225 protein-coding genes, 2 tRNA genes, 1 pseudogene and 1 riboswitch (1 of these 229 only partly in view) are annotated in these 223409 nt (G+C 65.0%); of the genes and pseudogenes, 100 read left to right on the plus strand and 128 right to left on the minus strand.

Going from position 1 to position 223409, the window contains the following annotated elements; genetic code table 11:
* Nucleotides 1–124: 124 nt before the first annotated feature.
* The gene (locus tag XF30_RS35760; RefSeq protein WP_036027167.1) at nt 125–682 is read right to left on the minus strand and encodes a 6,7-dimethyl-8-ribityllumazine synthase; all 558 of its coding nucleotides are present in this window, start codon (nt 680–682) and stop codon (nt 125–127) included.
* Nucleotides 683–760: 78 nt separating this feature from the next.
* A riboswitch (FMN riboswitch) is annotated at nt 761–920 on the minus strand.
* 432 nt (nt 921–1352) lie between these two features.
* Between XF30_RS35760 and XF30_RS35765 the strand changes: the two genes are divergently transcribed.
* The 3 genes from XF30_RS35765 to XF30_RS35775 all read left to right on the plus strand — a co-directional run bounded on the left by XF30_RS35765 (nt 1353) and on the right by XF30_RS35775 (nt 4355).
* Nucleotides 1353–1853 carry a type III secretion system chaperone family protein gene (locus XF30_RS35765; RefSeq protein WP_036009392.1) on the plus strand — a complete coding sequence of 167 codons (501 nt, stop codon included), beginning with the start codon at nt 1353–1355 and terminating at the stop codon, nt 1851–1853.
* A gap of 248 nt (nt 1854–2101) precedes the next feature.
* Complete coding sequence (gene proC / locus XF30_RS35770; protein WP_109145982.1) at nt 2102–2926, plus strand: pyrroline-5-carboxylate reductase; 825 nt, start codon at nt 2102–2104, stop codon at nt 2924–2926.
* A gap of 67 nt (nt 2927–2993) precedes the next feature.
* On the plus strand, nt 2994–4355 hold the full coding sequence (locus tag XF30_RS35775; protein WP_109145315.1) for an NAD(P)H-dependent oxidoreductase: 1362 nt from the start codon (nt 2994–2996) through the stop codon (nt 4353–4355).
* An 18-nt stretch (nt 4356–4373) separates the two neighbouring features.
* Here the strand turns inward: XF30_RS35775 and XF30_RS35780 are convergent, their stop codons facing one another.
* The 5 genes from XF30_RS35780 to XF30_RS35800 form a co-directional block, all read right to left on the minus strand.
* Nucleotides 4374–4766, minus strand: a complete 393-nt coding sequence (locus XF30_RS35780; protein WP_036009365.1) for a thioesterase family protein — start codon at nt 4764–4766, stop codon at nt 4374–4376.
* Nucleotides 4767–4950: 184 nt separating this feature from the next.
* Nucleotides 4951–5205 carry a tautomerase family protein gene (locus XF30_RS35785; RefSeq protein ID WP_275498569.1) on the minus strand — a complete coding sequence of 85 codons (255 nt, stop codon included), beginning with the start codon at nt 5203–5205 and terminating at the stop codon, nt 4951–4953.
* 67 nt (nt 5206–5272) lie between these two features.
* A complete protein-coding gene (gene hisS, locus XF30_RS35790; protein ID WP_036009357.1) occupies nt 5273–6793 on the minus strand; it encodes a histidine--tRNA ligase in 1521 nt (506 codons plus the stop codon).
* Nucleotides 6794–6832: 39 nt separating this feature from the next.
* The gene (locus tag XF30_RS35795; protein WP_109145316.1) at nt 6833–7357 is read right to left on the minus strand and encodes a YegJ family protein; all 525 of its coding nucleotides are present in this window, start codon (nt 7355–7357) and stop codon (nt 6833–6835) included.
* Between the two features lie 303 nt (nt 7358–7660).
* Nucleotides 7661–8743 carry a branched-chain amino acid aminotransferase gene (locus XF30_RS35800; protein WP_109145317.1) on the minus strand — a complete coding sequence of 361 codons (1083 nt, stop codon included), beginning with the start codon at nt 8741–8743 and terminating at the stop codon, nt 7661–7663.
* Between the two features lie 337 nt (nt 8744–9080).
* Between XF30_RS35800 and XF30_RS35805 the strand changes: the two genes are divergently transcribed.
* The 3 genes from XF30_RS35805 to XF30_RS35815 are packed head-to-tail and all read left to right on the plus strand — an operon-like array spanning nt 9081 to nt 11760.
* Nucleotides 9081–9623: a MarR family winged helix-turn-helix transcriptional regulator gene (locus tag XF30_RS35805; protein WP_057027673.1), complete on the plus strand. Its 543-nt coding sequence runs from the start codon at nt 9081–9083 to the stop codon at nt 9621–9623.
* Entirely contained in the window at nt 9620–10351 is a 732-nt protein-coding gene (locus XF30_RS35810) for a response regulator (protein WP_057027672.1), read from the plus strand. Before XF30_RS35805 ends, XF30_RS35810 begins: the two co-directional genes overlap by 4 nt.
* Nucleotides 10352–10371: 20 nt before the next feature.
* A complete protein-coding gene (locus XF30_RS35815; RefSeq protein ID WP_025033840.1) occupies nt 10372–11760 on the plus strand; it encodes an ATP-binding protein in 1389 nt (462 codons plus the stop codon).
* A 170-nt stretch (nt 11761–11930) separates the two neighbouring features.
* On the opposite strand, the gene XF30_RS35820 is transcribed toward XF30_RS35815, so the two are convergent.
* Both XF30_RS35820 and XF30_RS35825 read right to left on the minus strand, forming a co-directional pair.
* Entirely contained in the window at nt 11931–12461 is a 531-nt protein-coding gene (locus XF30_RS35820) for a DUF3617 domain-containing protein (protein WP_109145319.1), read from the minus strand.
* Nucleotides 12462–12506: 45 nt separating this feature from the next.
* Nucleotides 12507–12806 (minus strand): hypothetical protein, encoded by a 300-nt coding sequence (locus tag XF30_RS35825; protein ID WP_036027125.1) that lies wholly within the window; start codon nt 12804–12806, stop codon nt 12507–12509.
* A 183-nt stretch (nt 12807–12989) separates the two neighbouring features.
* Here XF30_RS35825 and XF30_RS35830 point away from each other — a divergent pair, with 183 nt between their 5' ends.
* The 4 genes from XF30_RS35830 to XF30_RS35845 all read left to right on the plus strand — a co-directional run bounded on the left by XF30_RS35830 (nt 12990) and on the right by XF30_RS35845 (nt 15737).
* A complete protein-coding gene (locus XF30_RS35830; RefSeq protein WP_036027123.1) occupies nt 12990–13451 on the plus strand; it encodes a hypothetical protein in 462 nt (153 codons plus the stop codon).
* A 115-nt stretch (nt 13452–13566) separates the two neighbouring features.
* On the plus strand, nt 13567–14259 hold the full coding sequence (locus XF30_RS35835; RefSeq protein ID WP_036009339.1) for a ribonuclease T2 family protein: 693 nt from the start codon (nt 13567–13569) through the stop codon (nt 14257–14259).
* 123 nt (nt 14260–14382) lie between these two features.
* Nucleotides 14383–15243 (plus strand): 23S rRNA (adenine(2030)-N(6))-methyltransferase RlmJ, encoded by an 861-nt coding sequence (locus XF30_RS35840; protein WP_109145320.1) that lies wholly within the window; start codon nt 14383–14385, stop codon nt 15241–15243.
* A 278-nt stretch (nt 15244–15521) separates the two neighbouring features.
* A complete protein-coding gene (locus XF30_RS35845) occupies nt 15522–15737 on the plus strand; it encodes a cold-shock protein (protein WP_008544396.1) in 216 nt (71 codons plus the stop codon).
* A 70-nt stretch (nt 15738–15807) separates the two neighbouring features.
* Here XF30_RS35845 and XF30_RS35850 read toward each other — a convergent pair whose 3' ends face one another.
* The gene (locus XF30_RS35850; protein ID WP_192893350.1) at nt 15808–16431 is read right to left on the minus strand and encodes an outer membrane protein; all 624 of its coding nucleotides are present in this window, start codon (nt 16429–16431) and stop codon (nt 15808–15810) included.
* A gap of 250 nt (nt 16432–16681) precedes the next feature.
* Here XF30_RS35850 and uvrC point away from each other — a divergent pair, with 250 nt between their 5' ends.
* The 7 genes from uvrC (at nt 16682) to XF30_RS35885 (ending at nt 22948) form a co-directional block, all read left to right on the plus strand.
* Nucleotides 16682–18748 carry an excinuclease ABC subunit UvrC gene (uvrC, locus tag XF30_RS35855; protein WP_109145322.1) on the plus strand — a complete coding sequence of 689 codons (2067 nt, stop codon included), beginning with the start codon at nt 16682–16684 and terminating at the stop codon, nt 18746–18748.
* A 97-nt stretch (nt 18749–18845) separates the two neighbouring features.
* A complete protein-coding gene (gene pgsA, locus XF30_RS35860) occupies nt 18846–19463 on the plus strand; it encodes a CDP-diacylglycerol--glycerol-3-phosphate 3-phosphatidyltransferase (RefSeq protein WP_036009286.1) in 618 nt (205 codons plus the stop codon).
* Nucleotides 19460–19711, plus strand: coding sequence for a molybdopterin converting factor subunit 1 (gene moaD, locus XF30_RS35865; protein WP_109145323.1), 252 nt, complete (start codon nt 19460–19462; stop codon nt 19709–19711). The genes pgsA and moaD overlap by 4 nt, the downstream gene beginning before the upstream one ends.
* 4 nt (nt 19712–19715) lie before the next feature.
* Nucleotides 19716–20183, plus strand: coding sequence for a molybdenum cofactor biosynthesis protein MoaE (locus XF30_RS35870; RefSeq protein WP_036027112.1), 468 nt, complete (start codon nt 19716–19718; stop codon nt 20181–20183).
* On the plus strand, nt 20183–21142 hold the full coding sequence (gene prmB / locus XF30_RS35875) for a 50S ribosomal protein L3 N(5)-glutamine methyltransferase (RefSeq protein ID WP_109145324.1): 960 nt from the start codon (nt 20183–20185) through the stop codon (nt 21140–21142). Before XF30_RS35870 ends, prmB begins: the two co-directional genes overlap by 1 nt.
* A 91-nt stretch (nt 21143–21233) precedes the next feature.
* A complete protein-coding gene (locus XF30_RS35880) occupies nt 21234–21818 on the plus strand; it encodes a phage holin family protein (RefSeq protein ID WP_057027666.1) in 585 nt (194 codons plus the stop codon).
* Nucleotides 21818–22948, plus strand: a complete 1131-nt coding sequence (locus XF30_RS35885; RefSeq protein ID WP_109145325.1) for a YihY/virulence factor BrkB family protein — start codon at nt 21818–21820, stop codon at nt 22946–22948. Before XF30_RS35880 ends, XF30_RS35885 begins: the two co-directional genes overlap by 1 nt.
* A gap of 47 nt (nt 22949–22995) precedes the next feature.
* Here the strand turns inward: XF30_RS35885 and XF30_RS35890 are convergent, their stop codons facing one another.
* Nucleotides 22996–23835 (minus strand): class I SAM-dependent methyltransferase, encoded by an 840-nt coding sequence (locus XF30_RS35890; protein WP_109145326.1) that lies wholly within the window; start codon nt 23833–23835, stop codon nt 22996–22998.
* 295 nt (nt 23836–24130) lie between these two features.
* Between XF30_RS35890 and XF30_RS35895 the strand changes: the two genes are divergently transcribed.
* Both XF30_RS35895 and XF30_RS35900 read left to right on the plus strand, forming a co-directional pair.
* Nucleotides 24131–25609, plus strand: coding sequence for an EAL domain-containing protein (locus XF30_RS35895; RefSeq protein WP_109145327.1), 1479 nt, complete (start codon nt 24131–24133; stop codon nt 25607–25609).
* 15 nt (nt 25610–25624) lie between these two features.
* Entirely contained in the window at nt 25625–26479 is an 855-nt protein-coding gene (locus tag XF30_RS35900; RefSeq protein WP_109145328.1) for a TIGR01459 family HAD-type hydrolase, read from the plus strand.
* Nucleotides 26480–26696: 217 nt separating this feature from the next.
* Here the strand turns inward: XF30_RS35900 and XF30_RS35905 are convergent, their stop codons facing one another.
* Nucleotides 26697–27092, minus strand: coding sequence for a response regulator (locus XF30_RS35905; protein ID WP_008567674.1), 396 nt, complete (start codon nt 27090–27092; stop codon nt 26697–26699).
* A gap of 229 nt (nt 27093–27321) precedes the next feature.
* Between XF30_RS35905 and XF30_RS35910 the strand changes: the two genes are divergently transcribed.
* From XF30_RS35910 to arfB, 7 genes are all read left to right on the plus strand, one after another.
* The gene (locus XF30_RS35910) at nt 27322–28293 is read left to right on the plus strand and encodes a bifunctional riboflavin kinase/FAD synthetase (RefSeq protein WP_036027101.1); all 972 of its coding nucleotides are present in this window, start codon (nt 27322–27324) and stop codon (nt 28291–28293) included.
* 203 nt (nt 28294–28496) lie between these two features.
* On the plus strand, nt 28497–31505 hold the full coding sequence (gene ileS / locus XF30_RS35915) for an isoleucine--tRNA ligase (RefSeq protein WP_109145329.1): 3009 nt from the start codon (nt 28497–28499) through the stop codon (nt 31503–31505).
* Nucleotides 31506–31515: 10 nt separating this feature from the next.
* Nucleotides 31516–32010: a signal peptidase II gene (gene lspA, locus XF30_RS35920; protein ID WP_036027098.1), complete on the plus strand. Its 495-nt coding sequence runs from the start codon at nt 31516–31518 to the stop codon at nt 32008–32010.
* Nucleotides 32011–32106: 96 nt separating this feature from the next.
* Nucleotides 32107–32835: a hypothetical protein gene (locus XF30_RS35925; protein ID WP_036009255.1), complete on the plus strand. Its 729-nt coding sequence runs from the start codon at nt 32107–32109 to the stop codon at nt 32833–32835.
* Between the two features lie 204 nt (nt 32836–33039).
* Nucleotides 33040–34434 carry a M16 family metallopeptidase gene (locus XF30_RS35930; protein WP_502696152.1) on the plus strand — a complete coding sequence of 465 codons (1395 nt, stop codon included), beginning with the start codon at nt 33040–33042 and terminating at the stop codon, nt 34432–34434.
* Nucleotides 34431–35798 (plus strand): M16 family metallopeptidase, encoded by a 1368-nt coding sequence (locus XF30_RS35935; RefSeq protein WP_192893351.1) that lies wholly within the window; start codon nt 34431–34433, stop codon nt 35796–35798. Before XF30_RS35930 ends, XF30_RS35935 begins: the two co-directional genes overlap by 4 nt.
* Nucleotides 35799–35917: 119 nt before the next feature.
* On the plus strand, nt 35918–36334 hold the full coding sequence (arfB, locus tag XF30_RS35940; RefSeq protein WP_027575820.1) for an alternative ribosome rescue aminoacyl-tRNA hydrolase ArfB: 417 nt from the start codon (nt 35918–35920) through the stop codon (nt 36332–36334).
* 56 nt (nt 36335–36390) lie between these two features.
* On the opposite strand, the gene XF30_RS35945 is transcribed toward arfB, so the two are convergent.
* Nucleotides 36391–36699 carry a hypothetical protein gene (locus XF30_RS35945; protein ID WP_109145984.1) on the minus strand — a complete coding sequence of 103 codons (309 nt, stop codon included), beginning with the start codon at nt 36697–36699 and terminating at the stop codon, nt 36391–36393.
* A gap of 316 nt (nt 36700–37015) precedes the next feature.
* Between XF30_RS35945 and mutL the strand changes: the two genes are divergently transcribed.
* Nucleotides 37016–38830, plus strand: coding sequence for a DNA mismatch repair endonuclease MutL (gene mutL / locus XF30_RS35950; protein WP_109145331.1), 1815 nt, complete (start codon nt 37016–37018; stop codon nt 38828–38830).
* Nucleotides 38831–38912: 82 nt separating this feature from the next.
* Here the strand turns inward: mutL and rsmD are convergent, their stop codons facing one another.
* Together rsmD and XF30_RS35960 are read right to left on the minus strand one after the other, a co-directional pair.
* Complete coding sequence (gene rsmD, locus XF30_RS35955; RefSeq protein ID WP_109145332.1) at nt 38913–39470, minus strand: 16S rRNA (guanine(966)-N(2))-methyltransferase RsmD; 558 nt, start codon at nt 39468–39470, stop codon at nt 38913–38915.
* A 2-nt stretch (nt 39471–39472) separates the two neighbouring features.
* Nucleotides 39473–41467 carry a pseudouridine synthase gene (locus XF30_RS35960; protein ID WP_192893352.1) on the minus strand — a complete coding sequence of 665 codons (1995 nt, stop codon included), beginning with the start codon at nt 41465–41467 and terminating at the stop codon, nt 39473–39475.
* Between the two features lie 117 nt (nt 41468–41584).
* Between XF30_RS35960 and XF30_RS35965 the strand changes: the two genes are divergently transcribed.
* The gene (locus XF30_RS35965) at nt 41585–42043 is read left to right on the plus strand and encodes a nucleoside deaminase (RefSeq protein WP_109145334.1); all 459 of its coding nucleotides are present in this window, start codon (nt 41585–41587) and stop codon (nt 42041–42043) included.
* A gap of 104 nt (nt 42044–42147) precedes the next feature.
* Here XF30_RS35965 and XF30_RS35970 read toward each other — a convergent pair whose 3' ends face one another.
* Together XF30_RS35970 and purD are read right to left on the minus strand one after the other, a co-directional pair.
* On the minus strand, nt 42148–43050 hold the full coding sequence (locus XF30_RS35970; RefSeq protein WP_057027653.1) for an alpha/beta fold hydrolase: 903 nt from the start codon (nt 43048–43050) through the stop codon (nt 42148–42150).
* Between the two features lie 202 nt (nt 43051–43252).
* Entirely contained in the window at nt 43253–44536 is a 1284-nt protein-coding gene (gene purD, locus XF30_RS35975) for a phosphoribosylamine--glycine ligase (protein WP_109145335.1), read from the minus strand.
* A gap of 213 nt (nt 44537–44749) precedes the next feature.
* Between purD and XF30_RS35980 the strand changes: the two genes are divergently transcribed.
* Together XF30_RS35980 and XF30_RS35985 are read left to right on the plus strand one after the other, a co-directional pair.
* On the plus strand, nt 44750–45514 hold the full coding sequence (locus tag XF30_RS35980; RefSeq protein WP_109145336.1) for an IclR family transcriptional regulator: 765 nt from the start codon (nt 44750–44752) through the stop codon (nt 45512–45514).
* A 90-nt stretch (nt 45515–45604) separates the two neighbouring features.
* Nucleotides 45605–46141, plus strand: coding sequence for a P-loop nucleotide/nucleoside kinase family protein (locus tag XF30_RS35985; RefSeq protein WP_109145337.1), 537 nt, complete (start codon nt 45605–45607; stop codon nt 46139–46141).
* A 49-nt stretch (nt 46142–46190) separates the two neighbouring features.
* On the opposite strand, the gene XF30_RS35990 is transcribed toward XF30_RS35985, so the two are convergent.
* Entirely contained in the window at nt 46191–46379 is a 189-nt protein-coding gene (locus XF30_RS35990) for a hypothetical protein (protein WP_109145985.1), read from the minus strand.
* A 320-nt stretch (nt 46380–46699) separates the two neighbouring features.
* Here XF30_RS35990 and XF30_RS35995 point away from each other — a divergent pair, with 320 nt between their 5' ends.
* Nucleotides 46700–46894, plus strand: coding sequence for a hypothetical protein (locus tag XF30_RS35995; protein WP_109145338.1), 195 nt, complete (start codon nt 46700–46702; stop codon nt 46892–46894).
* Between the two features lie 440 nt (nt 46895–47334).
* Here XF30_RS35995 and XF30_RS36005 read toward each other — a convergent pair whose 3' ends face one another.
* The 3 genes from XF30_RS36005 to XF30_RS36015 all read right to left on the minus strand — a co-directional run bounded on the left by XF30_RS36005 (nt 47335) and on the right by XF30_RS36015 (nt 50216).
* A complete protein-coding gene (locus tag XF30_RS36005; protein WP_158284445.1) occupies nt 47335–48090 on the minus strand; it encodes an SDR family NAD(P)-dependent oxidoreductase in 756 nt (251 codons plus the stop codon).
* Nucleotides 48087–49328 (minus strand): ABC transporter substrate-binding protein, encoded by a 1242-nt coding sequence (locus XF30_RS36010; RefSeq protein WP_502696153.1) that lies wholly within the window; start codon nt 49326–49328, stop codon nt 48087–48089. The genes XF30_RS36005 and XF30_RS36010 overlap by 4 nt, the downstream gene beginning before the upstream one ends.
* Nucleotides 49329–49412: 84 nt before the next feature.
* Nucleotides 49413–50216: an acetoacetate decarboxylase family protein gene (locus tag XF30_RS36015; RefSeq protein ID WP_204524535.1), complete on the minus strand. Its 804-nt coding sequence runs from the start codon at nt 50214–50216 to the stop codon at nt 49413–49415.
* A gap of 169 nt (nt 50217–50385) precedes the next feature.
* Here XF30_RS36015 and xseA point away from each other — a divergent pair, with 169 nt between their 5' ends.
* Complete coding sequence (gene xseA, locus XF30_RS36020) at nt 50386–52005, plus strand: exodeoxyribonuclease VII large subunit (protein ID WP_109145341.1); 1620 nt, start codon at nt 50386–50388, stop codon at nt 52003–52005.
* 145 nt (nt 52006–52150) lie between these two features.
* On the opposite strand, the gene XF30_RS38795 is transcribed toward xseA, so the two are convergent.
* Both XF30_RS38795 and XF30_RS36025 read right to left on the minus strand, forming a co-directional pair.
* On the minus strand, nt 52151–52294 hold the full coding sequence (locus tag XF30_RS38795; RefSeq protein ID WP_167361668.1) for a hypothetical protein: 144 nt from the start codon (nt 52292–52294) through the stop codon (nt 52151–52153).
* 64 nt (nt 52295–52358) lie between these two features.
* Nucleotides 52359–53153: a dienelactone hydrolase family protein gene (locus tag XF30_RS36025; protein WP_192893353.1), complete on the minus strand. Its 795-nt coding sequence runs from the start codon at nt 53151–53153 to the stop codon at nt 52359–52361.
* A gap of 192 nt (nt 53154–53345) precedes the next feature.
* Between XF30_RS36025 and XF30_RS36030 the strand changes: the two genes are divergently transcribed.
* The 5 genes from XF30_RS36030 to XF30_RS36050 all read left to right on the plus strand — a co-directional run bounded on the left by XF30_RS36030 (nt 53346) and on the right by XF30_RS36050 (nt 56537).
* A complete protein-coding gene (locus XF30_RS36030; protein ID WP_057027643.1) occupies nt 53346–53570 on the plus strand; it encodes a DUF2093 domain-containing protein in 225 nt (74 codons plus the stop codon).
* Between the two features lie 303 nt (nt 53571–53873).
* Nucleotides 53874–55109 carry a TadE/TadG family type IV pilus assembly protein gene (locus XF30_RS36035; RefSeq protein WP_244609079.1) on the plus strand — a complete coding sequence of 412 codons (1236 nt, stop codon included), beginning with the start codon at nt 53874–53876 and terminating at the stop codon, nt 55107–55109.
* Nucleotides 55110–55120: 11 nt separating this feature from the next.
* Entirely contained in the window at nt 55121–55624 is a 504-nt protein-coding gene (locus tag XF30_RS36040; protein ID WP_081494560.1) for a TadE/TadG family type IV pilus assembly protein, read from the plus strand.
* Nucleotides 55621–55998, plus strand: coding sequence for a TadE/TadG family type IV pilus assembly protein (locus XF30_RS36045; protein WP_244609080.1), 378 nt, complete (start codon nt 55621–55623; stop codon nt 55996–55998). The genes XF30_RS36040 and XF30_RS36045 overlap by 4 nt, the downstream gene beginning before the upstream one ends.
* Nucleotides 55999–56351: 353 nt before the next feature.
* The gene (locus XF30_RS36050) at nt 56352–56537 is read left to right on the plus strand and encodes a hypothetical protein (RefSeq protein WP_225124433.1); all 186 of its coding nucleotides are present in this window, start codon (nt 56352–56354) and stop codon (nt 56535–56537) included.
* A gap of 317 nt (nt 56538–56854) precedes the next feature.
* On the opposite strand, the gene lpxK is transcribed toward XF30_RS36050, so the two are convergent.
* From lpxK to XF30_RS36080, 6 genes are all read right to left on the minus strand, one after another.
* The gene (lpxK, locus tag XF30_RS36055; protein ID WP_109145344.1) at nt 56855–57871 is read right to left on the minus strand and encodes a tetraacyldisaccharide 4'-kinase; all 1017 of its coding nucleotides are present in this window, start codon (nt 57869–57871) and stop codon (nt 56855–56857) included.
* The gene (locus XF30_RS36060) at nt 57864–59210 is read right to left on the minus strand and encodes a 3-deoxy-D-manno-octulosonic acid transferase (protein WP_109145345.1); all 1347 of its coding nucleotides are present in this window, start codon (nt 59208–59210) and stop codon (nt 57864–57866) included. Before XF30_RS36060 ends, lpxK begins: the two co-directional genes overlap by 8 nt.
* Nucleotides 59173–59892, minus strand: coding sequence for a lysophospholipid acyltransferase family protein (locus XF30_RS36065; RefSeq protein ID WP_036039958.1), 720 nt, complete (start codon nt 59890–59892; stop codon nt 59173–59175). The genes XF30_RS36060 and XF30_RS36065 overlap by 38 nt, the downstream gene beginning before the upstream one ends.
* The gene (locus XF30_RS36070; protein ID WP_036039955.1) at nt 59889–60131 is read right to left on the minus strand and encodes a DUF4170 domain-containing protein; all 243 of its coding nucleotides are present in this window, start codon (nt 60129–60131) and stop codon (nt 59889–59891) included. The genes XF30_RS36065 and XF30_RS36070 overlap by 4 nt, the downstream gene beginning before the upstream one ends.
* A gap of 61 nt (nt 60132–60192) precedes the next feature.
* The gene (locus tag XF30_RS36075; RefSeq protein WP_036009209.1) at nt 60193–61011 is read right to left on the minus strand and encodes an inositol monophosphatase family protein; all 819 of its coding nucleotides are present in this window, start codon (nt 61009–61011) and stop codon (nt 60193–60195) included.
* On the minus strand, nt 60998–62389 hold the full coding sequence (locus XF30_RS36080) for a TldD/PmbA family protein (protein WP_036027073.1): 1392 nt from the start codon (nt 62387–62389) through the stop codon (nt 60998–61000). Before XF30_RS36080 ends, XF30_RS36075 begins: the two co-directional genes overlap by 14 nt.
* A gap of 263 nt (nt 62390–62652) precedes the next feature.
* On the opposite strand from XF30_RS36080, the gene XF30_RS36085 reads away from it, so the two are divergent.
* Nucleotides 62653–63171, plus strand: coding sequence for a DUF6101 family protein (locus tag XF30_RS36085; protein ID WP_109145346.1), 519 nt, complete (start codon nt 62653–62655; stop codon nt 63169–63171).
* A gap of 108 nt (nt 63172–63279) precedes the next feature.
* Here XF30_RS36085 and ubiA read toward each other — a convergent pair whose 3' ends face one another.
* Together ubiA and XF30_RS36095 are read right to left on the minus strand one after the other, a co-directional pair.
* Nucleotides 63280–64212, minus strand: a complete 933-nt coding sequence (gene ubiA / locus XF30_RS36090; protein WP_109145347.1) for a 4-hydroxybenzoate octaprenyltransferase — start codon at nt 64210–64212, stop codon at nt 63280–63282.
* Entirely contained in the window at nt 64209–64871 is a 663-nt protein-coding gene (locus XF30_RS36095) for a hypothetical protein (RefSeq protein ID WP_109145348.1), read from the minus strand. Before XF30_RS36095 ends, ubiA begins: the two co-directional genes overlap by 4 nt.
* Nucleotides 64872–65079: 208 nt before the next feature.
* Between XF30_RS36095 and XF30_RS36100 the strand changes: the two genes are divergently transcribed.
* From XF30_RS36100 to XF30_RS36125, 6 genes are all read left to right on the plus strand, one after another.
* On the plus strand, nt 65080–65835 hold the full coding sequence (locus XF30_RS36100) for a 16S rRNA (uracil(1498)-N(3))-methyltransferase (protein ID WP_109145349.1): 756 nt from the start codon (nt 65080–65082) through the stop codon (nt 65833–65835).
* Nucleotides 65836–65965: 130 nt separating this feature from the next.
* A complete protein-coding gene (locus XF30_RS36105) occupies nt 65966–67117 on the plus strand; it encodes an ATP phosphoribosyltransferase regulatory subunit (RefSeq protein WP_109145350.1) in 1152 nt (383 codons plus the stop codon).
* Nucleotides 67118–67120: 3 nt separating this feature from the next.
* Complete coding sequence (hisG, locus tag XF30_RS36110) at nt 67121–68098, plus strand: ATP phosphoribosyltransferase (protein WP_036014272.1); 978 nt, start codon at nt 67121–67123, stop codon at nt 68096–68098.
* 86 nt (nt 68099–68184) lie between these two features.
* Nucleotides 68185–69222 (plus strand): glycosyltransferase family 2 protein, encoded by a 1038-nt coding sequence (locus XF30_RS36115; RefSeq protein ID WP_109145351.1) that lies wholly within the window; start codon nt 68185–68187, stop codon nt 69220–69222.
* Nucleotides 69219–70064 (plus strand): ChbG/HpnK family deacetylase, encoded by an 846-nt coding sequence (locus XF30_RS36120; RefSeq protein WP_109145352.1) that lies wholly within the window; start codon nt 69219–69221, stop codon nt 70062–70064. The genes XF30_RS36115 and XF30_RS36120 overlap by 4 nt, the downstream gene beginning before the upstream one ends.
* Before the next feature lie 124 nt (nt 70065–70188).
* Complete coding sequence (locus tag XF30_RS36125) at nt 70189–71004, plus strand: DUF2076 domain-containing protein (protein WP_036014279.1); 816 nt, start codon at nt 70189–70191, stop codon at nt 71002–71004.
* A gap of 649 nt (nt 71005–71653) precedes the next feature.
* On the opposite strand, the gene XF30_RS36135 is transcribed toward XF30_RS36125, so the two are convergent.
* A complete protein-coding gene (locus XF30_RS36135) occupies nt 71654–72484 on the minus strand; it encodes a L,D-transpeptidase (RefSeq protein WP_036014283.1) in 831 nt (276 codons plus the stop codon).
* Nucleotides 72485–72800: 316 nt separating this feature from the next.
* Here XF30_RS36135 and XF30_RS36140 point away from each other — a divergent pair, with 316 nt between their 5' ends.
* Complete coding sequence (locus tag XF30_RS36140; RefSeq protein ID WP_109145353.1) at nt 72801–73586, plus strand: protein phosphatase CheZ; 786 nt, start codon at nt 72801–72803, stop codon at nt 73584–73586.
* Nucleotides 73587–73819: 233 nt separating this feature from the next.
* Here the strand turns inward: XF30_RS36140 and XF30_RS36145 are convergent, their stop codons facing one another.
* Nucleotides 73820–74341 (minus strand): hypothetical protein, encoded by a 522-nt coding sequence (locus tag XF30_RS36145; protein WP_036014287.1) that lies wholly within the window; start codon nt 74339–74341, stop codon nt 73820–73822.
* A 313-nt stretch (nt 74342–74654) separates the two neighbouring features.
* Here XF30_RS36145 and XF30_RS36150 point away from each other — a divergent pair, with 313 nt between their 5' ends.
* The 3 genes from XF30_RS36150 (at nt 74655) to XF30_RS36160 (ending at nt 78104) form a co-directional block, all read left to right on the plus strand.
* Nucleotides 74655–74951 (plus strand): co-chaperone GroES, encoded by a 297-nt coding sequence (locus XF30_RS36150; RefSeq protein WP_025033779.1) that lies wholly within the window; start codon nt 74655–74657, stop codon nt 74949–74951.
* Nucleotides 74952–75069: 118 nt separating this feature from the next.
* The gene (gene groL / locus XF30_RS36155; RefSeq protein WP_036014289.1) at nt 75070–76701 is read left to right on the plus strand and encodes a chaperonin GroEL; all 1632 of its coding nucleotides are present in this window, start codon (nt 75070–75072) and stop codon (nt 76699–76701) included.
* A 197-nt stretch (nt 76702–76898) separates the two neighbouring features.
* Nucleotides 76899–78104, plus strand: a complete 1206-nt coding sequence (locus XF30_RS36160; RefSeq protein WP_109145354.1) for a hypothetical protein — start codon at nt 76899–76901, stop codon at nt 78102–78104.
* 90 nt (nt 78105–78194) lie between these two features.
* Here XF30_RS36160 and XF30_RS36165 read toward each other — a convergent pair whose 3' ends face one another.
* A complete protein-coding gene (locus XF30_RS36165) occupies nt 78195–78593 on the minus strand; it encodes an META domain-containing protein (RefSeq protein ID WP_036014293.1) in 399 nt (132 codons plus the stop codon).
* 387 nt (nt 78594–78980) lie between these two features.
* Between XF30_RS36165 and XF30_RS36170 the strand changes: the two genes are divergently transcribed.
* On the plus strand, nt 78981–80732 hold the full coding sequence (locus XF30_RS36170) for an ABC transporter ATP-binding protein/permease (RefSeq protein ID WP_109145355.1): 1752 nt from the start codon (nt 78981–78983) through the stop codon (nt 80730–80732).
* A 141-nt stretch (nt 80733–80873) separates the two neighbouring features.
* On the opposite strand, the gene XF30_RS36175 is transcribed toward XF30_RS36170, so the two are convergent.
* The 9 genes from XF30_RS36175 to XF30_RS36215 all read right to left on the minus strand — a co-directional run bounded on the left by XF30_RS36175 (nt 80874) and on the right by XF30_RS36215 (nt 90721).
* Complete coding sequence (locus XF30_RS36175) at nt 80874–81887, minus strand: TorF family putative porin (RefSeq protein ID WP_036027050.1); 1014 nt, start codon at nt 81885–81887, stop codon at nt 80874–80876.
* Nucleotides 81888–82323: 436 nt separating this feature from the next.
* Entirely contained in the window at nt 82324–82683 is a 360-nt protein-coding gene (locus XF30_RS36180; protein ID WP_036039910.1) for a hypothetical protein, read from the minus strand.
* A gap of 85 nt (nt 82684–82768) precedes the next feature.
* Nucleotides 82769–84091, minus strand: coding sequence for a glycolate oxidase subunit GlcF (gene glcF, locus XF30_RS36185; protein ID WP_109145356.1), 1323 nt, complete (start codon nt 84089–84091; stop codon nt 82769–82771).
* Nucleotides 84092–85333, minus strand: a complete 1242-nt coding sequence (locus XF30_RS36190) for an FAD-binding protein (protein WP_109145357.1) — start codon at nt 85331–85333, stop codon at nt 84092–84094. It abuts the gene before it with no gap.
* A 69-nt stretch (nt 85334–85402) separates the two neighbouring features.
* Entirely contained in the window at nt 85403–86209 is an 807-nt protein-coding gene (locus XF30_RS36195) for an SDR family NAD(P)-dependent oxidoreductase (protein WP_109145358.1), read from the minus strand.
* Between the two features lie 97 nt (nt 86210–86306).
* Nucleotides 86307–86720 (minus strand): DUF1850 domain-containing protein, encoded by a 414-nt coding sequence (locus XF30_RS36200; RefSeq protein WP_036014310.1) that lies wholly within the window; start codon nt 86718–86720, stop codon nt 86307–86309.
* Nucleotides 86681–88801 carry a TRAP transporter permease gene (locus XF30_RS36205; protein WP_192893354.1) on the minus strand — a complete coding sequence of 707 codons (2121 nt, stop codon included), beginning with the start codon at nt 88799–88801 and terminating at the stop codon, nt 86681–86683. The genes XF30_RS36200 and XF30_RS36205 overlap by 40 nt, the downstream gene beginning before the upstream one ends.
* A gap of 162 nt (nt 88802–88963) precedes the next feature.
* Entirely contained in the window at nt 88964–89911 is a 948-nt protein-coding gene (locus XF30_RS36210; protein WP_036039897.1) for a TAXI family TRAP transporter solute-binding subunit, read from the minus strand.
* Between the two features lie 330 nt (nt 89912–90241).
* Complete coding sequence (locus XF30_RS36215; protein ID WP_036014322.1) at nt 90242–90721, minus strand: hypothetical protein; 480 nt, start codon at nt 90719–90721, stop codon at nt 90242–90244.
* 193 nt (nt 90722–90914) lie between these two features.
* Here XF30_RS36215 and XF30_RS36220 point away from each other — a divergent pair, with 193 nt between their 5' ends.
* A complete protein-coding gene (locus XF30_RS36220; protein WP_109145359.1) occupies nt 90915–91220 on the plus strand; it encodes a hypothetical protein in 306 nt (101 codons plus the stop codon).
* A gap of 167 nt (nt 91221–91387) precedes the next feature.
* Here XF30_RS36220 and XF30_RS36225 read toward each other — a convergent pair whose 3' ends face one another.
* Together XF30_RS36225 and XF30_RS36230 are read right to left on the minus strand one after the other, a co-directional pair.
* Nucleotides 91388–92605 carry a hypothetical protein gene (locus XF30_RS36225; protein WP_109145360.1) on the minus strand — a complete coding sequence of 406 codons (1218 nt, stop codon included), beginning with the start codon at nt 92603–92605 and terminating at the stop codon, nt 91388–91390.
* A 56-nt stretch (nt 92606–92661) separates the two neighbouring features.
* On the minus strand, nt 92662–93288 hold the full coding sequence (locus XF30_RS36230; protein WP_192893355.1) for an NUDIX hydrolase: 627 nt from the start codon (nt 93286–93288) through the stop codon (nt 92662–92664).
* Nucleotides 93289–93358: 70 nt separating this feature from the next.
* Here XF30_RS36230 and XF30_RS36235 point away from each other — a divergent pair, with 70 nt between their 5' ends.
* From XF30_RS36235 to XF30_RS36255, 5 genes are all read left to right on the plus strand, one after another.
* Nucleotides 93359–93784: a PaaI family thioesterase gene (locus tag XF30_RS36235; RefSeq protein WP_036014328.1), complete on the plus strand. Its 426-nt coding sequence runs from the start codon at nt 93359–93361 to the stop codon at nt 93782–93784.
* 184 nt (nt 93785–93968) lie between these two features.
* Nucleotides 93969–94979: an aldo/keto reductase gene (locus tag XF30_RS36240; RefSeq protein ID WP_109145988.1), complete on the plus strand. Its 1011-nt coding sequence runs from the start codon at nt 93969–93971 to the stop codon at nt 94977–94979.
* A gap of 12 nt (nt 94980–94991) precedes the next feature.
* On the plus strand, nt 94992–96305 hold the full coding sequence (locus tag XF30_RS36245; protein WP_109145362.1) for a tetratricopeptide repeat protein: 1314 nt from the start codon (nt 94992–94994) through the stop codon (nt 96303–96305).
* A gap of 229 nt (nt 96306–96534) precedes the next feature.
* Nucleotides 96535–97140 carry a hypothetical protein gene (locus tag XF30_RS36250; protein ID WP_240538215.1) on the plus strand — a complete coding sequence of 202 codons (606 nt, stop codon included), beginning with the start codon at nt 96535–96537 and terminating at the stop codon, nt 97138–97140.
* 414 nt (nt 97141–97554) lie between these two features.
* Complete coding sequence (locus tag XF30_RS36255) at nt 97555–97857, plus strand: hypothetical protein (RefSeq protein ID WP_036027019.1); 303 nt, start codon at nt 97555–97557, stop codon at nt 97855–97857.
* A gap of 52 nt (nt 97858–97909) precedes the next feature.
* On the opposite strand, the gene XF30_RS36260 is transcribed toward XF30_RS36255, so the two are convergent.
* The 4 genes from XF30_RS36260 to XF30_RS36275 all read right to left on the minus strand — a co-directional run bounded on the left by XF30_RS36260 (nt 97910) and on the right by XF30_RS36275 (nt 101015).
* Nucleotides 97910–99181, minus strand: coding sequence for a flavin monoamine oxidase family protein (locus tag XF30_RS36260; protein WP_109145363.1), 1272 nt, complete (start codon nt 99179–99181; stop codon nt 97910–97912).
* Between the two features lie 9 nt (nt 99182–99190).
* Complete coding sequence (locus XF30_RS36265; protein WP_109145364.1) at nt 99191–99898, minus strand: RibD family protein; 708 nt, start codon at nt 99896–99898, stop codon at nt 99191–99193.
* Nucleotides 99899–99917: 19 nt separating this feature from the next.
* Nucleotides 99918–100580, minus strand: coding sequence for an FABP family protein (locus XF30_RS36270; protein WP_109145365.1), 663 nt, complete (start codon nt 100578–100580; stop codon nt 99918–99920).
* A gap of 186 nt (nt 100581–100766) precedes the next feature.
* Nucleotides 100767–101015, minus strand: a complete 249-nt coding sequence (locus tag XF30_RS36275; RefSeq protein ID WP_109145366.1) for a hypothetical protein — start codon at nt 101013–101015, stop codon at nt 100767–100769.
* A gap of 295 nt (nt 101016–101310) precedes the next feature.
* On the opposite strand from XF30_RS36275, the gene XF30_RS36280 reads away from it, so the two are divergent.
* From XF30_RS36280 to XF30_RS36295, 4 genes are all read left to right on the plus strand, one after another.
* The gene (locus tag XF30_RS36280; protein ID WP_036039875.1) at nt 101311–101856 is read left to right on the plus strand and encodes a sigma-70 family RNA polymerase sigma factor; all 546 of its coding nucleotides are present in this window, start codon (nt 101311–101313) and stop codon (nt 101854–101856) included.
* On the plus strand, nt 101853–102494 hold the full coding sequence (locus XF30_RS36285) for a ChrR family anti-sigma-E factor (RefSeq protein ID WP_109145367.1): 642 nt from the start codon (nt 101853–101855) through the stop codon (nt 102492–102494). The genes XF30_RS36280 and XF30_RS36285 overlap by 4 nt, the downstream gene beginning before the upstream one ends.
* 107 nt (nt 102495–102601) lie before the next feature.
* Complete coding sequence (locus XF30_RS36290) at nt 102602–103159, plus strand: sigma-70 family RNA polymerase sigma factor (RefSeq protein WP_036039874.1); 558 nt, start codon at nt 102602–102604, stop codon at nt 103157–103159.
* Nucleotides 103160–103177: 18 nt separating this feature from the next.
* The gene (locus XF30_RS36295; RefSeq protein WP_109145369.1) at nt 103178–103480 is read left to right on the plus strand and encodes a hypothetical protein; all 303 of its coding nucleotides are present in this window, start codon (nt 103178–103180) and stop codon (nt 103478–103480) included.
* Nucleotides 103481–103539: 59 nt separating this feature from the next.
* Here the strand turns inward: XF30_RS36295 and XF30_RS36300 are convergent, their stop codons facing one another.
* On the minus strand, nt 103540–103941 hold the full coding sequence (locus tag XF30_RS36300; protein WP_036039858.1) for a DUF2177 family protein: 402 nt from the start codon (nt 103939–103941) through the stop codon (nt 103540–103542).
* Nucleotides 103942–104123: 182 nt separating this feature from the next.
* Complete coding sequence (locus XF30_RS36305; RefSeq protein ID WP_109145370.1) at nt 104124–104867, minus strand: DUF1295 domain-containing protein; 744 nt, start codon at nt 104865–104867, stop codon at nt 104124–104126.
* A 169-nt stretch (nt 104868–105036) separates the two neighbouring features.
* On the opposite strand from XF30_RS36305, the gene XF30_RS36310 reads away from it, so the two are divergent.
* From XF30_RS36310 to XF30_RS36320, 3 genes are read left to right on the plus strand one after another with little or no spacing between them, the layout of a single operon-like run.
* Nucleotides 105037–106350: an NAD(P)/FAD-dependent oxidoreductase gene (locus tag XF30_RS36310; protein ID WP_109145371.1), complete on the plus strand. Its 1314-nt coding sequence runs from the start codon at nt 105037–105039 to the stop codon at nt 106348–106350.
* 44 nt (nt 106351–106394) lie between these two features.
* Complete coding sequence (locus XF30_RS36315; RefSeq protein WP_225124399.1) at nt 106395–107144, plus strand: DUF1365 domain-containing protein; 750 nt, start codon at nt 106395–106397, stop codon at nt 107142–107144.
* 3 nt (nt 107145–107147) lie between these two features.
* Nucleotides 107148–108365, plus strand: coding sequence for an SAM-dependent methyltransferase (locus XF30_RS36320; RefSeq protein ID WP_109145373.1), 1218 nt, complete (start codon nt 107148–107150; stop codon nt 108363–108365).
* Between the two features lie 6 nt (nt 108366–108371).
* Here the strand turns inward: XF30_RS36320 and XF30_RS36325 are convergent, their stop codons facing one another.
* The 5 genes and pseudogenes from XF30_RS36325 to XF30_RS36350 all read right to left on the minus strand — a co-directional run bounded on the left by XF30_RS36325 (nt 108372) and on the right by XF30_RS36350 (nt 115159).
* Nucleotides 108372–110939, minus strand: a complete 2568-nt coding sequence (locus XF30_RS36325; protein ID WP_158284446.1) for a bifunctional diguanylate cyclase/phosphodiesterase — start codon at nt 110937–110939, stop codon at nt 108372–108374.
* Between the two features lie 351 nt (nt 110940–111290).
* Nucleotides 111291–111944 carry a DUF2182 domain-containing protein gene (locus tag XF30_RS36330; RefSeq protein ID WP_349644195.1) on the minus strand — a complete coding sequence of 218 codons (654 nt, stop codon included), beginning with the start codon at nt 111942–111944 and terminating at the stop codon, nt 111291–111293.
* Between the two features lie 186 nt (nt 111945–112130).
* Entirely contained in the window at nt 112131–112763 is a 633-nt protein-coding gene (locus tag XF30_RS36335; protein ID WP_036014350.1) for a DUF1326 domain-containing protein, read from the minus strand.
* Between the two features lie 487 nt (nt 112764–113250).
* A pseudogene (locus tag XF30_RS36345) lies at nt 113251–114076 on the minus strand (alpha/beta fold hydrolase).
* A 63-nt stretch (nt 114077–114139) separates the two neighbouring features.
* Nucleotides 114140–115159, minus strand: a complete 1020-nt coding sequence (locus XF30_RS36350; RefSeq protein WP_036027006.1) for an alcohol dehydrogenase — start codon at nt 115157–115159, stop codon at nt 114140–114142.
* A gap of 147 nt (nt 115160–115306) precedes the next feature.
* Here XF30_RS36350 and XF30_RS36355 point away from each other — a divergent pair, with 147 nt between their 5' ends.
* Complete coding sequence (locus tag XF30_RS36355; RefSeq protein WP_109145377.1) at nt 115307–116248, plus strand: GlxA family transcriptional regulator; 942 nt, start codon at nt 115307–115309, stop codon at nt 116246–116248.
* Nucleotides 116249–116357: 109 nt separating this feature from the next.
* Here XF30_RS36355 and XF30_RS36360 read toward each other — a convergent pair whose 3' ends face one another.
* The 13 genes from XF30_RS36360 to XF30_RS36420 form a co-directional block, all read right to left on the minus strand.
* A complete protein-coding gene (locus XF30_RS36360; RefSeq protein ID WP_109145378.1) occupies nt 116358–117077 on the minus strand; it encodes a hypothetical protein in 720 nt (239 codons plus the stop codon).
* Between the two features lie 239 nt (nt 117078–117316).
* Nucleotides 117317–117392 (minus strand) — tRNA-Phe (locus XF30_RS36365).
* Nucleotides 117393–117578: 186 nt separating this feature from the next.
* Nucleotides 117579–117761, minus strand: coding sequence for a DNA gyrase inhibitor YacG (yacG, locus tag XF30_RS36370; protein WP_109145379.1), 183 nt, complete (start codon nt 117759–117761; stop codon nt 117579–117581).
* Nucleotides 117762–117937: 176 nt separating this feature from the next.
* Nucleotides 117938–118567 carry a Maf-like protein gene (locus XF30_RS36375; RefSeq protein WP_025032373.1) on the minus strand — a complete coding sequence of 210 codons (630 nt, stop codon included), beginning with the start codon at nt 118565–118567 and terminating at the stop codon, nt 117938–117940.
* A 154-nt stretch (nt 118568–118721) separates the two neighbouring features.
* On the minus strand, nt 118722–119189 hold the full coding sequence (locus XF30_RS36380; protein ID WP_109145380.1) for an arsenate-mycothiol transferase ArsC: 468 nt from the start codon (nt 119187–119189) through the stop codon (nt 118722–118724).
* A 5-nt stretch (nt 119190–119194) separates the two neighbouring features.
* A complete protein-coding gene (locus XF30_RS36385; RefSeq protein ID WP_025032375.1) occupies nt 119195–119692 on the minus strand; it encodes a UPF0262 family protein in 498 nt (165 codons plus the stop codon).
* The gene (gene hisD, locus XF30_RS36390; protein WP_109145381.1) at nt 119689–120984 is read right to left on the minus strand and encodes a histidinol dehydrogenase; all 1296 of its coding nucleotides are present in this window, start codon (nt 120982–120984) and stop codon (nt 119689–119691) included. Before hisD ends, XF30_RS36385 begins: the two co-directional genes overlap by 4 nt.
* 139 nt (nt 120985–121123) lie before the next feature.
* Nucleotides 121124–121567 (minus strand): DUF2948 family protein, encoded by a 444-nt coding sequence (locus tag XF30_RS36395; protein WP_036014359.1) that lies wholly within the window; start codon nt 121565–121567, stop codon nt 121124–121126.
* Between the two features lie 141 nt (nt 121568–121708).
* Entirely contained in the window at nt 121709–122533 is an 825-nt protein-coding gene (locus tag XF30_RS36400) for an alpha/beta fold hydrolase (protein WP_036026985.1), read from the minus strand.
* A 150-nt stretch (nt 122534–122683) separates the two neighbouring features.
* Nucleotides 122684–123193 (minus strand): hypothetical protein, encoded by a 510-nt coding sequence (locus XF30_RS36405; protein WP_036014365.1) that lies wholly within the window; start codon nt 123191–123193, stop codon nt 122684–122686.
* A 191-nt stretch (nt 123194–123384) separates the two neighbouring features.
* On the minus strand, nt 123385–123693 hold the full coding sequence (locus XF30_RS36410) for an EthD family reductase (RefSeq protein ID WP_036014366.1): 309 nt from the start codon (nt 123691–123693) through the stop codon (nt 123385–123387).
* A 126-nt stretch (nt 123694–123819) separates the two neighbouring features.
* Nucleotides 123820–125526 carry an FAD-dependent oxidoreductase gene (locus XF30_RS36415; RefSeq protein ID WP_109145382.1) on the minus strand — a complete coding sequence of 569 codons (1707 nt, stop codon included), beginning with the start codon at nt 125524–125526 and terminating at the stop codon, nt 123820–123822.
* Nucleotides 125527–125565: 39 nt separating this feature from the next.
* Nucleotides 125566–125754, minus strand: coding sequence for a hypothetical protein (locus tag XF30_RS36420; RefSeq protein ID WP_036039820.1), 189 nt, complete (start codon nt 125752–125754; stop codon nt 125566–125568).
* A 318-nt stretch (nt 125755–126072) separates the two neighbouring features.
* On the opposite strand from XF30_RS36420, the gene XF30_RS36425 reads away from it, so the two are divergent.
* The 3 genes from XF30_RS36425 to XF30_RS37940 all read left to right on the plus strand — a co-directional run bounded on the left by XF30_RS36425 (nt 126073) and on the right by XF30_RS37940 (nt 127598).
* Nucleotides 126073–126147: transfer RNA gene (locus tag XF30_RS36425), tRNA-Thr, on the plus strand.
* Between the two features lie 94 nt (nt 126148–126241).
* On the plus strand, nt 126242–126592 hold the full coding sequence (locus XF30_RS36430; protein ID WP_085969234.1) for a RidA family protein: 351 nt from the start codon (nt 126242–126244) through the stop codon (nt 126590–126592).
* Nucleotides 126593–127394: 802 nt separating this feature from the next.
* The gene (locus tag XF30_RS37940; protein ID WP_036026980.1) at nt 127395–127598 is read left to right on the plus strand and encodes a hypothetical protein; all 204 of its coding nucleotides are present in this window, start codon (nt 127395–127397) and stop codon (nt 127596–127598) included.
* Between the two features lie 126 nt (nt 127599–127724).
* On the opposite strand, the gene XF30_RS36440 is transcribed toward XF30_RS37940, so the two are convergent.
* The 4 genes from XF30_RS36440 to XF30_RS36455 form a co-directional block, all read right to left on the minus strand.
* Nucleotides 127725–128201 (minus strand): cyclic nucleotide-binding domain-containing protein, encoded by a 477-nt coding sequence (locus XF30_RS36440; RefSeq protein WP_036014373.1) that lies wholly within the window; start codon nt 128199–128201, stop codon nt 127725–127727.
* 273 nt (nt 128202–128474) lie between these two features.
* Nucleotides 128475–129263, minus strand: a complete 789-nt coding sequence (locus XF30_RS36445) for a class I SAM-dependent methyltransferase (RefSeq protein WP_109145383.1) — start codon at nt 129261–129263, stop codon at nt 128475–128477.
* Between the two features lie 321 nt (nt 129264–129584).
* Nucleotides 129585–130223: a ferric reductase-like transmembrane domain-containing protein gene (locus XF30_RS36450; RefSeq protein ID WP_109145384.1), complete on the minus strand. Its 639-nt coding sequence runs from the start codon at nt 130221–130223 to the stop codon at nt 129585–129587.
* Nucleotides 130224–130236: 13 nt separating this feature from the next.
* Entirely contained in the window at nt 130237–130740 is a 504-nt protein-coding gene (locus XF30_RS36455; protein ID WP_036014379.1) for a peptidase associated/transthyretin-like domain-containing protein, read from the minus strand.
* A 252-nt stretch (nt 130741–130992) separates the two neighbouring features.
* Between XF30_RS36455 and XF30_RS36460 the strand changes: the two genes are divergently transcribed.
* The gene (locus tag XF30_RS36460) at nt 130993–132000 is read left to right on the plus strand and encodes an LLM class flavin-dependent oxidoreductase (RefSeq protein ID WP_109145385.1); all 1008 of its coding nucleotides are present in this window, start codon (nt 130993–130995) and stop codon (nt 131998–132000) included.
* Between the two features lie 48 nt (nt 132001–132048).
* Here the strand turns inward: XF30_RS36460 and XF30_RS36465 are convergent, their stop codons facing one another.
* From XF30_RS36465 to XF30_RS36490, 6 genes are read right to left on the minus strand one after another with little or no spacing between them, the layout of a single operon-like run.
* Nucleotides 132049–132924, minus strand: a complete 876-nt coding sequence (locus tag XF30_RS36465; protein WP_109145386.1) for an amidohydrolase family protein — start codon at nt 132922–132924, stop codon at nt 132049–132051.
* A gap of 12 nt (nt 132925–132936) precedes the next feature.
* The gene (locus tag XF30_RS36470) at nt 132937–133332 is read right to left on the minus strand and encodes a RidA family protein (RefSeq protein ID WP_109145387.1); all 396 of its coding nucleotides are present in this window, start codon (nt 133330–133332) and stop codon (nt 132937–132939) included.
* Nucleotides 133333–133357: 25 nt separating this feature from the next.
* Complete coding sequence (hpaH, locus tag XF30_RS36475) at nt 133358–134161, minus strand: 2-oxo-hept-4-ene-1,7-dioate hydratase (RefSeq protein WP_109145388.1); 804 nt, start codon at nt 134159–134161, stop codon at nt 133358–133360.
* A 3-nt stretch (nt 134162–134164) separates the two neighbouring features.
* A complete protein-coding gene (locus XF30_RS36480; protein ID WP_036026966.1) occupies nt 134165–135025 on the minus strand; it encodes a fumarylacetoacetate hydrolase family protein in 861 nt (286 codons plus the stop codon).
* A 52-nt stretch (nt 135026–135077) separates the two neighbouring features.
* A complete protein-coding gene (locus XF30_RS36485) occupies nt 135078–135695 on the minus strand; it encodes a flavin reductase family protein (protein ID WP_036026965.1) in 618 nt (205 codons plus the stop codon).
* Nucleotides 135696–135698: 3 nt separating this feature from the next.
* Nucleotides 135699–136664 carry a Bug family tripartite tricarboxylate transporter substrate binding protein gene (locus XF30_RS36490; protein WP_036014388.1) on the minus strand — a complete coding sequence of 322 codons (966 nt, stop codon included), beginning with the start codon at nt 136662–136664 and terminating at the stop codon, nt 135699–135701.
* Nucleotides 136665–136793: 129 nt separating this feature from the next.
* Here XF30_RS36490 and XF30_RS36495 point away from each other — a divergent pair, with 129 nt between their 5' ends.
* The 4 genes from XF30_RS36495 (at nt 136794) to XF30_RS36510 (ending at nt 140586) form a co-directional block, all read left to right on the plus strand.
* On the plus strand, nt 136794–137594 hold the full coding sequence (locus XF30_RS36495; RefSeq protein WP_109145389.1) for an IclR family transcriptional regulator: 801 nt from the start codon (nt 136794–136796) through the stop codon (nt 137592–137594).
* A gap of 278 nt (nt 137595–137872) precedes the next feature.
* Nucleotides 137873–139168 (plus strand): O-acetylhomoserine aminocarboxypropyltransferase, encoded by a 1296-nt coding sequence (locus tag XF30_RS36500; protein WP_036014390.1) that lies wholly within the window; start codon nt 137873–137875, stop codon nt 139166–139168.
* A gap of 4 nt (nt 139169–139172) precedes the next feature.
* On the plus strand, nt 139173–139955 hold the full coding sequence (locus XF30_RS36505) for an alpha/beta fold hydrolase (protein WP_109145390.1): 783 nt from the start codon (nt 139173–139175) through the stop codon (nt 139953–139955).
* A gap of 127 nt (nt 139956–140082) precedes the next feature.
* Complete coding sequence (locus tag XF30_RS36510) at nt 140083–140586, plus strand: DUF6496 domain-containing protein (RefSeq protein WP_109145391.1); 504 nt, start codon at nt 140083–140085, stop codon at nt 140584–140586.
* A 14-nt stretch (nt 140587–140600) separates the two neighbouring features.
* Here the strand turns inward: XF30_RS36510 and XF30_RS36515 are convergent, their stop codons facing one another.
* Nucleotides 140601–141554, minus strand: a complete 954-nt coding sequence (locus tag XF30_RS36515) for an aliphatic sulfonate ABC transporter substrate-binding protein (protein WP_109145392.1) — start codon at nt 141552–141554, stop codon at nt 140601–140603.
* Between the two features lie 22 nt (nt 141555–141576).
* Nucleotides 141577–141798, minus strand: coding sequence for a hypothetical protein (locus XF30_RS36520; protein WP_109145393.1), 222 nt, complete (start codon nt 141796–141798; stop codon nt 141577–141579).
* Nucleotides 141799–142190: 392 nt separating this feature from the next.
* On the opposite strand from XF30_RS36520, the gene XF30_RS36530 reads away from it, so the two are divergent.
* The gene (locus XF30_RS36530; protein ID WP_109145989.1) at nt 142191–142922 is read left to right on the plus strand and encodes an SDR family NAD(P)-dependent oxidoreductase; all 732 of its coding nucleotides are present in this window, start codon (nt 142191–142193) and stop codon (nt 142920–142922) included.
* A 184-nt stretch (nt 142923–143106) separates the two neighbouring features.
* Here XF30_RS36530 and XF30_RS36535 read toward each other — a convergent pair whose 3' ends face one another.
* The 9 genes from XF30_RS36535 to phnG are packed head-to-tail and all read right to left on the minus strand — an operon-like array spanning nt 143107 to nt 150090.
* Nucleotides 143107–143718 carry a pyridoxamine 5'-phosphate oxidase family protein gene (locus tag XF30_RS36535; RefSeq protein WP_109145394.1) on the minus strand — a complete coding sequence of 204 codons (612 nt, stop codon included), beginning with the start codon at nt 143716–143718 and terminating at the stop codon, nt 143107–143109.
* A gap of 28 nt (nt 143719–143746) precedes the next feature.
* Nucleotides 143747–144343, minus strand: coding sequence for a phosphonate metabolism protein/1,5-bisphosphokinase (PRPP-forming) PhnN (phnN, locus tag XF30_RS36540; protein ID WP_109145395.1), 597 nt, complete (start codon nt 144341–144343; stop codon nt 143747–143749).
* A complete protein-coding gene (locus XF30_RS36545; RefSeq protein WP_109145396.1) occupies nt 144340–145488 on the minus strand; it encodes an alpha-D-ribose 1-methylphosphonate 5-triphosphate diphosphatase in 1149 nt (382 codons plus the stop codon). The genes phnN and XF30_RS36545 overlap by 4 nt, the downstream gene beginning before the upstream one ends.
* A 12-nt stretch (nt 145489–145500) precedes the next feature.
* Complete coding sequence (gene phnL / locus XF30_RS36550; RefSeq protein ID WP_057027587.1) at nt 145501–146199, minus strand: phosphonate C-P lyase system protein PhnL; 699 nt, start codon at nt 146197–146199, stop codon at nt 145501–145503.
* 22 nt (nt 146200–146221) lie between these two features.
* Nucleotides 146222–147019 (minus strand): phosphonate C-P lyase system protein PhnK, encoded by a 798-nt coding sequence (gene phnK, locus XF30_RS36555; RefSeq protein ID WP_036014398.1) that lies wholly within the window; start codon nt 147017–147019, stop codon nt 146222–146224.
* A complete protein-coding gene (locus XF30_RS36560; RefSeq protein ID WP_109145398.1) occupies nt 147012–147908 on the minus strand; it encodes an alpha-D-ribose 1-methylphosphonate 5-phosphate C-P-lyase PhnJ in 897 nt (298 codons plus the stop codon). Before XF30_RS36560 ends, phnK begins: the two co-directional genes overlap by 8 nt.
* Nucleotides 147905–149008 (minus strand): carbon-phosphorus lyase complex subunit, encoded by a 1104-nt coding sequence (locus XF30_RS36565; RefSeq protein WP_109145399.1) that lies wholly within the window; start codon nt 149006–149008, stop codon nt 147905–147907. The genes XF30_RS36560 and XF30_RS36565 overlap by 4 nt, the downstream gene beginning before the upstream one ends.
* A 4-nt stretch (nt 149009–149012) precedes the next feature.
* Entirely contained in the window at nt 149013–149621 is a 609-nt protein-coding gene (gene phnH, locus XF30_RS36570) for a phosphonate C-P lyase system protein PhnH (protein ID WP_192893356.1), read from the minus strand.
* Nucleotides 149622–149625: 4 nt separating this feature from the next.
* Nucleotides 149626–150090 carry a phosphonate C-P lyase system protein PhnG gene (phnG, locus tag XF30_RS36575; RefSeq protein ID WP_109145401.1) on the minus strand — a complete coding sequence of 155 codons (465 nt, stop codon included), beginning with the start codon at nt 150088–150090 and terminating at the stop codon, nt 149626–149628.
* 119 nt (nt 150091–150209) lie between these two features.
* Here phnG and phnF point away from each other — a divergent pair, with 119 nt between their 5' ends.
* A complete protein-coding gene (phnF, locus tag XF30_RS36580; protein WP_109145402.1) occupies nt 150210–150941 on the plus strand; it encodes a phosphonate metabolism transcriptional regulator PhnF in 732 nt (243 codons plus the stop codon).
* Nucleotides 150942–151077: 136 nt separating this feature from the next.
* Here the strand turns inward: phnF and phnE (XF30_RS36585) are convergent, their stop codons facing one another.
* The 4 genes from phnE (XF30_RS36585) to phnC form a co-directional block, all read right to left on the minus strand.
* Nucleotides 151078–151932 (minus strand): phosphonate ABC transporter, permease protein PhnE, encoded by an 855-nt coding sequence (gene phnE, locus XF30_RS36585; protein ID WP_109145403.1) that lies wholly within the window; start codon nt 151930–151932, stop codon nt 151078–151080.
* Nucleotides 151929–152816 (minus strand): phosphonate ABC transporter, permease protein PhnE, encoded by an 888-nt coding sequence (gene phnE / locus XF30_RS36590; RefSeq protein ID WP_109145404.1) that lies wholly within the window; start codon nt 152814–152816, stop codon nt 151929–151931. The genes phnE (XF30_RS36585) and phnE (XF30_RS36590) overlap by 4 nt, the downstream gene beginning before the upstream one ends.
* A gap of 67 nt (nt 152817–152883) precedes the next feature.
* A complete protein-coding gene (phnD, locus tag XF30_RS36595) occupies nt 152884–153792 on the minus strand; it encodes a phosphonate ABC transporter substrate-binding protein (RefSeq protein ID WP_109145405.1) in 909 nt (302 codons plus the stop codon).
* 75 nt (nt 153793–153867) lie between these two features.
* On the minus strand, nt 153868–154683 hold the full coding sequence (gene phnC, locus XF30_RS36600) for a phosphonate ABC transporter ATP-binding protein (protein WP_036026922.1): 816 nt from the start codon (nt 154681–154683) through the stop codon (nt 153868–153870).
* Nucleotides 154684–154857: 174 nt separating this feature from the next.
* On the opposite strand from phnC, the gene XF30_RS36605 reads away from it, so the two are divergent.
* The 3 genes from XF30_RS36605 to XF30_RS36615 are packed head-to-tail and all read left to right on the plus strand — an operon-like array spanning nt 154858 to nt 157436.
* The gene (locus XF30_RS36605) at nt 154858–155529 is read left to right on the plus strand and encodes an LbetaH domain-containing protein (protein WP_192893357.1); all 672 of its coding nucleotides are present in this window, start codon (nt 154858–154860) and stop codon (nt 155527–155529) included.
* The gene (locus tag XF30_RS36610; protein ID WP_074448050.1) at nt 155526–156719 is read left to right on the plus strand and encodes an alpha-D-ribose 1-methylphosphonate 5-triphosphate diphosphatase; all 1194 of its coding nucleotides are present in this window, start codon (nt 155526–155528) and stop codon (nt 156717–156719) included. Before XF30_RS36605 ends, XF30_RS36610 begins: the two co-directional genes overlap by 4 nt.
* 18 nt (nt 156720–156737) lie before the next feature.
* Nucleotides 156738–157436: a DUF1045 domain-containing protein gene (locus XF30_RS36615; protein WP_109145407.1), complete on the plus strand. Its 699-nt coding sequence runs from the start codon at nt 156738–156740 to the stop codon at nt 157434–157436.
* Nucleotides 157437–157439: 3 nt separating this feature from the next.
* On the opposite strand, the gene XF30_RS36620 is transcribed toward XF30_RS36615, so the two are convergent.
* From XF30_RS36620 to XF30_RS36685, 14 genes are all read right to left on the minus strand, one after another.
* Entirely contained in the window at nt 157440–158033 is a 594-nt protein-coding gene (locus XF30_RS36620) for a hypothetical protein (RefSeq protein WP_109145408.1), read from the minus strand.
* 83 nt (nt 158034–158116) lie between these two features.
* On the minus strand, nt 158117–159517 hold the full coding sequence (locus XF30_RS36625) for a selenium-binding protein SBP56-related protein (protein WP_109145409.1): 1401 nt from the start codon (nt 159515–159517) through the stop codon (nt 158117–158119).
* 355 nt (nt 159518–159872) lie between these two features.
* Nucleotides 159873–160811, minus strand: a complete 939-nt coding sequence (locus tag XF30_RS36630; RefSeq protein WP_036026912.1) for a dihydrodipicolinate synthase family protein — start codon at nt 160809–160811, stop codon at nt 159873–159875.
* Nucleotides 160812–160938: 127 nt separating this feature from the next.
* Nucleotides 160939–163020, minus strand: a complete 2082-nt coding sequence (locus tag XF30_RS36635; RefSeq protein WP_109145410.1) for a methyl-accepting chemotaxis protein — start codon at nt 163018–163020, stop codon at nt 160939–160941.
* A gap of 111 nt (nt 163021–163131) precedes the next feature.
* Nucleotides 163132–163902, minus strand: coding sequence for an enoyl-CoA hydratase (locus tag XF30_RS36640; RefSeq protein WP_109145411.1), 771 nt, complete (start codon nt 163900–163902; stop codon nt 163132–163134).
* A 14-nt stretch (nt 163903–163916) separates the two neighbouring features.
* Entirely contained in the window at nt 163917–164366 is a 450-nt protein-coding gene (locus XF30_RS36645; protein ID WP_109145412.1) for a MarR family winged helix-turn-helix transcriptional regulator, read from the minus strand.
* A gap of 49 nt (nt 164367–164415) precedes the next feature.
* Nucleotides 164416–166077 carry a tannase/feruloyl esterase family alpha/beta hydrolase gene (locus tag XF30_RS36650; RefSeq protein WP_192893359.1) on the minus strand — a complete coding sequence of 554 codons (1662 nt, stop codon included), beginning with the start codon at nt 166075–166077 and terminating at the stop codon, nt 164416–164418.
* A gap of 92 nt (nt 166078–166169) precedes the next feature.
* Complete coding sequence (locus tag XF30_RS36655) at nt 166170–167624, minus strand: GntP family permease (RefSeq protein ID WP_109145414.1); 1455 nt, start codon at nt 167622–167624, stop codon at nt 166170–166172.
* A gap of 3 nt (nt 167625–167627) precedes the next feature.
* Complete coding sequence (locus tag XF30_RS36660; protein WP_036026863.1) at nt 167628–168647, minus strand: patatin-like phospholipase family protein; 1020 nt, start codon at nt 168645–168647, stop codon at nt 167628–167630.
* Nucleotides 168648–168755: 108 nt separating this feature from the next.
* Nucleotides 168756–170000, minus strand: coding sequence for a phosphoglycerate dehydrogenase (gene serA / locus XF30_RS36665; RefSeq protein ID WP_109145415.1), 1245 nt, complete (start codon nt 169998–170000; stop codon nt 168756–168758).
* 125 nt (nt 170001–170125) lie between these two features.
* Entirely contained in the window at nt 170126–171358 is a 1233-nt protein-coding gene (locus XF30_RS36670) for a rhodanese-like domain-containing protein (protein ID WP_192893360.1), read from the minus strand.
* Between the two features lie 76 nt (nt 171359–171434).
* Nucleotides 171435–172631 (minus strand): PepSY-associated TM helix domain-containing protein, encoded by a 1197-nt coding sequence (locus XF30_RS36675; RefSeq protein ID WP_109145416.1) that lies wholly within the window; start codon nt 172629–172631, stop codon nt 171435–171437.
* Nucleotides 172632–172633: 2 nt separating this feature from the next.
* A complete protein-coding gene (locus XF30_RS36680) occupies nt 172634–174967 on the minus strand; it encodes a TonB-dependent siderophore receptor (protein WP_192893361.1) in 2334 nt (777 codons plus the stop codon).
* A gap of 193 nt (nt 174968–175160) precedes the next feature.
* Nucleotides 175161–176045: a dihydrodipicolinate synthase family protein gene (locus XF30_RS36685; RefSeq protein WP_192893362.1), complete on the minus strand. Its 885-nt coding sequence runs from the start codon at nt 176043–176045 to the stop codon at nt 175161–175163.
* Between the two features lie 165 nt (nt 176046–176210).
* Between XF30_RS36685 and XF30_RS36690 the strand changes: the two genes are divergently transcribed.
* From XF30_RS36690 to XF30_RS38800, 3 genes are read left to right on the plus strand one after another with little or no spacing between them, the layout of a single operon-like run.
* A complete protein-coding gene (locus tag XF30_RS36690) occupies nt 176211–177623 on the plus strand; it encodes an FAD-binding oxidoreductase (protein WP_109145418.1) in 1413 nt (470 codons plus the stop codon).
* A gap of 7 nt (nt 177624–177630) precedes the next feature.
* Nucleotides 177631–178296, plus strand: a complete 666-nt coding sequence (locus tag XF30_RS36695; RefSeq protein ID WP_109145419.1) for a GntR family transcriptional regulator — start codon at nt 177631–177633, stop codon at nt 178294–178296.
* Between the two features lie 52 nt (nt 178297–178348).
* Complete coding sequence (locus XF30_RS38800) at nt 178349–178555, plus strand: hypothetical protein (protein WP_192893363.1); 207 nt, start codon at nt 178349–178351, stop codon at nt 178553–178555.
* 46 nt (nt 178556–178601) lie between these two features.
* Here the strand turns inward: XF30_RS38800 and XF30_RS36700 are convergent, their stop codons facing one another.
* The 5 genes from XF30_RS36700 to XF30_RS36720 are packed head-to-tail and all read right to left on the minus strand — an operon-like array spanning nt 178602 to nt 184053.
* Complete coding sequence (locus tag XF30_RS36700; protein ID WP_244609082.1) at nt 178602–180167, minus strand: ABC transporter substrate-binding protein; 1566 nt, start codon at nt 180165–180167, stop codon at nt 178602–178604.
* Between the two features lie 25 nt (nt 180168–180192).
* Nucleotides 180193–181221 carry an ABC transporter ATP-binding protein gene (locus XF30_RS36705; RefSeq protein ID WP_109145992.1) on the minus strand — a complete coding sequence of 343 codons (1029 nt, stop codon included), beginning with the start codon at nt 181219–181221 and terminating at the stop codon, nt 180193–180195.
* The gene (locus tag XF30_RS36710; protein WP_109145421.1) at nt 181218–182207 is read right to left on the minus strand and encodes an ABC transporter ATP-binding protein; all 990 of its coding nucleotides are present in this window, start codon (nt 182205–182207) and stop codon (nt 181218–181220) included. Before XF30_RS36710 ends, XF30_RS36705 begins: the two co-directional genes overlap by 4 nt.
* Nucleotides 182204–183112, minus strand: a complete 909-nt coding sequence (locus tag XF30_RS36715; protein WP_225172119.1) for an ABC transporter permease — start codon at nt 183110–183112, stop codon at nt 182204–182206. Before XF30_RS36715 ends, XF30_RS36710 begins: the two co-directional genes overlap by 4 nt.
* Complete coding sequence (locus XF30_RS36720; protein ID WP_036014490.1) at nt 183112–184053, minus strand: ABC transporter permease; 942 nt, start codon at nt 184051–184053, stop codon at nt 183112–183114. The genes XF30_RS36715 and XF30_RS36720 overlap by 1 nt, the downstream gene beginning before the upstream one ends.
* Nucleotides 184054–184255: 202 nt before the next feature.
* Between XF30_RS36720 and XF30_RS36725 the strand changes: the two genes are divergently transcribed.
* From XF30_RS36725 to XF30_RS36735, 3 genes are all read left to right on the plus strand, one after another.
* On the plus strand, nt 184256–185290 hold the full coding sequence (locus XF30_RS36725) for a LacI family DNA-binding transcriptional regulator (RefSeq protein ID WP_158284447.1): 1035 nt from the start codon (nt 184256–184258) through the stop codon (nt 185288–185290).
* A 2-nt stretch (nt 185291–185292) separates the two neighbouring features.
* Complete coding sequence (locus XF30_RS36730; protein ID WP_109145423.1) at nt 185293–186705, plus strand: amidase; 1413 nt, start codon at nt 185293–185295, stop codon at nt 186703–186705.
* Nucleotides 186706–186789: 84 nt separating this feature from the next.
* The gene (locus tag XF30_RS36735) at nt 186790–188811 is read left to right on the plus strand and encodes a YgiQ family radical SAM protein (RefSeq protein ID WP_109145424.1); all 2022 of its coding nucleotides are present in this window, start codon (nt 186790–186792) and stop codon (nt 188809–188811) included.
* Nucleotides 188812–189083: 272 nt separating this feature from the next.
* On the opposite strand, the gene XF30_RS36740 is transcribed toward XF30_RS36735, so the two are convergent.
* Nucleotides 189084–189359 carry a type II toxin-antitoxin system Phd/YefM family antitoxin gene (locus XF30_RS36740; RefSeq protein ID WP_109145425.1) on the minus strand — a complete coding sequence of 92 codons (276 nt, stop codon included), beginning with the start codon at nt 189357–189359 and terminating at the stop codon, nt 189084–189086.
* A gap of 459 nt (nt 189360–189818) precedes the next feature.
* Here XF30_RS36740 and nhaA point away from each other — a divergent pair, with 459 nt between their 5' ends.
* The 4 genes from nhaA to XF30_RS37945 all read left to right on the plus strand — a co-directional run bounded on the left by nhaA (nt 189819) and on the right by XF30_RS37945 (nt 192149).
* Nucleotides 189819–191159 carry a Na+/H+ antiporter NhaA gene (nhaA, locus tag XF30_RS36745; RefSeq protein WP_109145426.1) on the plus strand — a complete coding sequence of 447 codons (1341 nt, stop codon included), beginning with the start codon at nt 189819–189821 and terminating at the stop codon, nt 191157–191159.
* 8 nt (nt 191160–191167) lie between these two features.
* The gene (locus XF30_RS36750) at nt 191168–191401 is read left to right on the plus strand and encodes a hypothetical protein (protein ID WP_109145994.1); all 234 of its coding nucleotides are present in this window, start codon (nt 191168–191170) and stop codon (nt 191399–191401) included.
* 157 nt (nt 191402–191558) lie between these two features.
* Entirely contained in the window at nt 191559–191753 is a 195-nt protein-coding gene (locus XF30_RS36755) for a hypothetical protein (RefSeq protein WP_146207775.1), read from the plus strand.
* Nucleotides 191754–191789: 36 nt separating this feature from the next.
* Nucleotides 191790–192149: a glycosyltransferase gene (locus tag XF30_RS37945; protein WP_146207776.1), complete on the plus strand. Its 360-nt coding sequence runs from the start codon at nt 191790–191792 to the stop codon at nt 192147–192149.
* A 176-nt stretch (nt 192150–192325) separates the two neighbouring features.
* On the opposite strand, the gene XF30_RS36760 is transcribed toward XF30_RS37945, so the two are convergent.
* The 3 genes from XF30_RS36760 to XF30_RS36770 all read right to left on the minus strand — a co-directional run bounded on the left by XF30_RS36760 (nt 192326) and on the right by XF30_RS36770 (nt 196250).
* Entirely contained in the window at nt 192326–195043 is a 2718-nt protein-coding gene (locus XF30_RS36760; protein WP_502696154.1) for a cation-transporting P-type ATPase, read from the minus strand.
* A 50-nt stretch (nt 195044–195093) separates the two neighbouring features.
* The gene (locus tag XF30_RS38360; protein ID WP_158284448.1) at nt 195094–195243 is read right to left on the minus strand and encodes a hypothetical protein; all 150 of its coding nucleotides are present in this window, start codon (nt 195241–195243) and stop codon (nt 195094–195096) included.
* A 179-nt stretch (nt 195244–195422) separates the two neighbouring features.
* Entirely contained in the window at nt 195423–196250 is an 828-nt protein-coding gene (locus XF30_RS36770) for a universal stress protein (protein ID WP_109145430.1), read from the minus strand.
* A 696-nt stretch (nt 196251–196946) separates the two neighbouring features.
* Between XF30_RS36770 and XF30_RS36775 the strand changes: the two genes are divergently transcribed.
* Complete coding sequence (locus tag XF30_RS36775) at nt 196947–197993, plus strand: lysozyme family protein (RefSeq protein WP_109145431.1); 1047 nt, start codon at nt 196947–196949, stop codon at nt 197991–197993.
* Nucleotides 197994–198093: 100 nt separating this feature from the next.
* On the opposite strand, the gene XF30_RS36780 is transcribed toward XF30_RS36775, so the two are convergent.
* Together XF30_RS36780 and XF30_RS36785 are read right to left on the minus strand one after the other, a co-directional pair.
* Nucleotides 198094–198795 carry a formylglycine-generating enzyme family protein gene (locus XF30_RS36780; RefSeq protein ID WP_036014475.1) on the minus strand — a complete coding sequence of 234 codons (702 nt, stop codon included), beginning with the start codon at nt 198793–198795 and terminating at the stop codon, nt 198094–198096.
* 72 nt (nt 198796–198867) lie between these two features.
* On the minus strand, nt 198868–199986 hold the full coding sequence (locus XF30_RS36785) for an aldo/keto reductase (protein ID WP_204524536.1): 1119 nt from the start codon (nt 199984–199986) through the stop codon (nt 198868–198870).
* A gap of 194 nt (nt 199987–200180) precedes the next feature.
* Between XF30_RS36785 and XF30_RS36790 the strand changes: the two genes are divergently transcribed.
* The 8 genes from XF30_RS36790 to XF30_RS36825 all read left to right on the plus strand — a co-directional run bounded on the left by XF30_RS36790 (nt 200181) and on the right by XF30_RS36825 (nt 208415).
* Nucleotides 200181–201056: an AraC family transcriptional regulator gene (locus XF30_RS36790; protein WP_146207777.1), complete on the plus strand. Its 876-nt coding sequence runs from the start codon at nt 200181–200183 to the stop codon at nt 201054–201056.
* A gap of 224 nt (nt 201057–201280) precedes the next feature.
* Nucleotides 201281–203371: a LuxR C-terminal-related transcriptional regulator gene (locus tag XF30_RS36795; RefSeq protein ID WP_109145433.1), complete on the plus strand. Its 2091-nt coding sequence runs from the start codon at nt 201281–201283 to the stop codon at nt 203369–203371.
* Nucleotides 203372–203559: 188 nt separating this feature from the next.
* Nucleotides 203560–204423 (plus strand): L,D-transpeptidase, encoded by an 864-nt coding sequence (locus tag XF30_RS36800; protein ID WP_192893364.1) that lies wholly within the window; start codon nt 203560–203562, stop codon nt 204421–204423.
* 238 nt (nt 204424–204661) lie between these two features.
* Nucleotides 204662–205126 (plus strand): hypothetical protein, encoded by a 465-nt coding sequence (locus XF30_RS36805; protein ID WP_109145435.1) that lies wholly within the window; start codon nt 204662–204664, stop codon nt 205124–205126.
* Between the two features lie 54 nt (nt 205127–205180).
* Nucleotides 205181–206203, plus strand: coding sequence for an LLM class flavin-dependent oxidoreductase (locus XF30_RS36810; protein WP_109145436.1), 1023 nt, complete (start codon nt 205181–205183; stop codon nt 206201–206203).
* A gap of 159 nt (nt 206204–206362) precedes the next feature.
* A complete protein-coding gene (locus XF30_RS36815; RefSeq protein WP_225114314.1) occupies nt 206363–206761 on the plus strand; it encodes a DUF2846 domain-containing protein in 399 nt (132 codons plus the stop codon).
* A 28-nt stretch (nt 206762–206789) separates the two neighbouring features.
* Nucleotides 206790–207863, plus strand: a complete 1074-nt coding sequence (locus tag XF30_RS36820; RefSeq protein WP_109145437.1) for a M48 family metallopeptidase — start codon at nt 206790–206792, stop codon at nt 207861–207863.
* Nucleotides 207864–208016: 153 nt separating this feature from the next.
* Entirely contained in the window at nt 208017–208415 is a 399-nt protein-coding gene (locus XF30_RS36825) for a VOC family protein (protein WP_109145438.1), read from the plus strand.
* 27 nt (nt 208416–208442) lie between these two features.
* Here the strand turns inward: XF30_RS36825 and XF30_RS36830 are convergent, their stop codons facing one another.
* Nucleotides 208443–209762 carry an aminotransferase class V-fold PLP-dependent enzyme gene (locus XF30_RS36830; RefSeq protein WP_109145439.1) on the minus strand — a complete coding sequence of 440 codons (1320 nt, stop codon included), beginning with the start codon at nt 209760–209762 and terminating at the stop codon, nt 208443–208445.
* A 491-nt stretch (nt 209763–210253) separates the two neighbouring features.
* Here XF30_RS36830 and XF30_RS36835 point away from each other — a divergent pair, with 491 nt between their 5' ends.
* The 3 genes from XF30_RS36835 to XF30_RS36845 all read left to right on the plus strand — a co-directional run bounded on the left by XF30_RS36835 (nt 210254) and on the right by XF30_RS36845 (nt 211770).
* Nucleotides 210254–210598 (plus strand): DUF1236 domain-containing protein, encoded by a 345-nt coding sequence (locus XF30_RS36835; protein WP_109145440.1) that lies wholly within the window; start codon nt 210254–210256, stop codon nt 210596–210598.
* Between the two features lie 72 nt (nt 210599–210670).
* On the plus strand, nt 210671–211063 hold the full coding sequence (locus tag XF30_RS36840) for a hypothetical protein (RefSeq protein WP_109145441.1): 393 nt from the start codon (nt 210671–210673) through the stop codon (nt 211061–211063).
* Between the two features lie 206 nt (nt 211064–211269).
* Nucleotides 211270–211770 carry a hypothetical protein gene (locus XF30_RS36845; RefSeq protein ID WP_109145996.1) on the plus strand — a complete coding sequence of 167 codons (501 nt, stop codon included), beginning with the start codon at nt 211270–211272 and terminating at the stop codon, nt 211768–211770.
* Between the two features lie 112 nt (nt 211771–211882).
* Here the strand turns inward: XF30_RS36845 and XF30_RS38805 are convergent, their stop codons facing one another.
* On the minus strand, nt 211883–212161 hold the full coding sequence (locus XF30_RS38805; protein ID WP_192893365.1) for a hypothetical protein: 279 nt from the start codon (nt 212159–212161) through the stop codon (nt 211883–211885).
* Nucleotides 212162–212204: 43 nt separating this feature from the next.
* Here XF30_RS38805 and XF30_RS36855 point away from each other — a divergent pair, with 43 nt between their 5' ends.
* Nucleotides 212205–212633, plus strand: coding sequence for a hypothetical protein (locus tag XF30_RS36855; protein WP_036026530.1), 429 nt, complete (start codon nt 212205–212207; stop codon nt 212631–212633).
* Between the two features lie 87 nt (nt 212634–212720).
* Here XF30_RS36855 and XF30_RS36860 read toward each other — a convergent pair whose 3' ends face one another.
* The 7 genes from XF30_RS36860 to XF30_RS36890 form a co-directional block, all read right to left on the minus strand.
* A complete protein-coding gene (locus XF30_RS36860) occupies nt 212721–213179 on the minus strand; it encodes a hypothetical protein (RefSeq protein ID WP_109145442.1) in 459 nt (152 codons plus the stop codon).
* Between the two features lie 10 nt (nt 213180–213189).
* Nucleotides 213190–213408, minus strand: a complete 219-nt coding sequence (locus tag XF30_RS36865) for a hypothetical protein (RefSeq protein WP_036026528.1) — start codon at nt 213406–213408, stop codon at nt 213190–213192.
* Between the two features lie 97 nt (nt 213409–213505).
* On the minus strand, nt 213506–215065 hold the full coding sequence (locus XF30_RS36870) for a hypothetical protein (RefSeq protein ID WP_109145443.1): 1560 nt from the start codon (nt 215063–215065) through the stop codon (nt 213506–213508).
* Between the two features lie 56 nt (nt 215066–215121).
* Entirely contained in the window at nt 215122–216285 is a 1164-nt protein-coding gene (locus XF30_RS36875) for a glycoside hydrolase family 5 protein (RefSeq protein WP_109145444.1), read from the minus strand.
* A gap of 2 nt (nt 216286–216287) precedes the next feature.
* Entirely contained in the window at nt 216288–218432 is a 2145-nt protein-coding gene (locus tag XF30_RS36880; RefSeq protein ID WP_109145445.1) for a GumC family protein, read from the minus strand.
* A 199-nt stretch (nt 218433–218631) separates the two neighbouring features.
* Nucleotides 218632–220242 carry a gamma-glutamyltransferase family protein gene (locus XF30_RS36885; protein WP_109145446.1) on the minus strand — a complete coding sequence of 537 codons (1611 nt, stop codon included), beginning with the start codon at nt 220240–220242 and terminating at the stop codon, nt 218632–218634.
* A gap of 20 nt (nt 220243–220262) precedes the next feature.
* The gene (locus XF30_RS36890; RefSeq protein ID WP_109145997.1) at nt 220263–221573 is read right to left on the minus strand and encodes an aspartate aminotransferase family protein; all 1311 of its coding nucleotides are present in this window, start codon (nt 221571–221573) and stop codon (nt 220263–220265) included.
* Between the two features lie 102 nt (nt 221574–221675).
* On the opposite strand from XF30_RS36890, the gene XF30_RS36895 reads away from it, so the two are divergent.
* Entirely contained in the window at nt 221676–222539 is an 864-nt protein-coding gene (locus XF30_RS36895) for a LysR family transcriptional regulator (RefSeq protein WP_109145998.1), read from the plus strand.
* Nucleotides 222540–222585: 46 nt separating this feature from the next.
* Here the strand turns inward: XF30_RS36895 and XF30_RS36900 are convergent, their stop codons facing one another.
* On the minus strand, nt 222586–223409 hold the 3' portion of the coding sequence (locus XF30_RS36900) for a zinc-binding dehydrogenase (protein WP_109145447.1). The gene runs 220 nt beyond the window's last position; the window shows 824 of its 1044 coding nt (coding positions 221–1044); its start codon lies beyond the right edge, outside the window; the stop codon is at nt 222586–222588.

The following is a 223409-nucleotide window of genomic DNA, read 5'->3' on the forward strand; positions in this document are numbered from 1 at the left end:
AGATGCAATCCGGGTGAGGGGGCTCTCCGCGAGTCCAACTCTCACCGTCCCCGCGGAGACTCCCCCTCACCCCACCCTCTCCCCGCAAGCGGGGCGAGGGAGTGCACGGTCCTTCCGGCCCTTACTACCCCACGATCCCCGCTGCGACCTGGCCGCGCAGGCGCTCCAGGCCGTGCAACGTCTCCGCGCAGGCGGTCGCGACCTCGACGCCCTTGATCGCAAAGTGCTTGCGGAAGAAATCGTAGTGCACCTCGGTCTCGTGGAATTGCTGCGGCGTCAGCACGGCCGAGAACACCGGCACCTCCGTGCGCAGCTGCACGTCCATCAGCGCCTTGATCACGGTGTCGGCGACGAATTCGTGGCGGTAGATGCCGCCGTCGACGACGAGACCAGCCGCGACGATCGCGGTGTAGCGCCGCGTCTTGGCGAGGACCTGCGCGTGCAGCGGGATCTCGAACGAGCCCGGCACCTCGAACACGTCGACATGGGTGAGGTGGCGGGCTTCTGCCTCCTTCATGAAGGCGATGCGGGCTTCCGCGACCACGTCGCGGTGCCAGCAGGCCTGCACGAAGGCCACCCGCTGCGGCTTCGCGAAGCGCGGATGCGCAGGGGCCGGATCCACGGGAACCGGCGGCGGCGTTTGGGACGTTTCGGTTTGGGGGTCTTGCAGCATCTGATTCATGGCTTTCCTCGGTTTAAGGACCAGAATCAGGGCACACGGAACGACAAACAGCCGCATCGTCTCGATGCGTCTGCCAGCGACCGTTCTCTTTCATCCGGACTTTAACCGTCGGCTTCGGAGTTGCACCGAATCTGCTGACCCTTCCGTTCGGGATAAACCCTTGCGGAAGGCGCTCGCGGGCTTGGGCCTGTCGACCCTTACCGCCGGTGGGGACTTTCACCCCGCCCTGAGAACATCGGCCGTCCGGGATGAACGGCCTATCAGGAAATATGCCGCCGCCGGGCAGTCGCGGCAAGCGTGTTCCGCATGGGCCAAGCGCATGGTCCCATGCCGCGGCGGCGGTTCGGCCCTCGCCCCACGGAATTTGCGGCGAGCTTTTTTGCCGAATCCGATTCCGGTTTGTTCTCGTCCGTTAAGAATTGTGGCGGAGATGAGCTGTGGACGAACGAGTCCTGGCTTGTGGACGGACTCGCGACCCCGTTGCGCAGATTCCGCAAATCACATCACTTGATCCGCGACAGGCCCGCGCTGATCCGAGGATCGCAACAGCGACTCCGAGGGGATTGCAAAGGCTGATCCGAGGGACGCCGCAGCGACGTTTTAGGGAGTGCGCGCCGGGCCCAACCGCGTGCGTATCAAAGACAACAAGAAGGCAAGAGGTCGAGACGGCATGTCCCTGCTCGAAGGCACTATCGATTCCAGAAACCATCCGCTCGCGGTGGTCGAGGACATCGCCGCCAGCAACAACTGGCCGTTCGAACGCTCCGGCGAGGACGAGCTCACGATTGTCTCCAAGGGACAATGGACCGACTACCAGCTCTCCTTTACCTGGATGGGCGAGATCGAGGCGCTGCATCTGGCCTGCGCCTTCGACATGAAGATTCCGCCCGCGCGCCGCGGCGAGGTGCAGCGGCTCGTCGCCGCCGTCAACGAGCAGCTGTGGGTCGGCCATTTCGACCTGTGGACCACCACCGGCATGGTGATGCACCGCCAGGCCCTGGTGCTGCCGGGCGGCCTTACCGCCTCGCCCGCGCAATGCGAGGTCATGCTCGCCGGCGCCATTCATGCCTGCGAGCGCTACTTCCCGGCGTTCCAGTTCGTGGTGTGGGCCGGCAAGAGCACGGCGGAGGCGATGGACGCGGCGATGTTCGATACGGTGGGGGAGGCGTAGGGCCTTCCCAAGGCGCAAGGGCGGCAGCTCGCTCCCTACGTCATCCCGGACAAGCGCGCCCAAAGCGCGCGCCGATCCGGGATCCATACCGCGTGATGGCCACTTGTGGCACGCGGCTTGTTGCCGACACCTCGATCCACTAGAACCGCCTGTGGTTATGTGACGAGCAATCGCTCGCGCAGGGATCCCCGCCCCCCGTGCGCAATTGCGCACTAGGCGGGGATGACAGCAAACACGTGGCAACGGCGATGGCAAACAACCCTCTTCAAAACATCACCGGCACCATCCTGCTCGCCGGCGCCGGCAAGATGGGCGGCGCGATGCTGACCGGATGGCTTTCGGGCGGGCTCGATCCGCGCCGCGTCGCGGTGATCGAGCCGCACATTGCGCCCGAGATCTCCGCGCTGGCCGCCAAGGGCGTCGTGCTCAATCCTGATGTGAAGACCGCAGGCGCTGTCGAGACGCTGGTCGTGGCGGTGAAGCCGCAGATGTTCCGCGAGGCCGGCGCCAAGCTGAAGCCGTTCGTCTCGGACAAGACGTCGGTGGTCTCGATCATGGCAGGCACCACGATCGCCTTGCTCCAAGAGGTCTGTGGCGGCGCCGTGGTGCGCGCGATGCCGAACACGCCGGCAGCGATCGGCCGCGGCATCACCGTCGCTGTTGCCGCGAACAACGTCAGCGCCGCGCAGCGCGCGGTGGCGGATGCGCTGCTGCGCGCCACCGGCTCGGTCGAATGGGTCGAGGATGAAGGATTGATGGACGCGGTCACCGCCGTGTCCGGCTCGGGCCCGGCCTATGTGTTCCTGCTCGCCGAAGAGCTCGCCCGCGCCGGCGTCGAAGCGGGATTGCCGGAGGCGCTGGCGACCAAGCTCGCCCGCGAGACCGTCGCCGGCTCCGGCGAGCTGCTGCACCAGTCGGAGCTGCCGTCCAGCGCCCTGCGCCAGAACGTCACCTCGCCCGGCGGCACCACGGCCGCCGCGCTCAGTGTGCTGATGGGCGAGCCGGGCCTGCGCGAACTCATGATCCGCGCCATCGCCGCGGCCACGCAGCGGTCGAAGGAATTGGCGAAGTAGACGGATCAGAGCGCTTCGGCGGCCGAATGCGCGGCGATCCCGGTCGTTGCCGATAGGGAGAGCAATCGTGAACCTCTACGCGAAACTTCTCGAACGACAGGCCGAGCGGCGCCCCATCAAAATCGGACTGATCGGGGCGGGCAAGTTCGGCGCAATGTATCTCCATCAAGTCCTGCGTACGCCGGGCGTCCATCTCGTTGGAATTGCTGACCTGTCCCCATCGCGTGCCCGCGAAAACCTGTACCGGGTGGGGTGGCGCCCGGAGCAGTTCGCCGCGACCTCACTCGGGGATGCTCTCAAGTACGGCACGACCTTCCTGACCGACGATTGGGAAGCGCTTGTGAAGTGCGAAGGCATCGAGGTGATCGCAGAGTGCACCGGCAATCCTGTCGCGGCGGTCGAGCACTGCCTCGGCGCCTTTTCTGCAGGCAAGGCCGTCATCAACGTGACCGTCGAAGCCGACGCCTTCTGCGGACCGATCCTCGCGCAGAGAGCCAGGCAGGCCGGCCTGATCTACAGCCTGGCCTATGGCGATCAGCCGGCTCTCGCTTGCGACCTCGTAGATTGGGCGAGGGCCTGCGGTTTTCCCGTCGTGGCAGCGGGCCGTGGCCACAAATGGCTGCCGCATTACCGGGAATCGACGCCCGAAACGGTCTGGGATCACTGGGGATTGTCTGCAGAGCAAGCTGCGCGCGGGGGCATGAATCCAAAAATGTTCAACGCGTTCCTCGACGGCTCCAAGCCTGCGATTGAATCTGCCGCGATCGCGAACGCAACCGGCCTGGAGGCGCCCTCGCATGGCCTTGCATTCCCACCGGGATCGGTCGACGACATCCCCACGCTGATGCGCCCCCGTTCGGAGGGCGGCATCCTGGAATCCAAGGGCCAGGTCGAGGTCGTATCCTGCCTGACGGCCGAAGGCAGGCCCATCCCCAACGACATCCGCAAGGGCGTGTGGGTCTGTTTCGAAGGCGACAGCGATTACATCCGCAACTGTTTCCAGGAATACAGCGTCGTCACCGATCCGAGCGGTCGTTACATGAGCTCCTACAAGAAGTGGCATCTCATAGGGCTGGAGCTTGGAATTTCAGTTGCCTCGATCGCTCTGCGCAATGAGGCGACAGGCGTCGCCACGACGTTCAACGCCGATGTTGCTGCCACAGCCAAGAAGGACTTGCGCGAGGGAGACATGCTCGACGGAGAAGGCGGCTACACCGTCTTCGGCAAACTGACGCCCGCCAGCACCTCCCTTGAAAAGCGCTATCTGCCACTCGGGCTTGCGCACAATGTGCGATTGACCAAGGCGGTAGCCAAAGACACGTGCATCACCTGGGCGGATGTGGCGATTGACGAGAGGCTGTCTGCCGTGCGTCTCCGCAGGGAGCAGGAAACGTCGTATTCGTCTCCAAAAGCGCGGAAGGTGGATTAGGCGAAATCCACAGCCGCGTTAAGCCCCGAGCCGCTTGTTGAACATCTCGACATTGACGAGCCCGCGGGCGTGGCGGCCTTCGCCGAGCTTGCGCGGGCCCTCGAATGCCTCAACCTCGAAGCGAATGACGCGGCGCTCGACCGCGACCACCTTTGCAGTGGTCCGCACGGTCGCACCGACGAGCGCGGCGGCAAGATGGCGGATGTCGACCTCGGTACCGACAGTGACCCAGCCCGGCTGAAGCGCTGAGCGGATCGCATCACCCGATGCCATCTCCATCTCCAGGATCATCATCGGCGTCGCGTAGACAAAAGGCATGCCTGACACGAAATGCCCGACGGTGCGCTCCACCGGGACCACCAGCGTGCGCTCGGCGCTCATGCCTGTTGTGATGAAGTCGCGTGCGTCCATGGACCCCTTACACTCAGTGTCGTCCCGGACAAGCGCGCCTTAAGCGCGCGCAGATCCGGGACCCATTACCACAGGATCAAGTTTGGCGAAGGCTCGGAGTTACCAGCTGGCCCAATACCACTCCCTGTGGTTATGGGTCCCGCCTTCGCGGGGACGACAGCGGTGAATGCAGAACCGTCGACCGCTACTTCTTCGCCGCCGCCGCACGCTCCACGAAGGTCTTGCCGCCCTTCATCTTGTGACGGAGCGGGGCTTCGTTGATCTGGATGACGACGGCATCGGCATCGACGCCGAGATTCTTCACCAGCGCCTGGGTGATGTCGCGCATCATGCCGGCCTTCTGCTCGTCGGTACGGCCTTCGGCCATGCTGATGGTGATCTCAGGCATTGTTCTCTCCCTGCTGCTGTCGTCATGGCCGGGCTTGTCCCGGCCATCCACGTTCTCTTCTATCAAACAAGACGTGGATGCCCGGGACAAGCCCGGGCATGACGCGGCCTGCGAATAGCTAGCCCCACTTCACGTCATGGCGGCCCAGGACCTCGCGCACTTTTGCGACGAGATCGGCTTCGCTGCACGAGAACTGCGCCGGCCGGGTCTCGCGCCATTCCTGGTTGGAGGCGATCGCAGCGGCCGCCTTGGCGCCCTCGATCAGGTCCTTGACCTGCACTTCGCCGCGCGCCTTTTCATCCGAGCCCTGGATGATGACGCAAGGTGAGTTGCGGCGATCGGCATATTTGAGCTGGTTGCCCATGTTCTTCGGGTTGCCCAGATAGAGCTCGGCGCGGATGCCCGCGGTACGCAAGCTCGCGACCATCTTCTGGTAGTCGGCCACGCGGTCGCGGTCGAACACGGTGACGACGACCGGGCCGAATTCGGGCCGCGTGTCGAGCTTGCCGAGCAGCGTCAGCGCGGCCTGCAGCCGCGATACGCCAATCGAGAAGCCGGTTGCCGGCACCGGCTCGCCGCGGAAGCGCGAGACGAGGCCGTCATAACGCCCGCCGCCACCGACCGAGCCGAAGCGCACCGGGCGGCCCTTCTCGTCCTTGGTATCGAGCAGGAGTTCGACCTCGTAGACGGGACCGGTGTAATATTCGAGGCCGCGCACGACCGAGGGATCGATCTTGATACGATCCGCACCATAGCCCGAGGCCGTGACCAGTTTTGCAATCTCTTCCAGCTCGCTGACGCCGGCCTGACCGACTTCGCTCTTGGCGAGATAGGTTTCTGCCGCGGCAATTGCTTCTCTCCAATCCTCGCGCGGCTTGGTGATGGCGAGAACAACATCGGCTTCCGCCGCACTCAAATTGGCGCCTTTGGTGAAGTCGCCCTTGCCTTCCTCCCCGCCATCCCAGCGTCCGGGACCGAGCAGCTTGCGCACTTCATCGGCGGAAAACTTGTCGAGCTTGTCGATCGCGCGCAGAACGGTCAGTCGGCGCGCCGCATTGTCCTCACCAGCGAGGCCAATGGCTTCCAGAACGCCGTCGAGCACCTTGCGGTTGTTCACCTTCACCACGTACTGGCCGCGCGCGATGCCGAGCGCCTCCATCGTGTCCGCCGCCATCATGCAGATCTCGGCGTCCGCCGCCGGCGTCGCCGAGCCGACGGTGTCGGCATCGAACTGCATGAACTGGCGGAAGCGGCCGGGGCCGGGCTTCTCGTTGCGGAAGACGTAGCCAACGCGGTAGCTGCGATAGGGCAGCACCAGACCGTCGGTGCCGTAGCGCTCACCGACGTAGCGGGCCAGCGGCGCAGTGAGATCGTAGCGCAGGCTGATCCATTGCTCGTCGTCGTCCTGGAACGAGAACACGCCCTCGTTGGGGCGATCCTGGTCGGGCAGGAATTTGCCGAGCGCGTCGGTGTATTCCATCGCCGGCGTTTCCACCGGCTCGAAACCGTAGAGTTCGTAGACGGCGCGGATCTTTTCGACCATCTCGCGCGTCGCCCGGATCGCGGCAGGGTCGCGATCCTCGAGCCCGCGCGGCAGGCGCGCCTTCAGTTTCTGGGGTTTTTTGGGTTTCTCGGCCATGCGGGCGTTTACCAGCCGCGGCGCGGGGCGGCAACTGCCCTACGGCTGCTCGATTCGCGCCCGGAGCGCGTCCGCGTCGGCCTTCGGCAGCGATTTCAGCGTCGGCTTGATGGTCTCGCCGCCGACGATCTTGCCGTTGCGCATGAACATCCAGTCCGAGATGTCGGCCTCCGCGAACTTGACCTTATCGCCGGCTCGCTTGCCCGGCAGATCGCGCGGCTCGTTGGCGAAGACGCCGGTCAAGGTCCCGTCGGGCAGCTTCTTCACCTCACCGATCCAGATGTGCTCCCCGCCCTTGCGGGTCGTAAAGCGCACCTTCAAAGCGTGACCAGACTCGGACGGCTTGGGCGATTCATAGGAGGCCCAGAAGGTCGGCAGCGAGCCGCGGGCGCGAGCGATCGCGGTGTTCATCTCGGGATCGCCGGTGCGCACATCGACGATCGGCGAGCGGTCTTGCGCAGCAACCTCGTGCGTCGGGCCGACGGTCAGGATGCCGAAAACGCAAACGCCGGTGATGGCGGCGAGAACGACCCATTTCATGGGTTGGGAGAGCTTTGTTGCCATGATCGCGATGTCCGGGACGCTTGTTGTGTCCTGGCTTTGTCGCACGTCGGCAGCAGCACGTTCAGTGCGCAATAAGCCACAAACGTTGCGCTTTTTACCCTCCCCTGGAGGGGGCCCGGGACGAGCGTAGCTCGCCCGTGGTCGGCTCGCATCTGAGCGTAGCGAAGATGAGAGACGGGATGGGGTGAGGGTCTCCACATCGAACACTGCCCGTGTTGAGAGATCACCCCACCCCGCTCGCGCTGCGCGCGATCGACCCACGGGCGAGCTACGCTCGTCCCGGACCCCTCCAGGGGAGGGTGATCAAAACACCTTGCGGATCCAGTCGTGGGGATCGTTGGTGCGGCCGTACTGGATGTCGACGAGCTGCTTGCGCAGGCCCATGGCGACGGGGCCGGCGGCGCCGCCCGAGATGTCGAAATCGCCGCTGACCGAGCGCACCTTGCCGATCGGCGAGATCACCGCGGCGGTGCCGCAGGCGAAGGCTTCCTTCAGCCTGCCTGAGGCCGCGTCCTTGCGCCACTGCTCGAGCGTATAGGGTTCTTCGCGCACCGTCTTGCCGGCGTCGCGGGCGAGCGTGATAATGGAGTCGCGGGTGATGCCGGGCAGGATGGTGCCGAGCGGCGGCGTCGACAGCGAGCCGTCGTCGAACACGAAGAACACGTTCATGCCGCCGAGCTCCTCGATGTAGCGGCGCTCGACCGCGTCAAGGAAGACGACCTGGTCGCAGCCGTGCTGGATCGCCTCGGCCTGGGCGCGCAGACTCGCGGCGTAATTGCCGCCGCATTTGACCGCGCCGGTGCCGCCGATCGCGGCGCGCGTGTAGTTCTCCGACACCCAGATCGAGACCGGCGCGGGCCCGCCCTTGAAGTAGGAGCCGACCGGCGAGGCGATCACCGCAAAGATGTATTCGGACGACGGCTTGACGCCGAGGAAGGTCTCGCTCGCGATCATGAACGGACGCAGGTAAAGGCTGCCCTCGCCGCCCGGCATCCAGGCGCGGTCGATGCGCACGACCTGCTCGACCGCCTCGATGAAGACGTCTTCGGGCAGCTGCGCCATCGCCATGCGATCGGCCGAGTCCTTGAAGCGGCGCGCATTGGCGTCGGGACGGAACAGGTTCACCCCGCCATCGTCGCGCTTGTAGGCCTTCAGGCCTTCGAAGATCTCCTGGGCGTAGTGCAGGACCGCGCCGGCGGGATCGAGCTGGAAGTTGGCGCGCGCCTCGATTTTCGCCTCGTACCAGCCGCCCTTGGCCTGGTTGTAGCGGACGATTGCCATGTGATCGGTGAAGACCCGCCCGAAGCCGGGATCCACCAGCTTGGCGACGCGGTCCTTCTCGGGCGTCGGATTGGATGCGGGCTGGATGTCGAATGTCATGCTCATGTCCTTGCCTCCCGCTGCCGGTGGCGGCGCTGTTTCTCGCGCCCGCCTGCCCGTTCGGGCCCGGCTGGCTTGATTGGTTTCTGGCCGGACCGCCGCCAGCCATGTTACGGCCGGTTTCCGCAGCCAGCATGTCATCGAGGACATGCTTTTGCGGAAGGCGGAAGTCCAGTATGTTTTGCCGAAATGCCGCTCGACAATCGCACGGTAGATCTGCTTCGGCCGTCGCCGCCTGTCCGGCTCTCTCCGGCCGTCCTGCTCCGATGCCACCCGGCGCGAAACGATCTAAAATTTCGTGCGGGTCGATCGTTTTGTAACATTGAACCCAAGATACGTCAATATGCCTGACATAAATTTCGCGACTCCTTCTCAAGACGCTGCCGCGCCCCGGCCGGCCGCAGGCGATGGAGGCAATTTGCGCTGGGATATCATCGAGCTGCTGTTCTTCGCCTATCGCGATTTCGTCGGCGATCCCGACCAGGAGCTGGAGGCGTTCGGCTTCGGCCGGGCCCATCACCGGGTCATGCATTTCGTCTACCGCTATCCCGGGCTCAAGGTCGCCGACCTGCTCGACGTCCTGCGCATCACCAAACAGTCGCTCGGCCGGGTGCTGAAGCAGCTCCTGGACGAGGGTTATATCGTGCAGAAGACCGGCGACAACGATCGTCGCCAGCGCCTGCTCTACGCGACGCCGAAGGGCGAGGCGCTGGTGCAGAAGCTCGCCGGGCTGCAGACCACGCGGATCACCAGGGCGCTCGCGGAGATGGGTCCGCAGGACGCCGAGACGGTCAAGCGATTCCTGCGCGCGATGATCGACCGCGACGACCCGGACAAGGTGCTGGAGACGATCTTCGCTTCCGTCAAACAAGACGCCAAGGAGTGACCGTGCCGCTCGCTGCCACGCTCGCCCGCCCGCCGGTGCAACCGGCCGACGATGCCCCGCATCTCTTGCTGGTCGACGACGACCGCCGCATCCGCGACCTGCTCTCGCGCTTTCTTGCAAGTGAAGGCTACCGCGTCACCACCGCGGCGAGCGCCGGCGATGCGCGCTCGAAGCTGATGGGCCTGCATTTCGATCTCCTGATCCTCGACGTCATGATGCCCGGCGAGACCGGCTTCGACCTCGCCCGCTTCATCCGCACCTCGTCGTCGGTGCCGATCGTGATGCTGACGGCGCGCCACGAGGCGGAAGCCCGCATCGAGGGCCTGCAGATCGGCGCCGACGATTACGTCGCAAAACCGTTCGAACCGCGCGAGCTGGCGCTGCGCATCAACAACATCCTCAAGCGCGCCGCGCCGCCGCCGCAGGCCACGACGATCGAGAAGATCGCCTTCGGCCCCTATGTCTACCATCTCGAACGCGGCGAATTGCGCCAGGGCGAGGAGGTCATCCACCTCACCGACCGCGAGCGCGAGATGCTGCGGATTCTCGCGGAGACGCCGGGCGAGACCGTGCCGCGCAGCGCGCTGACCGGCAATGGCACCGTCAACGAGCGCGCCGTCGACGTGCAGATCAACCGCCTCCGGCGCAAGATCGAGACCGATCCCGCCAATCCGCTGTTCCTGCAGGCGGTGCGCGGCATCGGCTACCGCCTGGTGGCCTCGCCCTGAACCGCAGTGAAGCGCGCCAGATGAGCACGATCGATACCGGCCTGACGCTGCTGAAGAGCGCCGCCGGCCGCGTCTCGGCCGCCAACGGCTGGATGGGCAACGCGTTCAAGGGCTGGATGCCGACCGGCCTCTACGCCCGCGCGCTCCTCATCATGATCGTGCCGATGGTGATCCTGCAATCGGTCGTCGCTTTCGTGTTCATGGAGCGGCACTGGAACACGGTGACGCGCCGCCTGTCGGCCGCAGTGGTTCAGGACATCGCCGCACTGATCGACGTCTACAAGGGCTATCCGCAAGATAAGGACCGCAACGAGATCCGCCGCATCGCGCAGCAGCGGCTCGGCCTCGTCGTCGATTTCCTGCCTGCCGGCGACATGCCGCCGCCGGGACCAAAACCGTTCTTCTCGCTGCTCGACCAGACGCTGTCGGTGCAGCTCGGCCGCCAGATCGGCCGCTCGTTCTGGATCGACACGGTCGGCCGCTCCAACCTGGTCGAGATCCGCATCCAGCTCGACGACGCCGTGATGCGCGTGTTCGCGCAGCGCAGCGCCGCCTATGCCTCGAACTCGGAGATCTTCCTGTTCTGGATGGTCGGCACGTCCTCGATCCTGTTGATCGTCGCGGTGCTGTTCCTGCGCAACCAGATCAAGCCGATCCTGCGCCTCGCCGATGCCGCCGAGAGTTTCGGCAAGGGCCGCGAGGCCCCGAATTTCCGCCCCCGCGGCGCGCGCGAGGTGCGGCGCGCGGCCGTCGCCTTCCTGGAGATGAAATCGCGCATCGAGCGCACGATGGAGCAGCGCACCGCGATGCTCGCCGGCGTCAGCCACGATCTGCGCACCATCCTGACCCGCTTCAAGCTCGAGCTGGCACTGATCGGCGACAGTCCCGAGCTCGAGGGCATGCGCAAGGACGTCGACGAGATGTCGATGATGCTGGAGGATTACCTCGCGTTTGCCCGCGGCGATTCCGGCGAACAGTCGCAGCCGACCGACATGGCGCAGGCACTCGAGGAGCTGCGCAGCGATGCCGAACGTCACGGCCATACCGCGACCGTCGCCTTCAACGGCCTGCCCGTGGTGACGGTGAAGCCGGCCTCGTTCAAGCGCTGCCTCGCCAACCTCGTCACCAACGCGGCGCGCTACGGCAAGAACATCGCCATCACCGGCCAGCGCGATCACCGTTATTTGACCGTCACCGTCGATGACGACGGCCCGGGCATTCCCGCGCACTTGCGCGAAGAGGTGTTCAAGCCGTTCCTGCGGCTGGACAACGCCCGCAACCAGGACGAAGGCGGCACCGGCCTGGGGCTCGCGATCGCCCGCGACATCGCCCGCTCCCATGGCGGTGACATCACGCTCGGTGACAGCCCGATGGGAGGATTGAGGGCGAGCGTGCGGATACCGGTGTAGGTGGGGTCTTCCCTTCTCCCCTTGCGGGAGAAGGTGGCGCGAAGCGCCGGATGAGGGGTATCTCTCCGCGCGTCCAAGCCTCATTGAATTCGCGGAGAGAAACCCCTCACCCGTCTCGCCGCTTTGCGGCGATCCACCCTCTCCCACAAGGGGAGAGGGAAAGAGTACACCTACTTCGGCAGCAGCGCCTTCAGCTTGTCCATGTCGCGCGTGTTCATCTTGAAGCCGCCGGGCATGACGATGTCACCGGGCTTCTGATCCGGCTTGCAGGCCCCGAGCCACTTGGCTTGCAGCGTCGTGGTGCTGTCGCGCCCCGCCGCACCGGCAACGCCGCCTTTTGCGTGCGAAGTGGTCTTCACCGTGTAGGCCGAGTTGAAGTCTCCGGTGATCTCGGCATGCGAGGTCGTGCTGACGCCGGCGACGCTGCACTCGGAATCGCTGACATAGCCGGTCGCGGTCTTCTTGATCTCCTGCTTGGCGCAGATCTGCTTGGCCATCGGGGAGACGTTGTTGCTCATCTCCTTGTCGACGGTCTCGTCGGTGCAGTGCTGCATGGTCATCTCGGGCACGGGCGAGCCTGATGTGACCAGCTTCATCTCCCAAAGACCGGCCTTGCGCAGGGGCAGTTCGTCGGCGCCGGCACTGCCTGCCGACAATGCGAGGCAAAGCGTCGAGCCGAGCAAAGCGAGTTTGCGCGTCATGAGGGAAGCTCCCGGCTGAGAGAAGTGCGGCGCTACGACAGCGCCTCAGTACAGTGTGCGGATCGGCCGGTCGGCGGCGCCATAGGGCACCCAGCGGCAGGAGAACGAGATGTAGCCGCCCTCATAGCCCTGCACGGCCAGGAATTTCGCCACCTTGCCGTAGCGGGCGCAATGATCGACCGCGACCTGGCGCGCATCGACCCGGGTCGCCATCGAATAGGCGATGATGCCGCCGGTGTCGTTGCCCTTGAACGGCGGCACGTAATCGGCGCGCGCCGACTGGCTCGCCATCATGCCTGAGACAACCAGGCTGGCAAGAAGGCCCGCGGCCGCAATGATTCGCATTCCCGTCACTCCAATTGGCTGGCGCCAGTTTACGGTGCCGCGACGCACGTGAAAAGAACCGAACCCCTGTTGGCCGCGACACTTGGTCAAGTCCTTGCGAAGTGTTGCCGCGCTGCACTTGACCTCCTCCAACCTTCGCGGCACCGTCCGGCCTTCGCAAGACCTTAGCTGCCCGGATTGATCATGCGCGCCCCCTTCGAGAAATCGCTCCGTTTCGCCGCCGTGCTCGGCCTCATGTTCGGAGCATTGTCACTCGGCGAGGCCAGGGCCGCCAATCCGCTGGAGCTGAATTTCTGGCTGAGCGGGCCGCGCTATGACGGCGCCGTCGCCCCTTGCGACTGGGCTCTGCCGAGGATCGTGCACGAATTCGCCGAAAAGGAATCCAAGTTCTGGAATTCTTCGTTGCAGATCACCGGCTTCTCCGCCGTTCGCGAAACCGCGTTCCGGCCCTGGCAGTCCGACAACATTCCGCGCCGCTATTGCACCGGCGAGGCCATGCTCAATGACGGCAAGCCGCGCAAGGTGCATTTCTCGATCATCGAGGATGGCGGCTTTGCCTCCTACGGCAACGGTGTCGAATGGTGCGTCGTCGGCGTCGACCGCAACTGGGCCTACAATCCGGCGTGCCGCGCCGCCAAGCCCTGATTCCAGCAGCGGCTGGCTGGGCTGATCAGCCGGCCGACGACAGCTCCAATTTTGTTCTTGAAATGTTCCCATCGCCTGCTAGGCTGTGTGCACAGTCTAGTTGAGGGGCGTCGCCATGTTTTACTCCAGATTGCGTTCGTTGTCCCGTTTGATGATCTCGCTCACTCTTGCTGCGGGGTTGGCTAGCCTCGCCGGCGGTGCGAAGGCACAGGACAAGCGGCAGAACGCCCCGGGCGAGTTCGATTTCTATGTGCTGGCGCTGTCGTGGTCGCCCTCGTTCTGCGAGGAAGCAGCCGAACGCGGCGGCCGGTCCCAGATGCAATGCGGCGGACGGCCCTACGCCTTCGTGGTACATGGGCTGTGGCCGCAATACGAGAACGGTTTTCCGGAGTATTGCCAGCGCCCGGCGCCGCGGCTGAACCGCAACATCGTCTCCTCGATGCTCGATTTGATGCCGGCGCCGGGCCTGATCTTCAACGAATGGGACAAGCACGGCACCTGCTCCGGGCTGGAGGGCCGCGGCTATTTCGAGATGATCCGCAAGGCGCGCGCTGCGATCAAGATCCCGCCCGAATATCTCGATCTGGCGCAGGCCAAGACCGTCGCGCCGGCGGAGGTCGAGGAGGCCTTCATCAAGGCCAATCCGGGTCTCAGCAATGCCGCCGTCTCGGTCACCTGCAACCGGACACGGCTGTCCGAGGTCCGCATCTGCCTCAGCAAGGACCTGCAATTTCGCGCCTGCGACGAGATCGAGCGCCGCGCCTGCCGCCGCGACCAGGTGACGATGCCGCCGATCAGGGGCGGGTAGCTCAGTCATTGCGAGCGCAGCGAAGCAATCCAGAGTGCCTCCGCGGACGCATTTCTGGATTGCTTCGCTGCGCTCGCAATGACAGGGGTTAGGATCGCGCCAGACAACGTAGTCCTCTCCGCCATGAACTACCGCCACGCCTTCCACGCCGGCAGCTTCGCCGATGTCATCAAGCACATCGTGCTGGCGCGCATCCTCACTTATCTGCAGGACAAGCCGGCAGCGTTCCGCGTCATCGACACCCACGCCGGCGCCGGCCTCTACGATCTCGACAGCGACGAGGCGCGCCGCGGCGGCGAATGGCTGACCGGCATCGCGCGGCTGCTGCAGGCGCGCCTGTCCAACGAGAGCGCAGCGCTGACGAAGCCCTATCTCGACATCGTCCGCGCCTTCAACCCAAAGGGGGAGCTCAAGGCCTATCCGGGCTCGCCGTTGATCGCGCGCGGCCTGCTCAGGCCGCAGGACCGGCTCGTCGCCTGCGAGCTCGAGCCGAAGGCCCGCAAAGCGCTGATCGATGCGCTGCGCCGCGACGAGCAAGCCCGCGTGGTCGATCTCGACGGCTGGGTGGCGCTGCCGGCCTTCGTGCCGCCGAAGGAGCGGCGTGGCCTCGTGCTGATCGATCCGCCCTTCGAGGCCAAGGACGAGTTCGAGCGGCTCGGCGAAGCCTTCTCGGCAGCGTTCGCGAGATGGCCGACCGGTATCTACGTAATCTGGTATCCCGCCAAGAACCGGCGCGCCACCGACACGCTGGCGCAAACCGTGGCGCGGCTCGCAGCTGCAGCAAAGCCGCCTGGAAAATGCCTGCGCCTCGAATTCAGCGTCGCGCCGCAAGCCGACAGCGCCGCCCTCACCTCCACCGGTCTCCTGATCGTCAACCCGCCCTACACGCTGCACGGCGAGCTCAAGACCATTCTGCCGGAGCTGGAAATACCGCTCGGCCAGGGCGGTGCTGCCAGATTCCGGCTGGAGGTGCCCAAGCCTTAGCGCCAAGCATTGACGCCAAGCCGTAACACTCCGGCATTCTTGGGAAAAATATGCAGGACCGGTAGTCAATCTGCAAAGAACCGTATTATGCTATTTCCGTGACTGGCTTTACGTTCCGCTTCCGCGAATGGTTGCGGCGGAGTGAAGGCCCTAAGAAAGATCCCGCCGGACCGATCAGGTCCGTCCAAGGATGGCCAGCTCCCGGGCTCCGTAAGGCCCGGTCATGTCGCGACGTGAGTCTGCGTCGCGACGGAGGAGCAATGAGGGGGAGTTTCCCGATGGCCATGACGGGAACGGTCAAGTTCTTCAACGGCGAGCGCGGCTACGGCTTCATCAAGCCTGACGACGGCGGTCGCGATGTTTTCGTTCACATCACCGCTGTGGAGCGGGCGGGACTGAAGGACCTCGCCGAAGGACAGCGTATTACTTTCGAAGTCGAACCGGACAAGAAGGGGAAGGGACCGAAGGCGGTCAATCTGGTGATCCTCTCCTAGCAAGCCTGGCGAAAAAAAATCCCGGCCGCGAGCGGCCGGGAGGCTGGTCCGGTATTTTCTTCTTTGGATGTCAGAAGCGATAGTTCACGCCTGCGCGGACAACGTTGGCGCTATAGCCGTTTGACACGCCCGTGATTGCGAACTGGCTGGTCGACAGATCGATGTAGAGATATTCGAGCTTGGCGCTCCAGTTCGGCGCGAGGCCGACTTCCGCACCGGCGCCGATGGTCCAGCCGGCACTGGTGTGCGACTCCGACCAACCGAAGGTTTGTGCGCGCAGCTCGCCGAAGGCGAGACCGGCGGTGCCGTAGAACAGCACGTTGTTGAACGCATAGCCGGCGCGGCCGCGCAGGGTGCCGAACCACGGGTTGGAGAACTTCCACGGCGCAAACGTGTCGTCGGCGCCGGCGGCCTGGATGTCGCCCTCGACGCCGAACACCCACGGGCCGTTCTGGAAATTGTAGCCGGCCTGCACACCGGCGACGAAGCCGGACGGCTTGGTGGGGTTGTTGTCGACCGAGCCCCATTCATAGCCGATATTGCCGCCGAGATAGGGACCCGCCCAGCTATAGGCATTGAGCGGCTGATTGACGGTATAGGGCGCGCGCTGCCCGTATTGGAGATCGGCGGCCTCTGCCGAAGCTGTCCAGCCGGCTGCAACCAACGCGGCTGCGCCCACAACGAGCCTCTTCATCACTCACTCCAACGCCACTGTCGCAACCCGAGCGATGCCCGCGCCGCCGCGCGAGCAAAATCGCATGGTTACGGAACCAAGAGCTTTTCGCGCAGGATTTATCGAGAGTTTTAAGTTAAAGGGCTGTTAAGCCGGGTTACCGCCTGCTTAACAGACTTAAGGAAGCGTTACCGGGAGCTGCCCGCCATCCTCTGTGCGTGCCGCATGGCCGGAACTTCAAATCAGTCCCCCCAGCGCCTAAATTCGTCCCATGGTTCACGATTCCCCCGACAATCCGGACGACCGCGCGCGCAAGGCGCCGCCGGCTGCGAGCGACACGCCGCCCGAGCCGCTGGCCGGGCCGGACGTAGATCCCGCGGCGGCAGGGGGCGATGACGAGGACGATGCCCTGCTGCCGGACATCCTGGAAGAGAGCGGCGCCGTCGGCGAAGGCCCGCTCGCGACCGGTCACGAGGCGATCGAGCGCGCGGTCCGCCTCGCACCGACCTCGCCTGGCGTCTATCGTATGCTCAATGCGAACGCCGACGTGCTCTATGTCGGCAAGGCCAAGAACGTCAAAAAGCGCCTGTCCAGTTATGCGCGCCAGAGTGCGCCGCTGCCGGCCCGCATCCTGCGCATGATCGCGGCCACCGTCACGGTGGAGATCGTCTCGACCACGACCGAGACCGAGGCGCTGCTGCTGGAAGCCAACCTGATCAAACAGCTGCGGCCGCGCTTCAACGTGCAGCTTCGCGACGACAAGTCGTTCCCCTACATCCTGATCACCGGCGACCATTGGGCGCCGCAGATCCTGAAACATCGCGGTGCGCAGACCCGGCCCGGGCGCTATTTCGGCCCGTTTGCCTCCGCCGGCGCGGTCAACCGCACCATCACGGCGCTGCAGCGCGCGTTCTTGATCCGCTCCTGCACCGATTCCTTCTTCGAGAGCCGCACCCGGCCCTGCCTGCTCCACCAGATCCGCCGCTGCGCCGGACCCTGCACCCGGGAGATCGATTTCGGCGGCTATTCGACGCTGGTGCGCGAGGCGAGCGATTTCCTCTCCGGCAAGAGCCATGCGGTGAAGCAGGAGCTCGCCGGCGAGATGGAGAAGGCCTCGAACGAGCTGGAATTCGAGCGCGCCGCACTGTACCGCGATCGCCTCGCCGCGCTGTCGGCGATCCAGTCGCAGCAGGGCATCAATCCGCGCACGGTGGAGGAAGCCGACGTGTTCGCCATCCACCAGGAGGGCGGCTTCTCCTGCGTCGAGGTGTTCTTCTTTCGCACCGGACAGAACTGGGGCAACCGCGCCTATTTTCCGCGCGCGGAGAAGAGCTTTACGCCCGAGGAGGTGCTGGGGTCCTTCCTGGCGCAGTTCTACGACGACAAGCCGCCGCCGAGGAACATCCTGCTCTCGCACGATATCGAGGAGAGCGAGCTGCTCGCCAACGCGCTATCGATCAAGGCTGGCCACAAGGTCGAGGTCACCGCGCCCAAGCGCGGCGAGAAGAAGGAGCTGGTCACCCACGCGCTGACCAATGCGCGCGAGGCGCTCGGCCGCAAGCTCGCGGACACCGCGACGCAAAGCCGGTTGCTCGAGGCCATGGCCGCGACGCTGAGCCTGCCGCACGTGCCCAAGCGCATCGAGGTCTACGACAACAGCCACATCCAGGGCACCAACGCGGTCGGCGCCATGATCGTCGCGGGCCCAGATGGCTTCGTGAAGAACCAGTACCGCAAGTTCAACATCAAGTCGGAAGGGATCACGCCCGGCGACGACTTCGCCATGATGCGCGAAGTGCTGGAGCGCCGCTTCAAGCGCCTGATCAATCCGCCCGAGGATGCCGCCAAGGAAGGCAACAAGGCCAAGGACGACGATTTCCCGCAATGGCCCGACCTCGTGATCATCGACGGCGGCCGCGGCCAGCTCAACGCCGTGCGCGAGATCTTCGCCAATCTCGGCCTGACCCAGGTGTCGCTGATGTCGGTCGCCAAGGGACCGGACCGGGATGCCGGCCGCGAGACCCTGTTCATGCCGGAGCGCGAGGCGATCAAGCTGGAGCCGCGCGATCCCGTGCTCTATTTCATCCAGCGCCTGCGTGACGAAGCCCACCGCTTCGTCATCGGCTCGCACCGCAAGCTGCGCAAGAAGGACATCCGCGAGGCTGGTTTGCAGGAGATTCCGGGCATCGGCCCGTCACGCAAACGTGCCTTGCTGCACCATTTCGGAACCCTGAAGGAGATCGAACGGGCCTCGATCGCCGATCTCGGCAAGGTTCCGGGGGTGAGCGCCGAGAGCGCGCGCAGGATTTTCGAGTATTTCCATCCCCAGCCGGGATGAACTAAAGGGGGACCGCAGTCATATGATCGTCGTGTCCGCACCTCATTTGGGGCGCGGGACGGTTGACGTTCAGGCAGCAGCGGTATTGGTAGGACGGATGAACATCGCCACCACACGAGGGACGACCAGCCGCGCGATGTCCCTCCCCAACATCCTGACCTATGGCCGGATCGCCGCGATCCCGGTCGTGGTCGGATGCATCTATGCGCAGTCGATTCTGGATCAGCCGCTCTGGCTGCGCTGGCTCGCGGTCGCCCTTTTCATCGCCGCAGGGGTGACGGATTACCTCGACGGCTACTACGCGCGGATCTGGAATCAGCAATCGGCTTTCGGCCGCATGCTCGATCCGATCGCCGACAAGCTGCTGGTCGCCTCCTGCCTGTTGATGCTGGCCGCGGACGGCATCATTCACGGCTGGTCGCTATGGGCCGCCATCGTGATCCTGTGCCGCGAGATCCTGGTCTCGGGCCTGCGCGAATATCTGGCTGCGCTCCGTGTCAGCGTGCCCGTGACCAAGCTTGCGAAGTGGAAAACCACGGTCCAGCTGGTTGCGATCGGCTTCCTGATCGCCGGCCCAGCCGGCGATCAGGTGGTGCCGGTGGTCTCGATGATTGGGCTCGCACTGCTGTGGGCTTCGGCGATCCTCACCATGTACACCGGCTACGACTATTTCCGCGCCGGCATCCATCACCTCATCAAGGAGGACGAGGGATGAAGGTGAAGTATTTCGCCTGGGTGCGCGAGCGCGTCGGCAAGGCCGAAGAGACGATCGAGCCTCCCGCGAGCGTGCGCACCGTCGAGGAGCTGATCGCCTGGCTCTCCGGCCAAAGCGAAGCCTATGCGTACGCGTTCGAGAAGCCGAAGGTGATCCGCGCCGCGATCGACCACGCTCACGTCAAGCAGGACGCCGCCATCGCAGGCGCCCGCGAGATCGCGTTCTTCCCGCCCATGACCGGCGGCTAGCCTCATGACCTGCCCCGTCACCATCCGTATCCAGGAAGACGATTTCGACATCGCGCGCGAGATCTCGGTCCTGACGAGCAGCCGGACCGATATCGGCGCTGTGGTGACATTTTCCGGCATCTGCCGCGCCGACGAGGACAGCGCCACGGTCGCCGCGCTGACGCTCGAACATTACCCCGGCATGGCGGAGGAAGAGATCAGGCGCCACGCCGACGAGGCCGTCTCGCGCTGGCCGCTCAACGGCATCACGGTGATCCACCGCGTCGGCCGCCTGATGCCGGGCCAGAACATCGTGCTGGTGGTGACCGCCTCGCAGCACCGACAGGCGGCGTTCCAGGCCGCCGAGTTCCTGATGGACTATCTGAAGACCAGCGCGCCGTTCTGGAAGAAGGAAGAGAGCGCCACCGGCACCGGCTGGGTCGAGGCCCATGCCCGTGACGACGAAGCCGCCGCACGCTGGACCAAATCCTGATGGCCAAGCCAACGAAAAAGACCGCGCGCGGCCGCGCCGCGCCTAACCTCGCGAAGGTGGGACCCGGCGAGCTTCTCACGCTGCTCGACTTCGTCCGCTATGCGGTGAGCCGCTTCGTCGAGGCCAAGCTTTCCTTTGCTCATGGCACGACCGACCCCGTCGCGGAAGCCGCGTTCCTGATCTGCGAGGCGCTGCATCTCAATCCCGACCAGTTCGAGATCTTCGCCAACGCGCGCGTCAGCGCCGCGGAAGGCAAGATCCTCCTTGACCTCATCCATCAGCGCGTCACGACGCGCAAACCGGCCGCCTATCTCGTCAACAAGATCTACATGCGCGGCCTGCCCTTCTATGTCGACGAGCGCGTCATCGTTCCGCGCTCCTTCATCGGCGAGCTCCTGGAGTCGCATTTCGGCGCCCACGGCGAGGCCGGATCGCTGATCGACGACCCGACGGCGGTCGAGCGCGTGCTCGATCTCTGCACGGGCTCGGGATGCCTTGCGATCCTCGCCGCGCATCATTTCCCGAACGCCACCATCGACGCCGTCGACATCTCCAAGGGCGCGCTCGAGGTCGCTGCGCGCAATGTCGGCGAATACGGGCTCGAGGACCGCATCAGCCTGTATCGCGGCGATCTGTTCGCCCCTCTCGGCGGCAATAGATACGACCTGATCATCACCAACCCGCCCTACGTCGACGCCGAGGGCATGGCGGCATTGCCGCCGGAGTGCCGGGCCGAGCCGAAGCTCGCCTTCGATGGTGGCGCCGACGGTCTCGACGTGGTGCGCCGGATCCTACGCGATGCGCCCGACCACCTGACGGCGGATGGCGGGCTGATTTGCGAGATCGGCCGCGGCCGCGAGCTGGTCGACGAGGCCTTTCCGGAACTGCCGCTGCTCTGGCTGGACACCGAAGATTCCGAGGGCGAGGTGTTCTGGATCGCGGCCGCCGATCTCGGCTGATTCATCGCGGCCGATCACGCTCCGTCGGAACAAGTCAAATATCGCCACGTTCATCCCCCGATGAATTTTCTCGTCTTGGGAGGATGTCCGCATGCTCGCGCCATCGGGCGAATTGCTGCGCGCCGGGATGGCGCTCAAGCTCAATCACGTCAAACGCGCTGCTCAATCCTATCTGCGTGACCAGACCAGCCAGGCCACAGGCAAGGTGACATCTTACGCGGTGGCCGGCGGGCTGTTCGCGGTCGCCGGCCTGTTCGTTGTCGCGGCATTCTTCGTCGGACTGATCGCCCTGTACCGCTGGGTCGGGATCACCTACGGGCAGTTCTGGGGATTTGGCGCCGTCGCCGCAGTGCTGCTGGTGCTGGCTGCGGTCTGTGCCGGGGTGGCCATGGCCCAGATGAAACGCAAGGCCAAGCCGGTCGTGCCGCTCGCGAGCCGTCTGCGCGTGGCGGTCGCCACGCCCCGGATCCCGCGTGGAACGGTCAAGGAGGCGGTGAAGGAGGTCGCAACGACGATTCCCCTCGCGCCGCTCGCACCGGGCGAGCGCGGCGGCATCAAAACCTGGCCGGCCCGCGCCAACCGTCCCGTGCAGCTCGGCCTGATGCTCGCGGCGGTCGGCCTGGTCGGGCTGACGGCCGCCCGGCGGCGACGCAACAGGCATAGTCTGGAGGCGTGATGCTGGCGCGGCGCTCCGAACAGATCGACTCCTGGCTGCTGGTGGCGGCAACGGCCGTGTTCGTGCTGACCGCGGAGCGCTACTTTCAGGATTCCGGCCTGGCGAGGCCCGGGCCTCCGCGACACCACCGCAAGGGCGAAGCGAATTCCCCGGAAACGCACCCGGCCGGTGCGGCGATGCAGCCGGGCCGCGGCCGCCGGGCGAAAAGCCCGTTCGAGATCCCCTGGGCTGGCTGGAAGGACATTTTCTGGCGGACCTATCAACGCATCGACGAGGATCGCCTGCTCGCGACGGCGGGCGGCGTCGTCTTCTTCGGGCTGCTCGCGCTCTTCCCCGCAGTCACCGCGCTCGTCTCCTCTTATGCCCTGTTCGCCGATCCCGCCACGATCAGCGCCAATCTGCACACGCTTGCGACCATGCTGCCGGAGGGCTCGTTCCAGATCGTCGAGGACCAGGTCGCGCGCGTGGTGTCGAACGGCAATGCGACGCTCGGCGTCACCTTCCTGGTCGGCCTGCTGCTTGCGATCTGGAGCGCCAATGCCGGCGTCAAGGCGATCTTCGACGCCATCAACGTCGCCTATGAGGAACGCGAGAAGCGCAGCTTCATCCGGCTGAACATGGTCTCGCTGGCCTTCACCGTCGGCGGCATCGTGGCGCTGCTGTTGATGGTGGGAGCCGTCGTCGCCTTCCCGCTTGCGCTCAATCATCTCGGCATGGCGCCGGAAAGCAAGCTGATCGTGGCGCTGGCACGATGGCCGCTGCTGTTCATCATCCTGCTGGTCGCACTCGCCATCCTCTATCGCTTCGCGCCGAGCCGCGATGCGCCGCGCTGGCAATGGCTGAGCCTCGGCGCCGTGATTGCCGCGATTCTCTGGATCGCGGGCTCTGCCCTGCTGTCCTGGTATCTCTCGGAATTCGCCAATTACAACGCAACCTACGGCTCGCTGGGCGCGGCGATCGGCCTGATGACGTGGATGTGGATGTCGGCGATCGTCATCATGTTCGGCGCCGAGCTGAATTCGGAGATCGAGCGGCAGACGCTGCGCGATACCACCACCGGGCGGGCGAAGCCGCTCGGCACCCGGGACGCCGTCTCCGCCGACACCGTCGGCGCCACCGCGCCATTTTGATCGGTGGCGGTCGGGCCGAAGCTGGCCCGACCGCATCCCAGGCGCGATCAGCGCTTGGTTATCACGGCTTCCAGATATTCGCTGTGCACCACGATCGTGCCGTCATCGGCGTGGTTGAACTCTTCTAGCAGCGCCAGGAGATCGCGCGCCAGCGCGGCCTGCCCGTTCGCGTCGAGCGCGGCAAACGCCTTCAGCGTGGGGCCATAGAAGGTCTTGAAGATCTCGAGCCAGTGGTCCGGCGAACGATAGCGGAACACGAACATGCGCGGCTCGGCGGCGATCTCCGCGGCCACGCCGCCGAACATCTCCTCGAGCCGTGCCGGTGTGCCCCACATGGCGGGCGATTTCACCCCGGCCGGCGGCGGCAAATGCTTGCCGATGGTCTTGAACAGCTGGCCGATGAAGCCTTGCGGCGTCCAGTTGGCAAGGCCGATCTTGCCGCCGGATCTGCAGACCCGCGCGAGCTCGGAAGCGGCCTTGTCCTGATCCGGTGTGAACATCACGCCGAAAGTCGAGAGCACGACGTCGAAGGCGGCATCCGCAAACGGCAGCGCCTCGGCATCCGCCTCGCGGAACTCGATGGCGAGGTGTTCGGCCATGGCGCGCTCGCGCCCGCGCTTGAGCAGCGCCGGCACGTAGTCGGTGGATGTGACGTCACACCAGCGCCGCGCCGCCGCCAGCGTCGCATTGCCGTTGCCGGCTGCGACGTCCAGCACCTTGCTGCCGGCGCGCAGGTCGATGGCCTCGCAGAGCTGTTCCCCGACGATCTGCAAGGTGGTGCCGACCACGGCATAATCGCCGGACGACCAGGCGCCGTGCTGGCGCTGCTTGACGGCGGCAAGATCAGGTTGGGGGGCGGCTGGCTTGAGCGCGGCGGATGTCGACATGGCAATCTCCTGCGGTTGAAAACGCCGGGACGATAGGGCGCATGCGGCGCGCTGGCCTTGAGGGCGGCATGATTTTCCGCTGAGAGCGTCTTGATTTCCGCACCTGAGCCGGCAGACGTGTGACGAAACGCTTTGGGCGCGCGGGCCTGAATAGGCTCCGACACAGTCCTATCCCCTCGAATCAACAATGATGTTAGGCTGATCGAAGCTTGGGGGAGCATGAGGCGTGACGAGGTCGAGCGACCCGTGTTTTCCCCGGGTGAGGCAGTCAGCTCTTAAAGGCATAACGCGCGGCATGATTCGCATTTCGACGATCTTCATCGCCATCTGCATGGTCCTGGTCGCGGCCTCGCTCGGGCTCGTGCTCTATTCGGTCGCCGGCATCAGCGGAACGGAATCGGCGATCGTGGCGCTGACCGCGCTGACCTTCCTGATCCTCTACAACGCGGTGTCGATGCGGCTGCGCGACCGCAGCGACGTCGGCGGCCAGATCGCCGATCTCTCGCGCGGCACCGCCGACCTCGCCCGCCAGGTGGCCGAGTTCGGCCGCCGGCTGGCTGCGGTCGAGAGCCGCATCGCCGCGTCCAATTCGACCAATTCCGACCGCATCCAGTCGGTCATCGGCGAGATCAACGAACTTGGCGGATTGGTCAGGCAGCTCGCCACCACCGTGGCGGCCCATGAGGATCTGCTCGCCGGCCACGCGTCGGCCCCCGCACCCGCCCCGGTCTCAAGGCCCGAGCCGGAAACGCCGATCGATCTGGCTGCCCCGTTCGAGGAGAAGCCGCTCGCTCCTCCTCCGCTTCCGCAGCCCCCGCTACGGCCGGCGCCGCCGACGGTGCAGGTCCAGGCCGCCCCCCCGGTTCAGACCGCCAATGGACGCAACCAGACCCAATTGCTGGCGACGCTGCGCAATGCGGTCGACGAGAACCGCATCGATATCTTCCTGCAGCCGATGGTCACGCTGCCGCAGCGCAAGGTGCGGTTCTACGAGGCGGTGACGCGCCTGCGCGACGAGCGCGACCAGCTGATCGCCGCCGAAGAGTTCATCAGCATCGCGGAAGCCTCGGGCCTGATCGGGCGCATCGACAACATGGTGATGCTGCGATGCGTGCAGGTGCTGCGGCGCCTGATGGTGCGCAACAAGGACGTCGGCGTGTTCTGCAACGTCGCGGCGTCCACGCTGGGCAATTCCACCACCTTCGCGCAATGTCTCGATTTCCTGGAAGCCAACCGCGCGCTGGCGCCCTCGCTGGTGCTGGAGTTCAAGCAGTCGACCTTCCGCAATCTCGGCCCCGCCGAGACCGAGAACCTCGCGGCGCTCGCCCAGCGCGGCTTCCGTTTCTCGATCGACCATGTCACGGATTTGCGCATCGAACCGCGCGAGCTGGCCGATCGCGGGGTCCGCTTCATCAAGGTGCCTGCCGCGCTGCTGCTCGATCCCAAGCAGGCCTCCGCCTCCGACATCCACCCGTCCGACCTCTCCGACCTGCTCGGCCGCTTCGGCATCGACCTGATCGCCGAACGGATCGAAGGCGAGCGCGCCGTGGTCGACCTGCTCGACTATGACGTGCGGTTCGGCCAAGGGTTCCTGTTCGCGCCGCCCCGGCCATTGCGGCCGGAGGGGGCATCTGCTACCGGCGGGGCCTCGCCGAACCAGGCGCAGGACATTCAGGGATCCAATGGCTCCGCCACACCCAGCTCAGGCGCGACCTCTTCGGCGCCTCCGCCCCAACGCATCACCGGAAACGCAGCGCTCGCGCGCCGCATCTGATCGGCCGCGCACGTCATGACCGCGCTGCATTTTGCCGAAGGCCTGCGCGAGCTCGTGGGCGGCGTGGAGGTCGTGCTCAGCGATATCTGGGGCGTGGTCCATAACGGGCTGGAATTCTTCCCCGAAGCCTGCGAGGCGCTGCACACCTATCGCAGCCGCGGCGGTACGGTAATCCTGATCACCAACGCACCGCGCCCTGCCGACTCCGTGCAGCGGCAATTGCGCAAGCTCGGCGTCCCCGATGAGACCTATGACACGATCGTATCTTCAGGCGACCTGACCCGGCTCTACGTCGCCGAGCATCCCGGCCGCAAGATGTTCTGGCTCGGCCCCGAGCGCGACAACTCGATTTATCGCGGCCTCGATGCGGTGACCGCGCCGCTGGAGCAAGCCGATTACATCGTCTGCACCGGCCTCTACGACGACGAGACCGAGACGGCGGAAGACTATCGCGGCATGATGCTGCAGGCGCGCGAGCGCAAGCTGACGCTGGTCTGCGCCAACCCCGACATCGTGGTGGAACGCGGCGACCGGTTGATCTACTGCGCCGGCGCCATCGCCGAGCTCTACCGCGAGCTCGGCGGCGAGGTGATCTTCTACGGCAAGCCGCACCGGCCGATCTACGAGCGCGCCATGGCGCTTGCCGGCGAACGCCAAGGCTACCAGATCGACCGGAAGAAGGTGCTGGCGATCGGCGATTCCGTCCGCACCGACTTAACCGGCGCCCGCGAATTCGGCATCGACTGCCTGTTCGTCACCCGCGGCATCCATGCCGAGGAGTTCGAGGGCCTCGACCAGCTCGACCCGAATTCGGTCATGGAGCTGTTCGGCCACCCGCCGAAGGCGCTGATGCGCGAATTGAAGTGGTGACGGCGGAGCGCGCGCAGCTGCAATGGACTTAGACCAATTGGCAAGCCTCAGACGCCGTCATGGCCGGGCATAGCCGTCCGAAGGACGGCGTCGCTTGCGCTCGCCTATAACCCGGCCATCCACGTCTTCCTTTTTTTGCATCCAAGAACGTGGATGCCCGGGACAAGCCCGGGCATGATGTTCCAAATGGAAAATTGTTGTCCGGCGAAGAGCGCCCTTACGCGCTCGCCATGTCCGGGAAGACCGCCTCGATCTTGGTCTTCAGCGTCGCCGCGTTGAACGGCTTGACGATGTAGTTGTTCACGCCGGCCTTCTTGGCCGCGATCACGTTCTCGGTCTTGGATTCGGCCGTGATCATGATGAAGGGCGTGGTGGCGAGGTTCGGATCCGCGCGGACTTCGCGCAAGAGGTCGTAGCCCGTCATCGGCTCCATGTTCCAGTCGGAGATCACGAGCCCGTACTTCTTGCCGCGCATCTTGTTCAGCGCTGCCGAACCGTCGCTGGCATCATCGATATTCTCGAAGCCAAGCTGCTTCAGCAGATTCCGGATGATACGGATCATGGTGCTGTAGTCATCCACCACCAGAACCGGCATCGACAAATCAACCGCCATCTCGACTCCCCCAACGCAAACCCAGGAATATTACGATCGGACCTGCCAGGCCGGCGCCCGGCAGTTCCACGCCTCAAGGACTAGCACCAAGGCCTTAAACAGCGCGTTAACTGCGGTCAGCTCCGAAGGCTTGAATCGTGTTCAATGTCTGCCCGCCCCGCCGCTTGACTTCGCGGTGCCGGTCGCGCCACGGTCCGGGCCGGTCCTGCCCGGTTCGAGAATTCCCCTGATGGCTCCGCCTTTTACCGTCATCCGCGATACAACGCCGGATTCCGCGATTCCGAGGGGCGCCGTGGTTGCCATGGGCAATTTCGACGGCGTGCATCTCGGCCATCGCGCCGTCATCGCGGCTGCCCTGGAGATGGGCAGGGCGCATGGCCGGCCTGCGCTGGCCTTGACCTTCGAGCCGCATCCGCGACGGTTCTTCAGCCCCAACACCCCGCAATTCCGCCTGACGGACGAGCGGGCCAAGCTGCGGCTTCTGGCCGGTACCGGGCTTGCCGGCGCCGTGGTCATGACCTTCGACAAGGCCCGTGCCGGAACCAGCGCGCAAGATTTCATTCACCATGACCTGATCGGGCGGCTCGGCGTCAGCGGCATCGCGGTCGGCTACGACTTCCATTTCGGCAAGGGTCGCGTCGGCTCCCCGAGCCTCTTGGTCAACGAGGCGCCCCGGCTCGGCATCGAAGTCGACGTCCAGCCGCATGTCGATATCGACGAGCGGCCGGTCTCCTCCAGCGCGATCCGGATCGCCCTCGCCGAGGGCCAGCTCGACGAGGCCACGACCATGCTGGGCGCGCCCTGGTTCATCACCGGCGAGGTCATCCACGGCGAAAAGCGCGGCCGCGACCTCGGCTATCCCACCGCCAACATCCGCCTGGACGCCAATTGCGGCCTCAAGCACGGCATCTACGCGGTCCGGGTCGGCCGCGGCACCGAGCGGCTGGACGGGGTGGCCAGCTTCGGCCGCCGCCCGACCTTCGACAATGGCGCCCCGCTGCTCGAAATCTTCCTGTTCGACTTCAAGGGCGACCTCTACGGGCAGGCGCTCGACTGCGCCTTCATCGGCTTCATCCGCGATGAGCTGAAATTCGATGGTCTAGAGGCCCTGATTCACCAGATGGACGACGATTCCGCCCGCGCCCGCGCCATGCTCGCCGCCGCCCCGGACGCGTTTCCGCGCCTGGGCGTGATCGATTGAGAGGCGAAACCGGGCCCCCGGACCTTTGCGCTTCCTCCGCCCCCCTGCTATGGAGAGCCCATGTTTGCGCGGCGCATCATAGGGATTAGCGGCCCGGCTTCCGCCTGAGCCTGAGGGCTCGGCGCAAGACCGGGATTTCGTCGTTTCACCCGCGATTCCGCATCGCCATCCGTTCCCGCGCCCCTTCCGAGCCAGTCAGCCTCATGTCCGAAAAGCCGCAAAAGTCCCAAAAGTCTGAAGCCAAGGACTATTCGAAGACCCTGTTCCTGCCGCAGACCGAATTCCCGATGCGCGCCGGGCTGCCGCAGCGCGAGCCGGAGATCCTCAAGCGCTGGTACGAGATCGGCCTCTACGAGAAGCTGCGCCAGAGTGCGAAGGGCCGCGCCAAGTTCGTGTTGCATGACGGCCCGCCCTACGCCAACGGCAACATCCATATCGGCACGGCGCTGAACAAGATCCTGAAGGACCTCGTCACCAAGAGCCAGCAGATGCTCGGCTTCGATTCCAACTACGTGCCGGGCTGGGACTGCCACGGCCTGCCGATCGAGTGGAAGGTCGAGGAGGAGCATTATCGCAAGAAGGGCAAGCAGAAGCCCGACTTCCGCGACAGCGCCGCGATGATTGATTTCCGCAAGGAGTGCCGCGCCTATGCCACGCACTGGCTCGGCGTGCAGCGCGAGGAGTTCAAGCGCCTCGGCGTGATCGGCGATTGGGACCATCCCTACGCCACCATGAGCTATCCGGCCGAAGCCCAGATCGCGCGCGAGCTGATGAAGTTTGCCGCAAACGGCACGCTCTATCGCGGCTCCAAGCCGGTGATGTGGAGCGTGGTTGAGAAGACCGCGCTGGCCGAAGCCGAGGTGGAGTACGAGGACCACACGTCCGATACGGTCTGGGTGAAATTCCCGGTGACCTCGCCCGCGCACGGTGCGCTCGCCTCGGCGAGCGTCGTGATCTGGACCACCACGCCCTGGACGCTGCCGGGCAATCGCGCCATCTCGTTCTCGCCGAAGATCGCTTATGGCCTCTACAAGGTGACGGACGCCCCCGCCGACAATTGGGCCAGGAACGGCGACCTCCTCATCCTCGCCGATGCGCTCGCGCAAGACGTCTTCAAGCAGGCGCGCGTGACGGCTTATGAGAAGGTCCGCGACGTCCCCGGCGACACCATGGACGCGATCGAGTGTGCCCATCCGCTCAAGGGCGTCGGCGGTGGCTACGACTTCATCGTGCCGCTGCTGCCTGGCGACCATGTCACCGATGACACCGGCACCGGCTTCGTGCACACGGCGCCCGGCCATGGCCGCGAGGACTTCGATGTCTGGATGGCAGAGGCGCGCGATCTCGACGCGCGCGGCATCAACACCGCCATCCCCTATACCGTCGACGAGAACGGCGCCTACACCGATCATGCGCCGGGCTTTGCCGGCAAGCGCGTCATCACCGACAAGGGCGAGAAGGGCGATGCCAACGAGGCCGTGATCAAGGCGCTCGTCGAGAAAGGCATGCTGCTCGCCCGCGGCCGGCTGAAGCATCAATATCCGCACTCCTGGCGCTCCAAGAAGCCGGTAATCTTCCGCAACACGCCGCAATGGTTCATTGCGATGGACAAGGACATCGCGGTGGGCGGCAAGACGAAGAGCGGCGACACGCTGCGCGCCCGCGCGCTGCAGGCGATCTCGGTGACGCAATGGGTGCCGCCGTCCGGCGAGAACCGCATCAACGGCATGATCGAGGCACGCCCCGACTGGGTGATCTCGCGCCAGCGCGCCTGGGGGGTGCCGATCGCCGTGTTCGTGCGCGAGAAGGGCGACGGCTCCGCCGAGATCCTCCAGGACGAGGCCGTCAATGCGCGCATCGGTGAAGCCTTCGAGAAGGAAGGCGCCGACGCCTGGTACGCGACCGGCGCGCGCGAGCGCTTCCTCGGGCCCCGCGCGAACGAGGACTGGCAGAAGGTCGACGACATTCTCGACGTTTGGTTCGATTCCGGCTCCACCCACGCTTTCGTGCTCGAAGATCCCGTGCAGTTTCCCGGGCTCGCCGGCATCAAGCGCAAGGTCGACGGCGGCGCCGACACGGTGATGTATCTGGAAGGCTCGGACCAGCATCGCGGCTGGTTCCACTCCTCGCTGCTGGAAAGCTGCGGCACGCGTGGCCGCGCGCCTTACGACATCGTGCTGACCCACGGCTTCACCCAGGCCGAGGACGGCCGCAAGATGTCGAAGTCGCTCGGCAACACCATCGAGCCGCAGGCCGTCATCAAGGAATCTGGCGCCGACATCTTAAGGCTCTGGGTCGCGTCGAGCGACTATACCGACGACCAGCGCATCGGCCCCGAGATCCTGAAGAACACCGTCGAGACTTATCGCAAGCTGCGCAACACCGTGCGCTGGATGCTGGGGACGCTGCATCATTACAGGCCGGCCGATGCAATCGCGCCGGCCGAGATGCCCGAGCTCGAGCGCTTGATGCTGCACGAGCTCTCAGGTCGCGCCGCCGCGATCGGCAAGGCCTACCGGGAGTTCGACTACAAGACCGTGGTCGCGATCCTGTCGGCCTTCCTGAACAGCGAGCTCTCCGCCTTCTACTTCGACATCCGCAAGGATACGCTGTATTGCGATCCGCCCTCGTCGCTGACGCGCAAGGCGGCGCTGACGACCATCGACCTGTTGTGCGCTTCGATCCTGAAATGGCTGGCCCCGATCCTCAGCTTCACTGCGGAGGAGGCGTGGCGCATGTACCGGCCCGACGCCGAACCGTCCGTGCACCTGACGCTGTTCCCGACCGATCTCGAAGCCTTGCGCGACGACAAGCTCGCCGCGAAATGGGAGACGATCCGCAACGTGCGTCGCGTCGTCACCGGCGCACTCGAGCTGGAACGCGCCGCCAAGAACATCGGCTCCTCGCTCGAGGCATCGCCGGTAATCTATGTCGTCGATCGCGCCATGCTGGCGACCTTGTTCGACATCGATCTGGCTGAAGTCTGCATCACCTCGAACTACGAGGTGCGGGAGGGCGAGGCGCCGGCCTCGGCGTTCCGCCTCGATGCCGTCCCCGGCGTCGCGGTCGTGGTGGAGAAGGCGATCGGCACCAAATGCGCCCGCTCCTGGAAGATCTCGCCGATGGTCGGCGAAGACGCCGAATACCCCGACGTCACCCCGCGCGACGCCAAGGCGCTGCGCGAATGGAAGGCGCTGGGGGTGAGCGTCTGATCGGTCGGCCATGACCCCGCTCCGCGCCGGCATCCTCGCGGCCATGGTCACGCTCGTGGCCGACCAGGCCTCGAAGCTCTGGCTGTTGAACGTGTTCGACCTCGCCCGTCGCGGCGCAGTGCGGGTGACGCCGTTCTTCGACCTGGTGCTGGCCTGGAATATCGGCATCAGCTTCGGCTGGCTCCAGAACGACAGCCAGGCCGCGCAGCTCGCGCTGATGGCCGTCAAAGTGATCGCGGTGGTTGCGCTGGCGATCTGGATGGCCCGCTCGCACACCATGCTCGCGACCGTCGCGCTCGGTCTGATCATCGGCGGCGCCATCGGCAACGGCATCGACCGCCTGGCCTATGGCGCGGTGGTGGATTTCGCCCTGTTCCACATCGAGATCGCCGGAAATACCTATAATTGGTATGTGTTTAACCTCGCGGACGTGGCCATCGTTGCTGGGGTGGCAGCGCTATTGTATGATTCCTTCCTGGGGGTACCCGCCGCAAAAGCGCCCTGATCCCGGCCGATACGGACCGGCAGCTGGAACCCGCCTTTTGCAAGGGTCAAGCCGCGTGTGGGCGGCAATCTGCTACAATATGAAACAGGTACGGTGATGCGCAGCTCGAAGACCAGCGGTTCGATGGTTCGGGGCTCCCAATCGGGGGGCTGGCGGGCACTAAAATTGGCCGCCGTCGCGCTCGGCATCGGCCTCGTCATGTCGACCGGTGGCGCCCGTGCTGCCGACGATGACGACGACGACGACATGACCTTCGAAGAGAAGCTCATCGACAACCTGATGACTGGCCTTGGCGCCCGGAGCATGGAAAAACCCGGCATCGAATACCGCGAGCGTTCGCCGCTGGTCGTGCCGCCCAAGCTCGACCTGCCGCCGCCTGCCGCCGCCGAAGCCGCGGCTGCGCCGAACTGGCCGAAGGACCCCGACGAGAAGCGCCGCAAGGAGGCCATCGCCCAGCGGAAGAAGTCCGGTAACAAGGCAACGGAGTACTGGAAGAACGCCCAGCCGCTGTCGCCCGCCGAGTTGAACGCCCATAGGACGGCCGCCGCCGACAGGACGAGCAATGACCCGGTCCAGCCGGGCACCAACGTGGCCAATCCGACGATGAGCCCTGCCGAACTCGGATATACCGGAGGGCTGTGGAAACTCTTCAAAGGGAACGGGCCCGAGTCCAAGCAGTTTACGTCGGAACCGCCACGCCAATCGCTGGTGGAGCCGCCGCCGGGATATCAGACGCCGTCGCCGAACTACGCCTACGGCGCCGGCCCGGATAATTCGAAGCGGACCTATTTCGACGTCCGATCCGGCAAGGAGAAGGAACAATAGCGTTCCTGTCCTGTCGCGACATTCTGACCCACGCGAAGCGAGGGTCGGCGGTGCATGTCCGCCCACCTCGTTCAAAATTGCTTATCAGTAACTTGCCTAAGCGTTGAGTTCTCTGCTTCGTGACGCGAAGCCTCAGCCGCACGGTGTAGCCTGCCGTGCCCTCCGAGCCGGAGATCCGGGCTCGGCACCTCACAACCAGGGATCATGATGTCCTCTTACCGATCGGCTGCCTGCCTCCTTGCCGCGCTGCTTTCGACGAGTGTCCTTTCGGCCGGCGCCGCCCTTGCCCAGACCACGGTGACATCGGCTCCGCCCGCCAGCTTCACGCTCGCCAACGGCATGCAGGTCGTGGTGATCCCGGACCGCCGCACCCCCGTTGTCACCGAGATGATCTGGTACAAAGTCGGCTCGGCCGATGAGACGCCCGGCAAGTCCGGCCTCGCGCACTTCCTCGAGCACCTGATGTTCAAGGGCACCGCGAAGCATCCGGCAGGCGAATTCTCCCAGACCGTGCTGCGTGTCGGCGGCAACGAGAACGCTTCGACCTCGGTCGACTACACCAACTACTATCAGCGCGTGCCGAAAGAGCAGCTGCCGACCATGATGGAGTTCGAGGCCGACCGCATGACGGGCCTCGTCCTCAAGGACGAGAACGTGCTGCCCGAGCGCGACGTCGTGCTCGAAGAGTACAACATGCGCGTCGCCAACAATCCGGATGCGCGGTTGAACGAGCAGATCATGGCCGCGCTCTATCTCAACCATCCCTACGGGCGGCCGGTGATCGGCTGGCATCAGGAGATCGAGAAGCTCGATCGCGAGGATGCGCTCGCCTTCTATCGTCGCTTTTATGCGCCGAACAACGCGATCCTGGTGATCGCCGGCGACGTCGACGCCGCCGAAGTCCGCCCGCTGGTCGAGCGCAATTTCGGCTCGATCCCCGCACAGCCCGCGATCCCGGCGCGGCGCGTTCGTCCGCAGGAGCCGGAGCCCGCCGCCCCGCGCACCGTCACGCTGGCCGACCCGCGCGTCGAGCAGCCGAACATGCGGCGCTATTATCTCGTGCCCTCGGCAACCACGGCCGCGGCCGGCGAGAGCGCGGCCCTCGACGTGCTGGCGCAGTTGATCGGCAGCGGCAGCAATTCCTATCTTTACCGCGCCCTCGTGGTCGACAAGCCGCTCGCGGTCTCCGCCAGCGCCAGCTATTCGAGCATCTCGCTCGACCCGACCCAATTCGCGATCTCGGCTGCACCGAAACCCGGCGTCAGTTTTTCGGAGGTCGAGCAGGCGGTCGACGGGGTCCTCGCCAACGTCGCACAGAACCCGATCCGCGCCGAGGATCTGGAGCGGGTCAAAACCCAGCTCATTGCCGAAGCGATCTACGCCCAGGACAACCAGGCTGTGCTGGCGCGCTGGTACGGCGGCGCGCTGACCACCGGCCTGTCGATCGAGGACATCAGGAGCTGGCCCGATCGCATCCGCGCCGTCACCGCCGAGCAGGTTCGCGCCGTTGCGCAGAAATGGCTCGAGAAGAAGCGCTCGGTGACGGGCTACTTGATCAAGGACACTGCAACCGCCAAGCGCGAGGAGAAGCGCTCGTGACCTATTCCTTCGTTCGCCGCATTGCATTCTCCGTTGCCGCCGGCGCGGTCCTCGCATTCTCTGCGGTCTCGCCGTCGCAGGCCGCCGCAAAGATCCAGCACCTGATCTCGCCGGGCGGCATCGAAGCCTGGTTCGTGCAGGACGCAACCGTGCCGCTGATTGCCATGGAATATTCCTTCGCCGGGGGCTCGGCGGAGGACCCCAAGGACAAGCCGGGCGTTGCCAATCTGGTCGGCTCTCTCCTCGACGAAGGCTCAGGCGATCTCGATTCCAAGACGTTCCATGAACGGCTCGACCGCCGCGCCATCGAGCTGTCCTTCAATGCCACCCGCGACACCCTCCGGGGCAGCCTTCGCATGCTGCGCGACAACAAGGACGAGGCCTTCGACCTGCTCAGGATGGCGCTGACCTCGCCGCATTTCGACACGGCCGACGTCGAACGCATCCGCTCGCAGGTCATCTCGGGCCTGCGCCGCGAGACCACCAATCCGACCTCGCTGGCGAGCCGCAAGTTTCTGGAGCTCGCGTTCGGCGATCACCCCTACAGCCGGCAGAGCAACGGCAACCTCGACAGCGTGCCGACCATCACAATTGCCGACCTGAGGAATTATGTCGGCCGTGTCCTCGCCAGGGATGGCCTCAAGATTGCGGTCGTCGGCGACGTCGATCCGGCTACGCTCGGAAAGCTGCTCGACCACACCTTCGGCAGCCTGCCCGCCAAAGCCAATCTGACGCCAGTCCCCGACGTCGAGGCTGCAAAGCCGCCGCAACGCGCCTTCGTGACCCTCGACGTGCCGCAGACGGTGATCACCTTCGGCGGACCCGGCGTGAAGCGGACTGATCCGAGCTTCATGGCGGCCTACGTCGTCAACCACATCCTCGGCGGCGGCGGCCTATCGTCCCGGCTCTATCGCGAGGTGCGCGAGAAGCGCGGACTGGCCTATTCGGTGTACGAGTCGCTGCTCTGGATGCAGCACTCGGCGATTTTCATCGGCAATACCGGCACCCGCGCCGACCGCGCCGGCGACACCATCGAGGCCATCGAACAGGAGGTGCGCCGCATCGCCGAGGAGGGCCCGACGCAGAAGGAGCTCGATGAGGCCAAGTCCTATCTCAAGGGCTCGCAGATGCTGGCGCTCGACACCTCGTCCAAGCTGGCACAGGCGCTGCTGCAATATCAGCAAGACAAGCTGCCGATCGACTATATCGAGAAGCGCAACGCCATCGTCGACGCCGTGACGCTGGACGATGCCAAGGCGGCCGCCAAGCGGCTCTGGGGCCAGGGGCTGCTGACCGTCGTCGTCGGCCGGGCCCCGCAGGCCGCCGTGCAACCGGCGGCTGCACCGGCGACGAAGTCGAACTGATCTCTTTTCTCGACGTTTCCTGAATGGCCGGAGCCATCCCGGCCATTTGCGTTTCACGGCAGCGCCATTGCTGACGACGGATGTCCGCGGTATGTCCTGACATCACGAATGGTGCCAGCATGCTGCGGATATCCCGCGATCTCGTCATCGACGAGGACGACATCGAGATCGGCTTTGTCCGCGCCTCCGGCCCGGGCGGGCAGAACGTCAACAAGGTCGCGACCTCCGCGCAGCTGCGCTTCGACACGCGCAAGCTGACCTTGCCCGAGGATGCGGCGCTGCGCCTTGCCCGCATTGCCGGCCAGCGCATGACCAAGGACGGCGTGATCGTGATCCACGCCCAGCGCTTCCGTACCCAGGAGCGTAACCGTCAGGATGCCATCGACCGTCTCGTCGAGATCCTCAAGGAGGCCATGGTCCGGCCGACGCCTCGCCGTGCGACGCGGCCGACCTTCGCCTCCAAGCAGCGCCGGCTCGAGGGCAAGAAACGCCGCAGCGACATCAAGGCCGGCCGCGGCCGGAGCTTCGACGATTGATGCGAAAAACCTCCGGTCGCGCGAGCGACCGGAGATTTGCCGTTCGCGAGCTGGCGTCAGTAGCGCTTGCCGCCCGCAGCACCGCCGGTCGCCGCATCGTCCGTGGTGCCCTTGCGCGTCGCGCTGCCGGTGGTCCCGACGGACCCCTTCGTGCCTTTGCCCGACTTCATGCCGACCTTCTCGCCGGCTGCGCCCTGCTGTGCACCGAGATCCTCATCGTCGCTGCCTGACGCGCCTCCTTGCATGGGCTTGCTTTGTACGGTGCCGCCAGGCCTCGTCCCAGACGAGGTGCCTTGGGCGAGAACGGGCGTTGCAACGAGGGCCGCGAGAGCGCAAGCGATCGCAGAGGTCTTCACCAACTTCATCCATTTCTCCTGGAATGTCGCGATGAACCGTCGGTTGCCTTCTGCACCGTTCGCCTGCACCGGACCGGTTCATCGCAAAGAGAGTTCGAACGGCGCGGTGTGATGCAAGCCGCGTCGTGTGGTGATCGTTTAGGGTTTTCGCGGCGCTTTCGCGGAATTGTGCTCCTCATATGCGGCGGCGCGGAACATGCCAAGCATTCCCGACGGACGAGGCGCGCCGAAAATGTCCCCCATTTCGGGTGTGGGAAGCTCGACCTGACCCATGCATTTGTCGCTGCGCGGCATTAGACTTGAGAATATTCGCCGAGTGAGCCTCATGCCCGTCCGCCAGCTGCCAGAACAGGTCGTCAACCGCATCGCCGCTGGCGAGGTGGTCGAACGTCCGGCGAGCGTGGTCAAGGAGCTGGTCGAGAACGCTATCGATGCCGGCGCGAGCCGCATCGACGTCTTCACCGACGGCGGCGGGCGGCGGCGAATCGGCATCACCGACGACGGCAGCGGCATGATCGCAAAAGACCTTGCGCTCGCCGTCGAGCGCCATGCCACCTCCAAGCTCGACGACGAGGACCTGCTGCAGATCCGCACCCTCGGGTTTCGCGGCGAGGCCCTGCCCTCAATCGGCTCGGTGGCGCGCCTCTCCATCACCACGCGGCACGCCAGCGAGCCGCACGCCTGGGCGTTGTCGGTCGAGGGCGGCGAGAAGTCCGGGATCATGCCGGCGGCGCTGGCGCATGGCACGCGCGTCGAGGTTGGCGACCTCTTCTACGCGACGCCGGCGCGGCTCAAGTTTCTGAAAACTGACCGCACCGAAGCGGAAGCCATCCGCGAAGTGGTACGGCGCCTCGCGATGGCGCGGCCCGACATCGCCTTCACGCTCGCCGGCGAGGAGCGCGCACCGGTGACCTGGACCGCGGCGCTGCCCGGCGCGGCCGGACGGCTGACTCGGCTTGGCGACATCCTCGGCGCCGAGTTCCGCAGCCACGCCATCGAGGTCCATGCCGAGCGCGAGGGCGTCGTGGTCGCCGGCTATGCTGCGGCTCCCGCGCTGACCAAGGCCAACGCACTCGGTCAATATCTCTTCGTCAACGGCCGGCCGGTGCGCGACAAGCTCATTCTCGGCGCCGTGCGCGCGGCCTATTCCGACTATCTGCCGCGCGACCGCCATCCGGTGCTGGCACTGTTCGTCACGCTCGATCCGCGTGAGGTCGATGCCAATGTGCATCCGGCCAAGACCGAGGTGCGCTTCCGCAATGCCGGCCTCGTCCGCGCGCTGATCGTGCATGGCTTGAAGGAAGCACTCGCACGCGAGGGCCGCCGCACCGCGGCCAATAGCGGCGAGAGCGCGCTGTCCTCGTTCCGGCCCGCCTTCATGCCGCCCCGCCCGGCAGGCTGGGACTGGCGCGCCTCGCCAGCCGCCCCGGTGGCGCCGATGCCGTCGTTCGAAGGCGCCGCCGCGCCCGCCTTCGCCGAGCGTGCGCAGGCTGCCTTCGACGTCGGCGCGCCCAGTGCTGACGTGCGGATCGAGAGCCAACCCGCCGGCGATCTCGTCGATCGCCCGCTCGGCGCGGCGCGCACGCAGATCCACGAGACCTACATCGTCTCGCAGACCCGCGACGGCCTGATCATCGTCGACCAGCACGCCGCGCATGAGCGCATCGTCTACGAGCGGCTGAAGGCCTCGCTCGCCGCGAACGGCGTACAGCGGCAGATCCTGCTGATCCCTGAGATCGTCGAGATGGACGAGGCGACGGTGGAGCGCCTGCTGGAGCGCAGCGAGGAGCTGGCATCGTTCGGCCTTGCCATCGAATCCTTCGGCCCCGGCGCGGTCGCGGTGCGCGAGACGCCGTCGCTGCTCGGCAAGACCAATGCCGGAGGCCTGTTGCGCGATCTCTCCGAGCACATGGCCGAATGGGACGAGGCGCTGCCGCTCGAACGCCGCCTGATGCACGTCGCGGCGACCATGGCCTGCCACGGCTCGGTGCGCGCCGGCCGCCGGCTGCGGCCGGAGGAGATGAACGCCCTGCTGCGCGAGATGGAGGACACCCCAAACTCCGGCCAGTGCAATCACGGCCGGCCGACCTATGTCGAGCTGAAGCTGAGCGACGTGGAGAAGCTGTTCGGGCGGCGGTGACGGTGCCGTAGGGTGGATTAGCCGAAGGCGTAATCCACCTCTTCAGCTTCCGCCGTGAGAGACAGTGGCGGATTACGCTTTGCTAATCCGCCCTACGCAAGAACACAAACTCCGTGTCGTCATAGGCCCGCCGCTCCAGCTCCTCAAAACCTTGTGGCGTCACGAACTGCGCGGCCTTCGCCTCTTCCACCACCAGCAGCGCGCCCGGGGTGAGCCAGCCGCCGTCGCGCAGGCTCGCGAGCGCCTTCTCGGCGAAGCCCTTGCCGTAGGGCGGGTCGAGAAACACCAGCGAGAACGGCTCGACGGGATGCGCGGGGCCGAGATCGGTCGCATCGCGGCGGTAGACCTTGGTGACGCCGCCGAGGCCGAGCGCCTCGACATTGTTGCGCAACAGCGCCCGCGCCTCCGCGCCGTTGTCCACGAACAGCGTGAACTTGGCGCCGCGTGATGAAGCTTCTATGCCGAGTGCGCCGGTGCCGGCGAAGAGATCGAGCACGCGCGCGTCCTGGATCGGATCGTCATAGGCGTGCACGAGGATGTTGAACACGGACTCGCGCGCCCGGTCCGCCGTCGGGCGGATGTCACGCGAAGACGGTGAGGCGAGATTGCGCCCCTTCAAACGACCGCCGACGACGCGCAACTTCAATCCTCCCGCGGCGTCAGGTCACGCTTGCCGTGATAGCCGCGCTTGGGACGGCGCGGCGGGCCGTAGCCGCTCGCCTCCATCTCGTTGCGCTCGCGCGCCTCCTCGCTGCCGGTGCGCTGCACCAGTACGCGGCGACCCTTGCGGTCGCTGATCACCGCGCGCTTGCTGGCGGGCTTCTTCTCGCCCGGTGCATCATCGGCGCGCGAAGATGATATCGAGGGCGCGTCGAACTGCGCGCCCGACTTCTCGATCACCTTGTCGCCGAGCTGCTCGCGCAGCACGCGCGCGCGGATCTCCTCGACCTGACCTTCCGGAATCTCGCCGAGCTGGAACGGGCCGTAGGAGACGCGGATCAGCCGGTTCACCTCGAGGCCGAGATGGGCGCAGACATTGCGCACCTCGCGATTCTTGCCTTCGCGGATCGCGAACACCAGCCAGACATTGGCGCCCTGGTCGCGTTCCAGCGTGGCCTCGATCGGACCATACTTGACGCCCTCGATCTCGATGCCGTTCTTGAGCTGGTCGAGCTGCGCCTGGGTGACGTCGCCATGGGCGCGGACGCGGTAGCGGCGCAGCCAGCCGGTGTCGGGCAGCTCGAGCGTGCGCGCGAGGCCGCCATCGTTGGTGAGCAGCAGCAAGCCCTCGGTGTTGAAGTCGAGCCGGCCGACGCTGATCAGCCGCGGCAGGCCTTCGGGCAGATTGTCGAACACGGTCGGACGGCCCTCGGGGTCGTCATGCGTCGTCATCAGCCCGCGCGGCTTGTGGTAGAGAAAGAGGCGCGTGCGCTCGCGCTCCGGCAACGGCTTGCCGTCGACCATGACGACGTCGTTCTTGGTGACGTCGAGCGCGGGCGAGTTGATGACGCGGCCGTTGACGGTGACGCGGCCCTGCGTGACCATCTCCTCGGCATCGCGGCGCGAGGCAAGCCCGGCGCGGGCCAGCACCTTGGCGATGCGCTCGCCGGCCTTCTTCGGCTTCGGCGCGTCGTCGCGGCGCGGCCGGCCCTCGAAATCACGATCGCGCTCGCGATAAGCGCCGCGGCCGCCGAAGGCGGGACGCTTCTCGAAGATCCTGCTGTCGTCCTCGTTGTCGCGGCGCGGACGGTCGCGGAAGCGGCCCTCGTTGCGGGGATGCTCCTGCCAGTCCATGCGGCCTTCGGGGCGCTGGCGTGGGCGATCGAACTTCGGACGGTCACCGCGTTCGCTGTCGCGGTCACGGGGCCGATCGAATTTCGGCCGCTCGCGGAACGGGCGGTCACCGGATGCGCGGTCGTCGCGCGAACGAGAGAAACGCGGACGGTCCTCACCGCGACCGCTCTCACGGCGATCGTCGCGCTGACGCCAGGGCTTCTCGTCGCCGCGATCGCGGCCGCCGAAATCCTTGTCGAAGCTCTTGCGCGGGCGATCCCCGCGCGGTGCGCGATCACCGCGATCGAAATTCGGGCGGTCTCCGCGCGGCTTGAAGCTACGTTCGCCACGATCCTCGCGCGACCCGCGATCCCCTCGGTCGCGTCCGCGATCCGGCCCGGCCTTCGAAAATTTCCGTTCGCCGTCGAACTTGCGCTCTGGACGGTCGCCGCGCGGCGCGTAGGGCTTCTTGTCGCCGAACTTCCTGTCGCTGGAGCGGCCGGCCGAGCGTGCATCGTCGCGATCCCTGCGGGGCGGACGATCGTCGCGGCCAAATGACGGGCGATCGCCGCGCGGCTTGAAGCTGCGCTCGCCGCGGCCTTCACTGCCGCGGTCGTCGCGCTTGAAGCGGGGACGGTCACTGAAATCGCGGCGCGGTGCGTCGCCTTCCTCGCGGCGGCGGAATGGACGGCTGTCGCGGTCGCCACGCGGCGGGCGGCTATCGCGCGCGCCCTTACCCCCACCCTTGCCCTCGAAGCTGCGCTTGGCGAATTTCTTCTCTGGCCCGCGCGGCTTGCCGCTACGGCCTTTGGCCGGGCCTCGCCGGCCGCGGGAATCGTTGTCTTTGTCGCTGTCGCGAGGCATGACTAATCTCACTTAAGGGGTGGCGCGAGCATTGTGCGCGCTCGCTGCGAGCGGCATGCTCAGGCAAAATCGGTATCCACTCTTGCTGAAGGCGGAGCTAGTAGCAGGTTTCTGGCGATGATACGAGGCATGAAAGCCCCTTCTTTCATGGATTTGGCGCTTCTGGCGGCCGAAAATGCCGGAAAAGCGGGCGAAGTTCCTGTTGGCTGCGTAGTGGTCCGCGATCACGAGGTGATCGCCACCGCGGCCAACCGGACGCTGATCGACCGTGATCCGACCGCGCATGCCGAGATCGTCGCGCTGCGCGCGGCCGCCGCGAAGATTGGCAGCGAGCGGCTGGTCGACTGCGACCTCTACGTGACGCTGGAGCCCTGCACCATGTGTGCGGGCGCGATCTCGTTTGCAAGGGTGAGACGGCTCTATTACGGCGCGGCCGACCCCAAGGGCGGCGCGGTGGAGTCAGGCGTGCGGTTCTTTGCCTCGCCGACCTGTCACCACGCGCCGGACGTCTATTCCGGCGTCGGCGAGAGCGAGGCGGCGCGGCTGCTCAAGGAGTTCTTTCGGGAGCGGCGGTAGGTCCGAGTCGCGTAGCCCGGATGGAGCGAAGCGCAATCCGGGACAGTGCCGCGGCGAGGAGAGAATCCCGGATTTCGCTGCGCTCCATCCGGGCTACAAGATCGTCAGGCCAAGAAAAACTCGCGCAACGCCCTCGCCGTCACGTCAGGATTCTCCTCCGTGAGGAAGTGCCCCGAATCCACCGGCATGCCGTCGACGTTGGTGGCCCATTGTGTCCACGTCTCCAGCGGCGTCGCGGCGGCCTGGGCGATGCCAGCATTGCCCCACAGCGCCAGCATCGGAATCGTGATCTTCTTGCCGGCCTCGAAATCGGCCTTGTCGAGGTCGTAATCGAAATAGGCGCCGGCGCGGTAATCCTCGCACATCGCGTGGATGCGGGCGGGATCGCGGAACGGGGCGAGGTAGTGCTCGAGCGCGCGCGGGTCGATCGCATCGAGCGTCTTCGACCTGGTCTGGCTCGCCATCTTGAAGCGCAGGAAGAACTCGCCTTGGCCTGCGATCAGCGTCTCCGGCAGCGGATAGGGCTGCGCCAGGAAGGTCCAGTGATAGATCTTCAAGGCATAGGCGCGGTTCATCCGCTCCCAGTAATTATAGGTCGGCAGGATATCGAGCACGGCGAGCTTCGACAGCCGGCCGGGATGGTCGAGCGCCAGCCGATACGACACGCGGCCGCCGCGGTCGTGGCCGGCGAGCGCGAAATGCACGTGGCCGAGGCGCTCCATCACCTCGACCATGGCTTTCGCCATGGCGCGCTTAGAGTAGGGGATGTGCAGCGCATCGCTCGCGGGCATGTCGGACCAGCCGTAGCCCGGCAGGTCGGCGATGATCAGCGTGAAGTGCTCGGCCAGCTCGGGCGCCACCTGGTGCCACATCACGTGGGTCTCGGAGAAGCCGTGCAGGAGCAGCAGCGGCGGGCCCTTGCCGCCGACGCGGGCGAAGATGCGGCCGAACGAGGTATCGATCCATTCGGCGGCGAAGCCCGGATAGAGGTCGGCGAGATCGGACATCTTGTTGCATCCTTGTTGGCCGGTGGCGGGGCCGCTCGACAAAAAGTGTCGAAAACAACCCCATGCACAGTACCGGTATTATCGTCGGGGCAACTAACCCCAACTGACGATTGCATATTCTGGAGTGTAGATGTGGCGGCGCGGTGACGCGAACGTCGCGATTCCGGACCGGCGCTTTTGGGGCGCCGTCCGCAATGACGCGCTAATTTTTGGCCTTTTCCGCCTCCACCGCCTGCCAGCCGATGTCGCGGCGGCAGAAGCCGTCCGGCCAGTCGATGCGGTCGACGGCTTGATAGGCGCGCGCCTGCGCTTCGGTCACGGTCGCCCCTAGCGCGCAGACATTGAGCACGCGGCCGCCATTGGCGAGGACCGCGCCGTCCTTGGCCACCGTGCCGGCGTGGAAGATCTCGACATTGTCGACCTTGGCAGCCTCTTCCAGCCCGCCGATGCGCGTGCCCTTCTGGTAGTCGCCGGGATAGCCCTTCGCCGCCATCACCACGGTCAGCGCGGATTCCTTGTGCCAGCGCAGGTCGAAATGCTTCAGCTCCCCGTCGCAGGCGGCGAGCAGCGCCGGCACGATGTCGCTCATCATGCGCAGCATCAAGACCTGGCACTCGGGATCGCCGAAGCGCACGTTGAACTCGAACAGCTTTGGCCCCTGCGTCGTCAGCATGATGCCGGCATAGAGCACGCCGCGGAACGGCGTGCCGCGCTGCTTCATGCCAGCGACCGTCGGCAGGATGATTTTGGCCATGATCGCGTCGTGGACGGCGGGCGTGACCAGCGGCGTCGGCGAATAGGCGCCCATGCCGCCGGTGTTCGGGCCGACATCGTGGTCGAACACGCGCTTGTGGTCCTGGGCGGAGGCCAGCGGAATCGCCGTCTCGCCGTCGCACAGCGCAAAGAAGCTGATCTCGCGGCCCGGCAGAAACTCCTCGATCACGACCTCGGCGCCGGCCTCGCCGAAGGCGCCCTCGAACATCATGGCGATGGCATCCTCGGCCTCGCGCACGGTTTTCGCAACGACGACGCCCTTGCCAGCGGCAAGGCCGTCGGCCTTGACCACGATCGGCGCGCCCTGGCTCTGCACATAGGCGCGCGCGTCATCGGCGTTGGTGAAACGCTTGTAGGCACCGGTCGGAATGCCGAACTCGGTGCACAGCGCCTTGGTGAAGCCCTTGGAGCTTTCGAGCTGGGCGGCCACCTTGCTCGGCCCGAACGCCTTGATACCGGCTTTGGTGAGATCATCGACGATGCCTGCCGCCAGCGGCGTCTCCGGCCCGACCACCACGAGCTCGACCGCGTTCGTCTTGCAGAAGTCGATCACGGCGGCATGGTCGGCGACATCGAGCGCCACGCATTCCGCCTCCCTGGCGATGCCGGCATTGCCGGGCGCGCACCAGAATTTGGTCACCAGGGGAGAGGCTGCGATCTTCCACGCCAGGGCATGTTCGCGGCCGCCGGAACCGAGGAGGAGAATGTGCATCGAAGGCTCAGGATAAGGGGTTTTGCTGGGGGCGGAGGTCGCATGAATCGGGGTGGGGCTCAAGAGGAAACGGCGCGAACTCCCCGCCATTCGATGTGCTCGATCATTCCAGGCGCTTGCTGGCGGATGACTTTTCGCCATGCGAGCGATCGGCTACACGGGAATTGCATTTCCCCGTGTGCTCGCGGGCGCTGATCCAACAAGGCCCAAAGAATGACTGAGAAGCCGCAAGCGGGCGCGCCCGCCCTGGAGAAAGGGCTGGACCTTCTGGAGGCGCTGGCGGGCGCGGCGCGCGGCATGAGCCAGAAGCAACTCGCTGAACACGTTGGGCGCTCCGTCAGCGAGATCTTCCGGATGCTGGTGGCGCTGGAGCGGCGGGGTTATGTCGCGCGCGACCCGGCGACCGGCGAATACACGTTGACGCTGAAGCTGTTCAGGATCGCCTCGCAATTCCCGCCGACCGAGCGGCTACTGAAGGCGGCGCTGCCGGTCATGGAGCAGCTCGCCTCGCGCGTCCAACTGTCCTGCCACCTGACGGTGCTGCACGGCGAGCAGTTCATGGTGATCGCCCGGATCGAGCCGGAATGGTTGATGGGCTGGTCGGTCAAGGTCGGCGCGGTGTTTCCGGTCACCCAGCAATACGCGTCGGCGAAGGTTCTGGCGGCCTTTCAGCTCGAGGGCCGGCGCCAGGAGCTGGCGCGGGTCATCGCGACCAATGACCGGATCAGCACCAAGAAGGCGCTTGCGGCGCTCGACCGCATTTCCTCGGAGGGTGGAAACTTCTCCAATGACGATGGCTATACGCGCATCCTTGCCTATAGCTGCCCGATCATCGAAGTCTCCGGCCGGGCAGTGGCCGCGATGACCGTCCCGCTGGTGAGGCAGGATCAGATCCCGGCAACCGAGGCCAGCACCATCGCCGCGGAGCTGCGTAGCGCCGCCAGGATCGTGTCCGAGAAGATCGGCGGCGTTTCCTGACGCGATAGCCGACATTGTAGGCGCCGCCATGCCTGGACATGGCGATTCCAGGAGAAGCCTTCGAGGGAGTCCCTGTGATATTATGATCCGATGCAGCTAATTTTCATCTATGGGCAAGTCGCCTCAGGAAAACTGACTATCGCGCGCCATCTTGCCTCCGGGACAGGGATTGCGCTGTTTCACAATCACCTTGTCGTCGATGCAGTTGGCGCGGTGTTTCCGTTTGGCACGGAGGCATTCGCGCGTTTACGTGAACAATTCTGGATGGCCGTGTTTGAGGAAGCTGCCAAGCAGAGGCGATCGTTGATATTCACATTCGCCCCCGAGCCAACGGTGGCTGGCGATTTTCCGATCCGAGTACAAGAATTAGTGGAGCGCAATGGCGGTGAGGTCATCTTCGTAGCACTTCACCTGGAACAGGCAGAGCAAGAGCGACGCCTGGTCGATGAAGATCGTGCCGCATTCGGCAAGATGCGGGACCTGTCGCTACTGCGCACACTCCGACCGCAGTTCGATGCCTGCATGGCATCAATGCCCCAGCCCGCCCTCACCCTCGATGCAGGTCATCTGAAGCCGTCCGAGAGTGCCGAGGCTATCTCAAGCCTGATCTCGGCAAAGGCTAAGTGAGAGACCTAGACTAAAGCGTGATGAGATCAGGTTTGATTGCGGCCTGGATTCACTCTTTTTGTTTCTCTTCTGCGCTTTCTCCATCGGAGCTTTTCGAGCGCTCTTCGAAACGATCGGCTCCCTTGGCTAGATCATGCCCCATCTTGCTCTCGTTTTTCGCTTCGTCCTTGGAAGTTGCTTCCCGCAAGCCTTCAGCGGCCCGTTCCCCCGCCTTTGATGATTGTCGTTCGTCATCCATTGGTGGCTCCTCCTGATAGGACGCCTCCCAGGAAGCTCGCAGCTCTATCCCGGATTGGACGTACCGACGTTCCAATCAGATCACCTGGACATTGTTCCCGATTCCGTTGACGCCCTTCGTCGAGCCGCGGCACATGCCAGCCGAACAGCCAGGCCGGCATCGATGCGCTCAGCACGGCTCGACGGGCCCAACAGCGCTCGCTCAAATGTCTCCCTGGATTCAGCGCCGGCGCCGCTGGATCAGGCGACACGCACCGCTGCGGGCCAAACGGCGACATGCTTCGTCGGTTCTGATAACCCTACTTGCGCGGAGAGTTATCGATGCAAGCCATGAATAACGTAAAGCAGGGATTGCTGGTTGCAATCTCGGTTGCGTCGCTGATTATCGTCGCGTATTGCGCGTATTTCCTTTTCAGGTATCCTAGTCTCATTTCGCTCATCACCTTCTTCGTAGTCGTGCCGGTGTTTCTGATCGTGGGGCTTGGCTTCTTCAGGATCGCCAGAAACCGGCACTAGGCACTCCGCCGGATCGAAACAATGCGGTCCATTCTGCGAATGGGTGGTCCAAGGACCGAAGGGATAAAAAAGGCCGACGACATGTGCTTCATTCTACTGGACATAGATGCGTGGGGTGCATTTTGGCTGGTGTTTTACGCCGCGGCCGCCGGTCTGAAGGCCAGAGCGCACGACTTGTGGTTCTGGGTCATAGTGGTGTTCATCGCCTACTTGGCGTTCGAATTTACTCGGGCTCACTTTCGGCAGCGCCGTCGGGCAAGTAACCGAGGTTGAGTTCCAAGACTCGAATACGCGAGATCCATCTGCGTTTTGCTTTCGAAGACGACAGATGAAGGGCACCGGTCATCGCCCGCCTTCGGTCCACAAGCGGTAATGCTTGGCCGATCACGAGATATCCGCTTGTTCCTCCGGACGCCGACATGCTTTGATGCGGACACGCCTCACGCCAGCGTCATCCCGCCATCCACGACCCAGGCGGCACCGTTCACGTGCGCAGCCTCGTCGGAGGCGAGAAAAGCAACGACGTTGGCGACATCCTGCGGCCGCCCATGAGTGCTTGCAACGTTTCGGCGCAACGCTATGTCGCCGTCACGCGCCTGGCTTTCCAATTCCCGGATCATGCGCGACTCGACCGGCCCTGGCAGAACGGCGTTGACCCTGATCCTCGTCTCCGCGACATCGAGCGCCGCCGTGCGTGTCAGCCCGAGCACGGCGTGCTTGGAGGCGACATAGCCGGCGAGTCCTGCGCGTCCCCGGATTGCGGATGTCGACGCAGTGTTGATGATCGCGCCCGTCCCGCGTTGCATCATCCTGGCGATCACGTGCTTGAGGCCGAGAAAAACGCCCTTGACGTTCACCTGCAGCAATTGATCGAACGTTTCGTCGGGATATTCGTGAAGAGGAGCGACGACGCCCTCGATGCCCGCGTTGTTGGCGAAGATGCCGATCGGCCCCAGACGTGCTTCGGTCGCCTCTACGAATGCGATCGTATCCTGAGCGAGGGAGACATCCGCGCGGATGGCGAGCGCCCTTGCCCCGGCCTTCTCGACCAGCTGTGCGGTGGCGCGTGCAGCCGCTTCGTCGCGGTCGACGATCGCGACCGCAGCGCTCATCTGCCCCAACTTTAGCGCAATGGCGCGCCCGATATCGCCCCCGCCGCCCGTGACCAGCGCGACCGGCCGATCCGTGCCACTCACGACTTCAGGAACTCGCAGCCGCCATCCGCCACAGGCCGCCAGGCCTCGGACGGCGCGATGGTCTTGACCAGCTTGTAATAGTCCCAGGAATATTTGGAATCGCTGGGGGTCTTCACCTCGAACAGATACATGTTATGCAGCTTGCGACCGTCGGCGCGCACGCTACCCTTGCCGAAAAGAGGATCGTCGGTCGGCAGCTTCTTCATCTGTTCGACCACCGCCTTGCCGTCGCTGGAGGCGCCAAGCGCATCAACGGCCTTCAGATAATGCAGCGTCGTGGCGTAGGCACCCGCATGCAGCGCGGTCGGATAGCGGCCGTTGTTGCGCGGCGCGAATCGCTTGGTCCAGGCACGCGTATCGTCATTCAGATCCCAATAGAAAGCTTCGGTGAACTGCAGCCCCTGCGCAATCTTCAAGCCGAGCGAATGCACGTCGCTGAGATACAGCACCGTCGCCACCACGCGCTGGCCGCCTTGCGGAATCCCGAATTCGACGGCCTGCTTGATGGAGTTGATGGTGTCGCCGCCGGCGTTGATCAATGCGATGATTTCCGCCTTCGAAGACTGCGCCTGCAACAGGAAGGATGAGAAATCCTGCGTGTTGATCGGCGTGCGCACGCCGCCGAGAACCTTGCCGCCGGCTTTCTGCACGACATTCTTGATGTCGCCTTCCATGGCGTGGCCGAAGGCATAGTCGGCGGTGAGCAGGAACCAGCTCTTGCCGCCGCTCTCGACGACGGCGCGCGCGACCCCCGACGAGAGCGCGTAGGTGTCGTAGGTCCAGTGCACGAGATTGGGCGAGCAGGACTTGCCGGTCAGGTCCGACGACGAGGCGCCGGAGACCAACAGCGTCTTGTTGTTCTGCTGCACGACGTTGCGCACCGCGAGGGCGACGGCCGAGTTCGGCGCATCGACGATGACATCGACGCCTTGCCGGTCGATCCACTCGCGCGCGATATTGGCGCCGAGATCAGCCTTGTTCATGTGGTCGCCGCTGATGATCTCGATCGGCCGGGTCATCCTGGGAGACGATGCCTGGAAATCCTCGACCGCCATCCTTGCCGCCAGCAGCGAGCCCGGGCCGGTGACATCGGCATAGAGGCTGGACATATCAGTCAGCACGCCGATGCGGAGCGGCTTTGCTTCTTGCGCCCGTGCACCGAGCCCCGTCATGCCCAACGCCAATCCGCCGGCGCCAGCCAGCAGCCGGCGGCGGCTCACTCGAAATCGTGCTGCCATGGGCAGACCCTCCTTTGTCTTGTGCGTGTTTCTTCCCAATTTTCGCCGCCCGCATGTACATCGCACGCAGGCTGATCTTGTCGTTCAGGGCGTGAGGCGCTCGACGAGCCTGCGATCCTCGACCTCGAATCCGCCGCCATAGACGTCCGACACCATGAAATGCGCGCCGAGGATCTCCGGCTCGAGCTCGGCGATCGGATCGTACGCGCTGGCGTGCAGCGTCATCGCGGCACGGCCCGGCACGGGCTTGGAGTATTTCAACGGCGTGCGGCGATAGGCGATGTCGGCATAGGCCGTGCCGAGCCGCTCGGGATGCGGCAGACGGCGCACATGGATCTCGCCGGCCGGCAGCTCGTCGCCGTCGACGATGCGGACGACCGGCGCCGATGGATCCGGCGTGAAGGCGAAATCGGCGAGCGGAATGCCGCGGCGGCGGACCCATCCAGTGATCGATCCATCGGCATGCTCGTCGAACGCGTAATGCGCATCCTTCTTGGTGTAGCCGAACACCTCGCGCCCGGCGCAGATCCCCATGGGATCGCTGCAATACATGAAGATGTGCGTCTCGGTGAACAGCCCCTTGTAGCGCACGGGCACCGAGATCATCAGGTCGAACATCTCGCCCGCGTGCACGGCGAGGGAATGGCCAGGCGAACGCATGAAACGAAAGGCCACGCGGTCGCTGGCGATTTCGAACGGCGTCTCTGCGAGCAAGGTCGCGACCTTGCCGGGCGCGACACGGGTCATGATCTCGACGGTGCGCAAGGTGCAGCCCCACTCCACTGGATAAGCCGGCGAATAGGGCGGATTGACCCCGCTATTCGGCTTGAGCTGGTACTGCCCGAACATGCGTCCGCGCGGGTCGTCGGGATCGGTGACCACAGCCATGGGGCCGCTTCCTCTGATTTATATATGATTTGTAAATTTCATATATGAAATTTAGGTCGAGTCAAGTTGCCTTCCAAGCTGCGGTTCCTTGGGTCTACCGAATCGATTGGCGCTGCGGCGCGAAAATCCTTAACGTCGGGCCTGACCCCGAAATGCCGAATCGTTTGCTATGCCGCCTGCGGAACAACTGCTCAACGCGCCTGAATTCACCGTCTCCGAACTGTCCCTGTCCCTGAAGCGGACGGTCGAGGACGCCTTCGGCCATGTCCGCGTCCGCGGCGAGATCTCCGGCTTTCGCGGCGCCCATTCCTCCGGCCATTGCTATTTCGCGCTCAAGGACGAGAGCGCCAAGATCGAGGCGGTGATCTGGAAGGGCGTGCATAGCCGCATGCGCTTCAAGCCCCAGGAGGGGCTCGAGGTGATCGCCACCGGCAAGCTGACGACCTATCCGGGCTCCTCGAAATACCAGATCGTGATCGAGGCGCTCGAGCCGGCCGGCATCGGCGCGCTGATGGCGCTGATGGAGGAGCGCAAGAAGAAGCTCGCCGCCGAGGGCCTGTTCGACGAGGCGCGCAAGCAGCTGCTGCCGTGGCTGCCGGAGGTGATCGGCGTCGTGACCTCGCCGACCGGCGCCGTCATCCGCGACATCCTGCATCGGCTGGAGGACCGCTTCCCCCGCCGCGTGCTGGTGTGGCCGGTCAAGGTGCAGGGCGACGGCTCGGCCGAGCAGGTCGCGGCCGCGATCCGCGGCTTCAACGCGCTCTCCGAGGGCGGCAGGATTCCGCGGCCCGACGTGCTCATCGTCGCGCGCGGCGGCGGCTCGCTGGAGGACCTCTGGTCGTTCAACGAGGAGATCGTGGTGCGGGCGGCGGCCGAGAGCATGATCCCGCTGATCTCGGCGGTGGGGCACGAGACCGACATCACGCTGATCGACTTCGTCGCCGACAAGCGCGCGCCCACGCCGACGGCGGCGGCCGAGATGGCGGTGCCCGTGCGCAGCGACTTGTTCGTCGAGGTGGGCGATCTCGGCCGCCGCACCCGCGCCTGTTGGCAACGCGCCCAGGAGAGCCGCCGCAGCGAGCTGCGTGCCGCCGCGCGCGCGCTGCCGGCAGCCGGCGATCTGCTCGCGATCCCGCGGCAGCGACTGGATTCGGCGGGCGCCTCCCTGCCCCGCTGCCTCAAGGCCAACACGCACGCGCATTTCCGCAGGTTCACCGCCGCAAGCGCGAAGCTGACGCTGCGCGTGCTGCACGGCCAGATCTCGCAGGCCGATCATCGCCTCACCGTGTGCGGCGAGCGGCTCGGCCTCTCCACGCGCTCGCTGCTGCGGCGGCGGCGCGACCGCTTTGCGGGGCTGGAGGTTCGCTTACGCGCCTCGAAACTTGCGAATGCGCAGGCGCAGCGCAATGCGATTGCCCGCCAGCGCGAGCGCACGCATCGTCTGACTGAGCGGGCGCAGCGCGCGCTTGTCACGCTGCTGCACCGATTGGAGGCGCGGGTCGAGAACAGCGGCAAGCTGCTCTCCGCGCTGTCCTATCGCAGCGTGCTCGCGCGCGGCTTTGCGCTGGTGCGCGACGAGGCCGGCCATCCCGTGCATGCGGCTGATACGATCGGCCCCGGCGCGCGGGTCGAGATCGAGTTCGCGGATGGCCGCGTCGGCGCGACGGCGGATGCGGATCGTGCGGCGCCTGCGGAGAGGCGCGCGCCGGCGCAGCCCAAGCCGGTGGCGGAGACGAAGCCGGCGCCGAGGCGGTTGGCCAAGCCGGTGGATCAGGGCAGCTTGTTCTGAGGAGGGAGGACGGGCTCTATCCGCGTCATTGCGAGGAGCCCTTGCGACGAAGCAATCCAGACTGCTTCCGCGGAGGGATTCTGGATTGCTTCGCTGCGCTCGCAATGACGATGTGGCGACAGCGCGTCTCCCATTCAAATCTACTTCAGCGACACGACAATCCCGCCTCGATCGTGGTCCAGAAGCCGCAATGGTCCGGCGCGCGATGGGAGGCGTGGGCTTCGAACAGCAGGATCGCGACGGTGAAGACGACCAGGGCGGAGGCGAAGAGCGTGATGCGGCCATGCATGTGAGATGCGTTTAATCGACATCGTGGTCGAACTAAGGCGAGGCCAAGCGCGGCGGCACCACCCTCACCGCGCCAGCCATTGCGCGACGTCCTTCTGCGAGGCGGCGCGGGCCTCGGCATCCCCGTGCTCGGGCGCAGCGGCGGCGTGCAGCGGCGTGCTGGCGCGGTCGAAATCGTGATCGGCGCCGGGATAGACCACGATGCGCGCCAGCGCGCTGCGGCCGCGCGCGCCGTCCACCATCTGGCGGCAGGCCGGCGGCGACGACACCTCGTCATCGGCGCCGATCAAGACCAGCGTCGGCACCCGCGTGCTCCAGCCGAGGCCCGCCGAGATCCGGCAATCCGGATAGAACGCAATCGCGGCGCGGAAGTCCGGACCGTGATCGCGCCCCGCGCTCTGCGGACGCACGGCCCAGAGCAGCGCGCTCGCACCATTGGCCCAGCCGATCAGGCTGACACGGTCCCGCGCCACGAAAGGCTGCTGCATCAGCCAGGCGCGCGCGGCCGCGATATCGGCGACGCGTTCGCGCCGCGCCTTGACGTGCATCTCCTTGACGCGGCATTGCGGGCCGAGCTCGCGCGAGCCGTAGCTGTCGGGCAGCAGCACGGCATTGCCGGCCTTGAGCAGGCGTTCAGCCCAATCGCGATAGCGCGGCAGCACGGGATCGGAATGGCTACCCAGCCCGCCGCAGCCGTGCAGCGCGATCACGGCCGGGAACGGCCCCTCGCCCGCGGGCTTGTAGAGCTGCGCATGGAGCACCCCGGAGGCGAGCGGAATTTCGACCGGCTGCGGCGCCGGGGCGGCGTGCGCGGCCGACATCAGCAGCGTCAGGAACAAAGCGGCGAGGCGAAGGCGCATCGGACTCTGCGGCAGGAGCTGCCGGAACCGGCGCCCCTTCGACCGAAGCCTTATCATGCGAAAACGGCGGCAAATCATCACGAACCGGTGGGTTTAACGGGCGGACAAGCCACCCCATCTATGCTACATCCCGTCCAACACATCGTGCCTTCCACGGCGTTCCTGGAGAGGCCCCCACGGAGACTTTCGACCGTGCTGAACAAGTTCGGCCCCTCGGGCCATGGCGAAGCGCAGGTGCAATATCTCGACGGCGATTTCCGCGTGATCTCGCCGGGGACCTTCGTGCGCTGCGCGATCACCGACGTCCGCATCCCGCTCGACGAGCTGAAGTACTGGAGCGTCGATCTGCAGGAGGCCTATGCCACGCCCACCGCGGTGCTGCAGCGGCATTTTCCCGGCACGCTGAAGCAGCCGTGATTCTTCGGCCCTCGTAACTCCCGTAGCACGGGCAAAACCGGCAGACCTATGAGTCTGGTGGTAACAATTGCAGACCGCAATTTCATCTGACACTCCTGGACGCGGCTTCATTTAATAAGATTGCGGCCATGAATGCCGGCTGAATGTTCGCCGATATCTAAAATTGTCAGGCTTCCATTGGGGCCCATTTAAGCCGGCCCGCACCACATTGCCTCGGGATAAAGTGGCAATCGGGCAGGAAGCATGGACCTCCGGAGAATTTTCAGCCGTTCGTTCGGTGTACCTTCGAGCGCTAGGGATCATTTGCTCGAACGGTTCATCCGCGACGAGACGGGCAGTTACGTGCTCATTTCTGCGCTGCTCATGCCGGTCCTGGTCGGCACTGCCGGCCTCGGAACGGAAGTGGGCTGGTGGTACTACAAGCACAAGAACATGCAGAGCGTTGCAGATTCCGGCGCAGTCAGCGCTGCGACGGCTGCCAGTGTCGGCGGCGACCCCTCGTCGGAAGCCAAGGCGGTCGCGGCAAATTATGGTTACACCGACGGCGCGAACGACGTCACTGTCACGGTGAACCAGCCACCGAAAACAGGCAGTCAGGCGTCGAACGCACAGGCCATCGAAGTCATCGTCAGTCAACCGCAGCGTCGGCTGCTGTCCGCCTTGTTCGGCTCGGATCGCGTACCAATCACCGCGCGCTCGGTCGCCCTGCCCAATTCCGGGACGGGCTGCGTCCTTGCGCTCAACAGGAGCGCAAGCCCCGCTGTCAATGTCAGCGGCGGCAACCAGCTCAACCTGATCAAGTGCAATCTCTACAGCAACTCGAGCGCAAGCCCCTCGCTCAACGTCGCCGGCAGCGCCACGGTTGCGGCAAACCAGGTCGGCGTGGTTGGCGACGTCTCCGGCGCGAGCAGCATCACGGCGACCAACGGAATCAAGACGCACATCACGCCCGTCGCCGATCCCTATGCCGACGTCACTCCGCCGACGCGGCCGAGCTGCAGCAATGCCAAGATCACGGTCAACGCCAACGGAAAGACGAACTCGCTCGACCCCGGCTGCTACATGGGCAGCATCACGGTCAACGCCGGCGCAGTCCTGAACCTCAATCCCGGCATCTACTATCTGGACGGCGCCAGCTTGAGCGTCGCCGGAAATGCCACCATCACCGGCAGCGGCGTCACCCTGGTGTTCACGGGCTCCGGCAGCGACTGGGGCACCGCCTCGATCGGCAGCAACGCGACCGTCGACCTGACCGGGCCGACCAGCGGCCCGACGAAGGGCATCGTCATGTACGGCGACCGCAACATGCCGGCCGGGACCAATTTCAATCTCACCGGCGGTGCTACGCAGAATTTCGGCGGTGCCATCTACCTGCCAAAGGCCAATCTCAGCTTCAGCGGCGGCAACGGCACCAGCACGTCCTGCACCAAGATCATCGCGGATACGCTGACGTTCAGCGGCACGTCGAACCTGCAGGTCAATTGCACCGCGCTCGGCACCGCGACGATCGGTTCGCAAACCGCGCAGCTCGTCGAATGAGGTTTGGAGCGATGCAGATCCAGAATGTCTCATCCAGGTTTGGCCGTCGATGGCTTGGTTATCTGGCGCGGCACGTGCGCAATGCGGCCGGTGATCAACGGGGCGTCGCGGCAGCCGAGTTCGCCATCCTGGTTCCCCTGCTGTCCCTGATGGTCGTCTCGGTCACGGACATCGGGCTTGCGCTCTATCGCAAGATGCAGGTCGAAAATGCCGCGCAAGCAGGAGCCCAGTACGCGATTGCACGCGGCTTCGACACGAGCGGCATCGCGAACGCCGTCGCAAGTGCCACCAGCGCGACGAACATCACCGCCTCACCTCCGCCGGTCCAGTTCTGCGGATGTCCGACGAGTGCGGGCGTGAGCGCCACCAGCTGCGGAACGGTCTGCACCGGCGGTGCGCCGGCCGGGACATATACGACGGTCTCGGCGCAAGCGACGTACTATACGATCATCGATTATCAGATCGTGGCGGCCACCTACACATATACCGCGCAGTCCACCACGAGGCTGCAGTGAAGCTCACCGAATTATGGCGGGACACGCGCGGCACCACAGCGCTGGAATTTGCGCTGACCGCTCCCGTGTTCTTCCTGTTCATATTCGGGATCATCGAATGCGGGCTGCTGTTCTGGACTCAGCTCGGAATCCAGCATGGCAGCGAAATGGCCGCGCGCTGCGCGAGCGTCAACAACACGCTCTGTCCGAGCAGCGGCGCGATCACGACCTACGCTGCCCAGCAGGCCTACGGCCTCACGCTCCCCCCGGGGACATTCACCTTTGCCACGGCCGCATGCGGCAACCAGGTCAGCGCGAGCTATTCATTCGAGTTTCCGCAGATCATCAACCTGTCTCCGATCACGCTGACCGCGCGAGCCTGCTTCCCGAGTTGAGGTCGCCGACAGAAAAATGGATTCTGCCATGCCAATCGCTTGCGTTCTACATTCCTTGCAGCCGTGGGTGAGTCGTTTCGCCCTGTGGTTGGATTCTTTGTTGCAATTCCGCGCCCTAGAGTTGTTTGATGAAGTTCTGCTGAAACAAAGCACTGCTATAGTGCACGTTAGGTAATTGACCCTGTTCTTTTTTTATCGCACAGACGATCCGGTCAACCAAACAGCCATCGAGCGTTGGAACTGGCGCGGTCTGTGAACGGGCTCATATCGAAGAGCCATCTGACGGGCGACGATCACCTTGAAAATTCGCGGTGGAATATCTGTAAATCGACAATCAAGCGATGGGGGTAATCATGCCCGCCATTTTCGACCTGCTCTATCGTGAATATTGCCGCGCCCGTCTCGCTGAGATGCGCAAACAGCTTCTGATCGCAGCTGAGCGCGCTGAAGCTGTCGCAGCGGATCATTATCCCGCGACGCTGAGTGACGATGAGAGAACGGACCCGCACCGCAAGACCGGTCTCGGCCTGCCGAATTGAAGCGGCTCCAAGACCGGCGATCACTCCCGCGTAGCAGTGACCAAGCAATTGGCAACAGTTTGGGAGACGGCAATGAATACACCCGAATGCTACACCGTCGTCGTCGCCTGCATGTCGTGCCTCACCATCATCGGATTGATGGCCGCCGGCGCGTGGTGAGCATGGCTCGTTGCAGACATGATTCCGACTTCGACATGAGTACAGCCGCCGCGTCGTCCGACGGCGGCGGCTGCGCTTTGGATCCGCAGATCAGCTTCCCGGCGGCGAATACGACACGTTTCGCGACCAGAGCAGAGACGTTGCCTCACGTTGCGCGATCAGCGCGCACTGAACCTTCGCTCGCGCGCTCTGTATAGATGATCGCTGATCAATTGCCGCAGCTTCGCCAAGTCATCGAACTCGAGCTGAACGGCGAACGGCACGATGCCGTCAGGCACGCCTGCGCGGCCGCGCAAGCGTGCAAGATCCTTTTCCGTGGTCACCAGCGTGAGCTGCTCGCGCTGCGCCTCGGCTGCGAGCGCTGCGATCTCGCCGTCCGAAAACATGTGGTGGTCGGCGAAGGCGCGCGTGCGAACGACGTCGATCCCGCTCGCACGCAGGGTACGAAAGAAACGCTCGGGATCGCCGATGCCGGCGAAGGCGAACACCCGCTTGCCGAGCAGCTGCGCGAGCGAGGCCGCATCCGGCATCAGGCGCGCACGCAGCTCGGGCTTGTTCCGCTTCGCGATCTCCGCCGCGACGTCGTTGGCGGCATTGCCGTCGCCGATCAGCACCAGCGCATCGGTGCGCGCGAGCTGCACCGCGAGCGGTGCGCGCAGGGGCCCTGCGGGAAACACCGCGCCGTTGCCGAGGCCGCGCTCGCCGTCGATCACGATCAGCGAGGCGTCCTTGAACAGGCGCGGATTCTGGAAGCCGTCATCCATCAGGATCACGGTGGCGCCTTGCGACTTCGCCAGCGCGACGCCGTCGAGGCGGTCGCGCGCGACCACGACCGGGACGTCGCGCGCCATCATCATGGGTTCGTCGCCGACGTCGGACGCATCGTGACGCTCGCGGTCGACCATCACCGGCCCCTTCAGGCGCCCGCCATAGCCGCGGCTGAGCACGACCGGCGTCTCGCCGAGCTCGCGCAAGAGCTTGGTCAACACCAGCACCGTCGGCGTCTTGCCGGCACCGCCGACATGATAGTTGCCGACACAGATCACGGGGATGCCGGCGTCCACGCCCTGGCGCAGCATGCGCCGTGCAGTGATCGCGCCGTAAAGCGCACCGAGCGGCCATAGCGCGTACGATTGAAGGGAGCGTGGCCGGTACCAAAAGGCCGGCTCACGCATTGGCGGCCCCCATCTCGATCCGCAACTGCAGCAGATAGGGCTCGAGCGCGGTCATGGTGCGATCGAGCGCACCGCCAAGCTGCTCGACCACGCCCGTGCCTACGCGCTGCATCTTGTCGCGCATGGTGGGATCGGCCAGCAACTGGCCGAGCTGCTTGACGAGCGCCTCCTGCGTGTCGGCTTGCCGCGCCCCGCCGCTGGTATCGAGCGCTTCATAGACGTCGGCGAAGTTGAACACGTGCGGACCGTGGACGATCGCGGCGCCCAGCTTGATCGCCTCGATCGGGTTCTGCCCGCCATGGTGGATCAGCGATCCGCCCATGAACACGATTCCCGAGAGCCGATAGAACAGGCCGAGCTCGCCCATGGTGTCGGCGACATAGACGTCGGTCGTCGCGGTCGGCAGCTCCTCGCGCGAGCGCAAGCTGGGCTTCAGGCCCGACGCCGTGACGAGGCCTGCGATCGATGAGCCGCGATCCGGGTGCCGCGGCACGATCACGGTGAGAAGCTGCGGGAAGAAGCCGACCAGGCTGCGATGCGCCGCGACCAACATCTCGTCCTCGCCCGGATGGGTCGAGGCCGCGACGATGATCGGACGCCCGCGCGTCATCGCCATCAGCCGTTCGAGCTTGGCGGGGTCGGCCGGCGGCGCGGGCACGTCGAGCTTGAGATTGCCCGTCGTCGCGACGTCGCGGCCGCCGAGCGCGGCAAAGCGCTCGGCATCTTTCTTCGACTGCGCAAGACAGATGTCGAACCGCGACAGCAGCGCCGAGATGGTGCCGTGCATGCGGCGCCAGCGCGGGAAGGAACGCGGCGACATCCGCCCGTTGATCAGCACCATCGGCACCCGGCGCGCCGCGCCGGCGAGGATCAGGTTCGGCCACAAATCGGATTCAATGAACAGCGCCAGCGACGGCTTCCAATGATCGAGGAAGCGCGCGACGTAGCGCGGCGAGTCATACGGCACGTATTGATGGATGACGTCGGGGGGAAAGCGTTTTGCGACGACCGCGGCCGAGGTGACCGTGCCCGAGGTGAGCAGGATGCGCAGATTGAGATCGCGCAGGCGCTCGATCAGGGCGGCCGCCGCCAGGACCTCGCCAACGCTGGCACCATGAATCCAGACCAACGGGCCGTGCGGCCGCACGTCGGCGGACAGGCCGCGCCGCTCGCCGACGCGGGCGGGATCCTCCTTGCCCTGCTTCAGCCGCCGCTTGATCAGCGCAGGCGCGAGTGGCACCAGGCCGGCGGCCAGGCGCCGATACATCCGCAGCGTGATCGGCAGCGCAATGGGCAGCGACTTAGGCATCTTCCGGTCCCGGGCGGCCGAGCTGCGCATAGGCGCGCCGGGTCGCCTCGTTCAACGTGTCTTCCAGCTCCTGCCGCAACGTCTCCATCATGGCGGCGTCGGCATCTGCGGGAACGTGGATTTCCTTGATGCCGACCAAAGCGCCCCGCCCGAATGGCAAATTGATGGTGGTGCGATCCCAGTTCTTGAGCCGGACGAAGCGGCTGGTCGCCATCGCGAAAGGCATGATCGGCCGTCCCGATTCCCGTGCCAGCATGATAATGCCGAGCCCGACCACGCGCGAGCGCTTGGGGACATCGGCGGTCAACGCGACATTACAACCGGCCTGGAGCGTCCGCACCATTTCCTTGAAGGCGCCGACGCCACCTTTGCGGTGGAACGCGCCGCCATGGTCGCCGGAACCGCGGATCGTGCCGATCCCGAGCCGCTCGGCGGCGATGGCATTGAACTCGCCGTCGCGGTGCCGGGAGATCAGCACCTTGGCCCGATAGGAGGCCTTGTTCTGGTTCTTGATGAAGGGCGTCAGGAAATGCTGGCCGTGCCAGAACGCGAAGATCGCAGGGAGCTGCGGCTCGACGCGCTCGTAGACGTCGGGCGGATCGAAGGTGAAGGTGTTGGTCCGCCAGACCAGACGCAGATATTCGGCCGCCAGGACCCCGACGGCACGCTGAAACCAGCTGCTTCGCAGCGTATTGCGAAGCAGTTTCTTCAACGCGCCGGTTCTTGATTCGGATCGAGCAGCCGATGCAGGTGGACGATGAAGTAGCGCATCTGCGCGTTGTCGACCGTGCTCTGCGCCTTGGCCCGCCAGGCGGCGTGGGCGCTGGCATAGTTCGGATACAGGCCGACGATGTCGACCTCGTCCAGATTCTTGAAGGTGTTGTGCTCGAGATCGACGAGCTCGCCGCCGATGACGAGGTGGAGTAGCTGTTGCGGGGCGCTATCTGGCATGAGTTCTGTTCCTAAGGGGCTGCCCGGCAAAGCAGTGTTCGAGAAGCACCACGAATGCGCCTTAGGCTATCGGACGGTTGCGAAAATGCGCGACAATGCCCGCATGACGTTCGCGTCCCGCTGCCACCAGCACCCCGTGCGCCACTTCCCGGCGGTTATAGAGGATGGGTTCTCCGGAGAGGTCGCTCATCCTACCATCCGCTTCCTGCACGATCAAATCGGCCGCCGCAAGATCCCAATCATGGCTGTTGCCGCCCGCAAATGCCGCATCCAGCGCGCCATCGGCGACCCGGCACAGCCGCAGCGCCAGCGAGCCGATCCGCCGGTGCAGCTTGATCTCGCCGAGTGACGGCTTCAGCCGCTCGACCAGCGGCTTCGGGCCGGCGACGCGGGCGAAGTCGAGTTCGGATCCGCCTGTCGCGCGCACCGGCTTGTCGTTGAGCGTCGTGCCCTTGCCGCGCACCGCGAAGAAGAATTCGTCGCTGGCCGGGGCGAATACTGCGGCGAGCACCGGCGAAGCGTCCGCCACCAGCGCCACGCTGACGCACCATTCGTCATGGCCGCCGAGATAATTGCGCGTGCCGTCGATGGGATCGACGATCCAGGTCAGCCGCCGCGACAGCCGCGCCGCATCGTCGGCGCTCTCCTCGGACAGCCAGCCATATTCGGGCGTTGCAGCACGCAGGCGCGATTCGAGCAGATCGTTGACGGCGATGTCGGCCTCCGACACCGGCGAGGACGCGCCCTTGGTCCACTTCCTCAGCTCGGTGCGGAACATCGACTGCGCCAGCGCGCCCGCCTCCCGCACCGTGTCCTTCAGCAGCGCCGCGTCGCGGGTCAGGAGGGTGTGGTCGAGAGAATGCGCGTCAGCGTCCGCCAAGCGTCAAACCCTCGATGCGCACCGTCGGCGCATTGATGCCGTAGCGGAATTCGAGATTGTTCGCAGGCTGCATCGACCTGAAGATCTCGAACAGATGGCCGGCGATCGTCACCTCGCTGACGGGATAGGTGATCTCGCCGTTCTCGATCCAGAAGCCGGAGGCGCCGCGGCTGTAATCGCCGGTGACGCCGTTGACGCCGGAGCCGATCAGGTCGGTGACGTAGAAGCCCTGCTTGATGTCGGCGATCAGCTCGGCCGGCGTTGCAGAGCCGGGCTCGAGATGCAGATTGTACGGCCCCGGCGAAGGCGAGGAGGACACGCCGCGATGGGCGTGACCGGTGGTGGTGAGGCCGAGCTCGCGCGCGGTGGCACAGTCGAGCAGCCAAGTCGTCAACACGCCGTCGTCGACCAGCGCGGTCCGCTTCACCGCGACGCCTTCGGCATCGAAGGTCTGCGAGCGCAGCCCGCGCTTGCGCAGAGGATCGTCGATGATGCGGATGTTCTTCGCAAACAGCTGCTGGCCGAGCTTGTCCTTCAGGAAGCTGGTCTTGCGCGCGATCGAGGCGCCGTTGATGGCGCCGACGAGATGGCCGACCAGCGAGCCGGCGACGCGCGGATCGAACACCACCGGGACCTTGCAGGTCTCGACCTTGCGCGGATTGTAGCGCGCCACGGTGCGCTCGCCGGCGGAGCGGCCGACGACCTCCGGCGACAGCAGATCGGCGCCATGCGGCGCCGAGGTGAAGTCGTAGTCGCGCTCCATGCCGGTGCCTTCGCCCGATATGGCGGTGGCTGAGATGCCCTGGCTGGAGCGCAGATAGGAGCCGTGGAAGCCGGTCGAGGTGACGAGCACCATGCCGCCGATGCCGGATGAGGCCGAGGCGCCGCCGGACTTGGTCACGCCCTTGACGCCGAGCGCGGCAGCTTCGGCCGCGAGCGCGCGGCGCTCGAGCTCGGTCGTCGTGGGCACGGCGGGATCGAGCAGGTCGAGATCGGGAAAGTCGCGCGCGAGCAGCGCGGGATCGGCAAGGCCGACATATTTGTCGTCGGGCGCGACGCGCGCCATCGCAACCGCACGCTCGGCGAGCTTGGTGACGGCATCGCCGCTGACGTCGTTGGTGGAGACCACCGCCTGACGCTGACCGACCAGCACGCGCAGACCGACATCGTCGCCCTCGGACCGCTCGGATTCCTCGACGCGTCCGTCGCGGACCTCGACGCCCTGCGAGACACCGCGCACCGCGACCGCGTCGGCCGCATCCGCGCCGGCGCGCTTGGCCGCCTCGACCAGCCGCTGCGCGAGATCGGAGAGCGCGGACTGATCGAACAGGTCGCGATTGGCGGAAGGCGAAAGCGTCGGGCTTGGTGAAGAGTTCACGAACGAAATCCTGTTGGGGCGGGTTCGGGACCGGAACCCACAGATGTGCCCTGATAGCGCGGACTTCAAGCATTTTCAGCCCGCCAAAAGCTCAGATTCGCGACGTCGGCGCAACGTCTCGTCAATCATGCACGCCAAGGTCTTGTCAATCATGAGGAGCGAGTGACGGTGGGTTAACCAGCCTTTTTAAGCGGTTTCGGACCGCCCGGCGCTAAGGTCCTCGCATCGACCGGGAACATAATCCTGGCGGGGAGAACAAAGCCGTGAGGCGTCAAACAGCAACATGCGGGGCCCACCCCGCCGGGTCGAGCCGCTCCTTGCGGCTCGACCCTCTTTCCCTTCCGGTCCGCTTCGATGCGCATGATCCGCGCGCCGACGGGCATGTCAGGCAGATCGAGCTTCATCGCGAGCGTGTCGTGCTGCGCCGTGCCGTGCGCGGCATGCAGATGGCGATCAACGTGCGCGTCGCCGACTTCACCGGCGTTGCGCTCCGCGGCAATGACGAGACGCAGACGCTCGTCCTCGTGCATCGCGATCCTTCGCTGTCCATCCCGCTGCTGATCAGCACTGACGCGGACGAGATCGCGCAGGCCTGGGCGATCTGGAGCGAGATCTTTGCGCTGCCGCAGCTCGACGAAGGCGCGCGCAAACCCGCACCGCGTCGCCGCCGCACCAACGCGATCCGCGCCCGTCGTCCGAAATTCTTGATGCGCCGGCGCACCGCAATGGCGCGCGAGCTGCCGGTTCATCAGGGCGAGCGCGAGATCATCGCGAGGAATTAACGGTGCCGTAGGGTGGGTTAGCCCGAAGGGCGTAACCCACCTCTTTGCTTTCCGCGCAGATAGGAGTTGGTGGATTACGCTTCGCTAATCCACCCTACGCATTTCGCGTCACGCCGCCCGCAGCACCGCGTCGGCGAGCAATCCCGCAAACAGCAGCAAGCCGGCATCGCGGTTCGACTTGAACAGGCGCAGGCACAGCTCGGGATCGTTGATGCGCAGCCGCACGATCTGCCACACCAGATGCGCGGCGAAGGCGGCAAGCCCAAGCCAGGCCGGCCAGCGCGCATCGCCGGATGCCAGCGCGACGCCGATCAGCATCACCGCGAGCCCGTAGAACAGGACCAGCGCCTGGCGCGTATGCGCGCCGAACAGGCGCGCGGTCGACTTGATGCCGATCAACGCGTCGTCCTCAGTGTCCTGATGCGCGTAGATGGTGTCATAGCCGATCACCCAGGAGATCGCGCCGGCATAGAGCACGAGCGCGGTGGCGTCGATGCGGCCGAAGGTGACGGCAAACCCCATCAACGCGCCCCAGGAGAAGGCGAGCCCGAGCACGATCTGCGGCCACCAGGTGATGCGCTTCATGAAGGGATAGATCGCGACGATCAAAAGCGAGGCGATGCCCGTTGCGATCGCGAAGCGGTTGAACTGCAACAGCACCGCAAGACCGACCAGCGCCTGCGCGACCATGAAGACCAGCGCCTGCCTAGTGGTCACCTGCCCCGACGGCAGCGGCCGCGACCGCGTGCGCTCGACCTTGTCGTCGAGGTCGCGATCGGTGATGTCGTTCCAGGTGCAGCCGGCCCCGCGCATGACGAAAGCGCCGATGAAGAACAGCACGATGGTGAGCGGCAGGCCGCGAATGTCATGCGCCATGCCGGCGGCCAGCGCCGCCGACCACCAGCATGGCATCAGGAGAAGCCAGGAGCCGATCGGGCGATCGAAGCGGGACAGGCGCAGGTAAGGCCGCGCCCATTGCGGCGCGAGCGTATCGACCCAGTTGCCGGTAGAATCGGCAACGCGGGCGGATGTATCGCTCATCTCGTTAGGACGTTGCCGTTGAGCGTATCGAAGGTGCTGCCGCCCTTCTTGCCGGCATTGGCCTCCGGCGCCGAGCCCGAGCCCAGCACCTCGCTCAGCGACGGACCGGCCGGACCGCGCGGCTGGTTCTGCATCTGCTGCGCGACGTTGCAGACCTTCGTCGCCATGGCCTCGGTGTTCTTGTGACCATCCTTCAGCTGTGCACCGATCTGCGGCGGGATTCCACATTTGGCGGCGTTGGTCTCGATGTACTTGATCATCTTGACTTCAGCCTGGCTGAAATTGCGGATCAGCTTGCAGGCCTCGTCCGGCGGCGCGTGACGGTCGCTCGCGGCCTTGATCAGCTTGCCGCGCTTCTCGGCTTCCTCGCGCAGCGGAATGAAGGCCTTCATGCAGTCCTCGCCGGGACCAGCCTGCGTCGGCGGAGCCGCGCTGAAGGCGCCCGCGCCGCCGATCGGGGCAGCACCGTTCACCGGAAAGGACGATTGCGGAGGCGCACCGAGCGAAGCGGCCGGTGCCGAACCGTTGACCGGAGGAAATGGGGAATTGGCGGCAGGCTGGTTGGGCAGCGGCGCCGGGAACGCGCTTTGCGCAGTCGCGCCCGCAGCACCCATGGCCACCATGGCGGCAGTGATCGGAACCATCAAATGGCGGATCATCAAGACAGTCTCTCCGGCAGGAGCTTACGGGTTCAGGGCTTCCCAATTGAAGCGCGACCAGCGTGTTCGCGTTTTTACGATTCCCGCCGGCGCTTAACAACCCGTGGAATAGGGCGAGAGCGCGGCGCTGGGACGCACCAGTTCGGCAATATTTACCCCCGAAATGGCGCCTTTCGGTTAAGAACGGCCGGTAATCGGATCCCAAGCGATGCCTTCCCACGATTTTCGCGCCCCCCGCCTGTTCGTCGATGCCACCCTGGCCCAGGACGCCAGGGTGCCGCTCGACCGCGACCAGAGCAACTATCTCGGCAATGTGCTGCGGCTGGCGGCCGGGGCCGAGGTCCTGGCCTTCAACGGCAGGGATGGCGAGTGGCAGGCCGCCATCGAGGGCCGCAAGCGGCCGGACGGCCTCGTGATCCTGCAGCAGACCCGGCCCCAGGACCATCTCGCCGACCTCACTTACGTCTTTGCCCCGCTCAAACATGCCCGGCTGGACTACATGGTGCAGAAGGCCATCGAGATGGGCGCCGCCGCCCTGCAGCCGGTGCTGACCCGGTTCACCCAGGCGTCCCGGGTGAACACCGAGCGGATGCGCGCCAATGTGGTCGAGGCGGCCGAACAATGCGGCATCCTCAGCATCGCCAGCGTGGCCGAGCCGGTGCCGCTGGAGCGCTTCCTGAGCCAGCGGCCCGCCGACCGCCTGCTGATCTTCTGCGACGAGGCGGCGGAGGTCCAGAATCCCATTCAGAGCCTGCAAGGCGCGCGCGAGGTCGGACGCGGTATCGACGTGCTGATCGGCCCCGAGGGCGGTTTTGCCGAGGAAGAGCGGGCGCTGTTGCTGCGCCAGCCCAAAATCCTGCAGCTGGCGCTCGGCCCCCGCATCATGCGGGCGGACACCGCCGCCGTGGCCGCGCTGGCGCTGGTGCAAGCGGTGCTGGGGGATTGGCGCGGCAAAAGCGCCTGATCCTGCGCATTGCCCACCCGTTAAGCGATTGATCCTTTGGAGGTCGAAACCGCTGTCGGGCCATGCTAAGGGCTGCGCCAATTCGCCTCCCCTTGCCTACCCGGTTCCGCCGGGACGATGGACCCGTGAGATGACCGCGACTGCCACCTCAAATGCTGCCGGCTCCGCCGCCTGGGCGGATACGCTGCTCTTGTCGTTTGCGCAGGCCGGCTACGTCAGGGCCGAGCCCGCCATCCTGCAGCCGGCCGAGCCGTTCCTGGACCTGTCCGGCGAGGACATCCGCAAGAGCCTGTACCTGACCACCGACCTCTCCGGCGAGGAGCTCTGCCTGCGCCCGGACCTGACCATTCCTGTCGCGCGCGACTATCTGGCCTCGGGGCGCGCCGGCCAGCCGGCGGGGTTCAGCTATCTCGGTCCGGTGTTCCGCTACCGTAGCGGCCAGGCCCGTGAATTCCTCCAGGCCGGTATCGAATCGTTCGCCCGTCAGGACCGCGCCGCGGCCGATGCCGAGATGCTGGCGCTGGGGCTGGAGGCGACGGCCGCCTTCGGCGTCCGCGACGTCGAGATCCGCACCGGCGATGTCGCCTTGTTCAATGCGCTGCTCGACGCCCTCAATCTCTATCCGGTCTGGCGGCGCCGCCTGGTCAAGGATTTCAACCGCAAGATCAGCCTGGAGCAGGATCTGGAGCGGCTGGCGGCCGCGACCACCGCGACGCGCAGCGAGTATGAGGGCGTGCTGGCGGCCCTTGCCGGCTCCGACCGCAAGGCGGCGCTCGCCTTCGTCACCGATCTAATGTCGATCGCCGGTACCACCAACGTCGGCGGCCGCACCACGGCCGAGATCGCCGACCGCTTCCTCGAGCAATCGACGCTGAAGGGCGGCGCGCTGCCGCGCGAGGCCATTGCCGTGCTCAAGCGCTTCTTATCGATATCGGGCAATCCAGACGATGCCATCGCCGAGCTGCGCGCACTCACCACCGACGCGAAGCTCGATCTCGCGTCCGCGATCGATCAGTTCGAGAGCCGGGTCGGCTTCATGGCCGCCCGCGGCATCAACGTGAGGCAGATTCGTTTCTCGACTGCCTTCGGGCGCGGGCTCGATTATTACACCGGTTTCGAGTTCGAGCTGCATCACAGCGGCAACGGCACCGAGCCGCTGGTCGCCGGCGGCCGCTACGACGGGCTGATGACCCAGCTCGGATCAGCTGAGCCGATTCCGGCGGTCGGCTTCTCGGTCTGGGTGGAGGCGCTGAACCGGATCGGCCGCAAGGTGGGAGCTTAAGTCATGAGCGCGCCATTCGTTCTGGCCGTTCCCTCCAAGGGCCGCCTGCAGGAGAACACTGAGGCCTTCTTTGCCCGTGCCGGCCTCAAACTGTCGAAGGCCGGCGGCGCCCGCGACTACCGCGGCACCATCGCAGGCCTCGACAATGTCGAGGTCGCCTATCTCTCGGCGAGCGAGATCGCCGCGCAATTGTCGCGCGGCTTCGCGCATCTCGGCGTCACCGGCGAAGACCTGGTGCGCGAGAACATCGCCGATGCCGACAAGCGCGTGTCGCTGATCGACGGGCTCGGCTTCGGCTATGCCGACGTCGTCGTCGCGGTGCCGCAGGCCTGGATCGACGTCCGCACCATGGCCGACCTTGACGACGTCACCACCGGCTTCCGCGAGCAGCATCACATGCGGATGCGGGTCGCGACCAAGTTCGTCAACCTCACCCGCGGCTTCTTCCAGGCTCACGGCATCAGCGATTACCGCATCGTCGAAAGCGCGGGCGCCACCGAAGGCGCGCCAGCGGCCGGCAGCGCCGAGCTGATCGTTGACATCACCACGACCGGGGCGACGCTCGCTGCCAACGGCCTGCGGGTGCTCGACGACGGCGTGATCCTGCGCAGCCAGGCCAATCTGGTGGCCGCCAAGGAGGCCGACTGGTCGCCGCAGGCGCGCGAGACGGCGCGTGTCATCCTCGATCACATCGCAGCACGGGCGCGGGCCAACAAGTACCGCGAAGTCCGCACCCGCTTCCGCCAATGCGATGCCGCCCTGCTCGGGGAAGCCCACAGCCGGTTCGGCGTGGAGGCCCCGTTCGGCGGTCCGACCTCGTCAGGCATGCTGACCCTGCACTGCCCACCGGGGCAGCTCTACGCGCTGGCGAGCTTCCTGCGCGAGCATGGCGCCGAGACCGTCTCGGTGGTGTCGCTCGACTACGTGTTCGACCGCGAGAATCCGCTGTTCGCCAGGCTGGAGGCGTTCCTGCGGCGGTGAGCCCAAGGTTTGTTCAGCTTTGCGACAGCAAACGGCAGCTACCATATGCGGTTGAGAAGACCTAAACACCTCTGGAACCTTGATCGATGACGCTGGGCTCTGACGTATCCGGCATGACGACCACCGCAGCCAGCGCAGCCGCGAAGGGGCTGTCGATCGTCGTTCCCGTCTACAACGAGGCGGCGGGCCTCACCGCTCTGCACCAACGCATCTGCGAGCTCGCCAAGACCCTGCGGCAGCGCTATCGCCTGTCCTGCGAAGTCGTCTATGTCGACGACGGCAGCAAGGATGCGACGCTGGCGATCGCGCGCTCGTTGCCGGCCGACGCCATCGACGTCCAGGTGGTGTCGCTGTCGCGCAATTTCGGCAAGGAGGCCGCGCTGATGGCGGGCCTCGACCATGCCCGCCTCGGCGCGGTGATGTTCATGGACGGCGACGGCCAGCATCCGCCGGCGCTGGTGGAACAGCTGGTGCGGCACTGGATCGATGACGGCTATGACGTCGTCTATACCGCCAAGGCGCATCGCGACAACGAGTCCTTCCTGCGCCGGGTCGCGGTGCACGGCTTCTACGCGCTGATCAATTGGGGCGCCCGCCAGAAGATTCCGGAGGACGCCGGCGATTTCCGCTTGCTGTCGCCGCGCGCGGTCGCGGCGCTGAGGCAGCTGCCGGAACGCAACCGCTTCTTTAAGGGCCTCGCCAGCTGGATCGGTTTCCGCCAGATCCGCGTCGACTACGAGCCCGCAGCGCGTGCCCATGGCGTCACCACCTTCAACGCCGCGAGCCTGCTTGGCCTGTCGATCGAGGGCCTGACGTCCTTTTCAGTGGCGCCCTTGCGCTTCGCCAGCCTGCTCGGCGTCATTCTCGCAGGAGGCGCCTTCCTGTTCGGCCTTTCGATCCTCTGGGAAGTGTTCACGACCGGCAAGCAGGTGCCCGGCTATCCCTCGCTCGTGATCGGACTGATGACGATCGGCGGCGTGCAGCTCATCATGATCGGCATCGTCGGCGAATATATCGGCAAGATCCTCTCCGAGCTGAAGGCGCGCCCGATCTACTTCGTCGCCGAGCACAGCGAGAAGCATTCCGAAGCTGATGATGCCGCGAGCAGGACGGCAGCCGAATGAGCGTGGCCGCGAGCCCGCGGCGGATCTGGCTCTGCGCCGACGATTACGGCATCAGCCCGGGCGTCAACCGCGCCATCCGCGACCTGATCGAACGCGGCCGCCTCAATGCGACGTCGGTGATGATGGTGGGGCCCGCGATCGCGCGCGGCGACGTCGAGGCGCTGCAGGCTTCGGCAAAGCAAAGCCCGCGCTGCGCGATCGGGCTGCATGTGACGCTGTCGGCGCCGTTCCGGCCGCTCACCATGCATTTCCGCCCCTTGGACGGCGACATGTTCTTCGCCTTTCCCAAGCTGCTGCGCGCCGGTCTGATGCGCCGGCTCGACCGTGAATTCATCCGCAACGAGGTGAAGGCACAGCTGGCCGCCTTCATGGACGCGTTCGGACGCACCCCCGACTTCGTCGACGGTCACCAGCATGTGCAGCTCTTCCCGCAGGTGCGCGACGGTTTTGTCGATGCGGTCAGCGAAGTCGCGCCGAACGCCTGGGTGCGCCAAGGCGGCCGCGACCTGCCGCTGCGGCAGCGGCTGGCCTCCCCCAAGGCCATGGTGCTCGATATCCTCAGCGCGCAATTCCGCCGCCGCGCCGGCAGCGCCGGCCTCAGCTTCAACCCCGGCTTCGCCGGCGCCTATGATTTCACGCGCGCCGCCGATTTCGGCGCGCTGATGCAGCAATTCCTGGACGGCCTTCCCGATGGCGGCCTCGTGATGTGCCATCCCGGCTTTGTCGATGATGTCCTTACCGGCCTCGACCCCATGACCGACGTGCGCGAGCGCGAGCACGCCTATCTCGCGGGCGATGCCTTCGCGCGCCTGCTGGCCGACAGCAACGTGACACTGCAGTGAACGGCGAAAAGCGGCCCAGAGGCAGCTTGTCGCATACCGAATTTTAATCCGGCCGGCACTGTTGGGGCCATAATGGAACCCTACATCTCCTCTCGCGCTTGGTTTGGCGCGAAGGAGACAGATCATGACGCCGCAGGAACGCCAGCTCGTCGACGACCTTTTTGACCGGCTTTCTAAGCTGGAGAATGCACAGCGCGATCCCGATGCGATCGCCGCGATCTCCGACGGGCTGCGCAAGGCGCCCGGCGCCATCTACGCGCTGGTGCAGACCACGCTGGTCCAGGACGAAGCGTTGAAGCGCGCCAATGCCCGCATCCAGGAGCTGGAAGCGGCCCACGCGCCCGAGCAGGCGCAGTCCGGCGGCTTCCTCGACACCATGCGCGACACATTGTTTGGCGGCGGCCCGTCCCGCGGCTCGGTGCCGAATGTGCCGCAGCGTGAGCAGCGTCCGGCTTGGAACACCGGCCAGGCGATGCCGCAAGGCCAGCCGGGTTACGGCGCGCCGCCTTACGGACAGGCTTACGGCCAAGGTCCGGGTCAGGGCGCTCCGCCGATCGGCGGTGGCGGCGGCTCGTTCCTCGGCACGGCGGCGGCAGCCGCGGCCGGCGTCGTCGGCGGCTCGCTGCTGCTCTCCAGCATCCGCGGCATGATGGGCGGATCGCACCAGCAGGGTTTTGGCGACAGCAACGCGCTCGGCGACCGCAGCGCTGGTGGAAGTCCTTGGGGCGGCGGCGATCAGTCCGGCGGCTCGCTGGCGCGCGAGGCCGGCCTCGATGACATTGGCTCGAACCGGGAATCCCGCCAGGGCTTCTTCGACCAGGCGTCGAACGAGCGCGACAACTACGACCAGAACTACGGCAACGATCACGACGACAGCTTCGACACGGCCGACAACAGCGATTTCGGCGGCGACGACGACGGCGGCAGCGATTACGCGTAGGCCATTCGACCGACAGATGTGGAACGGCCGCCTCCGGGCGGCCGATTTCTGTTCAAGCAGAGCTCAACGCACTTCTGCTCTGCCACCACACGCCATGATGCCATTCGATATAATATGACTAGTGCGTGCGTTGTCGGACAGCACCGTGCAGAACGTCACGAGGTGCGCCTGACTTCACCATGCCGGGCGAAATCGTCCTCCGACACACGCCGCCGTAGACTCCCGGATTTCCAAATTTGGACATGGGTGTTCAATTGGAAGAACACACTGCTTATGCCACACATCGTGGCTGCCTCTCTTGGCTACAGTCGGAGGTTTTAAGAATGAGTTCACTTCAACAGCGCATCGCGACCCTGAGCGACGTCACGACCCATCTCATCACCGAATTGTACGAGTTGGAGGGACTGCACGAGCGCCTCAGGAAGGCAGAGCTGTCGGTGCGGCGGCTGAACCGCTCGGCTCGCGCACCGCATTCGGCTTCATCAGCTCGTCCTCGCCGCGCCGCTGTCCCTCGTCGCGGGTCGAGGCACCGTCAGCGGACGTAGGACTATTCAGGCGGACGTTTGGCGGCGGCAGCGTCCCTTCGACGCCGCGCATTTCGAGCCGACGCGGCACCCGGACTTGATCGCTCCATCGAGCGCATGACGCTTCACATCACCACGACCTTGGTGCCGACATTGACGCGGCCGTAGAGATCGATGACGTCCTCGTTGCGCATGCGGATGCAGCCGGAGGAGACGTTGGTGCCGATGGTCCAGGGCTCGTTGGAGCCGTGGATGCGATAGAGCGTCGATCCCAGATACATCGCACGGGCACCGAGCGGATTTTCCGGGCCGCCTTCCATGTGCCTGGGCAGATCGGGCCGGCGCGCGAGCATTTCCGCCGGCGGCGTCCAGTCCGGCCATTCGCGCTTGGCGGTGATCGATTTCACGCCGGACCAGGTGAAGCCGGGACGACCGACGCCGATGCCGTAGCGCAATGCCCGGCCGTTGCCCTCGACGAGATAGAGGAACTTGTTCGGCGTATCGACCACGATCGTGCCGGGACTTTCCTTGCCGCTATAGTCAACGAGTTGTTTCTCGAATTTCGGATCGAACGGACGCTGCCGCGGATCGACCGCCTCCTGCTGCAGAGACGCGCCCTGCTGATATCCGCCTTGTTGATACCCACCTTGCATCTGCGGCTCGCCCATCGGCGGCAGGCGCCGCTGGTCGTAATAGCCCGGCTGCTGCTGATACACCGGCTGCTCCGGCGCGTAGGCCGGGCCGCGGCCGGGGCCATCGCCGAACAGGAATTCGATGAAGCCGCCGCCCATGTTGGAATGGGACGCCACGCGCACCGGCGCCGGCGGCACGCGCGGCTGGTACAGCACCGCGGGCGGATCGTTCGGCACGCTGTTGTCGAAGGCGCCCGCGTCGTTCGCGCCGGCCATGAAGGTGCAAGCGCTGCCGAGCAGCGCGACAGACATTTTCTTGAACATCGACGTACTCTGTACTGTTTCGTCTAGATCACATGCGTCGTGGAGAGCCGGTGGCTGATCCGCGCTCTTCGACGTGGTCAATAAAAAGCAAAAGCCGTTTTGTTTGGTAAACGGACAGCGCGTTTGGATTCACCACGTCGCGAGCGCGCCTGCAATTTGGCGATCAGCGTTTATTTTCGATGAACGCCGCGCGGCCATGGTTAATCGCTTCTTTGCGCCGCGTCGCGCGCGGCCGATCAGCAGTTCCTGCTGTGAACTTCGTGTTAAATCGCTTCTGCCTACAAAGACGCGTGAGTGAGGTGGGGGGAGTATCCTGATGGCTGTTCACCGCAAGCGTTTTCGCGTCGAAGATATCGTCGGTGGCGAGATGCCCATTGTAGACGTAACCGAAGAGGCACTCCCGATGCATAGCGAGATCATGGCCGAGCTGCGCGCGATCCGCGCCCAGATGGCGAAGGGCATCGTCGCGGCCCCGCTGTCCGGCAGCGCTGCCATGGCGGCGATCGACGCCTCGACCGCGCACGAGCTTGCCGAAGCGCGCACCATGCTCGAGACCTACCGGGCGCAGATCGAGCAGTGCGAGAAGCTGAAGGTCGAGCTCGACCTCATCCACGACGCCATCGACCGCACCAAGCGCGAGATCGCGACGCTGCACGGCAAGAGCTTCGACGGCGGCGAGATGGCCAAGGTCAACGGCGAGCTCGGCGCGGTGGTCGGCGGCACCGAGCAGGCGACCCAGCAGATCCTCGAAGCCGCGGAATCGATCGACCAGGCCGCCAGCGCGATGTCGAAGGTGGACTCGATCGATCAGCAGAAGCGCCTTGCCGACGACATCCAGGAACGCGTCATCTCGATCTTCGAAGCCTGCAACTTCCAGGACCTGACCGGCCAGCGCATCAGCAAGGTCATGGGCACGATGAAGTTCATCGAGCAGCACATCAACGCGATGATGGAGATCTGGGGCGGCGTCGACGCGATCAAGTCCCATGTGCCCGCGCAGGTCGACAACCGCAGCGAGGAGGAGAAGCTCCTCAACGGCCCCAAGCTCGCCGGCGACGTCGGCCACGCCTCGCAGGACGACATCGACGCGCTGTTCGACTGAGCGGCGACGACATCGGAATAACAAAACGCCGGCCTTGGGCCGGCGTTTTTTGTTTTGGCCGGTGCAGATCGTGAACTCTTCTTCCCTTCTCCCCTTGTGGAGAAGGTGGCGCGAAGCGCCGGATGAGGGGTTCTCTCGACTCGCAAGACCGTTCGTGAGGAGATAGACCCCTCACCCGTCTCGCCGCTACGCGGCGAGCCACCTCTCCCACAAGGGGAGAGGGTAAGAGACCGTCACGCCCTCGGCGCGCAGCGGACGTAGACCATGTTGCCGTAGCGGGTGCCAGCGTCCTTGTCGATGAAGCGGGTGATCATGACGCGACCGTCGAAGGAGACGATTTCGCGGTCCTGGTCGCCGGGGGTCGGGCCGGCCGGCCCGATGTAGTTCTTGCCGCTCGGCGAGCCCTTCAGCCGCAGCTCCTGCGGCGTCGCCTGGTCGGCGAGATGCATGATCACGCCACCGGAGGAACCGGCGGTGATCACGTAGGGGTTCCTGCATTGCTCACGCGCCATCTTCTCGGTGCGGGCGCGATCGGCCGGGTTCTGGAACGAGGCGAGGCCCCAGCGGCCGACGATCTCGTCGGCGCGGATGCTGGCGGGCATTTCCGGAGCGACGCCAGGTTCGGCTTCGGGCGGCGGCGGGGACGACGTGAGGGACGGCAGGTTGAAGCCGCCGCCGCAGGCGCCCAGCAGCAGCGCCAGACAAGAGGCGGCCGCCAGATTGGCAACCGTGCGCGCGTGAGCCGAACTGATCATGGCATTCCCCCGAACAAGACCATGGCCGCACCCCTCCCGCAGCCAAGCGCAAAACCGCTGCCGGAGCAATGACGTCGTTCTTTACGGCGACGCCCCGAGCGAGTTTCCAATGCCACCATCCTATATCCGCCTCAACAATCGCTTAACCACCTTTGCTTGACAGGATCGCGGCCAAGCCATATTTCCGGACCCACTATTAGCACTCGGAAAGCCCGATTGCTAAGCGCGCCGTTCGATCCTCGACGAGAGGGGGACGGAAGCGCCGCCCCACCGACCCCACTACTTCCGAAGCGAGCCTCCAAAGGGAAACGTCATGGCTAAATCCAAATTTCGTCCGCTGCATGACCGTGTCGTGGTCAAACGTATCGACGCCGAGGAAAAGACCAAGGGCGGCATCATCATTCCGGACACGGCCAAGGAAAAGCCGTCCCAGGGCGAGGTCGTCGCCGTCGGCCCCGGCGGCCGCGACGAGACCGGCAAGCTGATCCCGATCGACCTCAAGGTCGGCGACCGCGTGCTGTTCGGCAAGTGGTCGGGCACCGAGGTCAAGATCGACAACGAAGAGCTCCTGATCATGAAGGAGTCGGACATCATGGGCGTGCTGGCCTAAGGCCGTCCGCCTGAACAGCCGCTGAATGTCATGCCCGGATCCAGGCGATCCGGGCATCCATCGTTCCGCCGCACGGCACAAGACAACACACATCACATAACACGAGGGATTGCAGACCATGGCTGCCAAAGACGTCAAGTTTTCCGGAGACGCGCGCGATCGCATGCTGCGCGGCGTCGACGTTCTCGCCAACGCCGTCAAGGTGACGCTCGGCCCGAAGGGCCGCAACGTCGTCATCGAGAAGAGCTTCGGCGCCCCCCGCATCACCAAGGACGGCGTCACGGTCGCCAAGGAGATCGAGCTCGAGGACAAGTTCGAGAACATGGGCGCCCAGATGGTGCGTGAGGTCGCCTCCAAGACCAACGACCTCGCCGGCGACGGCACCACCACCGCGACCGTGCTGGCCCAGGCCATCGTGCGCGAAGGCGCCAAGGCGGTCGCCGCCGGCATGAACCCGATGGATCTCAAGCGCGGCATCGACACCGCGGTTGCCGCCGTCATCAAGGACATCGAGAAGCGCGCCAAGCCGGTCGCCGCCTCCTCCGAGGTCGCCCAGGTCGGCACCATCTCGGCCAACGGCGATGCCGCCATCGGCAAGATGATCGCCCAGGCGATGCAGAAGGTCGGCAACGAGGGCGTCATCACCGTCGAGGAGAACAAGTCGCTCGAGACCGAGGTTGATATCGTCGAGGGCATGAAGTTCGACCGCGGCTATCTCAGCCCCTACTTCGTCACCAATGCCGAGAAGATGACCGCCGAGCTCGAGGACGCCTACATCCTCCTGCACGAGAAGAAGCTCTCGGGCCTGCAGGCCATGCTGCCGGTGCTGGAAGCCGTGGTGCAGTCGGGCAAGCCGCTCGTCATCATCGCCGAGGACGTCGAGGGCGAGGCGCTGGCCACCCTGGTCGTCAACCGGCTCCGCGGCGGCCTCAAGGTCGCGGCCGTCAAGGCGCCGGGCTTCGGTGACCGCCGCAAGGCCATGCTGGAGGACATCGCGATCCTGACCGGCGGCCAGCTGATCTCCGAGGAGCTCGGCATCAAGCTCGAGAACGTCACGGTGAAGATGCTCGGCCGCGCCAAGAAGGTGGTGATCGACAAGGAGAACACCACGATCGTCAACGGCGCCGGCAAGAAGCCCGACATCGAGGCCCGCGTCGGCCAGATCAAGGCGCAGATCGAGGAGACCACCTCGGACTACGACCGCGAGAAGCTCCAGGAGCGCCTCGCCAAGCTCGCCGGTGGCGTCGCGGTGATCCGCGTCGGCGGCGCCACCGAGATCGAGGTCAAGGAGAAGAAGGACCGCGTCGAGGACGCGCTCAACGCCACCCGCGCCGCGGTTCAGGAAGGCATCGTCCCGGGCGGCGGCGTCGCGCTGCTCCGCGCCAAGAAGGCGGTCGGCCGTCTCACCAACGCCAATGACGACGTCCAGGCCGGCATCAACATCGTGCTGAAGGCGCTGGAAGCCCCGATCCGCCAGATCTCCGAGAACGCCGGCGTGGAAGGCTCGATCGTGGTCGGCAAGATCCTGGAGAACAAGTCCGAGACCTTCGGCTTCGACGCCCAGAACGAGGACTATGTCGACATGGTCGAGAAGGGCATCATCGATCCCGCCAAGGTGGTGCGCACCGCGCTGCAGGACGCCTCCTCCGTGGCCGGCCTCTTGGTGACCACCGAGGCCATGGTCGCCGAGATGCCGAAGAAGGAAGCTCCGCCCGCGATGCCCCCCGGCGGCGGCATGGGCGGCTTCTAAGCCTTCCGTTCCGTGACAGAGTTGCGAAGGCCGCCTCCGGGCGGCCTTCTTTTTTGCCGACCCTGCCCGTTTCGCTTTCCGATTCAACCAGCGGCCAAAACCCACTACGGTGGCGCGCCGATTCTGATTGTTCGGGCATGATCCTAGAGACCGCTTCACGCTTTCCGGATCATGGCCGTTGCGCGAGGATGTCATCGATGCGTGCGCTTCTGGTTTGCTCCACGGCCGTTCTGGCCCTGCTCGCCGTTCCGCCGCAGGCCTCCGCCCAGATGAAGCTGTCGCCGAAGGCGACCGCGCCGGGGGGAACCGAGACGCGCTATTTCACCGCGATGGACGGGCTGATGGACGGCAATGCCGACGTGATCCTGAAGGAGACGCGCCAGGGCAAGACGCTGACCGCGGCGGTGCTCGACGTCTGCTACCCCATCGCGAAGAACTCCGACCGCAAGGACCGCTTCGTCGTCAACCTCCAGGTCGCCGGCCAGACGCTGACCGGAACGACGCAGAGCATCAGTGAGAAGTCGCCGGTCAGCGTCAAGCTGACGCGCAAGCAGTCCGGCGACATGTTCGAATTCCGCGGCCAGATCGCGGTCGGCCAGGCGGTGACCGACGTGACCTCGCCGGACAATTCCGATCTCAGCGAAAAGGAATTCCTGGACAGTCAGGCCTCCGACGACGGCATCACGCCGCAGCCGAAGGATTTCACCGACGTCTCGCCGGAAGCGATCGCGGTCAAGGTCAAGCTGGATGCGGCGACCGACTTCCTGAAGAGCCTGAAGGGCCAGGAGGTCGAGGTGACGCTGGCGAGCCTCAATGTCGGCTGCGACGCGCTGCGCGCGGGCGAGCAGACCATCACCATGTCGGTCGATCCCGAGCGCGCCGGCGCGCTGCTGGCGAAGTTCAAGGCAATGCCGGGCGTCACCGCCGCAGGCTGGACCGCGGGCATGACCGAGATGGACCGCACCATCCGCTTCCCTGCGGCCGACTGGCGCGAGGGCGACAAGATCAACAAGGGCAAGCTTGCAACGGCGGTGGCGAGCGTGCTGAGCAGGACGCTCGCGGCAAAGCCGGTCACGCAAAACTTCAACCCGGCCACCGGCAGGCTCAAGCTGGTGTTCAAGCGGCCGAACCAGGACTTCCCGGCGCTCGAGCTCACCGACACGATCGAGGTCGCAGGCCTGGTCTCGCCCGACAAGCCGGGCACCACCGACAAGCTCATGCTCTGGATCGGCAGCCCGGCGACCACGACGGCCGACGAGGGCAGCGGTGCCAGGCTCAATCTGTCCGACGATGCGAGCCTCGACGAAGAAGGCGATCTGCCCGACGACAACGGCTCGATCGAGGCGCTCGTCAAGGAGCTGAAGGGCCAGCGCTGGGACGCCGACAAGTCGGTCTGGAAGTAGGCTTGACTTCCAGTACTCCGAGACAGCAGCGATGGAATCGATAGGCTGCGGCGTACTGGATTCCCCGCCTTCGCGGGGAATGACAGAGGCCTAATTCCCCGTCGTCCTGAAGCGCAGCGGCTTCGGGCCGATCAGCGTCAGCACGTCGCCCTGGCGCTTCCAGGTCTCGACGCTGCCGAGGGCTGCGACGAGCTCGTCGTCGGCCTGCGCTCTCGCCGGCGGACAGTTGCGGTTCTGGATCTGGCCGGGCACGAAGATCACGGTGTTGCCGGCGACCGAGAACTGGCCCTTGCCGCCCTTGCACCAGAGCTCCAGCACGACCTCGCCATTGTCGCCGATCTCGATGTTGGGAATCCGCTTCGAGCCTGCCTGCGGCAACGCCTCCAGCGTCATCTCGGTGCCGAACGGAAACCCCTCCTGAGCACGCGCGAGTGTGGACATCGCGAACATTGCAACCGCCGCACACACCAATCGCTGGAACGAAACCATGAGACCTCTCGACCGACCTGACTTGCCGCACCTTCTATGAGACGGCGGGGGCGTTGAGAAGGTTCGCGCATGGTCGATGCAGGCGCACCGGCATGGCGAAGCCCGGGGCGCCTTCGAAGACCACGCCGAACGAGAAAGCGATCGGCAGCCAGTTGCAGCCGCGGCGCGAAGTTCTCGCGCATCCGGCGGTTCCCGGCCGCTCACAAGGTCGCGAAATCCCGGAGCACCCTGCCCCGCACCGGCGGGCACCATGCTAGGGTTGCTGGCTGCGACAATCCAACGCAAATTGCAGAACTTGCGACTTTAGTCTAAGCGCGCCCATTTCCGCCATCGCCTCAGCTATTTGGCTCTGGGCATCGTGCACATCCCCTGAGGAGATCCAGCTCTGTGAACAACATCCGCGCCACGCTCGCGATCGTCTGGCGAATCGCCATCCCTTATTTCCGGTCAGAGGACAAATGGGCCGGCCGCGGCCTGCTCGGCGCGGTGATCGTGATCGAACTGCTGCTGGTCGCCATCGATGTGCTCGTGAACCAATGGTACAGCCGCTTCTACAACTATCTCCAGGAGCGCGACTGGAACGGCTTCGTCTGGGAGCTGGGCGTCTTCACATTGCTCGCGAGCGCCAGCGTCGCGCTTTCCGTCTACCAGCTCTATCTCAATCAGTGGCTCCAGATTCGCTGGCGGCAATGGCTGACGCGTCACTATCTGGGCGAATGGCTGAATAGCGCGACCCACTATCGGATGCAGCTCAAGGGCGATGCGGCCGACAACCCGGACCAACGCATCACCGACGACGTCAGGAGTTTCGTCGAGCAGACTCTCAATATCGGCATCGGACTGCTCTCCTCGATCGTCACGCTGCTCTCGTTCGTGGTCATTCTGTGGGGGCTGTCGAACGCGGCACCGCTGCATATCTCCGGCCTCGACTTTCCCATTCCCGGCTATTTGGTGTGGGCGGCGCTCGTCTACGCGATCTTCGGCACCGCGCTGACGCACTGGATCGGTTCGCCTCTCGTCAATCTCAATTTCGAGCAGCAGCGCTACGAGGCCGACTTCCGCTTCAACCTCGTCCGCGTGCGCGAGAACTCCGAACAGATCGCACTGCTCAAGGGCGAAGGCGCCGAACGCGAACGACTGCTGCACCGCTACGGCTATGTCGTCGGCAATTGGTACGCGATCATGAGCCGGACCAAGCGTCTGACTGCTTTCACGGCGAGCTATTCCCAAGCCGCCGTGATCTTCCCCTTCATCCTCACCGCGCCTGCCTACTTTGCCGGTAAGATTCAACTTGGAGGGATGGTGCAGACCGGCTCCGCCTTCGGCAGCGTGCAGAAGGCCCTGTCCTTCTTCGTGAGCGCCTACCGATCCCTGGCCGAATGGCGTGCGGTGGTTGCCCGTCTCGATGGCTTCGAGATGTCGGTCGCCTCGGCGGTCAATCTGCCGGCGCATGAGCCTGCCATCGCGCTGGAAGTCGCCGGCCGCCATATCGACCTCGAGCAGCTCTGCGTGAACCTGCCCAACGGCACGCCGCTGGTGGCCGCCAAGGCCTTCACCATTCAGGCCTCGGAGCGCGTGCTGGTGACCGGACCGTCCGGCTCCGGCAAGTCCACGCTGTTCCGGGCCATCGCCGGCATCTGGCCGTTCGGCACCGGCACGGTTGTGGTCCCGGAAAAGGCAAAGCTGATGATGCTGCCGCAGCGGCCCTATTTCTCGGTCGGTGTGTTGCGCGATGCCGTGGTCTATCCGGCAGCGCCGGGCGCGTTCGACGCCGCGCAGGTCCGCGAGGCCCTGATCGCGGTCGGGCTGCCCGATCTCGCCGAGCGGCTGGACGAGGACGGCCACTGGAACAGGATGCTCTCGCTCGGCGAGCAGCAGCGTCTCGGGCTAGCGCGCGCGCTGCTGCATGCGCCCGACTATCTGTTCCTGGACGAAGCCACCGCCTCGCTCGACGAGCCGTCGGAGGCCCGGCTCTACCGGCTGCTGGCGGAGAGACTGCCGCAGGCCACCATCGTCTCGATCGGCCACCGCTCGACGCTCGATGCCTTCCACACCCGCAAGGTGGCGCTGGTGAAGGACGGTGCGATCCACGTCGTCGGCGGCGAGCGGACTGCGGCGGAGCCGAGCGCCGCGCGCTGAGGCGAGCGCTGGGTAGCCGCTGATCATCAAGTTCGAGTCGTCACTCCATACACGCGTCATGTCCGGCCATGACGGCGTGGAGAAAAGCAAAAGGGCGGCAGGTTGCCCTACCGCCCTTTTGAAGTCGTTTCGGGAAGAAGCTTACTTCAGATTGCTCATCGCCGTCAGGTCGAACGAGAGCTTGGCCACGCCGGCCGCGCTGCACCAGTTGGAGCCGAAGCCGCCCGGGTTGATGGGGGTGAAGCTTCCGGTGAACTTCGCGGTGTGATCGCTGGTCAAGGCGTTGCAGTCGCCCTTGTTCAGGTCGGTGTCGTGATAGCGCAGATCGAGCGTGAATACCTTGTAGGTGAAGCCGACGCCGACGTTCCAGGTGTTATAGCTCGGCTCCTTGATGCCGTTCGCATAAACCGGATCGCCCGCGATGCCGTAGAAGATGTCGGAAGTGCCGAACCACTGCCGGCCGAACTCACCCGACACGTACATGCCGACGCCGCTGGCACCGAAGATTGTGCTCGGGGCGGTCCACTTGGCCGTGATCGAGGCGTAATTGCCCCAGGCGCCGAGGTTCAGGAAGTTCGGCGAGTAGTACTCGTTGAAGCCGACCGTCCACTGGTCGTTGATGACGACGTTCAGCTTGGCGTAGGCTTCGAAGAAGCTGGCGTCCTTCTTGGCGAAGTTGCCGTTGATCGGAAGGCCGATTGCCCCCTGCGAGTAATCGATGTCGCCGCCACAATTGCCCTGAGCCAATGTGTACTGCGAGCCGAAGCATTGTCCGCCCGGATAGAGGTAGCCCCAGAGACCGAAGTCGAAGGCGAACATGCCGAAGGTCGGGCGGATACCGCCGTAGAAGTCGACTTCCGCCGCAGCGCGGTTCGGGAAGGAGATGCTCGAGGCGGACGTACCGACGTAGAGCTGCAAGTCCTTGGTGACGTTGTAGCGAGGCTCGAAATAGGCCGTGACGGCCGGCTTATGGTTCGACTGGGTGATGCCGCGGAAGACGTAATCGCTCATGATGCCGCCGCCGAAGGCGATATCCCAAGGATCGAACGCCGGGGGCGGCGGGGCCTTCAATGCCTTCACGCGCAGATCTGCCGCGAACGCCGAACCCGTCGTCACCATTGCCAGCGCCGTTGCCAACAAAGCCACTTTTTTCATTTCGATCCCCATCTACCCGTTCTTACTTAGCAGTCGCCCCCGGAAGCCCCCCGGGGCATGCGGCCTACCTGCAAAATTGCGTCACTGCGGCAATTTGGATCGATGGACAGGAACCGTGAAGCAAAAAGCACGGGCATCTGCCGACTTTTTAGGCGTTTTGACGAATTCACGAAAGGTTGTCAGGCTGTGTGGCTTCTCGATCACATTATTTGCATTCCAAGGTGCAGTGCAGACCCGTGTAAACCCGGGGATCGCCAGGCGGCGTGACACCTTCGCTACGAATCAGGGTGGGCCCGGAGCGCCAGCCGCCAAGGGCGGCTTCCGCGATGCAAAAAGGCCGCAGCACCGGTGCCGCGGCCTTCTCGTTACAATCCCAAGTAACAATCCCGAGTAACAGTCCCGAGTGACAGTCCGAAGGCGATGAGAGACCGCCTTCCTACCCCTGCCCCTCGGCCGGCGCCGCTTCCGCAGAAGACGAAGGCATCGCCCAGCTTGTCTCGGCGGGCGCGGGAGTCTCCGCCGGTGCCGACGGCTTCGGAGCAGGCGCTGCCTTCGCCTTCTTCGGTGCCGCCTTCTTCGCGGCCTTCTTCGGAGCAGCCTTCTTGGCCGCCGACTTCTTTGCAGTCGTCTTGGCAGCCTTCTTCGGGGCGGCCTTCTTGGCAGATTTCTTGGCAGACTTCTTGGCGGTCTTCTTGGCCGCCTTCTTCTTCGTCGCCTTCTTCGCGGACTTCTTCGCCGCTACGGCCTTCTTGGCCTTTTTGGCCTTCTTGCTTTTCTTCTTCTTCGCTTTCGCCATCGTGGTCCTCCTGTTGCCGCCGAACAATGCTTGATCGGGCGTCTTCAGTCGTCGCCTCGGGAGGACAGTTCGGGCTCCTGAAAGCTCAAACCTGCGCGTTCAGTGCCGGCCGCGCCCCGCCCGTCGCCCAATCGAGAAGCTCAATCGTGTGTACGACCGGAACTGACGTGCCACTGGCAATCTGCACCATGCAGCCGATATTGCCCGCGGCAATCATGTCCGGCTTGACGCTCGCGATGTTGGCGACCTTACGATCACGCAACCGACCCGCAAGCTCGGGCTGGAGAATGTTGTAGGTCCCCGCCGAACCGCAACACAAATGGCTCTCGGGCACATCTTTCACCACGAATCCATTCTTGGAAAGCAATTCTTTCGGAAGGCCTGTGATTTTCTGTCCATGCTGCAACGAACACGCGGAGTGATAGGCGACGACGATGTCGTCCGCTCGCGCCGCCGTCGCAAGCTCGAGGCCGGCGACGTATTCGGTGATGTCCTTGGCGAGCGCCGAGACCCTCGCAGCATCGGCCGCGAACGCTGTGTCCTCGCGCAGGAGATAGCCGTAATCCTTGATCACCGTGCCGCAGCCGGAGGTCGTCACCAGGATGGCATCGAGCCCCTCGCCGGCCATTTCCTTCCGCCACGCCGCGACGTTGGCGCGAGCCCGTGCCAGCGCATCCTCGTCGTTGCCGAGGTGATGGGTCAGCGCGCCACAGCACTGCTCGTCCTTGACAAGGACGACCTCGATGCCGTGGCGGGTCAGGAGACTGATGGCGGCCTGGTTGATGCGCGGCGCCAGCACCTGCTGGGCGCAGCCCTGGAGCAGTGCCACACGGCCGCGCTTCTTGCCCAGCGCCGCGAACACGCTGCCGGCGGCGGGCCCTGCGGGCGGCAGCCGGTCCGGCGCCAGCGCCAGCATCGCCTTGATGCGCTGGATCAAGCCCGGCGTCGCCGAAGGCCGCGGTGTCGGCAGCAAGACGCCGAGCGGACGGGCGAGCCGCGCCAGCCACATGCTGATGCGAAAACGCTGCGGGTCCGGCAGGACGAAGGCCAACACCTGGCGCAACAGTCGCTCGGTCAGCGGCCGCCGATAGCGCTGCTCGATCCGCACCCGGGCCTGGTCGACCAGGTGCATGTAGTTCACGCCCGAGGGGCAGGTCGTCATGCAGGCAAGGCACGACAGGCAACGGTCGATATGCTTGACCACCTCGCCGGTCGGCGCCTGGTCCTTCTCCAGCATCTCCTTGATCAGATAGATGCGGCCGCGCGGGCTATCGAGCTCGTCGCCGAGCAGCACATAGGTCGGGCAGGTTGCAGTGCAGAAGCCGCAATGGACGCAGGCGCGCAGGATCTTGTCGGCTTCCGCGATATCGGGGTCGGCGAGCTGCGCGAGTGAGAATTCGGTCTTCATTCAGCCAGCGCTCCGTGTGAGCCGCCCCCGGTTGAGAATGGTCTTCGGATCGAAGCTGGCGCGCACCCGCTCGCTCAGCGCGGCAATGCCAGGTGCCTGCGGATGGAACACGTCGACCTCGCGCCTGACATCCTCGGCGGCCCGGATCAGCGTGGCATGCCCGCCGACGGCGTTGGCGTGGGCACGCACGGCCGGGGCATGCGCGTCCGGCTTCGGCGGGAGCGCCGCCCAGATCAGCCCGCCGCCCCAATCGTAGATCACATCGCCGCCCGTCTCGCGCGCCAGCTGCGTGCCCAGCGCCGCGCCCGAGGCCGGCGGGCAGACGATCCGCCAGACCGGCCAGGCGCCGAGCGCGCCGCTCGCCGCGAACGGCAGCACGTCGCGGATTGCGGTCCACAGGCCTGCCGATGCGGCGTCCTCGATCAGCGTCGCGGCTCCAAACGGCGCCAGCAATTCGCGCAACGAGCCGGCGCGGTGCGCGGCGGAGGCGGTGATGCCCTCGAGCCGCAGCACGGTCAGCGCCTCGGCCTCGCCCTCGCCTGCAACGTCGTTGAGCCCCTCGGCGCCGGCGCGGAACGCGGATTTCGGCAGATGGGCGGCGGCGGAGACGTCGAACGGCGAGCCGAGCGCCGCATTCATGGCCTTGTTGGCCGTGGCGTCGTCGAGCCCGCGCAGCAGCAGCGTCCGCTCGGCCTCGGGCTTGGGCATCACCTTGAGCGTGACCTCGGTCATCACCGACAGCGTGCCCCAGGACCCCGCCAGCAGCTTGCAGAGGTCGTAGCCGGTGACGTTCTTCACCACCTTGCCGCCGGTCTTGAAGCTGTCGCCGAAGCCCGAGACGGCATGCGCGCCGAGCAGGTGGTCCCGTACCCCGCCCGCCCGGATCCGCCGCGGCCCGGCGAGCCCGGCCGCGATCATGCCGCCGATGGTGCCTGTTGCCGGCGTGCCGAGCAGCGGGGCGGTGTTTACAGGCTCGAAGGCGAATTGCTGATTCTTGGCGTCGATCAGCGCCAGCACGTCGGCCAGCGGCGCGCCGGCCTGGAGCGTGATGATGAGCTCGTTCGGCTCGTAGGCGGTGACGGCATTGAGCGCGGAGACGTCGAGCACGGCGTTGGTCGCCATGGCGTGGCCGATGCCGCGCTTGCCGCCATGGCCGATGATCTCGAGCGGCTGCTCGCTCGCGATCGCCGCGCGCACCACCTCTTCGACGTCTTTGGCGTCTCTGACCTTGAGCGTATCCACGGGAAAAGGCGGTAGCGAAATTCGCGCAGGAAATCAATTCGACGCGCGATGGAACGCGCTGGGGCTGGATCAAGCCCCGGCCTTGCACGTGATCCCGCCGTCGACAACGAGCTCGATGCCCGTCACGTATTTCGACTCGTCCGAGGCCAGGAACAGCGCGGCGTTGGCGACGTCGAATGCATCGCCCATATGGCCCATCGGCACCTGGGCGTCGCGCGCGCGCCACATCGCCTCGACATCGCCCTTGGCGTAGCTGGCGGCGAGGCCGGCGGAGTGCTCGACCATCGGCGTCTTCATCAGGCCGGGCAGGATCGCGTTGACCCGGACGTGATGGCGCGCGAACTCGATCGCTGTGGTGCGCGTCATCTGGTTCATCGCCGCTTTCGAGGCGCCGTAGGTAACGTAGGAGATGCCCATGTGGCGGATCGAGGCGATCGAGGAGATGTTGATGATCGAGCCTCCGCCCTGCTTCACCATGACGGGAACGACGTGCTTCATGGTGAGATAGGCGCTCTTGAGGTTGACGTTGAAGACGCGGTCCCAGCTCTCCTCGCTCACCTCGACCACGCTGCCCATCTCGGCGATGCCGACATTGTTGTCGAGCACGTCGATGCGGCCATAGGCCTTGAGGCACGCCGCGACCATCGCCTCGATCTCGCCGGCGCGCGCCACGTCGGCCGTGAACGCAATCGCCTTGCCGCCCTCGCCGCTGATGATCCTGGCGGTCTCCTCGGCCGCGGCACCGTTGCGATCGACGCAGAACACCTGCGCGCCCTCGCGCGCAAAGGTCACCGCGGTCGCCTTGCCGTTGCCCCAGCCGGGACCGATCGAGCCGGCCCCCACCACCATCGCAACCTTGCCCTTGAGCCGATCCATCGCGTGTCTCCCCGTGTTGTTGTTCTTCTTGTAGCCCGGATGGAGCGCAGCGCAATCCGGGGCAGTGGTCCCGGATTACGCTTCCGCTCCATCCGGGCTACGGTTCTTTGCAGATGCTCATCGCCATGACGTTAGCACCAATGGGATGCCCGACAATCTCGGACAATGTCCGGCACGTCCCGTCATGGCACAGTCGCCATTCTCCGGCCGCGCCGGAATTGCCGAGCACCAATTCCGGCATCGGCGCACGCTGCGGCCGCCATTGAAACCAGCCGTCGACCAATCGTGCTTCGGCCGGCGGCTCCATGCCGGGGCCGGTGCCCTTGACGCGGGCTTGCACCAGCTCGAGGCCTGATGGCGTGAGGCGCCAGTCTTCCTGCCATTCGACCTTCGCGATCGAATGCGTCCAGACAAGCGTGAACGCGGACAGCGTCAGCGCTTTCACGCCGCCCGCTGTCGCAAGACAGAGGCTCACACCGCCTCGACCGGCGCCGGCGGACGCTGCCGCCATTGCCACAGCACCAGCGCGGCGGCGAGCACGAAGCCCGCAGTATCGCTGAAGGGGAATTCGCCGAGCAGGCAGAACGCGGCGCCGAGCGCGACCAGGCGCTCGATCAGCGTCAGCCGCGTGAACAGGAAGCCGATCGCGGCCATGCCGAACAGGCCGATCGCCACCAGCGCCTTCAGGCTCGCCAGCGCCACCGCGCCGTAGAAGCCGAGCTTGGCCGCCATGGGATCGCCGGCCTGCAGCATCAAGGCCGGCGAATAGACGAAGATGAAGGGAATGACGTAGCCGGCGAGCGCGATGCGCATCGCCTCCCAGCCGATCTTGTCCGGATTCTCCTTGGCGATCGGCGCGGCCGCAAGCGCGGCGAGCGCCACCGGCGGCGAGAGGTCGGCCATGATGCCGTAATAGAATGCGAACATGTGGCTCGCGATCAAGGGCACGCCGAGCTTGGCGAGGGCCGGCGCGGCGAGCGCGGCAGTGATGATGTAGGTCGGGATGGTCGGAATGCCGGTGCCGAGCAGGATCGACAGCAGCATGGTCATGACCAGCGCCAGGAACAGGCTCTTCTCGCCGAGCCCGATCACCCAGCCGCCGAAGATGGTGCCGACGCCGGTCTGCGACATCATGCCGATGATGACGCCGACGATCGCGCAGGCCATGCCGACGGTGATGGCGGATTTCGCGCTCTCGGCCAGCGCATCGCGGCAGGCCCGCAACGCCGCAAAGCCGCCGCGCACGAACGCCGTGATCACGATCAGGCCGACCACGACGGTCGCGACCGGCACGATCTGGAGGCCGTCGCGCGACAATGCCGCGACGACGAGCGCGAGCCCGACCCAGAAGATGGTGCGGATCACGTTCGAGGAGGCGCCCGTCGTGATGGCGGTGCCGAGGATCAGCGTCACCGTCAGCGCAAGGCCCATGCTGCCGGCATAGAGCGGCGTAAAACCCTCGAACAGCATGTAGACCAGCGCCGCGAGCGGCAGCACGAGGTACCAGCGCGTCACCAGCGCCTTCCAGGCGCTCGGGATCTCCGAGCGCTTCATGCCGACGAGGCCGTGCTTGCCGGCTTCCAAATGCACCATCCAGAACGCGGAGGCGAAATAGAGGATCGCGGGGATCGCGGCGGCCTTGACGATCTCCGAATATTGCACGCCGAGCGTCTCGGCCATGATGAAGGCGACCGCGCCCATCACCGGCGGCATGATCTGGCCGCCCATCGAGGCCGTCGCCTCGACGCCGGCCGCGAAGGCGCGGCGGTAGCCGAACCTGATCATCAAGGGAATCGTGAACTGGCCGACGGTGACGACGTTGGCGACGCCCGAGCCGGAGATGGTCCCCATCATGCCCGAGGCGAACACCGCGACCTTGGCAGGTCCACCGCGGGTGCGGCCGAACAGGCCGAGCGAGACGTCGGTGAACAGCTGGATCATGCCGGCGCGCTCCAGGAACGAGCCGAACAGGATGAACAGGAAGATGTAGGTCGCGGAGACGTAGACCGGCACGCCGTAAAAGCCTTCGGTGCCGAACGACAGATGCGTGACGATCTGGTCGAAATCATAGCCGCGATGGTTGAGCGGCGACGGCAGGTACTGACCGAAGAACCAATAGACGAGACACGCACCGCACATCAGCGGCAGCGCCGCGCCCATCAGCCGCCGCGTGCCCTCGAAGATCAGCACCGCGAGTAGGGTGCCGACGGCGAGATCGAGCCTGGTCGGATCGCCGTCGCGCGCGATCAGGTCGGCATAGAAGATCCATTGGTAGAGACCGCAGTAGAAGCCGGCGGCGCCGATCGCCCAGCCCAGCGCACGGCCGAAATTGCTCTTCGCGGTGAAGTTGGCGATCAGGCCGAAGGTGAGCAGGAGCAGGAAGCCGACATGGACGCCGCGCACCACCTGGCTCGGCAGATAGTTGAAGGCGGCGACGTAGAGCTGGAAGATTGCGAACGCGATGCCGATCCAGTAGGCGAGCCGGCCCCACCAGCCCGGGCCGAAGCCTTCCGGAAAACCATGCTCGAAATTGTCGAACTCGACCTTGACCTTGTCGGGCGCGATCTCAGTCCCCTCTGCCTTTTCCACCATCTCAGCCCATCCCCAATCGTCGAGCGCTTGTAGCATTGGCACGGTATGTCCCGAGCCGTCATGCCCGGGCTTGTCCCGGGCATCCACGAAACTTCCATGCACAGCCGCAGAACGTGGATGGCCGGGACAAGCCCGGCCATGACGTCCGACGACAGGAGCTGATTACTTGATCAGCCCCTTTTCCTTGTAATAGCGGATCGCGCCGGGGTGCAGCGGGACCGGGCTGCCGGTGGCGGCGGTCTCGAGCTTGATCTCCTTGCCGGCCGCGTGCGCAGTGACGAGTTCGGGCAGCGATTCATAGACCAGCTTGGTCATCTGATAGGCGAGATCGTCCGAGACGGCGGAGCTGGTGACCAGATAATTGATCACGGCCGCAGTCGGCACGTCCTTGTCCTGGCCGGTATAGGTGTTGGCCGGAATAGTCGCCGCCACGAAGGGCGGGCCGATCTTGTCGACGGTCTCCTTCGGCACCGACACCACCGTGATCGGGCTCGAGGTCGAGAGGTCCTTCAGCGAGGCGACACCGAGCCCGGCCGATTGCAGCGTGGCGTTGAGCTGCCGGTTCTTCATGAGATCGACGGATTCGGCAAAGGGCAGATATTCGACCTTGCCGAGCTCCTTGTAGCTCATGCCGGCAGCGGCCAGGATCGCGCGGGAGTTCAGCTCGGTGCCCGACTTCGGTGCACCGACCGACAGGCTCTTGCCCTTGAGATCGGCGAGCGTCTTGATGCCGCTGTCGGCGGTCGCGACGATCTGGATGTAGTTCGGGTAGATCGCGCCGATGGTGCGGAGCTTGTCGAGCTTGGTCTTGAAGCCCGCCTCCTCCTCGCCCTCCCAGGCGGCTTTCAGCGAGTCGCCCAGCGTGAACGCCAGCTCGCCGCGGCCCTGCTGCAGCAGGATCAGGTTCTCGACCGACGCCTTGGTGGCCTGCACCTGCGTCTTCACGTTCGGGATCTTGTCGCCGTAGATCTTTCCGATCGCGACCCCGAGCGGATAGTAGACGCCCGAGGTGCCACCGGTCAGCACGTTGATGAAGGATTGCGCCTGGGCGCAAGGTGCCGACGCCGCCAGAGCCAGAGCCGCGGCCGCGCCGAAAATCGTCCGTTTCATGGTTGTTGTTCTCCCCAAACCGGCGGCGAAATTGGCCGGATGAGGGATGCGGGTCAACCCATCCAAAAGATAAAGCTGGGCTGCAGTAAACGGCCGATCCGGTTGGATTTATTGGGAACCTGCTGCGGCGAGGTGGCGCAGTGGTGACGATCGGATCGGTGTGGACAGGGGCCACAGACAGCCGCACAGCGTCATGGCCGGGCCTGTCCCGGCCATCCACGCCTCTCCACGCTACACGGAGAACGTGGATGCCCGGGACAAGCCCGGGCATGACGACCTCGCTGAATGTTCAAATGCGATTGTGCTGCCCGCACGCGGGGAGAGGAACCCTCACTGGAACGTCATGTCCAGGCATTTGGAGATGTCGGAGCCGAGGCCGGAGGAGATGGTGATGCAGCCGCGCACCTTCTGCGCGCCGACGTCGGCGGCCCAGACCGAATAGCCGCCGGGGCCGAAGAACGAATTGGTGTTCGGCGGCTCGGTCTCGGTGGCGTCGAAATCGTACTTGCCGTCGGTCTCGAAAATGCGCGGTTTCTTGGTGCAGCCGCCGTCGGTCTGGACGTTGATGACTTCCTTGTTGTCGCGGGTCAGCGCCAGAGAGACCTGGCAGCGGAAATATTCCGAGGTCCTGGTGTTGAAGAGATAGGTGTAGGACTTGCAGGTCGCCGTGTTCAGCTTGCCCGGGGCAAGGCCGCGGCTGCACGAAATCCGCTGGTTGTGGCTGAGCCGGTAGTCATCGGCTTGGGCGGCCGGCGCCAGCGCCGTGAGCAACAGCGCGGCAGCCGAGCAGGCTTTGACGACTAGGTTCATTCGAATCATCCCCACCAATATTTTTGTCGAGTTGCGTTCTAAACGGAAAGCGGAACATAGTCGCGAGGGGACGGAGGGAAAATCACAAACTGCTGGGCAAGACGTGATGCGCTGCGGCGCTATCGCAAGTTGACCGGGACGCATCGTTCGTGATTTGTTCAATCATGGAATGTCCCGATCTTGGGAGGATGGGATGACGGCATTTTCAATCAAGACATTTGCAATCGCAGCCGCCCTCGGCGCATTGGCAGCGCCCGCATTGGCGCAAACCGCAGCGACGCCCTGGGAGCTGAAGACCGACACCGGCTACGTCTACGACAGGGAGGGCAAGACCTATTCCTACAAAATGGGGACCAGCAACGCCGGCGAGCTCTTGAAGGGCGCCAAGAAGGTGCCCAAGGGCACGCTGTTCTTCATCGGCCAGAACGGCCAGCTCTACATGCGCACCGGCCCGTATCTGGAGGGTGACGGCAAGTTCAAGTTCGGGCCGGATCAGTAAGCGGAGAAGGCGGGCGGCTGCCCCGCCACTTACTCGGTGTCATCGTCCGCGAAGGCGGACGATCCAGTATTCCAGAGCCCTTGTGGTTGAATCGAGAGGCCGCGGCGTACTGGATGCCCCGCCTTCGCGTGGCATGACAGCGGAAAATGCGGCAAGAGCGAGCGCTCCTAGAACGCCCCTGCCAATTCCCTTGCGCCGGGTTTGCCGCTGTTCACGTCCATGCGCTCGTCGGTCACGGCCAGCAGCTTCGCCACCGTGTTGTGGCGGATCGCGACCGGGTTGCGCTCATAGCCGCCGCGCTGGAAGAAGTTCGAGGTCGGCACCCGCTCGCGCATCGCTTGCGGCATCGTCACCATGTCGAGGCCGGTGCCGTCGCCGGTGAGGTTCATCATCTCGAGCTCGGCCGCCGACAGCGGGCGCGAGTGTCCCTTGGCGCGGGCGAAATGCACCGAAGTCAGCAGCTTGTGGGTCTGCAGCATCGGTCCGATGTCAACGTCGAGCACCATCGCATGCATGGCCCAGCCCTGCGGGGTGGCGCCCATCTTCTCGTGCTCCGACCAGGTATCGGGCACCGACTTCGCGTGCGCCACCATCTTCTTCAGGACAGTGAGCTTGTGCTCGAGCGCATGCCGCGCCGGTCCAGATGTGCGCGTCACCTTCTCGGACAGCGCGCGGATCAGTTCATGGCCCTGCTCGGCGAGCAGCTCGACGCTGTTGGTGGTGAGCAGCTGGTTGTAGCCCATCGCGGTCGAGATCGCGCGCTTGCCGCCATGCTCGATGCCCGCCTGCACGTCGTAACTGCCGGTGCCGCCGGTCTCGAACGAATAGACCCGCACCGCCTGCTCGCGCGTCAGGCCATGGGCCAGAGCGTAGCGCGCATAGGCGCGCTTGAACTCGAGCTCGCTGGACGGGCGTTGCGGCGTGAACTGGTAGAGTTCCTGCGCCGCACGCAGGAAATCGGCGACCACGGGGATCGGTCTTCTCGCGGGGCGATCCGGCGTTTCCTCCGGCTCCGGATTCACCGGCTTCTTCGGCCCGGTATAGAGCGGCGGATGCTCCAGCACGTAGTCATCGAGCGTGATCTGCTGCCCATTGCGCCGCTTGGCGTTCCGCGTCTTCCGCTTCTCGGAGATCTGGCTCCAATAGGCGCCGGCCTCGGCATCGAAGGCGGCGCGCGCGGCCTGATATTCCGCGAGCTTGCGGCGATATTCGAGCATGGCCGGCGAAGCCCCCCCGCCTTGCGCGAAAAACTGCGACAGCAGCTGGGCGTTGGCATTTCGAACGGCGGGCGGCAGCGCCTCGGCCTCGGCGCCGCGCGCCGCGGGCGAGATCAGGACGAGCGCGAGCGGAACCAGCGCCAATTTGTTTCGAATCGAATGATGCATGCTGCCTTCTTAGCAGGCATCCGGTAACCGTCGCGTTAACGCGCCGTTTACCATCGTCACGTCCAGGCGAATACCGGCTGTTCCAGGTCGGTGACGCGGGTGTGCCGCCCCGCCAGCACCTCGCGGAACTGGTAGATCAGCGCCGCGGTCGGGGCATGGATCAGGCTCATCTGATGATGGAAGCGGATCACGCGGCGGTTGCTCTCGGGGATCTCAGTGAAATCGAAGGCATCGTCGCGCTCGATCGTGGCCAGCGCGATGCGATGAACGGAGGCGACCTCGTCCGGGTTCGGGCGGATCGCAGCACTATCGGCCGCCCAGACCACGACCGGCGTGATCAGATAGCCCGAGCGCGTCGGATAATCGTCGAGCAGGCCGAGCACCGCATCGGCTGACAGCGCGAGTGCGAGCTCTTCGTCGAGCTCGCGCAGCGCCGCCTCGACCGGCGTCTCGCCGGCATCGCAGCGTCCGCCGGGCAGCGCCCATTGGCCGCGATGGGCGCGCAGGTGCGAGGCGCGCCTGGTGAGCAGGAAGGCGGTGTCGCCACCGTCGTCGGATTCGGTTAGCGCCAGCACCACCGCGGCGCGCTTCAGCGCCGACGGCTCGGCTGTGTCGGGCAGCCGCGCGAAGGCCGCGCAGACCTCTGCGATATTCCGTCTGGTGGCATCGTCGAACGTTCTCATGATGCTTGACTACACCAGGACTGCATCTGATGAAACGAGGAGACATCGCGTTGCAAGGACGAACGACGACATGACCAGCAAGGCCGCCGCAAGGTTGAAATCAGAGGGCTGGAGCATCCTGGAGACCACGGGCTTCCTGCATCTGATCGGCCCGTTGTGGGAGCGCAAGGTCGACGGCCATTACGAGTTCGCGCTCGCGACCGAGGACAAGCACCACAACCGCCGCGGCATGGTCCAGGGCGGCGTGATGATGACGTTCGCCGATCGCACCTGCGGCATGACGGCCCGTTACGTCTCCGGCAAGGAGTACTTGGCGACGGTGCAGCTCGACACCCATTTCGTCGAGGCCGGCCAGATCGGCGACACCCTGATCTCCCGCCCGCGCGTGGTGCGCTCTACCCGCAGCCTGATCTTCATGAGCACCGAGGTGACCGTGGACGACCGCTGCATCGTGATGGCGAACGGCGTGTTCAAGATCTTGAAGGGGCCGGGGTAGCTAGTCGGGCTGCGACCGCCCTCTCCCCGTCATTGCGAGCGCAGCGACTTGTCCGCCGAAGCCTTGGCGAAGGCGGAAGCAATCCAGCATCCCTCCGCGGACACATCTCTGGATTGCTTCGCTGCGCTCGCAATGACGGACTTTGCTGGCTATGCTGCCGTCCACCAACATCGAGGACTCGCCCATGCAATACCGCCAGCTCGGCCGCAGCGGCCTCAAGGTCTCGCCGATTTGCCTGGGCACCATGATGTTCGGCGGGCCGACCGATGAGGCCACGTCGAAGCGGATCATCGACAAGGCACGCGACGCCGGGATCAATTTCATCGACACAGCGGACGCTTATTCCAAAGGCGCCTCCGAGGAGGTCGTCGGCCGCGCCATCGCGCGCAATCGTGGTGCCTGGGTGCTTGCCACAAAGCTCGCAAACCCCATGGGGGACGATCCCAATCGCGGCGGGCTGTCGCGGCGCTGGGTGTTGCAGGCGGCGGACGAGAGCTTGATGCGGCTCGGCACCGATCACATCGACATCTACTATCTGCACAAGGAAGACCATGCCACGCCGTTGGAGGAGACGGTGCGCGCCATGAGCGACCTGATCCACGCCGGCAAGGTGCGCTATTTCGGCGTCTCCAACTACCGCGCCTGGCGCGTCGCCGAGATCTGCAACATCTGCGACCGACTCGGCATCGACCGGCCCGCGGTGAGCCAGCCTTATTACAACGCCATGAACCGCATGCCGGAGGTCGAGCACTTTCCGGCCTGCGCCTATTACGGTCTCGGCATCGTGCCCTATAGCCCGTTGGCGCGCGGCGTGCTCACCGGCAAGTACAGGGTGGATGCAGCGCCCGACAAGGAGACGCGCGCGGGGCGCAACGACACCCGCATGATGCAGACCGAATGGCGGCCGGAATCGCTCCAGCTTGCGCAGGAGATCAAGGCTCACGCCGAGAAGAAAGGCATCACCGCCGGCCAGTTCGCGGTCGCCTGGGTGCTCAACTCCGCCTTCGTCTCGTCGGTGATCGCCGGTCCCCGCACCGAGGAGCAATGGGACGGCTACATCAGCGCGCTCGATTATCGTTTCACCGCGGAGGACGAGGCGCTGATCGACCGCCTGGTGACGCCAGGCCATCCCTCGACGCCAGGCTACAATGATCCGGCCTATCCGATCGAAGGCCGCCGCGCGCGGACGGCGTGAGGGGGGCCTTCGATGGCGCTTCAAGACCGCTACGGCCTGCCGCTCTCCACCACCTCGCACGAGGCAGCATCCGCCTATCGCGACGGCGTCGACCTCATGCTCGCGGGCTGGACCGGCACGGCGGAGATGCTGGAGCGCGCGATCGCGGCCGACCCTGATTTCGCGCTGGCCCACATCGCCCGCGGCCGCGTTCATGCCTTCTACCAGCAGGGCGATCTCGCGCGGCAAAAGGCGGCACGCGCGCGCGAGCTCGTGGCCGAGCGCGGCAGCGAGCGCGAGCGCTCGCATGTCGAGACGCTGGCGCTCGCGATCGAGGGCCGGCTGCCGGAGGCGATCGCATCGACGCTGAAGCATATCGACGCATGGCCGCGCGACGCCGTCGTGCTGTCGCTGCCGCTCGGCGCGTTCGGCCTGTTCGCCTTCTCAGGCATGGCCGATCACGACCGCGCCCGGCACGAGCTCTGCGAACGCGTCGCCCCACATTACGGCGAGGACTGGTGGTTCCTCACCATGTCCGGCTGGGCGATGACGGAGAATGGCGACGTCGCGCGCGGCCGCGCCGTCACCGAGCGCGGCTTCAATCTGCGCCGGGAAAATGCCCACGCCGCGCACGCGGTGCTGCATGCGATGTTCGAGGACGGATCGATCGAGGACGCCGATCGTCTCGTGGACGAATGGCTCCCGGCTTATGACCGCTCCGGAATCCTCCACGGCCATATAAGCTGGCATCAGGCGCTCGGCGCGCTCGAGCATGGCGATGCGGCGCGGGCGCTCGCGATCTATGCCGACGTGCTTCGGCCCACTGCCACGCAGGCGCCGCCGCTCAACGTCATCACCGACAGCGCTTCGCTGCTGTGGCGCCTGTCGATGTACGGTCATGCGGTGCCGAAGGCGCTGTGGCAGGAAGCCGACGCCGCCGCGCAAAAACTGTTTCCGAAATCGAGTCTGTCCTTTGCCGACGTCCACATGGCGCTATTCGCAGCCGCGACGCAGAATCGCGAAGCGCTCGCCGCCCGCCTTGCGGCGATCGAGCAGCGGCTTGCCGACGGCAAGCTGCCGGCGGGCCCTGTGGTGCCGGCGATCTTCCGCGCACTCGCGGCTTTCGCCGATGAGGATTACCGGACTTGCGTGCAGATGCTCGCGCCGGTGCTCGGCGAGGTCGTGCGCATCGGCGGCAGCCACGCCCAGCGCGAGCTGATCGAGGACACCTATATCGTCGCGCTCATGCGCAGCGGTGAGCTGCCCCGCGCCCGCGCCGTGCTGGACGCCCGCCTCCACCGCCGCCCCTCCTTCCGCGACACGCGCTGGCAGGCGGCAATGGGTTAGGTTATTGTTTGAGCATGATTTTTTCGGAAAACCGCTACGCACTTTTTCGGATCATGCTCCGCCACGAAAAAAACACCGCCCTGATGGCATGTGGCCGCCGGGACGGATCGGGCGATTTGGACGAATCGCCCTCGGGGTTGACGCGGTGATATTCCAGACGGGATTTGCAGCACAAACGGGATCGCAACCAACTTGCGGCTCGATGGCTATGGTGCGGAACTCTTCCGCCATGGCCCCCTGGCTCATGAGCCCGACGACGCGCCTTCGCCGATTGGTCCTCGCCGCGTTGCTCGTGATCGCGGCAAGTCCTTGTTTTGCCGAGACTTCCAAACCCGTTCCGGTCAATAATCCGCCCGCGCAGCCGAACGCCTTCATCGATCTCCTGGCGCTGATGTCCGGCCACTGCAAGACGTTCAGGGTCGCCGGCCGCACCTTGCCGTGCAAGACGGTGGCCTATGCCCATGGCGACACGGGCCGGGTCAATTTCGCCGTCGCGGTCGACGATCCCTCCGATGACAGCCACGTGGTGTCGTTCTCCGGCGAGAACGGCAAGCGCGCCGACGACAATTCCTACGAGCTGCGGATCGACCGCGTGCTGCTCAACTCCAAGAACCGCCCCAAGGTCGACGGCCTGCCCGTGCCCGCCGAGCAGACCTCGACCGGCATCTGCCGGCAGACCGGCAACTTCGCCGCCAGAAAGGTGAACGACGTCACCTGCTCGGCGACCGATAGCGAGGGCCGCAAATACGAGCTGCTGTTCGTCTCCGACGGCACCCCGGTCAGCGTGCGCCGCATCCGTCAGTCGGCCCCGTCGATCCAGGACCCGTTCAAGTAGGTCCGTGTCCGCTGGCGTCAACGTGTGCGATCGCGATGATGCCACGGAGCCCTGGCACTGCGCTCAGCTATCACGGTCGTACATTCATCGCAGACAGGACGCGATCCTCGCTGCGCTCTCCGAGCGGCACCGCTTTCCTAATCCGCATCCGTGACAGTTGCGAAAATCTACATGCGCCACTCTCGTGTCCCGGACTCGCACTGCATCGTCGAAGAGACGCTGCGCTGCGTCCGGGGCACGAGTCGCAAGCCACGGCTCTTCATGCGACGATAGATCGCGCGGCCTTCGCTCGTTCACAAACGTTAACGTGCGTTCATCGGGGAACTGAAAATCTGCGTCGTTTCGACGCCCGCAGTGGCTGGAACGCGCGGGATACTCATGTGTTGTCACACGACCTTCAACTGGAGTGATGACATGAAATATCTCATTGCCGCGATCGCCCTTGGTGCTGCGGCGTTGGCCGGTGGATCGGCGAGCGCGGCCGGCAATACAAGTGCCAAGCAGACCGCGCAGGAAAGCCAGACCACCGACATCAGCGCGCACCGCAGGCATTACCGCCACCATCATCATTGGCGGCATCATCACGGCTATTACCGGCCGTATTACAGGAGCTACGGCTATTACCCGCGGCACCACGGCTATTACGGCGGCGGGCCCTACGGCTATTACGGCGGAGGCCCCGGCGTGACGTTCAGCTTCGGCGGCGGACGCTGGTAAGATCTGGAGACACACGCGACGAGAGGCCCGCATCAGATGCGGGCCTCTTTTTTTATCGTCCCCGCAGGATCATGTCCGCCGTCTCCAGGCCGCTCGCCAGTGCCGCCTCGACCGTGCCCATGTCGCGGCCGCGATAGAGCGCTTCACCGGAAAACAGCACCAAGCCGTCGCCGCGCGCGAGGATCGCCTGTGCCGCGCGCGTGCGCGGCGTCGCCCACGAATAGGCGCCGCGCGCGAACGGATCATGTGCCCAGTTGGTCGCGGCGGACGCCACCAGCTCGCGCGCGATGTGATCGCGCGGCAGGCCGAAGATTGCGGCGAGCGAGCCGAGCCCGGCATCGATCAATGCTCGCGCGTCGAGGCTTTCCAGCTCCGCCGTGCGCGGGCCGCCGAACCAGCCCGTCAGCACGGGATGCTTGTCCGGATAGCGCGTCCACCAGACCGGGATCGCCTCGTCCGAGAGCAGGAATGTCATGTCCGCAAGGTCTTCCTTGCGCTCGCGCCACCATGGCCGCGCGAAGCGCAGCAGGATCTTGATGACGTTGCCACAGCCGATGTCGTCGACAGCAGCCAGCTTGGCACGCGCGCCTGCCGGTAGCGCGATCTCGCGCAGCAGCGGCAGCGGCACGGTGAGGATCATGCGGTCGCAGGCGTGCACGTCGCCGCCGGCGCAGCGAACGATCACCGCGCCGCCCTCCTCCGCAATCGCCGACACGACGCTGCCGAGGCGGATGGTGACGCCGTGCCTGCGGCAGTCGGCCGTCATCACGTCGATCATCGCGCCGTAGCCGCCTTCGATGCGCGCCTGCGGAGCGTGCCCGCCGTCCATCCATTCCGCGCGCAGCGCCAGCGTGGAGGCGCGTTCGGGATCGGCCGCGTCATAGCCTTCGACCATCCGCTCGATCGAATGGCGCAGCGGCGCGTAATTGTCGCCTGCAAAATGCCGGCGCAGGAAGTCGGCGACCGTGAGGTCGTCCTTCAAGTCCGCCAGCTTGGCCTGAAGCTCCGCTTCATGGGGATCGTCGCGCTCGCGCGTGAGCTTCGTCCCGTCAAAGCGCCACTGCTCGCCTTCGATCTCCTGAAGAGACAGGCCGGCTTCGCGCAGCAATGCGCGTGTGACCGGCGCCTCGCCATGGACGAACTCGGCGCCGCCGTCGGCGGCATAGCCGAACTGCGAGGCCGGCAGCGGATGAATGCGGCCGCCGCAGCGCTGGCGCGCCTCCAGGATCGTCACCTTGCGCCCCGCACGCGCCAGCTCGCGCGCCGCCATCAGGCCGGCCGCGCCGGCGCCGACGATGACGATGTGCTCGGACGGATCGGACATGGCCGCGCCTTACCGGCTCACGGCTTGCGGATCGTTCTTGATCAGATAGCGCAGCAGCAGGACGCCGCCGCCGAGCTCGCGCGTGCTCTCCAGCGTCATCGCGGCGATCGGCGCGCGCCGGTCGCTGTCCGCCTCGGTGGAATCGAACACGAAGGGGGCGCCTTTTGCGCCGTCGATCGCGGGGCTGAGGATCAGGTTGAATTCGTCGATGAGGCCGGCGCGCAGGAACGCGCCGTTGGCAACGCCGCCGCCCTCGACCAGCAGGCGCTTCACGCCCAGCTCGCGGCTGAGGATGTCCAGCGTCAGTGCGAGGTCGATCTCGGATTTGCCGGCAAAGATGTAGGACACGCCCTCGCCGCGGAGGCCAGCGAGATGCGAATCCGGGACATTCTCGGTCAGCACGACGACGATCGGATCGCCGCCGATCTCCGCGCGCCCCCAGCCGATCTTGCCCTCTGCATCGAGCACGACGCCGTAGGTCTTTGCATCGCGCCGGGCGAACCAGTTTTCGCGCGGAACTTTCGCGTCTGTCGGGGGATAGGGCCTGCCCTTGGCGAACTCCGAACCCGTGACGCGGCCGATCACCCAGGCATCGCCGCCGAGCTCATCGTGGATCTTCTCGAACCAGTCCGTGCCCGCGCCCTTCGGACGCCAGCGGCTGGGATGCGTGCGCCCGTCGAGGCTGGAGTGCATCAGGCAGATGACATACGGTTTCATGCAATCCTCAGGGCAGCGCTCAGGCCGCGGGTCCACCGCGCGCGGCACGATCGTTCACGATCGCCGCCAGCGGATTGAGCCTGGGTGGCGCTATGAGCTGGAGCGTGTTGGTGTCGTGGTGATTGAACGGTGCGCCGCGCACGAACAACTCGGTCTGGATCAGATAGGTCCAGCTGCCGTCGTCGTTGAAGGTGATGTCGCAGCGGTAAGCATCGGTGCGAAAGGCCTGCTCCAGAAAATCGGTCGAGCAGATCCCGTAGGCGGTGTCGCCGCGCTTGGCGGTGACCGAGATCGTCTTGTCGTCGGGCCCGGCCTTGCCCGAGGCCAGCAGCACCTGCCCGCGCGGGATCGCCAGGGTCTGCATGATCAGCCCGGTCGCCGGCTCCCACAGCCAGTAGCCGACCTGGTCGTGGAAGGTAATGTCTTCCTCGGGCGTGTTGATGTGGATGTGGTACCGCAGCCCGTACAGCAGCTGCGGCCCGTTGGCCTGCGGATCGATCGGATCCATGCGGATGTGCTCGATGAAGGTCCGCCGCTCCGGCCCTTCGGCCTTCGGATTGATGTCGATGCCCTTGTCCGCCTGCCAGGTGCCGGCAAGACGCCGAAGCGGGCCGAGATTGGTCAGGCCGTCGGGCGAGACGTCCTCGGGTTCGGTGAAGATATCGGCGGGAATGGGGAGCATGGCGGCCTCGCGGGGGTGCAGAGACCAGCCATAACACGGGCAGGCGGCGGCCTGAATTCAACTGTTAGCGGCACAGCGCCGAAGGCATTCGAGCCATGCGAGGATGCGCATTGCATCCCGCCCGCCTCTGGCGCTGCAGTCGGCCGGTTGAGGAAGTCGTCGAGGCTGGCGCGCCCCGCGACCGCTTCAGGCCGCTTCCGACACCGATCTCGCACGCTGCTCGAGCACGCCGATTGTCGCGACCAGATTGTCGCGTCGGGCGCGAAGGTTGGCCGCGAGAAGCGGATAGGTCGGCTGAGCCGGGTCGAACACCCCGGCGCGCGCCTCTTCCTCGAGAAGGTCGGTATTAATCAGCCGAACGCGCCACCATAAATCGGCGATCAACGCGTCGAGCCGGAGTTCGTCAGCAGCACCAGAACGGGACACTTCCTGCATCACTTGCCTCAACCTGAAACGGCCTCTCCGCCGAGGCCTGGACTTGGGTCATGGATGAGCAAGCGGAGTGCCAGGACCGGCGGCGCGCAGGCGCAGGCTTCGGAACCGACAATTGAGCAGCTCACAGTGATCTGACGCCCGTTCCCGCCCGTTCTCAGCCTCAGAGGTCGCTTGTCGAGGCGCTATGATCGCTGCTATCCGGGCTTTAGACGTGCCAATCCGGGCTGAAGCTGGTTTGACCCGGCGGTTTGAGGCGCGGCGGTCGATTGGTACGAGCAAAGGGCCGAAGGCAAAGGTGGACTGGGCTGATTTGATCGGACGCGTCGCCTCTCACCACGACCGGGAGGCCTTCAAGCGGCTATTCGAGCATTTCGCGCCCCGTATCAAGGGGTTGATGCAGAAGGCCGGGTGCAGCCCCGACGAAGCAGAAGAGATCGCGCAAACCGCGATGTTCGCGGTGTGGCGGAAAGCTGGCCTGTTCGATCCCGCCACAGCGGGAGCGGCGGCCTGGATCTTTACGATCGCGCGCAATCTGCGGATCGACCTGCTGCGCCGCAGAGCACGGACCGACCGCCTGGAAGCCGTCTCCGAGCTGCCTGATGCACCGGACCCGGCCGAACCGGCGGACGCCGTCATTTCGCGCGGACAGGACGCCGCCCGCATCGAGTCCGCCATCAAGCAACTCTCGGCAGAGCAGATCATGGTGGTCAGGCTGTCGTTCATCGAGGAGAGGGCGCATCCTGAAATCGCGAGCCTGCTTGGTATTCCCCTCGGTACGGTGAAATCGCGGATCAGACTGGCGATGAACCGGTTGAGAGACATATTGGACGAAGACACATGACGATCAGCCACCATCCGCCTGAAGATCTTCTGGCCGATTTCGCGGCCGGCAAGCTGGAAGAGGCCCATCAGCTGGTGGTCGGGGTGCATGTGGCAGGATGCGTCCGGTGCACCCGCTTCGTGCGCGCCATAGAGCAGCTTGCGGGCGCGGCGCTGGAGGAGGTCGAGCCGGTGCCGACCGCGCCGGATGCGTTCGACCGCGTCATGTCGCGAATTGAGAATTCTCCCGCCGCTCGTGCGGCACCTGCCCCCGCCTCCGTCACGGATCATGAGGTTCCGCCGGCCCTGCGAAACTACCGCATCGGCAAGCGTCGGCGCGTCGCACCCGGTCTGAGCATGCGGCCGATCGCGCTTTCCGGTTCGGGCAAGGCGCGCGCCTTCCTGCTTCGGTCCGCGCCGGGATCGCGCATGCTCGAGCACACGCACACCGGCACCGAGCTCACGCTCGTGCTCGAGGGCAGCTTCAGCCACGAGGGCGGTCGGTTTGGTCCCGGTGATTTCGATTACGGCGACGACGAGGTCGAGCACCGTCCGATCGTCGGCGACGAAGGCCCATGCCTCTGCCTGGTCGCGATGACCGGCGACCTGCGTATGAACGGCTTGCTCGGCCGTCTGATCGGGCCATTCGTGCGGCTTTGATTCTCCTTCCGTCCTTTCCGTCGGAGTGATCCGGGCCTGTACCCGAAGCGTTCAGGAAGAAAACGCAAGGGAGACAGGACATGGCCTGTTCAAGCCTGGCAAGTCAGGTGCGGAGCGAGAGGTTACCCGAACTGCTGGCGCGCGTTTCCTCAGGTGAGGTGCGAGCCTTCGCGGAGCTTCATGCGCTGACACGCGCCAGGTTGCGCAGGATCGTGCTGGCCGTTGGCGCCGCGCCTGACGACGCCGACGACATCCTTCAGGAAAGCTTTCTCAAGATCTGGCGCAACGCTGCGCGGTATGATTCCAGGCGGGCCCCGGCTCTTGCGTGGATGTCCGCGATTGTCCGCAATACCGCAATCGACCATTTGCGGATTCGAAGACAGCCGACTTACGAACTGGACGAGGCGCTCCTGTTTGCATCGGCGTCCACTGCCTCGCCCGCCGAGGATTTCGATTACGCCAGCGCCGAACCGATTGCACGCGCAGTGCTGGCGCGGCTTCCGGAAGATCGCCGCAGGCTCGTCGCTCTGGCTTACCTCAAAGGCGAGAGCCGCGAGAGCTTGTCGCGACGCTTCGGTGTGCCGGTCGGCACCGTCAAGACCTGGCTGCACCGGACCATCGCGGCAGTACGCAAGGATTGCCTCGCGGCATCGGCCGCGGCCTGAAGCCGGAGAAATGCTGGCATGGCCGCGGACATCATCGAGTTTCCCGAGCGTGGGCGCGAGGACCGGCTTGTCGCTTCCGTCGCGCGGCTCGAAGCCATCATCAGTGAGGTCGAGCGGTTTGCGCCCGACGATCCCAGGGCCGGCCTCGATGGACTCCTTGCCGCCATGGAGCGCATGGGCCATCAGCTGGTCGACCTCGCATGCCTCCTGCTCGACGATGAGACGAGAGCGCAGGCCCAGAATGCACTCATATCCTTGACCGACAAGATTGCGGAAACCAGGGACACGTTCGACCGGCTCGGAGGGCGAAGCTCGACCTGACTTGCCCTGCACGATTGACCGAAATCAACTCGGCTTTGCGCGCGGCAGGCGGCCCATGTTCAGTGGGCCAGCTTCTGGGCGACGAGAAATCCAATCAAGGAGCTGACCCCGGCCAGCAAGGATCCCCAGCAAACGTCCGCAAGTGTCAGTCCGGTCGACCAATTCCGCAAGGTCGCCTGATTGGTGAGATCATAGGTCGCATAGGTGAAGCAGCCGAGCAGCAGGCCGGACGTGAAAGCGCGCAGCGCGCTTCCGTCATGATGCGCCGGCAGCACGGCGAACCAGATCAAGCCGATGGGATACAGCAGATAGAAGACGGCGGCGGCCGCCAGATTGGGCTCGGCACGCAACATATCGCCCAGCACCGGCCGGTAGAGCCGCGCAACCATGATGTTGAGCCAGACCATGTCGACTGCAACGAAGGTCACGGCCACGGCAAGATAGGTGAAGAGAAGATTCATGTCCGCATTCCCGTGCACTGCATCTGGCCGATTGTCGAGCCGGCCAGCAGATAACGCCCGTAGATTCAAGCCGGATCACACGAGCGCAGGCATGTCCGTCATGGGCGTAGCGGCAAAACAAATCACAGCGCCTGTTTGGGTGGCCATGGGAAGAAAGCGTTGGTCCGGGCCTGATACTGCCGCTACAGGTCGCCGCGCGATTGCAGCATCTGCTCCTCAAGCGGCGGTATCCCGGTCACATGCACAAGGATCCAATACATGATCGCTGGCGCCGCCAGGCTGGCCCAGCCCCAGGCGTATCCGGGCGCGAGCGCGATGACGGGGTAAGCCAGCCATCCCAGCCATTCGAAGAAATAATTCGGATGACGCGACCAGCGCCAAAGCCCGACATCGCAGACTTTTCCCTTGCTCGACGCGTCGTGTTTGAAGCGCCGCAGCTGCCGGTCTGCCAAGGCCTCGCCGGCGACGGCAACCAGGATGATGACCACCCCGACATAATCCTGCAGCCGCAGTCCCGGCGCCGGCGCGTGGCCTGCGAGGAACACGGCGAATGGCAGCGGCAGTGAGACCAGCGCCTGCGATTGCAGGAAGAAGAACATCCGGCGCGGGGCATCCGCGCCCCATTCGCGCGCATAGTTTGCGTATCTGGGATCGTCGATCCCGGCCAAGGATCGACGCGCGATGTGCGTCCCCAGCCGCAACGACCAAAGCAGCACCAGCCCTGCAACGAGCGCTTGGCGAGCCGGCAGGGAGCCGTCAAGCGGCCACAAGGCAGCGGCAGCGCCGATGAGACCGGTCGCGTAGGACCATGTCGCATCCACCCATCCGGAATTGCCGGTGCGCTGCTGGACGACCCAGGCCAGTCCCATCAAGAGACAGAAGGCCAGCGCAATGAAGCCGATCGCCTGAACCTGCATGAGAACCATGCTTCACCCATATTAACCTGCCCTCGATACGTCCGCAGTGCAAACCGGTTTCGCGCCGCAAGGCGGGGCGCACCTGGCCATGTGATCCGCGCCGTCCCGCCGAACGTTTCTCACGAAACTGATTGTCGCAACGACCGTAGCTGGCGATACAGCATTGGGGGCGAGAGGTATGCGTTTGGCCGTGATCGGGACGGGAATTGCCGGCAACGCTGCCGCGTGGCTCCTGTCGAGGCGCTATGCGGTGACGGTGTACGAGCGGGAGCTGCGGCCGGGCGGGCATAGTCATACCGTTCGCATCGACTATGATGGAGAGGCCATCGATGTCGATGTCGGCTTCATCGTCTACAACGAGACGAACTATCCGCAGCTGACGGCGCTGTTCGCGCATCTGGGCGTGAAGACTGTCGAGACCTGCATGAGCTTCGCCATGTCGGCCGACCATGGTCGGTTCGAATGGCGGGGTGGCGGCGAGACGGCCCTGCAAACGGCCTGCGGCCTGTTCGCGCAACCGCGCAATCTCGTCTCCCCCTCATACTTCCGCATGCTCGGCGAGGTCGCGCGGTTCAACCGGCAGAGCGTGTCCGATCTGCGCACCGGCAAGCTGCACGGCCTGACGCTCGGCGAGTATCTGCGCAAGCAATCATTCGGACCCCGCCTGTTCGCCGATTATCTCGGACCGATGGGAGCGGCCATCTGGTCGTCCTCGTCGGCCGACATTCTGTCCTTTCCGGCAGAGAACTTCGTCGCTTTTTTCGACAATCACCGGCTCTTGCACCTTGACCGGCCGCGCTGGCGGACCGTCGAGGGTGGCAGCCGGCGCTATGTCGACAAGCTCACTGCTTTGTTCAAGGACAACATTCGGCTAGGCTGTGCCGTGACGTCGGTCAACCGGGCGGAGCATGGCGTGACCATCCGCGACAGTCATGGCGGGGCGGAAACCTACGATGCCGTGGTAATGGCTTGCCACAGCGATCAGGCCTTGGCTGCGCTGTCGGATGCCGATGCCCGCGAGCGGTCCATTCTCGGCGCGATCAGGTATGCTCCGAACGCGATCTATCTGCATCGCGATCGCAGTCTCATGCCCAGGCGCCGGCAAGCATGGGCTTCCTGGAATTTCCTGCAATGGCCGCGACAAACGCCGGCCCAGAACGACGTGGCGGTGACCTATTGGATGAACCGGCTGCAGGGCATCGACGACCGTAAGCCATTGTTCGTCAGCCTCAACCCTCCTTTCGAACCGGCGGCCCACCTGACGTTTGCAAAGTTCAGCTTTGCTCATCCTCAATACGACCTGGCTGCGTTCGCGGCGCAGCGACGGCTCCCCGCAATTCAGGGCCGACGCCGGACCTGGTTCTGCGGTGCCTGGACCGGCTATGGCTTTCACGAGGACGGCTTGCAGTCCGGCATCTCCGTTGCGGAGGCCTTGGGCGGCCAGGTTCCCTGGCGACGCTCGGACTCGCTGCTGGTCCAAGCTGCCGAGTAACCCCGATGGTCCGAACCAACCCCGACAAAGCGGACGATGCGACAATGCCCGCCGCGCTCTACTGGGGAAAGGTGATGCACGCACGCTGGCGGCCTGTGCATCACAGGTTCACCTATCGCGTGATGAGCCTCTTGATCGACCTCGACCGCTTGCATGAAGCACCTCGCCAGTCCTGGCTGTTTGATGTCAATCGAGCAGCCGCCTTCAGCTTCCACGAGCGCGATCATGGCGACCGCAAGGGCGCGGGCCTCAGCCAATACGTCAGGCGAATCGCCGCGGAGCGCGGCATCGACCTCTCGGAAGGCCGCATACTCCTGCTGTGTTATCCCCGGGTTCTGGGCTACGTGTTCAACCCGCTTTCGATCTACTTCTGCTATGGGGCATCGGGCGATCTTGCGCTGCTGATCTACGAGGTCCGCAACACCTTCGGAGAGATGCATTCCTACGTGCTGCCCGTGCAGGACGCGCGACCGGACTGCGCAATCAGGCAGAGCCAGGCCAAGGAGTTCTACGTATCACCCTTCATGGAGATGGGGACGCATTACCGCTTCAGCATTTCTCCGCCGGAGCAGAATGTAGCGGTCAGAATCGTACAGACGGGCGATCAGGGCGCGATGTTCGCCGCAGCCTTCCGCGGACGACGCCGGGCGCTCACCAGCCGCGCCCTGCTGGCCGCGCTCGTCGGTCTGCCCTTCCTGACGTTCAAGGTGATCGCAGCCATTCACTGGGAAGCGATGCGGCTGTGGCTCAAAGGCGTTCCGTACTTGCCTCGTTTGAAACAACGCGGGATTTGATCCATGGACCTGGCAGCCGCTCATCAAGCCGCTCAATTCGATGGTGTCCCATTCCTTGCCCGGCTGGCCTTGCGCCTCGCATCGCAGCTCCGGCGCGGCACCCTCCATGTGCGCCTTCCCGACCAGCGAATGGTCACGTTGCGCGGCCAGCGTCCGGGTCCGTCGGCCACGATCGAGCTGAAGAATTACAGGTTTGCCCGCAGCCTCGTCATCGGCGGCGATATCGGCATGGCCGAGGCTTACGTCCGCGGCGACTGGACCACGCCCGATCTCGCCCAGCTTCTCTACGTATTGTGTCTCAACGACGATCTGGTCGACAATGCCTTTGCCGGAAGCATGCTGGTGCGCCTGTGCCGGCGGGCGCTCCATCGCCTCCGCCGCAACACCAAAGGCGGTTCGCGGCACAACATCCACAAGCACTATGATCTCGGCAACGAGTTCTTCGCTGCGTGGCTAGATTCGAGCATGACCTACTCATCGGCTCTGTTCTCGGCCGAGACACCCGACCTGCCGGCCGCGCAACGGCACAAATACGAACAGCTGGCGAAGGCGATCGAATTGCGGCCCGGCCAGACCGTGCTCGAGATCGGGTGCGGCTGGGGCGGCTTCGCCGAATTTGCCGCAAAGACTTACGGCGCCAGCGTATTGGCGCTCACCATCAGCAAGGAGCAGCACGAATTTGCCAGTCGGCGAATCCACCAAGCCGGGCTCGCCGAGAAGGTCGAGGTGCGGCTGCAGGATTACCGGGATCAGGAAGGCCGTTTTGACCGCATTGCCTCCATCGAGATGATCGAGGCCGTCGGCGAGCAATTCTGGCCTGCCTATTTCAGCCAGCTGTACCAGCGGCTGCAACCGGGCGGTCTGGCGGGCATCCAGGCCATCACGGTCCGCGACGAGCTGTTCGGCCTTTATCGGCAGCGCGTGGACTTCATCCAGAGATACATCTTTCCAGGAGGGATGCTGCCTTCGACCAACATCCTGCACGGGCTCGGCGAACGCTTCGAGCTGCCCGTGATTCGCGAGCGTGTGTTTGGACAGGATTATGCCAAGACACTTTCACTCTGGCGGGACAATTTCAGCCGCGCATGGATCGACCTGACCTCTCTCGGCTTCGACGAGCCGTTCCGCCGGCTGTGGGAATATTACCTGTGCTACTGCGAGGCCGGGTTCAGGGCCGGAAAAATCGACGTCAGGCAGCTGGTGTTTGCACGGCGGGGGTGAGGCAACTCACGCCACCCGCCGCTTCCGGCGCGCCGTGGGGGCTTGCCAGGAGAGTTCGGTGAGCGGCACGGGCTTGCTGAAGTGAAATCCCTGGCCGAGCGGGATGCCGAGTGATTGGAGCCGTCTGACCTGTTCGGAGGACTCGACCCCCTCGGCGACGATCGACAGCTTCAGCGTCTTTGCGAGCTGCACGATGGATTTCAGCACGGCGACGGTCTCGCAGCGATCGATCCTGTCGATGAAGGATTTGTCGATCTTGACCTTGTCGAAAGGAAAGGCCGTCAAATAGGACAACGACGAGTATCCGACACCGAAATCGTCGAGGGCAATGGAGACGCCGAGCGCCTTGAGGCGCTGGAGCGTCCTGAGGTTCTCCTCGGTGTCGGCGAGAAATACGCTTTCGGTGATCTCGAGCTCGAGCCGGGTCTGCGGAAGCCCGCTCTGCGTCAACGCAAAGGTCACGGTGTCGACGAGATTGGCGCTGGCAAATTGCAGGGCGGAGAGATTGACAGCGACCTTGATGTCGCCCGGCATGCTCATCGCATCGCGGCAGGCCCTGGCGAGCACCTGGTGGCCGAGCTCGACGATCAGTCCCCCCGCCTCGGCAACCGCAATGAACTCCGCCGGAGGGACGTAGCCCCTGGTGGCGTGATGCCAGCGCGCCAGGGCCTCGACCGATTTTACCCGACCAGTGCCGAGCTCGATCACAGGCTGATAAAACAGCTCTATCTCCTCACGCCAGATCGCTTCACGCAGCTCGATCTCGAGCACGTTGCGTTGATCCGCTTCCGCCTTGAGCTCCGGTGAATAGACGTGGAAGCAGTTTCTGCCGGCATTCTTTGACCTGTAGAGCGCAAGATCGGCGTTGCGAAGGATCTCGTCGACCCGCGTGCCGTGCTCGGGCACGAGCGCAAGGCCAATGCTACAGCCGCTCACGACGGGGTGGCCATCGATGTGAAAGGGTTCGGCAATGGCCTCGACCAGCCGCGCGGCCAGGCTTTCAGCGCCGTCGCGCATCGCGGCCCCGCCGGGTGCGACGATGACGGCAAATTCATCGCCGCCGATTCGCGCCGCCGTATCGGCATCACGGATCTGCGCCTTGATCCGGTCGGCAACCTGCTTCAGCAACGCGTCGCCGCATTGGTGGCCGAGCGCATCATTGACCGACTTGAACTTGTCGAGATCGAGCAGGAGTACGGCGAACGCGGGCTCCGGCCGGCGCGGGCGGGCCAGCGCCTCGTCGATGCGCTCCTTGAACAGGTTGCGATTGGCAAGGCCGGTCAGGCTGTCGTAATGCGCGAGCCGCTCGATGCGGTCCGCCGACGCCTTGCGCTCGGTGATGTCCTCATGCGTGGCAACCCAGCCGCCGCCCTCGCGCCGGCCGTACGAGATGTAGACGACCCGTCCGTCCGGAAACTGCACGGTGTTCGAGATCTGCTCCGACTGGGCGAGCCGGTTCTTCAAATCGACGAGGTACGCTTCGACGTCGAGCACGGCGGTCTGCTTCGCGAACACCTCCCGGAAGTCCATGCCGATCCGGATGTCTTCCGGCACGAGGTTGTAAAGTTCGAGCCATTGCCGGTTGAACGCGATCAAACGGTCGCGGCCATCGAACATGCTCAAGCCCTGGGGAAGGTTCCTGAGCGCATCCTCGAACTTGCTGGCAAGATCGCGCCGCTCACGGTGGGCGCGATCCAGCGCCTGCTGCCGCCGCCAATGGAATGTCGTCGCGGCGAGGATGATGAACGTGAGCAGCAGCGCGCCGCCGAGATAGACCTTCTGCCTGAAAGCGGAGCGGGAATAGATCTCCTGCTCCGAAATGCCGACGGTGAAGATGAGCGGAAATGCGCGCGACCTGCGCGCCGTGATCAGTCGGTCGCTGCGGTCCGGCCGGTTCTCGTTCCAATATTGCGCATGGAAGCCGTCGCCCAGTTCGCGCTCGACGCGGCTCGGCGCGCTTTGTCCCAGCACGGAGCCCTGGTCCACGCCCCGGGCGGCGAGCACGACGTAGCTCGCGTTCCTGAGCATCAGCGTTCCTCCGACGCCGAGCTTTGCAGTGTCGTAGAACCTGCCGACGACGTCGACGCTGATCGAGCCGACGACCACGCCGACCGGATTGCCGGCGAGGTCGAACAGCTTTCTCGCGAGCTGTATCGTCCACTTTTTGGACGCGCGGCCCAGCACCGGCTTCGCCACGTAAAGGCGATCGTCGACCTGAGACATGGTTTGAATGAAGTGTTCGCGATCACCGAGATAGAGCGGCGGACCGGAATAGCCCGCCGTCGTCTCGATCATGTATCCGTCCGATCCGATCAGAGCGAACTGGACCACATCGCCGGTGGCGATGCGGGCTTTGTCGGACCAGAACTTCAGGCGGAAGGCCCGCGGATCCTGAGCGTAAAGTGCCCGTACCACCAGCAACGACTGATCCACGCGCTCGAAGATGCGCTCGGTGTTCTCCTCGAACAATTCGGCGACGCTGTTGCCGTGCGACCGCGCCTGCTGCATCGCATCCATCCGCTCAGAGGCGGTGATTGCGAAATAGCCGATCCAGACTAGCGGCAGAAAGAACAATGCGATCTGCAGCGGACCATTCCGCAGGATCGCTCTTCCGGCTTTGCGGACTGCCCCTGCGGGAATCACGACGCGCACCCCCGCTTCGGCCGCCAGGGCAGAACTGCGTTCGCCCGCAGTATTGGCATTGCTTATCTCCGCCTCGACTGCACAGGGGCACCCGCGGCTCGAAGCCGGCGCGGTGCTGTTCATGGCGCAAAGCTAACTGAAACAGCCTTAAGCTTTTGTTGGGGCAAAGCTCAATTCTTCAGTTCAAAGCATCCGTATCATCACGGAGGTCGGATGGTTTTGGGCGATCAGGCACATCGGCATGTCGCAAGCGGCACATTTTAACCGTCTTTGGACCGCTTTTCACATCGCGCGCGCAAGGACGATCGAGCCGGACAGGATGAGGAGCGCGCCTGCCGCATAACTCAATCGTTGGCCGAACGGCAGCAGCTTCTCGGCGGCCACATAGAGCGCGATGCCGATGATCCAGGCCAGGTTCATCACGCCGCCGACGAACAGCAATACCATCAGAAACCAGCAGCAGCCGACGCAGTAGCTGCCGTGGCGAAGTCCCATCCGGAATGCGCCGCGCGTGCCGGGCCGCCAATGCCGGCTGAGAAACAACAGCGGACTGTCGCAGTAACGGAGGCAGGCCTGTTTGAGCGGCGTGAACTGATAGAGCCCTGCCGCAATCAGCACGCCGCCGCCCAGAATCGCGCTGGTGCTTGCCATCGCCATCGACAGCAACCCGAAGCGTTCGAATGCTGCTTGCACCAGGACCGCAGCGAGACTGAACCCGGCCCACGTCACGAGATAACCGGCGAGAAAGATCCAGCTATCGATTGCGGCGCGGGAGGCAGTCTCCTGCCTTCGCTTGACCGTCGCATACAAGAGAACGGTGGGCACCGCACTCGGCGCCATCATCGCGACCATCATCACCCACCACATCACGAACAGCAGCGCGCCATAGAACGGCGTCCACGGCATCGGCGCCATGTCCGGCATGTCGGCCATCATCTCGGTGTCCATGCCGGCGCCCGCAGCGAGATAGGCCCAGGCGAGCGCGACCACTGCGGCGGTCCCGATCGCGACGATCAGCCGGTCGCGGTGGAGCAAGTGTTCGAGTATCGAGCGCTCCTGCATCGACTTGTCCATGGCGACGAGGAGCTGACACCGAGATCTCGTGTCGGTGTCAGCGCCGCATCATGCCGCAACGCCCTTGGGCGTCTGCACGACATTGGCGAGCGAGCTATGCGTAGCGCGGGTCTCGAACCGGATCGCGCCGGTCGAGCGGATGTCGGCGGATGCGACCTCGGCCGCCCGATGTTCGAACCCTTCGGGCATGACCACCTGGATGCGGTGCGGATCACCGGTCACCGGATTCTTGATCGGCTCGACATCGGTCTCGAGCACGCCCTTGGCGACGAGTCTTGCGACGCGTCCGTCCTTGTCGAAGGAGAACTCGAACGGCACAAACACGGGATCATGGATCTTGGTGACGATCATGCTGACGATCTGGAACAGCGTGCCTTCGGCCGAATGCTTACCGGAGAAGATATCGAACAACGCCTGTCGCTGCTCCGCCGTGGCGCGTTCGTCGATGATGGGCTGGATTGTCCCGTTGCCCTCATGCAGCGGCCCGGGGAAATCGACCGTGATCGCAAAGCAGAGACCATCGAGCCTGGTCCCTTCGAAATGTCCCTTGGCGATCCGCATGGCGACCAATCCCTTGCAATAGCCTTGGGTCGGCCGTGCGTTGAAATCGCAGGGGCAGCCGAACGCACAGGTGCAGTTCTTCATCCATTCGCCTTCGAGACGCCAGTCCGATGCAGCCATGGCACATCTCCTGATGTGAGCGGGGACGCGGCAGCCGTTGACGAATTTGTTCAGCGTTCTTGTCGAAGCAATGCGAAATGGCGCGAGCGGGATCGAGGTCCGATCAGAAGGCCGGCATCGCAGAAAAGTATGGTGGCGAGCTGCCGTTTACCGTCGGAGGATCATATCAGCGGCCGCCGGCTACGTATAGCGGACGAGGGTCGTGGCTCGGGGGCAGCTACAGCTCGGGGGATGTCCGACGTCGGGGGCGTTGGTGCGCAGGGGCGGGATGCGCTCTCCGACGCTCTTGTAATTGAAATATCGAGAGAATTTCTAGCAAGCAACAAGAACGTATTGGCATGAGTGAGCACGTCCGGCTTTCCCTTCGGATTCCAGAGGATGCCAAATTGGTGAAGCCGCGCCGTGAGGAACGAGAACTGCCGAAACCGATCGAGGCCGCCATGGGCTTCGATCGCCAGTTGCTGAAGATTGGCATCGATCTCTTCCCTCACTCGTCCAGGAAGGTTCGGCAATGGGCGACGAACCTCGCTGGATACTGGAACAGCGCGCCGTGGCCGGAGTCCGGATAGAGAACGAGCTGGGCGTTCTTCATAGCCTTGAACATGTTGTAGGCGTTGATGCTCGGAAACATCGTGTCGTCGCTGCCGTGCACGATGAGCGTAGGCTGCGCGATGGCGCGGAGCGTCGCTTCGCCTTCATGCTTCCTGGCGCACCAGCCAATGATTGCCTTCGCCTGCGCGTTGCTGACATCCTCGCCGCTGTCCGGATCACGATCCTCCTTGCGCATGGTTGCGCGGGCGACGAAAGCGCGGCCGGCGCGCTGACTTTCTTCGGAGGGTGTGAAGAACAGGGGGCAACCGCACATCCGTCCCGCTTTGAGCGAAGGCTTCGTCGACTACGGCGAGCAGATGTTCCTCGCCCCCGCGCGGTGCAGCGCCGGCGATGATGAGCTTGCGGATCAAGCCGGGGTGCTGCACGGCAAGCACTTGGGTGAGCATGCCGCCGAGGGAGAAGCCGAGGAGGTCAACCTTTGGCAGATCAAGGCCTCGTATGAATGTCTCGGCATCCGAGGCCATCTGCTCCACCGTGTCGGGCGTCCGGCCGGTGGAGGTGCCTATGCCGAGATTGTTGAACGCAATGACCGGCCGCGTTTCAGCAAGGCTATTCACCACTGCCGGATCCCAGGCATCCATCGTCCCGGTGAAGTGCTGCAGCAGGATGAGCGGCGTCCCGGCCGTCGGGCCGAGCCGCCGGAAGGCGAAGCGCACATCGCCGACGTTCAAAGATTCTGTTCTAGCGGTTTCGAGCGACATGGTTGCTCCTTTGTGAGTTGCATTTGCTTGATGCGGAGTCGATCCTGATGATTGGCAGCGCATCTACATGGTGAGGACGATGCGAAAGCGGGCTTCGCCCGCCATCATCTTGCGATACGCTTCCGGCGCGCGTTCTAGCGGCATCGTCTCGATCATGGCGGCAACGCCAGCGAGCGAGCTGAACCGCAAGGTGGCATCGGCGGTCGCTGGATCGCCGGTCAAGGCGCCTTCGATCGAACGCTCGCCGAACAGGAGGTCGGACGTCGCGATCTCCGCAGGTTCGGGAGATGCGCCGAGCGCGATGATCCGGCCGCGCGGCCGAAGCCCCTTCACCGCGTCTGCCACAGCTCTACCACCTGACGCGGTGATGACGACGAGCTGCGCGCCGCCCAGATCCTGCAGCGCGGAAGCAACCGCGACGCTCGAGCTGTCGACATAATGGTGGGCGCCAAGCTTTCCGGCGAGACCACCTTTGTCCGGTCCGCGCCCAATCGCCACGACCTCGAAGCCCATGCGCCGGGCGAACTGCACGGCGAGGTGCCCGAGGCCGCCAATGCCGATCACGGCGACCAGATCGCCGGCGCGAGCGGGAGAGTTGCGGAGCGCGCTGAAGGTCGTCAGTCCGGCGCAGAGCAGCGGAGCGGCGTCTTCCGAGGCGAGCCCATCGGGAATCGACACGAGGCCACTTGAGCGCGCGAGCATGTACTGCGCGTAGCCCCCGTCATGATGAACGCCGGTGAACTCCTGGTTCCGGCAATTGACGAGATCGCCGCCGCGGCACTCTGCACAGTGTCCGCAACTACCTCCGAGGAAGCCGATGCCGACGCGCTGCCCGAGCGTCCAACCCTCGACGTTGCTGCCGACCGCGTCGATCACGCCTACAGCCTCGTGGCCCGGCACGCGCGGCCATTGGATCGGAAAAGCCCCTTCGACGGTCGCGGCGTCGGAGTGGCAGACACCGCAGGCCTCGACGCGAAGGCGGACCTGCCCGGGGCCGGGATCGACAAGCGGCTTTTGCGTCAGTTCGAGCTGTCCCGGCGCGACGGCCTGAACAGCGCTGTATGTCGTCGGATCGCTCGACATGAAAGCTCCAAGGTCTGAAAAACCTGTCGGAGCGCTACCAGCGGCCTGCCCAAGCCGACAGGACGTAGATGCCATCATTCCGGCCATGCATGGCGAAACATCGCTGGAACGACCATCTAGGCGATTAGCAACCGTCGCGGAGAAAGCATGAAGATCGGCCTCGTCCTTTGCCCGAGTTTCCAACCCGTCTGCTTCGGAGCCGTCGCAGCGTTCGACGTGGCCAACAAGCAGGCCGGCGAGAAGGTCTATGACGTGCGCGTCCTCTCGGAGGAAGGAGGACTGGTCGCCTCGTCATCCGGCATGCAGGTCATGACGGACCCAATCGACGATGCTCGCTATGACACGCTGATCGTCGCCGCGGGCCTGGAGATACCGACCTCGTCCCCGGGATTGGTCCGGCTGCTTCGCGCTGCTGCTCGCGACGCGCGCCGCGTCGCCGCCATCTGCCTGGGCTCGTTCGTCCTGGGAGATGCGGGCTTGCTGAACGGCCGGCGCGCCACCACGCATTGGCGTTACACGCAGGCGCTGCAGGACCGTTTCCCCAGCTGCGAGGTCGACATGGACAAGATCTTCATCGCGGACGGACCGATATGGACGTCAGCCGGCATGACCGCGGGAACGGACCTGGTCGTGGGCATGATCGAGCGCGACCACGGCTCCGATATTGCCCGTTCGGTCGCGAAGGGCATGGTCATGTACCATCGCCGCTCAGGCGGACAGTCCCAGCATTCCACTTTGCTGGACCTCGGCGCGAATGAAGATCGGGTCCAGCGCGTGCTGAACTACGCTCGTCAGAACCTTGCCGAAAACCTCACCGTTGACGAGCTTGCCGAGGCCGCGTGCCTCAGCCCCCGGCAGTTCACGCGGCTGTTTCGGGCGGAAACCGGCACCACGCCCGCAAAGGCGGTCGAAGCGTTGCGTGTCGAAGCCGCGAAGTTGATGCTGGAACAAAGTCGGTTGCCGATCGAGGTCATCGCTCGCGAGGTGGGGTTCGCGAACCGAGAGCGGATGCGTCTGGCGTTTGCGCGCGTGCTTGGGGAGGTCCCTAGAGCCATCCGCAATGATGCCGGACCGCTGGCCGCACTATGATCGACGCGCGACCGCGGCAATGCGTGTGAGAAGGCGGCCCACGTCGGATCAATCGTCATAAGGCCACCGGCTTCTCACGCCGTCGAGTTTGGATTCCAAAGGCTCATCGCTAGCTGAGCCGGATGTTGGAAAGATCGATCGAAACGACGAGGGGCTCGGTGCTGAAGCTGCCGTCTGGCTGGCGGGAATAGATCCGGCGTTTCGTCGGGAATTTGATGCCCGAGACTTCCGTGTAGTCTTCGATGATATGCGCGCCGGGCGTGTTGCCGGAGATCTCGACGTTGTAGTCGTGGCGCTTCAGCAGCCCCTCACCGTCGAAATAGAGCGTCTGCACGGTGCTGTGCGTCGCGATCTCTGCCGGAAATCGCACCGCAAGGCGGCGCCAGTCTCCGCTGTCGGTCGGCCAGGGCTCCAGTTCCTCGGTCTCAAGTCTCGGCCAGGCAAGCAGGAACGGCATGTTCAGATAGGTCCACATCGCGCAGCCGGCGAAGTAGGCGAGTTGCAGTTCAGTCCACGACGTTTGCAACTCATGGCCGGCAAAGCTCGCGCGCGGCTCAAGCAGCTCTTCGAGAACCGTTCCGTTGTCTGCTTCCAGAGCCACCCGGCTCGGCTCAAAGCGCGAGCGGCGATGGTCAGCGCCGAACGGAGCGTGTGACGCCCACTGCCTCTTCAGACCCACGGTGACGTTGGTCCGCTCGAGGGTGACTGCCTGTCCCTTCAAGGACCACAGGACGCCGCCCTGCACAAGATCGGCCGACACCTGCTCGAACTGCCGCCACCGATCGAGGCCTCCATGGGCTTCGATGGCTATATCCTTGAGTTGCTTCATGGTTGGGCTCCTGCGGAAGCCGCGCGGGATCGCGCAGCCTTTAGCGGGAGCCTAGGCGGTCGGCCAAGCCTGCCGAACGACTTAGATGCCTTGATTCCAGACGCCGCCGCGCGCCGGGTTTTCCAGATGCCTCTTGGCAAGCTCCAGGAAGAGAAAAGAAAAACGCGAGCGCGCTTCGCGCCGGTCATCTGGCAAGCGCCATCGTACGAGATCGTGCTTCAGTGTGGAAAAGCGTAGATTGGTGCCCAGGGGCGGAATCGAACCACCGACACTGCGATTTTCAGTCGCATGCTCTACCAACTGAGCTACCTGGGCGTGCTCCAAGAGAGGGGCCAAAGCCCATCGAGCGGGCGGTTTATAGTGGGCTCGGAGCGGCCTGTCCACCCGGCTTCGCCAAGTGGCTGCGCCGGGCGCGGCCCTTCTGTGCACAAGATCGGGCGGGGTTGCTGCGGCTGCTGCTCGGCGCTTCAGCGAGGCAATTAAATCTTTGATACAGCTCGATTATTCGACGTCGTCGGTTTCGTCGTCGCGGCCGGGGATGATGTAGGAGCCCTTCAGCCAGCGGTTCAGGTCGACGTCGCGACAGCGCGAGGAGCAGAACGGACGGGTGGCCTGCGTCTGCGGCTTGCCGCAGATCGGGCAGGTTTTGAGCGGGCCGGTGGGCTTGTTGACCTGGTCGTCCATGGATGTCGGCAGCTTACACGGGGTGACGGGGTTCAAGAGCCTGCCCGGAAACGGGTTCCCGGTGCAGCTGCGCATGCGCCGCTGGTCGGACCCGGCGGGGCCATTCTACTGTGCATGGGGTTGTTTTCGAGGTTTTTGTCGGCGCGGCCCTTGGGCTCACTTGGGCTCACTTGGGCTCACACCGCGGTGGTATTGAGCCAGCCGAAGCGGATCGGAAAGCCCTCGCCGCCGAGCAGTGTCGTGGTCTCGTAGAGCGGCAGGCCGACGACATTGGTGTAGGACCCGACCATCTTGACCACGAAGGATCCGGCGATGCCCTGCACGGCGTAGCCGCCGGCTTTGCCGCGCCATTCGCCGGAGCCGATATAGGCCTGGATGTCGTCCTCGGACAGGCGCTTGAAGCGCACGCGCGTCTCGACCAGACGCTGGCGGAAAGCCTCGCGCGGCGTGACCAGGCAGATCGCGGTGTAGACGCGGTGGTTGCGGCCCGACAGCAGCCGCAGGCACTGCGCGGCCTCGTCGACCAGATTGGCCTTCGGCAGGATGCGGCGGCCGACCGCCACCACCGTGTCCGCGGCGAGGATGAAGGCGCCGCGCAGCTCGTCGTCGAGCTGCACCGACTTCAGCGCAGCGTCGGCCTTGGCTCTGGCCAGCCGGTTGGCACAGGCGCGCGGCAGCTCGCCCCGCCTCGGCGTCTCATCGACGTCGGCCGGCCGGAGCGCATCCGGCTCGATGCCGGCCTGGTTGAGCAGCGACAGCCGACGCGGCGAGCCGGAGGCAAGTACGAATTTGGGGCGGCCAAGCATCAGGTGATTTGGAAGATGAGGCAGGGGTGAATTGCGCGCGGAACCTATCGGAAGGGGGCTGATTTCACAACCCGGGAACCGGAGTTTGGTGATTCGAGGTATCCGCCACGGCTGTGCCTGCTCTCTGTGACGCGGGTGTTACGGCGGGCTGATGCTACCCGCTCGCCGCGCCGACCTTGGCGAAGCGCCGCCGGATGCGCATCAGGAGCTGATCACAGACCTCGCGATAGGCAGCTAACTTCTGGTCGCGGCTGCCTTCGATGGTGGTGGGATCCTGCGTCGGCCAGTATTCGACCTCGGCCGCGAGCGTTCGCGTCAGCTCCAGCGCCTTGTGATGCGCCTCGGGCGAGAGCGTGATGATGAGGTCGAAATTCAGTCCCTCCCAATCCTCCAGCTCCTCGAAGGTCTGCGGCTTGTGGCCGGAGATGTCCTGGCCGAGCTCGCCCATCACGGCGACGGCGAAGGGATCGAGCTCTCCCTTCCTGGTGCCGGCCGACTTCACATAGAGCCCTTGCGGAAACATGTGCTGCAACAGGCTCTCGGCCATCGGCGAGCGCACGCTGTTCATCGCACAGGCGAACAGCACCGACTGAGGATCGCGTGCGCGTGGCGGATCCGCCATCGCGCTCAGCCCTTCCAGTGCAGGACAGTAATGAGCGTGAACAGCCGGCGCGAGGTCTCGAAGTCGACCCGCACCTTGCCTTTCAGCCGCTCCTGCAGCGTGCGCGATCCTTCGTCATGGATGCCGCGGCGGCCCATGTCGATGGCCTCGATCTTGTCGGGGGTCGCGGTGCGGATCGCCTGGTAATAGCTGTCGCAGATCATGAAATAGTCCTTCACGATCCGCCGGAACGGCGTCAGCGACAACAGATGCGCGACCACGGGCGTGCCGTCCTCGCGGCGGATGTCGAACATCAGCCGGTTGCCGGTGATGCCGATATGCAGCGTGAACGGGCCCTTGCCGTCCGCACCCTCGGGCGCAAACAGGTTCTGCTCGATCAGATCGTAGATCGCGATCGCCCGCTCGTGCTCGATGTCGGGCCCGGAACGGCCGATGGATTCCTCGTCCAGCGTGACGCCGACGATGCGATTGGTCGAGTCGTCCTGTGCGGGCGGCTTTGTCATGACAGATTGAGGCGCAATCCAATCGAGCGGGAATGGGCATCCAGCCCCTCCGCCTTGCCGAGCGTCATCGCGGCAGGTCCCAGCGCACGCAATTGGTCGGGCCCGCATTTCAGGATCGAGGTGCGCTTCATGAAGTCGTGCACCGAGAGGCCGGAGGAAAACCGCGCCGAGCGCGCCGTCGGCAGCACGTGATTGGAGCCGCCGACGTAATCGCCGATCGCTTCGGGCGTGTGCGGCCCGAGGAACACCGCGCCGGCATTGCGGATTTTCGCAGCGAGCGCGTCGGGATCGACGGTCATGATCTCGAGATGCTCGGCCGCGATGGCGTCCGCGAGCGGGATGGCCTCGCCCAGGTTCTTCACCAAGATGACGGCGCCGAAATCGGCCCAGGACGCGCTGGCGATCGCGGCGCGCGGCAGCGTCTTCAGCTGCGCCTCGACCGCCTTTTCGACGTCGGCGGCAAGGCGCGCCGAGTCCGTGATCAGGATCGACTGCGCGCTGGAATCGTGCTCGGCCTGCGCCAAGAGGTCAGCGGCGATCCAATCGGCGTTGCCGGTGTCGTCGGCAATGACGAGCACCTCCGAGGGGCCGGCGATCATGTCGATGCCGACCTTGCCGAACACCAGCCGTTTCGCGGCAGCGACATAGGCATTGCCCGGGCCGACAATCTTGGCGACCGGCGCGATGGTCGCGGTGCCATGCGCCAGCGCGGCCACCGCCTGCGCACCGCCGACACGGTAGATCTCGGTGACGCCGCCGAGATGGGCGGCCGCCAGGACCAGCGGATTGAGCTTGCCGTCCGGCGAGGGCACCACCATCACGAGGCGCGACACGCCGGCGACTTTCGCCGGCACGGCATTCATCAGCACCGAGGACGGATAGGCCGCCGTGCCGCCGGGGACGTAGAGGCCGGCGGATTCGATTGCGGTGTAGCGCCAGCCAAGCTCGACGCCGAGCGGATCGGTGAAGCGCTCGTCCTTCGGCAGCTGGCGGCGGTGATAGGTCTCGATACGGTCGCGCGCAAGCTCGAGCGCATCCAGCGTCGCAGGCTCGCAGGCCTTCACGGCGGCCTGGATCTCGGCGGCGGAGACGCGCAAGGAGGATGCGTCCAGCCTCAAGCGGTCGAACTTGGCCGTCGCCTCGAGCAGGGCGGCGTCGCCACGCTTGGCCACGTCGTCGACGATCGCGCGCGCGGCGGCCTCGACGTCGGCCGACGCCTCGCGCTTGGCGGCGAGGAAGGCTGCGAATCGCTGGTCGAAATCGGCGCTGCTGCGGTCGAGGCGAACGGGCATGTTTCGCTTGGCTTCCGGCTGGTCTTGAGGGGCGGATCGGCGCACCAGGTCCCCTGCTCAATGGCGCGGCGGGAAAGCTGCGTCAACCCTCGGCAGATGCCATCCCAGCCAGGGCCCATTCGGCTGGTATACGGCCTCTTCAGCCCTCCCCCTGGACTCCAGTGCCCAGCGTGTCGGCCCCGAGGTCGGTCAGCTCGCATTCCAGACACTCGACGTCCAGGCGGATGGCGCCGCCCTGGGCGAACAAAAGCAGGGCGCTGCCGCCGGGCTCCTCGGCTCGGCCGTCCCGGGGGTGAAATTCAATGCCGACGAGATCCAGGATCTTGTCCGGCGCGGCGAGGTCAATGTTGCGCGACTTGCAGGCGAGCACACGGTCGAAACGGAGCGCTGCGACCAGCCGGCGCGGCTCGGTCTCGCCCTCCAAGGTCTGCTCCCAGTCCAGCCGGCTCATTCCGACCACAAGCCGTTTCTCGCCCTGCCGCCAAATGATATCGGAAGCCTGGACGCGGGCGTCCTGGACATGGGTCGAGATCACGGCGAGGTCGTCGGCGTCGAGAGCGATCAGTTTGAGCTGGGGCGACATCGCCGCGCCTCTCCTTGAGTGGACGGGCTCAACGCGCACGAGCCCCGAAATTTCCACACACAAGTTAAGCCCTCGTCCGGCTCGCCGCTACGCGGCGAGCCACCCATTCCCACAACAAGGGAGGGTGAGAGTCGTGAAACCTCACTCCCTGAAGAACGCCAGGAGATCCGCGTTGATCGTCTCGGCATGCGTGGTCGGCATGCCGTGGGGGAATCCCTTGTAGGTCTTCAGGACGCCTTTCTTGAGCAGCTTGGCCGAGAGCGGCGCCGAGTCCGCGTATGGCACGATCTGGTCGTCGTCGCCATGCATCACCAGAACCGGCACGTTGATCTTCTTCAGATCCTCAGTGAAATCGGTTTGCGAGAACGCGACGATGCCGTCGTAATGCGCTTTCGCGCCACCCATCATGCCCTGGCGCCACCAGTTCTCGATCACCGCTTCCAGCGGTTTTGCGCCGGGGCGGTTGTAGCCGTAGAACGGGCCGGCGGCGATGTCGCGGTAGAAGGCCGAGCGGCCGGCGGCAAGCTGGGCCTGGAAATCGTCGAACACGCTCTTCGGCAGGCCGCCGGGATTGGCTGCGGTCTGCACCATCAGCGGCGGCACCGCCGAGAGGATCGCGGCCTTCGCGACGCGGCTCTCGCCGTGACGGGCGATGTAGTGCACGACCTCGCCGCCGCCGGTGGAATGGCCGACATGGAGGGCGTTCTTGAGGTCGAGATGCGCGGTGAGCGCGGCGAGATCGTCGGCATAATGATCCATGTCGTGGCCGTCGGCGACCTGCGCCGAGCGGCCGTGGCCGCGGCGGTCATGGGCGATGACGCGATAGCCGCGCGTGACGAAGTACATCATCTGCGCGTCCCAATCGTCCGAGGACAGCGGCCAGCCATGGCTGAACACGATCGGCTGGCCCGAGCCCCAGTCCTTGTAGAAGATCTCGACGCCGTCTTTGGTGGTGATGGTGGGCATGGTGGGGCTCCTTTTAATGAGAGACGTCATTCCGGGACGCGCGTCAGCGCGAACCCGGAATCTGGAGATTGATAAATCGGGATTCTCTGGTGCGCGATTGCGCACCAGAGTTTATCGCTGTGCGATGGCCGGAATGACGAGAGGGGCCAATCAGGCAAACGCCAGGGGCTTGTAGCGGCGCCAGGCGCCGATGGTCAGCACGACGAAGAACACCAGCACGATGCCCTGCACCACGGCGAAGACCGGCCCCGATGGCGGCGCCGGGGGCACGGCGGGCGCGAGCGCGGCAAGTGCGGGCACCTTGAGGAACGACTGGATCACCAGCACGAAGACGTTGAAATAGAGCGAGATCATCGCGGTGACGATGTAGACCGGGCGCCAGACGCCGCCGAGCTTCATGCCGTAGAGCGCGAAACAGGCAATCGCGAGCAGCACCAGCGAGATGATGCCGATGATGTGCGAGGGCAGCAGCTCCTTGAATGGAAACAGGAAACCAGTCGCGCTGGTGAGAATGGTGAACAGCAGGAAGATCGCAGTCAGGCCCGGCATCGACTTCGAGCCAAGCAGGCCGAACATCACGACAAGCCCGGCGACGATGGCAATCAGGCTGATGATGACATGGATCAGCGTAAGGGCGGGCAGGCTTAGGCCAAGCACCATGACATCTCTCCTACTCTCGGCGTTGAGGTGACGAGAATAGTATTACGGTCCTCATCGGATTACCACCTGCGTTGTCGTCACATGCATGAGCGCAGCCATGCGTCATCGTGCGAAATCGAAAAACGCATGGCTGAACTTTTTGCAGCGCTGTCACAAACGACGGCAGGCTTTCGACGAAAGTTGAATCGAACTCATACGTTCTTGGTATCGAAGATCAGGATGTCGGCACCGCCGCTGGCGAATTTCGGCACGTCGGCGCCGGTCGCCTTGCCTTCCGGGCTGGCAAAGGCGGCCTGAACGTCGGCCACGCTGTCGAAGGTGAGGATGGCGACGAGATGGATTCCGGAAGGGCCTGCGGGAGATGCGACCGGCCCTTTGCTGACGGCGTAGTTCTTCAGGCCGGGAAGTTTCTTGGCGAGTGGAATGTGCGTCTCGGCATAGTACTTGTCGAAGGCGGCAGCATCCTTGGGTGTCTTGTAGAGCACGACGACTTCAGCCATTTGGTCCTCCCGTTGAATCGTTGTTTTTTCCGCGCGCGATTTGCCTCGCGACGAGGGGATAGTCACGCATTGCGCAGCAAGATGACAAGCCGGATTTGGCTTGCCATTGCCTTGCCTTGTCCTTGACTAAAGCGCCGGTTTTGCGGCGTCGCCGAGATAGCCATGCAGGGAGGCAACGACCTGCGCGCCCTCGCCAATGGCGCCGCCGACGCGCTTGACCGAGCCGGAGCGGACGTCGCCGACGGCGTAGACGCCGGGCACGGAGGTCTCGAGCGGCGCCACCAGCTTGCCCTGGTTCTGCTCCGACTGCGCGCCCGTGACCACGAAGCCGCCGCGATCGAGCGTCACGCCGCAACCGTCGAGCCAGGACGTGGCGGGATCGGCGCCGACGAACAGGAAGAGATTGCGGATGTCGGCGGAATCCTCGTCATCCGAGAGCCGGCTCTTCCAGCGGATGCGCCGCAGCAGCGAGGCCTCGTCGCCCTCGAGCGCGGTGATCTCGGTGTTGAACATCAGTTCGATGTTCGGGGTCGCTTCGATGCGCTCGATGAGATAGCGCGACATGCTGGCGCCAAGGCCGCCGCCGCGGATGATCATCAACACGCGTTTGGCATGGCCCGACAGGAACACGGCCGCCTGGCCAGCCGAATTACCGGCGCCGACCAGAGCCACCTCCTCGCCGGCGCAGAGTCGCGCCTCCACGGGCGATGCCCAGTACCAGACGCCGCGGCCCTCGAACTTGTCGAGGTTGGCGATATGGGGACGGCGGTAGCGCGCGCCGCTGGCGACCACCACCGAACGGGAGCGCAAGGTCTCGCCGCAATCCAGCGCCAGCGCGAAGGTGCCGTTGGCGCGCGAGCAATCCAGCGAGCTCACCGACAGCGGAATCATGATGTCGGCGCCGAACTTCTGCGCCTGGGTGAAGGCGCGGCCCGCCAGCGCCTGGCCGGAGATGCCGGTCGGGAAGCCCAGATAGTTCTCGATGCGCGCACTGGCGCCGGCTTGGCCGCCGAAGGCGCGGGTGTCGACGACCGCGACCGAGAGACCTTCGGACGCAGCGTAGACCGCAGTCGCGAGCCCCGCCGGCCCGCAGCCGACGATGGCGACATCGTAGATACGGTCGTCCTTGGCCCCGCCGATCATGCCGATGGCGCGGCCGAGCTCGGTCTCGCTGGGATTGCGCAGCACCGTGCCGCCGGCCGTGACGACGAGCGGCCAATCCTCCGGCTTCGGCGAGTAGCGCGCGATCAGTTCGGCGGCGTCATGCTCGCTCTCGGGATCGAGCAGATGATGCGGCTGGCCATTGCGGGTGAGAAAGCCCTGCAGGCGCACCACGCCGGCGGAGTTCGAGGGGCCGATCAGCACGGGGCCGCCGATGCCGCCCTGGATCAGATTGACCCGGCGCAGGATCAGCGCGCGCATGATGCGCTCGCCAAGTTCGGCTTCGGCCACCAGCAGCGCGCGCAGCCGGTCCGGCGGGACGAGCAGCACCTCGACATTGCCTTCGGCGCGGCCGTCGACCAGCGCCGGCCTGCCCGAGAGCTGGCCAAGCTCGGCCAGGAATTGCCCCGGCCCCTGATCGATCACGGGCGTGACGTGGCCGAGACCATCGCGCTGGGTGATGGCGACGTGGCCCGCCAGCACCACGAACATGCCGGGCCCGGGCTTGCCGGTCTCGAACAGCAATTCGCCGTCCGCGTAGGTGCGGATTTCGCCGAAGTGCCTGATCCGTTCGATCTCGGCGGGCGTCAGCGCCGGAAAGGTCTGCTCGGGGCGCGTGAACCGCAACAGCTGCGCATCACGGTCGGTTCGTTGTGTTTCGTCCTGCCCCATGGCCACTGCATGCACTCCAAAATCTCCAGCCGCCGGCGTTCAACGAGAGGTCTTGCCGGCGGCCCCCTCATTTAGGGAACCATCGTCGTTCTGCGAGGGGTCGGTGCTTGCGGCGCGTTCGCGCGCCTGCAACTTCCGCCGCTTCAGGTTTTCGCGCAGCGCCGATTTCAGCCGGTCGTCCCGGGACGCCCTCGCCTGCCTCGCGCTCTTGTCAGTCTCGTCGCCCATCGCGGCTCCATCACAGCAACCGGCCACAGGATGCCATCGAAGTGTGGCAGCTCAAGAGGGTGAGGCGATAGGACCCTTGCGAAACGCGAGATGGATCGAATCCGGCTCCCCGGCCAACTGACCAGTTGGGCAGGGATATCAGACCCCGAATCGGCATGAAGGCGGTCAGTCCGCACGAAAACGGGCATTTTGGCGCCGATATCGGCCCGATTTTCTCGTTTTGGCGGGGCTAGCAAGCTTGCGCAGGAGGGGGGCTTGTGGCAGATATCGGCCCGCTTGGTAGGCCCCTCGGGCGGCCGATTCTTTGTCCCAGCACATGCTGCCGTAGCTCAGTGGTAGAGCACTCCATTGGTAATGGAGAGGTCGACAGTTCAATCCTGTCTGGCAGCACCAGCTTTCCTCACCGACGCGAGCCGTGTTGAACCAAGCCTTGTTGAACCAAGCCTTGTGCCTGGCCAGCGCGCCCGCAACACCCATGGATGCGATCGTGATCACACGCTCCCTGCCCTATGAAGGACTGCTCCACGAGATCGTCGAGCATAATGGCGTGCTCTATCTCGGCGGCATCGTCCCTGAAGATGCCGGGCTCGACATGGCCGGCCAGGCCGAGGATGTGCTGCGCCAGTTGAAGACCCTGCTCGAGGGGGCCGGCTCCGATCTGTCCTGCGTTCTGCAGGTGACGATCTTCGTGGCCGACCTCACTGAGAAGGCCGCGTTCAACCAGGTGTGGAAGCGCTATTTCACCGCGGAGCATCTGCCGGCGCGGGCCGCGATCGGCGTTGCGGATCTCGGCCCGGGCGTCAAGCTGGAGCTGACGGCGATCGCCGCGCGCCGCTGATCCTCACGGGCGAGAAGAGCAAGCTCGGTCGTTTCGTCAGTCTTCCACACATGGCTTGGCATTCTCGCGGCCCGAAACGCCCGAGTTTTGCTCGTTTCCTTGTCCCTCTTCTATGAAGAGGGCGCAGGGAAGGCCGGGTGCCGGCTGGCACCCACGGTCCGCTGTGCGACAGCACACGCAGAAAACTGCACAGCGGCATACAGGTGAAGCCCAACACACGGCCTTCCCTGCGCAGTGGTTTGACGGCTTATGCCTGCTCTCCCCGGAGCCGAGTTCCTTCTGGCCTCCGTCACCTCGCGAATTGACGATGCCTCAAGGCCCGGTTGAGCCCAGATGCATCTCCGCAAGGCTTGACCGTAGCAACGACGGTCAGGACCACACGGTTTTGCCGTACGCAGCTTCCGGCTCCGCCAAGAGGCTTCGCCGGATGTTGGCGCCGTCCGTTCCGCACGCTGTGAGACCTCACGAGGTTCATCTCGCCCTGGTCCCGCCCTGCGTGCCCGACGCAGCCGCGTCCACCGCACCCTGGCCCTCGTTCGTGACGACGTACGATCGCCCCTCTCCCTGGGCCGGGATGAGCGATGGATACTGCAATTCCGAATTTCGGTAAAGTGGAATATATTTGCGGGAAGGGATTGACGGGGGCTGCGCGGGAGAGGCGGTGTTTTGCCCGACGGGCCAGAAGCGTTGCGATCGGTGTCCTTCCGGTTGCGCCTCTTCGAAAGGTTGCGGCCACACGGCACGTTGACCCCTCATTTCATGGTGCTAGTCTTTTCGCTCGCGACCTGTCCGGGAGGACACGATGGGATGGTTCGACCGCCTGTTTGGAAGGATGTCGGAGCCGACGATTCCTCTTCTTGCGAGATTTCGGCGGAAATCAAAAGCACCGACCGATCCTGATCTTTTGAAAATCGCCAAGGACCGGAAGGGACATGTTTCCCGCAGAGCCGTCAGGGACGAGTATAATCGGCTGGTCCTGGAGAAGTACGCGCACGACAAGTCGTGATGCGGGTCGAGGATCTCAGTAGCCCGTAGGATGGGTAGAGCGAAGCGAAACCCATCTGCTCCTTGTCGAGCCACGAAACATGATGGGTTTCGCAAGGGCTCTACCCATCCTACGCACTGCGCACCATCAATGGTCGCCATTCATTTGCAGTGCTGCGAAGCGGTCGTCCGAACGGCGCAACCGCCGGCATAGCTCGCGATTGATGTTCTGCAGGACGATCACGTAGGCGTGGATGTCGGCCTTGTAGCAGGCATAGAGCTTTTGGGCCGTCAGCTCGTACAGCACGGTCGGCGCCTCCGCGATAACAGTGGCGGAGCGGTTCTGCATTTCGATCAGCGTCATCTCGCCGAAGAAATCGCCAGGCTCCAAACGCGATATCGGGATGACCCTGCCCGCATGCGTGCGTTTGCTCACCGCCAGCCGGCCGGACTTGACGATGAACATCGAACGTCCCGGCTCGCCCTCGGCCACAACGGTCGCGTCGGCCTCGAAGCGGCGCTCGACTAGCATCGAGATCAAGAGGTCGAGGCCTGCCTCCGAAAGCCCGCCGAAGAACGGCGTCGCCAGCAGGAACGCTTTCAGATCGGGGGACGTGACGAGCATTGCGCGAGGTTACGCCCGGTCGAAGGCTGCGGCAAGCTAAGCGGTGCAGCCAGGTTCCGTCATTGCGAGCGTAGCGAAGCAATCCAGGAATGTGTCCGCGGAAACAGTCTGGATTGCTTCGTCGCAAGGGCTCCTCGCAATGACGCGGCGAGAGATTTCACCTCTCGACTCTGGACCACTGCCGCGCGCAGCGAAACCCATCAGACTCGTGCGGTGGCGAAGATGATGGGTTTCGCAAGTGCTCTATCCATCCTACGGGCCGCACAGTGCGAGCTATTTGGGCCGGCGCCCCGTGATCGCGTGCGCGCGCGCAGTGCAGGTGATGCGACCGTCCGCATGCGCCGGCAGGCCCGCACGCACCCGCGCTATGAGCGTCTCGACGTCCGCGGGCCTCATGGCGGCAACGGAAGGCCGGAGCGCGGGGGACTTCAGACTGATGGCCCAGAAATCATCGAAACCTGAGAACGTCCGTTGCACCGTAATCTCTCGCGTTTGCACGTCCTCGAGACCTGCTCCTCGCCACAGGTCCCGCAACGCTTCCATGCGAGAGGCGTCCATCCGCGGCGGGCGCGTTGCCGGAATGCCCATCGCCTTCATCTCGTCGTAGATCGGGGCGAGCGGAAAGCCGCCGCCCAACATGTCCCACATATACGTCATGACCGCACCGCCGGGGACAACGACCCGCACCATTTCGCTGACGCCCCTGGCGGGATCCGGAACGAATACGAGAACCAACGCCATCACGGCCGCGTCGAAGCTGGCGTCGGCGAAAGGAAGTGCCATCGCATCGCCCTGGTGAAACTTTGCCACGCGCGCCGTAGGTCGTGTGCGCGCAAAAGCAAGCTGCTCGGCCGAGGGGTCAATGCCCTGGACCTCGGCGGGGTTGCAGCGCTCGACCAGGAGTTCAGTGAAGGCGCCGTTGCCGCAACCGATGTCGATCCACCGCAAGCCTGCAGGAGGTGCCAGCCAATCAAGGAATATCTCGCCTGCGAACCGGCTCCAGATTCCCATCATCTGCTCGTAGGCGGCACCGTCGTCGAAGCGAATGGTCTGCTCTGCCATGTCGAGATCCTCCCGGCCCGATGACGATGCTTGGCGCGCGCCATTCTGCGCACAAGAGATGGGACTGGGGAAGTCCCCAGGTTATCGCAGATGACTCGTACCAGCGGCCAGCGCGCACGCCTCGTCCTTCGAGACGGCGCTGACGCGCCTCCTCAGGATGAGGCTAATCAGCATCAGTGCTCGTTGAAATTTGCTGCCGCGCACTCCACCCTCATCCTGAGGAGCCCGCCCAAAGCGGGCGTCTCGAAGGATGGCCGCGGGGAAAACTCCCAAATGCGATAGCCCCCTGGGGAAGTCCTGGAGCTGACCAGATCCGCCGGATTATTGCCGTGCGACATTCTCCCCGCGCGGCGCCTGTCGCTTCCGCCACACCTGCAGGTCAATCATGACTTTCACGGCCGCCGCGAGGACGAGCGCACAGAGTGCCACCTTGGAGATCGTCTCCATCGTCCCCTCGATCAGCAGGCAATGGACCACGCTACCTGCGACGATGACGATGGCGAGGGGAATATGGATGATGCGCCAGGTTCGCGGCCGCAATCCCAACCGCCTTCGCAGCAGAGCCAGGAACGCAACCGCGAAGATGGCCCACATCGCGATCACGCCGAAGGGAGAGAACGGCGTCGGCGATGAGAAGGTCAGTGCGTCCACCATGTCGGGCGGGCTGGTGATCCAGAGGCCGGCGACGTGGATCAGAATCGCGAGAGCAAGCGCGCCGCCGATCCAGTGATGGGCGCGCCTGCCGCGATAGGCCGACAATCGCGGCAGGTAGCCGCCGATCAGCAAGGGCTGCACGAGCACGAGACCGAGGGCGATGATCCCGGCGAAGCCGGCGATAATGTAGACAGGATCGCGCCATGCCAGCTGCTCGCTGGCCGCAGCAAGCGCAACCGGCACGCCGATCGCCAAGCCAAGGGCGCCCCAGATCAGGGGCGCCCGGGCCGATCTCCATCGCGTCATCTGCAAGTCGGGTTCAAGCCGGCTGCAGCACGAAGTGCGCCTCCAGGCTGGTCTCCTTGGCGCTCCGCATCACCGGCCGCAGGAAGACGGTCTTGAACTCGCCGCTGTCATAGGCGAGGTGGCCGTGCGGCTGGCCGAAGATCGGAATGATCTGCGGCATCTCCAGCCGGAACCTGCCGTCCTTGTCGGTGAGCGTTGCGCCGTGGCTCTGCGGCTCGTGCTCCCGCCCTTCGACGGTGTGCGCCCAGATCTGGATGCGCTGCCCGGCCAGCGGAGCCCCGTCGCCGGCGCGGCGCACGGTGCCGCTCATCCAGAAACCGCCCTTGCCGATCCGCTCCACGATCGCCGCGCCCTTGCGGTAATTGTTCGCGCCGCCCGACATCGACTCGGTCGGTGCGAGGCCGCTCGCACGGGCGGGCAGCAGGACGCCGGAAGCGCCGGTTGCCAGAAGGCCCGTTGCGAGGACGGAGCCGCCGGCAGCGAGGAGGTTGCGGCGGGTGAAGACGACCGTGGTCATGTCAGTTCCTCCTGGCAGCAGCGCAGCTGCTTCCCGCAAGCTACAATACCAGGTGTAAAACGCCCAGTTGGCGCGAGGGGCGCGAGGGCCTGCAATAACAGTGTTGTGAACGGCCGTCTTCGCGGCGTGCATCTCTCAGATGAGCTGACAAGAGGGGCCCGCAAGTGCTCTACCTATTCGGCGCGCTGCCACTACATGTGTGTCCTGCAAGCGCGCACCGTCACGCGGCCCCTCCACACCGGCAGCCCTCCCATGATCCCCTTCTCCGTGCTCGACCTCGCCCCCATCTGCCAGGGCGGCGACGCGTCGCAGGCGTTCCGCAATTCGCTCGATCTGGCCCGGCATGTCGAGACGTGGGGCTTCAAGCGGTTCTGGCTGGCCGAGCATCACAACATGACGGGCATCGCGAGCGCGGCGACGTCGGTAGTGATCGGCCACATCGCGGGCGGAACGAAAACGATCCGCGTCGGCTCCGGCGGGATCATGCTGCCGAACCACTCGCCGCTCGTCATCGCCGAGCAGTTCGGCACGCTGGAATCGCTCCATCCCGGGCGGATCGATCTCGGGCTCGGCCGGGCGCCGGGCACCGACCAGTTCACCGCGCGGGCGCTGCGGCGCGACCTCGCCACCACGTCCGAGAACTTTCCGCATGACGTGCTGGAGCTGCAGGCGCTGCTCGGCGACGTGCAGCCGAACCAGGCGATCCGCGCCGTGCCCGGCATGGGGACCAAGGTGCCGCTGTGGATCTTGGGATCGAGCACCTTTGGCGCGCAGCTGGCGGCAATGCTCGGCCTGCCCTTCGCGTTCGCCTCGCATTTCGCGCCGCAGATGATGATGCCGGCGCTGCGCGAATATCGCGCCCGCTTCGAGCCCTCGGCGCAGCTCGACAAGCCCTATGCGATGATCGGCGTCAACGTGTTCGCGGCCGACAGCGATGAAGAGGCACAGCGGATGTTCTCCTCGCTGCAGCAGCAATTCATCAACCTGCGCCGCGGCACGCCGGGGCCGCTGCCGCCGCCGGTGGAGGACATGGACGCGTTGTGGTCGCCGGCCGAGAAGGCCGGCGTTGCGCAAGCGCTGTCGTGCTCAGCGGTCGGGTCGCCCGATGTGGTCGAAGCGAAGCTGAAGGCGCTGATCACTGAAACCGGCGCGGACGAATTGATGACGACGGGGCAGATCTACGACCACACGGCACGGCTGCGCTCGTTCGAGATCGCCGCGGAGGTGCGGGATAGGCTCGCGAAGCAGCCGGTGGGGTGAGGCGCAATCGCGCCCCGAGCGAGCTGCTCAGTCCAATCCTCTCATGCCCTAATCCGCAAAGCCGAACAGCTTGGCCGGATTGCGCACCAGGATCTTCTCCAGCTCCGCCTGGTCGGGCGCGTAACGGTACATCAGCTCTAACAGATCGGCATCGTTCGGTGGCTGCTTCACCGAGACCGGATGCGGCCAGTCGCTGGCCCAGACGCAGCGATCGGGAGCGGCCTCGATATAGGCGCGCGCGATCGGGATCACGTCGTCGTAAGGCGCGCCGGCCTTCGAGGTCTTCTCGCCGAGCGAGAGCATCACCCAGAAATTGCCCTTGGCGAGCAGCTCCAGCATCTTGCGCAGATTCGGATCGTTCCTGCCGGCGTCGGGGTCGGGGCGCGCCATGTGGTCGATCAGCACGGGCACGTCGAGATCTTCGTATTTGGCGACGCTCGACATGATGCCGTCCTTCTCGGGCTGGATCTTGACGTACCAGCCGAGCTCGCGGATGCGGGCGATGGCGCGGGCGAAATCGGTGTCCGACAGCACGGCGCCGAGCTCCTGGCGGAAGCTGAAGCGCGCGCCGCGCACGCCGGCATCATGCAGTTTTGCGAGATAGGCGTCGCTGGCTTCCGCGAACACCAGCGCATTGGCGCAGCCGCGATAGTTCGGGCCCATCGCGGCAAGGCCGTCGAGCACGACGGCATGGTCGGCGCCGTAGGTCGTGGTCTGCACGATGATGCCGCGCTCGATGCCGAGCGTCTTGTGCATGCGCAGCGCCGCTTCCCAGGTCGCGCTCGGCATTCGATAGGCGGCGCCGGGACGCTCCGGATACTTCTCGATCGGCCCCAGCACGTGGAACTGGCTGTCGATGGTCTTCGGCGGCGGCGCCTTGATCGGGCGGCGCGGATTGGGGTCGAACGGCAGATAGGTCGGCATGGAAGCGCTCCCTCAGTCGATCACGGCGGTGAAGTCGCATTGCACCAGCGCGCCGCCGTCCATGTTGTCCATCGGCAGCGCGTGACGTGCGGGGCGTGAATGCTCGTCCGGAAACATCTTGAGCCATTCGACATTGACAGGGCCGCGCTGCGTGCGGTCCTTCAGCCACACCGTCATCTTGATGATGTCGGAGGTCGAGCCGCCGGCGGCCTCCACCGTCGCCTTCATATGCGCGAACATGTTGGCGCATTGGGCATCCAGGCTTTCGGGCATCGCATTGGTCGCGGGATCGCGGCCGAGGATGACGCCGGACATCACGAGATTGCCGATGCGGCAGGCGTTCGGAATCGGGTTGACGTGCTTGAAGCCGCCGATGTGGATGCTCCTGCGCCGCGTTTGACCACTCATGGTGCGCTCCCTGCTTGTTATTGCTTCAGACGAACTGGCACGACACCGAGCCGAAGGCACCGTAATCGGCATGGAAAGTGTCGCCGCGGCGGATGTCGACGGGACGCGTGAACGATCCCGCCAGCACGACCTCGCCGGCTTTGAGATGCTCGTCATGCGGTGCGAGGCGGTTGGCGAGCCAGGCGATGCCGTTGGCGGGGTGATTGAGCACGCCGGCGGCAAGGCCGGTTTCCTCGACCTCGCCGTTGCAGAACAGCAATGCGCCGATCCAGCGCAGGTCCGCATCCATCGGGCGGATCGGCCGGCCGCCGAGCACCAGCGCGGCATTGGCCGCGTTGTCCGAGATCGTGTCCATCACCTTGCGGGTCCTGCCCGTCTCGGGGTCGACGCGGTGCATGCGCGTCTCCAGAATCTCCAGCGCAGGCGTGACGTAGTCGGTGGCGTTGAGCACGTCGAAAATGGTGCAATCCGGTCCGCGCAGCGGCGCCTTCAGCACGAACGCGAGCTCGACCTCGATGCGCGGCGCATGGAAGCAGTCGAACGGAACAGGCGTGGCATCGGCGTAGAACATGTCGGCGAACAGCACGCCGTAATCGGGCTCGTTGATGCCGACCGCGTTCTGCATCGCCTTCGAGGTCAAGCCGATTTTGTGGCCCTTGATGATTCGGCCGCGGCCGAGCTGGAGTTTCGTCCAGGCGCGCTGGACCGCGTAGGCATCCTCGATGCTGAACTCCGGATATTCTTTCGTGAACATCGGGATCAGCGTCTTGGTGCGCTCGGCTTCATCGAGACGTGCGGCGAGGCGTTCGATCGTGGCGGAATCCAGCATCGTTTACTGCTCCGCCGCCACGGTGTTGCGCAGCACGCCGATGCGGCTGGACTCGACCTCGACGACGTCGCCGTCCCTAAGCCAGCGTGGCGGGTCGAACCGGGCACCCGCGCCGGTCGGTGTGCCCGTCACGATCATGTCGCCAGGCTTGAGGGTCGCGAAGGTCGAGAGATAGGAAATCAGGAAATCGAACGGGAACATCAGCCGTTCCGTCGTGTCCTGCTGCCGCACCTCGCCGTTGACGCGCGTAGTGATGTCGTGAGGCCCGCGCGGGTCGAGCTCGTCAGACGTCACGATCCACGGGCCGATGCTGCCGGAGCGATCAAAATTCTTGCCCTGCGTGACGTTGAACTTGCCGTGGCGCAGCCAATCGCGGATCGTGCCCTCGTTGCACAGTGTCATGCCGAAGATGTGCGACCACGCTTTTTCGCGCGGAATGTGGCGGCCGCCCTGCCCGACCACGATGACGAGCTCGCCTTCATAGTCGAGCTGGTCCGAAACCTTCGGCTTCTCGATCGGCTGGCCGGAGCCCGTCATCGAGGACATGCTGCGCACGAACAGGCTGGGATATTTGGGCAGGTCGGAATTGTCTTTATACTCCGCATTGCGCTCGGCGTAATTGACGCCGATGCACCAGAGCTTCTCCGGCGCCAGCACCGGCGGCAACAGGACGAGCTTGTCCAGCGCATGATCCGGCTTTTGCCCCGCGACGGCCTCCTGCGCTTCGGCGAGTGCGTTGGCCGCGATCAGCGCCTTGACGTCCGAATAGTCGCGGCCGATGCGCCTGGTCAGATCGACCACGCCGCCGTCCACGGCCGCGCCGTAGCGCGCCTCGCCGTCCAGCAGATAGCTCAGCAGTCGCATTGTATGTCCTCCGATGATCTTGGGGCGGCGGCCGGCGATGAGGCCCGCACGCTCAGTCTTTCGACTTGGGAGTCTGGAACACGCTGCCCAGCGTCACGATCTCGCCGAGGCGGGCGTAGCGCGGCCCGCCGATGCGCGCGATCGGGTCGAGCGCCCTGGTCTCGACCTTGCCGTCGTTGACGAGACCGTCGCGCAAATGGAACAGCACGACCTCGCCGACGATGAGCCGGCTCTTGGCGTCACCGAATTCGAGGCACTGCCGGAATCGGCACTCCATCGCGACCGGCGCGGCGGCAAGCCGCGGCACCTTGATGCGCTCGCTCGCGAGCGTCTCCAGGCCGAGATGCTCGACCTCGCTGATTTCAGGCGGATGCTCGACCGATGAGTCGTGCACGGCATTCATCAGCGGCGTATCCGCGATGTGGATCACATATTCCTCGGTATCGAGGATGTTGTGCGCGGTGTCCTTGTAGTCGGCGCCCTTGCGGCCCACGCTGATGGCGAGCATCGGCGGCTTCTGCGAGACGAAGGTGAAGGCGCTGAACGGAGCGAGATTGAGCACGCCCGTAGCTGACAAGCTCGTCACCCAGGCGATCGGGCGCGGCACCACGATGCCGGTCATCAGGCGGTAGATGCGCTCGGCGCCAAGCTCGGTCGGATCGATCCGCATCGATCAGTCCGCCCTGATATTGGCCTTGCGCACCACCGGAATCCACTTGGCGTCCTCGCGCTCGAGATAGGCCCTGAATTCGGCCGGCGTCATCGGCGTGGCTTCGCCGCCGAGCTTTTCGAACTTGTCGACCACGGCGGGGTCTTTGAGAATCGCGACCAGCGTCTCGTGCAGCTTCTCGACGATGGGCGCAGGCGTGCCAGCGGGCGCGAACAGGCCGGTGAAGGTCTGGCCGTCGAAGTCCTTGTAGCCGAGCTCGGCGAAGGTCGGCACGTCGGGCAGCGATTTCAATCGATGCGGTGAGGTGACGGCGAGCGCGCGGAACAGGCCGGCCTTGATGTGCTGGAGGCTGACCGTGAGCTGGTCGAAGGCGAACTGCACCTGACCGCCCAGGAGATCGTTGATGGCCGGCGCATTGCCGCGATAATGCGCCGTGACCCATTGCAGGCCGAGATTCGACTGCATCAGCTCGCTGAGCAGATGGTTGGTGGTGCCGGGACCGGGCGAGGCCATGGTCAGCTTGCCGGGCTCGCGCTTGGCGAGGTCGAGAAACTCCTTGAGCGTGGTCGCCTGCACCGAGGGATGAACCTCGAGCACCAGCGGCGTCATCGAGATCGTCGAGATCGGGAGAAAGTCCTTCTTCCAATTGTAGGCGTCGCGCTTGTTGATCTCGGTCGCGAACAGCACCGGGCCGTTGGCGCCGACGAACAGCGTGTAGCCGTCGGGCGCCGATTTCGCGAAGGCTTCGCCCGCGATCATGCCGCCGGCGCCGGCCTTGTTCTCGATGACGAAGGGTTGGCCGAGCTTTTCCTGGAGCTTGTCGGCGACGATGCGCGCGGCGCTGTCGACATTGCCGCCGGCGGGATAGGGCACGATCAGCTTGACGTTGCGCGCCGGCCATTGCTGGCCGGAGGCGGGTCCCGCCAACATTGCGGCTGCTGCAGCGATGGCAATCCAGATTAATCTCATGTTAACCTCCCGGCGGCGCTTCCAATTCCATATCGGGCGCAGACTTTCGTGCATGGCATCCCGATCGGAGCGCAATCTCCAGATGCGCGCTTGCCCTGTCGAGCGAATTGTGGCGTTCTTGTCCATATTATGGACAAACGACGCGCAACGAAATCCACCCGCAGCGCCGTGGAGCCGCGACATGGCGCGCAGGCGATCCGGCGCGCGCTCGCGGTGCTGCGCATCCTGGCCGCAGGGCGCGAGGACGGTGTGCCATTGGCCGAGGTGGTCCGCACGACCGGGCTCACCCGCCCCACCGTGCATCGCATCGTCCACGTGCTGATCGAGGAAGGCATCGTCGAGCGGCACGGCCGGAGCGGCCGCTACGCGATCGGCAACCAGGTACCGGAACTGGCGCTGGCGCGTCCGCGGCCATCGCGGCTCTTGGTCGCCGCAAATCCGTCGCTGCAGCGCGCGTCCGCCGCGATCGGCGACACGCTGTTCCTGACGGTGCGCACCGGCAACGACACGCTCTGCGTCGATCGCCGGATCGGCGTCTACCCGATCCAGGTGCTGTCGATCGAGGTCGGCGCGCGCCGGCCGCTCGGCGTCTCCAGCGCCGGCGTTGCCATTCTCGCCGCAATGCCGGCGCAGGAGGCGCGAAAGATCGTCGCGGCGAACGAGAAGCGGTTCGAGGCCTACCGGACCGACGTCGCGACCGTGCTCGGCGAGGTCACCGCCGCCAGGCGGCTGGGATATGGCATGAGAGAGATCGGACTGGTGCAGGGGACAAAATCGATCTCGACCTGGATCAAGACGCCGGACGGGCAACCGGCTGCAGCGATGACGGTCTCCGCCGTTCGCACGAGGCTCGGGCCAAGGCGCGAGCAGGAGGTCGCGGAGATCCTGCTGCAGGAGGCGCGGACCATCGAGCAGGCGATCGGGGGGTGAAGCGCGGACGGCGCCTCTTCGCCTCTCCCGCTTGCGGGGAGAGGCCGGAAATTTGCGCAGCAAATTCCGGGTGAGGGGGAGCCTCCGCGAGTCCAGCTGCCACCATCTTCGTGGAGAGAGCCCCTCACCCCAACCCTCTCCCCGTAAGAACGGGGCGAGGGAGCGCACCGCCGGCGCGGCTGGAGCTCGCTTCAAACCCAGCGCTGTCAATGGGCTGACGTACCGCTCCGTTTTGTGGCACAACGGCCGCCATCGCCGACCGATCAACGAGGCCACGCATGCCCGCGCCGAAACCGCCTGCCTTCGAGACCCTGAGCCTGCATGCGGGCCAGCATCCGGATCCCACGACCGGCGCCCGGGCGGTGCCGATCTACCAGACCACGTCCTACGTGTTCCAGGATTCCGATCACGCCGCCGCGCTGTTCAATCTGGAGCGCGCCGGCCACATCTATACGCGCATCTCCAATCCGACCACCGGCGTGCTGGAGGAGCGGCTTGCGGCGCTGGAAGGCGGCGTCGGCGCGATCTGCACGGCGAGCGGCCAGGCGGCGCTGCACCTCGCCATCGCCACGCTGCTCAATGCCGGCGACCACATCGTGGCGTCGAGCTCGCTCTACGGCGGCACCATCAACCTCTTGGCGCACACGCTGCCCCGCTTCGGCATCACCACGACGTTTGTGAAACCACGCGATCTCGACGCATTCCGCGCGGCGATCAAACCGAACACGAAGCTCGTGATCGGCGAGACCATCGGCAACCCCGGCCTCGAGGTGCTCGACATCCCGAAGGTTGCGGCGATCGCGCATGAGGCCAAGATTCCGCTTCTGATCGACAACACCTTCGCCACGCCCTATCTCAGCCGTCCGATCGAGCTCGGCGCCGACATCGTGATGCATTCGGCGACCAAATGGATCGGCGGCCACGGCATCGCGATCGGCGGCGCCATCGTCGACGGCGGCCGCTTCGACTGGCGCTCCTCCGGCAAGTTCGGCGTGCTGACCGAGCCCTATGGCGGCTATCACGGCATCGTCTTCGACGAGCAGTTCGGCACCGCCGCTTTCATCATGCGCGCCCGCACGGAAGGCCTGCGCGATTTCGGCGCCTGCCTGTCGCCGACCAACGCGTTTCAGCTGCTCCAGGGCGTCGAGACGCTCGGCGTGCGCATGGACCGGCATATGCAGAACACGCATCTGGTGCTGGAGGCGCTGAAGTCCAACAAGGCCGTGGACTGGGTGCTGCACCCGTCGCTCGAGGATCATACGGACTACCAGCTTGCCAAGACGCTGCTGCCGCGCGGTGCCGGCTCGATCGTCTCCTTCGGCATCAAGGGCGGCCGGCCTGCCGGACGCAAGTTCATCGAGAGCTTACGCATGATCAGCCATCTCGCCAATGTCGGCGACGCCAAGACGCTGGTGATCCATCCGGCCTCGACCACGCATCAGCAGATGGATGCCGAGCAGCTCAAGGCGGCCGGCATCGGCGAAGAGCTGGTGCGGCTCTCGGTCGGCATCGAGACCGCAAGCGACATCATCGACGACCTCAACCAAGCGCTGCGCATCTCGCAAAAGGCCTGACACCATGAAGCTCTCCGTCAACGGCACCGATGTGTTTGTCGCAACCGGCGGCCGCGACTTCGACAAGTCCCTGCCCGCGGTCGTCTTCATCCACGGCGCCGGCTTCGACCATTCGACCTGGGCGTTGCATACGCGCTGGCTCGCCCATCACGGCTTTGCCGTGCTGGCGCCCGACCTGCCCGGCCACGGCCGCTCTACTGGGCCTTCGCTCGGCAGCATCGCCGAGATGGCCGACTGGACGGCGGCGCTGCTCGATGCGGCGGGCGCCGCAAAGGCGCATCTGATCGGTCACTCCATGGGCTCGCTGATCTCGCTGGAGACCGCCGCGCGACATCCCGACAAGGTGTCAGCGCTGAGCCTGATCGGCACCGCCGCGACCATGACGGTGGGTCCGGATCTGTTGAAAGCCGCCGAAGCCAACTCGCAGGATGCCAACGACATGGTCTCGATCTGGGGCCTCGGCTTCAACGCGGAGCTCGGCGGCAGCCTGGCGCCGGGCCTGTGGATGCATGGCGGCGCGCAGGCGGTGCTCAGGGCATGCGAGCCGGGCGTGCTGTTCAGGGATCTGTCGGCCTGCAACTCCTATACGAATGCGCTTGCCGCTGCGGCGACCGTGAAGGTGCCGACGACGCTCATCCTCGGCGAGCGGGACTTGATGACGCCGGCGAAGGCCGGCAAGGCGCTCGCCGCGGCGATCCCGCATGCAAAGACCGTCGTGGTGCCCGGCGCCGGCCACATGATCATGGCCGAGCGGCCGGACGAGCTGCTGGCGGCGCTGAGGAACTAAAGTTGTCTACGTATGATCTTTCCGGAAAACCGCTTCGCACTTTTCCGGATCATGCTTTAGGCGGATCAATCTTCCGTCTTGCGCGTTGCGGTCAGACATCCCTCTCACTCAAGAAGGGAACTGGACCATGCCGAGACAGGAAGTCATTCGCAAAGCCAGGCAAGACAAGCGCGCCGGCAAGTCGGCCAGCACGCAGGCCGGCGAATTCGTCAAGGACGAGATCGACAGGATCCGGAAAGGCAAGCACGGCGCACGCTCGACCAAGCAGGCCATCGCGATCGGCCTCTCCGAAGCGCGTCGCGCCGGTGTCGATCTGCCGCCGCCGCGCAAAGGGCGCACCAAGAAGGCGACGCGCCGCAGCGCCAAATATGCCTATGAGGTCGGCCAGGGCAAGCGCACGCCGAAGCGGAGGCCGAAAGTATCGCGCGCTGTCGAGCGTGTTCTCAAGAAGGAACCGCGCTCGACCGCGTCGCGCAGTGCGCTGTCGAAACAGGCCAAAGAAGCCGCAAGCCGCCGACCCGCAGCATCCCGTTCAGCCGCCGCGCGCAAGGCAAGCCACACCAAGGGTGCCAAGGTCCGCTCCGCCGCCGGCAAGAAGGCGGCACGCACCCGCGCGCGCCGCCGGAGTTGATCAGTTGCGCCGGTTCAGGAGCCTGGATTCCATTTCCAGACGATGTCGGAGACGCTGACGGGCTTCGGGATCAGGCCGAGCCTTGCAAAACGGTCGGCGACCGCCTGCTGGCTTGCGATGATCTCGGCATCCAGCGGCACCACGCGGAAGTTTGAGCGACCCACGAAGCGCCTGACGGCCTCGATGTCGACGCCGGTCGCGTCCGCCTGGGCTTTGGCGACGTCCTCGTGGTGCTCGTTGGCCCAGACGCCTTCAGAGGCGAAGGTGGTGTTGAGCTTCGCCACCAGCGAAGGGTATTTATCAACGAAATCCGTGTTGGCGATGTAGAACGCATTCGGCTTGTGCACGTCCTTGTCGAAAGCGATGACCCGCGCCTTTTCCTTCAGCTCGGCGAGCGCGAGATAGGGATCCCAGATCGACCAGGCATCGACCGAGCCCTTGACGAAGGCGGCGGTCGCATCGGCGGGCGCGAGCGGCGCCGGCGTGATGTCGGACCAGGACAGGCCGGCCTTTTCGAGCGTGGCAACCAATAGATTATGCGCGCTCGATCCCTTGCCGAAGGCGACGCGCTTGCCCTTGAGATCGGCCAGCGTCTTGATGGCCGAGTCCTTCGGCACGATGATCGCCTGGGTGTTGCCTTCCGATTTCACCGCGGCGACGTAGCGGATCTTGGCGCCGCCGGCCTGCGCGAAGATCGGCGGGGAGTCGCCGACATAACCGAAATCGACGCTGCCGACATTGATGGCCTCCAGCAGCGGCGGACCGAACTGGAAGTCGACCCACTTGATCTCGATGCCGAGCGGCTTGAAGGCGTTCTCGAGCGTCTGGCGCTGGCGCACCGCCGGGAAGAAGCCGCCCTTCTGCGTGCCGATGCGGATTTCGGCCGGCTTGTCCTCGGCGTGAGCGGGTGCAGCAAGGGCGGTTGCAAGCAGGAGCGTCGTTGCCAGAATGTGTCGTCGGGTGATCATGACGCGGGTCCTTTCGGTGGGATCAGTTGGGGAAGAGTTGCGAGCTTGCGCGCCCGCTCCGCGCGGAGAAGACGGCACGGGCGGCACGCTCGGCCTCACGGGCCGAACGGAACTGGCGGCCTTCGAGGCTGTCGAACAGGCGCTCGGAGGAGAAGAAGCGGAAGCCACGCTCGTCGCGCGTGATGATGCCGGCGGCGCGATCCTGGATCTCGATGATGTAAGCGTTCGACTGGGGCTGGGACATGACTGCTCGTCCGCCGGAAATTCGGCGTTCCTGTCTTGGGATTTCGATGTGAGGTGCTGCTAGGAGACGGTCAGCAACAACAACAGGCGCCCGTTGCCGCCGAGAAACAGCGCCGCGTCATGCACGCATGCATGGCGTTCTGATTGCGCTGGTGATCGGTTTTCATCGTGCGGCTTCAGGCTCGAGGAGCAGTTTCGATGGCTCGAATATCAAGCGATCGGCACGATTGGTCAATGAAATGGCTATCCATATTTGGGGCGCGCGCGCTCGGGTGCTTCTCCCACCGCAAGCATTGACAGACGGATTCATCTCGCGATGAGTTCAACGCGCGCGAAAGGCAGGCATGCTACGCTCGACGCATCACAAGGCCCTTGATTTGGGAGGTTCCAGGCATGGCGGATGCTTTGAGGGGGCGCACGGCGCTCGTCACCGGCGGCTCGCGCGGAATTGGCGCGGCCGTCTGTCGCGCGCTGGCCGACTCAGGCGCGGCAGTGGCGATCAATTGCCGCGAGAGAATTGGCCAGGCTGAACAACTCGCAGGCGAGATCGGCAAGCAGGGCGGCCGCGCCATCGTGGTCGCCGCCGATGTCTCGCAGCGCGAGGCCGTGGCCGATATGGTCGAGCGCGTCACCGCCGGGCTCGGGCCGATCGACATCCTGGTCAACAATGCCGGTATCGCCATCACGCGCGGCGTCGACGATCTCACCGAGGACGATTTCGATCGCACCATCCTGGTCAATCTGAAATCCGCCTTCCTGTGCACGCAGGCCGTGCTGCCATCGATGCGCGCGCGGACATGGGGCCGCATCGTCAACATCTCCTCGGGTGCAGCGCGCGGTGCCGGCTCGATCGGGCCGCACTACAATGCGTCCAAGGCCGGCATGGAGGGCCTGACGCGCGGCTATGCGGCGCGGCTCGTAAAGGAGGGTATCACCGTCAACGCGGTGGCGCCGTCGCTGATCGAGACCGACATGATGAGCGGCCAGCCCGCACTCGTCGGCCGCATCCCGCTCGGCCGCTTCGGCACGGCGGATGAAGTAGCCAAGGCCGTGATGCTACTGATCGACAATGCCTACATGACCGGACAGACCATCGCGCTGAGCGGCGGGATGGCGTTTAATTGAGGGCACTGTCATTCATAGCAGGCTCCCCCTTCCTTCTCCCCTTGTGGGAGAAGGTGGCGCGAAGCGCCGGATGAGGGGTTCTCGCCGCACACTACTCTCATTGTGAGGAAAGATACCCCTCGCCCGTCTCGCCGCTGACGCGGCGATCCACCCTCTCCCACAAGGGGAGAGGGGAAGAAAGAACTCACCACATCGTTGCCGCGGCACGCTCGGGCCAGACGCGGTCGTACTCCGCGCCGCCGACCTTGTTGTCGCTCATCTCCGCAAGAATCTGCCCCGGTGTCGGCAGCGTCTTCGGATCGACGCGCTTGTCGGGGTTCCAGAGATCGGCGCGGACGATGGCGCGGGCGCACTGGAAGTAGATCTCGTCCACGTTCATCACCATGACGCTACGCGGCGCCTTACCCTCGACCTTGAACGAGGCCAGCAGCTCCGGATCGATCGACAGATGCGCGCGGCCGTTGGCCCGCACCGCATTGCCCGAGCCGGGGATCAGGAACATCAGCGACACGCGCGGGTCGCGCACGATATTGCGCAAGGAATCGACCCGGTTGTTGCCGCGGCGGTCGGGCAGCATCAGCGTCTTGGGGTCGTGGATGCGGACAAAGCCGGGCAGATCGCCGCGCGGCGAGCAGTCGATGCCTTCGGGCCCGATGGTGGCGAGCGCAGCGAACGGCGCCTTCTCGATGAAGATGCGGTAGAGCGGGGTGACGTGGTCGGCAACTTTGACGGTCGAGGCATCGTTCGTGACGCCGTAGATGGCCTCCAGCTGCTCGACCGTTTCAATCACCGTCATTCCACTCTCTCCGTGTTATTGCCCGCAACTAATCTTGCCAGCCTTGCTTCCTGATCACGCGCACGAGCTGGCGGCTGTGATAGTCGGCGCTGCCGGCATTGAGGATGGTGACATCGGCGTGTGCCGAGGCGTCATCGACGCTGCGCGACAGCCGCTCGGCGATGTCGCCATCGCTTTTCCGGGCGCGCGCGGCAAGCCGCTGCGCCAATACGTCCGGCGGCGCCGTGATCGCGACCACCACGACGTTGGCATAGGCCCGGCGCAAGGCAGCGATCACGGTGCGTGAGACGTTGGCAACGATGGTGCGGCCCGCGCGGGCGTCGTCGTTGATCTCGAGCGGCAGTGCATAGGAATGCCCATGCGCCTCCCAGTGCACGGCAAAGTCGCCGTGCTCGCACGCGCGGCGGAATTCGTCGGGACTGACCGCGATATTGTCTTCATCGGCCGAGGACGCACGCGTCACGATGCGGCGCGGGAAGACGATGTCGGGATCGTCGCTGCAAGCCGCCTGGGCCAGCCGCAGCAAGGTATCCTTGCCGGCGCCGCTGGGGCCGACCACGAGCACGAGCCGGCCGGGGCCGATCGCACCCGTCTCGCCTTCGCCCGTGGCCGCCATCTCGCTCATGCGACGCGGTGTCCTTCGCGCCAGACGCTGCGGACCACGGGAACGTGGCCTGCGACATGGACGCGGATCAGATCGGCGCGCTTGCCAGTCGCGACCTCGCCGCGGTCGGTGAGGCCGACCGCCTCGGCGGGCGCTTTCGTCACGGTGCGGACCGCGGCCGGAAGGCTGATCGCGGGCACATGCTCGGGCAATTGCAACGCGGCCATCAAAAGGCTCGACGGGATGTAGTCCGACGACAGGATGTCGAGCAGGCCCTCGCGGGCGAGATCGACCGCGGCGATGTTGCCGGAGTGCGAGCCGCCGCGCACCACGTTCGGCGCGCCCATCAGGATGTCGATGCCGGCCTGGTGCAGGCCGCGCGCGGCCTCAAGCGTGGTCGGGAATTCCGCGACGGAGACGCGGTCGCGCACGGCGTCCGCGACGTTCTCCTCGGTGGTGTCGTCGTGGCTCGCCAGCGGAATGTTGTACTCATGCGCCAGCGCCACGATCTCGCGCATGTTGGCCGCGGCATAGAGCCTTTGATATTCGAACCGCTTTGCGAACAGCTCGTCGAGCTCGGCATCGGTCTTGCCGCCGCCCTTGCCGCGATAATAGTCGCGCAGCTTGACCTCGTCGCGAAACTGGCGCTGGCCCGGCGTGTGGTCCATCAGCGACATCAGCTTGACGTCGGGACGGTCGATCAGCTCCTTGGCCTCCTCGACCACGCTTGGCATCGGGATCTCGCAGCGCAGATGCAGGAAGTGATCGGCGCGCAGCAGGTTGGCCTCGCGCGCGGTGGTGATCGCGGCGGCGAGCACGCCGGCGCGGCCATCGACCTCCTCGGCGCCGTCCTCGCGCCAGACCCGGAGCGAATCGAACACGGTGGTGATGCCCGAGGTCGCGAGCTGGCCGTCATAGGAGATGACGGCGGCGACAGGATTCCAGAACACTTTTGGCCGCGGTACGTAATGCGCCTCGAGATGGTCGGTGTGGAGTTCGATCAGGCCGGGCATGATCAGATCGCCGCCGGCATCCTCGGCACCCGCGGGCGCCCTCCCCTCGCCGATCTCCGCAATGCGGCCGTCGGCAAGCGCGAGCCAGCCCTGCTGGATCACCCGGTCAGCCAGCACGATCCTGGCGTTGGCGATCACGGATTCCTTCTTCATTTCCCCATTCCTTCAGGCCGCGGCGGCAAAGCCGGTGACGTCGACGATGCGGTCGGCAATCAAATGACGGATTTCGTCGTCATGGACAATGGCGACCATGGCGACGCCCTGACGTTTCTTTTCAGCGACCAGCTCGACCACCACGGCGCGATTGGCCGCATCGAGCGAGGCGGTCGGCTCGTCCAGCAGAAGGATCGGCAGGTCGGAGATGAAGCCACGGGCGATGTTCACGCGCTGCTGCTCGCCGCCGGAGAAGGTCGCGGGGGGAAGCTGCCAGAGCCGTTCGGGGATGTTGAGACGATGCAGCAGCTCGCCGGCGCGCGCCTGTGCGTCTGCCCGGCTCATGCCATTCGCGATCAGCGGCTCCGCGACGACGTCGATGGTGGCGACGCGCGGCACCGCGCGCAGGAACTGGCTGACATAGCCGATGGTGGAGCGGCGGATGTTGAGCACCTGGCGTGGCTCGGCGGTGGCAAGATCGACCACTTTGCCGCGATGGCGGATGCCGATGCAGCCGCTATCGCAGCGATAATTGCCGAAGATCATCTTCAGGATGGACGACTTGCCGGCGCCCGACGGCCCCGACAGCACGACGCACTCGCCTGGATTGACCTGGAAGGTCACGCCACGCACGACAGGCAGCTCGATGCCGCCCTGCAGGTGCATCGTAAAGGTCTTGCCGGCGTCAGTGATGTCGATCATGGCGGTCATTGGAAAGCTCATATCGTAAAGTTCATGGCGGCAGGATCGAGGAGACGAGGAGCTGGGTATAGGGCTCGCGCGGGTCGTCGAGCACCTGGTCCGTGAGACCGGTCTCGATGACGCGGCCGCCTTTCATCACCATCACGCGGTGCGACAAGAGGCGCGCCACCGCGAGATCGTGGGTGACGATGATGACGGCGAGGTTCAGCTCGGCGACGAGGCTGCGCAAGAGATCGAGCAGGCGCGCCTGCACCGATACGTCAAGGCCGCCGGTCGGCTCGTCCATGAACACGAGCCGCGGCTCGGTAACGAGGTTGCGGGCGATCTGGAGGCGCTGGCGCATGCCGCCGGAATAGGTGCGCGGCGCATCGTCGATGCGCGCGACGTCGATCTCGACGCGCGTCAGCCAATCCGACGCGGTCTCACGGATGCGGCCGTAGTGATTCCACCCCACCGCCATCAGCCGCTCGCCGACATTGGCGCCGGCCGAGACTGCCATGCGCAGGCCCTGCGCGGGGTCTTGATGCACAAAGCCCCAATCGGTGCGGAACAGGAAGCGGCGCTCGGCCTCGCCGAGCGTCGTGAGATCGCGGGTGACGCCATCACGCATCCGATAGGACACATGGCCTGCACTCGGCGCGAGCTGGCCCGACAGCATTTGCAGCAGCGTCGACTTGCCCGAGCCGGATTCGCCGACGATCGCCAACACCTCGCCGGGATAGAGCGAGAACGACACGTCGCGACAGGCATTGATGCGGCCGAACGACTTGCTGAGGGATTTTGCGACCAGCAGCGGCTCGTCGTTCTCGACCAGATTCTGATCAGCCATTCGCGGCCTCCTGCGCCTTATCCTTGTACGGCGCGGCACTGAGGCTGCCGTGATGGCCGGCGGCCTGGCGGCCCTCGCAATAATCGGTATCCGAGCACACGAACATGCGCCCGCCCTTGTCGTCGGTCACGATCTCGTCGAGATAGGAATTCTCCGCGCCACAGAGCGCGCAGGGCGCGTTGAAGCGGTAGGGCTCGAACGGGTGATCCTCGAAATCGAGCGACACCACCTGGGTGTAGGGCGGGATGGCGTAGATGCGCTTCTCGCGGCCGGCGCCGAACAATTGCAGCGCCGGGGAATTGTCCATCTTGGGATTGTCGAATTTCGGCGTCGGCGACGGGTCCATCACATAGCGCGCGTTGACCTTCACCGGGTAGGCATAGGCCGTGGCGATGTGGCCGAAGCGTGCGATGTCCTCGTAGAGCTTCACATGCATCAGGCCGTATTCGGCGAGCGCGTGCATGCGCCGCGTCTCGGTCTCGCGCGGCTCGAGGAAGCGCAACGGCTCGGGGATCGGCACCTGATAGACCAGCACCTGGTTCTCGTTCAGCGCCGTCTCGGGGATGCGGTGACGGGTCTGGATCACGGTTGCCTCGTCCGTCGCCGTCGTGGTCGCAACGCCCGAGGTCTTGGCGAAGAATTTGCGGATCGAGATCGCGTTGGTGGTGTCGTCGGAGCCCTGGTCGATCACCTTCAGCACGTCCTGCGGCCCCAGGATCGCGGCCGTGACCTGCACGCCGCCGGTGCCCCAGCCATAGGGCATCGGCATTTCCCGGCTGGCGAACGGCACCTGATAGCCGGGGATTGCGATCGCCTTCAGGATCGCGCGGCGGATCATGCGCTTGGTCTGCTCGTCGAGATAGGCGAAATTGTAGGCGGGCGCGTTCATTCCGCGGCCTCCTTCATGGCATCGGGCGCATTGGCATCGGCGAACTCCTGACGCAGCTTTCGGAGCAGGCCGAGCTCGGACTGGAAGTCGACATAGTGCGGCAGCTTCAGGTGCTCGACGAAGCCGGTCGCCTGGACGTTGTCCGAATGCGACATCACGAACTCCTCGTCCTGCGCCGGTGCGAGCGCCTCCTCGCCGAGCTCACGGGCGCGCAGCGCGCGGTCGACCAGCGCCATCGACATGGTCTTGCGTTCGCTCTGGCCGAAGGCGAGGCCATAGCCGCGGGTGAAGCACGGCGCCTCGGTCGCCGAGCCCTTGAACTGGTTGACCATCTGGCACTCGGTGAGCTCGATCGCACCGAGCGGCACGGCGAAGCCGACGTCTTCCGCGACGAATTCGACCTCGACCTCGCCGAAGCGGATCTCGCCGACGAAGGGATGGTTGCGGCCGTAGCCGCGCTGGGTGGAATAGCCCATCGCGAGCAGAAAGCCTTCGTCACCGCGCGCGAGGTTTTGCAGGCGCAAATCACGGTCCGCGGGGAAATTCAGCGGCTCGCGGGTGAGATCGCCGACGCTGGCGCCGTCCTCGGCTTCCGGCGATGATTCGATCAGCCCGTCGCGCCCGAGAATGTCTGTCACGCGCGGCGTCGGCGCGGTGGAGGCTTCGGCCGCAGCCGGCCTCTCCGGCACAAAACCTTGGGCGAGCGATGGATCGAGCAGGCGGTGCGTGTAGTCGAAGGTCGGCCCCAGGATCTGGCCGCCGGGAATGTCCTTGAAGGTCGCCGACACCCGCCGCTGCACCCGCATGATGCCGGTGTCGACCGGCTCGCTGGCACCGAAGCGCGGCAGCGTGGCGCGGAAGGCGCGAACCAGGAAGATCGCCTCGATCAAATCGCCGCGCGCCTGCTTGATCGCAAGCGACGCGAGCTCGCGGTCATAGAGCGAGCCTTCGCTCATGACGCGATCGACGGCCAGGCCGAGCTGCTCCGAGATCTGGTCGAGCGTGATTTCCGCAACGCTCTGGTCGCCGCGCCGCTTATGCGCGAGCAGGCGATGGGCGTTCTCGATGGCGCGTTCGCCGCCTTTGACTGCGACATACATGCTTCTAGCTTCCCTTGCTCACGACGCGCGTGGTGCGGGGGATCGCGACCACAGCGTCATCGGCGACCAGCACCACATCGATGCCGCGCGGAAACAGCGCCTCGTTGACATGCAGGCGCTCGAACAGGTCGAAAGGCTTGATCGACGCCTGCAGCGTGGCGACACCGTCAATGCCGGGGCCGCGCAGTTCGAAGCTGCGCCCGGCGGCGAGGCTGTCGACCTGGATGACCACCGTGGTCGAACGGTCCGGATACTCGCTGGTGCCGAACGCGAAGCGCTCGAGCGCAGGCAAGGCGCCGCCGTCACTGATGAGCGCGAAGGAAGCGATCGACGAATCCTGCACGACCGGCGCGCCGGTGTGGAACTTCAGCCACTTCGTCACGTCCGAGCTTTCCGCCATCCGCGCATCGAGCCAGAGCGGCGTGTCGTGATCGAACAGCGTCAGCGCGATCGCTGCGGTGCCGCGCATCATCGGCCCTGGCGCGCCCGCCATCGGCACGATGCGCTGGACCGAGCCCGGCCGCGCCATGGCGTCCATGACCGAGCGAAAGGTCGATTGCGCCGACAGCACCTTGTCGGCGAAACCCGGCGGCAGTTCCGCAATCGTGGTCATGATCTCACCCCTCACCGCGCACCATGGTGTAGAAATCAACTTTCGTTGCGGCGGCCGCTGCCGCCGCCTGCTTGCGCCTGACCATAAGCTGCTCGCGCAACGGCGCGATAACGTCGCGCTCCACCGCGCCGCCGAAATCGCGGGACTGCACCAGCGCATCGCACAGCGCGATCAGCCGCGCCTTCTCACCGTCGCGGCCGAGCGTGTAGCCGAACCCGACCTCGCCGCTCGCAAGCCGCACCGCGGCGCGCGACACCGTGGCTTCGCCGAGATTGAACGGCGCGCCGTCGCCGCCGACCCGCCCGCGCAGCATGACGAGGCCGTTCTCCGGCGTGCGCAGATCGTGGTGATCCGGGAGAGACAAGTTGCGGAGGCGAGCGGCGATCTCGCCCGCCTCCGCGTGCGCCAGCACCGCCATTGCGGCCTTGCGCTGGGCTTGCTGGTCGTTGTGCTGGGTCACCTGGTCCACCGAGCTTTTTGACAGAACTTGCCGCGTCGAAGTTGTCTATGATAATAGACAACTTCATACGGACGCGCCATGACTGTTTCGTGACAATGCTGTGATTTCTGGAGTAGGTTTCCCGCGACATGAGCATGCAGGACACAGCCTCCTCGGGCGTCGCGCTATGGCGCCTCGTGGCCGATGGCATCGAGCGCGGCATCGCCGACGGCCGCTTTGCGGCCGGCGACAAATTGCCGGGCGAGATGGAGATCGCCGAAACCTATCGCGTCAACCGCCACACCGTGCGGCGCGCGTTGGCAGCCCTCGCCGAGCGCGGCCTGGTGCGCGCCGAGCGCGGCAGCGGAACCTATGTCGAGGCGCAAAAGCTCGCTTATCCCTTGCGCTCGCGCACGCGCTTCTCCGAGATCGTCGGCGCCGATGGCCGCGAACCGCATGGCCGGCTGATCGAGGCGACCGATGACGTTGCGACGCGCGAGCTCGCACGAGAGCTGGGATTGAAGACCGGCGCGCCGCTGGTGCGGATCGAGGCGATTCGCCTCGCCGACCGCACCCCGATCTGTGTTTCCACCACCTGGCTCTCGGCTGACCTGTTCCCGGATGCAGGCGCCGTGTTCGCGGCAACGCGCTCGATGACGAAGCTGCTGGAGCATTTCGGCGTCCGCGATTATCGCCGTGGCGCAACGAGAATCACCGCGGGGATTGTCGACGCGAGCGACGCCGCACGGCTCGACCTGGCGCTGGGGCGGCCGATCCTGGTGGTCGACGCCACCGACCACGATCTCACGGGCAAGCCGCTGGTGACGAAGCACTCGCGCTTTGCGGCAGAGCGGGTGGAGTTTTTGGTGGAGAACGCTTAGATCAGAGCGTTTTCCAGCGAAGCCTGCCCTCGGGACTGATCCGGGGTGGAAACGATTTGCGTCGAGAAAACGCGTCAAAACAAAAATCAGAGCTCCGTTCCGATCCAATCGGAACGGATAAGACTGCAGCACGACGTTAGGCGACCGTCCGCTTGCCGATGATCGCGAAGCGCAGCTTGCCGGAAATCCAGTCGATCGACGATACAGTTACCAGGATCAGCAGGATCAGAAACGATACCTTCTGCCATTCCAGCACCCGGATCTGTTCGGCAAGCTGAAGGCCAATGCCGCCAGCGCCAACGATTCCGATGATCGTCGCCGATCGCGTATTCGACTCGAAATAGTAGAGCACCTGGCTCAGCAAGACCGGGAATACCTGCGGCAGCAATCCGAAGCGGACGCTGTGGAGATGGTTGCCGCCCGATGACCGAACGCCTTCCGCGGGGTTCTTGTCGGCGACCTCGATCGCTTCCGAGAACAGCTTGCCGAACGTTCCGAAATCGCTGCAGATCACGGCCAGGATGCCGGCAAACGGCCCCAGCCCCACGACGCCGACCCAGATCAGTGCCCAGATCAAAGTGTCGACTCCCCGGATGGTATCGAGGCCACGACGCGTCAATAGGCGGATGATCCGGTTTGCAACCACGTTGCGCGCCGCCAGCAGGGATACCGGCAGCGCGAGCAGCGCGCCGCCAAGGGTGCCGAGAAACGCGATCGACACCGTCTCTCCGAGCGCATGCAGATATTTCAGAACCTCCGCCCAAGAACCCGGGCTGGGCGGCAACATGAGCTGGACGAATTCGCCCAGCCTGACCATGCCCTGGGAGAGCCGATTAAAGGGAATATCGAGCTGGACGATCCCGAACAGGAACAGCCCGACCGTCCCGCCGACGAGTATTGCGATCCTTCCCCGCTGCCACCAATCGGTCCGGAAGACGTCGGGATACCGTTCGGCAATGCCGGTCCGGTTTTCAAAACTGAAGGAGCTCATCGGGTGCTTCCCTCCAGCCCGAGCAGGCGGTGTCGCAACCGTTCCGTCAGGAAGTCGATCAACATGACGGTAAGGACGATGAGCAGCAGGATGGCGCTGACGTCGGTGAAGTAGAACTTGCGAACCGCCTCGATCAGATCCTGACCGATCCCGCCGGCGCCGACGAAGCCCATCACGGCGGCGCCCCGCACGTTGATCTCGAACCTGAGCAAGGCATAGCTCACGAAGTTCGAGAGGACCTGAGGCAACGCGCCGAACCGAACGACCTGAACCCAGCTGCCCCCGCTTGCCGCCACCCCTTCGACCGGCTTGCTGTCGATGTTCTCGACAACCTCGGCGAATTGCTTGCCCAACGCTCCGGCGGTATGGATTGCAATCGCCAGAACGCCCGGCAGCGGCCCGAGACCAAAGGCTAGCACGAAGATCAGGGCAAACACGATCTCCGGCACGGTCCTGAAAAACTCCAGAGCGCGCCGGGTGACGAAAACAGTCGTTCCTGATTTCACGAGATTGGCCGAGGCGAGGAAGCAAAGTGCGAAACCGCACAGCGCACCCGAGAGGGTGCCCATATAGGCGATCAGCAACGTATCCCCGAGAAGCCGTGCCCAGCGCGGCAATCCCCACAGCCAGTCCGCCAAATCGCTCCATGCGGTCGCGAACGAAAATTTGGGTGCGATGCTGACGAAATAGGCCGGGAAGCGCCAGAAGTTCTCGACAAAATTTCCGAGACTGACCTCGCCCATCCAGCCCGCGGCAATGGCAACGGCGATCAGGACGGCGGCACCGAGCCATACGCGCCGGCGCTTGGCGGCAATTGCAGCCGCATAGCGATCGGCAAGCTCACGCAGCCTGGCTTCCGGAAATTCGGGAACTGCTGTTCGCATGGGATGTTGGCGAGAGCCGACGGGCAGATCTTGCGATCTGCCCGACTTGTCCAACCCTTCGTTTCCCTCAGGATTTCTGCTTGCGAATGCTGTCGACAAACTTGGTCAGTTCGATCACGGCGTCATACGCCTTGTGGTCGACCTCGACGTAGGGCAATTGCTTCCCCTCGTAAATCTTGTCGAAAGCCGCCTTGTCCTTCACCGCAATTTCCAGCACTGCTTTCTTGATCGCCGCCTTGAGGTCGTCAGGCAGGCTGCTGAGATAGGCCATCGGCGAGTTCACGATCTGCTCGGACTTCATGATGATCTTGAAATCCGCGGCCTTCGCCATGCCCTTCCGTTCCATCCGGAGCAGGTTCGATTCCTTCTCGTCGTTCCACCAGTTGAACGCCGCGTCGCAGGTGCCCTGGGAAAGCCCGATCACCGCGTTTTCATGGCTCCCCGAATAGACCACCTTGGCGAAGAACTTTTCCGGGTCGATGCCCATCTTGTTCATCGCGAAACGCGGCACGTTGTTGCCGGAAGTCGAATTGGGATCGACGAGGCAGAGGTTCTTGCCTTGCAGGTCCTTAATGTCCTTGTAGCTCGAATCGCTTTTGACATAGAGAACCGAGTAATAGCCTTTGGTGCCGTCGCCGTTCACCTCGATCGCGAACGGTTCGACCTTCGCGCCAATGATGTAGGCACGCGCGTAGGACGCCGGGCCGTACATCGCAATGTGAATGTTTCCTGCACGCTGACCTTCGATCACCGCGGCGTAGTCGTTGGCGATGCGCAGCGTGACCTTGGTTCCAAGCTCGCGGGACAGGTACTCCGTCAGAGGCGTCCAGCGGTTGGTGGTGCCGGAGGCATTCTCGTCGGGGACTTTTGCGAAGATCAACTCAGGATATTTTGCCTTCCAGTCCTGCGCCGCAGCGGCTGAAACTGAAAATGCCAGGGCCGCCGCAGCGGCAACGATCGTACGACGGTCTATCATGACGTCTCCCATTTCAAGGTTATGAAACTGTCGAGTTCCGGCTCTACGACCAGGCTCGATTTAAAGAAGCAGCGATCAGGCCACGGCAACCGTGCGGAGGGCAGGAACTGCCGTGCCGACCGATGCATCCGCGGGCGCAACATCCATGACTTCATTCGCCTCGAGATCGTACAGCTCGCGCGCGATATGATCGGTCAAGGCCGCCGGCGCGCCGTCGAACACCACCCGCCCCGCGGCCATCCCGATCAGGCGGTCGCAATAGCTGCGGGCGAGATCGAGCGAATGCAGGTTGCAGAGCACGGTGATACCGAAATGCTTGTTGATGCGCAGAAGCGCATCCATCACGATCTTGGTGTTGCGGGGATCGAGCGAGGCGATCGGCTCGTCGGCAAGGATAATGTCGGGCTGCTGAACCAGCGCCCGCGCGATCGCCACGCGCTGCTGCTGACCGCCCGAGAGCTGGTCGGCGCGCTGGGCCGCGATGGCAGCCATGTCGAACTGCTCGAGCGCCGACATCGCGATGGCCTTGTCTTCTTCGGGCCAAAGCTGCAGCAGCGACCGCCATGTCGGCACCGTCGACAGCCGCCCCATCAGCACATTGGTGAGGACGTCGAGCCGGCCGACGAGGTTGAACTGCTGAAAAATCATCGCCGACCGCGCACGCCACTGCCGCAGCTCCTTGCCGCGCAGCGCGGTGACGTCGACGCCTTCGAACAGGATGCGGCCTTCGGAGGGCTCGGTGAGGCGGTTGATGGACCGCAGCAATGTCGACTTGCCGGCGCCGGATCGCCCGATCACCCCGACGAAGCCGCCGGGGGAAACTTGAAACGAAGCATCGTCCACCGCGGCTTTCGCGCCGAAGCGACACGTCAGGCCTTCAACCACCAGCATACAGGAGCTCCAGAGTAGCTGGAGCCAACCGCTAACCCTCGTGCTTAACACTTGTGTGACAGCGCTGCTGCAGTGCGGCCATCCTACGCACATCATCCCCTGTCATCTCGCTGTCATGACATCGTCATCCGGCCGCTCGAAGAGAGACGCCCGCCCTCGCACTTCGGATGCAACATGGCCGCCAAAGCTCTTTCGGTTCAGCCGACCGTCGATCCCTCGGCCAAGCTGCATGAGACCAGGCTCGGCGCCTACACCGAAGTCGGCGCGCGCACGATCCTGCATGAAGTGGCGATGGGCGATTATTCCTATGTCGTGAACGATGCGCAGATCACCTACGCCACCATCGGAAAGTTCTGCTCGATCGCGGCGATGACCCGCATCAATCCCGGCAACCACCCGATGCATCGCGCCACTCAGGCGCATTTCACTTACCGATCCAGCGCCTATTTCGAACGTGAGAGCGACGATCTCGAGTTCTTCGACTGGCGCCGCCGGCATCACGTTCATATCGGCCATGACGTCTGGATCGGCCATGGCGCGATCGTGCTGCCGGGCCGCAACATCGGCACCGGCGCGGTGATCGCCGCCGGCGCGATCGTCACCAAGGACGTGCCGGCCTACAGCATCGTCGCCGGCAATCCGGCCCGCATCGTGCGGCGGCGGTTCTCGGAGGAGATCGCCGGACGGCTCGCTAGGCTTGCCTGGTGGGACTGGGATCACGACAAGTTGCGCGAGGCGCTGCCCAATTTCCGCAAGCTCGGGATTGAAGATTTCCTCTCGGCATACGAAGCAAAAGCGAGCTCACTCGCCAATTCTCCTGCCAGCAAACGAAGCGCGGTCGCGTGACAGACATATTCATCGAAGGCGGCCGGGCCCTGATCGGCGCCGAGCTCGTCGAAACCTCCCTTCTCGTCTCCGGAACAGACATTGCAGAGGTCGATGCTTCTCGCGGCCGGGCGCGGCTGGCACTGGATGCCCGTGACCTGCTGGTGCTGCCCGGCATCGTCGATCTGCATGGCGATGCCTTCGAGCGGCAGATGATGCCGCGCGCCGGCGTCGACTTTCCGATCGACGTCGCGCTCGCCGACAGCGACCGCCAGGCGATCAGCAACGGCATCACCACCGTGTTTCACGCCACGACCTGCTCGTGGGAGCCGGGCCTGCGAAGCGCCGACAATGCGCGCGGCCTGATGGAGGCGATCGAGCGGCAGCGTCCGCAGTTCGCTGCCGACACCCGCTTCCACCTGCGGCACGAGACCTTCAATCTCGATGCCGAAGCGGAGATCGCGGAGTGGCTCAGCGAGGGCCGCGTCGACCTGTTCGCCTTCAACGATCATATGGACGGCGTCGTTGCCGACATCTCCAACCCACGCAAGCGCAACCGCATGGTGGAGCGCACCGGTCTGTCGAGCGAAGAATTCGACCGGCTGGTCGAGCGCGTGGTCTCGCGCGCCGACGAGGTGCCCGCCTCGGTGTCACGCCTGGCCGCCGCGGCCCGCGGGGCCGAGGTGCGGATGCTCTCGCACGACGATTCGAGCCCGGCGATGCGCCGGGACTTTCGCGAGCTCGGCGCCTTGATCGCGGAGTTTCCGATCAACGAGGAGACGGCGCAGGCTGCGGCCAGCCACGGCGATGCCATCGTCTATGGCGCGCCGAACGTCGTGCGCGGCGGCAGCCACACCGGCTGGACCAGGGCCTCCGACATGATCGCCAAGGGGCTCTGCTCGGTGCTGGCGTCTGACTATTATTATCCCGCGCAGCTGCTCGCCGCGTTCCGCCTGGCCGCCGATGGCGTGGTGCCTCTGGCTCAGGCCTGGGATCTGGTCTCCGCCGGCCCGGCGCGCGCGACCGGCCTCACCGATCGCGGCCTGCTCGCGGAGGGACGCCGCGCTGACATTCTCCTCGTCGACGACAACGTGAAGCTGCGGCCGCGGCTGATCGCGGTGATCTCAGGCGGCAGGCTCGTGCATCTCACCGACGCGACGCGGCTGCTCACCGCAGTGGCGGCCCCGCGCGAGACTGTCGTCGCGGCGTAAATTGGTTATGCTGAGGCAATGACAGGTTTCCCCCGCTACGCGATCTATTATGCCGCAGGCCGCGACAGCGCCCTCTCCCGCTTCGGCGCCGAGCTGCTCGGCTATGACGCCTACAGCGGCGGCGAGATTTCGTTTCCAGAGCAGGCGCTGCACGCCGCGCCCGACTGGCGCGAGGTCAGCGCCGATCCTCGCAAATACGGCTTTCACGCCACGCTGAAGGCGCCGATGGCGCTGGCGCCTGGCAATACCGAAGCCGAGCTGCTGGCCGCCTGCGCGGCCTTCGCGGGCAGGACACGTCCGATCCCGGCGATCCGACCAGTGGTCGATGCCATCAGCGGCTTCATTGCCGTTATTCCGGCCGAGCCGATGGAAACGCTCCAGCAACTTGCCGCTGATTGCGTTCGCGAGTTCGACCCGTTTCGCGCCGCGCTGACGGCGGAAGATCGCGCTCGGCGCAAGCCGGAGAAGCTCAGCGAGCGGCAGCGCGATTATCTCGACCGCTGGGGCTATCCTTACGTGATGGAAGAATTCCGCTTCCACATGACGCTGACGGGGCGGCTGGATGCGGAGCGGCGCGGGCCGATCCTTCAGATGCTGCGAACACGGTTTGCGGCGCTGGGGATCGAGACGCTCGCGATCGATCGCATTGCCCTGTTCAAGCAGGATGATGCCAAGGCGCGGTTTCGCATCATCGGCGAGTGGGCTTTGGTGCGGTAGACCTCAGCGCGAGGTCGCAAGATTGAAAGCGAGCGCCACCGCGCCAACCAGAACGAGGCTGATCGCCCAGACTGCATCCAGGTTGAACCAGCTTCGCGAGACGAACCTCAGTCCCAGATGGCGGTAGACCAGCCACGCCAGACATCCGCCGGCGCCGACCATGGCGGCAACGTGCACCAGCGACACCAGCACCGCCATCCCGAGATTTGCCGTCATCAGCGCGCCCGCCGCCTGATGGCCGGCATCGAGCTCGAAGGCCTGGCAGAGCCCGAGATAGATCGGCACGAGCATCAGGGCAGCGCCGTGAGCGATGGCGACGGCAAATGACCAGAGCACCAATTGCGTCGGCGGAATTCGTGCCAGCGCGCGCGGATGACGCCGGTCGATCAGCCGGTAGACGCCAAAGCCGATGACGAGAAGACTCGCGACGATCTGGATTGGACGCTGCCATTCGGCCAGTACGAGCAGGAAGGCGAACGGCAGCAGCACGAGAAGTGTTGCCAGGAGGTGCCCGGCCGCCAGAGCCCACAATGCACGGAAGAGCGCGAGGGGGCTCTTGTCCATGAGCCCGGCCGAAACGGCGAGCGGCCATCCCATTCCCGGATTGACCCCGTGGTAGAGACCGCTCGCAACAAGCGCGAGCCACAGCCAGCCAAGGGCCGGGCTCGCCTGCGTGCCATCTAGACCGACGGGTAGCAAAATGAGTCCGTCGAACAGTCGCCGCCCTCGAGCCTGATCTGGTGCGCACGATATCCGTCGGGGAAGCTCACGAAATAGTCCTTGTCGAGCTCGAGGCCGCCGTTGCGACCGACATTGGCCATGACTTCCACGCCCGGAACCCCGTCGGGATAGAACTGGTCGTCCCAGGTGGAATAAAGCGAATTGGTCCAGTACACGCGCCGGCCGTCGCGGCTGATCTCGACCATCTGCGGACCCGCCGCAAAGGGCTTGCCGTTCGGATGGGGCGTGCGGCGCGCGATGCCGCCGATGTGGACTGAGCCCGCAAGCTTCGGCTTTCTGGGATCGCTGACGTCGTACTGGCGCATCTCACCCGTGCCCCAGCACGAGACATAGAGAAACCGGTCGTCCATCGACAGGTCGATGTCCGTCACCAGCGGCGGCACGGCGCCAAATCCCTGCAGCAGCGGCGGCAGCTTCTCCTTGGGAGCGGGTTCGGGAGGGATCGTCGCCGTCTTCTCGGCATGGAATTTTCCGTCCTGGCGCCACCAGGTCCAGATCGATGCTTCGAGGTTGGTGGTGTCGACCACGACACCGACGAAACCATACTCGCGAACCGGATCGTGCGCGGGGCGCACCTCCAGCGCCATCTGATGATTGGCGCCGAGGTCGATGGTCTGGACGTTGCGACGGGCGCGAAGGTCCCAGAAGTGGAGGCGATGGCCATATTTGTTCGCAAGCAGATCTTCCGGGACGATCCCGTTCTCGAACTGCGGCGGTAACGCCCATTCGCTCGTCACCATGTAATCGCGCGGCAGATTCCACCAGAAATCATAATGCAGCGTCTGCGGGCCACGGTCGATCTCCCATCGTCCAAGAACTTCGAACGTCTCGCAATCCATGATGAAGACGCCCGGAGGTCCATTGGTGCCGTCCTTGCCGCCGCCGCCCAGCGTGCTCACGTAAATGCCGTCCGGCCCGCAATGGATCGTGTGCGGCCGCGAGTAGCCGGTCTTCTTGAAGACCTCCTCAGGCTCGATGATCTTGTGGATCTTGGCCTTCGTCGGATCGGGCTTGGTATCGATCACGTAGATCCGCGACGAGCGCAGCCCGGGGATAATGAGATAGCGCCGCTCGATGAAGGCGTGTCCGGCGAGCGGCGACAGGGCGGAGGAGCAAGCATTCCAGCCGAAATGATGAAACTCATCACCCTTGTTGGGCATCGCTACGGTATGGACGATCTGGCTATAGGTCGGCGATCCCGGCTTGACGTCGATGACCGCGAGAGCATCCGGCTTTGAGAAATCCGGACTGAGCAGCAAGGTGTAAGCAAAATTCTCCGCAGGCGCTTCCATCGCAAGCTTGGGCGATGCGTGAAAGGTAGGATCCGGCCTCATCGTCATGGCACTGCCTCCCTGTTCTGTCGGTTTGCACCAACCTGGCTCGGGATAGTGGCAAAAGAAGAGCTGTTGCGCGATGTCCTGGGAATCTCCGCAAGGCGCCGGTTGGCGCGCGTACATTATGCCATCGCGGGGCTATGGGGAACGGCCCGGAACGCGCTAATTCGACGCCTTCAGGCGAAATGGGCATCCCTCGTTCATTTCGAGCGAGGGCGCACAAGTCGCTCCTCGCAGCCTTCGTAGGGTGGGCAAAGGCGCAAAGCGCCGTGCCCACCGCTCTTCCCGCGGGCGCGCAAGTTGGCGGGCACGCTTCGCTTTGCCCACCCTACGACAGCTTCACGCAATGACGGGGAGAGAATTACTTCCCCCACCTGAGCGCCAACGCGTCGCGCTCCTTGGCGAGCTCCAATAGCCCGGCGCGCGTCGCCGGATGCAGCGGCTGCAGCGGATGGCGCACCGCCTCCGACTTGATCACGCCGCCGGCCTGCATCATCACCTTGCAGGCGATCAGGCCGCATTGGCGGTTCTCGTAGTTGATCAGCGGCAGCCAGCGCTCGTAGGCGGCCTTCGCCTTTTCGCGATCGCCCGCGAAATAGGGATCGATGATCTGGCGGATGCCGTCGGGATAGCCGCCGCCGGTCATGGCGCCGGTGGCGCCGGCGTCGAGATCGGCGAGCAGCGTGATCGCCTCCTCGCCGTCCCAGGGGCCCTCGATGTCCTTGCCGCCCGCCTCGATCAGGCTGCGGAGCTTCGAGGCCGCGCCCGGCACCTCGATCTTGAAATAGCGGATGTTGGAAAACTCGCGCGACAGCCGCGCGAGCAACTCGACCGACAGCGGCGTGCCGGCAACCGGCGCGTCCTGGATCATGATCGGGATGTTGATCGCGCCGGAGAGCACCTTGAAGAATTCGACGATGCCTTTCTCGGGGACGCGGAAGGTCGCGCCGTGATAGGGCGGCATCACCATCACCATGGCGGCGCCGGCCGCCTCCGCCTGCTTGCTGCGCGCGGCGCATACGGCCGAGCTGAAATGGGTGGTGGTGACGATCACGGGAACCCGGCCGGCCACATGGTCCAGCACCGCATGCATCACCGTGTCGCGCTCGGCATCGGTGAGCACGAACTGCTCGGAGAAATTGGCGAGGATGCAAATGCCGTGCGAGCCGGCATCGATCATGAAATCGATGCAGCGGCGCTGACCCTCGAGGTCGAGCTCGCCGCGCTCGTCGAAGATGGTGGGCGCGACCGGGAACACGCCGCGATAGGGGCGTTGGGCCTTGTGTGGGGTGACCGGCATCGAACTCTCCATCCCTGATGTGTCTTGCGTCTGCCGCCGCGCCCGTGGGAGCGAGGCGGCACAGATGTACCCGCAGTGCCGAGCTGCGGCAATGCCCGCGCGACGTCCGATGGAAAGAGTACGAAAATCAGGCGCTCTTCACGGCGCCCAGGAAACCCTCGACCGCGACGCGAAGACGATCGGCATCCGCCGACATCTTCTTGACGGACTCCGACAGCACCGTGCCGGCATTGCCGGTCTCCTGGTTGAGCCTGGCGACGCTGCCGATGGTATCGGTGACCTCGCGGGTGCCCTGGGCCGCCTGCTGGAAGTTGCGCGAGATCTCCGTCGTGGCCGCGCGCTGCTGTTCGACCGCGGCGGCAATCGCCGTCATCTTCTCGTCGATGCCGCCGATGGCGCCGCCGATCAACCGGATCGCGGCGACCGCCTGGCCGGTCGCGCCCTGGATCTCCTCGACCTGGCGCGAGATCTCTTCCGTCGCCGTCGCGGTCTGCGCCGCAAGGCTCTTGACCTCGCCTGCAACCACCGCGAAGCCGCGGCCGGCCTCGCCGGCGCGCGCGGCTTCGATGGTGGCGTTCAATGCCAGCAGATTGGTCTGGGCCGCGATCGCGTTGATCATCTTCACGACCTCGCCGATGCGGCTCGCCGTCTGATCGAGGATCTCGACCGTCGCATTGGTCTGCTCGGCCTGGGCCACGGCCTCGCGGGCCTCGCGGGCGCTCGACTGCACCTGCGCGGAGATCTCGCCCACGGATGCGGAGAGCTCCTCGGTCGCGGCGGCGATGGTCTCGAGATTATTGGTGGCCTGCTCGGCTGCCGAGGACACCGCCGCGGTCTGGCTGCTCGATTCCGTGACCAGCGAGCGCACGCCGCTTGCGGTAGCGTCGAGCTCCCGCGTCGAGGCCGCAACGCTCTGGATCACCGCCTGCACCGTGTCGTCGAAGGTGCGGCAGGCGGCATCGACGGTGCCGGAGCGGGCGAGCTGCAGCGCCTGCTGCGATTCGCGTTCCTGGCCGAGGCGTTCCGCAGTCGCCGCGCTCTCGCGCAGACTTTCGAGCGCAGCCGCCATGGTGCCGAACTCGTCGGGATGCCGCGACTGCGGCACCGGCGTCGCATAGTCGCGCGCGCTGATGCGGGCGATGGCGTCGAGGATCGTGCGCACCGGCCGCATGAGGCGGTTGCGCACCACGAACACACCGGCCAGGGTCACGGCCAGCGCGAGCAGGAACGCAAAGGATTGCACGATGAGATTGGTCAGCGCTTTCGCCTGAACCGCCTCCGCGTGCGCGATCGACAGGTCGAGCGCCTTGCTCGCGACCGCGACGATGGATGCGAACGGAGCTTGGCACAACGCGTTCCATTCCGCGGCGGGCATCGCGGGACGGCCGCTGCCGTCGAAGCCCTTGGTGATCTCGCTGATCTGCTTGAGGGCGCCGTCGGTCTTGGCCCTCGCCTCCTTGGCCGTGTTGACGAGGTCGGCCGGCGCGTCAGGCGCAGCCAGCAGCTCCTCCATGCCGGTCCAGCCGGCGGTGACGACGCCGTTCCATCCGGCCACTGTCTGCTTCTGGGCGTCGTCGAGCGGCTTGCTGGCGTTGACGTTCGGCCGCAGGGTCGAGCACTGGATGCCGTAGCGGTCGCGCACCTGCCAGGCGAGACGGCGGGCCTGGATCATGCGGGCGATGTAAGGATCGTTCATCCAGGCACGGTTCGACACCGCGGTGGACGCGAGATTGGCGGTCTCGATCACCTTGGTGACCGCATCGTACCAGGGCGCGGTACGCTCCAGCTTGCGCTCGGCGCGCGGCAGCTTGGCCTCGTCGTAGAACAACTGGAATTTTGGCGCGGCCTCGCTCCAGCGCTGCTTCAGCGTGCTGGCGAGCTCGTCGCGGCGGGCGAACTCGACGGTGGACAGCGCGGCCCTAATGGCATCGAAGCCGGCTTGCTCCGCCTTCTCCGCAACACCGAGCTTAGCGCGCGGATCGTCCTCGCCGAGCAGGGCGCTCTGGGCATCACCACGATTGCTGCGCAGGGCAACCACGCCATGGAAGATCGACTTGTCGGCATTCGCGAGCCGTTCGGTCTCCAGACTGTCGCTGTAGCGGCCGAACGCCCCGCCCATCTGGATGGCCGTGCTCGTCAGCGCGCCGGCCGCCAGCAGCGTCATCAGGACCAGGAGGAGCGTGCTTACCGAATTCTTAAAAATGGACATGGGTCGAGGGACCTAACTCTCAGGAGAGGCCCACCTTGCACCGCCACGTGCCAATGTTTCGTTAAGGTTTGAGTTGAATCGAAGCGATCCAACCTGCAGGGATTCGGAATACTATCCTATTCTGGTAAAATCCGGCGGGCGGCGCTCTGCAAACGCCGTGAACGCCTCGCGCGCCTCGGCGGTGCGCAGGCGCTGCGCGAACTGCTCGCCTTCGGCCTGCATCTGCGCGACCAGCGCCTCGCCGTTGCGCATCAGCCGCTTGGTCGCGATGAGGGCCCCGGCCGGCTGGCGGGCGAGACGCTGCGCCAGCCCAAGCGCTTCGGCATCGAGCCTATCGAGCGGCACCACACGGTTGGCGAGTCCCCATTCCAGCGCCAACCTGGCCGGCACGGTTTCGCCAAGCGCGAACATCTCGTAGGCGCGGGCATAGCCGATGCGCGCCGGCATCAACAGGCTGGAGGCGGCTTCAGGCACCAGCGCGAGGCTGACGAACGGCGTCGACAATTGCGCGTTGTCGGCGAGCACGACGAGGTCGCAATGCAGCAGCATCGTGGTGCCGACGCCGACGGCACGGCCCTGCACGGCCGCGACCAGCGGCCGGGTGCAACGCGCCAGCGACTGGATAAAACGCACCACGTTGCGGCTGCCTTCGGACTTGCCGGCCGCGACCGCCGCAAACTCGCCGACGTCGTTGCCGGCGGTGAACATGTCGCCCTCGCCGCGGATCAGAATCACGCGGGCGGACGGGTCGAACTCGGCGGATTCGATCGCGTCGGCGAGCTTGCCGTACATCGCATCCGTCAGCGCGTTCTTCTTGTCGGGACGTGCCAGCGTGAGGGTGAGGATTCCGCCGCTATTCTCGATCCGGACCTGCTCGGTCATTGGTCTGCTCCGTGTTATTCGTCTGAACGTCTTGGAAACTTGTCCTGAATGCTCGTCAGCCAGCGTGCGACGATGTCGATTTCCGCGGCCGTGAAACCTTCCGTCAGCGCCGCATTGACCTCCGCCGCGCTGGTCTTGGCCTGCGCCAGCGCGGTGCGCCCCTTCGGCGTCAGCCAGATGCGAAAGGCGCGGCCGTCCTCGCGATCGGCCCGCCGCTCGACCAGCTTCGCAGCCACCGTCCGGTCGACGAGACCCGAAATGCCGGCCGGTCCCATGTCGAGCGCCGCCCCAGCCTCGCCCATCAGGACGCCATCCTGCTTGCCAAGGATGAACAGTAGCCCCGCCTGCGCCGGCGTCACCGCGCTCTCGGGCCGCGCCGCCATCCAGCGCTGCAGCCGGCGCTGGGCGACACTCAGCAAGTAGATCAGCCGATGGTGCTGCGCGCCGGCGCCGTTATTTCGCATGCGAAATAGATAGTGAAACGCAGGCGCGTTGTCAAACGGGCCCTCTTGGTTATGGTGCGCAGGTGAAGCTCGCCGCTTCCGTCACCGGGCCGCTCTTGTAGTGCGGCCAGGCCGGCCAGCGGCACAGCGGCAGCGCGCGCGTCGCGGCAAACGACGGCGCCTCGACCTTCTGCTCCCTGACCTCTAAGTCGCCGGGCGCTTTGCCATTCTCGACCCAGTCGACCAGAACGCTCAGCATGTCGACATTGGCGGGCGCGCCGGAGCCGACATGGTCGACGCCGGGCGCGGTGTAGAGGCGCGCGAACTCCGCAGTCTCGGCCTTGCCCATCTTGCGCTCGACGCTCTCGAAGTAGCGGATGCCGGCATAGGGGCTCTGGGCGTAGTCGGCCATGTGCTCGAGCACGATCAGCCGGCCGCCCCGCGCCCGGAACCGACTGAGATCGGGATCGGTGGAATCCATCAGGCTGGAGACCTCGAGCAGCCGCGCCTTGTGCTCTTCCACCTTGTAGGTGGTGACGTCGAGCTTCGGATCGCGCGCGAAGACATATTGGATGCCGCCGGCGCCGTAGATCCAGGCGATGCCGTTGTTCGGCGCGGGCGGCTGCGCCGGCGGCGCGGTGCCGAGCCACCAGGAGACCCAGCCGCCGGTCGGCCCGACCGCGGGGATGTCCTCGCCGGAGACGCCCCAGCCCGGATAATCGTCGAGACCATTGGCGAGCGCGAAGGGGAATTTGTAGGTGGCGTGCAGCGTGTTCACCGCCTTGATCTGTGCATCGGTGAGACACTGGTCGCCGCTCTGCCCGGCCGCGCAGCGCAGCGTCTCGACCTTGAACGCCGCCTTGCAGCCGACGGGATCCTGCACCAGCGCATCGTCGGAGCCGTCGGCCTTGTCGCAAGCCGCGCGCACGGCCTCGCCTACGAGCTTGACCTGCGCCGGGTTGATCCAGCCCTCGCCCATGGTGACGAGACCCGAGCGCGTGCCGGCATGCTGCAGCCCGACCCAGTTGATCACGGGCACACGGGCGAAGATGCCGTCGAAATCGTCGGGATAGCGCTGCGCCATGGTGAGGCCTTCGCGGCCGCCCTCCGACGAGCCCATGAAGTACAGCTTCTCCGGCTTCCTGCCGTAGGCGCGCTGCATCAGCCCGACCGCGGCGTCGCGCACCTTCTTGTACGCCCGATGGGCGAAATTCTCGAACGCTTCGTCGTTCAGCGCAAAGACCTGCGGCGGCTCGCCCTGCTTGGTCTCGTGGCCAGAGTCGGTGCCGTAGGTGACGAAGCCGCGCGCCAGCGGCGAGGGCCTGTCGAAGGGATAGGCCGGCGGCAGGGCAAGGCCCGTGATCAGCACACCGTTGAAGCCGCCGCCGCCATATTGCAGCGAGCGCCCGTTCCATTCGACGGGGAGGTTGACCTGGAATTTGATCGGGGGCGCCTTGGGATCGGTGGGATCGATATGGCCGAGCACCTTGCAGAAGCGCGGATTGGCCGGCGTGATGCGTGCTGACGGCGTCGGCCCGCGCTCGGCCACGGCCAATTGCGACGGCGCCTGCAGGGTCGCGGAATTGATCTTGACGGCGTCAGCGCCGCCGACGAGGCCTTTGCAGACGGTCTCGGCGTCTTCGGCCAGCGTTGCCGCTGAGGCACCACTCGCGCTCATTGCGGCCGCAGTGCCCACCAGCCATGCACACAGCTTCGCTCTGTTGCGCTTCATCGTTTCCACCCGGCTTGTCCTGTTGCGTTCGGCACTTGGCCGCATTCAATGCAACCTTCGCCCGTCCGTCAATCGCTGACGCCGGCTTTCCGTCAGAACGAGCCCAGCGCAGTGCCCAGGGCGATCACCGCCAGCAGCGCCAGGAGCGAGGTCACGATACCGACCATGACGATATCGAAATAGCTGTCGCGATGGGTCAGGCCGCAGATCGCGAGCAGGCTGACCACCGCACCGTTATGCGGCAGGATGTCCAGCGTTCCCGCGCCGATCACCGCCACGCGATGCATCAGCGCAAGGTCGATGCCGTGGCGCGCGGCAAGTTCGACATAGGTCGGGCCGAGAGCATCGAGGGCGATGGTCAGGCCGCCCGACGCCGACCCGGTCAGCGCGGCCAGGATGTTGGTCGCGACGGCGAGCGAGACCAGCGGTCCCCCTTCGATCGCCAGCACCCAGTCGCGCACGATCGTGAACGCCGGCAGCGAGGCCACGACGGCGCCGAAGCCGACGAGGCTGGCGACGCTGAACGCAGGCAGGACCGACGCATTGGCCCCGGCGTCCATGGTCCGGCGCAGCACCGGCAGGCGCGCCCAGTTCAGCGCGATGGTCGTGACGATGGCGGCAGCCAGCGCCACCGCGACCGACCACACGCCTGCGACCGCCGCAAGCGTCGTGTCGCCAAAGCGCGGCTCGGCGAGACAGCTGACATCGAGCCGCGGCAGCACCACCAGCGACATCACCAGGTTGACGGTCACGACAACGACGAGCGGCGCCATGGCGTTCAGCACGGGCGACGGCCGCTCGCTGCGATGACCGTGCTGTAGCTCCGCCGGATCGAACTCGCGGGCAGTCGTCGCGCGCTCGCGCACGAGCTCGTCAGCAGCGGCCTGCTCGATCGCGCCCTCGGCGTCGTCGCCATAGCCTTCACCGGCGCGGCGCGCCGCAGCTTCGGCGCGATGCAGCCACCACAATCCCGCGCCGAGCATGATGAGCGAGCCGACGATGCCGAGGCCCGGCGCGGCAAACGGCGTCGTGCCGAAGAACGGCATCGGAATCGCATTCTGGATCGACGGCGTGCCAGGTAGGGCCGACATGGTGAAGGTCGACGTTCCCAGCACGATCGCGGCCGGGATCAGACGACGCGGAATCGAAGCGGCACGAAACAGCGAGCGGGCCATTGGAACGATGACGAAGAACGCAACGAACAGGCTGACACCACCATAGGTGACCAGCGCGCCGGCGAGCACGACCGCCAGGATCACGCGGCGTTCGCCGAGGCGCTCCGCCATGAAGCCGGCGACCGACGTCACCGCGCCACTGTCGTCCATCAACTTGCCGAAGACGGCACCAAGCAGAAAGATCGGAAAGAACTGCGCCAGAAATCCCGCCGCGTTCACCATGAACACCTGGGTCAGGTTCGCGAGCAGCGGCTCACCGCCGAACAACGCAGCAATGAGTGCGGCGAACGGCGCGAGCAGCAGGACGCTCCAACCGCGGAAGGCGAATAGGACGAGCAGACCGAGTCCGACGAGGAGGCCGAGGAGACCCATGCCTCAGCACTCCGACAGCAGGACATCGAGATCGGCGGTCGAGCGGCGACCGATCTCCGCGCCGTGCTCGGCGAGGAAGTTGTCCGCGGCCATGCGTCCCTCGGCGCGCAGCATCGAGACGAACTCCCACTCCGCGTTGAGCTTCGAGGAGGCCCCGAACTTCGCCAGCATGTCGCTCTTGATCCGGTGCGTGCGCATCTTCGCCCAGCGCGCGCCCTCGCCGCTGCCCGGATCGGCCGCCTGGCGCAGCAGCGCGATCATGCGCAGCTCCTTCATCAGCGGCGAGTTGAAGGAGATTTCGTTGAGACGGTTGAGAATCTCCGCAGCCGTCCGCGGTTGCTCCGGCCGCTCGGTCGGATTGATCTGGACGAGAATGGTGTCATGCGCGTCGCTTTCGCGGACCAGCGGCGTGATGGTCGGGTTGCCAGCATAGCCGCCGTCCCAATAGGGCTCGCCGTCGATCTCGATCGCGCGGAACATGGTTGGAAGACAGGCCGATGCCAGCAGCACGTCGGCCGTGATCTCCGCGTTGCGGAAGATACGTCCGCGCCCGGTGCGTACCCGGGTCGCGGTGATGAATAGCTGGATCGGCGAGCGCACGAGCCGTTCGAAATCGATGCTCTCGGCCAGCACCGCGCGCAGCGGATTGTAACCGGTAGGATTGAGGTCGTAGGGCGAGAGCACACGCGACATCAAATCGGTGAGGATGTAGAACGGCGACGTATCGAGGGTCCAGCGCCCCATCAAGCGGTCGAGCGGAGAGCGCTGTAGCGGGCTGAAGGCCGCGGCCTTCGAGATACGACGCCAGTATCGGTCGAGCGCCTCACGCGCCCCCTCGGCGCCGCCGGCCGTCCACCCGTCCGCCAGGACCGCCGCATTCATCGCGCCTGCGGAGGTTCCGGAGATCGCGGCGATCTCCAGCCATTTCTCTTCCAGAAGACGGTCGAGCACACCCCAGGAGAAGGCGCCATGCGAACCGCCGCCCTGCAGCGCGAGATCAATCAGTACGGCGTCCCGTTCCATGGCGGACACTCACGCAACTGAAGCTCAAATCCGACGTGACTGGAACACGTCGAATTCGACCGCAGTGTGGGAGCACCGGCCGCAAGATGCAACCGGAACGTGGGCGGTTTAGTGCTCGAATACCAGCCGCGCCCCGACCGTTCCCTCGAGGCCGCGGATCTGCCGCAGCAGCTCGCCGGAATCCTGACCGCCGAGATCGGCGTCGAGCACGACGTAGCCGAGGTCGCCGGCGGTCTGCAGATATTGCGCGGCGATGTTGATGTCGCGCTGAAGGAAGACCTCGTTCAGCCGCCGCAACATGCCGGGCACGTTGCGATGGACATGGCTGAAGCGTGCACCGGAGGGACGAAGATGCAGCTGCACCTCCGGGAAGTTGACCGCGCCCATGGTCGAGCCGGTAATGAAATAGTCGACCAGTTTTCGCGCGACCTCGCCGCCGATGCGCTCCTGCGCCTCCTCAGTCGACCCACCGATATGGGGGGTGAGGATGACGTTCTCGATGCCCTGAATGGGACTATTGAAACGATCGGCATTCGACGAAGGCTCGACGGGAAAGACGTCGACGGCCGCACCGGCGAGATGACCGTCGCGCAAGGCACGCGCCAGCGCATCGAGATCGACCACGGTGCCGCGGCTATTGTTGATCAGAAACGAGCCCGGCTTCATCGCCCGCAGCTCCCTCTCGCCGATCATGCCCGCGGTCTCCGGCGTCTCCGGCACGTGCAGGCTGACCACATCGCTCTGCGCCAGCAGATCTTCCAGCTTCTCGACCGGCTCGGTGTTGCCGTGGCGAAGCTTGTCGGTGCGGTCGAAATAGATCACGCGCATGCCCATGGCTTCGGCCAACGTCGAAAGCTGCGAGCCGATATTGCCGTAGCCGACGATGCCGAGCGTGCGGCCGCGCACCTCGCGGCTGCCCGCCGCCGATTTGTCCCAGCCCCCGGCATGGGCCGACACCGAGCGCGGAAAGATCCGCCGCAGCAGCATCACGATCTCGCCGATGACGAGCTCGGCGACGCTGCGCGTGTTGGAGAACGGGGCGTTGAAGACGGGAATACCGCGCTTGCGCGCCGCCGAAAGATCGACCTGGTTGGTGCCGACGCTGAAGCAGCCGACCGCGAGAAGCTGGCCGGCCGCCGCCAGAACCTCATCCGTGATCTGCGTGCGCGAACGGATGCCGAGCAGCGACACGCCCTCGAGCGCGTGCCGCAGATCCGCGCCGTCCAGCGCCTTGGTCAGCCGTTCGACATTGGTGAAGCCGGCGCTCGCGAACAGGTCGACAGCGCTATCATTGACGCCTTCGAGCAGCAGCGCCTTGGCGCTTCGCTCAGGGCTTTGGCCTGGGGCGGACATGGCAACTCCGTAGATGGCAGCTTTGCCTGAGCACATAGACCGCGGGCGGTGCGCAGCACAATAGGGCACGGATACGGGGAGAAGACGGCCGGAGCTGAGGATGCGCTTGGCATCCCAGAGCTCGGTCAAATCACATAGAACCCGTGCGTGCCGTCGCGGCGGAGCTGCTCGACGAGGCCGTATTCCCAATCGAGATAGGCCTGCATCGCGGATTCGGCCACATCGGTGCCTTCATAGGGCCGGCGATAGCGATGGGCCGGGTTGGGCTTCGGCAAGACCTGCGGTGGACCGATTTCCAGCGCGCAATCATAGCCGCCCTCGAGCACATAGACTTCCCAACCCATCTGCGCCAGCCAGGACGCCGTCATGTCGGCGCGGACGCATCTGTCATCGGTCAGGACGATGCGCGCGCCGCGCACGGGCGCGGCCATGTCGGTTTCCTGCACGAGCTGGCCGCCGGGATAATGGCGGAAGCCGGGGAGATGGCCGGCCGCATAGTCCTCGGCATCGCGCACGTCGAAGCGATACAGCGTGCGATCGGTCTCTGCGACCAGCGCAGCCATCTCGTTCGCTCCGATATGGCGAACACCGGCGCGATAGGCGACGTCGCGGGCATTGGCTGGACCGCCCTCGAACGGGCCGATCGCGCCGCGCCTGTCGGCGCCGTGATTGAGCCCGTGCCGCGCCAGGGTCCAGCCGATGGTGCCGTTGCGCAGCGCCCGCACCTTGTTGGGCACGCCGGCATTGATCAGCGATTGCGTGCCGATGATAGAGCGGGTGCGGCCGGCGCAATTGACGATGATGGTGGTTTCAGGATCGGGCGCGGCCTGGCCTGCCCGCAGCACCAGCTCCGCGCCGGGCACGCTGACCGAGCCCGGGATGTTCATGGTCGCGTATTCGTCGAAGCGGCGGACGTCAAGGATGGCGATGTTGGCCTTGTCGGCGATCAGCTTTGCCACCTCATCGGCACTCAGCGAGGGCGTGTGGCGACGCGACTCGACCAACTCGCCGAAAGCCTTGGAATAGGAATTGACGTCCTCGAAAATCTCGAAGCCCGCATCGCGCCACGCCTTCAGCCCGCCCTCGAGTGCGCTGACATTGCTATAGCCGAGTGCAGCCAGACGCTCGGCGCCGGTCGCAACCAGCCCCTCGCCGTCATCATAAAGCACGATCGCAACGTCCTTGCGCGGCAGCCGCACCTCGGCCTCGATCGCGATCCGGTCGGCGGCCATGTTGGCGGCGAACAGCGGATGGCCGGTGGCAAAGGCAGCCTCGTATCTGAGATCGAGCAGCGCGATCTCTTCGCGCAGGAGCAGGGCGCGGCGGATATCGGCGGGGGTGACGGTCGGAAGCTTCATGGCGAAAACCTGACAAGGACGTGCCACGGGCTTTTGAACGATTGTCGAGGTGTTGGCTAGCCTCTTCGGCTGCAACTCACTCGCCCGGAACGAGCCGCCCAAGCGGCGGCTGCGCCGGGCGCCGCAGCTTGCGGCGCGACAGATAGAGCAAAATGCCGGTGACCGAGAACAGCGGCATCAGTGCCGCGGCAATCATGAAGGCGAGCTTGCCGGGCCAGCCCAGGACCGCGCCGCGATGGATATCGAGCATGTTGGCGATGATCTTCTCGCCGAACGTCTTGTCGGCGTAACGTTCCGTGGAGGCGACCTGACCGGTGACGGCATCGATGCGGAATTCATCGCGCGTGGTGTCGAGCGTCGAATCCTTCCCCCACGACCGGATTCGTATCACCGTGCCGGGGCTGGGCGGCAGCGTCAGCAAAGCCCTGGCGAAGCGGTCGCCCTCCTCACGCCGGAACGTCGTCCATGCCGGGTCGAACCCGATCGGCTGGGCCGGCTCGGAACGAGCCGCCGCACGCGGCGCCTTCGCGGACATTCTTGGCTGCATCTTCGCGGCAGAGACTTCTGGACGCGACAGCAGCCAGACGACGCCGTCCTTGTACCAGTCGAACGAGTACCACAGGCCCGTGAGCGTCATCACCAGATAGACCGGAAGAACCCAGGTGCCGATCACCGCATGCAGCGAGCGATGCAGCCCGCGTCCGCTGAGACCGAGATTGGGCTTGAGCCACATCTTCACGCTGCGCACGCGGCGGGGCCAGCGCAGCACGAGGCCCGAGACCAGCATGACGATCAGGCCGAGTGCGGCCACACCGGTGATCTGGCGGCCCCAGCCCTTGGCATCGCCAGGGATCAGCAGCCAGCGATGCAGCTTCCGAACCGTCGCGAAGAACGCCTCGCCGCGCGGCGCACCCAGCACGCGCGCATCATAGGGGTCGACATAGAGCGAATTCCGCCGCTCGCCCTGCTCGTCGCGCGCGAAGCGGACCCGCACGGCCGCAGTCGGATCGCTCGACAACATGACGGCCGAGACCTGACCGAAATTTTGCCCCGCCCCCAGCCGCGCGACCAGTTCGTCCGGCATCAGCGCCGGCATCTCGCGCGGCACGACGTGCATGATGCCGGCGTTGAGATGATCGACGATCTCGTCCTCGAAACTCATGATCGCGCCGGTCAGCGCGATCAAGGCTAGCAGCAGCGCGAGCACCAGGCCTGCGATGGAATGGACCTGGAGCAGGACAGTTTTGATCATGTGCCCGGGCCGCGTGGCCATGGCTAGAACTTCACCGTCGCCGAGAGAGACACCCGGCGCGCGTCGCCGATAGCGACGTTTAAATTATTCACGGCTGAGGGATAGTAGACCGTGTCGAACAGGTTCTTGACGTTCACCTGGTACACCACCGGAAACTGCTCGTGTTTCGTCTCGTAAGTCGCAAAGAGGTCTGCGACGACATAGGACGGCAGGAAGAAGCTGTTGATCGAATCGCCGGGACGATCGCCGACATAGCGCGCCCCGCCGCCGAGACGGAACTGGCCGGGCAATGCGGTGCCGAAGTCGTGGACCAGATAGAGCGAAGCGGTGTTCAAGGCGACGTTTTGCAGCTTCTTGCCGAGCAACGTCAGATCCTCGGAGGCCGTCACGCGGGCGTCGGTATAGCCATAGCTCCCAATCAACGCCCAATCGTCGGTGAGCCTGCCGGTGACGTCGATTTCGAGGCCGCGCGAATGAGCGCGGCCGACGGTGTGAAGCTCCACCACGCCCGCGCTGTTCGTCTTCGTCGTTTGCACATTCTTCTTGTCGAGGTCGTAGAATGCGACGGTTCCGGAGATGCGCTGGTTGATGTCGAACTTCACGCCGGTCTCGTACGACACACCCTCCTCGGGCGCGACCCTGGAGTCGATCACCACGCCGATCGGCGCAATCGTCGAATTCGGCTTCAGCGATTCGGTGTAGCTCGCATAAAGCGAGATCTGATCGGTCAGCTTGAAAATCGCGCCGCCAAGCGGGAGCACCTTGTCTTGCGACACGTTTGTGTTGGTGTTGAACGGCTTTCCGCGTCCGGCGATCTGATCGTAGTCCATATAGCGCACACCACCGACCAGTGCGAACCGCTCGGTCAGATGCAGCGTGTCCTGGAAGAACAGCGACCACTGGCCAAGCTTGTCGGTCTGGGCGCTGTCGGGGTTCGACACCCTGGTTCCAGGCCCGATCAGCCCATAGACAGGATCGTAGACGTTGAAGGCGGGAGTTGTCTGCCGGATCAAGACGTCGCGATAGATCGTGCGATACTGACCGTCGCCGCCGAATAGCACCTCGTTGCGCATGTCGCCGAGCCAGAAGCCGCCCGAGACATAGGATGTCCCATAGCTGACATTGCTTAGCGAGCTTCCCGTGCCGTCGTTGCTGCGCGTCTCGACGCCGGTCGTGAAATTGATGCCGGTGATGCGGAGCTGGTTGGCGCTGAAGGTTTCGGTGTTGTAGCTGTAGCCTGCGTAGAGCTTCCAATCCTGGTTGAAGCGGTGCTCGACCGAAGCCTGGATCAGATCGGACGTGCCCCAGGTGTTGTTGAAAGGCTCATCCAGCCGGCGCGTAGCGGGCACGGCCAGCGGCGCCTTCGTCACCGGATTGAACGCGGTGCCGCGGTCGAACGGATAGATGAACTCGCGGTGCTCGTAGTTCAGCTGCACCGTGGTGTCCTGGCCGTACCACGCGAGCGAGGGCGCAACCAGCATCTCACGGTGGCGACCGAAATTCCGCCAATAATCCTCGCTGACGCCGTAGCCGATGAAACGATAGGCGAGCCCCTGGTCGCCGATCGGACCGGTGACGTCGAGCAGGCCGTCGGCACCGGTCTTGGAGGCACTGAAGGCCGAGCCGAGCAGCGTGACCGAGCCGTGCTGATAGAGCTCAGGCCGCTTGCTGATGGTGTTGACGATGCCGCCGGGATCCATGATGCCGTAGAGCAGCGAAGCCGGACCTTTCAGCACCTCGACGCTTTCGACCGCAGGATTGAGACTGCGGCCCTGCACCAGCGGCATGCCGTTGCGCATGATCGAGCCGTCGCGGTTGTCGCCGAAGCCACGGCGGATCACCGCGTCCTGGCTGCCGGCGAGCGTGTTGGTCTGGGTGACGCCGGAGACGTTGCTCAGCGCGTCGTCGATGTTGCGCGGGAGCTGGTCCTTCAGCACCTGCGCGGGCACGACGTTGACGGCCTGCGAGGTGTCGAGCGGCGAGGCGCCGCTGCGCAGCGTGGTCGCGCTCGGCATCGCGCGGTAGCCGAGCTTTGCGGCTTGCTGTGCGGCGGCTACGGCAGCGGCGCGCTCGGACAGCGTCGGCGCCGCGGGTGCGGGATTGCGGCTGGGCTGGCGGCGCGCCGCCGTTTGCGCGCGGCGTGACGACTGCTCCGATGCACGTGCCGGCTTCGGTCGTGGCGCCGGCGCCTCCACCGTCACCGGCGGCAGAGCCGATTGCGCCTGTGCGCTCGTCGTGATGGAGGGATATTCGATGAGCAGCACCGCTGCTCCCATGAGAAGACCTGCACTGCTCTTGCCGGCACGGGTTCGATGGCCGTTGTCACGTTGGCCATCCACGAAGGCACGCACTTTCATTCCACTTCAAGTCAGGAGCATTGAAGTGTGCGCCTGTAACAGCCGCCGAGATCGAGGAGAACCGTAGCCGAGCTTGAATCGCTCTAGTGTTGAATTGTTCTAAGAGGAGGCGGATGCTGAACAGCAATCATGAATTGCCGGTGCACCGCGCATGACACGCTGCACGAGAAATCGTGGCCCGATATTTCACGGATCACGCGATGGCGGGAGCGATCAACTCGTCGAGCTTCCGCTTGAACGCACTGCCGTCCGACAAAGCGCAGAGCGGCGGACGCACGCGCAACCAACCTGCATCGCCGGTCTGCGCCGCAAGGATCGCCTTCAGCGTTGCGACAAGGGAGGGCGTCTTCAGCACGACGTCGACCGCCGCCTGCATGCGCGCTTCGACGTTCTTGCCGTCAACCATCGCCTTGACCAGCTCCGGCGCAATGTTGGCCATGCCGCAGATGGTGCCGGCGCCGCCCGCAGCGATCGCGCGGGCGATGTCGGGTTCGTTGCCGACGGTGATGGCGAGCTCGGGCGCGGCGGCACGGAATGCCTGGAACTGCTTGAAGTCGCCGCTGGAGTCCTTCAGACCGGCAACCACTTGGCCGTAGCGCTTGCGCAGGCTTGCGGCGACTGTCGTCGGGATCGCAACGCCCGAGACTTGCGGAATGTGGTAGAGCGAGGCGCGCAGGCGATCGTCGGCAACACCGTCGATGATGGCGGCAAAGGCGTCCTCGATGCCTTCATGCGTGACACTCCGATCGAAATAGGGCGGCAGCAGCAACACGTCGCGCAGGCCGAGGCCGAGCACGGCGCGCGTCAGCGCAATGCTGTCGGTGATGGCCGGAAAGCCGCCGCCGATTCCGATGCGCTCCGCCGCGACCCCGGCCTTGAGCATCGCTTCGATCGTCGCAATCCGTTCGGCGGCGTTGAATGAGGTCCCCTCGCCGGTGGTGCCGAACAGCACGACGCCGTCGACGCCCTTGCCGAAGAGGTGCTTGGCGTGAGAGGCGAGCTTGGCGGCGTCGACACTGCCGTCCGTCGCCAGCGGCGTCGCCGACGCCACCCAGAACCCGCAAATTGCCTCGGCCATCACACCACCCTTTGCTGCCGCACCCGGCCAAGCCGCTGATCTCCAACGATCTTTCGCGCTTGCCGAGACCTTGTTTTCACTTTACTTTTACTCTTGTACCTTACATACAACGTTCATGCAAATCCTCCGCGCCATGTGCGCGGCCAGATCTTGAGGAGGTCTCGCATGGACATGGTGACCCCCATCGGACGCCCCGACCAATTGCTCGGCGCGTTGCGCGACAGGCTCGGCGCGCTGGCAGTGCTTGTTGGCACAGATGTGCCGGCGCGCAATTGCAACGACTGGAGCGCGAGCCTGCCGCAGACGCCGCGCGCGGTGATCCGCCCCGTCGATGCGCAGGGCGTTGCCGACGCGATTACGACTTGCCGGCAGGCGCAGCTGCCGTTCGTGCCGCAGGGCGGACTGACCGGACTGTGCCGCGGCGCTTCGCCGGAAGCGGGCTGGGTCGCGATCTCGCTGGAGCGCATGACCGGCATCGAGGAGATCGATCGCGCCTCGATGACGATGACGGTGAAAGCCGGCACGCCGCTGGAGACGATCCAGAGGGCGGCCGACGAAGCCGGCTTCTTCTTTCCGCTCGATCTCGGCTCGCGCGGCTCCTGCGCGATCGGCGGCAATCTCTCGACCAACGCCGGCGGCAACCGCGTGATCCGTTACGGCATGACGCGCGAGCTGGTGCTTGGTCTTGAAGTGGTGCTGCCGGACGGCACCATCATCACCAGCCTCAACAAGCTGATGAAGAACAATGCAGGCTATGACCTGAAGCATCTGTTCATCGGCTCGGAAGGCACCCTCGGCATCATCACCCGCGTGGTGCTAAAACTGTTCCCGAAGCCGCGCTCGACCATGGCCGCGCTGTGCGCGCTGAAGGATTATGCCGCGGTGATCGAGCTGCTCGACGCCGCGCGCTCAGGGCTCGGCCCGCTGCTGTCCGCCTTCGAGGTGATGTGGCCGGATTATTGGGACGCGATCACGAATCGCGCCGGCGTGAAGCCGCCGGTCGCCCCAGGCCACGGTCTCTACGTGCTGGTGGAAGCGCAGGGCACCGACGAGAGCATCGATGCGCCGCGCTTCCAGAACTGGCTCGAGGAGCTGATGGAGCGCGGGCTGCTGGCGGATGCCGCGGTGGCGCAATCGCTGGCGCAGACGCAGAGCTTCTGGCGCGTGCGCGACATCTGCGCCGAGTTCGGCCAGGTGCTGGGGCCGCACATCTCCTACGACATCGGCCTTGCGGTGGCACGGATGGACGAGTTCGTCACACGCTGCAAGGCCGCGCTCACTTCAGGCATCAAGGGTTGCGAGAGTGTCTATTACGGCCATATCGGCGACGGCAATCTGCATCTCGTCGCCTGGGTCACCGGCCTTTCCGTCGCGCAGCAGCCGAAGGAGGAGATGGACGCGATCATCTACGGCCTGGTCCGCGAGCTCGGCGGCAGCGTCTCCGCCGAGCACGGCATCGGCACCTTGAAGAAGCAATGGCTGGGCCATGCGAGGGGCGAGGCCGAGATCGCGCTGATGCGCACGCTCAAGGCGGCGCTCGACCCCGATCACCTGCTCAATCCCGGCAAGGTGATCTGAACGCACGATGCGATCTCTCAAGCTCGATACGCCGAAATCGCTGTCGCAGCGGGTGATGCTGCGGCTGCGCCAGGCCATCATCGACGGCGAGTTCGCGTTAGGCGCTGCCATCTCCGAGGAGATGGTGGCCAATTCCTTCGGCGTCAGCCGCACGCCGGTGCGCGAAGCCATGGGCCAGCTGCAGGCGCAGGGACTCGTGGTGATCCGCCCCCAGGTCGGTAGCTTCGTCTTCACGCCGAGTGCGGACGACATCCATGCGCTCTGCACCTTCCGCATTGCGCTCGAGCCCAAGGCCGCCGAGCTCGCCTTCGGCAATGACCGCGACGGCGCGATTGCGTCCATGAGCGCGGCGATCGCGGCGATGGAGCCGGCCGTCGCGGCAAAGGACAACATCGCCTATGGCCGCGCCGACACCGCTTTTCACGAGGCGCTGTTCGCCCATTGCGGCAACCGCTATCTCGCCGAATCCTATCAGCTCGTCTCCGGCCGCGTCGCCGCGCTGCGCACCAATCTGACCTCGCCGATCGACGTGCGCACCCGCACGTCCTTCGACGAGCACCGCAAGCTGCTCGATCTGTTCGCGCGCGGCGAGTTCGCCGCCTTCGAAGGCCTGATGACGACGCACATCACGAATTCGGGAATGGTCTATGCCACGGCGCTGAAGGTGGATTGAGCGCGTCTACCGCTCCTCCTTCGATCCCGGCCTGTCCAGAAAATCCAGCGCGGTGGTTGATCTGCTCGAGCTGGTGCTCGATTCGGTCGCGATCCTCCACCGATGGCGCCTGTTCGAGCTGTTCCACCAGCTTCTGCTTCCGCATCAGCAAGTTCTCTATGACCGTACCCACGATTCCCCCATCGCCAGAGGCGACGTCACGGACGCCGAAACGATGGAGGCGCGCGCAACCCGGGCCCGCGTCGAACCCTCAATCTGAATGTTGCTGGGAGCGATTGGTTCCTCCGGCGCCGTGCCGGATCGCACTACTTCTTGGTGATGTTCCAGTAGACCGGGACCGCTCCCTTTACGAGGCCGTCAACGTTGCTGCGTACCGCCCGCACCAGATAGAGCTGTGCAGCCGGCCAATACGGCACATAGTCGACGGCGCGGAGCTGGAGGTCGGCTGCGATCTTCTTTTTCTGCTCGGGATCTGTCGCCAACGCGAATTCGTTGCGCAGCTTTTCGATCTGCTCGTCGCAAGGCCAGCCGAACCAGGCCTTGTCGCAGTTTGCGCGCAGCCCAAGGTGGCCGACCGGCTCGAACATGTCGGCGCCCGTCGGTCCCGACATGAACAGTGACCAGCCGCCCTTGTCGACGGTTTCCTTGGACGCGCGCCGTCCAACCAGCGTGCCCCAGTCCATCGCCTGAGGTTCGACCTTGAGGCCGATCTGACGCATCAACTGCTCGGCAACGAGGCTGAACGTATTCGTGGGCCCGCTTTCGGTCGCATGCAGCACCACGACCGGCGTACCGTCATAACCGCTCTCGGCAATCAGCTTCTTGGCCTTTTCGATATCGGGCTTGGTCCAGCCGGCGGCCGTGAAATAGGGTGACGAGCACATGTAGAAGCTCGGGCAGCTCTTGTAGAGCTTGGGGTCGCTGACATAGGCTCGCGCGAACTTGTCCTGGTCGATCATGTAGCTGATCGCCTGCCGGACCTTTGGATTGTTCAACGGCGGGACCGAAATGTTCATGCGGAACACCATCTGCATGCCGAGCGTGTCCTGCGGCATCGTCTTGATGTCGGGATTGCCGGCAAGCGTCGGCAGGAAGTCCGGCGGCACCTCCTCGAAAATGTCGATCTCGCCGGCCTGCAGTGCATTGAGCGCGGTCTGCGCATCCGGGATGTAATGCCATTCGACCCGGTCGACCTTGGCGAGCTTGCCGCCGGCAAGCCCGCTCGCCGGCTCCGCGCGCGACTTGTAGGACGGGCTCTTGACGTAAACGACCTTGGAGCCCGGAACCCACTCGTCCTTCTTCATGATGAAGGGACCCGAGCCGGTCGCATCCGTGATGGCGGTGTCCGCCGGCGTCGCAGCGATCCCCTTCGGCATGATGAAGGGCACATTGGAGCTCGGCTTGGAGAGCGCCTCGATCACCAGCCCCCACGGGCGCTTGAGCTTCAGTTCGAAGGATTTTTCGTCCTTGACCGTCAGGCTGTCGCTGACGGAGGCAAGCTGTTGGCCAAGGCCATCGCGCTGCCACCAGCGCTTCAGCGATACGACCGCATCCTCCGCGGTGACCGGCTGGCCGTTGCTGAAGGTCAGGCCGCCGCGCAGCGTGAAGGTGTAGGTGAGTTGATCGCTGCCGACCGCAAAGGACTCCAGCATCTGCGGCTGCGCGACGAGCTTCTCGTCCAGTGAGAACAGCGTGTCGTACACCATATAGCCGTGGTTACGAACCATATAGTCGGACGTGATCACGGGATCGATCTGCTTGAGATCGCCGAAGGGGCGGATCTTGAGCACCGTCTCCGCAACGGCAGGCGATATTGCACCCAGCCAGCCTGCCGCCATCATGACCGCAAATATTCCGTTCGGCGATCTCATTTGATACTCCTCCCGTTTTCTGTTTCTAGGCAACTGCGTCGGGGGCTACGGCCCGGCCCGGACCCGGCGCGTCGAAGCGTGGCAGCGATCCTGCGTGATGACAGGCGACGGCATGGCCGGGCGTGACTTCAGTCATCGCCGGCGCCGCTTGCGCGCAAATGTCCGTCGCGAACGGACAGCGCGTGCGAAAGCGGCATCCGGACGGCAGCGAAGCGGCACTCGGCACCTCGCCTTCGAGAGCCGCGCGGCGGCGCCGGTTGCGCGGGTGGACCGCAGGGACCGAATCGATCAACGCCCGCGTATACGGATGCGCCGGTGCAGCGAACACGGCCTTCGCCGGCCCCTGCTCGACGATGGCGCCGAGATACATCACCGCCACGTCGTCCGCGAGATAGCGCACCACGGCGAGATCATGCGAGATGAACAGATAGGAGATCCCGATCTCGCGCTGGACATCCTTCAGGAGATTCAGGATCTGGGAGCGGATCGACACGTCCAGCGCCGCGACCGCCTCGTCCGCGACGATCAGCGCGGGATCCGCCGCGAGCGCCCGCGCGATGCCGAGGCGCTGCCGCTGTCCGCCCGACAGATGATGCGGCAGACGTGCGCGAAAATGTTGGGGCAGTCCGACCTGGTCGAACAGACGCGCGACCTTCCGCCGTCGCGACACCGCATCGCCGATGCCGAAATTCTGCAAGGGCTCTTCGACGATCTCCGCCGCGGTCATGCGCGAGTTGAGGCAGGCGAAGGGATCCTGGAACACCATCTGCACCTGCTGGCGCTTCCTGCGCAGCGTCTCGCCGGAGAGATTGCCGAAGTCCTCGCCATTGATGTGGACCGAGCCGGCCGTCGGCCGCAACAGGCGCACGACCATGCGGCCGATCGTGGTCTTGCCGCAGCCGCTTTCACCAACGAGGCAGAAGGTACGTCCGCGCGCGACGACGAAGCTGACGTCGTCGACGGCGCGAAGATCGCGCCGGCCGAACAATCCGAACGGCCCCTGCCGTGAGGTGAAGATCTGGGTCAGACCTGAGACCTCGAGGACGGCGCTCATGCCGGCACCATCGCGCCGGCCTTGCCCAGCCAGCATGCCGTCAGGTGCTCGTCAGCGCCCGACAACAACGGCGGCTCCGAGTGACACACCGGCATCGCCGCGCCGCAGCGCTGGCGAAAGGCGCAGCCCATGCCGAGCGAGACGGGGCTCGGCACGCTGCCGGGAATCTCGGCGAGACGATCGCGGGTGCCGCTGTTGAGCTGGTCGATCGCCCCAAGCAGGCCGCGCGTATAGGGATGGGCCGCGGCATCGAAGATGCCGTTGACGCCGGCCTGCTCGACGATGCTGCCGGCGTAGAGCACGACGACCCGGTCGGCCATTTCCGCGACCACCCCGAGATCGTGCGTGATCAGGAGCACGGACGTGCCGAACTCGCGACGCAGATCGTCGATCAGGGTCAAGACCTGGGCCTGGATGGTGACGTCGAGCGCGGTGGTCGGCTCGTCGGCGATCAGCAATGCAGGGCGCAGGGCGAGCGCCATCGCGATCATCACGCGCTGCCGCATGCCACCGGAAAGCTGGTGCGGAAATTCGGAGGCCCGTCGCCGCGCATCCGGAATGCGGACGAGATCGAGCAATCCGACCGCCTGCCGCCGCGCGTCCGCCTCGGACACGCCACGATGCTCGACGATCACCTCCGCGATCTGCTCGCCGACCCGCAGCAGCGGATTGAGCGACGTCATCGGCTCCTGAAACACCATGGCGAGACGGTCGCCCCGGAGCTTGCGCAGTTCCTCGGCGCCGAGCGTGACGAGATCGCGCCCCTCGAAGAGGATGCGGCCGGAAGCGACCTGCATGACGCTTTGGTCGAGCAGGCCGATGATGGAGAGCGCGGTCAGGCTCTTGCCACAGCCGCTCTCGCCGACGAGGCACAGCGTTTCACCCGGGTCGATTGCAAACGAGACGTTGCGGACGAGCGGCACCGGGGCGCCCCGCGTGTTGAGCGTGATGGAGAGGTTCTCGACGGAGAGCAGCGGCGCGTTCATCGCATCTCGCCTCCCGCAAAGCTCGGATCGAGCAGGTCGCGAAGCGCATCGCCGAGCAGGTTGGCGGCGAGCACCGTCATCGCCAGCATCAAGGCTGGGAAGCCGAGAATCCACGGCGCGATCTGCAGGAACTGCCGTCCCTCCGACATCATGTTGCCCCAGCTCGGCACGTCGGGCGGCGTGCCTGCACCGAGAAACGACAGGATCGATTCCAGGATCATCGCGGAGGCAAAGACGTAGGTCGACTGCACCATGATCGGCCCGGCAGCGCCGGGCAGGATGTGACGATGCAGGATGGTCACGGTACGCCCGCCACAAGTGATGGCGGCCTCGACATAGACGCGTTCGCGCAAGCTGAGAACGCTGGCGCGCACCACGCGCGCCATGCGGGGAATTTCCGGGAGGCTGATCGCCGTGACGATCACGATGGGCGAAGCGCCAATCAGCGCCACGAGTGCGATCGCGAGCAGGATCGCGGGGATCGCCATCACCGCATCCATCGCGCGCATTACGATCTTGTCGACGCTGCGGAAATATCCGGCGATGACACCGATGCACACGCCGATCAGCGTGGTGAGAGCCGCAACGGCAATGCCGACCGACAGCGAAACCCGCGTTCCCACCAGCGCGCGGGCAAACACGGAACGTCCGACTTGATCGGTGCCGAAGGGCTCCGCCGGCGACGGCGGCTGAAGCCGGTTCAGCGGGTCCAGCGCAGCGGGATCCGCGGTGATCCACGGGCTCACGACGGCCGTCACGCCAAAGGCAAGCAGCAGAACGCAACTCAGAGCCAGTATGGGCTGGCGAACCGGCAGGCTCGCGATCTGCGCAAACCGGTTGACACCGATGTCCGGCGCATCGAGCCCTTCAGCTGCGTGGGTCATCGCCATCGGCTCGTCCTGCATCAGTACCGGATCCGCGGATCGACGACGGCGTAGAGAATGTCGACCACGAGATTGACGACGACATAGACGAAGGCGAACAGCAGGATCAGGGCTTGCACCACCGGATAGTCGCGCCGGAGAATGGAGTCTGCGGTCAGCCGGCCGAGGCCGGGAATGGAAAACACCGTCTCGGTAACGACGACGCCGCCAAGCAGCGCGGCAAATCCGATGCCGACGACCGTGATGATCGGGACTGCGGCATTGCTGAGCACGTGCCGTACGATGATTTTGCGGGCCGCGAGCCCCTTGGCATGGGCGGTGCGGACATAATCTTCGCGCAGCACCTCCAGCACCGCAGCGCGCGTCACCCTCGCGATCAAGGCGATATAGAGGAAGCTCAGCGAGATCGCGGGCAGCACGAGCGAATGCAGGCAGGCCAGCACGCCCTGCGACAGCGGCTTATAGCCCTGCACCGGAAACCAGTGCAGGCCGAGTGCGAGCGTATAGACAAGCGCGAAAGCGACGACGAAGACCGGCAATGAGAAGCCGAGCACCGCCCCCGCCATGGTCAGGCGCGCGACGAGCCCCCTCGGACGATAGGCGGCGACGAGGCCGAGCGGCACGGCGACGACGACCGCGATCGTGATCGTCATGAGAGAGAGAAGCAGCGTCGGCTCGATCCGCTGGGCGACGAGCTGCGAGACCGGGATGCGGCTGAACAGCGACAGGCCGAAATCGCCGCTCAGGATGCGGCCGGCCCATGCGAGGAAACGCGGCAGCAGCGGCAGATTGAGTCCGAGCGCCTGGCGCACCGCCTCCACCTGTGGCGGCGAGGCGAAGTCACCGGCGATCAGCACGGCGGGATCACCCGGCACGAGGCTGAGCAGCAGAAAGACGAATACCGCGACGGCGAGCAGCACGGGGATGGCCGCGAACAGCCGACCGACCACATAGCCGGTCATGCCGAGCGCCTGCAAATGCAGACCGGCGATCGCCGGACGCCATCCAGCCCACGCACCATTGCCTCCCTGGTCTTAGTTAAACGTTTTTCTAATGAAGCACGGAAGCTGGTCTATCGCAACGGTATTGCATACTTCTCATGCTCTTTTGGCTTGCCTCCAGTCAATCCAACCAATACAAAAACGTTTAACAGGAGAATGGTTGATGCCGGCAGGGCCATTGCCCACTATCCACGAGGTCGCCCGGCTCGCCGGTGTCTCCGTGGCCACCGTGTCGAAGACGCTCAACCGGTCGGGCAAGGTCAGCGAGCTCCTCCAGGCGCGCGTCAATGCGGCAGCACGCAAGCTCGGCTATGCACCGCATGCCAGCGCCCGCAGCCTGCGCAGCGGCGCCACGCGCATCCTCGGGCTGCTCGTGGCGGATCTCGCCAATCCCTATTTCCTGAAGCTGGTCGAGAGCATTGAGCGGTTATCGAGCGCCGCGGGCTATTCCGTCATTCTCTGCAACAGTGCCGAAGACCCCGGGCGCGAGGAGCGGCATCTTGCCATGCTGCTGTCGCAGCGCGCCGACGGCGTCATCGTCATCCCGACCCGGCGCGGCTGGAGCGGACGCCAGGCCGCGCTGGCGGACTTGCCGATGCCGGGCATTCTGGTGGACCGACGCATCGAGGGGCTCGACCTCGATTCGGTCACGACCGACAACGTTGCGCTGGGACGGCTCGCGGCCGAACATCTCGACGATCTCGGCCATCGCCGCATCGCCGTGATCATGGGATCGCCCGAGCATCAGATCGCGCGCCACCGCCTCGATGGCCTCCGAAGCGGCCTGGCCTCGCGCGGCACCACCCTCGACGAACGGCTGATCGAGAAGGACAATTTCTCCGAGGCCGCCGGCCATGCCGCCGCAATGCGGCTCCTGCGGCATGCGCAGCGACCGACCGCGATCTTCGCCACCAACAATCATCTTTCGCTCGGACTGCTTCGTGCCATTGCCGAGAGCTGGCTCACCATTCCCGACGACCTCTCCGTCATCGCGGTTGACGAGCCTCCGTGGGCCGGCTTGGTGCGGCCGGGCATGACCATCGTGACGCAGCCATCCGAGGCGATTGCCCAAACCACGGTCTCGACCCTGCTGTCGCGAGTTTCGGAGGGACGTTCCGGCGTCGAGGGAGAGGCGAGATCGATCCAGCTTCAGCCGGCGCTGGTGGTGCGCGGGTCCACCGCCGCGATCCGGACATAGAGATGAGTGATGCGCCCGGCCTTGCGCCTTCCACCGGCATTCTTGCGCTGTCCGCCGTCGACGCCATTGCCGAGATTCGCAAAGGCCATCTGTCGCCGCTCGACGTGGTCGATGCCGCGATCGACAGGATCGAAGCGACGGATGCGGGAATCAACGCGATTCCGGTTCGCTGCTTCGAGGCCGCACGGGGTGAAGCACGGCGGCTTATGGAGAAAAAGGCGGCCGGTGAGGACTGGCCCCTGCTCTGCGGGCTTCCGCTCGCGGTCAAGGACAACACCGATGTCGCAGGCGTGCCGACCAGCGGCGGCAGCGCGCTGACGGCCCGCGGCGCCCCCGAGATATCGAATCCCGCGATCGATCGTCTCCAGCGCAATGGCGCCATCGTCGTGGGCAAGAGCAATCTGTCGGAGCTCGGCGGCGCCAACACCACCAACGCGCTGTTCGGCGCGACGCGCAATCCGTTCTTTCCTGCGCTGACCGCGGGCGGCTCCTCCGGCGGATCGGCAGCGGCGCTGGCCGCGCATCAGGTCTATCTCGCCCATGGCAACGATGTCGGCGGCAGCCTGCGCACGCCGGCCGCATTTTGCGGTGTTGCGGGGCTGAGGCCCACACCGGGCCTCGTGCCGAGAAAGCCGCTCTCCGATCCGTTCGACACCGTTTTCGTCGAGGGACCGATGGCGCGGACGATTCCCGATCTTGCCTTGATGCTGGATGCGATGGCCGGCTTCCATCCGCCCGATCTGTTGTCGCGCGAGCATCCCGCATCGTTCCGCAACGCCGCCGCACGACCCGGATGGGCGGGGCGCATAGCGGTGTCCGAGGATCTCGGCCTGCTGCCGGTCGATCACGACATCCGTTCCGCCTTCCGCGGCGCGATCGACCGGCTTCAACCCGCCGGCTGCAGGATGAGCGAGACCGCCCCTGATCTCGCCGGGCTGCCGCGCGTGATCCGCGCGCTGCGTGGTCTCGCCTATCTCGCCACCTGGGGCAGGCTTTGGCCGCAATCGCGCGAACGCTTCACGCCTGAGGTCGCCGGCGACATCGCCCATGGCGAAAGCCTGTCCGCGAGAGACATCGCGGCCGCGATGGAGCAGCGGGCGGCGATCTATCGGCGCATGCAGACCTTCTTCAGGGAGTTCGACATCCTGATCTGCCCGACCGTGCAGGTCGCGCCCTTTCCGGTCGAGATCATGTGGCCGGCCGAGATCGAGGGGACCGCATCGAAGATCTACATCGACTGGATCATGATCACCTATGTCTGGTCGATCCTCGGCTGCCCTGCGCTGGCGGTGCCCGCCGGCCGCGATGGGGCCGGCATGCCGGTCTCCTTGCAGGTCGTCGGCCCACCGCACAGCGAGGAGCGCCTGATCTCCTTCGCGGCGCGGATCGAGCAGGCGTTTTCCTCGCCATCCTGAGGGAAAGGCGATGTCCCGCGGAACCTGATCTTTCACGCGCCCGTCGGTTGAATTCATGGCCTCGGAGCCCTATGCGTAGGCGCCATGGACACCCAGATGATTGCCGCCGAAAAGCCGCTGATGGCCCAGGCCCGCCCGCGCAAGCCGGCGCCGTTCCTCCCCATGAGCCGCGCCGAGATGAACGCGCTCGGCTGGGACGCCTGCGACATCGTGCTGGTGACCGGGGATGCCTATGTCGACCATCCGAGCTTCGGCATGGCGATCATCGGCCGCCTGCTGGAGGCGCAGGGTTTTCGGGTCGGCATCATCGCGCAGCCGGACTGGCATTCGGCGGAGCCGTTCAAGGCGCTCGGCAAGCCAAGAGTGTTCTTCGGCGTCACCGGCGGCAACATGGATTCCATGGTGAACCGCTACACCGCCGACCGGCGCATCCGCAGCGACGACGCCTATACGGCGGGCGGCGAAGGCGGCAAGCGGCCGGACCGCTGCACCATCGTCTACGCCCAGCGCTGCCGCGAGGCGTTCAAGGACACCCCGATCGTGCTCGGCGGCATCGAGGCCTCGCTGCGCCGGATCGCACATTACGATTACTGGTCCGACAAGGTGCGCCGCTCGGTGCTGGCGGACGCCAAGGCGGACTTGCTGCTCTACGGCAACGCCGAGCGTGCCGTGGTCGAAGTGGCGCACCGGCTCGCGGCTGGCGAAGCGCCGCGCGAGTTCGACGACATCAGGGGCGTGGCGCTGTTCCGAAAAGTGCCGGACGATTACACCGAGCTGCACGCCGACGATCTCGAGTCCGCCGACGAGGGCGCATCGCGCCAGAAGGGCTCAACCGTGATCCGCCTGCCGGCGCTGGAGCAGGTCGAGCAGGACAAGGAAGCCTATGCGCGCGCCTCGCGCGTGCTGCACCGGGAGAGCAATCCCGGCAATGCGCGGCCGCTGGTGCAGCGCCATGGCGACCGCGACCTCTGGCTCAATCCGCCGCCGATCCCGCTCACGACGGAAGAGATGGACGCGGTCTACGATCTGCCTTACGCGCGCGCGCCGCACCCGTCCTATGGCGATGCCCGCATCCCCGCCTGGGAGATGATCAAGTTCTCGGTGACGATCATGCGCGGCTGCTTCGGCGGCTGCACCTTCTGCTCGATCACCGAGCATGAGGGCCGCATCATCCAGAACCGCTCGGAAGGCTCGATCCTGCGCGAGATCGAGCGCATCCGCGACAAGACGCCCGGCTTCACCGGCGTCATCTCCGACATCGGCGGCCCCACCGCCAACATGTACCGGATGGCGTGCAAGGACCCGAAGGTCGAGGCGGCGTGCCGCCGTCCTTCCTGCGTCTTCCCCGAGATCTGCCCGAACCTCAACACCTCGCATGACGATCTGATCCGGCTTTATCGCAAGGTGCGCGAGACCAAAGGCATCAAGAAGGTGATGGTCGCCTCCGGCGTGCGCTACGACCTCGCCGTCGAGAGCCCCGAATACATCAAGGAGCTCGTCACCCATCACGTCGGCGGCTACCTGAAGATCGCGCCTGAACATACCGAGCGCGGCCCGCTCGACAAGATGATGAAGCCGGGCATCGGCGCCTACAACAAGTTCAAGCGCATGTTCGACGAGGCGGCCGAACGCGCCGGCAGGAAATATTACCTGATCCCCTACTTCATCGCGGCGCATCCGGGCACGACCGACGAGGACATGATGAACCTCGCGCTGTGGCTGAAGAAGAACCGCTACCGCGCCGACCAGGTGCAGACCTTCCTGCCCTCGCCGATGGCGACCGCGACCGCGATGTACCACACGGGCGTCAACCCCTTGCGCGGCGTGCGCCACGGCGGCAGCGACAAGGTCGAGGCGATCAAGGGCCTGCGCCAGCGGCGCCTGCACAAGGCATTCCTGCGCTACCACGACCCCGACAATTGGCCGCTGCTGCGCGAGGCCTTGATCGAGATGGGCCGCCGCGACCTGATCGGCTCGCAGCCGCACCAGCTCGTCCCAGCACATCAGCCGCCCGGCACCGGCAAGGCCGCCGGCACCAAGCGGCCAATGCGGCCCGGCGGCAAGACGCAGCGGTTCACGACCAAGGGCCTGCGGGTGATGAAGTAGCTAGAGGCGGATCGGGCGAGCTTGGGTGGCGCTTTCGCGCCCTCCAAAACAAAAGCTCGAAAACAACCCCATGCACAGTAGGCGGGCTTAGCAAAATCAACGGCTTACGTGCGCGATGCGATTGGCGAGACCGCCGACCGCAAATCGAGGCATGATCTGCCCCGGAAAATGATCGATTTCCGTTTTTACGAAATTTTGCTTGATCGTCGGGCAAAACAGGCGTATGATGCCATCATCGCGGAACCTGGGGTGAGGTCAGCGAGCAGCGTCAGCTAGTCCGTGTCGATATCCTCGAGCTTCACACCACGTCCGGCGCGCAGGCTGCTCCGCGCCTGTTCGACCCGCTGCAGAAAGCGGGGATCGTGCTCCAGGCGATATTCGAACCAGTCGTCCTCCGACTCGAATCCGGTCAGCACGCCGGCCGGCTTAGCGTGACGCGTGATGACGATCTCCTGCGTCTCGGCTTCACGGAGATAACGGGACAGATCATCCTTGACCTCCGAGAGCGGGACCTCTTTCACTCCGGATTTCCGAACTGTGCGAGCCATGACTCAGCCTCCGATTTGGCAACGACCGCCAGAATCTCGACCATCGTGCCGGAAACGTCGTAGAACACCCGAATGTCGTCCACACGCAGCCTGTATTGAGGTCGACGCACCCCTCGCAGCTTCTTGATCCGGCTGCGGACTGGTGATTGAGGGCCAACCGCAACGGAAGGCACGCAGACGAGCGCAGACGCCTAGTTTAGCGGACTGGTGATCGAGGGCCAACCGCAACCGGGGCGCGTGGGGTCTGACAGAGGTCCGCTCATCGCTTCAGAGCGCGACCAGATCTAGGAAGCCTTAGCTCGTGCGTTTTGGTCCATAGCGGACTCCAGACCTGTCGCCGGCCCTTGTTTCGAGGTTGAATCGCCACGATCGCTCTGTATAACGACACATGGGTGCTCGTTGCATTGAGCAGCGACAGGTCGAGCGATGGTCGGGCCGCCACGCGGATTGAGTGCGCCCATGCATAATAGACCAACGTTCGACGATGTGCCCAAAGCCCAGCGGCTGGCAGAACAGGCCTTCAGCACTCTCCATCGGTTTTTGCATGTTGAGGCTGTCAGCGGCGTTGCGCTTCTCGTAGCCGCCGCAGCGGCGCTGTTTTGGGCCAATTCTCGATACGATCACAGCTATCACGATTTCTGGAACCTTCAGCTCTCAATCGGCTTTGGGGACTACGTCTTTTCACGGTCGCTGCATTTCTGGGTCAACGACGTTCTGATGACCATCTTCTTCCTCGTTGTGGGAATGGAGATCAAACGCGAAATCCATGAAGGCGCCCTCAGTCGATTCGACCAAGCCATTCTGCCACTGATCGCCGCAGCCGGTGGCGTCATCGTCCCGGCGCTGATCTATCTGAGCCTCAACCACGACCCGGCGGGCGGGCGAGGCTGGGCCGTGCCAACGGCAACCGATATCGCTTTCGCTGTCGGAGTACTTGCCCTGCTTGGGCGCAAAATCCCAGTCAATGTGCGTGTCTTGCTGCTGGCTCTCGCGATCATCGACGACATCATCGCAGTGATGATCATCGCCTTGTTCTACTCGACTGGTCTTCAGCTTGGTGGATTCGCCATCGCGTCGATCGGCGTTCTCGGGGTTTTAGGATTACAGCGGATTGGGATCGGTTCTGCACCTTTGTACGTGCTGCCTGGCTCTTTGGTATGGATTGGCTTCATGGTGGCAGGAATCCATCCAACCCTCGCAGGCGTTGTCCTCGGACTGATGACTCCCGCGCACGCGATACCGATGCGTGAACCACCGCTGGAGGTGCTGTCGCGAGTACTAAAGCAGTTGCGAAGCAGCGATGCAGTGAACGCGAAAGATCCGCACCGGTTAGAGCGACCGCTGCGAGATCTTCGCGTCGCTCACCGCGAAATTTTGCCGCCGGTTTCCCGAGTGCAGATGGCACTACATCCGTGGGTGGCTTATGGCGTCATGCCGGTCTTTGCGCTGGCGAACGCCGGAGTCGGCATCACCGGCGCTGATCTCACTTTTGGGGGGCAATTGGTGATGATGGGTACATCAATTGCCCTGGTCGCCGGCAAACCGCTTGGAGTCGTCGGCGCGAGCTGGGTTGCGGTACGACTGAGCTGGTGTCGCCTTGCTCCCGGTGTTTCTTGGGGCGGCGTCTGTCTGGTCGGCCTGCTGGCTGGCATCGGTTTCACGATGTCCATTTTCATTTCAATGCTGGCCTTCTCCGATGAAGCACTACTGAGGGCAGCGAAACTGGGCGTACTCCTCGGCTCGCTTGTTGCCGCCACGCTCGGCCTCGGCTGGGGCGCCATCTACGCGCGATGGCGGTGAGCAGATCAATGGCCTTCAAAGCTCAACACGTATCGTTCGTATCATTCGCCGTTGAGGTTCTATCACCGGGGACCACCCAGGTGATGATCGTCGAAACTGGTTTGCATCTGAATCCGAAGCATCCTTTGTACAACAAAACCGCCGTGGAAAATCTCATCTCGGCCGCGCAAGAATATGTTCGCTCCAACGTCGAAGGGCGTGCCGCCATTCGGCTTGTTTCGACCCGGAACGGGGAGATCTAACTGTCTGCTTATCGTTGTTTGCCGGTGGTCCGTCGGCAATTTACGCCCGAGGTCCTGTTGATTCCGAACAACTACTGCGCCGTTCGCGAATGCTCGCTTCAGCGTGGGGTCTCAGACCCCCAGCTCAGCCATCCTCATTCAGGAGGAAGATTTGATCATGAATAGTCTCTGGATGGGCATCACGATGTTCGCTATTGCGGCGGTCCTCATCATTATCGGTCGGCCGAACAAGGCGGGCGAGCATCCTTGGTTCTTGCGCTTTGAAGCATCGTTGGTCCTGTATCCGCCCATTGTTCTAATATTTATTGCGCTCGGATCTGTAGCCTTGATTTCGAGCTTGCTAAATAAGTAGGAAACCTACGACCCAAACATCGAGGATAGCGCCAGCTTGTCGGAGATTTCTGGTCATGGTGCCTGGCGGGCCGTCACACGGTTCGATCTACCAAACCGGAAACACCGGCTCGGTCTTCCGAAACCGGAGCGCTTCGCGCCGGCAAGCCGAATGTCATATGTCCCCTTTTTTGGCGACCAACCGTTCTGGGGAAGGAGGATCGATGATTTGGGCGTCGGACCAACGCCGATAGATGCGAGGAACCTTTCAGCCGACTGCCTGGCCGCCGCGATCGCAGAGGCCACCGGAAATCCGTCGATGCAACAACGAGCGAACAAGCTTGGCGAAGCGATCCGTATCGAAGACGGCGTGGCCAGCGCGATTGGCTTTCTGAGAAGACGACACCTTCTGAGTTGAGGGTCGGATTGCAAACGCCGACAAGCCCCGCTCGCTCCTCCTTCTCGGGCGTCATCATGACCATCGCGGTCCGAGGGGGTGCTTGCGCAAAATTGGGATCACCACCTCCCGATCATCTGCGTGCTCGCCACCGCAGTGCAGGACCTTGGCCAATTCAAGACGTGAAAAGCCGCCCGTCATGAATAAGGGGCTTGCTCGGTCCTCTGGAAGACAATTCTTAGCTGCTTCTCTGCCTCGATCACCGCGAAGAATACTACGCCGACCGCCACGATGAGCATCCCATCGAAGAAGGGTACCGGTTGCGTGCCGAACACCTGCTGGAGCGGTGGAAGATAAGTGACAGCGAATTGAGCCAGGGTGATTGCGATCACGCAAATCCACACGACGCGCGTTCCCCGCACCGCTTTCAAGGTCAATGACGTGCCGTAGATGTTGCGGATGAAGAAGAGATGGAAGATCTCCAGTACCACGAGCGTGTTCAGGGCGATGGTCCGGGCGAGGTCTGGCGCATGTCCTTTGTCGATTGCATAGGTGTACATGCCGAAGACTGCCGCAAGGAACAGTGCGGAGACGAGAATGATGTGCCAGATCAGCGCGCCAGTCAGCAATGGCTCCTTCCGTGACCGCGGCGCCCGCTTCATCGTGTCTTCTTCGGTCGGCTCGAATGCCAGCGCAATGCCGAGAGTGATCCCGGTGATCAGATTGACCCACAGGATCTGCACCGCTGTGACGGGCAGCGCCATGCCGAGAAACAGCGCGGTGATGATTGTTGTCGCCTCCCCCGCATTGGTGGGCAGCGTCCAACTGATGACCTTCTTGATGTTGTCATAGACCGTGCGCCCTTCGCGGATCGCGACGGCGATGGATGCGAAATTGTCGTCGGCAAGGACAAGATCGGAAGCTTCCTTGGCGGCTTCGCTGCCTTTCTGCCCCATGGCGATACCAGCGTCGGCGCGCTTGAGTGCGGGCGCGTCATTCACTCCATCCCCGGTCATGGCAACCGTCAGTCCGTGCGATTGAAGCGCGGTCACCAGTCGCAGCTTGTGCTCTGGGCTGGTTCTCGCGTAGACGTCGGTATCGACGACGACGGCCGCGAGTTCGGCATCACTCATTGCCTCGAGATCGGCACCGGTAAGCACCTTGCCGGGGTGCTGAAGGCCGACCTGGCGCGCGATTGCTGCTGCGGTGCCGGCATGATCGCCAGTGATCATCTTGACGCCGATTCCCGCGCCATGGCACTCCGCAACGGCGGCGATGGCTTCCGGACGAGGTGGATCGATCAGGCCGATCAGTCCGACAAGCACCATATGGCCGTCGAGATCGGCAGTGTTCAGGACAACGTGATCCGGCGCCGTTGAACGTGCGGCAAGAGCCAGGACGCGCTGGCCCTGCGCGGCAATGTCGTCCATCCGCTTGCGCCAGTAGTCCGCGTCGATCGCGTGAGTGCTCCCATCTGATGTCCGCTGAACGGAACACATGGCAAGGATCCGTTCCGGAGCGCCCTTGACGTGGATCCAGGCATGCCCTTCATGATCGTGATGGAGGACGGCCATGTACCGATGCTTGGCGTCGAAGGGGATGGTGTCGGTTCGCGTCCAATTGGCGAAGGCCGCAGCGCCCTGGCGCGTAATCTTGCCGGCCAGAGCCTTGAGCGCGCCTTCCATCGGATCGCCCACGACCTTCCACCCTTCGTCACGGCTGTGCAAGGCGGCATCATTGCAGAGAGCACAGGTTCGGGCGAATTCGAGCAGCAGCTCATGCTCCACCGGGTCGACGTCCGCATCGGCGAGTCGGATAGCGCCTTCGGGCGCATACCCGTCTCCCGCGACCGAATAGATGTGATCGGCGCTGGCCAGGGTTGTCACCATCATCTCATTGCGAGTGAGTGTTCCCGTCTTGTCGCTGCAAATCACGGAAACAGACCCAAGCGTCTCGATTGCCGGCAGGCGGCGAACGATGGCGTTGCGGCGAGCCATCGCCTGGACACCTACGGCCAGCGTGATGGTCAGTACGGCTGGTAGCCCCTCCGGAATTGCAGCGACCGACAGCCCGACGACGCTCATAAACAACTCGGCGAAGGGCAGGTGTCCTACGAAATAGCCGTAGACGAGCAGCACGCCGCCGATCAGCAGGATCAGGATTGTCAACCATCGCGCGAACCCGTCCATCTGTCGAACCAGTGGCGTGGTCAATGTCTCGACTTGGGAAAGCATGCCGCTTATGCGGCCAATTTCGGTTGACGCTCCGGTGGCCACGGCCACGCCGCGACCGGCGCCGCCGGCAACGAGCGTCCCGCTGAAGGCCATGCACGATCGGTCGCCGATCATCGCTCCGCTTGCCACAGGCTTCGTTTCTTTGTCTGTCGGTACGGATTCGCCGGTGAGGATTGCCTCCTCGATCCGGAGGCCGGTCGCCTCTACCAGCCGCAGGTCGGCAGGAACTCTCTCACCTGCCTCCAGCAGCACGATATCGCCCGGAACGACCGAGGCGCTATCGATGCTGTGCCGTTCGCCATCGCGCATCACGGAGCATTTCGGAGCCAGCATCTGGCGGATGGCATCCATCGCCTGTTCCGCGCGCCCTTCCTGAATGAAGCCGATAATCGCATTGGCAATCACCACCGCCAGGATGACGCTCGAGTCGACGAGATGCCCGAGAGCGGCAGTGATCGCCGCCGCGCCCAGCAGCACATAAATCAGGAAGTTGTGGAAGTGGGAGAGGAAACGCAGGATCGCACTGCGTCGAGGCGGTTCCGGAAGCCGGTTGGCTCCGTACCGGCTTAGGCGCCGCGCCGCCTCGGGAGCAGAAAGCCCGCTCGCATGGGCCTCGACAGCGGCGAGGACCGCTTCCACGGACATTGCGTGGTAGTGTGCTTCGCGCTCGTTCGTGCTCAATTGTGAGACCTGGAATTGTGTTTCGGTTGAGCTTGCTATCCGCTACGTTGTCAGGGCGAGATCGCCACTTCGAGGACGTGCTCGCGCTGGTTGGCGCATACGTCGTAAGCCTCCTCGATTTGCTCAAGCTTGAAGCGGTGCGTCGCGCCCCGGCGCGTATAGAGACGGCTCGACGCGATCACCGCGATGAGGCGAGACATGCATTCCTGCCCGCCTGGGCTTCCGCGGCCGTCGTGATGACGGGAATATTCATCATAGCGGTGCTGTACAAGCCCGAGACACGGGTCCGCGGCACGGTCGGTTGGGTTATCATCGCCCAATTTGCCGTGTATCTGTTCGGTGTGTAAGGCGCGCACCTGCACGGGCACGGACGCCGGTTCTAGTGGAAGAGGAACAGGGGACAAGGCGGCCGCTCGACCAGTCGCCGCGTCGTCGAGCCAAACAGGGCATTACTCCAGCCGCGATGACCAAATGCGCCCATCACCAGCAGACCAATGCCCCGATCAACGACTTCAATTCGGATCGCCTCGGACGGGTCCACCCTTGTCTCGATCGGAACGACTGTACAGTGTACGTCATGGCTACGTAAGAAGTCGGCCGCAGCATGAGCGCGTCGGGTAGCAAGCTGCAATTCCGCTGCGATAGACGTCACGTGCACGCGGGCCTCGCGCCACAGTCCCAGAAGTGCGTACATTTGCAAGGCGCGCATGGCGGGCAGACTGCCATCATATGCCACCAACACGTCGCGCGGACGGCGATACTCGTCGCCGCAGACGACGACTGGCCGTGGCGAGAGCAACAGAAGGTTAGACAGCAATTCCGGCAACGAGGCAGCCCGGTCGACCGAAAAGGTCGTATCGTGACCGGTGACGATCAAATCTCGCGTCTCGGAAGCAACGCGGAAGGCCTCAGCCGGATCACCTTCGAAAGAGAGCCAGGAGAACTCGACGCCCCTCGCATCACATGCTTCAGCATATGACGCGTGTAGCCGCGCGTTATTCTCGCGCGCTTGCCGCCCCCGCATCTCCTCGAGCTTGGCTTGATATGCCGACGCGCCAATCCCGCCAATCATTGGAACAGTGAGGGAAGACAGATCGATACCAGAGAGGCCGGAAACAGGTAGTCCGCCAGGACGGGCGAGATCGAATGCAAACTCCCGGGCGCTAAGCGAGGACTCCGTCTCGCCGAGAAGAAGGAGAATGCGCATTGATCCCTCCGGTGATTTGGGCCGCAACTCTGCTTGTGAACCGGTAGGTAGTCTATAGGAACATCAAGGCAAGTTTCATGATGCAGATCAACGAGCATTCACATTTCAAAGTCGGTTGCGAACCGCCAGCATAGCCAAGTAACAGTGCGACCCAGATATTCCGGTGGGTGTTCCTTTAATCTCAAAATCTAAACCTCGCGCTCGGGCCGCTGAACGCTCGCTTATGTGCCGCGAGTGGAAGGCGCCGCCGATTGGCTTCTCTGGTACAAGGTGCATCTGTCCCGACCCCGGACATTCCGACCTGATGTCGCTCGGATGCAGGATCGTGGGGTAGCCGGTACGGCGAGAAATAGGAGGTGTGGCTAGTGTGATCCCAACGTACCCCTCCTGTCCGCGGCCCACTTCTGGCCCGTAGCCGAAGATCCCGGTGGCTGTCGGCGCGTCGGTTGCCTCGTGTAGAGCGGAAGCCGCTAAGATCGGATCCCATTTGCAGCATATGCGCCCCTGGCCGCCCCCACGAGCGTCCTCCGCCAGGAAACGCTTGTGACTCAAAGGGGGGACTCATTGGGTGCGAGGCAGAAAGCCTGCTCTCGTTCACCACATTTAAACCTTAAGATTGTACGAAGAGTGCTCACCCACGGGCCGCAGGACCATGCCAACAGCCTTCGTACAGAAGCCATCCGGTGACTTCGGGCAATGAAGGCCTGGCAGACCAGCTGCATCGTGGCTGTTCTCGCATCCGTGGGACTCTTTCTGGCCGCCGCTAACAGACCGGCCCCGACGTTGCCGGATCTCATGTCGGAAGCGGCAGCGAGCATACCGGCTGCAGCAAGCACAGCGGCCCCTGTGAACATAGTGACGCCTGCGGCGTACGCAGACGCAGCCGCCAGACTTGCGGCGGCGCTTCGGGCGGAACGAGCAGAGCCGGGCGCGGTGACGTCAACAGCTTCCGGGCCGCTGCGCACGGAAGCCGAGATTGTCGATGAACCCGTCGCGCCAAAGTTGGCCTCGTTGGGACAGGATGTCGTCCAATCGCTGCCGCCGGAACGCGATGCGTCCAACGGTGCTCCGGAGCCGGCGTCGACGCAGGATTTCCGTCATCTGGCCTACTACGTCTGGTCCGAACTGCCGCCCGCCGAGAAACCGGCGGAGATCGTCTTGCGTGCGTTCAGGGATATTCCGCTGGGAACGCCGACCGAAGAAATCAAGCGCGCTGCCGACGCGTTTGGTCTCGATTTCAATTTCATGATGGCGGTTGCCAAGATCGAATCCGGTTTCAACCCCAATCAACGCACCGGGTCCTATATCGGGCTGTTTCAGCTGAGCTATTATGAGTTCGGGAAGTTCGGCTTCGGGCAGATTCGCAGTCCGCGGGATAACGCCGTCGCCGCCGCCTACAAGATCATTACCGAGGGCGTCCTGTTCGAGTGGATCACCCACCGTAAGCCGGACATGAGCGATCTCTACCTGATTCATCAGCAGGGCTGGGAAGGCGCCGCCGAGCACATCAGCCGGCCCGCTCGCGCCGCGTGGAAATCGATGTGCGCCACCAGCGAAGGCAAGGAGAAGGGTGAGCGGTGGTGCAAACGCGCGATTTGGGGCAATGCACTTCCGGCCTTCAAGCGCACCTGGAAATCGGTCGACAACGTGACGTCAGAAGCGTTCGTCGGCATGTGGCGCGGCCGGGTCGCCGAATTCTACACGAAGTATGTGGCGACTGCTGCGGCGGCGGCAAACCAATAAGTCGGTCGTCGGCAGCGCCGCGCATGCTTGCTTTGTCTTTAGCGCAACTCGCCGGCCGTCGGCCTTTACCCAGGGTGTGTTGGGCCCTCACCTGAACGGGTTATTGGGCCGTGTAAACGCAACGAAACCCGATATAGACCGCGTGAAAGTCGGCCGATTTCCACTGTACGGCTGACGCTTTTGTCTTGTCCGCACCATACCACCACGATCCGCCGGCCGTCAGTGCCTCATCGCCCCGCCGATCCGCGAGCCATTCCCAGACATTGCCACCCATATCGTACAGACCGTTGACACCCCGCTTGGTGGTACCCACGGCTGCATGCCGCGGCCAGCGATCTCTATCGGATGTGTTCATGCCGTCAGGTCTATCGCCGACAGGATAAGGATAGGTGCGTCCATTTACGAAATCGTCGGTAGGATTCGCACGCGTTTCGGTATAGGCGGCTCTTTCCCATTCTTCCAGGGTCGGCAAGCGTCCGCCCACGGCTAAGCAGTAGTCACGAGCTTCGTTCCACGACACATGCACCGCCGGCTCATCGTCGCTGCCCGGTTCTCCGAAAGGTGTCGCCCATGTCCAGCCGCGGCGACGGATCCAGCCGTCCGCGAATTCGTGTCCGCCTCCCTCCTGTTCGGCCGCGGTCTTCAGAGCTTTGTCAGCCGCGAAATTGCGAAACTGGCCGATCGTGACCTCGGTCCGGTCGATGGCAAACTTGCCCAGATTCTCGCGTTGGGCAGGATCGGCGAATGCAACGCCGGTAACGGCCATCAAGCCACATCGCAAAGCAATCGAGCGCCATTTCATGTATGAACTTCTCCTGTATTGCTTCCAGGTGAGAAGGGCAGGCGTCGACCCTGCGCGCCTGCCATTCATCGATCAACTCATGCGCTGACGCAATGCCGCCTGCGAACGGCGGATGACGCCCTGGTACATGCTCTGCTTGTCAGGATACCATTGCATCGACGCGAGATTGGCGAAGCCGGGAATGCTTTCCATATGCCGTGCCATCCGCTGCCGCATGGATTGATCCGGCTGAGGACCGCGCAGCGCGCCGACATTCTCGGCCGCGTGATCCGGGTTCGATGTCGCGGCAAGAACGGTCGTCACCGCCGGATGGCCCATGACCCATTTGATGAAGAACTGCGACCAATTCTCCGCAGCGATATCGCGGGCAAAATCGGGCAGCGGCCGGCCCTCGACGATCTTGTGCAAGCGGCCTTTTTCGAGCGGCATATTTGTGAGCACGCCGACGCCCTTGTCGCTCGCCGCGCGAAGGACGCGCTCCTCGGCGTGACGATTGAAGATCGAATAGTTGACCTGGATGATGTCCACCAGATCCTTGTCGATCAAGCCTACGAGAATGTTGTGATAGTCATTCTCGTGGACCGAGGCGCCGACATAGCGAATCCTGCCCTCTCTCTTCCATACGCGCAGCAGTGGCACGATCGCGTCGACATTGACCAGGCTGTGGCAGTGGAGCACGTCGATCTTGTCGCGCCACAGCCGAAGCTTCGACTGCTCCATGCTGGCCAAGGCGTGGCTTTCGTCGGCCAGGTAGTCGCCGGTCGACCAGATCTTGTTGCTGATGAACATGTGGTCCGTCACGCCCATGGCGCCGAGAAATCCACCGACGCTGACCTCGCCGGTACCGTAGAGCGGCGATGTATCGATCACCCGGACGCCGGCATCTATATATTTCCTGGTGACCTCTCGCAGCGCGTCGCGATTGCTGCCGGGCAGCAGGTCAAAAGTCAGAAACGTTCCCAGTCCGAGCGCGGGCAGACTTTCGTTGGTGCGGCCGATCGTTCGGGTGAGTACCGGCCCCGCCGCAGGCGCCCGCGATGCAGTGCCGGCTGGCGCTTGCGCACTGGCGCTCGAAACGCCAACCGCAGTTGCGTGAACAGCTGTCGCCGCGATGGCGCCCATCGCGGTGGCGGCGCCGAGAAACTGGCGGCGATCGGTCGCCGTCGGCCAATCCTGTGGTGTCTTGTCCATCGCAAATCTCCGTGATTTCGCCTGCGGCACTTGTCGCCTGCCAATAGAAAAGATCGTCCTCTCGCTTTGTCGCGCGGGATTCTGACCAGATCACTCCGATCCTGACGCGACGATGCTCCCTTTCCGGCCTGCAAGGAATTGCGGTTCCAAGCTTGTATGTGTATTCAGGCAACGTCGCTGCGCAGGAAGTCGCGATGCAACGTGTCCTTGAGAATGCGTCGACAATCGATCGGTTGAGCTCGCGGCCGGATGGCTGGCGGCGCACCCAATGGGCGAACGGCGCATTCGAAACGGCGTATCGGCCGATGACCTCCATCGTCGAAGGACGCATCCTGTCGCCAAATCATCTCATCATGGCGACCCTGTCCGGCGGCGCCGAGCGACATGAAATCTTGGCCGATGGCGGGCATCGCTATGACGGCCCCGATCTGCCGTCGACCGTTTCATTTCTCCCGGCTGGCTGCGAACGACGGCTTCGGCTTCACAATGTGGGTTGGCGATGGGCAGCGATCGCCCTCGACCCCGCCAGGATTTCAGCAATCGCCGGCGCATCGATCGAAGGACTCGGCCCCCTGTCGGGCTCGGAAGACAGCTTCGTCTGGAACATGCTCGCGGAGTTCGAACGAGTTGACGCGCTGGAGGGAGGTCTCGACGCGATCTATTGCGACACGATGAGCCTTGCTCTCGTTGTATACCTTGCACGCCGATACGGTGGTGCAAGAGCGAAGGATACATCGATCAAGCTGCCGGCGTGGAGGCTACGGCGCGTCACCGAATTCATCGACGCACATCTAAGCGCGACAATTCGGATTGCCGATCTCGCTGATCTTGCGCAGCTCTCGGAAGGCCATTTCCATCGCGCATTCAGGGCAGCGACGGGGCAGACGCCGCTGGCATTCGTCCATGCGCGGCGAGTCGCAATGGCAAAACAACTGCTGGCGAGCAGCAAGCTTTCGGTCGCGCAGATGGCGCTACGCGTCGGTTTTATCAGTCCCGCGCATTTTGCCCGCGTCTTCCGGTCATTGACCGGCCAGAGCCCATCCCAATATCGACGCTCATTCCATCTTTGACGGGGGAAAGTAACTCCTGACGCCCTGGTTTCGCGAGGCTTATGAATACAGGTGGCGACCACGTCCGTTGTTGGCCCATCGCTTCCGTCAGGGGCCTGGCGGCGAGTTCGTGGAACCAACGAGGGTGTCACGCGTTGCCGCGCTGCTCTCGAAGGTGACGCGGCTGAAGCCGGGCCGCCTTTGCTGGGCCAATCAAGACGGGAAAGCCGGGCGAGCCAAACCAGATGCGTCGTATCCGACTCGTGATCGCAGATCGCCGTCCGATCGTCTTGCAGGGTTTTGCCACGCTATTTGCGACCGAACGTGACTTCGAGATCGTTGCGTCCTGCATCAATGGAGCCGATTGTCTCGAAGCAGTCCGGACGTTGGCGCCGGACGTCGCGCTTGTCGAGGATGGATTTCCCGATCTGACGGCCGCAGCCATGCTGGCCGCCGTCAACACCGAACGCCTTCCCACACGGCTGGTCTTCTACACCGCATCGATCGCGCGCGGCGATCTCGCTGCCGCCGTCGCAGCGGGTGCCTGCACGGCCATACCGATGCGCGAGGAGCCCGAAAACCTGTTGCAGTCGCTGCGGCTGGTGGCGCCGGCTGCGGACCGCAAGACCGGCAGTCGCGCCTTTGGCGAAAATAGCCTGGCAGCACTGACGGACCAGGAGCACAAGATTATCCGCCTGGCCGCCAGCGGCATGTCGAACAAGGAGATTGCGCGCCAGATCAAGGTCGCCCCAGCCAGAGTTGAGGCGCGAATCGAACAGATATCTGCGCAGCTTGGCATCAAAAACCGAACGGAGCTCGCAAGGTTCGCCCTGTCGCGGCTTTACGGCGGGGTCGGCGCGCTTGCAGCTCTGATCTGGGCCGTGCTCGACGACCTTCAATCCGCGAACGCGGCCGCGGCCGATCATGCGGGTGCCGATAACGTCACGGTCATGACCGCAGATGGCACCGGCGCGGTCGTGACGATCAAGATCACCTCCGCAAAAACGGCCCCTGCTCCGGGCAAGATGGCCAGAGCCGTCCGTATCGAGAACTCCCCGACGGACATGCCGACGCGGGCCGCCAAGCTCATCGAATCCCGAGCCGATATTGCTGGCAGCACGATCACAGTGCCGCCACTCAACCCTGCAAGGCCGGGCTTGAGCAGCGCCGGCACGTTCATGATGACGGCAGTCGGAGTCTCGCTCCTGAGCAGTCACGCCCAGGCGTTCACTGCTTGGGAAAGACCGAGCGATGTCTTTGCGTGGGCTGACGCGAACGCCCCCCGCGAGTTGGTCGCCCTCGGTAGTCCCGGCAGGCCCGATCTCGACGGCTTCGACAAGCTGCCCTGGTTCGATCCCGACACACACCATGAATCATTCGCGTTGGAAGCTGCCCGAGGCGACGCCATGGCCAGAGCCGACGAGGTTCAGATCATCGATGCGGCCGCGCGCGAGGACGGCTTCGGCGACAACGGCAACCCTCATATCGGATCCGGCGCCATCGACGCTCTGAGTGATCATGGCGGCTTGGAACAGGCGGCCGCAACGGGCGCGAGGAATGCCGAACGCGGCACGACACAGGCAGCGGCGATCGACGCACGCGATCATGGACAAGCGCAGCGCGATTTGCACGCTTCGGAAGACGGCGCAGCAGCCGGCAAGCCGGAGACCGAGCACGGGCCACCCGACCACGCATCAAGCCAGGGAAAATCGCACGCTTCGGAGAAGGATGCAGCAGCCGGCAACAAGCATGAGCTCGGCCCGCCGGAGGGCGATTCCGCTCGTGGACAATCGCAGCGTGATTTGCATGGTTCGGAAAACGGTGCAGCGGCCGGAAAGCATCAGGACAAGCAGGGCTCGACCGGGCACGACCCCCATCATGGACAATCGGATCACGCTTCGGAACCCGGTTCCGCAGCTGCCAAGCAGCTTGCCGACGATGACGGACCCGCAAGCCATGCCAATTCCGGCCAATCGCAGCGTGACTTGCACCAGGCGCATCCAAACGCTTCTCAAAATCCGCATGCAGAGCCGGGCCAAAAGGCTGACGGCCACAACCCGGCGAACCACGGCGCCGGTGCAGCACAAGCGGCTGCCGCGCCCGGGGCCGGAGATTCCTTTCATTTCAGGAACGATATGCCATCGGCCAAGGGTTCGGATCATCGCGAGAGTGGCTATGGCACCGACACGGCAGAACATGGCCCGCACCGCGCCGGACATCCCGAACTGTCGCTGATCCCAGATGCAGACCTGATTGGCCATTCGCACGCGGAGCAAAGCGCCGTTGATCACGCGAGGGGCGTTGAGCATCATCCAGTGCATGATTGGTTTGTGTAGCTGACCAAGCAGAAGCTGCCAAAGCAAGAGGACGAATGACGCCGCTTCGCTCGACGGTCTCCCGCGCGGCCGCCACGGGCTCAGCCGGCGTTAACCATGATCGACGGTTCCGGTCCCAGCGAAATCGCTTCGAAGTTTCTTAAATGTTGCTGGGTACTCCTCCTGGGCGTGGCGACCTGGGAGAAGACATGAGCAAGCGGGCCAAACGCCGGAAGGTCGAGACGATCGCACTGCCGATGGCAGCGAGAGTCGGAATTGGCGCCGTGGCCATCGCAGCATTGGGGTATGGCCTGCTGGGCGCCCCGGGAAACGTGCAACCGGTGCGGAAGCCGTCCGCGCCCCAGGCCATGGCATCGTCAACGCCGGTCTACGTGGCACCGCAGGTTCACGCAGCTGCGCCCGCGCCGCCCCCGGTTCCTACTCCGGCGCCGCTGGTCGAACCGCCCAAAGCCGACGCCGAAATTCCCGGAGCCTTGGTCCGACAGGTGGTCGACTATGCCAGCCGCCAGACGCCGGGCACCGTGATCATCGATACCAACAACACGTTCCTCTATCTCGTCCTGAGCGACACGCAGGCGATGCGCTACGGCATCGGTGTGGGCCGCGAAGGTTTTGCGTGGTCCGGTGAGCAAACCGTGGCGCGCAAGGCAGAATGGCCGGATTGGCGCCCGCCTGCGGAGATGGTCTCGCGTCAGCCTTATCTGCCGCGGTTCATGGCGGGCGGCCCCGGCAATCCGCTCGGCGCCCGCGCGATGTATCTCGGCGAGACCGAATATCGCATTCACGGCACCAACAAGCCCGAGACGATCGGCAAGCGGGTGTCGTCCGGCTGCATCCGCCTGACCAACGAGGACGTCGTCGACCTCTATGAGCGGGTGAAAGTCGGTGCGAAGGTGATCGTGCTTCCGACGAATGCGGCCCGTCGACCGTCCCAGGGTACGCCGCCCGATGCCGCATCCCGATCTCCGGACCCGGCCTCGCCGTCGAACCGGCCGTCGGCAACGAGCGCACAGGTGCCATCACCCGGACCGAGGATCGCCGAGGTGCAGTAGTTCGGTCCTTCCTCCTGGCTCTGCCCCGAGGACAAAGAGCAATTCAAGTCGTCACTTCACGTCGGTAGCCACGGCCGAACAGACCATCTTGCGCGACCAAAGCCGGTCTGCGTTGGCAAGATGCGGCACCGAATTAACCCTATCGACAAATGATTGCCGTTGGGCGGCGGCCGCCGGCAAAGTTGCCTCATTGACGCGCAGAATTTTCAGCGGCGCTAACCTGGGTCAGAGGCGCGTTATGCTGAGAATGGCGTTGTTGGGCCTCCTCATCCTGTTGAGTGTGGGAATGCTGTCGGCCATGGAGCTGAGCGCTCCACCTCGTCGCATCGCCGCCACGGTCCAGCCGCCTGCCGAGCAGAACGCGAGCATCCCCGCTTCGCACGATGCGCTGGCGAAGGCCGACCGCCTCGAGGTTGCCGCTGAGAGCCGCGCGATGCCGACACAGACCGCTTCGGTGGATAACCCGGTTGCTCCGCAGGACGTGCATGTCCGTTCATTCGCGCCGACGCCGATCGTCCGTCCGCGCAGCAAACCGAAACGGATCGCGACCGCTGAACCTCCCAAGCCGAAGCCAAAGGCATTTGGCGTCAAACGAGCCGCCACTGTTCAGCGCGCAAAGGCCGCCAACGAGACCGAGCAGTGTCGCCTCAAGGCGTTCGGCGGCCTGCTCAAGGCTTTGAACTTGACCGGCTGCGAAATCTGAGGCCGCCTCCAGGAACGTCTCGCAAACTCTTCCGATCAGCCATATGTTGCCCGCATGAAAAAGATCGGATTTCTCTCCTTCGGGCACTGGACGCCCTCGCCGCAATCCCGGACGCGCTCGGCGGCGGATACGCTGCTGCAATCGATCGAGCTGGCGGTCGCGGCCGAACAGCTCGGGGCCGACGGCGCCTATTTCCGCGTGCATCATTTCGCGCGGCAGCTGGCCTCGCCGTTTCCGCTGCTCGCGGGCGTCGGCGCCAAGACCAGCCGAATCGAGATCGGCACGGCCGTGATCGACATGCGCTACGAGAACCCGCTCTACATGGTGGAGGACGCCGGCAGCGCCGATCTCATCGCCGGCGGACGGCTGCAGCTCGGCATCAGCCGCGGCTCGCCAGAGCAGGTGATCGACGGCTGGCGTTATTTCGGCTATCGGCCGGCCGAGGGCCAGAGCGATGCCGACATGGGGCGGCGCCATGCGGAGGTCTTCCTCGATCTCCTGCGCGGCGAAGGTTTTGCCGAGCCCAACCCACAGCCGATGTTTCCCAATCCTCCCGGGCTGTTGCGCCTGGAGCCGCATGCGCCGGGCCTGCGCGAGCGGATCTGGTGGGGCGCCGGCTCGAACGCCACCGCGGTGTGGGCGGCGCAGCTCGGCATGAACCTGCAGAGCTCGACGCTGAAGAACGACGAGACCGGCGAGGCCTTTCACGTGCAGCAGGCGGCACAAATTCGCGCCTATCGCGCGGCGTGGAAGGAAGCCGGCCACAGCCGCGAGCCCCGCGTCTCCGTCAGCCGCAGCATCTTCGCGCTAATGGACGAGCGCGACCGCGCCTATTTCGGCGGCGAGCGCGGCAGCGAAGACCAGATCGGCTTCATCGACCCGCGCACGCGCGCGATCTTCGGGCGGAGTTATGCGGCCGAGCCGGACGTTCTGATCGAACAGCTGCGCCAGGACGAGGCGATCACCGAAGCCGATACGCTGCTGCTGACGATCCCGAACCAGCTCGGCGTGGATTATTGCGCGCATGCGATCGAGGCGATCCTCACGCAGGTGGCGCCGGGGCTGGGGTGGCGGTGACCTGAAAGGCGTGACACGACCGCAAGTCGTGATTGACTTCATGCACCACCGACGCCAATGATCCCTCGGGGCATTGTTGGACTGATCGGGGGTTGAATGGGCTTGCGTCCAGGAATTTTCGTTGCAGCATTCTTGCTAGCGGGGTGTGCGTCAGGGCCGATGGGCAGCTCGGCGCTGACAGAGAACGTCAAGGCCAACACTGCGCGGCTTGTCATCTATCGCTCGTCCGCCCTCGGTTTTGCGATCCAGCCAAATTATGCGGTCGATGGAAACGTCGTTGGAGGCAGCCAGGCTGCAGGGTTCGTCGCCTGCGAGCTGCCTCCGGGCCGCCACGAGGTTGCGGTCAACAATCTTCCACTGAGTACCAACCTGTTCGGGCAGGGAAGCGAGAAAGTGAGCCTCGATCTGCGCGCCGGCAGCACCACCTACCTCTCCGCCCAGCCACAGGTGGGAATCATCACGCCCGGTGCGATCACGTTGGTTCAGGTCACGGAAAGCCAGGGTCGTGCCGACGTCGCCAGCTTGCATCAGAGCAACAGCTCATGTGGCAAGGCGTGATCTGAGGCTCTCCGCGGCCGAAACGCGGATGAAACGCCTTATTCTGCAAATCGTCTTGCGCCTTGGTCGCTATGCGGTGCTTCCCGTCGTCGCGCTGGCATGCACGATTCTCGCCATCTGGCTGATGATCATGGACCGCTACACGATTGCGGCGCTGGCCACGGCACCGATTGTGTTCACAAGCTCCATGGCCACCATAGCACTCGCAATTGGGCTCCTGTTCCTGCCTTCGCGCAAGCATGGCGGTTTCGAAGCCGACGAACAGACCGCCCCGGGGCTTTGGGCCGCATGGAGGGAGCTCGATCGCAGTTTTGTCAGATCGAACCGCACTCTGCTGGTCGACACCGATTTCAACGCTTCGATCTCGGAAGAAAGCCGGTATGCGGGCGTGTTCGGGCAGCATGTCACGATGACCATTGGTCTGCCATTGTTGATGATCCTGGACCAGCGATCGGTTCGTGCCGTTATCGCTCATGAAGTGGCGCACGCCCGGCTTCGGCACACTTCGGGAGGCACCAACCTCGCCGATTTCATGGCGGCCGCGGAGAACGTTTTCTTCTACGCCGATCCGGAGCACACGATTACCGGATACATTGCTCGCATCCTACTCCATTCCCTGCTCGAAAGGCTGGAGAAGGAATACAAGGCATTGTCACGGGAGAACGAGCTTGCCGCCGATCTGGAAGCGGCCGAGCAGGTTGGACGCGAGGAGATGGCACGCGCGCTGGTGATGATGGAGGTTTGTGGAGCACGTCTGGCCGATCTCGTCATCGCTCCCCTGCAGAAGGAGGTGCTCGGCGCAATCAAGGCGCCATCGCCGCCATTCGCGCGAATCTTAGATCAGATTCCAGCTATAAGAGCGCCCGGATTCATGACCGCCGCCGTCGCCAGTCTGAGCCGCCAGCACGATCCCGATTCGACACATCCGCCTTTTGGCCAGCGGTTGGCCAGCCTCGGATACATCGACGTACCTGACGTTGGCGAGATACAAATGTCCGCGGTTGACCAACTTCTCTCACCGGACGCTGCCAACCAACTCACCTTACGATTCGATGAGGAATGGCGGAAGAAGGTCCAGGAGTGGGTCAGCGTCGGCAGATGAACGTGCGGGCTCTGGCCGAGCGAACAATTGCTCGACGATCTTCGTGTGTCCGTGCTAGCTCTTGGGACCGGCGGCAGGATCACGCGAGCTGGACAGTGTTATGCTATCCTGTCTCCTCCACAGCGAGCTTGCCGCCATTCGCCGGGTCGCGCGATGAATCAGCGTCTGTCACTCGTCAGTCTCGTGGTCGCCGACTATGATGAAGCGATCGCCTTCTTCACGCGCGCTCTGGATTTCGAGCTTTGCGAGGACACGCCGCTCGGCGGCGGCAAGCGCTGGGTGGTGGTGCGGCCGCGGGGCAATCCTGGTTCTGGCCTGCTCCTGGCGCGAGCAGACGGGCCGGCGCAGACGGCGCGCATCGGCGACCAGACCGGCGGGCGCGTCTTCCTCTTCCTGGAAACGGATGATTTCGAGCGCGATCATGCGCGCATGATTGCCGCCGGCGTGCGCTTCGTCCGGCCGCCGCGGCACGAGGCCTATGGCGTCGTCGCGGTTTTCGAGGCTCTGTGCGGCAACCGTTGGGACCTCATCCAGCCCTCCAGCCGCAGTTGACGCCCGACGACGCCGCTTCCGCGACGCTTACCCCGTCTTCGTCCCCGTGATGATGGCCAGCGCCTCGACGAGGCGGTCGAGATCGGCCTCGTCGGTGAAGAGCGCCGGAGTCACGCGGATGCACTGGCCTTTGGCGACGCCGGCGCGGCGCACCGTCATGATCCGGTAGCTGTCCCGAAGCTTCGCAACGATGGCCTCGTTGTCGGTCTTGCCGGTCTTGCCGGCGAGGCGGAACGACGTGATCGCGCCATATGAGCCGGCCTCATCCGGCGTCAGGATCTCGATGTCCTTGAAGCCGCGGACGCGGCTCACCCAATAATCGCGCAAGTGGCGCAGGCGCGCTTGCTTCGCCGCCGCGCCGATCTCTTGATGCAGCGCCAGCGCCGTGGGCACCGTCAGCATCGTGGCGAAATTGACCGTGCCGGTATGCACCCGCGAGCGGATATCGCTTTCCGGAAAATCCTCGTCGCACATGTTGCGGTCGATGGCGGCGAGGCGATCCTTCCTGATGTAGAGGAAGCCGACGCCGAGCGGCGCGCCGAGCCATTTGTGCAGATTGAAGCCGACGAAATCGGCCTCGAGCTCGCTCACCCGGAAGTCGAGCTGTCCCCAGGAATGGGCGGCATCGACGATCGTGTCGATGCCTTTGGCCTTGGCCATGCGGGCGATCTCGGCGACCGGCATGACGAAGCCGGTGCGGTGGCTGATATGGGTCAGGAGCAAAAGCCTCGTCTTCGGGTTCGCCTCGATGGCGCGGGCATAGGCGTCGAGCACAGCCTGGCGGGTGGCGGGCTCCGGCACGTCGAACTTGACCACTTCGACGCCACGGCGCGCCTTCAGCGCGTTCATCGCATATTGCATCGAATCATAATCGAGATCGGCATAGAGCACGCTGTCGCCCGGCTTCAGCCTGTTGTAGCCGCCGATGAGGAGCTGGAGCGCTTCGGTGGCGCCGCGGGTGAGCGCGATCTCAGCTGGAAGCGCGCCGACCGCCTCCGCCACCTTGGTGCCCACCGCCTCGAAATCCGCACCCGCACGCAGCCGCGCGTAATAGGTGTTCTGATAATTGACCATGTCGGACTGGCGGATGAACTCGCGCCGCACGGGCTCGGCCATGATGCCCCAATAGCCGTTCTCGAAATTGAGGATGTCGGGCGTCACGGCATAGAGCCCCTTCACGGCCGCCCAATAGGACTTGTCGGTGGCGATGGCAGCCACTGAGCCGGTCGGCTGCGGCGGAAGTCCCTCGGCGGCAAAGGCCGGCCCCGCAAGCGGCGCCACGGCTGCTGCCGTGAGGCCCTTGAGCATCGCGCGGCGGTCCGCTGAAAACGTCCTGATCAGTTGCATGTCAGCTCTCCCCAGAGCGTTTTCGAGCGAAGCGGCGTCGGGATCGCATCGCGAAAACGCCAAACGACGATCCAGAGCTCCGTTCCGACGTCACCGGACGAAGCAGGCTCTGGCGCGCGGGACAAGAGCAACGGACGATGCAGCGGAGATGACCGGAGCGTGACAATGCGATGATCGGAAGCCGATGGCGACGGCGCGGCCGGAGCACCGGCCTCGACGCGCGCGAGCGGATGTGGGGTCCGGTTTCTTCCTTTGTCCGGAAACCGGAACCTTCACATTCATTGCAGGTAGCCGATGAGATAGATGCCGCCGCCCAGGACGATGAGCGCGGGCACCGCCCAAAGAATCAACACAGGCATTTTCCTCTCCTCCAGTTGAGTGCTCCCGGTGAGAGAACGGGAAAAAACGGCAAACGTTCCGGGTTTTGCCGGAACGGCGCAGCTGATGGCGAGTTCATTGCAGCGCCGCATGCAGCGGCGAGGGAGAACGCAATGAAGAAGCTCATGTTGATTTCGGCCGCCGCTCTGCTCGTGTCGACGGGCGCGATGGCACAAACCACCGTCACCACCACGACCGGAGCCGGGCACGGCGCGGCCGTGCAGATCGAACCGGAGTACCGCACCAAGATCCGGTCCTACGTCACCGAGCGCAAGATCCGTCCGGTCGAAACGCGCGAAAAGATCGTCGTCGGTTCGCCCGTGCCGAGCGACGTCGAGCTCGCAGCCGTGCCGAGTGACTGGGGTCCCTCGCTCACCAAGTACCGCTACGTCTATGCGGGCAACCGCGTGATGTTGGTCGATCCCGGCAGCCGCATGGTCGTCCAGGAGATTGACTAAACCGCCGCACGGCGGGTCGTCGAGGCGGCCCGCCCGTGCATTCTTTCGACAGCTCGTTTGCGGTAGCGCCTGATGCCGATCGTCCGATACGTCGTATTTGCAAGCATTTTCGCGGTGGCGCTGCTCTTGTTGCTGGATCGCTCTCTGCCGCAGCCCGCGGAGCGTGCTGCCGGCCCGGAGGCCGCTCGGGCCACCATTCGCATCCACTCCGCACGGGCGCTGCCTGACAAAATCATCTTCGACACATCCACTCGGATCGCCGCCACCGTCTCCACTCCCCTGCTCGCCGCCGACGCGCCTGATCGCGGTACGAGCGGCGCATTGACGATGCTTGAAACGCGAACGCCGGACGTCGCGGCATCTCGGCGCGACACGGCGCACGCAGCCGGTCTGCATTCGAATCGGAATGGCCGCGCGGCTTCCTCTCGCCTCTCCACGCGTCAGGTGACGGCCGGAGCATTCTGAGAGCCGGCGATCGTAGCGAACGCGACTCCATGGCCGCAGCACCAGATGAACGCTGAATGAATAAAAGCTGTGCGGTTCGCGTCGCGGAACTGTCTCAGGCTGAATCGAAGCGTCAACGTGTCCGACACAAGGAACGTTTCCGCGATTGCCAATTTATCCCGGGCCTGATTGGCGATTTGATTTTTGGAAACCTGGAGGAAATGCACATGAGGATCCTGAAGCTCTCTGCGGCTGCGGCCGCGCTGCTGGCCGGCACGGCGCTCGCCGTTGCGCAATCGAGCTCGACGGTCGGCACCGGCGGTTCATCGGCCGGCGGCGGCACCAGCTCTTCGACGGTGGGCACCGGTGGCTCTTCGGCTGGCGGCAGCGGGTCAGGCTCTGCTTCGACGCTCGGCACCGGCGGCTCGTCGGCCGGCGGCGGCACCAGCTCTTCGACCGTCGGCACCGGCGGATCGGCGGCCGGCAGTGGCTCGGGCAGCGGCTCGGCCTCGACGCTCGGCACCGGTGGTTCATCGGCGGGCGATGGCAAGAGCTCATCCAGCGTCGGCACTGGCGGCTCGGCTGCGGGCGGCTCGACCGTTGGCCAGTCCGGTTCGTCGAAATCGCCCGGCATGGGCGACGGCAAGTCCGGTAGCCACGCCAGCGACATGGGCCTCGAAAAGGGCAAGGGCCATAACAAGGACGAGTGGAAGAAGGACAAGCACTAGTGCCTTGACCAGGAGCGGCAGCGATGCCGCTCCTTCGTCTTTGTTGGAGGAGAACTCGCATGAACAGATCAATCATTGCGATCGCAGCGTTGGCACTGACGTTTAGCGCAGCTCAGGCGGCTACCATGGAAAAGACCGGCAAGACGGCGTCGGGCGAGACGTGCAAGGTGACGGTGGTGAAGCATGCGGACGGCAGCATCACGGCCGCGGGCGCATCGGGTTCAGGCACGACGGGCTCGACCGCATCGAGCGGCTCGCTGTCGAGCTCGAGCTCTGCCGGCGGATCGTCGGTCAATGTGCAAGCGGGCGGCGGCCACGTCTCGAGCTCCTCGTCGACGGCGGGTGGGCCCGGCTCCACCAGCGCCAGCACCATCACCGTCAACGGCTGCACAATCTCGACCTCGTCGCCTTAAGGCATAGAAAGGATTGAAAACATGAGAACGCTCGTTACGACCTCGGCGGTCGCGCTTCTGCTTGCCGCCACTTCACCATTGCTGGCGCAGACCAGCATCACCGGTGGCAGCGGCGGCTCGGCTGCAGCGGGCGGCACCTCCGCCTCCACCGTCGGCACCGGCGGAACGTCCACCTCGGCGACGGGCCGCACCGGCTCTTCGATCGCGGCCGGCGGAAGCGCCGCTACCGTCGACGGCAAGACCAAGACCGGCGTCAGCATGAACAAGGGCAACGGTCCGGTACTGAACTCCAACGCCCGCGCGCAAGCCCATGATGGCGGCACGTTCAGCCGCTCGCACACCCGCACCAAGGTCAAGGCCGGCGAGCAGGTCGGCTCGACCACCAAGACGATGTCGCATGTGCCGGGCTCGAAGCCGACCATGTCAAGGACGACGACGACGGCGCGCTAGCATCGCGCGGCTCTATTCCTCACCACCTGCTGCCCGGCTTGGCCCGGGCAGCTTTTCCGTTTGCGACTTTCCGTCTTGCGAGCCGGCTCAGCCACCACGCAGGCTGTGGCTGATCCGGGTGACGACGGCATCCCATCGCCGCTTCTGGGCGGCCGGATAATTGATCAGAACGCAGTGCACATAGCCGCGCGCGAAATTGCAGCGGTTGTACCAGATCTTGTCGCGCTTGATGCTCGAGACCACGAAGAAGTTCGAGCTGATCCGCTTGTAGATGATCCCCGTCGGCGGATTCTTGCTGGCGAGGAATTCGGCCGGCGACACACCTTGCCGGTTCTCGACGGCCTGAACGGTGAAGTCGGCATTGCCGTCGGAGCTGCGGAAATGCTGCCCATATGCGTCAGGCTTGCCGGCCGGTTCGGTGAAGATCGCGGCGGGAATGTCGACCGACGTTCCGGATTCCGGGATGCGGTAAGTCCTCCAGCCGCTTGCCGAGGCGATCGAGAATGTCGCACAGAGCGCGATGATTGCGGCAAGCAATGTCTTCATGTCCGCCCCGTCATTTGCGCGGCGCCAGTTGCAGCTCCATCAAGGCCATCCTTTGCAGGTTGGAGACGTCCCGCTCGCCAGCGCCGGCGGTGCGCAGGATGGATTCGGCGAGCGCGTTGACGTGCGAGGAATGCACGGGATCCGGCAGGGTCGCAACCGCAGCTTCCAGCGCGGTCGTCATGATCTCGATCACCTCGGGAGAAAATTCGGCGTTGGAAAAATTCTTCATCGCGTGCGTCGGCCGCTTGTGCGGGTCGTGTTCAACGCCGGGAAAAACCGGAAGTTCCTGGATGGGCACGGTCCCGAGTACTGGGACCGTCGGCAGCTCACGCAGCCGGCTGATAGCCGGTGAGCCGAGCGGGCTCGGCATCCTCGTTTGCAACGCTCTGCACCCTCGCATGGCTGCCGATGACGAGACCGGCGAGCGAGAGCATCAGGCCCAGCGCGAGCGGCGCGAACAGGGCCTCTTCCTGAAATAATCCGTTGAGCAGAACGACGAGCACGCCGAAGCCGGCGAGGCCCTGCGTCAGATATCCCGACGACGCGTAGAGGCGCCAGGCCTTGAGCGCCATCGCGAAATAGAAGGCCAGCGGCACGAAGGCCGCGATGCCCATCTGGTACAAGAGGACGCCGATCGCGCTTTCGACCGCGCCGTCGATCGTGCCGGCCGCCTGCGCAGCGCTCCAATCGATCGAAAAATAGCTGTCCGACAAATTGCCGCCGATGCCGAGGCCCCGGCCGTAAGGTCTCTGCACGAATCCGTCGAGGCCGCCCATCAGGCCGATGACGTGATAGTCGCCGATCTGCAGGCCGATGCGGATCGCCAGGATCGCAAAGGCGATCATGCCGGCGAGCCCCAGCAACAATGTCGCTACGGCACCGATGAGGCGAGTCCCGATCCAGCCTGCACCCACGAAGATGACGGTGATGAGCGCTCCCTTCACGCTGCAGAAGACCAGCAGCGGCAGGGCTGCCAGGGCGAGCAGCGGGCGTCCGACCGAGAACAGGAACAGGGCGAGAAAGCCGATCCCGTAGGCGAAGCTGATCGGGTGCATGTTCGGGCCGTGAATGCGCAGCATCTTCGACAGGCCGAAGCCTTCGAGCAAGGGCGTGTTCAGGAAGTCGAAGCTGAAGCGATCCTTGAGTGTGACGGGCACGTTGCCGGTCTGCCGCATCTGGGTTTCCCAGACGCCGGAATGGGTCGCCTTGAGCTCGTCGAAGCCCCAGAACGTATGGCCGTTGGTGACGGCCAGCCAGACATCGCGCAAGACGAGCTCGACATAGCCGCACAGCATGAGGATGACCGCTAGCGCGACCAGGAACGGCGTGATGCGCACCTCAAAGGTTGCCGCGGTCAGGAGCGACAGCTGAAACAGAAACAGCGGCAGAACGATGTTGCGCAAATAGACCGCCGCCGGCTGTCCGTCCTGGACGAAGCCGATCGCGAAATAGAGCGAGACGACGGCGAGGGTGACGACGCCCCAGCGCATGATCTGATTGATTTCCCTCGACTGGCTCCTCTGGCCCAGCACGTAGAGCGCAAACGTCGCCAGCCACATCACGGAGCAAATCAGGAAATTGTAGCCCTTGATGAAGTCGAGATCGGAGGGGAGCGGGACCAGCGGCGACAGGATGGAGACGAACAGGTTCTGGAAGAACAGGACGAAGATCGCGACCGCCGGGGCCCAGGTCGGGACCGCAACGACGATGGCGATACCGATCAGGACCTCGATGATGATGGCCAGCGCGGGATTGGCAAGGTGCAGAACCGGCGCAGAGCTGATCGTCGCGATGGCGATGCAGAAGGTCGCGGCCAGCTCGCGCCAGGCCGGAGGCGACGGCGCGGCCTGCACGCTCTGGCCTTGCGGTGAGTACCCGGCGCTCATCAATCGTCCTTTACCATCGCGCCGGACACGATAGCCGCGCGAGGGGTAAGGATCCGTTAACGATCGCGGCGCGCAGCGGGAGCCCGTTCAGGCCGGCCGGGCGCGCCGAGCAGCGCCCGCATCACGTCGGGATCGGGCTTGCCGGTTGCGGCGTCGACCAGGCCAAAGCCTTGCGCCAGTTCCCAATGCGCCCAGCCCCAGCAATGCGCGCGGGCATAGGCAGTGACCTCCGCCAGCCAGCGCAACCGGCTCTGCCGGGGGGCGCCGGCTTTCAACACGCCGAACTCATTGACGATGATCGGCCGCGAAACTTGCTGCTGCCATGCGAGCGCCGGCGCGAGCCAGCGATCGGCTCCCGGCTTCTCCTTGGCGGCGCCAATCGCGGTATCGAGCATGGCGAGCGCCTTGACCGCGCCCCTCGCCTGCAAATCCTGCCGAAGCGCCTGAACCTTGGGATCGCCGGCATTGATCGGATAAGGCAGATCCATGATGTCGTGCAGCGGATCGCGCGCGTCCCAGTGCCCCTGATGGGTGAACACCATCGGATCGTAGAAATGGATGGCATAGACGACGTCAGGGTCCGCCAGCGGGCGAAACCGCGGCAGCGAGTCCGCGCGCTGCCAGTTGACCGGGCCGACGATGAGCGTGGTGGCGGGCAGCAACCGGCGAACGAAGGCGGCGAGCGCCTCGACCTCCTTTTGCCATCGGTCCGCTTCGATATCGGGTTCGTTGAGCAACTCGGCGAAGACTAGATCGGCTGGATATGACCGAATGACCCCAGCAAGCGCGCGCCAGGCCTCCTGCATCTCGCCCATCGCTGCATCCGGATCATCCTTGTGCAGGCGATTGAAGCGCTCGCCCGGATGAAGGTCGACGGAGCTGGAATAGCCGAGCGAGGTCAGCTGCTTCAACGCGCCGTCTAGCACGCGCAGCGTCGCCTCGCGCTCGTCCTTTGCGGCAAAGCGCGGCATCACGCGTTCCGCCGGCACCGGCAGGCGGACATGGCTCATGCCCGCCTTGCGCAGCTGCTGCAGCAGCGCGCGGCTCGGTGGCGCACCGTTGATCCAACCGTCGGCGTTGAAGCCGCGCGAGAGGGCGGCCAGCCGCCCGGGCGAAACCGTCGACGGCAGTGGCACGCAATCCTCGGCGAATACCGGACGGCCGAACGAGATCGACAACAGCATCGCCGCAGCCAGCAGACGGCAGCGCAAGGCTGTCATCGTCACACCGCAAGGCCCAAAGCGCCACCGTCGGGCTGAGCCACCATTGAATCAGCGGGCACGTGATTGACGACGAGGCCGGTCGGCACCGCCGCGTATCTTGCCAGCGCCGCGGTCACCCTGCGCATCGCCGACGAACCAAGCTCGCCGGCGCGCGCCACCAGGACGATCAGGTCGGCATGCGCGGCCAGCGCAATGGCATCGGGCTGCAAGGCGAGATTGCCGGCGTGTACCACGATCAGGTCGAACTCCGAGCGGATATCGTCCTCGGGCCGCGCATCGGGCTTCCGCCCGGCACTGAGCAGCTCGTCGATCGACTGAAGTCCCGCCGTGGTCGAACCGTCCTGCCATTCGGTCACCGGGGGCTGGGTGCCTGCAAATTCCGGCTGGAGCCGGATCAGCACGCTCATCATGCCGCGGTTGACGGCGGCGCGATTGAGGGCGCGCGCCACGGTGTTGCCGCCGGCGCTCTTGCCGACCGACAAAACCAGCGCGACCTTGCAGCCGCGCACCGGCACGCGGTCGATGCGTTCGAGCAACGGCCGTAAGTGAGGGCCGAGATCGAGCTCGGCCGACGCGCTGACCGGTCTTTGCCAGACCGTGTTGATCCCGGCGCCTGGCGCCAGCTCGGGAATGCGGGCCCAGACAGGAAGGCGGGCCATCGCCTCGGCTGGGCGCGCGGCGGCAGCAGGAGGGGAAACTTGCCGGTTGGGCGTCTCCTCCGCTTCACGTGAGACAGGCGCCTCAACGGATTCGGGCTTGTCGGCGGACAGGCTCGTCGTCACCGCAACGGCGGCGGTCGACGTCAGCAGCGAGCCGATCGCCAGCGCCGCGAGCAGCAAGGCGAGCGGCGGACGCGTCGAGCGCAACGGCGGGATGGCAACCGATGCGATCTTGGTCTGGGACGCCTGCAGCTGACGCTGCTCATTGGTGGTCTTGAACCGCGACAGGAACTGCTCGTAGATGTTGCGGTTGGCATCGGCGTCGCGCTGCAGCTCCTGCAGCTTCACCAGCGCCTGGCCGTCGCGCAGCATCTTGGTCTCGACCGCCTTGAGCTGCTTTTCCAGCGCGTTCTGCTGCTCCAGCTGAGCCTCATATTCGGACTTGGCCGTATCGATGTTCTTCTTCCGCTCGATCTCGATCTGCCGGTTGATATCCGCCAGCTGGCTGTAGGAGATCGCAAGGTCGGGATGGCGGTCGCCATAAACCGCCTTCTTCTGCGCGATCTGGTCGTTCAGCGCCGAGCGCTGCGCGCGCAGCATGCTGAGGAGATCCTGCTTCACCGGCCCTTCGACATTGGCCTTGACGTCGCGCTGCACCTGCTCGTAGCGCGCCTTGGCCTCCTCAGTGCGGGCGCGGGCGGCGGAGACCTGCTGGGTCAGATCGGTCACCCGCAATTGCTGCGTGGTGGATTCCTTGCCGGCATTGACGATGTTGTGCTCGAGCCGGAAGGCGGCGACGGCGTCTTCCGACGCGCGCAGGCGCTCGCTCAGCGTTTTCAGCCGGTCCTGGAGCCAGCCGGCCGCCTCGTCCGTCGCCTCGGTGCGGACGCGGCCCTGGCTGGCGACGAAGGCCTCGGCGATGGCATTGGCATAGTAGGCGGCGCGATCCGGCCGGTTGGAGGTGAAGGAAATCGCGATGACGTAGGTCAGCCCGCGCCGGGTGATCTCAAGGCGGTTGCGGAATTTCTCGAGCAGGCGCGTCATGTCGGTATAACCGCCCGCGATGTCCTCGTCGTCCGCGATATTGAGCTGCTCGATCAGGGGGCGGAGGAAGCCGTCGGATTTGGCGATCTCGATCTGGCTCTGCAGCGCCGCGGCATCCTGGCCGATGCCGGGCAGCACGTCCTGCTCCGAGGTCACGCGCAGCTCGCGCGGATCGAGCACGACCAAGGCCGTCGCGGCATAGCGGACCGGAAGCACCATCAGGGCGACGACGCCGAGGGCGAACAGCGCCAGCGCCAGCGCCAGAATGCGCCGGCCGTTCTCGCGCAGAAAGGACAGCGTCCCGGAGACGGTCAGCGATCCCTTGGTCAGTCCCGGCGAGGCGCCGTCAGGCTTCGCCTTCGCAGCGCGCGGCGCTTCCCACGAAGCCGCTTGCTCCGTCGGGGCGATGCTTCGCGGAGATGCGCGGCTACCGAACGCCATGGGTTGGACTCGAAATCAACTGACAGTCATAGCTCAGAGGCTTGCTACACCGTAAATATCCATGGTTAACCGCCGGTTACGGCTCGGCTGGGCTGGGATTGTCTTGGGCGGTGAACGATTCGTTAACGCGACGCGGCCAGCCATTCAGGCGCGGCGCACATCGGCGGCGCTGCCTGCGCTCGCCTCGATGTGCGACCGCTCACAAGCCGATGACATACCCGTCCCGCCTCGGATCGGCGGCACCCGTCATCACGCCGGTGACCGGATCGAGCGCGACGGCCTGCATGCCTCCGCAGAGCATGGTCCATCCGGTGTCCAAGATCTCGATCTCGTGGCCGCGGCGCTTCAGTTCGGCGATGGTCTCCGGCGCGATGCGGTTCTCCGCCTGAATGAAGCGGCCGTCCCACAGCCGTGAACGCGGCGCCTCGATCGCCTGCTGCAGCGGAAGGCCGAACTCGATGTGCTGCACATAAGCCTGGGCCTGGGTTTGCGGGATGCCGTAGCTGCCGGGCGTCCCCAGCGCGAGTACCGGACGGCTGCCGCGCGTCGCAATCGACGGTGCCAGCGTCACCGGCAACGCATCGCCCGGCTTGGCGAGGTTCGGGCTTCCCGGCTGCACGTCGGCCCAATGCAGATGATTGTTGAGGCAAACGCCGGTCCCCGGCACCACGACGCCGCTGCCGAACGGGCTGCCGAGACTTTGCGTCATGCAGACCAGATTGCCTTCGGCGTCGGCAATCGAGAACGAGGTGGTGTGGCCGGGATCGGCACGATCCTGCGGCATCCATTGCTCCGTCGGGCCCGTGATCGGCCGGCCGTCGCTCACACGCTGGCGAAGCCGCGCGATCGTCGCCTCGGACATTGCTGCAGCGGCTTGATCCGGTCCCAGATTGCCATGGGCGATGCGCTCGCCGGCGGCGAGACGGATCGCGCGATAGACCGTGTCGAGATGATCGGCGCCGTCCTTCGGCAGACGCCCGAGGTCAAAGCCTTCAAGGATCTTGAGGGTCAGGGCGAACTGGAAGCCGCCGCATTGCTGCGCCGGGACGTGAAGCTCGAGCCCCCGATAGGACACGGTCAGGGGATCGAACCAATGCGGCTTGACGGCGATGACATCGTCCAGCGTCAGGCTGCCGCCGAGCGTGGCGAGATAGTCCACGATCCGCCGGCCGAGCTTGCCGCCATACAGATGCTCGGGCCCCCATTCGGAGATCTCGGCAAGAGTCTGCGCAAGATCAGGCTGCGCGACGATGCTGCCGAGCTTCACCGGCATTCCATCCGGGAGATAGTTCCTGACCAGTGCGGCGTGCAGCTCCGGCCAGGGTTCGAGCAGCGGCACCTGCTCGTTGATCTCATCAACACCGAAGTCCGAGAGCGCAAAGCCGCCCTGCGCCAGCGTGATCGCCGGCGCAAAGACGTCCGGAAGCGATTTGCGTCCATAGCGCGAGAGCAGCTCGCACCAGCCCGCGAGATCGCCGGGCGTCGAGGCCGCCTGCGCACCGCGCTCGAGCTCGAATCTGCTGGTGTATCTGCCGACCGGGAAGCTTGCGGGCATCGGCGGCGCGAAGTCGAGCACGCGAATGCGCTGCTCGATCGCCACCCAGATCGTGGCCAGTCCAAACCCGGCAAGCCCCGACATGAACGGCTCGACCACGTTGAGGGCGGCCGCCGTGGCGACGGCCGCATCGAACGCATTGCCGCCCTGCATCAGGATTCGTGCACCGGCCTGTGCCGCGAGCGGATGCGCGGCGGCGACCATGCCGTGCTGCGAGAACAGCGTCGGACGCCCATATGTCCTGGCGAGTTGCATCCGGAAAAGGCCTTCCCCGATCAGTGCGTCGTCGCAGCAGCCTGGATCGCCTCCGACATGATCTCGAGACCGCGATCGATTTCGGCCTCGGACACCGTGAGCGGCGGCGCGATGCGGAATACGCCGCCCATGCTGGGCAACTTGACGATGTTCATGCTGAGACCGCGACGCATGGTCTCCTCCATGATCCGCGCGCCGAGTTCAAACCCCGGCGTCTTGGACTGCCGGTCGACGACGATTTCAAGACCAAGCAGAAGCCCGCGGCCCCTGACGTCACCGACGCATTCGAACTTTTGCTGCAGCGACAGCAATCCATCCCGGAGCCTGTTGCCCCTGGCGGTTGCCTGCGCCACCAACCCGTCGCGCGCGACAACGTCGAGCACCGTGACGCCGATCGCGGCGGGCAAGGGATCGGAGACATGCGTGGTGTAGAACAGGAAGCCGCGCTCGAACGCGGTCTGCTCGATGGCCTTTGTCGTCATGACCGCGGCGAGCGGCAGACCGGCGCCGAGCGTCTTCGACAGCGTGAGAATATCAGGCACCACGCCGTCACGCTCGAAGGCAAACATGTGCCCGGTGCGGCCGATTCCGGTCTGAGCTTCGTCGAGGATCAGCAGCATGCCGCGCTGCTCGCATTTTTGCTTCAAGGCCGCGAGATAGCCGAGCGGCAGTTCCAGAATGCCGCCGCTGGAGAGGATCGGCTCGGCGATGAAGGCCGCCAGACTACCGGTCGACTGGCTGTCGATCAGTGCGAACGCATCGTCGAGCTCGGTCTGCCAGTCGTTGCTGCCGTCGACGTTCCTGAAGCGCGGCCGATAGGCGTTCGGCGCGGGAATGACGAACGATCCGACCGCGGCCGGCCCATAACCGCGCCGGCCCGCGCTGTAGGTCGCCGACGCCGCCGCGCCGGTCATGCCGTGCCAGCTTTGCGCGAAGGCGACGATTTCGTGCCTGCCGGTGACGAGCTTGGCCATCCGGATCGCCGCTTCATTGGCTTCCGCGCCTGTCGTCAGCAGCTGCACGCGACCGAGACCGGGCGCAAGCGCAGCGAGACGCTCGGCCAGCGTCACCACCGGACGCGAGAGCATGCCGCTGAAGAGATGAGCGACCGCTCCCATTTGCCGCGCGACGGTGGCAACGATGTCGGGATGCGTGTGCCCCAGCACGGCGCTCATCTGACCCGAGGTGAAGTCGAGGATGGCGCGTCCGTCGGCGTCGTAGACGAAACTGCCGGCCGCACGCTCGATGATGACGGGTTCGAAACTCGGCCCATAGCGGGTCAGATGCGTGTTGGCGGACGCCCAGAAATCGGAATCAGCGTTCAAGGTCATGACAGCCACCTCTCGCTTGGGGGACGTCTGAACCTCTAGTCAAGAATTTGACTTCAGGCTAATTGATATAATTCAATCTGGATATCAATCTTCTTGATGTCGATGCTGGATCTCAACCTTCTGAGGAATTTCGTCGTCGTGGCCCGCACCGGCTCGATCAGCCTGGCGGCCTTGCAGATTGGCCGGACACAGTCCGCGCTCAGCATGCAGATGCAACGGCTGGAACAGACGATCACGCAGCCGCTGTTTCACCGCAGCGGATCCGGCATGAGACTGACCGCGGCCGGCGAGAAACTGCTCGCCCACGCCGAGATGCTGCTGGCGCAGCACGACGAGATTCTCGCCGACATGAGCGGCGAGAGTCTCAAGGGGACGCTGAGCCTGGGCTGCCCGGAGGACTATTCGATCGCTTTCCTGCCGGCACTGCTGAAGGGGTTCTGCGCGCTGCATCCCAATGTCGAGCTGCGCATGGTCTGCGCACCGACCTCCGAGCTGCGCCCGATGCTGGCGCGGCGCCAGATCGACATGGCGCTGGTCTCGCTGTCCGATGCCGGAGCGCGCGAGGTGATCCGCGAGGAGCGCTTCGTCTGGGTCGCGAACGAGGCCGAACCGAAAATACTGACGCAGGATGTGCTGCCGCTGGCGCTGGCGGCGCCGATGAGCCTGGACTACCGCGCCGCCTGCGCCGCGATGGACGCGGTCAATCGGCGCTACAGGGTCGCCTACGCGAGCAACAGCCTCGCCGGCCTGATCGCGATCGCGCGGTCCGGTCATGCGATCAGCGTCCTGACACGAACCGCGGTCCCGTTCGATCTACACGTCGTCTCGGCCGGACTGCCCCTGCTTCCGACCATCGGCATCGCGCTCGAATTCTCGGAGGCGAGGCCCTCGCTGCTGGCGACGACGCTGGCCGAGCACGTCCGCACCGCATTGCCCGGACTGAAGACCAAGGCGGAGATCGATTAGTGACCTATTGCACTCGATGTTCGCGCGTGCGCGGCGAGCATAGCGCTCAGCTGATGTTCAGGAGGATCCGTCCCGATGTGCCGCTGCGCATCAGATCCAGGGCGTCGTTGATGTCGTCGAGCGCGAATTGGTGGGTCACGATGCCGCGGTAGCTCACCTTGCCGGCGTCGCTGAGTCGCACCAGGCGCGGGATATCGCGCGCGGGCTGGCATTGCCCGCCTTCCGAGCCCTTCAGCACCTTCTCGAAGTGCAACGGCAGGGTATAGATCTCGGCCTTCTCGCGGGGCACGCCGACGAGGATGCAGCGGCCTTTCTTGGCCGTGATCTCGTAGGCGAGCTCGATCAGGTTCTTGACGCCGGTGGTCTCGACGACCTTGTCGGGGCCGTCGGCCCCCGTGACGGACCGGACCTCGGCGGCCACATCCTTCACGGTCTCGGAATTGACGATGTGGGTGGCGCCGAAATCCTTCGCCATGGCCAGCTTGTTGTCGAGGCGATCGATCGCAATGACCGGCCATGCGCCGACCATCGCGGCGAATTGCACGATGTTCAATCCGACGCCGCCGACACCGAATACGACGACGGCTTCGCCGATGGCGATCTGCGCATCGTTGTTGACGACGCCGAGCGCGGTCGTCACCGCGCAGCCGAGCAGCGGCGCACTGGTGCGGTCGATCGTATCAGGAACGGGCGTGACGCGATTCTCCGACACCACGGCATATTCGTTGAAGGTGGTGACCCAGCCCGCATTGAGGCGCTTGCCGCGCCAGGAATAGACCGGCGTGTTGGACTGGATGCCCTTGCCCGGCCGCCAATGCATGACGACGGTATCGCCCTGCTTGCAGGAGACGACGCCGGGTCCGGTTTCGA

Source organism: Bradyrhizobium sp. SUTN9-2 (assembly GCF_003122645.1).
In the GTDB taxonomy this organism is placed as follows: domain Bacteria; phylum Pseudomonadota; class Alphaproteobacteria; order Rhizobiales; family Xanthobacteraceae; genus Bradyrhizobium; species Bradyrhizobium yuanmingense.

What these genes read in the sequence shown, in the direction of transcription:
- XF30_RS35760 (WP_036027167.1), bottom strand. Translation starts at nt 682, where the DNA reads ATGAATCAGATGCTGCAAGACCCCCAAACCGAAACGTCCCAAACGCCG.
- XF30_RS35765 (WP_036009392.1), top strand. Translation starts at nt 1,353, where the DNA reads ATGTCCCTGCTCGAAGGCACTATCGATTCCAGAAACCATCCGCTCGCG.
- proC (WP_109145982.1), top strand. Translation starts at nt 2,102, where the DNA reads ATGGCAAACAACCCTCTTCAAAACATCACCGGCACCATCCTGCTCGCC.
- XF30_RS35780 (WP_036009365.1), bottom strand. Translation starts at nt 4,766, where the DNA reads ATGGACGCACGCGACTTCATCACAACAGGCATGAGCGCCGAGCGCACG.
- hisS (WP_036009357.1), bottom strand. Translation starts at nt 6,793, where the DNA reads ATGGCCGAGAAACCCAAAAAACCCCAGAAACTGAAGGCGCGCCTGCCG.
- XF30_RS35795 (WP_109145316.1), bottom strand. Translation starts at nt 7,357, where the DNA reads ATGGCAACAAAGCTCTCCCAACCCATGAAATGGGTCGTTCTCGCCGCC.
- XF30_RS35800 (WP_109145317.1), bottom strand. Translation starts at nt 8,743, where the DNA reads ATGAGCATGACATTCGACATCCAGCCCGCATCCAATCCGACGCCCGAG.
- XF30_RS35805 (WP_057027673.1), top strand. Translation starts at nt 9,081, where the DNA reads ATGCCTGACATAAATTTCGCGACTCCTTCTCAAGACGCTGCCGCGCCC.
- XF30_RS35815 (WP_025033840.1), top strand. Translation starts at nt 10,372, where the DNA reads ATGAGCACGATCGATACCGGCCTGACGCTGCTGAAGAGCGCCGCCGGC.
- XF30_RS35820 (WP_109145319.1), bottom strand. Translation starts at nt 12,461, where the DNA reads ATGACGCGCAAACTCGCTTTGCTCGGCTCGACGCTTTGCCTCGCATTG.
- XF30_RS35825 (WP_036027125.1), bottom strand. Translation starts at nt 12,806, where the DNA reads ATGCGAATCATTGCGGCCGCGGGCCTTCTTGCCAGCCTGGTTGTCTCA.
- XF30_RS35830 (WP_036027123.1), top strand. Translation starts at nt 12,990, where the DNA reads ATGCGCGCCCCCTTCGAGAAATCGCTCCGTTTCGCCGCCGTGCTCGGC.
- XF30_RS35835 (WP_036009339.1), top strand. Translation starts at nt 13,567, where the DNA reads ATGTTTTACTCCAGATTGCGTTCGTTGTCCCGTTTGATGATCTCGCTC.
- XF30_RS35840 (WP_109145320.1), top strand. Translation starts at nt 14,383, where the DNA reads ATGAACTACCGCCACGCCTTCCACGCCGGCAGCTTCGCCGATGTCATC.
- XF30_RS35845 (WP_008544396.1), top strand. Translation starts at nt 15,522, where the DNA reads ATGGCCATGACGGGAACGGTCAAGTTCTTCAACGGCGAGCGCGGCTAC.
- XF30_RS35850 (WP_192893350.1), bottom strand. Translation starts at nt 16,431, where the DNA reads ATGAAGAGGCTCGTTGTGGGCGCAGCCGCGTTGGTTGCAGCCGGCTGG.
- uvrC (WP_109145322.1), top strand. Translation starts at nt 16,682, where the DNA reads ATGGTTCACGATTCCCCCGACAATCCGGACGACCGCGCGCGCAAGGCG.
- pgsA (WP_036009286.1), top strand. Translation starts at nt 18,846, where the DNA reads ATGAACATCGCCACCACACGAGGGACGACCAGCCGCGCGATGTCCCTC.
- moaD (WP_109145323.1), top strand. Translation starts at nt 19,460, where the DNA reads ATGAAGGTGAAGTATTTCGCCTGGGTGCGCGAGCGCGTCGGCAAGGCC.
- XF30_RS35870 (WP_036027112.1), top strand. Translation starts at nt 19,716, where the DNA reads ATGACCTGCCCCGTCACCATCCGTATCCAGGAAGACGATTTCGACATC.
- prmB (WP_109145324.1), top strand. Translation starts at nt 20,183, where the DNA reads ATGGCCAAGCCAACGAAAAAGACCGCGCGCGGCCGCGCCGCGCCTAAC.
- XF30_RS35880 (WP_057027666.1), top strand. Translation starts at nt 21,234, where the DNA reads ATGCTCGCGCCATCGGGCGAATTGCTGCGCGCCGGGATGGCGCTCAAG.
- XF30_RS35885 (WP_109145325.1), top strand. Translation starts at nt 21,818, where the DNA reads ATGCTGGCGCGGCGCTCCGAACAGATCGACTCCTGGCTGCTGGTGGCG.
- XF30_RS35890 (WP_109145326.1), bottom strand. Translation starts at nt 23,835, where the DNA reads ATGTCGACATCCGCCGCGCTCAAGCCAGCCGCCCCCCAACCTGATCTT.
- XF30_RS35895 (WP_109145327.1), top strand. Translation starts at nt 24,131, where the DNA reads ATGATTCGCATTTCGACGATCTTCATCGCCATCTGCATGGTCCTGGTC.
- XF30_RS35900 (WP_109145328.1), top strand. Translation starts at nt 25,625, where the DNA reads ATGACCGCGCTGCATTTTGCCGAAGGCCTGCGCGAGCTCGTGGGCGGC.
- XF30_RS35905 (WP_008567674.1), bottom strand. Translation starts at nt 27,092, where the DNA reads ATGGCGGTTGATTTGTCGATGCCGGTTCTGGTGGTGGATGACTACAGC.
- XF30_RS35910 (WP_036027101.1), top strand. Translation starts at nt 27,322, where the DNA reads ATGGCTCCGCCTTTTACCGTCATCCGCGATACAACGCCGGATTCCGCG.
- ileS (WP_109145329.1), top strand. Translation starts at nt 28,497, where the DNA reads ATGTCCGAAAAGCCGCAAAAGTCCCAAAAGTCTGAAGCCAAGGACTAT.
- lspA (WP_036027098.1), top strand. Translation starts at nt 31,516, where the DNA reads ATGACCCCGCTCCGCGCCGGCATCCTCGCGGCCATGGTCACGCTCGTG.
- XF30_RS35925 (WP_036009255.1), top strand. Translation starts at nt 32,107, where the DNA reads ATGCGCAGCTCGAAGACCAGCGGTTCGATGGTTCGGGGCTCCCAATCG.
- XF30_RS35930 (WP_502696152.1), top strand. Translation starts at nt 33,040, where the DNA reads ATGATGTCCTCTTACCGATCGGCTGCCTGCCTCCTTGCCGCGCTGCTT.
- arfB (WP_027575820.1), top strand. Translation starts at nt 35,918, where the DNA reads ATGCTGCGGATATCCCGCGATCTCGTCATCGACGAGGACGACATCGAG.
- XF30_RS35945 (WP_109145984.1), bottom strand. Translation starts at nt 36,699, where the DNA reads ATGAAGTTGGTGAAGACCTCTGCGATCGCTTGCGCTCTCGCGGCCCTC.
- mutL (WP_109145331.1), top strand. Translation starts at nt 37,016, where the DNA reads ATGCCCGTCCGCCAGCTGCCAGAACAGGTCGTCAACCGCATCGCCGCT.
- XF30_RS35960 (WP_192893352.1), bottom strand. Translation starts at nt 41,467, where the DNA reads ATGCCTCGCGACAGCGACAAAGACAACGATTCCCGCGGCCGGCGAGGC.
- XF30_RS35965 (WP_109145334.1), top strand. Translation starts at nt 41,585, where the DNA reads ATGATACGAGGCATGAAAGCCCCTTCTTTCATGGATTTGGCGCTTCTG.
- XF30_RS35970 (WP_057027653.1), bottom strand. Translation starts at nt 43,050, where the DNA reads ATGTCCGATCTCGCCGACCTCTATCCGGGCTTCGCCGCCGAATGGATC.
- purD (WP_109145335.1), bottom strand. Translation starts at nt 44,536, where the DNA reads ATGCACATTCTCCTCCTCGGTTCCGGCGGCCGCGAACATGCCCTGGCG.
- XF30_RS35980 (WP_109145336.1), top strand. Translation starts at nt 44,750, where the DNA reads ATGACTGAGAAGCCGCAAGCGGGCGCGCCCGCCCTGGAGAAAGGGCTG.
- XF30_RS35985 (WP_109145337.1), top strand. Translation starts at nt 45,605, where the DNA reads ATGCAGCTAATTTTCATCTATGGGCAAGTCGCCTCAGGAAAACTGACT.
- XF30_RS35990 (WP_109145985.1), bottom strand. Translation starts at nt 46,379, where the DNA reads ATGGATGACGAACGACAATCATCAAAGGCGGGGGAACGGGCCGCTGAA.
- XF30_RS35995 (WP_109145338.1), top strand. Translation starts at nt 46,700, where the DNA reads ATGCAAGCCATGAATAACGTAAAGCAGGGATTGCTGGTTGCAATCTCG.
- XF30_RS36010 (WP_502696153.1), bottom strand. Translation starts at nt 49,328, where the DNA reads ATGGCAGCACGATTTCGAGTGAGCCGCCGCCGGCTGCTGGCTGGCGCC.
- XF30_RS36015 (WP_204524535.1), bottom strand. Translation starts at nt 50,216, where the DNA reads ATGGCTGTGGTCACCGATCCCGACGACCCGCGCGGACGCATGTTCGGG.
- xseA (WP_109145341.1), top strand. Translation starts at nt 50,386, where the DNA reads ATGCCGCCTGCGGAACAACTGCTCAACGCGCCTGAATTCACCGTCTCC.
- XF30_RS38795 (WP_167361668.1), bottom strand. Translation starts at nt 52,294, where the DNA reads ATGCATGGCCGCATCACGCTCTTCGCCTCCGCCCTGGTCGTCTTCACC.
- XF30_RS36025 (WP_192893353.1), bottom strand. Translation starts at nt 53,153, where the DNA reads ATGCGCCTTCGCCTCGCCGCTTTGTTCCTGACGCTGCTGATGTCGGCC.
- XF30_RS36040 (WP_081494560.1), top strand. Translation starts at nt 55,121, where the DNA reads ATGCAGATCCAGAATGTCTCATCCAGGTTTGGCCGTCGATGGCTTGGT.
- XF30_RS36050 (WP_225124433.1), top strand. Translation starts at nt 56,352, where the DNA reads ATGCCCGCCATTTTCGACCTGCTCTATCGTGAATATTGCCGCGCCCGT.
- lpxK (WP_109145344.1), bottom strand. Translation starts at nt 57,871, where the DNA reads ATGCGTGAGCCGGCCTTTTGGTACCGGCCACGCTCCCTTCAATCGTAC.
- XF30_RS36060 (WP_109145345.1), bottom strand. Translation starts at nt 59,210, where the DNA reads ATGCGCAGCTCGGCCGCCCGGGACCGGAAGATGCCTAAGTCGCTGCCC.
- XF30_RS36070 (WP_036039955.1), bottom strand. Translation starts at nt 60,131, where the DNA reads ATGCCAGATAGCGCCCCGCAACAGCTACTCCACCTCGTCATCGGCGGC.
- ubiA (WP_109145347.1), bottom strand. Translation starts at nt 64,212, where the DNA reads ATGAGCGATACATCCGCCCGCGTTGCCGATTCTACCGGCAACTGGGTC.
- XF30_RS36095 (WP_109145348.1), bottom strand. Translation starts at nt 64,871, where the DNA reads ATGATCCGCCATTTGATGGTTCCGATCACTGCCGCCATGGTGGCCATG.
- XF30_RS36100 (WP_109145349.1), top strand. Translation starts at nt 65,080, where the DNA reads ATGCCTTCCCACGATTTTCGCGCCCCCCGCCTGTTCGTCGATGCCACC.
- XF30_RS36105 (WP_109145350.1), top strand. Translation starts at nt 65,966, where the DNA reads ATGACCGCGACTGCCACCTCAAATGCTGCCGGCTCCGCCGCCTGGGCG.
- hisG (WP_036014272.1), top strand. Translation starts at nt 67,121, where the DNA reads ATGAGCGCGCCATTCGTTCTGGCCGTTCCCTCCAAGGGCCGCCTGCAG.
- XF30_RS36115 (WP_109145351.1), top strand. Translation starts at nt 68,185, where the DNA reads ATGACGCTGGGCTCTGACGTATCCGGCATGACGACCACCGCAGCCAGC.
- XF30_RS36120 (WP_109145352.1), top strand. Translation starts at nt 69,219, where the DNA reads ATGAGCGTGGCCGCGAGCCCGCGGCGGATCTGGCTCTGCGCCGACGAT.
- XF30_RS36125 (WP_036014279.1), top strand. Translation starts at nt 70,189, where the DNA reads ATGACGCCGCAGGAACGCCAGCTCGTCGACGACCTTTTTGACCGGCTT.
- XF30_RS36135 (WP_036014283.1), bottom strand. Translation starts at nt 72,484, where the DNA reads ATGTTCAAGAAAATGTCTGTCGCGCTGCTCGGCAGCGCTTGCACCTTC.
- XF30_RS36140 (WP_109145353.1), top strand. Translation starts at nt 72,801, where the DNA reads ATGGCTGTTCACCGCAAGCGTTTTCGCGTCGAAGATATCGTCGGTGGC.
- XF30_RS36145 (WP_036014287.1), bottom strand. Translation starts at nt 74,341, where the DNA reads ATGATCAGTTCGGCTCACGCGCGCACGGTTGCCAATCTGGCGGCCGCC.
- XF30_RS36150 (WP_025033779.1), top strand. Translation starts at nt 74,655, where the DNA reads ATGGCTAAATCCAAATTTCGTCCGCTGCATGACCGTGTCGTGGTCAAA.
- groL (WP_036014289.1), top strand. Translation starts at nt 75,070, where the DNA reads ATGGCTGCCAAAGACGTCAAGTTTTCCGGAGACGCGCGCGATCGCATG.
- XF30_RS36160 (WP_109145354.1), top strand. Translation starts at nt 76,899, where the DNA reads ATGCGTGCGCTTCTGGTTTGCTCCACGGCCGTTCTGGCCCTGCTCGCC.
- XF30_RS36165 (WP_036014293.1), bottom strand. Translation starts at nt 78,593, where the DNA reads ATGGTTTCGTTCCAGCGATTGGTGTGTGCGGCGGTTGCAATGTTCGCG.
- XF30_RS36175 (WP_036027050.1), bottom strand. Translation starts at nt 81,887, where the DNA reads ATGAAAAAAGTGGCTTTGTTGGCAACGGCGCTGGCAATGGTGACGACG.
- XF30_RS36180 (WP_036039910.1), bottom strand. Translation starts at nt 82,683, where the DNA reads ATGGCGAAAGCGAAGAAGAAGAAAAGCAAGAAGGCCAAAAAGGCCAAG.
- glcF (WP_109145356.1), bottom strand. Translation starts at nt 84,091, where the DNA reads ATGAAGACCGAATTCTCACTCGCGCAGCTCGCCGACCCCGATATCGCG.
- XF30_RS36195 (WP_109145358.1), bottom strand. Translation starts at nt 86,209, where the DNA reads ATGGATCGGCTCAAGGGCAAGGTTGCGATGGTGGTGGGGGCCGGCTCG.
- XF30_RS36200 (WP_036014310.1), bottom strand. Translation starts at nt 86,720, where the DNA reads ATGGCGGCAGCGTCCGCCGGCGCCGGTCGAGGCGGTGTGAGCCTCTGT.
- XF30_RS36205 (WP_192893354.1), bottom strand. Translation starts at nt 88,801, where the DNA reads ATGGTGGAAAAGGCAGAGGGGACTGAGATCGCGCCCGACAAGGTCAAG.
- XF30_RS36210 (WP_036039897.1), bottom strand. Translation starts at nt 89,911, where the DNA reads ATGAAACGGACGATTTTCGGCGCGGCCGCGGCTCTGGCTCTGGCGGCG.
- XF30_RS36215 (WP_036014322.1), bottom strand. Translation starts at nt 90,721, where the DNA reads ATGAACCTAGTCGTCAAAGCCTGCTCGGCTGCCGCGCTGTTGCTCACG.
- XF30_RS36220 (WP_109145359.1), top strand. Translation starts at nt 90,915, where the DNA reads ATGACGGCATTTTCAATCAAGACATTTGCAATCGCAGCCGCCCTCGGC.
- XF30_RS36225 (WP_109145360.1), bottom strand. Translation starts at nt 92,605, where the DNA reads ATGCATCATTCGATTCGAAACAAATTGGCGCTGGTTCCGCTCGCGCTC.
- XF30_RS36230 (WP_192893355.1), bottom strand. Translation starts at nt 93,288, where the DNA reads ATGAGAACGTTCGACGATGCCACCAGACGGAATATCGCAGAGGTCTGC.
- XF30_RS36235 (WP_036014328.1), top strand. Translation starts at nt 93,359, where the DNA reads ATGACCAGCAAGGCCGCCGCAAGGTTGAAATCAGAGGGCTGGAGCATC.
- XF30_RS36240 (WP_109145988.1), top strand. Translation starts at nt 93,969, where the DNA reads ATGCAATACCGCCAGCTCGGCCGCAGCGGCCTCAAGGTCTCGCCGATT.
- XF30_RS36245 (WP_109145362.1), top strand. Translation starts at nt 94,992, where the DNA reads ATGGCGCTTCAAGACCGCTACGGCCTGCCGCTCTCCACCACCTCGCAC.
- XF30_RS36250 (WP_240538215.1), top strand. Translation starts at nt 96,535, where the DNA reads ATGGCCCCCTGGCTCATGAGCCCGACGACGCGCCTTCGCCGATTGGTC.
- XF30_RS36255 (WP_036027019.1), top strand. Translation starts at nt 97,555, where the DNA reads ATGAAATATCTCATTGCCGCGATCGCCCTTGGTGCTGCGGCGTTGGCC.
- XF30_RS36260 (WP_109145363.1), bottom strand. Translation starts at nt 99,181, where the DNA reads ATGTCCGATCCGTCCGAGCACATCGTCATCGTCGGCGCCGGCGCGGCC.
- XF30_RS36265 (WP_109145364.1), bottom strand. Translation starts at nt 99,898, where the DNA reads ATGAAACCGTATGTCATCTGCCTGATGCACTCCAGCCTCGACGGGCGC.
- XF30_RS36270 (WP_109145365.1), bottom strand. Translation starts at nt 100,580, where the DNA reads ATGCTCCCCATTCCCGCCGATATCTTCACCGAACCCGAGGACGTCTCG.
- XF30_RS36275 (WP_109145366.1), bottom strand. Translation starts at nt 101,015, where the DNA reads ATGCAGGAAGTGTCCCGTTCTGGTGCTGCTGACGAACTCCGGCTCGAC.
- XF30_RS36285 (WP_109145367.1), top strand. Translation starts at nt 101,853, where the DNA reads ATGACGATCAGCCACCATCCGCCTGAAGATCTTCTGGCCGATTTCGCG.
- XF30_RS36295 (WP_109145369.1), top strand. Translation starts at nt 103,178, where the DNA reads ATGGCCGCGGACATCATCGAGTTTCCCGAGCGTGGGCGCGAGGACCGG.
- XF30_RS36300 (WP_036039858.1), bottom strand. Translation starts at nt 103,941, where the DNA reads ATGAATCTTCTCTTCACCTATCTTGCCGTGGCCGTGACCTTCGTTGCA.
- XF30_RS36305 (WP_109145370.1), bottom strand. Translation starts at nt 104,867, where the DNA reads ATGGTTCTCATGCAGGTTCAGGCGATCGGCTTCATTGCGCTGGCCTTC.
- XF30_RS36310 (WP_109145371.1), top strand. Translation starts at nt 105,037, where the DNA reads ATGCGTTTGGCCGTGATCGGGACGGGAATTGCCGGCAACGCTGCCGCG.
- XF30_RS36315 (WP_225124399.1), top strand. Translation starts at nt 106,395, where the DNA reads ATGCCCGCCGCGCTCTACTGGGGAAAGGTGATGCACGCACGCTGGCGG.
- XF30_RS36320 (WP_109145373.1), top strand. Translation starts at nt 107,148, where the DNA reads ATGGACCTGGCAGCCGCTCATCAAGCCGCTCAATTCGATGGTGTCCCA.
- XF30_RS36330 (WP_349644195.1), bottom strand. Translation starts at nt 111,944, where the DNA reads ATGATGGCCGACATGCCGGACATGGCGCCGATGCCGTGGACGCCGTTC.
- XF30_RS36335 (WP_036014350.1), bottom strand. Translation starts at nt 112,763, where the DNA reads ATGGCTGCATCGGACTGGCGTCTCGAAGGCGAATGGATGAAGAACTGC.
- XF30_RS36350 (WP_036027006.1), bottom strand. Translation starts at nt 115,159, where the DNA reads ATGTCGAGCGATCCGACGACATACAGCGCTGTTCAGGCCGTCGCGCCG.
- XF30_RS36355 (WP_109145377.1), top strand. Translation starts at nt 115,307, where the DNA reads ATGAAGATCGGCCTCGTCCTTTGCCCGAGTTTCCAACCCGTCTGCTTC.
- XF30_RS36360 (WP_109145378.1), bottom strand. Translation starts at nt 117,077, where the DNA reads ATGAAGCAACTCAAGGATATAGCCATCGAAGCCCATGGAGGCCTCGAT.
- yacG (WP_109145379.1), bottom strand. Translation starts at nt 117,761, where the DNA reads ATGGACGACCAGGTCAACAAGCCCACCGGCCCGCTCAAAACCTGCCCG.
- XF30_RS36375 (WP_025032373.1), bottom strand. Translation starts at nt 118,567, where the DNA reads ATGCTTGGCCGCCCCAAATTCGTACTTGCCTCCGGCTCGCCGCGTCGG.
- XF30_RS36380 (WP_109145380.1), bottom strand. Translation starts at nt 119,189, where the DNA reads ATGGCGGATCCGCCACGCGCACGCGATCCTCAGTCGGTGCTGTTCGCC.
- XF30_RS36385 (WP_025032375.1), bottom strand. Translation starts at nt 119,692, where the DNA reads ATGACAAAGCCGCCCGCACAGGACGACTCGACCAATCGCATCGTCGGC.
- hisD (WP_109145381.1), bottom strand. Translation starts at nt 120,984, where the DNA reads ATGCCCGTTCGCCTCGACCGCAGCAGCGCCGATTTCGACCAGCGATTC.
- XF30_RS36395 (WP_036014359.1), bottom strand. Translation starts at nt 121,567, where the DNA reads ATGTCGCCCCAGCTCAAACTGATCGCTCTCGACGCCGACGACCTCGCC.
- XF30_RS36400 (WP_036026985.1), bottom strand. Translation starts at nt 122,533, where the DNA reads ATGCCCACCATCACCACCAAAGACGGCGTCGAGATCTTCTACAAGGAC.
- XF30_RS36405 (WP_036014365.1), bottom strand. Translation starts at nt 123,193, where the DNA reads ATGGTGCTTGGCCTAAGCCTGCCCGCCCTTACGCTGATCCATGTCATC.
- XF30_RS36410 (WP_036014366.1), bottom strand. Translation starts at nt 123,693, where the DNA reads ATGGCTGAAGTCGTCGTGCTCTACAAGACACCCAAGGATGCTGCCGCC.
- XF30_RS36415 (WP_109145382.1), bottom strand. Translation starts at nt 125,526, where the DNA reads ATGGGGCAGGACGAAACACAACGAACCGACCGTGATGCGCAGCTGTTG.
- XF30_RS36420 (WP_036039820.1), bottom strand. Translation starts at nt 125,754, where the DNA reads ATGGGCGACGAGACTGACAAGAGCGCGAGGCAGGCGAGGGCGTCCCGG.
- XF30_RS37940 (WP_036026980.1), top strand. Translation starts at nt 127,395, where the DNA reads ATGGGATGGTTCGACCGCCTGTTTGGAAGGATGTCGGAGCCGACGATT.
- XF30_RS36440 (WP_036014373.1), bottom strand. Translation starts at nt 128,201, where the DNA reads ATGCTCGTCACGTCCCCCGATCTGAAAGCGTTCCTGCTGGCGACGCCG.
- XF30_RS36445 (WP_109145383.1), bottom strand. Translation starts at nt 129,263, where the DNA reads ATGGCAGAGCAGACCATTCGCTTCGACGACGGTGCCGCCTACGAGCAG.
- XF30_RS36450 (WP_109145384.1), bottom strand. Translation starts at nt 130,223, where the DNA reads ATGACGCGATGGAGATCGGCCCGGGCGCCCCTGATCTGGGGCGCCCTT.
- XF30_RS36455 (WP_036014379.1), bottom strand. Translation starts at nt 130,740, where the DNA reads ATGACCACGGTCGTCTTCACCCGCCGCAACCTCCTCGCTGCCGGCGGC.
- XF30_RS36460 (WP_109145385.1), top strand. Translation starts at nt 130,993, where the DNA reads ATGATCCCCTTCTCCGTGCTCGACCTCGCCCCCATCTGCCAGGGCGGC.
- XF30_RS36465 (WP_109145386.1), bottom strand. Translation starts at nt 132,924, where the DNA reads ATGCCGACCTATCTGCCGTTCGACCCCAATCCGCGCCGCCCGATCAAG.
- XF30_RS36470 (WP_109145387.1), bottom strand. Translation starts at nt 133,332, where the DNA reads ATGAGTGGTCAAACGCGGCGCAGGAGCATCCACATCGGCGGCTTCAAG.
- hpaH (WP_109145388.1), bottom strand. Translation starts at nt 134,161, where the DNA reads ATGCTGGATTCCGCCACGATCGAACGCCTCGCCGCACGTCTCGATGAA.
- XF30_RS36480 (WP_036026966.1), bottom strand. Translation starts at nt 135,025, where the DNA reads ATGCGACTGCTGAGCTATCTGCTGGACGGCGAGGCGCGCTACGGCGCG.
- XF30_RS36485 (WP_036026965.1), bottom strand. Translation starts at nt 135,695, where the DNA reads ATGCGGATCGATCCGACCGAGCTTGGCGCCGAGCGCATCTACCGCCTG.
- XF30_RS36490 (WP_036014388.1), bottom strand. Translation starts at nt 136,664, where the DNA reads ATGAGATTAATCTGGATTGCCATCGCTGCAGCAGCCGCAATGTTGGCG.
- XF30_RS36495 (WP_109145389.1), top strand. Translation starts at nt 136,794, where the DNA reads ATGGACAAACGACGCGCAACGAAATCCACCCGCAGCGCCGTGGAGCCG.
- XF30_RS36500 (WP_036014390.1), top strand. Translation starts at nt 137,873, where the DNA reads ATGCCCGCGCCGAAACCGCCTGCCTTCGAGACCCTGAGCCTGCATGCG.
- XF30_RS36505 (WP_109145390.1), top strand. Translation starts at nt 139,173, where the DNA reads ATGAAGCTCTCCGTCAACGGCACCGATGTGTTTGTCGCAACCGGCGGC.
- XF30_RS36510 (WP_109145391.1), top strand. Translation starts at nt 140,083, where the DNA reads ATGCCGAGACAGGAAGTCATTCGCAAAGCCAGGCAAGACAAGCGCGCC.
- XF30_RS36515 (WP_109145392.1), bottom strand. Translation starts at nt 141,554, where the DNA reads ATGATCACCCGACGACACATTCTGGCAACGACGCTCCTGCTTGCAACC.
- XF30_RS36520 (WP_109145393.1), bottom strand. Translation starts at nt 141,798, where the DNA reads ATGTCCCAGCCCCAGTCGAACGCTTACATCATCGAGATCCAGGATCGC.
- XF30_RS36530 (WP_109145989.1), top strand. Translation starts at nt 142,191, where the DNA reads ATGGCGGATGCTTTGAGGGGGCGCACGGCGCTCGTCACCGGCGGCTCG.
- XF30_RS36535 (WP_109145394.1), bottom strand. Translation starts at nt 143,718, where the DNA reads ATGACGGTGATTGAAACGGTCGAGCAGCTGGAGGCCATCTACGGCGTC.
- phnN (WP_109145395.1), bottom strand. Translation starts at nt 144,343, where the DNA reads ATGAGCGAGATGGCGGCCACGGGCGAAGGCGAGACGGGTGCGATCGGC.
- XF30_RS36545 (WP_109145396.1), bottom strand. Translation starts at nt 145,488, where the DNA reads ATGAAGAAGGAATCCGTGATCGCCAACGCCAGGATCGTGCTGGCTGAC.
- phnL (WP_057027587.1), bottom strand. Translation starts at nt 146,199, where the DNA reads ATGACCGCCATGATCGACATCACTGACGCCGGCAAGACCTTTACGATG.
- phnK (WP_036014398.1), bottom strand. Translation starts at nt 147,019, where the DNA reads ATGGCTGATCAGAATCTGGTCGAGAACGACGAGCCGCTGCTGGTCGCA.
- XF30_RS36560 (WP_109145398.1), bottom strand. Translation starts at nt 147,908, where the DNA reads ATGAACGCGCCCGCCTACAATTTCGCCTATCTCGACGAGCAGACCAAG.
- XF30_RS36565 (WP_109145399.1), bottom strand. Translation starts at nt 149,008, where the DNA reads ATGTATGTCGCAGTCAAAGGCGGCGAACGCGCCATCGAGAACGCCCAT.
- phnH (WP_192893356.1), bottom strand. Translation starts at nt 149,621, where the DNA reads ATGACCACGATTGCGGAACTGCCGCCGGGTTTCGCCGACAAGGTGCTG.
- phnF (WP_109145402.1), top strand. Translation starts at nt 150,210, where the DNA reads ATGAGCATGCAGGACACAGCCTCCTCGGGCGTCGCGCTATGGCGCCTC.
- phnE (WP_109145403.1), bottom strand. Translation starts at nt 151,932, where the DNA reads ATGAGCTCCTTCAGTTTTGAAAACCGGACCGGCATTGCCGAACGGTAT.
- phnE (WP_109145404.1), bottom strand. Translation starts at nt 152,816, where the DNA reads ATGCGAACAGCAGTTCCCGAATTTCCGGAAGCCAGGCTGCGTGAGCTT.
- phnD (WP_109145405.1), bottom strand. Translation starts at nt 153,792, where the DNA reads ATGATAGACCGTCGTACGATCGTTGCCGCTGCGGCGGCCCTGGCATTT.
- phnC (WP_036026922.1), bottom strand. Translation starts at nt 154,683, where the DNA reads ATGCTGGTGGTTGAAGGCCTGACGTGTCGCTTCGGCGCGAAAGCCGCG.
- XF30_RS36605 (WP_192893357.1), top strand. Translation starts at nt 154,858, where the DNA reads ATGGCCGCCAAAGCTCTTTCGGTTCAGCCGACCGTCGATCCCTCGGCC.
- XF30_RS36615 (WP_109145407.1), top strand. Translation starts at nt 156,738, where the DNA reads ATGACAGGTTTCCCCCGCTACGCGATCTATTATGCCGCAGGCCGCGAC.
- XF30_RS36620 (WP_109145408.1), bottom strand. Translation starts at nt 158,033, where the DNA reads ATGGGATGGCCGCTCGCCGTTTCGGCCGGGCTCATGGACAAGAGCCCC.
- XF30_RS36625 (WP_109145409.1), bottom strand. Translation starts at nt 159,517, where the DNA reads ATGACGATGAGGCCGGATCCTACCTTTCACGCATCGCCCAAGCTTGCG.
- XF30_RS36630 (WP_036026912.1), bottom strand. Translation starts at nt 160,811, where the DNA reads ATGCCGGTCACCCCACACAAGGCCCAACGCCCCTATCGCGGCGTGTTC.
- XF30_RS36635 (WP_109145410.1), bottom strand. Translation starts at nt 163,020, where the DNA reads ATGTCCATTTTTAAGAATTCGGTAAGCACGCTCCTCCTGGTCCTGATG.
- XF30_RS36640 (WP_109145411.1), bottom strand. Translation starts at nt 163,902, where the DNA reads ATGACCGAGCAGGTCCGGATCGAGAATAGCGGCGGAATCCTCACCCTC.
- XF30_RS36645 (WP_109145412.1), bottom strand. Translation starts at nt 164,366, where the DNA reads ATGCGAAATAACGGCGCCGGCGCGCAGCACCATCGGCTGATCTACTTG.
- XF30_RS36650 (WP_192893359.1), bottom strand. Translation starts at nt 166,077, where the DNA reads ATGAAGCGCAACAGAGCGAAGCTGTGTGCATGGCTGGTGGGCACTGCG.
- XF30_RS36655 (WP_109145414.1), bottom strand. Translation starts at nt 167,624, where the DNA reads ATGGGTCTCCTCGGCCTCCTCGTCGGACTCGGTCTGCTCGTCCTATTC.
- XF30_RS36660 (WP_036026863.1), bottom strand. Translation starts at nt 168,647, where the DNA reads ATGGAACGGGACGCCGTACTGATTGATCTCGCGCTGCAGGGCGGCGGT.
- serA (WP_109145415.1), bottom strand. Translation starts at nt 170,000, where the DNA reads ATGTCCGCCCCAGGCCAAAGCCCTGAGCGAAGCGCCAAGGCGCTGCTG.
- XF30_RS36670 (WP_192893360.1), bottom strand. Translation starts at nt 171,358, where the DNA reads ATGAAGCTTCCGACCGTCACCCCCGCCGATATCCGCCGCGCCCTGCTC.
- XF30_RS36675 (WP_109145416.1), bottom strand. Translation starts at nt 172,631, where the DNA reads ATGGCCACGCGGCCCGGGCACATGATCAAAACTGTCCTGCTCCAGGTC.
- XF30_RS36680 (WP_192893361.1), bottom strand. Translation starts at nt 174,967, where the DNA reads ATGAAAGTGCGTGCCTTCGTGGATGGCCAACGTGACAACGGCCATCGA.
- XF30_RS36685 (WP_192893362.1), bottom strand. Translation starts at nt 176,045, where the DNA reads ATGGCCGAGGCAATTTGCGGGTTCTGGGTGGCGTCGGCGACGCCGCTG.
- XF30_RS36690 (WP_109145418.1), top strand. Translation starts at nt 176,211, where the DNA reads ATGGACATGGTGACCCCCATCGGACGCCCCGACCAATTGCTCGGCGCG.
- XF30_RS36695 (WP_109145419.1), top strand. Translation starts at nt 177,631, where the DNA reads ATGCGATCTCTCAAGCTCGATACGCCGAAATCGCTGTCGCAGCGGGTG.
- XF30_RS36700 (WP_244609082.1), bottom strand. Translation starts at nt 180,167, where the DNA reads ATGAGATCGCCGAACGGAATATTTGCGGTCATGATGGCGGCAGGCTGG.
- XF30_RS36705 (WP_109145992.1), bottom strand. Translation starts at nt 181,221, where the DNA reads ATGAGCGCCGTCCTCGAGGTCTCAGGTCTGACCCAGATCTTCACCTCA.
- XF30_RS36710 (WP_109145421.1), bottom strand. Translation starts at nt 182,207, where the DNA reads ATGAACGCGCCGCTGCTCTCCGTCGAGAACCTCTCCATCACGCTCAAC.
- XF30_RS36715 (WP_225172119.1), bottom strand. Translation starts at nt 183,112, where the DNA reads ATGCAGGACGAGCCGATGGCGATGACCCACGCAGCTGAAGGGCTCGAT.
- XF30_RS36720 (WP_036014490.1), bottom strand. Translation starts at nt 184,053, where the DNA reads ATGACCGGCTATGTGGTCGGTCGGCTGTTCGCGGCCATCCCCGTGCTG.
- XF30_RS36725 (WP_158284447.1), top strand. Translation starts at nt 184,256, where the DNA reads ATGCCGGCAGGGCCATTGCCCACTATCCACGAGGTCGCCCGGCTCGCC.
- XF30_RS36730 (WP_109145423.1), top strand. Translation starts at nt 185,293, where the DNA reads ATGAGTGATGCGCCCGGCCTTGCGCCTTCCACCGGCATTCTTGCGCTG.
- XF30_RS36735 (WP_109145424.1), top strand. Translation starts at nt 186,790, where the DNA reads ATGGACACCCAGATGATTGCCGCCGAAAAGCCGCTGATGGCCCAGGCC.
- XF30_RS36740 (WP_109145425.1), bottom strand. Translation starts at nt 189,359, where the DNA reads ATGGCTCGCACAGTTCGGAAATCCGGAGTGAAAGAGGTCCCGCTCTCG.
- nhaA (WP_109145426.1), top strand. Translation starts at nt 189,819, where the DNA reads ATGCATAATAGACCAACGTTCGACGATGTGCCCAAAGCCCAGCGGCTG.
- XF30_RS36750 (WP_109145994.1), top strand. Translation starts at nt 191,168, where the DNA reads ATGGCCTTCAAAGCTCAACACGTATCGTTCGTATCATTCGCCGTTGAG.
- XF30_RS36755 (WP_146207775.1), top strand. Translation starts at nt 191,559, where the DNA reads ATGAATAGTCTCTGGATGGGCATCACGATGTTCGCTATTGCGGCGGTC.
- XF30_RS38360 (WP_158284448.1), bottom strand. Translation starts at nt 195,243, where the DNA reads ATGTCTCGCCTCATCGCGGTGATCGCGTCGAGCCGTCTCTATACGCGC.
- XF30_RS36770 (WP_109145430.1), bottom strand. Translation starts at nt 196,250, where the DNA reads ATGCGCATTCTCCTTCTTCTCGGCGAGACGGAGTCCTCGCTTAGCGCC.
- XF30_RS36775 (WP_109145431.1), top strand. Translation starts at nt 196,947, where the DNA reads ATGAAGGCCTGGCAGACCAGCTGCATCGTGGCTGTTCTCGCATCCGTG.
- XF30_RS36780 (WP_036014475.1), bottom strand. Translation starts at nt 198,795, where the DNA reads ATGAAATGGCGCTCGATTGCTTTGCGATGTGGCTTGATGGCCGTTACC.
- XF30_RS36785 (WP_204524536.1), bottom strand. Translation starts at nt 199,986, where the DNA reads ATGGACAAGACACCACAGGATTGGCCGACGGCGACCGATCGCCGCCAG.
- XF30_RS36790 (WP_146207777.1), top strand. Translation starts at nt 200,181, where the DNA reads ATGCAACGTGTCCTTGAGAATGCGTCGACAATCGATCGGTTGAGCTCG.
- XF30_RS36795 (WP_109145433.1), top strand. Translation starts at nt 201,281, where the DNA reads ATGCGTCGTATCCGACTCGTGATCGCAGATCGCCGTCCGATCGTCTTG.
- XF30_RS36800 (WP_192893364.1), top strand. Translation starts at nt 203,560, where the DNA reads ATGAGCAAGCGGGCCAAACGCCGGAAGGTCGAGACGATCGCACTGCCG.
- XF30_RS36805 (WP_109145435.1), top strand. Translation starts at nt 204,662, where the DNA reads ATGCTGAGAATGGCGTTGTTGGGCCTCCTCATCCTGTTGAGTGTGGGA.
- XF30_RS36810 (WP_109145436.1), top strand. Translation starts at nt 205,181, where the DNA reads ATGAAAAAGATCGGATTTCTCTCCTTCGGGCACTGGACGCCCTCGCCG.
- XF30_RS36815 (WP_225114314.1), top strand. Translation starts at nt 206,363, where the DNA reads ATGGGCAGCTCGGCGCTGACAGAGAACGTCAAGGCCAACACTGCGCGG.
- XF30_RS36820 (WP_109145437.1), top strand. Translation starts at nt 206,790, where the DNA reads ATGAAACGCCTTATTCTGCAAATCGTCTTGCGCCTTGGTCGCTATGCG.
- XF30_RS36825 (WP_109145438.1), top strand. Translation starts at nt 208,017, where the DNA reads ATGAATCAGCGTCTGTCACTCGTCAGTCTCGTGGTCGCCGACTATGAT.
- XF30_RS36830 (WP_109145439.1), bottom strand. Translation starts at nt 209,762, where the DNA reads ATGCAACTGATCAGGACGTTTTCAGCGGACCGCCGCGCGATGCTCAAG.
- XF30_RS36835 (WP_109145440.1), top strand. Translation starts at nt 210,254, where the DNA reads ATGAAGAAGCTCATGTTGATTTCGGCCGCCGCTCTGCTCGTGTCGACG.
- XF30_RS36840 (WP_109145441.1), top strand. Translation starts at nt 210,671, where the DNA reads ATGCCGATCGTCCGATACGTCGTATTTGCAAGCATTTTCGCGGTGGCG.
- XF30_RS36845 (WP_109145996.1), top strand. Translation starts at nt 211,270, where the DNA reads ATGAGGATCCTGAAGCTCTCTGCGGCTGCGGCCGCGCTGCTGGCCGGC.
- XF30_RS36855 (WP_036026530.1), top strand. Translation starts at nt 212,205, where the DNA reads ATGAGAACGCTCGTTACGACCTCGGCGGTCGCGCTTCTGCTTGCCGCC.
- XF30_RS36860 (WP_109145442.1), bottom strand. Translation starts at nt 213,179, where the DNA reads ATGAAGACATTGCTTGCCGCAATCATCGCGCTCTGTGCGACATTCTCG.
- XF30_RS36865 (WP_036026528.1), bottom strand. Translation starts at nt 213,408, where the DNA reads ATGAAGAATTTTTCCAACGCCGAATTTTCTCCCGAGGTGATCGAGATC.
- XF30_RS36870 (WP_109145443.1), bottom strand. Translation starts at nt 215,065, where the DNA reads ATGAGCGCCGGGTACTCACCGCAAGGCCAGAGCGTGCAGGCCGCGCCG.
- XF30_RS36875 (WP_109145444.1), bottom strand. Translation starts at nt 216,285, where the DNA reads ATGACAGCCTTGCGCTGCCGTCTGCTGGCTGCGGCGATGCTGTTGTCG.
- XF30_RS36880 (WP_109145445.1), bottom strand. Translation starts at nt 218,432, where the DNA reads ATGGCGTTCGGTAGCCGCGCATCTCCGCGAAGCATCGCCCCGACGGAG.
- XF30_RS36885 (WP_109145446.1), bottom strand. Translation starts at nt 220,242, where the DNA reads ATGCAACTCGCCAGGACATATGGGCGTCCGACGCTGTTCTCGCAGCAC.
- XF30_RS36890 (WP_109145997.1), bottom strand. Translation starts at nt 221,573, where the DNA reads ATGACCTTGAACGCTGATTCCGATTTCTGGGCGTCCGCCAACACGCAT.
- XF30_RS36895 (WP_109145998.1), top strand. Translation starts at nt 221,676, where the DNA reads ATGCTGGATCTCAACCTTCTGAGGAATTTCGTCGTCGTGGCCCGCACC.